We start from the raw sequence: 203,736 nt of genomic DNA on the forward strand, positions 1-203,736 counted from the left end.
GTTTATGACGGCCGCTTCTCCTCCCATTCGCTCTTGGCCTCCGTTAGCTACAATTTCGGCGAGCCGGCCGCACCGCCCCCTCCGCCGCCGCCGCCACCGCCGCCTCCCCCGCCGCCCCCTCCTCCTCCTCCGCCTCCGCCGCCGGTCGTTGAAGACTTCATCGTGTTCTTCGATTGGGACAAGTCGGACATCACGGCGGAAGCCGCCGACACGCTGAACCGTGCGGCCGCGGCCTACAAGGAAACCGGCTCGGCCCGCATCACGCTTGCCGGCCACGCCGACCGCTCGGGTCCGGCCGACTACAATGTCGGTCTGTCGCAGCGCCGCAACGAAGCGGTCCGCGATTACCTGACGGGTCAGGGCATTCCGACGGGCGTCATCTCGTCCGAGGCATTCGGTGAAAGCCAGCCGCTCGTTGAGACGGCCGACGGTGTGCGCGAGCCGCAGAACCGCCGCGTCGAGATCAACCTCGGCGGTGCCGGCTCCTAAGAGTCAGCGCCTCCAAGGCAAGAAAGAGGGCCGCTCCCATCATGGGGGCGGCCCTTTTTTTGTCATATGTCCGAGTTCTCAGCCGCCGCCGGGCTGTTTGGGGCCGGAACCGGCGACGCGGGCATTGCTCGGCTCGGGTTTTTCCTGCGGCGCGCGGGTCCAGTCGATGCGGTACAGGTCGAACCGGCGGTCGCCCAGATTCTGCACCGTCCCCTCCGCCCTTGCCCAGGTCAGATCGTCCAGATTGACATCGGCGATGGTCAGCGCCTCTATATTCTCGCTCGCTTCCGCCGCGATTCCATCCCGCGCGAAAGGGAAATCGCAGGGCGTGATGATGCAGGACTGGGCGTACTGAATGTCCATATTGTCGACGCCTGGCAGATTGCCGACATTGCCCGACATGACGACATAGCACTGGTTCTCCACCGCCCGCGCCTGGCAGCAATAGCGCACGCGCATATAGCCCTGGCGTGTGTCGGTGCAGAACGGCGTAAAGATGATGCGCGCACCCTCGTCCACCAACCGGCGGGCGAGTTCGGGAAACTCGCTATCGTAGCAGATGAGGACGCCGATGGGGCCGCAGTCGGTCTGGATGACGCCGATTTCGTCGCCGCCCTTGATGTTCCACCAATAGGCCTCGTTGGGGGTCGGGTGGATCTTTTCCTGCGCGTGGATCGAACCGTCGCGCAGGCAGACATAGGCGACGTTCTGAATGTCGCCGTCGTCCGTGCGCGTCGGGTGCGAGCCGCCGATGATGTTGACATTATAGGCCAGAGCCAGGGTCGACAGGGCCTCCACCAGGGGGGCGGTGTGCTCGGTCAGGCGGTCGATGGCCTGCGCCGGGGTCAGCTTCTCAGTCTCGAAGGACAGCAAGGAAAGCGTGAACAGCTCGGGGAACACCACGAAGTCGCTGTCGTAATCGGCTGCCACATCGACGAAATATTCGATGTTCGACAGGAATTCGTCGAAATCCTTCACGGGGCGGGCCTGCAATTGCACCGTTGCCAGGCGCACGCCGTTCACGCCGCGTGGTACGCGGAAGCGCTTGGATTCCTCCGGGTCCACATAGGGGTTGCGCCAGACCATGTGGACGGCGTGCCCCTTCGACTGCTCGTCTTCCGGCAGGTAATCCTTCAGAATGCCGAGCGGCTGGAAACCGTTTTTCAGCTGGAAGCCGAGCGTGGTGTCACGCACCTTTCCGGCCTGCACCTTCTCGAGATATTCGTCCGGGTCAGCGACGCGGCGGCGGGAGAGCGCGCGGGCAAAGCCAGGCATCCGTCCCGCGAAAACGATGCCCTTCAGCTCCAGCCGTTCGACGAGCGCCCGTCGCGCTTCGTACAGGCGGCGACCTATGCGCAGGCCGCGCTGCTTTGCAGCAACCACCATCTCGATCCCGTACAACCAGTCGCCGGTCGCGTCGTGGCGGCTGCCATAACCGTTGCCCGAAATCGTTTCCCAATCGTGGGGCGACAGGGCGACGGCCTCGTCGATCCGGCTGGATGCGCAATAGCCGACGATCTCGCCCTCATAGACGGCGACGAACTGGCCATCGGGAAAATTGTTGATCTGCCCGCGGATCATGCCGGGCGTGTAGTTCTCCACACCGACATACACACGGCCGATCAGGTCCAGGATCCTGCGAACGTCGCCCGGCCGGGCGTTGCGAACTTCAAGGCGGGGGGCGGTGCGGTTCGGCAAGTCTTGTCCTTCTGTCGTCACGGAATTCGCCGGCGCGCCGGGCCGGCACGCAGCGTCAGCGGCGCAGCATCACATTCATGTGGGCGGCCGCAATCGGCCGCTCCCGCTCGTCCTGCCACGCCTCGACCTGCACGTTCGCCACGCGCCGGCCCATACGAACGATACGCGCGGCAGCGTAAACCGTTTCCGTCTGGCCGGCGCGCAGATAATCGACAGTGACGTTGATGGGCAGAACACCGGGCAGCATGTCCTCTTGCCGGAATTGGTGGATCACCTGCGCAATGGCAGCCAGTTCCATCAGTCCCGCCACGGCCCCGCCATGAAGCCTGGGCGGCTGCGGCGAACCCACCAGCGATTTCCGGTATGGCACGATCAGCGTGACCTGATCGCCCTCGATACGGTATTCCGCGCCCAGTGTGTCCGCATAGGGAATGCCGGAAAGCGGCCCTTCGTCCGCATCCGCCATTTGCGCAGCAAGAGCGTCGAAACTCATGATTTCGCACCCTTCGTGAACATGAAGCAGCCCGTCATCAATGCCAGCGGATCCTCCCGCTCGCCGTCATGGGCATAGCCGCGCACGAAGGCGACGGACTTCGTCATGCGCTGAACCTTGGAATAGCCGAACACGGTTTCGCCGGGCCGGGCAGGGCGCAGATAGTCGAGGCGCAGGTCGAGGGTGGCGTGGCCCGCCGCCGAACGCCGCGCCGCGTGCACGGAAAACCCGCCAACGGAGTCCATCAGGGTAAAGATCGCGCCGGATGCGATGACGCCCTTCTCCCCGTTCTCGCCGGGATAGCCGACGATATGCGGCGACCAGGGCAGCGTCAGTTCCGCCCAGTCGCGGCCCAGGCCGGAAAATTCGATACCGAGGGCGCGCACATGCGGCACGTGCGACATGAAATGTTCGACGACCGGTTTCATCATCTTGTTCAGCATGTGCGCGCTCCTCAGGCGGCCAGACGCTTGGCCGTATCCCGGATCAGCGCGATCATGTTGGGAATACCCTGCGTGCGGTTCGATGAGAGGTGTTTCGACAGTTCGAACGGCGCCAGCCGCGCCTCGAGGTCGGCGGCGCGCACATCGGCGGCGCTCTTGTCCTGCACCAGCGTCAGGATCAAGGCGACGATCCCCTTCGTGATGGCGGCGTCGCTGTCGGCCAGGAAATGCAGCCGCTCGGCGTCCGCGGTGACGGGATAGACCCAGACATTGGCGCTGCATCCGCGCACGCGCGTCGCGTCCGTTTTCAGCGCGTCCGGCATAGCCTCCAGATCGCGGCCCAGATCGATCAGCAGGCGGTAACGGTCGTCGGGGTCGAGGATGTCCCAATCCTCTTCGATGCGGTCAAATTCGCTCATGCGGTTAGCTAGTGGGTGCCCGTGCCCCGCGGGTCAAGGGCTGCGCGGCCAGGCGGGGCTCGGTGCAGCGAATGTCGCCGGAATATACACAATAAAGGGGGTTATCACTCGTCGAATACCAAGAATACCAAAGGGCGGTTCGCGTCGGTTGGCTCCTTGTCGGATTTCATCGGTCTGTCGGGACTGGGCACGTGGCGCTTTTTCTTCGAGGACGACTCGCATCTTGATGCGCTGGCGATTCGCAACATCACGCTCTCGCTCGAAAGCGCAGACGCGCAGACGCGCCGACCGACGTGCCGGCGCCGGGGGCGCTCGCGCTTCTCGGCATGGGCAGTCTGGCGGTTGCTGCGCTGCGCCGTCGCCGCGGCTGATTCCCATTCGGCAGGATCGGGTGCGCCGCCCTCGTGGGAGTCGGCGCACCACGACCCTTATTCAAGGGCGCGCGCGTAGGGTCACAGATCGACGCCGGCGGCAATGGCCTCCAGCCGGCGTACGCGTTCCTTCAGGTCGGCGACCTCGATCCGGCCCATGGTGGTGGTGCCCATGTCGCGGCGCTGGTGCGGCGAGACATCCGCGCCGCCGAGTTCCGCGCGTTTCAGGTCCAGCCAGCCCCGCCAGCACCAGGCGAAGAGACCGGCTGCGATCACCGCGCAGGCAAGGCCGGCGGCAACGAAGATGATGGTGGTTTGAACATCAGGCACAGCTATCAATCCTTCTTGTCCGTATCGGCCGTCCCAGTCCCGTTTTCCATGTTCGGGTCCGTCCCGTCGGAACCCGTCTCGGCGTGCGTTTCGGCAAGCGCCTCGATTTCGTGCGACAGGCGTGTCGGCCTGTCCGTGGCAATTCGTTCCAGGGTCGCGATGCGCGCTTTCAGGTCGCTGACCTCCCGGCGCAGCGCCGCCTTTTCCGGGTCGCCGCCTCGGCCGCGCGCTTCGAGTTCCGATCCCCGGCGAGAGGCGACGATGCCGACGACGACAGCAATCAGTGCGATCAGGATGATGGTGGCAAACCAGCCCATTCCGTTCTCCTTGTGCTCGACCGGCGTCTAGTTGGCCCGCTCGCTTTTCAGCGCTGCGAGATCGTGGTCGAGGCGGTGGGCAGAGTCAGTGACGATCGTTTCGATCGCGGCCAAGCGGTCCTTCACGCTGCCGATCTCCGCACGCAGCTGCGAATTTTCCTGCGTCAGAAGCCGGATGCGTTCACGGTCCTCGCTTGTCGTCCGCGGATGCAGGGCCTGGCCCCAGGTGCCGTCGAGTGGATAGCCGTTCTTGATACGCATCCACGTTGTGGCGACCCAGCCGGCAATCCCCGCCGCGCCCAGCATCATGCCTCCGGCGATGATCCAGGGCAGGTTGCGGATGACGATATCCGATGCGTCCATGTCGCTGCTCCCTTCCTTCCGATTTCGCGCCCGCGCTTACTGCGGCCGGCTACTCGCCCTGTCACGGCGCAGATCCTCGATCTCGGCCGCCAGATGCGCGCCGCCGTCTGTTGCGATCCGTTCGAGGACACGGACCCGCTGTTCCAGCCGCTCGACTTGGCCAGTGGCGGTCGCGGCGCGCTCGGCCGCTTCGCTGGCGGCAAGTTCGAGCTGCTTTTCCTTCAGTTTCAGCCAACGCTTGCTGAAATCTCCAAACACCCCCGCGATCACCGGAATGCCGACGACAATGAAGAAAAACAGAACCCAGCCGTCCATCAGCGCGTCTCCTTGTTCAGGTCCCGCAGGCTATCGATCTCGTCGGACAGGCGCTTTGACGGATCGGTGGCGATGCGTTCAAGGACGGAGAGGCGCTCCTCAAGCCTGCTGACCTGCCCGCGCAGCTTCTCGTTTTCGCTGGTAAGGAGCTCGACCTCGCGCTTGGATTCCACCCGGTGGACGGCCTTGCCGCCGCCCCAATCGTCGGTCAGCGGGTAACCGTGCTTCGCCTGGATCCAGTTCTTGGCGATGGCGATGGCGCCGCAGATGGCGATGATCGCGATGACGAAGAACGGTGAGCCCCAATCCATGTTTTCCTCCCTTTTTGTCCTGTGCGGCCCGTTACGGCCTGACGCTTATTTCAGTGCGTCGATTTCCCGCGCCAGCGAACTGTTCGACGTCGTGTGATGCTTCTCGATGGACGAAAGGCGGCGGTCGAGCGCCCGGAAGCGGGCGTGCACGTCGCGGATCGTTCCCTGCGGCGCACGGCGCGCTTTCATCTGGAACTGGCGTTCCTCGGGCGCCGGACTCGGCAGATAGGCCGGCCGCTTGTCGGCGAAGAAGCCCACCAGCAGGTAGAGGAAGAGCGTCATGCCGCCGGTCATCCACAGCGAGACGAACAGACCGACCCGCCACCACAGCGCCTCTATGCCGGTATAGTCGGCAAGGCCGGCGCACACCCCCATGAACTTGCCCTCATGCTTGTTCAGATAGAAGCGGCTGGGGGAATAGGGTTTGTCCAATTGGTCGTGCGTCCTCATGAGATCCTCCTGATGTTGGAGCGTTCGCGGTCCTCGATCTTGCTGTCGAGCATGTCGCGGTCATCGCTGTGGCTGAGACGGCGCCATTCGGGGCTGTCCACGTCCATGATGCGCTCGATGCTCTGGATACGTTCGTCCAGCCGCTGCGAAATGTGGTAGAGATCGTCGAGGAGCTGCTCGTCGTCCGTTGAAATCGACCGGCCCTTTTTCCACTGCGACATGTAGTGAAGCACAATCCAGGGCAACGCGACGAAGATGGCGATGATGGCCACTACCGGTTCCATGGCTCAATCCTCCTGCTTCTGATGGGTCAGACGGTTCTTCAACTGTTCGAGTTCGGCTTCCACCGCCTCGCTCGCCTGCAGTTCCGCGAACTGGCTTTCCAGCGTCTGGGTCTCCCCCAGCGCGAAGGCATCGGCGCGGCCCTCCGCATCGTCGACGCGGCGCTCAAGAATGTCGAAGCGGCTGAACGCATCGGCCGTCTTTTCGCCCTTTAGAATGGTGCCGACACGCACGCGGTTATTCGCCGTTTCGAGGCGCTGCAGCAGCGCGCCCTGGCGCGCGCGGGCCTCGCGCAGCTTGGCCTCCAGCTTCTGAATGTCCTTTTCATAGCTAGTCAGAGAGTCGGCAAGCAGGTCGACCTCCGCCTGAAGCTGGGCCGCGCGGCCGCCGGTCTTCTGCTTCTCGATCAAAGCGGCCTTGGCCAGGTCCTCGCGGTCCTTGGACAGGGCAAGTTCCGCCTTTTCCGCCCAGTCGATGCTGGCGCGCTCCAGCTTCACGATGGAACGGCGCAGTTCCTTTTGATCGGCAATCGTGCGCGCAGCGCTTGCGCGCACTTCGACGAGCGTCTCTTCCATCTCCATGATGATCATGCGGATCATCTTCGCCGGGTCTTCCGCCTTGTCGAGAAGGTCGGTGACGTTGGCGGCGATGATGTCGCGTGTTCGGGAAAAAATGCCCATCCTTGGTACCTCGCTGTTCATTCGGTTGCCCCGACCCGGTGGGGGCGGGGAATGGAACCGGCGCGGGTGGGACTGGGTAGGGATCCCGCGCCGGCTCCTGCTGGCTAGGCGGCGATGGCGCCGTCAGCCGAACTTGCAACCTGGACCGACGGTGCCGTCCATTCATCGGCGCGGGGGTCGGGGCCGACGGCCGCGTAAAACACGCTGATGGTCATCAGGGCGGCGCCGAAGACGCCGACCAGGCTGCGGACAACGCTTTGGTTCGCTACGTTCGTGAACATTGTGTGGCTCCTTCTTCTGGCTGTTCGAATGTTTGTTTTCTTATGCCGCCGTCTTTGCATAGGGCGTGCCAGTTTTTCATTCTTCCAGTAAGTCCATGATCAAACGAAGGAATAAAAATTCAGCCATTATTCATTGGGGTATGCGTTCTGAAGCGGGTTGCTAACCATTGGTGAAAAATCCTAATATGTGGCAATGGAGCAAACGACGCGCCTTGTCGGCCATTCGACGGTGCTGCTCGATGCGATCGAGCGGGCCAGTCGTGCGGCTGCGCTTGACCGCCCGGTTCTGGTGATCGGCGAACGCGGGACGGGTAAGGAGATGGTGGCGGAGCGGCTGCACAGGCTCAGCCCGCGCTGGGATCAGCCGTTCCTGTCGGTGAATTGCGCGGCGCTTCCTGAGAACCTCCTCGATGCGGAGCTGTTCGGCTACGAGCCCGGCGCCTTTACCGGCGCCACCAAGGGTAGGGCGGGGCGATTCGAGGAGGCGGACGGCGGCACGCTGTTTCTGGACGAACTGGGTACGCTGACCCCGCCGGCGCAGGAACGTCTGCTCCGGGTCGTTGAATATGGGGAGTTCGCGCGCCTCGGCTCCAATCAGGTGCGACGCGTCAACGTCCGCATCGTCGGCGCGACGAACGCCGATCTTCCCGGCCTTGCGGAAGAGGGGCGTTTTCGTGCCGATCTTCTGGATCGCCTGTCTTTCGAGGTCGTCACCCTTCCGCCGCTGCGGGTGCGGGGAGAGGATATCATGGATCTTGCCTCGCACTTCGGGCGGCGCATGGCGGTAGAGCTGGGCTGGGACAATTTTCCGGGCTTTTCCGATGCGGCGGCGGAGAAGCTGCATTCCTATCCGTGGCCCGGCAATGTCCGCGAACTGAAGAATGTCGTCGAGCGCGCGGTTTACAGCAGCGATGCACCGGACCGGCCGATAGACAGGCTGCGCTTCGACCCCTTCGAATCGCCTTGGCGGCCGGCGGCGGAGGTCGAGGAGCCAGCGCCCGCGGCGGAAATCGGACATGAAAAGGCCGTTCACGATCATGAGGATTGCGACGACCTGCGCCAGGCTGTTCACGACTATGAAAAGGCGATCCTGATGGCGGCGCTGCAGCGTTGTCGTTTCAATCAGCGGGAAACGGCGATGGCGCTTGCGCTGACCTACGATCAGCTTCGTCATGCTATGAAAAAGCACGACCTTCACAAGAACTGATAATCATTATCAACTTCCTGCTGTGATTAGTTTTCTTGCGGACCTTCACGCGGTCCTGCGCATTCATTAACCGACATTCCGAACAACAGCAGGAGACCGACTGACATGGCATTCTCACTTCCCCCGCTTCCCTATGATCGCGGTGCGCTGGCCCCGCATATCAGCGAGGAAACGCTGAACTATCACTACGGCAAGCATCACAAGGCCTATGTCGACAAAACGAACGCCGCGATCGAGGGTACCGATCTTGAGGGCAAGACGCTGATCGAGGTGTTCAAGGCGGCGAAGCAGAAGGGCGATCAGGGCCTGTTCAACAACAGCGCCCAAGTCTGGAATCACACCTTTTACTGGCACGGCATGACCCCGAATGGCGGTCAGCCGACCGGCGACATTGCGGCGAAAATCGACGAGGCCTTCGGCAGCTTCGACAAGTTCAAGGAAGAGTTCGCGTCGAAGGGCGCCGGCAATTTCGCCAGCGGCTGGACCTGGCTGGTGGAAAAGGACGGCCAGCTCGCTATCGTCAACACCGACGATGCATCCAATCCCATTGCGGAGGGGACTGGCAAGCCGCTCCTGACGATGGATGTGTGGGAGCACGCCTATTATCTCGATCGCCAGAACGCGCGTCCGGACTATATCGACCACTTCTTCCAGGTCGTGAACTGGGAATTCGTCGGCGAATGCCTCGGCAAGGACGAGGCGGACCTGATCCCCGAATTCAACTGATCGGTCCCTCTGGATTGAACGGGAAGGGGCTCGGCGCCACGCGCCGGGCCCCTTTTCTTTGCGGAGCCTGTGTGGGATGGGCGTCGGCGTCGGCCTGGGTTGGCGAGGGCAGGCGGAACCTCTTTCCTGCGGTCGGCGTTTGCGGCCTCATGGCCTACCGTTCGATGCTTTCCGTCTCCGCCCTCGGTGCCCTTCTCGTTCTCGGCGCCTGTTCGTCTGCCTCCGACGACCCCGCGCCGGATGCGACCGCAACGGAAAGCTCCACAACGGAGATCGCCCCTTCGCCGGAATCCGCCACGCAGGAAAATTCGGCCATGGCGGATGCGGACGACGAAGCCGTCACGCCCGCGACTGCCGATGGCGTGCTCGGGCTGGAGGGGCTGGGCGAGCTTCGCATCGGTGAGCCGGTGCCGGCGGACGGTACATGGGCAGAGCGCGGCGCGCAGACCGGCGATGCCTGCCGCACCGTCAGTTCACCCGACTATCCCGGCGTCTACGCCATCGTCACGGACGGCCAGGTCCAGCGCATCACGGCCGGCCAGCGATCCGACGTGACGCTGGCCGAGGGGATCGGCGTCGGCGCGAGCCAGGCGGAGGTGACGGAATGGTTCGCCGGCTTCCGTGAGGAGCCGCACAAATATGTCGAGGCGCCGGCCAAATATCTGACCGCGCCGAACGCGGAGAGCGGCGAATCCGCTCTGCGCTTCGAAATCGGCGAGGACGGCAAGGTCAGCATGATCCATGTCGGTGTCATGCCGGTCCTCGCCTATGTGGAGGGCTGCGCGTAGCGGCGCCTATTTCCCTTCCCGGTCCGCCGGGCTGTCCTTCGCGTGGCGCGTCATAATAGGAAACTGGCTGGCGGCGAACACGAAGCCCAGGATCGTCAGGCCCCATACCTTGAACTGAACCCATTGATCGAACGTCAGGACCTGGCGCAGCACCTCGTTGAGCACGGCCAGCGCCAGGAAGAACAGCGCCCAGTTGCGCGTCAGAAGGTGCCAGCCCCGATCGGTCATGGGCGGAAAACCACTTTCCAGCACCATCTTCAGGAGCGGGCGCCCCGTGAACAGCCCGGTTAGAAGGACGGCGGCGAAGATCAGATAAACGACCGTCGGCTTCATCTGGATGAAGGTTTCGTCATGCAGGTAGATCGTCAGCCCGCCGAACACCCCGACGATGACCAGCGTCACCCACTGCATCATGGTGACGGTCCGCGTCTTCCAATAGCTGACCAGCATGGCGATCACCGTCGCGCCCATGAATGCGCCCGTCGCCCACACCGCCTGATCGATATCGCTGCCCGGCGCCAGCGCGTTGACCGCGAAGAAGACCAGAAGAGGCCCGAAGTCGAGCGCCAGCCGCAGGCCGGGGCTTTCCTTCCTGTTCAGTCCGCCCGGTTCGTCCGTCGTCATACGCCTCTACTTTCGTTGCCGGTCCTACTTATCGCAAAACGCGCGTTCTTCCAGCCGGATGGGCGGGATGTCCCCATCCACCCAACCCCGTCGCCCCTGCGGAGGCAGGGGCCCATTAGCCGAGCCTTTCGGCCAAGTGTCCAATGCTATCACATGGCCCCCGGGGCCCCTGCCTTCGCAGGGGCGACGATGGGTGGTGAGCGAAATCTTCGCTTCGGGGGTGGGCTAACTCTCCGGTTCGGGGCGGTGTTAACTCTCTGATTCGCTCTCCATCCCCGCAAGCGCGGCGGCGAAATTGGCCGGGTCGAAGGGGCGCAGGTCGCCCAGCTTCTCGCCGACACCGATCGCGTGGATTTTCAGGCCCGAGCGTTCCGCCGCCGCGACCAGCACGCCGCCCCGCGCCGTGCCGTCCAGCTTCGTCATGACGAGGCCGGTGACGCCCGCCACCTCCTTGAACACGTCGATCTGCGACAGCGCGTTCTGGCCGGTCGTGGCGTCGAGTACGAGGACGACATCGTGCGGTGCCGACTCCATGCGCCGTTTCAGGACGCGCTTTATCTTGGCAAGCTCGTCCATCAGCCCGGCCTTGTTCTGCAGCCGGCCGGCCGTGTCGATGATCAGGACGTCGGTGCCGACCTCCCACGCCTTCGTCAGCGCGTCATAGGCCAGGCTTGCGGCATCGCCGCCGACCTTGCCGGAAATGACCGGGATGTCCATTCGGCCGCCCCAGACTTCCAGCTGCTCGATGGCGGCGGCGCGGAACGTGTCGCCGGCGGCCAGCATGACGTTATAGTCCTGCTCCTGAAACAGATGCGCCAGCTTCGCGATGGTCGTGGTCTTGCCCGATCCGTTGACGCCGACGACCAGGATCGTGTGCGGGCGCGGAAAGGCGGTGACCTCCAGCGGTTTCGCCACCCTGGTCATGACGGTCTCGACCTCCGCCGCGACCAGGCGTTTCACGTCTTCGTCCGTCACCTGCCGGTCGTACTTCTCCGCGGCCAGCTTCGCCGTGATGCGGGCCGCCATGGCGGGGCCGAGATCGCTGGCGATCAGCGCGTCCTCAATTTCCTCCAGCAGCGCATCGTCGAGCGGCCGGCGGGACAGGCCGGAAAGGTTTTCCGACAGCTTGCCGGAGGAGCGGCCGAGCCCTTCGCGCAGGCGTTGCAGCCAGCCGGCCCTGGGGGTCGGATCGTCCGTCTCAGCCATGCGCGGCCACCCGGCCTGGAAAAGCGATTGTCATGCGCGGCTCGCTATCAGGCGCGCGCCGTCATGACCAGTAACCCGCGCCGTCACGATGGAACCGCGCGGGGCGGGCGGGTCCAGCTGTACGGGGGCAAAATCCTCCGCATGTCCGCGGTCGCCCGCGCCCTCCGCCAGCACGCGCACATCCTGTCCGATCAACCTGTCGAACCATTGGTTCCGCCGCGCCGCCGTTGCGGCACGCAGCGTCTTCGCGCGCGCCTTCCGCTCCGCCGCCGGCACCTGCGGCATGCGCGCCGCTGGCGTCCCGCTGCGGGGCGAATAGGGAAAGATATGCCCAAGGACGATGTCGCAGTCCGCGATCAGTTTCAGGCTGTTCTCGAACATGGCCGGCGTTTCCGTCGGAAAGCCTGCGATGATGTCCGCGCCGATGGCGATGTCCGGCCGCCGCGCCTTCACCCGCTCGACGAAGCGGACCGCGTCGCTGCGCGAATGACGCCGCTTCATACGCTTCAGGATCATGTCGTCGCCCGATTGCAGGCTCAGGTGCAGATGCGGCATCAGGCGCGGTTCGCTGCAGATCAGATCGATCAGCTCCTCATCCGCCTCGATACTGTCGAGGGAGGAGAGGCGCAGCCGCCGAAGGCCCGGCACATGTGTCAGAAGGCGCCGCACCAAGCTGCCGAGCGTCGGCGCGCCGGGCAAATCGGGACCATAGCTGGTCAGGTCGACGCCGGTCAGCACCACCTCTCCGTGCCCGGCTGAAACCAGTTGCCGCACCCGCTCCACCACCAGGCCCGCCGGCACGCTGCGCGAATTGCCGCGTCCCTGCGGAATGATGCAGAAGGTGCAGCGGTGGTCGCAGCCATTCTGCACCTCGACGAAGGCGCGGGCATGGCCCTCCATCGCCTGCACCATGTGCGGCGCGGTTTCGCGCACGCGCATGATGTCGCCGACGATGTCCGCCGGCGCGCCGCGTCGCCAGCTTTCCGGGTTCAGCTTGTCGTGATTGCCGACGACGCGCGCCACCTGCGGCATGGCGCGGAACATGTCCGGCTCGATCTGCGCTGCGCAGCCGGTGACGACGATCTCCGCATCCGGGCGTTCCCGCGCAAGGCGGCGGACCGCCTGCCGCGTCTGTCGCACGGCCTCGCTGGTGACGGCGCAGCTGTTCACCACGACCCTCTCCCGGTTGCCGCCCGCGGCAGCCAGATGCGCGCGCACCACCTCGCCCTCGTGGATGTTCAGGCGGCAGCCCATATTGACGACGGTGTCGCTCAAAGTGCGATGGCGCCCGTGAAGCTGATCTCTGCCGGGCCGGTCATCATGACATGATCGTCGCTGCGCCATTCGATCGACAGCGGACCGCCCGGCAGGCGCACCGTGACCTTGCGCTCGGTCAGGCGCCGGCGCATCGCCGCCACCGCCGCCGCGCAGGCGCCCGTGCCACAGGCCTGCGTCAGGCCGGCGCCGCGTTCCCAGACGCGCAGCCGGATTTCCCCGCGCGCGGTGATTTGCGCGACCCCGACATTGACCCGTTCCGGGAACAGCGGGTCGGTTTCGATCTGCGGCCCCAGTCGTTCCAGCGGCACGGCTTCCACGTCGGGCACGAAGAAGACGACATGCGGATTGCCCATGTTGACGGCACTCGGCGCGTCCAGTTCCTCCCAGCCGACGGGCATCTCCAGCGTGTCCATGCCATAGGCGAGGGGGATGTCCTCCCATCCCAGTTTCGGCACGCCCATGTCGATTGCGGCGCCCGGACCGTCCACCGTGCCCTCGATGACGCCGGCCAGCGTTTCGATGCTGACCGCTCCCGTTTCCTGGGTTTCGGCCACCAGCCTGGCGATGCAGCGCGCGCCGTTGCCGCACGCGGACACTTCGCCGCCATCGGCGTTGTAGATGCGCATGAAGACGTCGGCGTCCGCGGACGGCTCCATGATGAACAGCTGGTCGCAGCCGATGCCGGTCCTGCGGTTGCAAATCGCGCGAATTTGCGCTGCGGATAGGGCGAGCGCGTCCTGGCGTGCGTCGAACACGACGAAATCATTGCCAAGACCGTGCATTTTGGTGAAGGGCCGTGCCATTGGCGGCGATGTAGGTTTAAGAGGTGTTCATGTCCACGATACGCGCATCACTTGCCGCCATTTTGATGCTGTCCGCTTGCAACGGCGCGGATAGCTCCTCCGACGAAGAGCTCAGCCCCTTTCCGCCGGTGGAGCGGCCCGTGTCCGCCATCGTTGCCAGCCAATATTCCGATGAGGCCAGCCGCGAGCAGACGGGGGAGGCGAATACGGTGCTCGCCGTCCTGGGGGTGGAGGCGGGCGACACCGTGGCCGATATCGGCGCGGGCAAGGGCTTCTACATGCAGAAGCTGGCTGCTGCAGTGGGCGAGGGCGGCCGCGTCTATGCGCAGGATATCTTCCCGGATGTGGTGTCGGATCTTGAGGTGCGCGCCAATGCGAACGGGTTCGGCAATGTAGAGGCGGTGCTGGGCACCCCCGCCGATCCGAAGCTGCCGGAGGAAAGCCTCGATCACGCGCTTCTCGTGCACATGTATCACGAGATCGAGAATCCCTATGCGCTGCTATGGCATCTGCGAGAGGCGCTTCGCCCCGATGCCACCATCGCCGTCGTCGATGCCGACCGCATTACCTCGCAGCACGGCACACCGCCGGAGCTTCTCGCCTGCGAGCTTGGCGCCATCGGGTTCGAGCAGGTCGCGCAGTCGCCGCTGGAGGACGGCAACACCTATGTTGCGATCTTCCGTGCCTCGGAGCCGCGCCCCGCGCCAGAGGATATCGTTCCGTGCCAGAATCCGCAGTAGCGGTCGTTCCCGGCCCGGAAGACGTCCTCAGCTTCTGGTTCGAGGAGGCGGGGCAGGATCGCTGGTTCAATGGCGGCGAGGCCTTCGACGCGGAAATCCGCGCCCGTTTCGGCACGCTGCATGAACGCGTCGCGGCAGAGTTTCCGGAGGCGTGGCTGGACAGCCGGCAGGGCGTCCTCGCCGGCATCATCGTCCTCGACCAGTTCAGCCGCAATCTTCATCGCGGCAATGCCCGCGCTTTCGCCAGCGACACGGACGCCCTCAACCTGACGAACCTCGCCATCGAGCGCGGCTGGGAGGGGGATTATGGCGCTTACGAGCGCGCCTTTCTCTACATGCCGTTCATGCATGCGGAGGACATGCGCGCGCAGGACCGCTCCGTCGCGCTTTACGAGGCGCTCGGGCTGGAGGAGCAGGCGAAGTTCGCGCATCTGCACCGCGACGTGATCGCGCGGTTCGGGCGTTATCCTGCCCGAAATGCCGCCCTCGGCCGGGACACGACGGCGGCCGAGCAGCAATATCTGGACGAGGGCGGCGGCTTCTAGCGCAGCCGAGGCTTCCAAGGCGCCCGCGCCCCTGCTAACCGCGCGCACCTATGGCCGACGATCAGAACAGCACCGCTCCCGATTACCGCGACACCGTTTTCCTGCCAAAGACCGACTTTCCCATGAAGGCCGGCCTTGCGCAGAAGGAACCGGGCATTCTGGAGCGCTGGGAGAAAACGGACCTTTACGGCCGCCTGCGCACGGAGCGCGCGGACCGGGAAAAGTGGATCCTGCACGACGGCCCGCCCTATGCGAACGGCGACATCCATATCGGCCACGCGCTGAACAAGATTCTGAAGGACATCACCGTGCGCATGGCCAGCTTGCGCGGCTATGATGCGCCCTATACGCCCGGCTGGGATTGCCACGGCCTGCCCATCGAATGGAAGATCGAGGAGCAGTACCGCAAGAAGGGCCGCGACAAGGACGCCGTCGACCCCATCGAATTTCGCCGGCAGTGCCGCGACTTCGCCGCCAAATGGGTGGAGGTGCAGTCCGCGCAGTTTCAGCGCCTGGGCATCATGGGGACGTGGGACCGGCCCTATCTGACGATGGATTACGAGGCCGAGGCCGTCATCGTCGAGGAATTCCTGAAGGTCGCGGCGAGCGGCCTTCTCTATCGCGGCGCCAAGCCCGTCATGTGGTCGCCGGTCGAAAAGACCGCGCTGGCCGAGGCGGAGGTCGAATATCAGGACATCGTCTCGACCGAGATCGACGTGGCGTTCGAGATCGTAGAGGCCCCGAACGCGCCCGAGCTCGTGGGTGCCCGTGCGGTCATCTGGACGACGACCCCCTGGACTATTCCCGTGAACCGAGCGCTCGCCTATGCGGAGGACGTCGATTACGTCGCGGTGCGCAGAGACGGCCGCGTGTTGGTCGTCGCAGAGTCTCTCCTCTCCCAAACCCTGTCTCGTCACCCCTGCGAAGGCAGGGGTCCAGAGCGGACCGGCGATGCGGCGGACCTGGATCCCGGCCTTCGCCGGGATGACGGAGGAGAGGCGGACATTGTCTGGCGCGGCAAGGGCGCCGATCTCGCCGGCGCCGTCGCGCGTCATCCCTTACACGCGCTGCACCCATTTTTTGCCGAACCGCGCCCGCTGCTGGCCGGCGATTTCGTAACGACCGACAGCGGCACCGGCCTCGTCCACATGGCGCCCGATCATGGCGAGGACGATTTCCGCCTGTGCCGCGCGCACGGCATCGATCCGATGTTCGTCGTGGACGAGGGCGGGCGCTACAAGGAGGGCTGGCCGGTCGTCGGCGGCGATCACGTTTACAAGGTGAACGGCCTGGACGGCCCCGTCTGCACCGCGCTGCGCGAAGCCGGCGCGCTTCTGGCGGCGGACGACAAGTACAGCCACAGCTATCCGCATAGCTGGCGGTCGAAGGCGAAGCTGATCTATCGCTGCACGCCGCAATGGTTCGTTTACATGGACGAAACCGTCGGCGCGCGCACGAACACGCTGCGCGAAACGGCGCTGGGCGAGATCGACAAGACCCGCTTTGTGCCGGAGCGCGGCTACAAACGCCTGAAATCGATGGTTGAGGGTCGGCCCGACTGGGTGCTGTCGCGCCAGCGCGCCTGGGGCGTACCGCTGACGCTGTACCTGCACCGCGAAAGCGGCGAGTTCCTGATCGACGAGGCGGTGAACGCGCGCATCGTCGCGGCGGTTCGGGATGGCGGCGCCGACGCCTGGTTCGCCGCCGATCATCAGGCGCTGCTTGGCGCGGACTATGACGCGGTGGACTATCAGCCCGTCACCGACATTCTCGACGTGTGGTTCGACAGCGGCTCGACGCATGCCTTCGTGCTGGAATCGGGCAAGTGGCCGGAGCTGCGTTCGCCCGCCAACCTCTACCTGGAGGGGTCGGACCAGCATCGCGGCTGGTTCCAGTCCTCGCTCCTCGAAAGCTGCGCGACGCGGGGCCACGCGCCTTACAAGGAACTGCTGACGCACGGCATGACGCTCGACAAGGACGGGCGCAAACAGTCGAAATCGCTCGGCAACACCACCGATCCGAAGAAGATCGTCGACGTGCAGGGTGCCGACATCCTGCGCCTGTGGGTCGCGTCCGTCGACTTTACGGAGGATCACCGCATCGGCGACGAGATCATTCGCGGCGTCTCCGACCGTTACCGCAAGCTGCGCAATACCTTCCGCTACCTTCTGGGTGCGCTCGGTGATTTCGACGAAGCCGAAAGCGTTTCGGCTGACGAGATGCCGGAACTGGAACGCTGGGTGCTGCACCGCCTGGCCGAACTGGACGGCGAGCTGAAGCAGGCGGCGGCGGATTATGATTACACCGCCTATGTGACGGCGCTGGAAACCTTTGCCGTGCGCGATTTGTCCAGCTTCTATTTCGACGTTCGCAAGGATTCGCTCTACTGCGACGCGCCGGACGATCCGAAGCGGCGCGCCTGCCGCACCGTCCTCGACATTCTCTTCCATGGGCTCGTCCGCTGGACCGCGCCCGTCCTCGCCTTCACGGCGGAGGAGGTGTGGCAGTCGCGCTTCCCGTCGCAGGACGGTTCCGTCCATCTGGCCGACTGGCCGGCGGTGGAGGCGGGCTGGCGCGACGATGCGCTGGGCGAAAAGTGGACGCGCCTGCGCCGCATCCGCGCCGCCGTGACGGAAGCCATCGAGCCGCTGCGCCGGGAAAAGACCGTGCGCTCGTCGAACGAGGCTGATGTAGCGCTGATCCTGTCGGACACGACCGATCTTGCCGACGTTCACAGCGTCGACTTTGCAGAGCTTGCCATCGTCAGCCGCGTCGATGCTCGTCACGACGCGGTCGGGGGCGCGGCGGAGTCCGAGACGTATCCCGGCGCATGGGTGCGCGTGGACAAGACGGAGCTGGAGAAATGCGCGCGCTGCTGGCGCCACACGCCGGACGTCGACACGGCCACGCAGCTTTGCAAGCGCTGCGCCGAAGTGATCGGCGCATGACCGCGACCCGCGCCTATATTCTGGCGGCCTTCGTCTTCATTCTCGATCAGCTTTCGAAGCTGTGGGTCGTGAACGGGCTGGAACTGGAACGCCTCGGCAGCGTGCCGCTGATCCCGTCCCTGTCGCTCACCTGGGTGGAAAATACCGGCGTCGCCATGGGCATGCTGGAGGCGGGCGGAGAGGATATCGCCCGCTGGGGCCTCGTCGTCCTGACGGCGGCCATCGCTCTTGCGATCATCTGGTGGATCAATTCCGAACGCGACAATGTCGACCTGGCCGCGATGGGCCTGATCCTTGGCGGGGCGATCGGCAACATCGTCGACCGTGCACGGCTCGGCTACGTCATCGACTTCGTGCATTTCTATATCGGTGACTGGAGCTTCTATGTCTTCAACATCGCCGATGCCGGCATCAGCGTCGGCGTCGCCGTGCTGCTGCTGCGCGCCTTTCTGTGGCCGGACGGGCAAAAGCGCGCGCGGCAACGCGAGGCTGTGGACCCGCCCGGCAAATGACATCGCCATATGCGGCCGTTTCCATTAGGATGGCGGCCAAGAGGAGAGTTCGAATGAAGAGTATCGCTTTCGCCGTCATGGGCGGCGCCCTGATCCTGACCGCCTGCGGTGGTGGCGGCGGCCTTTCCAATCGCCAGGCGCCCGACGAGTTCGCCATCACCCGCAACGCGCCGCTGGTCGTGCCGCCCGATTTCGCGCTGGAGCCGCCGCGCCCCGGCGCGCCGCGCGCGATCGAGTCCGAAGCGCAGGCACAGGCCATGGAGGCGCTGTTCGGCGCCGGCGTCCGCCCGCCCGCCGCCAGCCGGTCCGAGGAGATGCTGCTCAGGGACGCCGGCGCAGCCGATGCCGAGCCCGCTGCGCGCAGCGTCGCCGGCTCCGCCGGGACGGACACCGTCAACAAGGGCGCGCAGGTGAAGGACATCGTCGCCGCGCCCGCCGGCACGCAGGACCCGAACGTCGGTCAGGCCAGCCTCGGCACCGCCACGACGCCCGTTCCCACGGGCGCGACCGTCCCAGAGGGCGCGCCCCAGACGGACGGCGAGGACGATTGATCGAAGGGGCGGCGGGCGAACCGACCCGCCGCCGCCCCTTTGGCTGTTTGGCGTCGTGGAAACCTGCGGCAAGATCGGGCCTTTCCCCGACGCGCGGGATTGGGAAAGAGGGCGCGCATGATCCTGCCCAATCCGAACATGAACACTGACGGCCGGCACCGGCCCACGGACCATCCGCCGGTTCCGGCGCCGCGTATCGGCGTCCTCATCGTCAATCTGGGATCGCCCGACGCGCCGGAGGCGGGGGCGGTGCGGCGCTACCTTGCGGAGTTTCTCTCCGATCCGCGCGTCATCGAAATTCCAAGGCTCGCCTGGCAGCCGATCCTGCGCGGGATCATCCTGCGTACCCGCCCGGCGAAAAGCGCGAAGCTCTACGCCAGCATATGGGACCGGCAGCGCGGCGGGTCACCCCTGACGCTGCATACGCGCGATCAGGCCGCCGCGCTGGCAGAGGCGCTGCCGGACTGCCGCGTCGATTTTGCCATGCGCTATGGCAACCCTTCTATCACCAGCCGCCTCAACGAAATGAAGGCGGCGGGGTGCGAGCGGATCCTGATCGTGCCGATGTACCCGCAATATTCCGCCGCCACCTCGGCCACGGTCGCGGACAGGGTCGCCGATTGGATGCGGGGGCAGCGCTGGCAGCCGGCGCTGCGCACGGCGGCGCCCTGGTATGACGATCCGGCCTATATCGAGGCCTTGGCGGAGGATTACCGTGCCGGTCTTGCCGCGCTCGATTTCCGCCCGGACGAACTCATCCTGACCTTTCACGGCATGCCGCGCCGCACGCTCGAGCTCGGCGATCCATACCACTGCCATTGCCAGAAGACCGCGCGGCTCGTGGGGGAACGGCTGGACCTGCCGGTGCGCATCGTCTTCCAGTCGCGTTTCGGCCGCGCGGAATGGCTGCAACCCTATCTCGACAAGACGCTGGAAGCCTTGCCGGCAGAGGGCGTGAAACGGGTCGCCGTCGCGGCGCCCGGCTTTCCCGCCGATTGTCTGGAAACGCTGGAGGAAATCGCCATTCAGGGCCGCGAGCAGTTCGAGGGGGCCGGCGGCACGCATTTTGCCTATCTGCCCTGCCTCAACGCGCGGCCGGCGGGCATCCGGCTTCTGACCCATCTCGTCGAACGCGACCTCGCCGGCTGGCGGGAAAGCCGTTAAGTCAGTTCGTTAATCCTGTAACCCGATTCGCCTGGGGAGGCTCCTTTATGAGTGATCACGTCGCAATCGTCACCGGCGGCACGCGCGGCATCGGCGCCGCCATCTGTCACAAGCTCAAGGGTCTGGGTTACACCGTCGTTGCCAATTATGGCGGCAATGACGAGAAGGCGCAGGCCTTCTCGAAAGAAACCGGCGTTCCCGTCGCGAAGTTCGACGTGGGCGATTACGACGCCGTGCAGGACGCGGTCGCCAGGATCGCCGAGGAGCATGGCACGGTCGACGTTCTGGTCAACAATGCCGGCATCACCCGCGACGGCACGCTGATGAAGATGGACCGGGAGATGTGGGAGGATGTGATCCGCGTCAATCTCGGCGGCTGCTTCAACATGGCGAAGGCCGTCTTTCCCGGTATGAAGGACAAGGGTTGGGGCCGTATCGTCAACATCGGCTCGATCAACGGGCAGGGCGGCCAGTACGGACAGGTCAATTACGCCGCCGCGAAGTCCGGCATCCACGGTTTCACCAAGGCGCTGGCGCAGGAGGGCGCGCGCTTCGGCATCACCGTCAACGCGCTCGCGCCCGGCTATATCGACACCGACATGGTCGCCGCCGTTCCCGAACCGGTGCTTGAAAAGATCGTCGCGAAGATCCCCGTCGGGCGCCTGGGTCAGGCAGAGGAAATCGCGCGCGGCGTCGCCTTCCTGTGCGGTGAGGATTCCGGTTTCGTCACCGGCTCCACGCTTTCCATGAACGGCGGACAGCACATGTACTGATGCCGGCGGCTGCGGAGGACGCGGGCATGGGCGGCGGCGCGGAAAAGCGCTCCCTCACCATTCAGGGGCACCGCACCTCCATCAGCCTGGAGCCGGTCTTTTGGCAGGCGTTGCAGGACGCGGCGGCGGAGGAGGAGCGGCCGCTCGCGGACCTCGTGGCGCAGATCGACGAGGCGCGCACGACCAACCTCTCCAGCGCCATCCGCGTGTGGCTGTTCGAGCGGGAGCGGGCCGGCTGAACGCGCACCGGCTGCCTCTGTCACCCTCTACAGGTACAGTCCCATGCGCCGCTGCAGCCGGGCGTAGCTCGCCGGACGGTGCCGAAAGGCTCGCTTGTAATCTTCGACGATCACCGACAGGCGTCCGTCCCAGTTCTGCGCCGTTTCCGCCAGTGCGAGAATCTTCGCGTTCGGCCATGGCTTGTTGGTGATCGACAGCAGATCCGCGAACGCAGCCTTGGCATCGCCGTCGCGGTCCAGCGTCAGGGCCACCAGCGCAGCGGCGGTGGAGCGGCTGATCCCCTGATGGCAGTGGCTCAGAAGACGGACGGATGTGCCGCTTCGCCGCGCCGCGATTATGGGCTGCAGCCAGGCGATGAGCGCCGCCACCGCGTCTTCGTCCGGACCGTCGATCTCGTTTCCGACGACATCGCGCCGCGCAACGGTGTGAACGTCGACATCGTCGGGAAAGGGCGGCCGCCGGTCGAGGTCGAAATCGGGATTTACCAGCGATACGATATGCGTGGGGCCAAAGGCGGCGACATCCCGCGCCAGCCGCCCCTCTGCAAGCGAGCTGATGCGGAGCCAGTCTGCGGGCATGACGAGGTCTCTCCTTCTTGTTCCGGCCTGCCTGGCGATCTCCGTAGCGACCTCCGGGGCGATCTACGCGAACAACCGCGTGACATGACCCATTTTGCGGCCCGGCCGAACCTCGCCCTTGCCATAGATGTGCAGGTGCGCGGCGGGGTCCGACAGGACATCCTGCCAATGATTGACCGCGTCGCCGATCAGGTTGCGCATTTCCACCCTGGCCGCGGACAGGCTGACATCGCCCAGCGGCAGGCCGCAAACGGCGCGAATATGGTTCTCGAACTGGCTCGTGCGCGCGCCCTCGATGGTCCAGTGCCCGGAATTGTGGACGCGCGGGGCCATCTCGTTGAAGACCGGCCCCTCGGCGGAGGCGAAGAATTCAAGCGTCAGCAGGCCGACATAATCCAGCGCGTCGGCGACCTTTACGGCAAGCGCCGCGGCCTCCTCCACCTGATCCGCGATGACCGGTCCGGCGGGCAGGGTGCTGCGCGCCAGGATGCCGTCCTCATGCTCGTTATGCGGCGCGGGATAGATCAGGCTTTTTCCGTCCGCGCCGCGTGCGATCAGGATGGAGAACTCCGCCTCGAAATCGACGAACCCCTCATAAATGCTGGAGGTCTGGCCGACCTCCTCCCACGCGGTTTCGCAGTCCGCAGGCCCGGCCAGCCGCGCCTGCCCCTTGCCATCATAGCCGAAGCGGGCGGTCTTCAGGATGCCGGGGGCGCCAACCTCCGCGATGGCCGCCTGCAGACCCGAAAGGCTTTCGACGGCGCGAAACGGCGCTGTCCGCCCGCCCAGGCTCGCCACGAATTCTTTCTCGCCGACGCGTTCCTGTCCCTTGGCCAGCGCCTCCGGATTGGGCGAAAGGCGAACATGCTCCGCCAGAAAGGCGAGCGCGCCGGCATCGACATTCTCGAACTCGAACGTCGCGACGTCGACCGCCTTCGCGAAGCGTCCCAGGGCCTCCAGATCGTCATAGGCCCCGCGCGTCACCTCTGCCGCGACGTCGCCCGCCGGCGGCGCTTCATCCGGTGCATAGATGTGCACGCGGTAACCCAGGTTCGCAGCCGCGATGGCAAGCATGCGGCCAAGCTGTCCGCCGCCGACGATGCCGATCGTGGCGCCCGGCGCGATCGGGGCGGTCCCGCTCATTGCGGCTCCTCGGCCACGGCATCCGTCTGCGCCGTCCGCCAGGCATCCAGCCGCTCCGCCAGCGCCTCGTCGAAGGCAGCAAGGATCGCGGCGGCCAGCAGTCCGGCATTTTTCGCGCCGGCCTTGCCGATGGCGAGTGTCCCTACGGGGACGCCGCCCGGCATCTGCGCGATGGACAGCAGCGAATCCTGACCGCTCAGCGCCTTCGACTGCACCGGGACGCCCAGCACGGGCAGCGGCGTCAACGCCGCCGTCATGCCGGGCAGGTGCGCGGCGCCGCCGGCCCCTCCGATCACGACCTTCAGACCGCGGCTCTTGGCTGACCGTGCATAATCGTACAGCCTGTCGGGCGTGCGGTGCGCGGAAACGATGCGCGTTTCATGCGCGACGCCAAGCTCCTCCAGAATATCGGCGGCGTGCCGCATCGTATCCCAGTCGGACTGGCTGCCCATGATGATACCGACGAGCGGCGGCTGGTCCTCTGCCATGATCGGAACTACCCTTTTTCCCCAAGTCTTGCGCCCGCACCCCTGGCAGGCGCGGCGGCGGCTAGCGCCGGTCCTTCAGATAATAGCGGTCGGTTTCGGACAGATCGTCGTCCAGCTCGTACACCATGGGCTGTCCGGTCGGGATCTCCAGCCCCGGGATCTCCTCGTCGGAGATGTTCGACAGATGCTTCACCAGCGCGCGCAGACTGTTGCCGTGCGCGGAAATCAGCACGCGCTTGCCGGCCTTCAGCTCCGGCACGATCGTGCTTTCCCAATAGGGCAGCACGCGTTCGATGGTCAGCTTCAGACTTTCGGTCTTCGGAACCTCGATGCCTTCATAACGAATGTCGCCGGCAAGGTCGTATTTCGACGCCGCTTCGATTTCGGGCGGCGGCGTGTCGAAGCTGCGGCGCCAGATATGCACCTGTTCGTCGCCGTGCTTGTCGCGGGTTTCCTGCTTGTCGAGGCCGGTCAGCCCGCCATAGTGCCGCTCGTTCAGGCGCCAGTCCTTGGTCACGGGCAGCCACAGGCGGTCCATTTCCTCCAGCGCGTAGTTCAACGTCTTGATCGCGCGCTTCTGGAAGCTGGTGAAGCAGGTGTCGAAATCCATGCCCGCTTCGACCAGTGCCCGGCCGGCGGCCTTGGCTTCCTCCACGCCCTTTTCGGTCAGGTCCACATCCCACCAGCCGGTGAAGCGGTTTTCGAGGTTCCACTGCGACTGGCCGTGACGGATAAGTACGAGAGTGGGCATGGTCAGTCCTTGGCCTCCAGATCGTCAAACATGTCGAGCGTCGCGCCCAGGCACGCCTCGGCCAGACGCATGCAGCGCGTCGGGCTCCAGCCGCGCTCCTCGTCCGCCATAACCCTGGCGTCCTTGAACGGCATTTCCAGCGTCATCGCCAGGCAGCCATAGCGTTCGACCATCTGGTTCGTGCAGACGGTCAGGTTTGCCTTGCCCGGCTGGTCGACGGGATAACCCTCGTCCACCTGAAAGTCGGGGGAGCGGGCCAGAAGGGCGGCCTTCCACCCATCCAGCAGCCGCTGCCCGCGCTGGTCGAAGCGCGGCGCGCCCTCGCCGCCGGCGATGAAATTATTGGCGATGGCCTCGTCGCCGTGCACGTCCAGGCAGAAATCGACGCCGGTCTCGTCCATCTTGTCGCGCACCAGCTTCACTTCCGGGGAGCGCTCCATCGTCGGCTCGTGCCATTCGCGGTTCAGGTTCACGCCCTCCGCATTGGTGCGCAGATGACCGCGCCGCGATCCGTCCGGGTTCATGTTCGGCACGATGTACAGCGTCGCGCGCTCGCGCAGCTTGCGGGAAACGGGATCGGCCTCGTCGGTCAGCGCGCCGAGCGCCCCCTCCATCCACCACTCGCCCATCGCCTCGCCGGGATGCTGGCGCGCGATGATCCAGAGTTTCAGCGGACCGGTGCCCATCTTGACGAGGTCCATGTCCTGCCCGTCCAGCGTCTGGCCCAGCGTCTCGATCTCCACACCGTCGGCTTCGGCGGTTTCCGCGATCAGGTCGTGGTGACGCTCCATGGAATAGGGCGCGAAATAGGCGATCCACATGGCGCCTGTCACCGGCGTCACGTTGATCGTCAGGACGCCCGCGCCCTCGTCATAGCTGGTGTCGGCGCGCGTCCAGTCGATGCGGTCTTCCGACACCACCGCGCGGTAGTCCGGCCATCCGGCGGGATAGGCGCTGTCCTTCAGCCCCGTAATGCGGATGGTGCAGGGCGTGTCCTTTGCGCCCGTCAGGCGGAAATAGAACCACTGCGCGAACTCCGACTTGTGGTCCTTCGGGATCGACAGTTCGATCTGGTCGGGGCCGTCCAGCCGCTCGACCTTGATGTTGCCGGCGTCGAAGCTGCTCGAGATCGACAGGGTCATTCTACGTCTTCCTTCAAATTGTCCGGCAGGTGGCGCAGCGATTTCCATGCGCGCTCGGGGCGCAGGCCGCCCAGCCACGTACTCGGGTCGAAATATTCGGACGATCCGTCCAGGCTGAACGTGATGAACTCGGCGCGGCCGGAAATGTTCTCCACCGGCAGCATGCCGAGCCCGCCATGTTCGCGCGCGGCGAAACGGCTGTCGGCGCTGCGGTCGCGATTGTCGCCCATCAGGAATACGTGCCCCTCCGGCACCACCTGCGGGCGGGTATAGTCGCCCGGCGTGTCGCCCAGGTCCAGCACCTGATACTGGCGTCCGTTCGGCAGCGTTTCCACAAAGCGCGGATATTCGCAGTAAATCCCGCCGCTCTCGTCCTTGCGGAATTGCGGGACACGCGGATCGCAGGGCATGTTCGGCGATTCCTCGATATGGGCGGGCGCAACCTGCACCTTCGGGATCGCCTCTCCGTTCAGGTACAGCGTGCCGCCGCGCATCTGCACCGTGTCGCCGGGCAGGCCGATGACGCGCTTGATCCAGTCCTCGTGGTTGACCGGATCCTTCAGGACGACGATGTCGCCGCGCGTCGGATAGCGCCCGAACAGGCGACCCTCCATCTCCGGCAGGAACCGCACGAAGGGCGACAGGTAGGAATAGCCATAGGGGTATTTCGTCACGATCAGCCGGTCGCCGGTCAACAGCGTCGGCACCATGGATTCGGACGGGATGAAGAAGGGTTTCGCGACGAACGACCAGATGGCCATCACGGCCAGGGCGAGCAGCGCGATGTGCTTCAGCTCGTCCAGCCAGTTGGTTTCCTTCTTGGCCTTGCGGGCCTTTGCGGATTTGGCGTCCACCGCCTCGGCAGCCGCGGCCTCTTCGCTGGTTTCGGAAATGGGGACTTCTCCGTTACGCGGGCAGCGCTTCTATTATGACGAACGCCTGCGCCCAGGGATGATCGTCGGTCATGGTCAGGTGTACATGCGCCCTATGCCCCGGCGGCGTCAGTTTTTCCAGTCGCGCGGCGGCGCCGCCCGTCAGATTCATCGTCGGCGCGCCAGAGGGCAGGTTGACGACGCCCAGGTCGCGGAAGAACACGCCCTGGCGAAAGCCGGTGCCCAGCGCCTTGGCGCAGGCTTCCTTCGCCGCAAAGCGTTTGGCGAATGTGCCCGCGCGGGTCAGTTCGCGCCGCGCCGCCTTCTTCTGCTCCACCTCCGTAAAGCAGCGCCGGATGAAGCGTTCACCGAAACGGTCCAGAGAGGCCTGGATACGCTCGATACTGCACAGGTCGCTGCCCAGCCCGACGATCATGCGGGCGTCGGTGCCGCGGCGCGGCCGGCCTCCATGCGCGCCCGCATCTCCGCCATGGCGGCGGGAAGGCCGACGAACACCGCCTCGCCGATGATGAAATGCCCGATGTTCAGTTCGGCAAGCTGCGGGATCGCCGCGACTGCCTCCACATTGGCGTGGGTCAGCCCATGCCCGGCATGGACCTCCAGCCCGGCTGTATGCGCATGGGCGGCCGCGTCCATCAGCTTTGCCAGCTCGGCCTCCTGCGCCGCACCCTCGGCTTCCGCATAGCTGCCGGTATGCAGTTCCACGACCGGCGCGCCCAGCCGGACGGCGGCGTCGACCTGCGCGCGGGCCGGTTCGATGAACAGGCTGACGCGCACGCCCGCATTCGTCAGGTCCTGAACGTACCGCATCAGGCTGTTCGCCTGCCCGGCCGCATCAAGGCCGCCCTCCGTCGTGCGTTCCTCTCGCTTTTCGGGGACGATGCACGCGGCATGCGGCTTGTGACGCACCGCGATGGCCAGCATCTCCGGCGTCGCGGCCATTTCCAGGTTCAGCGGAATGTCGAGCGCCGCCATCAGCCGCTCGATATCGTCGTCGGTGATGTGCCGGCGATCTTCCCGCAGATGCGCGGTGATCCCGTCGGCACCGGCCTTTGCGGCGTCCCGCGCGGCGCGAACGGGATCGGGGTGCACGCCGCCCCGCGCGTTGCGGATGGTCGCGACATGGTCGATGTTGACGCCGAGACGCAGGGGAGCGGGCAGCAGGGGAGCGGGCATGGGCGCGCCGCCGCTCAGGCTGCCTTGCGCGATCCCGGCTTCACGGCCGGGATGTTCGCAAGCTCCGGCGGCACCTTCGCCGCCTCGTAGGTGGGCACGTCGAGCGCGATCAGGCTGTAGAGCGGCACGCCGATATCGGCCGTCCCGTTCGATCTGTCGACCAGACAGCCGCCCGCGATCACCTCGCCGCCCGCCTCGCGGATGGCGGCGATGGCCTCGCGAGAGGACAGGCCCGTCGTGACGACGTCTTCCATCATGAAGATCTTCTGGCCCGGTTCCAGGCGGAATCCGCGGCGCAGTTCGAAGGTGCCCGTGGGCCGCTCGACGAACATCGAGGGCACGTTCAGCGCGCGCGCCAGTTCGTAGCCGGCGAGGATGCCGCCCATGGCCGGCGCGACCACCGCGTCGATCTCTTTCTTCACCGCATCCGGGATCTTCGCGCACAACCCGGCGATCAGACGGGCGGCGCGGGCGGGGTCCATCAACACGCGCGCGCATTGCAGATATTTCGGGCTCCTGAGGCCGGAGGAGAGAATGAAATGCCCCTCCAGCAGCGCGTCGGCGGCCCGGAATTCGGCGAAAATCTCGTCTTCGGTCATAATTTCTCCCGCTCGACGCTGGTCACCGCGTCGCTGGACCTCAGGGCGGCGATGATATGGGTCAGATGCTCCACATTGTCCACTTCCAGGTCGATCTGGAACGTGCCGAAAACGGTATCGCGGTCGCGGGTGCGCAGATTGATGATATTCGCGTCCTCCCGCGCCAGGATCGCCGTCACCTTCGCCAGCGCGCCCGTCTGGTGCTGCAGCACGATGGTCAGCGTGGCGATGCCGGCCGCGGCGTCGTCGCCCCATTTCAGGTCCAGCCACTCGCGATCGTCCAGTTCCGCCAGCTCGCTGCAATCGACGACATGCACGTCGATGCCGCCGACCCTTCGCCGCACCCCGACGATCCGGTCGCCCGGAATGGGATGGCAGCAGGGCGCCAGATGCACCGCGACGCCGGGCGTCAGCCCCTTGATGGAGATGGCCTTGCGGTTTCCCCGCTTCGCCCGCGACCGCCGCCAGGAGGAGAACAGGCCGGGGGCGAGCGCATCGATCAGCGTGCGGTCGGACACGTCCTGATTGCCCAGCCGCTCGAACAGCGTCTCCTCGTCCTCGACGCCGAGGCGCTTCAGGGCGTCGGAGAAGGCCTTGTGCGTGACTTCGCCGTCCAGCCGGCTGATCGCCTCCTCGTAAATCTTGCGGCCCAGGCTGATCGCCTCCGCCCGGCCCTTGATGCGGACATGCCGCCGGATCGCCGCCCGCGCCTTGGCGGTCGCGACGAACATTTCCCAGCTCGGATCCGGCTCCTGAAACTCCGACCGCAAAATCTCCACCTGGTCGCCGTTCCTCAGGCGCGTCCTCAGCGGCACCTGCCGTCCGTTCACCTTGGCGCCAACGCAGGTGCTGCCGACGTCGGTGTGGACGGAATAGGCAAAATCCACCGGCGTCGATCCGCGCGGCAGCTGGATCAACTCGCCCTTCGGCGTGAAGCAGAAGACGGTGTCCTGGTACATGGCGAGCCGCGTATGCTCCAGCATCTCCTCCGGGCTGCCGGCATGCTCCAGAATCTCGACAAGATCGCGGATCCAGGGATATTCGCCGTGCTCGGCGCGCGCATCTTCGCCGCGGTCCTTGTACGCCCAGTGCGCGGCCAGGCCATGCTCCGCCTGCTCGTGCATCGCCTCCGTGCGGATCTGGATCTCGACGCGCTGTTTCTCGCCGATGAAGACCGTGGTGTGCAGGCTGCGATAGCCGTTCCGCTTTGGTGTGGAGATGAAATCCTTGAACCGCCCCGGTACGACCGGCCATTTCTGGTGGATGACGCCCAGCGCGCGGTAACAATCGTCCGGCCGGTCCACCACGGCGCGAAAGGCGATGACGTCCGACAATTGTTCGAACGCGATATGGCGCTCCTGCATCTTCTTGTAGATGCTGAAGGGCGCTTTCTCCCGGCCGGTCACCTCCGCCGATACGCCGTGCGCGCCCAGCGTTCTGGCGATGTCCTCGGCAATCTCCTCCACCCGTCCGGTGCCCGAGGCGCGCAGATCGGCGAGCCGCGCCTCGATGGAGGCGAAGGCGTCCGGCTCCAGCTCGCGGAAGGAGATTTCGCGCATCTCGTCCATGAACTGGTACATACCGATGCGTTCGGCCAGCGGCGCGTAGATGTCCATCGTCTCGCGTGCGATCCGCCGCCGCTTTTCCGGCTTCGCGATATGATGCAGCGTGCGCATATTGTGCAGCCGGTCGGCCAGCTTGACCAGAAGCACGCGAATATCGCCGGACATGGCGATCAGGAACTTGCGCAGGTTTTCCGCCGCGCGCTCATTCTCGGTCTGCGCCTCGATCTTCGACAATTTCGTGACGCCGTCGACCAGCCGCGCGACATTGCAGCCGAACAGATCCTCGATCTGCTCCTGTGTGGCGACGGTATCCTCGATCGTATCGTGCAGGATCGCCGTCGCGATGGTCTCGTCGTCCAGTTTCAGATCGGTCAGGATGCCCGCGACCTCTACGGGGTGAGAGAAATAGGGATCGCCGCTCGCGCGCTTTTGCGATCCATGCGCCTTCAGCGAAAACACATAGGCACGGTTGAGGAGATCCTCGTCCGCACCGGGATCATAGGATCTGACCTTCTCGACAAGTTCGTACTGGCGCAGCATCGCGTCCTATATGGAGCGGCGCGCGTACAAAGAAAATGCCCGTCCGGCGCGGAGGGCGCGGGACGGGCAGGGTACGAACCGCGTCAGGCCAGCTTGCGCCGCCGCAGGGCGAGACCGAGAACGCCGAGTCCCAGCAGGCCGAGGGCACCCGGCGCGGGAACCTCGCCCGGCGGATCGACGCTCAGGCTGCCGCCGCGAATGAAGACGCCCGAGTCATAGCTCGCATCGTCAACGTCGGTGATGGAGAACAACGCCGTATTGACTCCCACCGTATCGAGGCCCGTCGCCGTGGCCGTCAGCACCGTCGTGAACCCGTCATATTGCAGGTCGAAAACGCCCGCGACGTTCGACCGATAATAGGCCGTGTTCGAGGTCTGATTCACGTTGTTGATGGCGACGCCGGTTGATGTGCCGGGAATCAAGGCCACATTCACGCCGTTGATCAGCAATGTAAACGTGTCGTTGTAGGTGCTGCCGACGAATTCCTCATATTCTTCGGAGCCGAAGACATATTGAAAGAAGACGCCGCCGGTCGTGGTGGTGAAATCGAAGGACAGGGTGGTGGACGAACCGGGGCCGGTGAGGCTGTCCGAATCGTTCGGCCCCTCGGCATTGGCGACATCGCCGGTCGCCAGAAGAATGCCTTGATCGAAACCCAGGCCCGCCGCGCTGCCGCCCGAAAAGAAGCCGGCGCCATTGACTGCGGTGCCGGATAGCGTTGCATTCGAAATATTTACGCCTTCGCCGGCCAGCGCGTCCGCCAGGGCGACGGCGTCCGTGGATGCCGTTGTCGTGATGGTCGCATTCGCCGTTCCTGCGAATGCCAGGGCAGCCGCGCTGGCCCCAAAGAATGTCCTGACGCTCATTTAGGCCTCCTGATGATCGAAAAGTACGCAATGACTCCCGATCGTCAGCGGTCCCCTGACATCGATTGCAGATCGCAGAAGCAATCAGCGTGCCAGAAGTGCAATTCCTAATCGAATCTGCAAGGTCCCGGTTTGGAACAGGTTCGTACCGAGCGATTGGTGTAAAACGCAGCGACAACAGCGCCTGCGGGCGGCGCAGCGGGGCCTGGTGATTTCACAAGAGAAGGGCCCGTGCCGCCACGCCTTTGAAGAAGGTGTGCGGCACAGGCCCCCTCGGACTCTAGCAGGATGCGCGTCGGCGCGGCGTCCTCAGCTCTCGTAGTCGTTGACGATGGGGGTCGGCTTGGGCGGTGCGGCGGCCGTCAAGCGGAGGGCCTCTGCGGATTGCGCCAGATTGTTCATTTCCTCGGCAACGTCCTCGTCATCGGCCAGCACGCGCTGCATGCCCGACACCAGCACCTCGCGCAGCTGCTTCGGCTTGACGTTCTGTTCCGCGATCTCGCGCAGGGCGACAACCGGGTTCTTGTCGCGATCACGATCGACGGTCAGATCGGCACCAGAGGAAATCTGCCGCGCCCGCTGGCCCGCGAGCAGCACGAGATCGAAACGGTTCGGAATCTTGTCGACGCAATCTTCGACGGTGACGCGCGCCATGGGCGGTGTCCTTTCGGTGTACGTAACGGAAATGTAGCGCCTGGCACATAGGAGCGGGGGCTGCTTCGGTCAAGATTTAGGCGACTCGCGTCGGACCTGTGGTAGGAGGGCGCCCGTGACCGAATCGACCCGCAATCTTCGCCTCTATCTTCGCGAACATACCGCCGCCGATCACGCCGAAACCGATGCCGCCTTCGGTTCGCTCGATTTGGGCAGCCGGGCTGGATATGTGCGCTTCCTGCGCGCACACGAAGCGGCGCTGTCCGCGCTCGAATTGGCGCGGGGCGCGCTTTCCTGGCCGCAGGAATTGCCAGCGCCGATCGACGCTGCACCGCTTGTCCGCAAGGATCTGGCCGCACTCGATACGCAGCCGTCCGCGGCACTCGCTCCTGTTCGGATCGACGATCCCGTCGGGCTGACGTATGTCCTTGCCGGCTCGCGTTTCGGGAACAAACTTATTCGCAAGTCGCTGGAGCGGGCGGAGGATTCTGCCGTTCGCGCCGCCTCGTCCTACGTCGGTAGCGAGGATCTCGACGCGTACGGCCGTGCATTCTTCTCGCAGCTCGCCCGTTTCGATGGCGGGGATCGCCGGGATGCCGCGCTGCAAAGCGCGCATACGGCGTTCAGAACCTTTCAGGAGGCGTTCAACCGTCCGTGAGTACCCTGTTCAGATGAACGACTATTCCGCCGCCGTTGCCTTTCCCAAGCCGGCGCTGTCAGAGTGCGATCGCGAACCGATCCATATTCTCGGGCACATCCAGCAGTTCGGCTATCTGTTCGCTGTATCCAGCGACTGGATCATCGCGCATGTGTCGGCCAATGTGGAGGACTGCCTGGGCGCCGGGCCGCATGAGCTGATCGGCGCCCCGCTTTCGGGTTATTTCGAACCCACCGTTGTCGATGCGCTGCGCCGCCAGCTTCGCATGCTGCACGGGGAAAATACGGTCGGCAGACTTTTCGGCCTTTCCATGCGCCGGCATGGCGACCTCTACGATTTTGCCGTCCATGTCAGTGGTGACTTCATCATCATCGAGGCGGAGCCCGCCGGGACGGGCGCGCGGGGCGAGCATGGCGGACAGGTGCATGCGCTGATCGACCGTCTTGCCGGGGCGGAGAGCGTTTCGGATATTGCGCACATGGCGGCCCGGCAGGTTTCGGCGCTGACGGGCTTCGACCGCGTCATGGTCTATCGCTTCGACCGCGACGGCAGCGGAGAGGTCATCGCGGAAACGAAGCGGGAGGACCTGGAGAGCTTTCTGACGCTGCGCTACCCGCGTACGGACATTCCGGAACAGGCGCGCGAACTCTACAAACGCAACCTGATCCGCATCATCAGCGATGTGAACGAGCAGCCGGTTCCGATACTTCCGCCGGCCGGGCCGAGTGGGGGGCGCCTCGACCTGAGCCTGTCGAAGCTGCGCGCCGTCTCGCGCATCCATATCGAATATCTGCAGAACATGGGCGTCGGCGCGTCCATGTCGATCTCGATCCTGCACGACGGCGAACTCTGGGGCATGTTCGTCGGCCATCACTACAGCGCGCGCATCCTCAGCTTCGAACTGCGCACGGCCGCGGAACTCTACGGGCAGCTCTTCTCCTTCGTTTTGGCGAAGAAGCTGAACGAGGAGGAACGGCTGCAGGACCGCAAGGCCCGCGCGCTGCACGATCGCCTGATGTCGCAGATTGCGGAGGGTGACCGGCTCGACAGCAATTTCGACGCCATCGCGGATGCCTTCCGGTCGGTCATTGCCTGCGACGGTATCGCCATTTCGGTCGATGGCCGCTACCAGCAGATCGGGCTCACTCCGACCAAGGAGGAATTCAGGCAGCTTTCGCGCTTCCTCAGCACCGGGGCCGCCAGCCGGGTCTACGATACGGACCGCCTGCCGGCCGTCTACCCGCCCGCGGCGGAGTTTCAGGCGCCGGTCGCCGGCATTCTCGCCATTCCCGTTTCCCGTCAGCCGCGCGACTATATCGTCTGCTTCCGCAAGGAGGTGGCGCAGACCGTGACGTGGGCAGGCAATCCGGAAAAGGCGGTCAGCGAGGACGAGCAGGGTGTCCGCCTGTCGCCGCGCAAGAGCTTCGCCAAATGGCAGGAGACGGTGACCGGCCGGTCGAAGGTCTTCACGCAGGCGGAGCGGCGCGCAGCCGAGCAGCTTCGCATGACCCTGTTGGAGGTGGTGCTTCGCCTGACCGACGCGGCAGCGCGGGAATCCGGCAAGGCTGCGGAGCGGCAGGAACTCCTGATCGCGGAGCTGAACCACCGGGTCCGCAACATCCTCAATCTCATTCGTGGTCTCGTCGCGCAGAGCCAGTCGGACGAGGATACCGTCGCCAGCTTCTCGGAGAAGATCGGCGGGCGCATTCACGCTCTGGCCCGCGCGCACGATCAGGTGACGAAGGAGCAGTGGGCGCCGGCGCCTCTCAGCGCTCTCATCGCAACCGAGAAAGAGGCGTATCTCGGCGGCAAGCAGAGCCGCGTCTCCTTTTCCGGGGACGATTGCTACCTGAAGCCAAATGCGTTCACGGCCTTGTCGCTCGTCATCCACGAGTTGATGACGAACAGCGCCAAATATGGCGCTCTCAGCGACAGTTCCGGACACGTGGACATCGTTGGCGAGTGTCTCGATGGCGGCACGCTCAAACTGACCTGGCGGGAAATCGGGGGACCCCCGGTGCAGGCGCCCACACGCCGCGGCTTCGGCACGACGATCATCGAACGGTCCGTACCCTTCGAACTCGGCGGCACGGCGGACATCGAATTTGCCGTGACCGGCCTGAAGGCGGTATTCACGATCCCGCCACAGCAGCTCGGTGGCCGTGCGCAGACCCGGCAGGAGGCCCAGCAAAGCGTGAAGACCATGGCCCGCATCAGCGGCAACGTCCTGATCCTCGAGGACAATATGATCATCGCGATGGATGCGGAGGACATGCTGAAGGATCTCGGCGCCGCGCGGGTGTTCACGGCCGGCAACGTCACGCAGGCGCTCGGCATCATCGAGGATCAGCCCCTCTCCTTCGCGCTTCTCGACGTCAATCTCGGCGCCGGCACCAGCGAGGATGCCGCGCAGGCGCTGACCGACCGCGGCGTTCCGTTCACCTTCTCGACCGGGTATGGCGACGCGCACGGGCTGACGGACAAGTTCCCGGACGCCGGCGTCCTGCAAAAGCCGATCGACGAGGATGCGCTGGCCAAGGTCGTCAAGACGCTGGTCGGTTGACGCCGGGCCATGGAACCGCGCAAAGGGTCCGGTGCCGCGCCGTCGCATCCGCCGCTGATCTACGAGGATGCGGAGCTTCTCATCATCGACAAGCCGGCGGGCCTCGCCGTCCATCCTGGCCCCCGCACGCCGCGCAGCCTTGAGGATCATCTGCCCGCGCTCAGCCTCGGCTTCCGCCGTCTGCCGCAACCGGCGCACCGTCTGGACCGGGACACCTCCGGCTGCCTCGTCCTTGCCCGAAATCCCCGCGCGTTGAAGCAAGTGTCGGCTCTCTTCGAAGCCGGCGCGGCCGAGAAGACCTATATCGCCCGTCTCGCCGGAGAGGTGGCGGGAGAGGGGGTCATCGACGCGCCGCTCCGCAAGATCAGCAGCCGCGATGCCGGATGGCGGATGGTGGTCGGGCCCTCCGGTGCGGGACAGGGCGGCGCGAAACGCGCAGTCACCGCATGGCGCGTGCTGCAATCGAGTGGCGGCACCTCGCTTGTCGAGTTTCGTCCGCAGACCGGACGCACTCACCAGATCCGGGTTCACGCCGCGCATGCGCTTGCGCCCATCATCGGCGACCCCGTCTACGGCGCAGGCCCCGCGGAGCGCATGTACCTGCACGCCGCACGCATCGCCTTTCCCTGGCGCGGCGCACGCCAGGTATCGGCCGCCGCGCCGCTTCCGCCGCAGTTCGGGGTCTGAACACCGACGGAGGCCGCCAACTTTGTCAGCTGGTCAATTCGGCTGGAGTGCGGCAATTTTCACGAATGACGGACTGGTCCTGGATCCCCCCGCGCAGCCTGGACGCTGACCTCCGAATGCAGCCGGCCAACGGCCTCGATTTCGAGCTGGTGGCCGCAGGCCCGCGCCGGGCGAAGCGTGCGGTGCTGATGCTGCACGGTTTTCCGGAACTGAATCTCTCCTGGCGGCACCAGATCGCCTTTCTTGCAGAGCGGGGCTGGCGTGTCTGGGCGCCGAACCTGCGCGGCTACGGCGCCACCTCGCGGCCCGAGGGTCTGGCGGCCTACCGTCTCGACGCGCTGACCGCGGACGTCGCCGCGCTTCTCTCCGCGCTGCGCACGGAAAGCGGGGCCGAGGAGATCGTCCTGATGGCGCATGACTGGGGCGGTGCCATTGCCTGGGATGCCGCCATGCGGCGCGTCCGGCCGATGGACCGGCTGGTGATCATGAACATGCCGCATCCCTATGGCTTCGCCCGCGCCCTGCGTCTTTCGCGCGCCCAGCGGCGGCGTAGCCGGTACATCGCCTTCTTCCAGCTTCCGCGCCTGCCGGAACGGCTCCTCGGCGCCCGTGACGCGCTGGCGATCAGGCGGGTCTTCACCGGCATGGCCACCAATGCCGAGCGCTTCCCGCCGGAAATCCTCGATATCTATGCCCGCGCGGCGCAGCGTCCCGGCGCACTCACGGCGATGCTCAACTACTACCGGGCGGCGGTCCGGTTGCGGGGGACGATGTCGGGCCGCGACCCGGTCGTCGACATACCCGTGCTGCTGATCTGGGGCACCGCCGACACGGCGCTGGGGCAGGAGACGCTGGACGGCATCGGCGCCTATGTGCCGCATCTGACGCGGCGTTACCTGCCGGGCATCTCCCACTGGGTGCAACAGGATGCGCCGGACCTTGTGAACGCGCATCTTGCCGACTGGCTGGAGACTCCGGTCCCGGGGTGAAAGGGAGAGACGCTTCGCCTATGGGCTTGGCGCCTCTCCCCCTTTGCAGACATGCGGTTCACGCAGCGCAGAGCCGGTCGTGCGATGCGGGGCTGTGATGCTCGAGGACTTGGCCAAGCAAAACGAGAGCACCCAGCATCGAAACGAACGGTCTCGTTGCAGGCGAGAACCGCACCCTCACCGCGAGTTGGGAAGCGGTGAGCTGCAAACGCGAATAGGGAACGCACGGCAACGGACGTTAAAAACGGCCCTGAGGGCCGTGGTAAAGCCTTGGCGGACGTGCCGGCGGACAGTCCTGCGGGGATCCGAGTTTCCGGTTCGACGCTCCGCAGACGTGCCTGCCGGCGCATATACGCTGATCCTGTCCGAACAGATGGAAATACTTTGCCCCTTTTCCGGCGCGATGCACCGTCCGTGCCAAACGGCATTAACCAAGAAAATCAATTGTCTGCATTCGTCGGATTGGAGCCGGATTTCCATATGTAAGATTTATCGACATTTCGCCGGCGGACATGCGTTCATGCTGCGGCGGGATCTCGCTCGAAATCTGTTTGGGGAGGGCCGTTATCAGCGAAGGACGCACCCAGCTGACGCGCAATCTGGCTGCCCGACTCAAAAAGAAGGGGCCGGCACTTGTCGTGCCGGCCCCTCAGTATACCGCGGCCGTGAAGCGCGGTAATCCTTTACGCGACGGCGCGGCGGCGCTTCATCGCGGCAGCCATGCCAAGCACGCCGAGGCCGAGCAGGCCAAGCGCACCCGGTTCCGGCACGTTCGCGGTGATCGGACCGATCAACATGTCGTAAGACGGCGACCCGCTGAAAATGAAGGTCAGCTCATCGGGGTTCCCGGCCGCCAGCGCGTCGGAGAAGCTGAACGAGATCGGTCCCTCCATGCCGTTCGGCAGCGTCACCGTGCCGAGCGAGGTGCCGTTCAGCAGCGCCTGGATCGTGCCGTCGCCGGCCGTGCCGCTGTTGCTGACGAAGATGTCGAAGCCGGTCACGCCGCCAGTGTCGAACAGGCCGTCGAGGCTATAGGTCAGCGTCAGGCGCGAATTGACGTTGGAGTCGTTCGCCAGCTCGAGGATGCCATCGGCAATGGAAACTTCGGCATTGGCGCTCGCCGACGTCGTGCCGCCATTGGCGAGACGCTCGAAAAAGATCGTCCGCTCGATGGCAGGCGTCAATGTCGCCGTGTCGCTGGCCGTCGAGCCGACGCTGTCCAACGTCGTGCTGTATGGATAGGTCGAAAAATCGTCGATCGAGACGACTGCGGCGGATACGCCCGTCGCAGCGCCGGCGAGAATGGCGGCCGCAACAACTCCCTTGAAACTGAACATCTAAATCTCCCAACTCAAGCCCGGACCGAGGCGGTCCCGTAACAGCAGCTGTGCACTGTTCATGCCAACGAAGGAAATACCGAAAAAACAGCAGTTTAGACTTTAACCATATGCCCGGGCGTTCCATAGTGTAAAGCCGTCCGACGCTTCCGCCCGCCGCCCTGTCGCCATCCGGAACGGTTCATCTTGCGCCCGTTGGCGCCGTCCTCTACCTCGCGCAGCATGTCCGACACGCCCTCCGCGGTCCCCATGGACCGGATCCGCAATTTTTCCATCATCGCGCATATCGACCACGGAAAGTCGACGCTGGCCGACCGTCTGATCCAGAAGACGGGTGGCCTGACCGACCGGGAAATGTCGGAGCAGGTGCTTGATAATATGGATATCGAGCGGGAGCGCGGCATCACCATCAAGGCGCAGACCGTTCGCCTCAACTACACCGCGTCCGACGGGGAGACCTATCAGCTGAACCTGATGGACACGCCCGGCCATGTCGATTTCGCCTATGAGGTCAGCCGCAGCCTCGCGGCGTGCGAGGGCGCGCTCCTGGTCGTGGATGCCGCACAGGGTGTGGAGGCGCAGACGCTTGCCAATGTCTATCAGTCCATCGAGCACGACCATGAAATCGTGCCCGTGATCAACAAGATCGACTTGCCGGCCGCCGATGTGGACAAGGTGAAGGCGGAGATCGAGGACATTGTCGGCCTGCCCGCCGACGATGCCGTTCTGACCAGTGCCAAGACGGGTCTCGGCGTCGAGGAGGTGCTGGAGGCGATCGTACAGCGCATTCCGCCGCCCACCGGGGATCCGGAAGCGCCGCTGAAGGCGATGCTCGTCGATAGCTGGTATGACCCCTATCTGGGCGTCGTCATTCTCGTCCGGGTCATGCAGGGTGTCCTGAAGAAGGGATTGCAGATCCGCTTCATGCAGAACGGAACCCAGCACCTCGTCGACCGGGTCGGCTGCTTCGGCCCCAAGCGCACCGAACTGAAGGAACTGCGGGCGGGCGAGATCGGCTTCATCACCGCGCAGATCAAGGAGGTGGCGGACACGGCCGTGGGCGACACCATCACCACGGTGAAGAATCCGACGGACAAGCCGCTGCCGGGCTTCAAGGAGGTGCAGCCCGTCGTTTTCTGCGGCCTGTTCCCGGTCGATGCGTCGGACTTCGAGAAGCTGCGCGAGAGCCTCGGCAAGCTGCGCCTGAACGATGCCAGCTTTCAATGGGAAACGGAAAGCTCCGCCGCGCTCGGCTTCGGCTTTCGCTGCGGCTTCCTCGGCCTTCTGCACCTCGAAATCATTCAGGAGCGGCTGAGCCGCGAATATGATCTCGACCTGATCACCACGGCGCCGTCGGTGGTCTACAAGGTGCACATGACGGACGGGTCGCTGAAGGAACTGCACAATCCGGCCGACATGCCCGATCCCGTCAAGATCGCCGGCATGGAGGAACCGTGGATCGAGGCGGTCATCTACGTTCCCGACGATTATCTCGGCCCGATCCTGAAACTGTGCCAGGACCGTCGGGGCATCCAGAAGAACCTGACCTATGTGGCCGGCCGCGCGCAGATCACCTACGAACTGCCGCTGAACGAGGTCGTCTTCGACTTTTACGACCGCCTGAAATCGATCAGCCGCGGCTATGCCAGCTTCGACTATCACCAGGTCGGCTACCGCGAGGGGGATCTCGTCAAGCTCAACATCCTGGTGAACGCAGAACCCGTCGACGCGCTGTCCATGGTCGTCCATCGCAGCCAGGCAGAGGCGCGCGGCCGTCACCTGTGCGAGCGGCTGAAGGACCTGATCCCGCGCCACCTGTTCAAGATTCCCATTCAGGCGGCCATCGGCGCAAAGGTGATCGCGCGCGAAACGATCAGCGCCATGCGCAAGGACGTCACCGCCAAATGCTATGGCGGCGACATCACCCGCAAGAAGAAGCTTCTGGAAAAGCAGAAGGCCGGCAAGGCGCGCATGCGGCAGTATGGCAATGTGGATATCCCGCAGGAGGCGTTCATCGCCGCCCTGCGCATGGGCGAGGAATAGGGGAAGCGGGCTCGCCCGCACAGCGGGCATCCCCGCATCCCGCAACCCGCGTCTTCTCAAATAGGAAACCGTCGGCGATCATGCCTTGCATGATCGCCGACCCGCTCTCCGCCGACATCCGCAGGCGCCCTTCGCCCATGCGAGGAAAGCCGCGCGATCACGCGCGTCACGAGTGTCCATGTTGTCAACTTTGCTCCCGTCCGCGCCCGTTCGCCGCGGCGGAGATGCGTGCATGGGTCCCGTGCCAGCGGGAAAGAGCGGCCCCGGTGGACAGGGGTCGAAACTGCCACCAGAGCGCTCCCCGACCTTTGGCAGGCCAGTGCGGGCAGGGCGGCGCAAGGGCCGTCGCCCACCCGGTTGCCACGACGCACCGCCAACTCCCGGCGCGCCGCTACGGAGGAGATACGGTCTCTCTTTTGGTTCCGGATGCACGGTTCATCGCAAAGACGGCTCGGCGCACGGGGCAGCGCCGATTGCAATGCACCCGCTCTTCTCTTACGAACATCCTTGGCGGGGGCGCTGCTGGGAGACGAGGGCTTGGCCGAAACGGATGGCAGGCATGCGGGAACCGGCCGGCGCCGCGCGCCGGAAACGGCGCTCGATGATGCCTTGGCGGCTGTGGCGCAGGGGGATCGGGACGCGCTGCGAACCGTCTACGATCTGACGCGTGCGAAACTCTACGGCATCGCCCTTGGCGTCTTGAAGGACCGGGAGGCGGCTGAGGACGTACTCCAAAGCGTTTAACTGACCATCTGGAAAAAGGCGGGCCGCTTCGATGCGGAGCGCGCCAGCCCGATCACCTGGCTTGCCACCATTGCGCGCAATCGGTCCATCGACCGCCTTCGCCAGAGAGCGCCGGAACGGCATGAGGCGCTCGAGGAGATGGGCGCAATTCCCGACGGCGCGCCGGGGCCGGATCGTCTCGTTGGCCTGTCCGATGATTATCACCGCCTCGAAACCTGTCTCGAACGCCTCGACGAGACTCATGCGCGCGCTGTTCGGCGCGCGTTCCTTGAGGGGGAAACCTATTCCGCGCTTGCCGAGCGCATGGCGGTGCCGCTCGGGACGCTGAAGAGCTGGATCCGTCGCTCGCTTCTCAAGCTTCGTGATTGTCTGGCCGTATGAGCGATCTCGACGAATTCGGCCCGGAGGAGCGGCGCATTCTGCAGGCTGCGGAATATGTGCTCGGCGTTCTGTCCGCAGATGCTTGGGCAGCGGCTTCGGCGCGCGTCGAGAGCGATGCGGCCTTCGCTGCGGATGTGGCATGGTGGGAAGCGCAGTTCGCGCCGCTTCTCGGCCTCTACCCCGAGGCAGAGCCGCCCGCCGGCCTGTGGACCCGCATCGAGCGCCAGATCGGCGAGAGCGCAGGTGCCGGCGCTTCGCCGCAGGCGGCGAACGATGCTGGCGGTGTCGCGCCCTGGTGGCGGGCCTACGGTATCGGCATGAGCGCGGTCGCCGCCGTCCTCCTTGCCGTTCTCCTGACCCGGCCGCCCGAGATCGTTGCGGTGCCAACACCAGTGGAGGTGCCGGCCGAGCCGCAGCCCGCCCCGGCCGCACCGCTCGAACTCCTCAGCGCGCGCGTTGCGCCTGAGGAGGGCATTCCCGTGGCCGTCATCACTTATGATCCGGGCAGCCGCCGCCTCATCGTGTCGCCCGTATCGATCGCGGCGGGCGCGCGTCAGACACCGGAGCTCCGGTTTATTCCGGCGGACGGCACGCCCCGCTCGCTGGGGACGATCGCGCCTGCCGATGGCATTTCGGTGTCGCTGCCGAGTGACTTCTCACCCGATTCGACCCTCGCCATCTCCATTGAGCCAGAGGGCGGATCCCCGACCGGCGCGCCCACCGGCCCGATTGTCGGCACCGGTACGCTGGAGGAGATCTGAGAAGGGGTTTCAATCCGCGCAAAGCTTCGTTAGAGGCCCGCTTTCTTGCGGAGCGGTGGCCGAGTGGTCGAAGGCGCACGCCTGGAAAGTGTGTATAGGGTACCCCCCTATCGTGGGTTCGAATCCCACCCGCTCCGCCAGCCTGTTCGGGCTTCCAGGTTTCAGTTCGGGATCAGGTCGACGAGGATGCTGTTGAGGACGGCGTGACCCGGTTCCGTCAGTCGCAGCGTCTTGCCCGTCCAGGAGAGAAGGCCATAGGCCTGCAGCCGTGCGGCGGCTTCCGTATCGATGGCGTCGGCGAGAGGGATGCCGGTCCGCACCTGGAACCGTGCCGCGTCGATACCCTCGGTCAGGCGCAGGCCCATCATCAGCGCCTCGGTGGCGGCCTTTTCCGGCGCTATCCGTTCCTCGGTCGCAGGCACCGCCCCCCGCTCGGCAAGCCGCGAAAGCCAGCGCTCCGGCAGCCGCGTTCTGACCGTCGCCCGCCCGGCCCGGCGGCCATGCGCCCCAGGGCCGACGCCGGCATAGTCGCCGTAGCGCCAATAGGTGAGATTGTGGCGGCTCTCGGCGCCCGGCCTTGCATAGTTGGAGGTTTCATAGGCGGGCAGCCCCGCCTCTGCGGTGATTGCCCGCGTCATCTCGAACATGTCCGCCGCCGGGTCCTCAGCCGGCAGGATCAGGTCCCCGGCCGCATGGCGCGTGGCGAAATGCGTGCCCGGCTCGATCGTCAACTGGTAAAGCGACAGATGTTCCGTGCCGAAGGAGAGGGCGCGGCGCAACTCCCTTTCCCAGTCCGCTGCGCTTTGACCTTCCCGCGTATAAATCAGGTCGAAGCTGACGCGCGGAAAATGCGCCTGCGCCATGTCCAGCGCTGCGATGCCTGTCGCGGCGTCGTGTGTACGACCAAGGGCGGAAAGATCGGCGTCATTCAGTGCTTGCAGGCCAAGGGAGACACGATTGATACCGGCATCCCGAAAGCCGGAGAAGCGCTCCGCCTCGACGGTTGACGGGTTCGCCTCCAGCGTAATTTCAAGCTTTGGCGCGGCCCGCCAGAGTGCGGCAGCGCGGTCGATGATCGCACCGGCGCTGGCCGGTGTCATCAGCGAGGGTGTCCCGCCGCCGAAGAAGATGCTCGTCAGCGTCTGACCGGCGGTCAGCGACGCCTCATGCTCCAGCTCGGCAAGGATGCCCTCCAGCCACTCCGCCTCGGGCATATGGCCGCGGACGTGGCTGTTGAAGTCGCAATAGGGGCATTTGCGCGCACAATAGGGCCAGTGCACATAAAGCGCGAGCGGGGAGGGCGCGGTCAGAATGCGGCCTTACCGGGCCAGACACGCGCGCACGAGCTGACCGAACGCGGCCGCCCGGTGACTGATCTCGTGCTTCTTCGCCGGATCGATCTCCCCGAAGGTCCGGTCGTCGCCCGATCGCTGAAAGATCGGATCATATCCGAAGCCGCGGTCGCCGCGGGGCGGCCAGACGATACGGCCATGCACATAACCCTCGAACGTCTCGATATGGTTGTCCGGCCAGGCCAGCGACAGCGCGCAGGTGAAATGTGCCGCATCGGTGCCGGAGCCCTGCTGCATCTCATCGTGCACCTTCTGCATGGCCGCGCCGAAATCCTTGTCCGGCCCCGCCCAGCGCGCGCTATATATGCCGGGCGCGCCGCCAAGGGCATCGACGCACAGGCCGCTGTCGTCCGCCAGCGCAGGCTTACCGCTCGCAAGGGCCGCCGCGCGCGCCTTCAACTCGGCATTGCCGCGAAAACTGTCTTCCGTTTCCTCGGGTTCTGGCAAGCCGAGGTCGCCCGCGGACACCGGTTCGACGCCATAGGGGCCAAGCAATTCCGCGATCTCCCGAACCTTGCCCGGATTATGGCTGGCAATGACCAGGGGACCGGGTTCCAGCGTGCGGTGTTCCGTCATCGCTCCCCCGCCTCCCGAACGGCCTTTACCTGGGCAGCGAAAATCCGGTCGCAGCCCATGCGCGCCAGGCGCAGCAGGCGCAGCAGCATTTCCTCGTCGAACGGTTCCTTTTCCGCCGTGCCCTGAATCTCGACGATGCCGCCGCCGCCGACCATAACGAAATTCGCGTCCGTATCGGCCGTCGAATCCTCGGCATAATCGAGATCGCAAACCGCCGTGCCCTGATAGACGCCGCAGGAAATCGCCCCCACCTGGCCGGTAATCGGGTCCTGCATCGCCGGATTTTCCCGCATCAGCTTGTCGACAGCCAGCCGCAGCGCCACCCACGCCCCGGAAATGGCTGCGGTGCGCGTGCCGCCATCGGCCTGGAGAACGTCGCAGTCGAGGGTGATCTGTCGTTCACCGAGCTTGCCGAGATCGACCACAGCGCGAAGCGAACGTCCGATCAGGCGCTGGATTTCCTGCGTACGGCCGGACTGTTTGCCGCGCGCAGCCTCCCGGTTGCCGCGCGTGTGCGTGGCGCGGGGCAACATGCCGTATTCGCCGGTGACCCAGCCCTGCCCCTTCCCGCGCAGCCAGGGCGGAATCCGCTCTTCCAAACTGGCGGTGCAAAGGACATGCGTTTCGCCGAACTTGATCAGGCAGGAGCCCTCGGCGTGACGCGTAAAGCCAGGAATGATTTCGATGGCACGCATTTCGTCGGGCGCTCGTCCGGATGGGCGCATGGGACCTCCTCGTCATGATATGGCTGCGCGCTGCATACGCGCAAGGATGCTCGTTTCCCCGCGCGTTTAGCATTCGCTTGAGCGTGCGCCAGCCAATTCCTATTTTCGGTTCATGCCCAGTCTGGACGAACTTTCTGACCGCGCGCGCCGTGTGTTTGCACAGGTGGTCGACGAGTATGTCGCCTCCGGCCAGCCTGTGGGCTCGAAGACGCTGGCGGCGATGCCGGGAGGCCTTGGCCTGTCCCCGGCCTCGATCCGCAGCGTGCTTGCGGAACTGGAGGGGGCGGGCCTTCTTGCAAGCCCGCACACGTCGGCGGGGCGCATGCCGACGGATTCCGGGCTCAGACTTTTCGTCGACGGCATGATCGAGTGGCGGCGCCCCGACGAAGCGGAGCGAGCCGCCATCGATGCGCAGGTTCGGCGCGATGCTGGCGGGGTGGATAGCGCGCTTGAACGCACGACGGGTGCGCTGGCCGACCTTGCCTCCTGCGCAGCGCTGGTGATGATGCCCAGGGGCGACGTGCGGCTGAAGCAGGTCGCCTTTTCTCCGCTGTCGCCCACCCGCGCGCTGATGATCCTGATCGGCGGCGACGGCAGCGTCGAGAACCGTTTGCTTGAAGATTCCTCGGGCATCGATCCCGCTGCGCTGGAGCAGGCGGCCAATTTTGTGAACGACCGCCTGGCAGGATTGACGCTGCGTGAAGGCATGCGGACGGTAGAGCGAGAGATCGCTTCGGGCCGTTCCGCGCTGGAAGCGGCGGCATCGGGCATCGTGGAAAGGGGGCTCGCCACCTGGTCGCATGACGAGGCAGGGCGGGCGCTTCTGATCGTGCGCGGACAGGCGCACCTGATCGACGCATCCTCCGCTGCCGATCTGGAACGGGTCCGCAGATTGCTGGAGGATATCGATGAGAAGGAGCAGCTTTTGGCGGTGCTGGAACGCGCCCGCAGCGCCGGTTCCATGCGGATCTTCATCGGCGCGGAGAACGAACTCTACTCGCTGACCGGATCGAGCGTGATCGCCGCGCCGTATCAATCGTCGCATGGGAACGTGCTTGGCGTCGTTGGGGTTATCGGGCCGACCAGATTGAACTATGCGCGCATCATTCCCATGGTGGACTACACCGCACGAACCCTATCGAGGCTGATTGAATGACGAACGATACGCGTCCCGACGAGACGATCGAGAATCCCGTTGCCGGGGACGAGGAGATTTCCCTGCCAGAAGGCGGCGAACCGGAGAGTGCCGGATCTGTCGGTGACGACGATTCCAATGAACAAGAGGAGACCGCAGACGAACGCGTTGTCTCCCTTGAGAAAGAGGTGTCCGATTTGAAGGACCGCCTTCTTCGCGCGGTGGCGGAGACGGAGAATGTCCGCCGACGGCTGGAAAAGGACAAGCGGGAGGGCACGGACTATGCGATCACCGGTTTCGCCCGCGATCTGCTTTCGGTGGCCGACAATCTGGCGCGGGCCCTCGACGCGGCCGAGAAGGACGAGGTCGTCAACAAGGGGCTGCTGACTGGCGTGGAGATGACGCAAAAGGAGTTGATGAAGGCGTTCGAGAAGCACGGCATCGCGCGCGTGGACTCGGTCGGCCAGCCCCTCGATCCGCATGTCCATCAGGCGATGATGGAGGTCGACGCGGACGAGGGGCACGAGGCCGGGACGATCGTCGCGGAACTCCAGCCCGGCTACAGGATTCGCGAACGCCTGCTGCGGCCGGCGATGGTCACCGTCGCGAAATAGCCTGGCGCATGGGGCGGCGTTGTCTTTGCCGTGTCATGAGAATGACCTAATGGCCGGGGACCGCCCCGTTGAAGGAAGGACCCGGCCATGTCCGCCGCAAGACCGGCAACAGAACCTTCGGCGACATCCCGTCAGATCGCGTTCAACCCTCGCCTCGCAGCCGCCGTGGCGGAGCGCGTGGCAATGGATGTCGATGCGCGCATCATCGCCATGCAGCTTGCGAACTTCGCGGATCCCGATGTCGTTTCGGCCTATGCCGAGGACGCGAAGCGCAACCCCTACTTCCTCGGCGCAATGGCTGTCGCAGATTTGCTAAGGAAGCGCGACTGGGTGCTCGATTGCCAGGCGGAGAGCTGGACCCTGGGGCCGGAGTCGGATCATGTACCGCGCCGGGACAGGCTGGCACCGGACATGTTTCTGGCCGATCATTACGCGGCGCAGCGACCGGCGGTCCTGACCGGACTGGTCGATCATTGGCCGGCTCTGTCTCTCTGGACCGCAGATTATCTGGAGGAGAAAGTGGGCCGGACGACCATGATCACGGCGCAGCGCGGACGCGACAGTGCGCGGAATCCCGAACTCGAAAAGCAGCGCCTTCGCACGAGGATGCCGTTCGGCGAGCTTGCGGATGCCCTGAGATCAGGGGCAACCTCGAACGACCTTTATGTCACCGCGAATAATGGCAGCGACAATCGTGCCGCGTTCGATCCGCTGTGGGAGGATTTCTCCGCTATTCCCGGTTACACCGCGCCCGAAGCAGGGAACGATGGCTATCTTTGGATTGGCCCGGCCGGAACGCTGACACCCTTTCATCATGATCTGACGAACAATCTTCTGATCCAGGTGAAGGGCCGGAAGCGCGTCCATATGGTTCCCAATTGGGAGCAGCGCCGCATGAGGCCGCGGCAGAAGGTCTTCAGCGACTGGACGCTCGAGGCGTTGCAGGCGGAAGGCAAGAGGGCACCGGCTATTCTGGAGACCGAAATCGGCCCGGGGGATGCCCTCTTCATTCCGGTTGGCTGGTGGCATCATGTTGTGTCTCTAGAAGAGAGCTATTCCGTCCTGTTCACGAATTTCGCCTGGCCGAACCGGTTCACCAATGCCTTCATGACCGGCTGAGCCATATTCGGGGCTGGCTCTTTGGTCCCGAAACTGCTTTCTCTCGGCGCCGAACCGATCGGATGTTTTGAGGGGGAGGTTTTCTGTGGAATTGGGTTTCGTATTCGCTGCGGCGGCCACGCTTCTGGCCAGCGCGTCATTTCTGCCGGCTGCAGCACAGGAGAACGCATCTGCCAGCAGCGCTTCAGCGGAGGTCCCCAGAGAAGCGGACCGCCGGCTGCAGGCGCTTTATGAAGCCGATTGGCAGTGGCAGCTGAAGGAATTTGATCGCATCGAGGAGGCAGACGGCAGCACGTCCGCTGGCGCTTCTCTGCCGTCCGTCACGCCCCAGGCGCAGGAGCGACGGGCGGCTCATGCCAGGGAGATGCTGGAGGCCGTCAACGCCATTCCCGCCGACAGCTTGTCCGAAAAGGAAAAGGTGAACGCCGCCGTCTTCCGCACCTTGCAGGAAGAAGCCATTGGCGATGCCGAGTTCCGCGAATGGGAGATGCCCTTCGACAGCGACAGTTCGTTCTGGAGCTATCTGAATGCGCGAAGCGGGTTCGATACGACCGAGAAGTACGAGCGCTACATTGCGCGCATGCGCGACATTCCGCGCTATTTCGATGAGCAGATCGCCAATTCGCGCGCGGGGCTGGGACGCGGCTTCAGCGTTCCGCGTGTGACGCTCGAGGGGCGCGATGTCTCTCTGGAGCCGTACACGAATGCAAATCCAGAGGAGAATCCATTCTGGGATGCGTTCGAAGACATGCCGCAGCGGATTCCCGAGGCGGAGAAGGAGCGGCTGCGCAGCGAGGCTCGTGCGGCGATCGAGGAGGCGGTCGTGCCCTCCTACGGCAAGCTGCTGACCTTTCTGCGCGAAGAGTATCTGCCGGGGACGCGCACGGAGCTTGCCGCCGAGAAGATGCCGGACGGACCCGCCTATTACCAGCAGCAGATCAAGCAATATACCACTCTCGACCTGACGGCCGAGCAAATCCACGAAATCGGACTGAAGGAGGTCGCGCGCATCGAGGCGGAGATGCAGGCGATCATGGACGAGGTCGGGTTCGAGGGAACGCTGAAGGAATTCAACGCCTCCCTAAGGACAGACCCGCGCTTCATCGCCGACACGCCCGATGAGTTGATGGGCGTTTCGGCCTATACGGCGAAGCGCGTGGACGGGAAGATTGCGGACTATTTCGGGTTCCTGCCGCGGTTCCGTTTTACCATCCGCCCGGTTCCGGATGCGATTGCACCCTTTTATACCAGCGGTCGCGGCGGCCTGGAGGCCTGCCTGATGAACACTTACGATCTGCCGTCGAGGCCGCTCTACAATATCCCGGCTTTGACGATGCACGAATGTTCGCCGGGGCACAGTTTTCAGGCCGCCTTCGCGCTTGAGCAGGAGGAGGCGCCGAAATTCCGCCGGCAGACCTATTTTTCGGGCTTTGGCGAGGGCTGGGGCCTCTACACGGAATATCTCGGGCGGGAGATGGGCATCTACCGTACGCCCTATGAGCGGTTCGGCCAGCTATCCTATGAGATGTGGCGGGCCGTGCGCCTCGTCATCGATACCGGCATCCATCATTACGGCTGGGATCGGCAGCGCGCCGTCGACTATCTGGCCGATCGCACGGCTCTGTCGCAGCACGAGGTTGGGACGGAGGTCGACCGATACATCAGCTGGCCGGGCCAGGCCCTGGCCTACAAGCTTGGCGAAATGACGATGCGGCGCGTGCGGGCGAAGGCGGAGGAAGCGCTGGGGACCGGGTTCGATATCCGCAAGTTTCATGACACCGTACTGTCGCTCGGTTCGGTACCACTGCCCGTGCTGGAAACGCGCATCGATCAGTTCATCGCCAATGGCGGGCCGGGATTGCCGGGAGTTGAATACGACTGATGAAGGAAGGGGGCGCGATGCGGGCGAAGGCCGGCGTCTCGTCCCTTTCGCCCCATTGTCGCTCCTCCCCCTCGCATCCGCACGGGCTCCTCATTATATGTACCGTTCGGTATTGATATTAAAGAGGAAGGATGAATTCCATGAGCGACGACGCCCCCAATCCGGACGAGAACTTCCCCGCCGGTTACCAGCCCGCGAAGGTCTGGACGTGGAACAAGGAATCCGGCGGCCGCTTCGCCAATATCAATCGTCCGATAGCGGGCGCCACGCACGAGGAAACGCGGCGGATGGGCAAGCATCCGATGCAGCTCTATTCGCTGGGGACGCCGAACGGCGTGAAGGCGACGATCATGCTGGAGGAGCTGCTGGCAGCCGGGCATTCCGGGGCTGAGTACGATGCCTGGCTGGTGAACATCGGTGAGGGCGACCAGTTTTCGAGCGCCTTCGTGGAGGTCAATCCGAACTCGAAAATTCCGGCCCTGATGGATCATAGCGAAGACCCCCCGGTGCGCGTGTTCGAAAGCGGCGCGATCCTGCTCTACCTGGCTGAAAAGTTCGGTGCGTTCCTGCCGCAGGCCCATGCGGCGCGGACGGAGGCGCTCAACTGGCTGTTCTGGCTGCAGGGTGCCGCGCCGTTTCTGGGGGGCGGGTTCGGCCACTTCTATGCCTATGCGCCGATGAAGATCGAATATGCCATCGACCGTTATGCCATGGAAGTGAAGCGGCAGTTCGACGTGCTCGACAGACGCCTTGCAGACAATGAATATCTTGCGGGCGCAGACTATTCGATTGCCGACATGGCTGTGTGGCCCTGGTACGGCGCGGTCGCCTCCGGCGCGGCCTATGGCGACGCGGCGACCTATCTTTCCGCGCAGGACTACAAGCATGTCCAGCGCTGGATGAAGACGGTTGGCGACCGGCCGGCGGTGCAGCGTGGCCGCATGGTCAACCGGACCTTCGGCAAGCCGGAGCATCAGCTTCGCGAACGCCACGACGCGTCCGATTTCGAAACCAACACCCAAGACCTCCTGGAGGGCGGAGCGGCGACATCTTGACGAGGCCGGCGCCGCTTTCCCCCAGGATAAGCCCTGGGCAGCACTGAGGCGTAGGAACACGAACCCGGCTTTGAAGTCGAGCAGCGTCAGTTTCCGTGATCCTGCGTCCGTCCGTCGTTCGGGTCGGCAGGCGGCGGAGAGGAAGGAACCTTCCGCTTCCTGCGCCGCTGTAGCGCCGACAGGGGATGATCTGAAAGGGTGAAGGTGATGAAAAGGCTTCTGACTATGGCTGCCCCGCTCGCCGCGTTGACGCTCGTCACGGGCTGCGCGGAAAATTACGCTGCCGAGGGTGCCGCCGCGGGCGCCGCGGCGGGTGTTCTTGCCGATGAAACCGGTGTTGTCGACACCGACACCGGCACGGCTGCCGCCGTTGGCGCGGCCGTCGGCGCCGCGGCCGGCTATTTCATCGACAAGGATGATGGATGCGATGGCTACAACCGGGAGGGCGAGCTGGATGACGACTGTCGCGGACAGCCGGGTTATCCGGACTGATCCGTCCGGAGGTCAGGCGCTGGCAGCCGGGTGGGGGCCGAACGGCAGGGCGGCCGCCATTTCGGCCGCGTCCGGCTTTCCCGTCTGCGGGCATCCCTGCTGCGCCAGATAGGTGTGGCGGACGAGTTCGGCCTGCTGTTCCAGTCCGTAATCGGAAAATGCGCGGCCTGACATGAACGTATAGCCATACCGGCAAAAGGGATGGCGCCGCAGGACAAGGTTCACGCCCTGTTGATACTGCCAGACATGCGTCAGTTCGTGCATGATATGGCCGCGCAGCCATAGCGGCGCAGCGGCATAATCCTCTCGCCATGCGGCACTGTTCGGATGCAGCCAGATATTCCCGTCTGGTGACATGGTGATCCAGGCGGGCTGCAGGATATACCATTTCCCCAGGCGAAAGCGCATGCGCGTCCAGTCGATGGCGTTTCCGAAAACGGAGGCGGCCATCGTGCGCTCACCGGACGTTGCCGGCCGCTGCCTTACATAATAGCCTATTGGCCGCTGCCGCGCGCCTCGACCGCGGCATCGACGGTGCGCGGGCCGGCCGTTTCGAAGGTCAGCTGCACGGGGACGGTGCCGCCGGCCTTCATGTCGGCCGGCAAATCGAAGACCATGCCGTGCCAGCCACCTTCCTCTAAAGTGACCGTCTCGCCCGCAGGAACGTCGAGCGCTGCACGCTCCTCCATGCTCATGCGGCCGCCGCTCATCTGTGTTTCATGAATTTCCACGCGCGCGTCTGCAGCAACATCCTCAAGGGCGGCGCCGGTCAGGCGGTCGCCCTCCGCCCCGCCGGTGATGCTGCCGTAAAGCACACCCGGGCGGCCGGAGACGGCGGGCAGGATCAGGCGAAAGTTCGATGCGCTCAGTTCCGCGTCCGGCACCACGGCTGGCCCCGCGCCAGGCGCCTGCATGTCCGTCTGTGCTGGCGCCGTTGCAGTCATGTCGGTCTCGGCCGGGGGCGTGTCGGTCTCGGCGCTGTCGCCGCACGCCGAAAGGGTCATCGTGCAGGCGAACGCAAGCACGGATATGGACAGGTGCGGGCGATTGCGGATCATAGTGTGAACTCCAGAACATGCGCAGTGGACAGTGCGTGCCGCCCCATCTTACGGCCCGCGGATGCCCAGTGTCACTGCGACATTCGTCCGGCGGCCCGCCGGGATGCGCGCACACAACCTTGTATGGCGGTTTCGCCCCTCCTACATCGCGCTTCGCAGGGGGGCACGACGCCGCGGCTTTTTAAGCGCGGCCACCGCCCCGTCATTGTTTTGCTTAGAGAAAAATTAGAGGAAACACATGGCAAAAGTCATTGGTATCGACCTTGGGACCACGAACAGCTGCGTTGCCGTCATGGAGGGCAGCGATCCGAAGGTCATCGAGAATAGTGAGGGCGCGCGCACGACGCCGTCCATGGTCGCGTTCACGAAGGACAATGAGCGCCTTGTTGGACAGCCGGCCAAGCGCCAGGCGGTTACCAATCCCGACAATACGCTGTTCGCCATCAAGCGGCTGATCGGTCGCCGCTTCGACGATCCGCTGACCAAGAAGGACATGGGTCTCGTTCCCTATGACATCGTCAAGGGCAACAATGGCGATGCCTGGGTCGAGGCGAAGGGCGAAAAATATTCCCCCTCCCAGATTTCCGCCTTCATCCTCCAGAAGATGAAGGAGACCGCCGAAAGCTATCTCGGCGAGACCGTCACGCAGGCCGTGATCACCGTTCCGGCCTATTTCAACGACGCGCAGCGCCAGGCGACCAAGGATGCCGGCAAGATCGCCGGTCTCGAAGTCCTGCGCATCATCAACGAGCCGACGGCTGCGGCGCTTGCTTATGGCCTCGACAAGGACGCCAACAAGACGATCGCCGTCTACGATCTGGGCGGCGGTACGTTTGACGTGTCGATCCTGGAACTCGGCGACGGTGTATTCGAGGTGAAGTCCACGAACGGCGACACGTTCCTTGGCGGCGAAGACTTCGACGCGCGTATCGTCGAGCATCTGGCGGAAGGCTTCAAGAAGGACGAGGGCATTGATCTGACAAAGGATCGTCTGGCCCTGCAGCGCCTGAAGGAAGCGGCCGAGAAAGCGAAGATCGAACTCAGCTCGGCGCAGTCGACAGAGGTGAACCTGCCGTTCATCACCGCCGATCAGAACGGTCCGAAGCATCTCGTGAAGACGATGAGCCGCGCGGACCTCGAGAAGCTGGTCGGCGACCTGGTCGACCGGACGATGGAGCCGTGCAAGGCCGCGCTGAAGGATGCAGGCACCGACAAGGGCGAGATCGACGAGATCATTCTCGTCGGCGGTATGACCCGCATGCCGCTCGTCCGCGAGAAGGTGAAGCAGTTCTTCGGCAAGGATCCGTCCACGGGCGTCAATCCCGACGAGGTCGTTGCCATGGGCGCGGCCATTCAGGCGGGCGTGCTGCAGGGCGACGTCAAGGACGTCCTACTCCTCGACGTGACGCCGCTGTCGCTCGGTATCGAAACGCTTGGCGGGGTCATGACGAAGATGATCGACCGCAATACGACGATACCGACGAAGAAGTCGCAGACCTATTCGACGGCGGAGGACAATCAGAACGCCGTGACCATTCGCGTCTTCCAGGGTGAGCGGGAAATGGCCGGCGACAACAAGCTGCTCGGCCAGTTCGACCTTGTCGGCATTCCGCCCGCCCCGCGCGGCGTGCCGCAGATCGAGGTGACGTTCGACATCGACGCCAATGGCATCGTCAACGTCAGCGCCAAGGACAAGGGTACCGGCAAGGAGCAGCAGATCCGCATCCAATCCTCCGGCGGCCTCAGCGAATCCGAGGTCGACCAGATGGTCAAGGATGCCGAGAAGTTCGCTGAGGAAGACAAGAAGCGCAAGGCGCGTGCCGAGGCGAAGAATCAGGCCGACAGCTTGGTGCACACGACCGAGAAGCAGCTCGAGGAGCATGGCGACAAGGTCGAGGCCGGTGTGAAGTCGGACATCGAATCGAAGCTGGGCGATCTGAAGACCGAACTCGGCAAGGATGATCCCGATGCCGATGCGCTGAAGTCGAAGACCGAAGCACTGGCGCAGGCCGCGATGCAGATGGGCCAAGCCATCTACGAGGCTGAACAGGCCTCCGCGAATGCCGAGGGCGGATCCGCCGAGAGCGGTCCGGACGGCGCGGCCGACGATGATGTGGTCGACGCGGAGTTCTCCGAGGTCGACGAGAACGAGGGCGGCGACGAGAAAAAGTCCGCCTGAATTTGGAACGAGGAACGGGGCCGCTTGACCGGCCCCGTTTTCCTTGAGGTCGCCGGGCGTTGGCTTCCCGCGACAAAGCGTATCAGTATCGGGGGTCTGGGATAGGCATGGTCGAAACCGACTATTACGAGCTTCTGGGTGTCAGCCGCGACGCGGATGGCGGAACGATCAAGTCCGCCTATCGGAAGCTGGCGATGAAATTTCACCCGGACCGCAATCCCGGCGACGCCGAGGCGGAGCGCCGTTTCAAAGAGTGCGCCGAGGCCTATGACTGCCTGAAGGATCCGCAGAAGCGGGCAGCCTATGATCGCTACGGCAAGGCGGCCTTTCAAAATGGCGGTGGCGGCGGTGGTCGCCAACAGGGCTTCGGGGACTTCTCCGACATTTTCGACAATATCTTTTCCGAGTTCATGGGCGGCGCGGCCGGCGGCGGCCGGCGCCAGCAGCGCAGCCGCGCGGTCCGTGGCGGCGATCTGCGCTACGATATGGAACTGACGCTGGAAGAGGCGTTTTTCGGCGCAGAGAAAACGATCGAGATCGACGTCGCGGCAACCTGCGATGCCTGCCAGGGGCGGGGCGCGGCACCCGATGCGGTGGTCGAAGCCTGCGGTACCTGTGGCGGCATGGGTCAGGTGCGCGTTCAGCAGGGCATGTTCGTCATCGAACGCGCCTGCCCGCAGTGCCACGGCGCGGGGCGCGTCACCTCGAAGGTCTGCGAGGAATGTCTCGGCGCCGGGCGCGTCGACAAGGAAAAATCGATGCGGGTCAAGATCCCCGCTGGCGTGGATCACGGCACGCGCATTCGCATGTCCGGCGAGGGTGAAGCCGGTGCTCGCGGCGGTCCGGCCGGCGATCTTTACATTTTCGTCCACCTGCTCCCACATGAGATTTTCGAGCGGCAGGGCACCAATCTGCACGTGTCCGTGCCCGTTTGCTTCACCGATGCGGCGCTGGGCGGTGTTATCGAAGTGCCGTCCATCGAAGGCGAAATGGTCGATCTGAAGATCCCCTCCGGCACACAGAGCGGCAAGGAGTTCCGCCGCCGGGGGCAGGGGATGCCCAGTCTGAACGGCAGCGGACGCGGCGATCTGGTCGTGACGGTCGAGGTCGAGACCCCGACACGGCTGTCGAAGCGGCAGAAGGAACTGCTCGAGGAGTTTCGTAGCCTCGACGAAGAGGTGCGTTCGAGCCCCCGCAGCGCGAACTTCTTCACAAAGATTCGCGACAAGTGGGACGAACTCGCCGGCTGACGCTGCGCTACCCGAAAAGAGGGAGGGGCGGGGCGAGTCTCGCCGCGCTAGGCTTGCCCCCGAACGCGGAGGGGGCGAAGGCATCGCGAACCCATCGCTGCCATGATCCGATGGACGAGAGACGGAACGCGATGAAGAACGATCCCGCCCGGCAAAGGCGAGAAACCTATGCTTACGCGGTCGAACTTGCCGTGCGCTACGGCGATCTCGACACCAACAATCATCTGAACAATGTCGCGTTCAGCCGCTTCTTCGAAGAAGGGCGTGTGCGGTTGCACCATTCGCTCGGCGGCCGCCGCGAACTCGATTTTCGCCCGATCGTGGCGAATATTTCCATCGACTACCTGCGAGAAGGCGGCTGGCCTGCGCCCATCGAGGTGTGTGCCGGCATCGTCCGCTTCGGCACGTCAAGTTATGTCGTCGGTCAGGCATTGTTTCAGGAGGGGGCCTGCATTGCCGTTTCCGATACGGTTATGGTGAACCGCGCCGTTGATGGACCCGGCGGCGCGCCGCTGCCGGAATCGCTCAGGACGGCACTGGAACCGTTCCGCCTCTCCGCGTCACCCACAGAAAGCGGCTGAGCAGGAACGCACCAGCCAGCACGGTAACGCCGATCATCGTCAGGACGAGACCCATGATGCCAAGGTCTAGGGTAATGGCCAGGTAATATCCCGTCGGCAGCATGACGGCATTGTAGCTGATCGCATGCGTCAGCGTCGGCATCCATTCGTCCCCCGATGCCCGCAGTGCGCTTGCCGCGATGACCTGCAACCCGTCGAGCGGGAAGAAGACGCACAGCGTGAGGAGCGCCGGAACCGCAGCCGTCAACAGCGCCGTATCGGCGGTATAGAAGCCGGCAACCCTATCCGGGGCGACGACGACGATCAGCGACACGCCCGCCAGCAGCAGCACGGTAAAGCCCATCCCCTCGAACCCAGAGCGGCGGACCGCCGGGCGGTCGCCCGCGCCGAACGCCTTTCCGACGAACACGGCCGTGGCGCTCGACAAGCCGAGCGGGATCATGAAAACCAGCGCAGCGATATTGAAGACGATGGAATAGGCGGCAACGGCGGTGGCGCCGACGAGGCCGGCGATGATCGTCATGGCCGCAAACCCAGTGGATTCCACGAAATAAGACACCGCCGACGCGCTGCCGATCTTCAACATGCGTCCCCAATATTCATGGAACGATGCGGCGCGCCGAAGGGCGAAGACGCCAAGGCTGCGCGCCTCCTGCCAGTAGAAAATGACCGCGATCAGGCTGATGGCGTAGACCAGCCGCGAAAACAGCGTCGTCCACGCGCTGGCGACGGCGCCTTGGACGCCGAACGGGCTGGTGCCGGGGACGAGCCACAGGTTGAGAACCAGATTTACGAGATTGGCCACCACCATCAGATACATGCCGGGAAGCGGCCGCTCCAACGCTTCGAGCCAGAAGGACGCCGCAACACTGACCAAATAAGGTGTCAGCGACCATGCCAGCGTCTCCACCACTGCCGCTGCGCCCGGGGCCAGACCCTCTTCAAAGCCCATGAGGTCCAGGAGCGGGCGGGCGCCGTAGAGCAGAAGGACCGACACCAGCACGCCAACGATAAGCGACAGGAGGAGGCCGCGTTGCAGGACAGCGCCGGCTTCTCCGCGCCGGCCTTCGCCGACGAGCTGCGCCGTCAGCACCTGTATGCCCATGAGGAGACCCACGCCCGTCGTCAGAACGACGCCGGTCGGCGCCCAGCCGAGAGCCTGATAGGAAAGCTCCTGCGCGGAATAATGTCCGACGACGATGGCATCGGTCACACCCATCAGCATGATACCAAGGCGCGACAGTACGACCGGCCAGGCAAGCGTCAGCATGGCGGCAAGGCCGCTGCGTTCCGGGGGCGGCTGCAGGGAGGGGGGTGTCGGATTCTGCACAGCCGAACGCCTCTAATGCGGCGTGACCGCTTTGGCGACCCGACAAGCAAAGGATCCCCGCGATGCCAGCGCAATAGCTGTCAGATCAGAACTGCATGGCACCTTTCACGGCGATGTCACTTCTTCCGTCCAACAGGTCCACTGAACCGTCACCAAGAGGATAGACAACCATGCACGAGCCGATGTTCGACTTTACCGGCACCCGCAAGTTCGCGCAGCCGGAGACCGTACGCCAGCAGCCGCCGCGCGCGGCGGCTACCCCGCGTTCGGTGGGCACATCGCGCTCTCGCTGACCGGATCGGTATCGCGGTGGCCGCTGAGAAAATTCAGACGCGCTCCATTTCGTCCGGCTCCATCGCGGTCAATCCGAGACTGCGAAGCAGCGACGCATCGCTATCCTCTCCGGCATTGGGCGCGGTCAGCAGCGTATCACCAGTGAAGATCGAGTTCGCGCCGGCCATGAAGCAGAGGGCCTGAAGCTCGGGGGACATGCTCTCCCGTCCGGCGGATAGCCGCACGACCGAGGCGGGCATGGTGAGGCGGCACGTGGCGACGGCGCGGACGAACTCGATGCCGCCCACCGCCTCATGCTCGCCGGCCAGAAGCGCGTCCCCGCGCTTCGTCCCTTTCACCGGAACCAGTGCGTTCACCGGCACCGACTTCGGATGCTGCGGCAGTGTGGCGAGCGCGTGGATCAAGCCGACCCGGTCCCTACGCGCCTCTCCCATGCCGACGATGCCGCCGCAGCAGACGTTCATGCCGGCGCTGCGGACCTGTTCCAGCGTTTGCAGCCGCTCGGCGTAGGTGCGGGTGGAAATGATCTCCCCGTAATGTTCGGGCGACGTGTCGAGATTGTGATTGTAATAGTCGAGACCGGCCGCGGACAGCTTTTCGGCCTGGTCCTGCGATAGCATGCCGAGCGTCATGCAGGTTTCCAGGCCAAGCGCCTTTACGCCCGCCACCATCTCACACACCGCGTCCATGTCGCGGTCCTTCACGTCCCGCCACGCCGCACCCATGCAGAAACGCGACGCCCCGCTTTCCTTCGCCCTGCGAGCTGCGGCGATAACCGCGTCCGCCTGCATCAGCTTTTCCGCCTTAACGCCCGACTTGGCAAAGGCGGACTGGCTGCAATAGCCGCAATCTTCAGGACAGCCCCCGGTCTTGATTGACAGGAGCTGGCACGCCTGGACCCCGTTCGCACGAAAGAAGCGCCTGTGAACGATCTGCGCATCGAGAAGAAGATCGAGAAGCGGGCGCTGGTAGATCTCAGCGACTTCGTCGCGCGTCCAGTCGGTGCGCACGCCGTGGCGGATGGGCGTCTGAACATTCATTGATACTTGCCCTTGTCGCTTAATGATTGTGGCCGGGGATAAATTTGTGGACGATGGGCGCGATCACAGCGCCGACCGCGATGCCGAGAAGACCTGACAGGACGGCGAAGACCAGCCATTCGACCGTGCCGTGCAGCGCCGCGGGCGCGGCTGCGGCCAGAGGCTGCGAGATCGCTTCGATCAGGTGCTCGGGACCGGCCCAGCCGAGCGCATAGCTATTGTGGACAAGAAGCCCGCCGCCGACCCAGGCCATGGCCAGCGTACCGATCAGGGAAATCGCGTTCAGCAGCTTCGGCATGAATTTGACGAGACCGCGTCCGAAATTCGCCATGCCGCCCTCTCTCGTCTTGGCGAGGTGCAGACCGATATCGTCCATCTTCACGATCACGGCGACGGCACCGTAAACCACGGCGGTGATGATGATCCCGATCAGGGCCAGAATCAGCGCCTGCTGCCACCAAATTTGGTCGGTCACCTCCGACAGGGCAATGGCCATGATCTCTGCCGACAGAATCAGGTCGGTGCGGATGGCGCCGGAGACCATCTTCTTTTCCTGGTCGCCGCCCTGATCGACGGCCGGCGTGTTTTCCTCGATGCTGTGATCGGGACGAATGAGTTCGATGACCTTCTCCGCCGCCTCGTAGGACAGGAACAGGCCCCCGACGATCAGGATAACGGGGATCAGAAAGGGCGCGAACTGCCCCAGCAGAACCGCCACCGGCAGCAGGATGACGAGCTTGTTGAAGACCGAGCCGCGCGCGATCCGAGCAATCATCGGAAGCTCGCGCGAGGGGTCAAAGCCGGTAACGTAGCTGGGCGTGACGGCGGCATCGTCGATGACCACACCGGCGGTCTTGGCGCCCGCCCTGCCGGCTGCCGCACCGATATCGTCGACGGAGGCGGCCGCCACCCGCGCTATCGCGGCGACGTCGTCGAGAAGGGCTACGAGACCGGAGGCCATGACCGTGATTCCTTTTGAGCGGCGTAATGCCGGACCCTGTTCCTGATAAAACGAGCAGCCTGCCGTCCGCTCCTAAAGCGGAATATTGTCGTGCTTCTTCCAGGGGTTCTCCAGCTGCTTCGTCCGCAGCTTGCGAAGGCCGATGGCGATCCGGCGGCGGGTCGAGTGCGGCATGATGACCTCGTCGATGAAGCCCTTCGACGCCGCGACGAAGGGGTTGGCGAACCGGTCCTCATATTCCTTCGTCCGCTCTGCGATCTCGTCCTCGGACTGGTTGCGGAAGATGATCTCCACCGCGCCCTTTGCGCCCATCACCGCGATCTCCGCTGTCGGCCATGCGTAGTTCAGGTCGCCGCGGAGGTGCTTGGAGGCCATGACGTCATAGGCGCCGCCATAGGCCTTTCGGGTGATGACGGTGATTTTCGGCACGGTCGCTTCGGCATAGGCGAACAGCAGCTTTGCGCCGTTCTTTATGATGCCATTATGTTCCTGCGCCGTGCCGGGTAGGAAGCCGGGCACGTCGACGAAGGTGACGATGGGAATGTTGAAGGCATCGCAGAAGCGGACGAAGCGTCCCGCCTTCTTTGAACTCGCGATGTCGAGCACGCCCGCCTGAACCATCGGCTGGTTTGCGACGATGCCGACCGTATGCCCCTCGACGCGGCCGAAACCGCAGACGATGTTGGCGGCGTGCTTGGGCTGGATTTCGAAGAAATTGCCCTCGTCGCACACCTTCCGGATCAGTTCGTGCATGTCGTACGGCTTGTTCGCCGAATCCGGGATCAGCGTATCGAGGCTCTCATCATGGTCGAGGCCCTGATGCGTCGGCAGGACAGGAGGGTCCTCCCGGTTCGAAAGCGGCAGAAAGTCGAAGAAATCACGCGTCCGCAGCAGCGTCTCTATGTCATTTTCCAGCGCCAGATCGGCGACGCCGGACTTTGTCGTGTGGGTGACCGCGCCGCCCAACTCGTCCTGCGTCACCACCTCGTTCGTGACCGTCTTCACGACGTCCGGCCCGGTGACGAACATATAGCTGGAATCTTTCACCATGAAGATGAAGTCGGTCATCGCAGGGGAATAGACCGCGCCGCCGGCGCAGGGACCCATGATCAGGCTGATTTGCGGCACGACGCCGGAGGCGAGGACGTTGCGCTGGAACACCTCCGCATAGCCGCCGAGGCTGGCCACACCCTCCTGGATCCGCGCACCGCCCGAATCATTCAGACCGATCACGGGGGCGCCGACCTTCAGCGCCATATCCATGATCTTGCAGATTTTCTCGGCGTGTCGTTCGGAAAGGGCACCGCCGAAGACCGTGAAATCCTGGCTGAAGACGTAGACGAGGCGGCCGTTGATCGTACCCGATCCCGTCACCACGCCGTCCCCGGGGATGTGATTCTCGTCCATGCCGAAATCGATGCAGTTATGCTCGACGAACATGTCATATTCTTCGAAGCTGCCCGGATCGAGGAGGACGTCGAGGCGCTCGCGCGCCGTCAGCTTGCCCTTGGCGTGCTGCGCGTCGATGCGGCGCTGGCCGCCGCCCTGCCGCGCGCGCTCACGTTTCGCTTCGAGCTGTTCGAGGACTGTCTGCATCGGCGTCGCCTGCTCCCTTTTCACTTGGCAAAGGCGCTTAGCAGCGGGAAAACGCGGCTGTCACCCTATCCTTGGCATGAAGGCCGCCCCGCACCTTGACCGCTGACCCCGCTGCCGCGCCGGATCCCCGCCTCGCGCCCTATGCCTCGCACCCCGGGAATACGCGGGGACGACGGCATGAGATCCCGCCCTCGGCGCTGCGCGATCCATTCGACCGCGACCGCGACCGCATCGTCCATTCCAACGCCTTTCGCCGGCTGAAGCACAAGACGCAGGTCTTCGTCATGCCGGACGGCGATCATTACCGCACACGCCTCACTCATTCGCTTGAGGTCGCGCAGATCGGGCGGGTAATGGCAAAGGCGCTTGGGCTGCACGAGGGGCTGACCGAGGCACTGTGCCTGGCCCATGACCTTGGCCATCCGCCCTTCGGCCATGTCGGAGAGGAAGCGCTCGACAGGGCCATGGCGCCCTGGGGCGGGTTCGATCATAACGGCAACACGCTGCGCATCGTGACGCTGCGGGAGCGGCGCTATGCCGATTATCCCGGCCTCAACCTGAGCTGGGAGGTGCTGGAGGGGCTGGCGAAGCATAACGGCCCCGTTGAAGATCCCGGTTGGGCGCTTGCGGCGGCCAATACGGATTACGACCTTGATCTCCGCTCGCATGCCAGTCTGGAGGCGCAGGTCGCGGCGATCGCCGACGATATAGCGTACGACAATCACGATCTCGACGACGGCATCCGGGCCGGTGCGTTCCGGCTGGAGGATGTCGTTGCCGTGCCGTTCGTGCGGGAGAATTGGCGCATTGTGGCCGAGCGGCACATGGGCGCGCCGAAGGATGCGATCATCGCCGAAATGGTGCGCCGTCAGATCGGTATCATGGTGGAGGATGTGCTCGCCGAAGCGCGGCGACGACTGCACGGCATCGGTTCGGTCGAGGATGTGAGGCGGGCGGGGCGGCCGCTGATTGCCTTTTCGGCAGAGGTGGCCGCGTCCGAACGGGAACTCTCCGCCTTTTTGTTCGAGAATATGTACCAGACCGCGCCCGCTAGGGACCTGCGCGAGCCGGCGGGCGACGTGGTCGAGCAGTTATTTTCGGCGCTTCATGCCGATCCGCAATTGCTGCCGCAATCGTGGCGGGACAGCTTGCCTGAGGAAGAGCCGGCCCGTGCCCGGCACGTTGGCGATTTCATCGCTGGAATGACCGATCGCTATGCCATGCGCTTCTGGCAGGAACTGGGGCGGTAGCGGAGTGGAGCGGACCGCCCCACGCAGCCGCTGCATTTCCCGTCAGGAGGACTTTGCGCTCCTTCGCTTAGCGCGATAACAGCGCGACGAAGACGAAGGGTGCTTGTACCCCGAAAGATCATTTCAGACCGACCGGATCGACCTTGACCCAAAGTATTTTCGACCTTTACGCCGCCGAAGTGAACCGCGCGATCGACGCTCTGGTCGATGCCGGCACGATTCCCGAAGATGCCGGTCGCCGGGCGGTTACGCTGGAGCCGCCGCGGGATTCCTCGCACGGTGATCTTTCCACGAACGCGGCGATGGTGCTGGCGAAGCCCGCGCGTTCCAATCCACGGGCGCTTGCCGAAGCCCTGAAGCCGGAGCTTGAAAAGTCCGCACATGTGACAGCGGTCGAGATTGCCGGGCCGGGCTTCATCAACCTGCGGCTCGCCGACGCCGCATGGATCGCCGAACTGGCCCGCATGGAGGAGGCCGGACGCGCCTACGGGAAGGCCAGCTTCGGCAGCGGGACACGCGTCAATATCGAGTATGTTTCGGCCAATCCTACGGGGCCGATGCATATGGGACACTGTCGCGGCGCCGTCGTCGGTGATGCGCTCGCCAGCCTTCTCGCCTTCACCGGGCATGAGGTCACCAAGGAATATTACGTCAACGATGCCGGCGGCCAGGTCGATACGCTCGCCCGGTCGGTCCATCTGCGCTACCGGGAGGCGCTGGGTGAGATCATCGGGGACATTCCTGAGGGCCTTTATCCCGGCGATTATCTGAAACCCATCGGCCACGTTCTGGCCGAGGAATTCGGCGACAGATTCCGGGATGCGTCGGAGGAGGACTGGCTTGTCCTGTTCCGTCAGCGCGCCGTGGCGGCGATGCTGGAGCTGATCAAGGCGGATCTCGCCTTCCTCGGGATTCATCACGATCTGTTCTCCTCGGAATGGGACTTGCATCAGGCCGGGGCGGTCGAGCGGGCGGAGCAGACGCTTCGCAGCAAGGGCCATGTCTATGAGGGCATGCTGGAGCCGCCGAAGGGGGAGCTGCCGGACGATTGGGAGCCGGTGGAGCTGACCCTGTTCCGCGCCAGCCAGTTCGGCGATGATGTGGATCGTCCGCTGAAGAAGTCGGACGGCAGCTGGACCTATTTCGGCGCGGACGCGGCCTATCATCTGCAAAAGGCGGAGACGGCGGATGTCCTGATCGACATCTGGGGCGCCGACCATGCCGGCACGGTGAAGCGCATCAAGGCGGCCGTCGAAGCGCTGACCGAGGGCAAGGTGCCGCTCGATATCGTCATTATCCAGATGGTGCGCCTGTTCCGGGCGGGCGAGCCGGTGAAGATGTCGAAGCGGTCCGGAAACTTCGTGACCCTGGCCGAGGTGGTCGAGGAGGTCGGCAAGGACGCCGTTCGGTTCATGATGCTGACACGGCGCGCGGACGCGCCGCTCGATTTCGACTTCGCGAAAGTGAAGGAGCAGTCGAAGGACAATCCCGTCTTCTACGTCCAATATGCCCATGCGCGTATCCAGTCGCTGCTGCGCAAGGCTGGCGAGGGCGGCATGGCACCGGCTGAGATCGGCGCACTTGAGGGGCAGCTCGACGAGACGGAAATGGCGCTGCTGAAGCTTGCCGCGCAATTCCCGCGTATCGTTCGGCTGGCTGCGGAGGCGCACGAGCCGCACCGCGTGGTGTTTTTCCTGGAAAGTCTCGCCGCCGCCTTCCACGCCAATTACAATCGCGGCAATGACGATCCGGCGCTGCGGGTGATCCGCCCGGACGCGGCGGATGTCACCGGCGCCAGGCTGGCGCTTTGCCGCGCGGTGGGCACGGTGATCGCCAGCGGCCTCACCCTGATGGGGGTCGAGCCGGCGGCGGACATGTAAGGGGGGGGCGTTTTGGTGGCTGCGCAGGACGACGCAAAATATGAGGACGACTCTGGCGGGGATCTTCCCTGGCTGGAGCCGGCCGAGCTCGAATATAGTGAGACGCCGCGGCTGCTTTCACAGCGCGCGATTATTCTGGGCGCCGTTACGATTATCGTGATCATCGGCCTCCTCTGGCTGGTGGCGGAGACGCTGGGCCATGACGACATCGAGGTTCCAGAAGGCGAGATTCCACTGGTCGAGGCGCCCGAAGGCCCCTTCAAGATCACGCCGCGGGAGCGCGGCGGCCTGACGGTGTCGGAGGATGAGCGCATGACGAACGACGTCGCCTCCGGAGCGACGCTACCCACCGATGTCGCGACGGATCAGATGCCGGAAGTGGCCGTGCCCGTGGTTCCCCCGGTCGGCACGGGAGAGGCCGACGAGTCGCCGCAAAATCTTCTGGGAGAGGGCGAGAGAGCGCCTGCCCGTCAGCGCGACCCGAGAGACGAGGCGCGGACGCCGCCCGAACCGGCGCGCCCACCGCGGCGGGAGGCTGCGGTCCCCGCAGCCGCGCCCACTCAGCAGGAAGAAACGGGAGAGACGCAGCGGTCTGCAGCCGGCAGTTCGACGATCCAGCTCGGTGCGTTTTCCACCAGATCCAAGGCGTCGGATGTATGGAAGACGCTATCCTCGCGATACACGTATCTCTCTCCGCTGGAGATGGCGACCGAAGGGGTGGAGGTGAACGGAAACACGCTTTACCGCCTGCGCGCGCGCGTGCCCGGTGCAGCCGCCGCAAAGGATATCTGCAACCGGTTGAAGCTGGCGGGTGAACAATGCGTCGTTCTGTGATGTCGGCAAGGGCGCGCAACGCCCGCTGGGCCCATTGATGCTGCCACTGTTTCTGGGATTTGAGGGGCCGCAACTGACGGCGGACGAACGGGCGCTGTTCCGGGAAGCGGATCCCGCCGGGTTCATCCTTTTCGCTCGGAACGTCGATACACTGCCGCAGCTTCGCGCGCTGACGGACGATCTGCGTATGCTCTCCGGACGCGAAACGCTGCCGATCCTTGTCGATCAGGAGGGCGGCAGGGTCCAGCGTCTGGGACCGCCGCACTGGCCCGCGCACCCGCCAGGTGCTCCGTTCGCCGCACTCTACGGGGCTTCGCCGCTCGCGGGTATCGAGGCGGCGCGTCTGCACGGGATCGCCATCGGCATGGAGCTGGCCGAGGCTGGAATCAGCGTCGATTGCCTGCCCCTGCTCGACGTGCCCGTCGCCGGCGCGCACGACATCATCGGTGACCGCGCGCTCGGCACTGATCCGAACGGGGTCGCGGCTCTTGGTGACGCGGTGCTGCGCGGCCTGCGCCAAGCCGGTATATGCGGGATCGTGAAGCATATCCCCGGGCATGGACGCGCCGCCGCGGACAGTCATGAATCGCTGCCGGTCGTCGATGCGTCCCGCGCCGACCTGGAGCAGGATTTTGCGCCCTTTCGCGCGCTTGCAAGTGCGCCGATGGCGATGACGGCGCACGTCCGCTACGACGCTGTGGATCCCGCGCGCTGCGCGTCCACGTCCCCGGTCGTCGTACAGGACGTGATCCGCCGCGACATCGGCTTCGGCGGCCTCCTGATGTGCGATGATCTGCACATGAGCGCGCTGGAGGGCAGTCTTGCCGACCGGCTGGAGGGGGCGCTGATGGCGGGCTGCGATATCGCGCTCCACTGTACCGGCCGCTTCGACGAGAATCGGGCGCTTTGCGCGGTCGCCCCCGCCATCACGAGCGAGGCGGAAGATCGCCTTGCTGCCGCCATGGCATGGCCGGACTCGCCATCCCGACCGGAAGCCGACGCAGCCGCGCGGCGCGACGACCTGCTCGGCACGGTAAGCGCCGTCTCCTGATGCTGCTGGCGCCGGGCACCGCTCCGGCCTATTCTCGCTGTGATGAACGATCTGTTCCGCGAGACTAGGCCTGCGGCGGAGGAGGAGCGCCTCGACCTCGACATAGAGGGGTGGGAGGGGCCGCTCGACCTGCTCCTCGATCTCGCGCGCCGTCAGAAGGTCGATCTGACACGCATTTCCATTCTGGAACTGACGGAGCAGTATCTGGCCTTCATCGCGGATGCGCGCAGACTCCGGCTGGAACTCGCCGCCGATTATCTGGTGATGGCGGCATGGCTCGCCTATCTGAAGTCGGCGCTTCTCTTGCCGAAATCCGATACAGATGAAGAGGCGGAAGGCGCGGATATGGCGCTGCGTCTACACCTGCGGCTGCAACGGCTTGAGGCGATGCGAACTGCTGGCGCTGCACTGCTGGAGCGCGACCGCGTGGGCGAACAGGTTTTTGTGCGCGGCGCGCCGGAGGGGCTGCAGCAGGGGAGCCGCCGCTACGACTGCTCGCTCTACGATCTCATGCGCGCCTATGGCTATCTGGCCGGGCGCGGTCGTGCCGTCAGCTATAGCATAAGAAGGCGCCCGGTCTTTTCGCTGGAAGAGGCCATCCGCTGGCTGGAGCGCACGATCGGCGGTGCCGTAGACTGGGACCGATTGTCCGCGCACCTGCCGCGCACCGGAGATCCCGTCTTTCGGCGTTCCGTTACCGCGTCCGGCTTCGTCGCCGCCCTGGAACTCGCCCGGCAGGGGCGGTTGGTCCTTCGTCAGCGCGCCTATGATGCACCGCTTGAAATCCGGGCCGCGGGCGAATGAAGGATGTGCCGCGCCAAGACGTCCGCATGGTAGAAGCGCTTTTGTTTGCGGCCGACGGGCCGCTGACACTGGACGCAATCGCCGCGCACCTGCCGGAGCAGGCGCCGGTTCGCGCTCTTCTGGAGGAAGTGGAAACCATGTACGCGGCGCGGGGTATCAATCTCGTGCGGCGCGGCAATCGCTGGCATTTCCAGACTGCCCCCGATCTGTTTCACATTCTACGCCGAGCGGACGCCGCTCCGCGCAAATTGTCTCGTGCCGCGATCGAGACCTTGGCGGTCATCGCCTACCATGAACCCGTGACGCGGGCTCAGGTCGAGGAAATTCGGGGCGTTTCCCTGTCCAAGGGGACGCTCGATCTTTTGATGGAGATGGGCTGGGTGAGGCCGGCGGGGCGCCGCGAAGTTCCCGGACGGCCGCTGCTGTTTGCAACGACGCCCGGCTTTCTCGCTCATTTCAACCTGCGCAGCCGCCGGGATCTGCCGGGTCTCGACGAGCTGCGTGCCGCCGGACTCCTCGACCCGCTGGCTGACGCCCTGGAGGCGGCGCGGGAAGAGCAGGAGGAGCCCGTCCTGAACTTCGGCGAGGCATCTGGCCCAGGCGACTGAACGTGGACGTGCAGGATTGGAGCGGGTGAGGGGAATCGAACCCCCGTCTTAAGCTTGGGAAGCTCCTGCTCTGCCATTGAGCTACACCCGCCAGCACGGCCGCTCGCTACGAGCAGTCTCCTTCGCCGTCAATCCCGTCCGTCTTCGGGGGAACTCCTACATTCGGGAGGCTGTGCTACGCCCGCAACACGGCACGGTATTCTCAGGCTTAACGACTTTCCCAGCTTGACGGGCATTCGCGATTTTCGTCGTTAAGGAACAAACGCGGCATAGATCGCGACATATTATGTCAAAAGGGGAGGATCGCACTATGAAGTCGCGTTACCTATCACGCGTGGCCGCATGCGCCGTAATCACCAGTTTCCAATCGGCGAGTGCATTCGCACAGGCAGAAGCCGAGCAGGCGCTGCCGCCAGCTACGCCGCCGGCAGTCTCGGCAGAAACGGCCGAAACCATCGTCATTACCGGCTCCTACATCCGCGGAACGCCTGAGGATGCCGCGCTGCCGGTGGATGTATTTTCCAGCGAGGATTTGACGACGGCAGGTGTCAATTCGCCGCTCGAGTTCATCAAGCAGTTGCCGTCGGTCGGCGCCGTTCTCGGCGATTCCAATCAGTTCGCAACCGGCGCCCAAGGCTATCAGGGCTCGGGGTCGATCAACCTTCGCGGCCTTGGCCCGACTCGCACGCTCGTCCTGTTGAATGGCAAGCGTACCATCCAGTCTCCCGGCGACGGCTTTACCGACACGAACCTCATCCCGCTTTTCGCGATCGACCGTGTCGAGATCCTGAAAGACGGGGCCGCAGCGACCTATGGATCCGATGCCATCGCCGGCGTGGCCAACTTCGTGACGCGTCAGAATTTCGACGGTTTGGAGCTTCAGGCCGACTATAACTTCATCGATGGTTCGGACGACAATTATCAAGTCAGCGCGCTTTTCGGAAAGGACTTCGGGACTGCGAACCTCATGGTGGGGTTCGGATGGCAGCACCGATCCGAGCTGCCGACCACCGCCCGCGATTTTTCGGATCAGCCCTACACGGTCAATCCATCGGGCTATTCCGCGCTTTCGACGCCGGGCACCTATGGGGTCACTTATTTCGGCGGCATCGACCCGGGCACCGGAACGCCGATCCTGAATACCGAAGTGGTGTCCGAGCCCGGTTGTAACGAGCTGGGCGGATTGCAGACGGGCGCCGTGTGCCGCTTCAGCTATGTCCCGTTCGACAACATCATCGAGGATGAGGATCGCTATCAGCTTTTCGCGCAGTTCAATGCCGACCTGTCTGATCGGCTGACGTTCAATGTCGAGGGCCTCTATTCGGCCACCGACCAGACGAACAACAATTACTCGCCTGCCTTCCCGCCCACGCAGGGTCCGCAGGGGTCGGGCTTCCTCGGCGCCTTCAGCGTGTCGCCGAACAATCCGTTCGTGCCCGGTTTTCTGGATGCGGTCGGGCTGCCGCAGTCGGGCGGTGCGAACGGGCCCGTCGCGGCGGTGACGGCGCTCTACTGGCGTCCGCTCGGCTTCCTCGGCAACCCGAACGAACCCGATCGCGGGGCCGGCCAGGGCTTCGCCAAGAACGACGCCATGCGCTTTTCAGGTGGATTCGAATATCAACTGACAGACGACATTATTGTCGATCTCGATGCAACCTATTGGCGCATAGACCGCGACTTCGCATCTCCGGGCATCGTGGGGTCCCGGTTGCAGAATGCCCTCAACGGTCTCGGCGGTCCGAACTGCGATCCCGCAACGGGAACTCCCGGCGAGGGCGGCTGTCAGTGGTTCAATCCGTTCGTGACGGCCGGGCCGCAAAACCCTGCTCTCGGCCTCGATAACCCCTTCTATATTCCGGGGGCGGAGAACGATCCCGACCTCTTGCGCTATATCCAGATACCCGTCGGCACCAATCAGCGGGAAGAGCAATTCGTCATCGATTTCGTGACATCCGGGGAAACCGGTATAGAGCTTCCGGGGGGGCAGGTCGCCTTCGCCGTCGGGGCGCAGTACCGGAAAAACGATTATCGCAGCCGACCGCTGGCCGATGTCTCCAACCTCAACATCAATCCCTGTTATGTCGAGGGCGATACGAGCTGCGTCGGAACCGGCACGGAAGGCGTGGGGCCGTTCATCTTTCTCGGCGGCACCCGTCCCGTCCAGTTGGATCAGGACGTCTATGCCTTCTTCGGAGAGGTGAACGTGCCTCTCTTCGATACGCTCGAACTGACGGGCGCGCTTCGGTACGAAGACTATGGCAATCCGGTCGGTTCGACGTTCAATCCAAAGGGATCCTTTCGGTTCGAACCTCTCGACTGGCTGGTCCTTCGGGGTTCGATCGGCACCACGTTCCGCGGGCCGCTCGCTTCCAATGTCGCACCCGTGGGTGTGACATCGCTGGCCGGTCTCACAGCGACGGGAGGCGACTACAAGTCCGTCGATATCTTCGGAAATCCGGCGCTCGATCCGGAAACGGCGTTAACCTACAATGTCGGCGTCGTGGTCGACACTTCCGGCTTCACTGCCTCCGTCGACTACTGGACCTATGATTTCCAGGACCAGATCACCAACACGCCCGGCGATGCGATCGCGACATCCGTCATCGATCCGAGCATTCCCGTCACCGATGGCGGCACGGGTTTCGTCAATTGCGCTGCGCCTCTCGCCGACCTGATCACGTTCGATGGTGACGCCTGCGTTCAGGGCGTGTCGCGCGGCGTCAACATCGCCCGTGTGCGAACGGAGTATGTGAACGGGCCTGACGTCAACGTCAGCGGCCTCGATTTCGCGCTGAACTATGATTACGATGCCGGCTTCGGCACCATCTCGGCAGGCGGCAACGCCAGCTGGACGCTTGAGTACAAGGTCGACGATTTCATCCTGAACGGCGTGACGCTGACGGAGGGCTATGATGCCGTCGGTTTCGGCAATTATTTCCGCGATCCGAACACGCTGCCGGAATGGCGGGCAAACGGCTACCTCAACTTCGCGACCGATGCCCTCAACCTGCGCTACACCGTCACGTTTATCGACAGCGTGACGGACGAGCGGCCGGAGGTGACCGACTTTGGCAAGGAATCCGGCACGTTCGTACAGCATGATTTCTTCGCGACCTATAATTTCGAAGTCGCATCGTCCGAACTGCAGCTGCAGGCCGGCGTGAAGAACATTTTCGACGAGGATCCGGGCGAGGCCTTGCTGCCGGTCAGCTACAATCCCTTTATCGGCAACGGCCTTGGGCGAAACTATCAGGTGGGCCTGCGCGCGCGCTTCTAATAGTCTGAGGAGCGAACCCATAGGACGGAAGGGGGCGCATGTCGCTGCGCCTCCTTCCTTTCATTTTGAAGGAGATGCTTTCATGCGTGAAGCCGTCATCGTATCCACCGCGCGCACTGGTGTCGGCAAGGCGTATCGCGGCGCCTTCAACAACACGGAGGCGACCGTGATGGGCGCGCATGTCATGAATGCGGCCATCGAACGGGCGGGCATTGACCCGGCCGCCATCGACGATGTGTTCTGGGGCGTCGGCAACCAGTGGGGCACCCAGGGGGCGAACGCGGCGCGCATGTGTATTTTCGCCGCCGGTCTGCCGGTGGAGATTCCCGGCTTCTCCCTGGATCGAAAATGCGGGTCCGGCCTGAACACGGTGGCGCTGGCGGCGCGTTCGATTATGGCGGGCGACATCGATGTGGCGCTTGCGGGCGGCATGGAGTCGATCAGCTGGACGGTGACGAAGGACGCCCCCCGTTATCAGAACGAAAGCGTCCTGGCAGAGCAGCCGCACGCCTATATGCCGATGATCGAAACCGCGGAAATCGTCGCCGAACGCTACGGCGTCAGCCGGGAGGCGCAGGACGAGTTCGCCGCCATGAGCCAGCAGCGAGCGGTAGACGCCCGCGATGCCGGGCGCCTGGGCGAGGAGATCGCGCCGATTACCGTCGAGAAGGTGTTGCGCGCCAAGGATGGCAGCGAGACCGGGCGCGAAACGGTCACCGTCACGGCCGATGAGGGTATTCGGGAGGGGACGACGAAGGAAATTCTGTCGAACCTCTCTCCGGTCTGGTCGAACGGCGCGGTCGTGAAGGAGGGAAAATATGTGACGGCCGGCAATGCTAGCCAGCTATCCGATGGAGCGGCGGCGCAGATCGTAATGGAACGCGGCCGGGCGGAAGCGGAGGGGCGCGAAATTCTCGGCATTTATCGCGGATTTCAGGCCGCCGGTTGCAAGCCGGAGGAAATGGGGATCGGGCCGGTCTTCGCGATTCCCAAATTGCTGGAGCGTGCAGGTCTGTCTGTGGGCGATATCGGCCTGTTCGAGATCAACGAGGCCTTTGCCAGCCAATGCCTTTATTGCCGTGATACGCTCGGTATTTCACAGGACCGGCTCAACGTGAACGGCGGTGCCATCGCCATCGGTCACCCCTTCGGCATGTCCGGCAGCCGTCTGGTCGGTGCGGCTCTGCTGGAGGGACGCCGGCGCGGCGTTCGCCATGTGGTGGTTTCCATGTGCACCGCCGGCGGCATGGGCGCAGCGGGACTGTTCGAACTGGTATAACGCGAAGGAGCGCTCGGGCGGCCTTCTATGGTCGAGGTGCCGCCCGAATCCTTCCTGCTGTCACCGCAAGAGAAGCCCCTTAATCGTTGATGACGACGCGGCCCACGACGCTGCCGTCCCGCAACGCCGCGAGCGTCGCGCCCGCTTCGCTGCGCGGCACTTCGGCGACGGGAGGCGGTGTCAGCTTGCCGGTCCGCGCGAGGGCGACCAGTTCGCGCAGTTCGGCGAGGCTGCCGACATAGCTTCCCTCCAACCGTATGGCCCGAACCGCCATGGCCGCAAGCGGCAGGGGAAAGCTACCGCCAAACAGGCCGACCTGAACGACAGCGCCCCCTTTCGCCGGCAGCGAAAATGCAAGCGCAGCGGTTTGCGGGCTGTTGACGAAATCGATCACGCCCATGACGGGTGCGCCCGCGGCCTCGTTTACGGCGGCAATGGCGTTGGGGGCCGTGCGGCTGTTCACCGTGGCGCTGGCGCCGGACGATTTCGCGGTGGCAAGCCGGCTGTCCTCTATATCGACGATGATCGTGTTCCTGTGTCCGAGCGCACTCAGCACTCCGACCGCACTGAGGCCGACGCCGCCGGCGCCGATCACGACAATGGGCGTGTTCGGGTCCATTGGCATCAATTTCTGAACCGCGCCGTACGCCGTCAGCCCGGAGCAGGCGAGGGTGGCAGCCCAGCTGAGATCGATGTCGCCCGGGTCGATCAGGTATTTGGCGTCCGGAACCATGACCTTGTCGCCGAACCCGCCGGGGCGCCGCACGCCGAGCGCCGCCTGCCTTTCGCAAAGATCGTCGCGCTCTTCCCGGCAGCGCGCGCACTCTCCGCAGCCGATCCAGGGATAGACGATCCGTGTGTCACCGACCTCGACGCCCTTGGCATCGGAGCCCACCGAGCTGACTGTACCGAGAATTTCATGGCCGAGAACGAGCGGCATCTCGATCCCCATCGCCGCCAGCGTCACCTGCTGTCCGCCGAAGTCGAAGCCGCCCTCCCACAGATGTACGTCGGAATGGCAGACGCCGCAACGGGCAACGTCGAGGACAACCGCTCCAGCCTCGGCCTCCGGCGCCTCGAGCCTTACATTCTCCAGGGCTTCCCCAGGATTGGTGACAGCCCAGGCCTGCATCTGCTTTGCCATGTTCCCCCCTCGTCGAAATGTTCATCCTACGTATAGCATAGGCGGACCATCGTGCGCTGCGCACCTGTCAGTGACGCCAAGGTTTGTCGCCTCCATTCATCGCACGAATGGTGCAATCCGGCGACAGATTCGCTACTGACATTTGCGCAGCTTCGTTTATTGCGAAGCGTTCCCGACCCGTTTGGCCACTGGACGCGAAATTTTGAGACGTTTGCTTTTTCCCGTAGCCTTGGGTGCGCTGATATCCTTCCTGCCCGCTTGTGGCAGTCAGGGCAGCGGCTCGCCTGAGGCTGAAAGCTCGGCTCCTGCCGTCATCGGTGACTATGTAGAACGCGCGACGTTCGACCAGTCGATTGAGGCGGTCGGAACGGCCTACGCCAATGAGCAAACGGTTCTGACGGCGCCGGTCACGGAACGGATAGAACGCCTGTTCTTCGATGATGGGGATGAAATTTCCAAGGGTGCTGTCGTGGCGCAACTCTCGCGTGGCGAAGAGTCCGCGGACCTGGCGGCCGTCGAGGCGCGTGCCCGGCAGGCCCAGCAGCAGCTGACCCGCCTGCAGGAATTGCAGGATCAGGGCTTTGCGACCCGTGCCAGCCTGGAACAGCAGGAGGCGGAGCGCGATGCCGCGCGCGCCGATGCGTCGGCAATCCGCTCGCGTATCTCCGACCGGGTCGTCCGCGCGCCGTTCAGCGGAATCGTGGGGCTGCGTACGATTTCCGACGGCGCGATCGTCAATGCAGGCGCGCCGATCGCCACGTTGAGCGACATTTCAAGCATCAAGCTGGATTTCACCGTCCCGGAACAGTTCCTCTCCGCAATCGAGGTTGGCCAGTCCATCGAGGCCGTCGCTGCCGCCTATCCGGGGGAGGTGTTTCGCGGAGCCATTGACGGCATCAGCCCGGTCGTCGATCCCATGACCCGCTCCGTCACCGTTCGCGCCGTCCTTCCGAACCCGGATCGCCGTCTGCGCCCCGGTATGCTGCTGACCGTCGATGTCGTGTCCGATTCCCGTACGTCCCTGGCGGTGCCCGATACCGCGATCATTTCGCAGGGCGATCAGAATTATGTCTTCGTCATCGACGACGAGAATATCGCGCGGCGCACCTCCATCGAGACCGGCATGCGCTCGGGCGGAATGATCGAGGTTCTGAGCGGCCTTGACCGCGGCACACCCATCGTCGCCGATGGAACCGTGCGCGTGCGCGACGACGCTGGCGTTGCGGCGACCTTCCCTGACCGCAAGGGCGAGGATGCCCCGGCTGGCGGCCCGGCCGCCCTGTGAAGCTATCGGACGTTTCCGTAAAGCGGCCGGTTTTCGCGGTCGTTCTTTCATTGCTTCTGGTGCTGGCCGGAATTGTCGGCTTTCTACAGCTTCCCATCCGCGAATATCCATCCATCGACCCGCCCATCGTGTCGGTCGACGTGAATTACCCCGGCGCTGCGGCGACCGTTGTCGAAAGCCGGATTACCCAGCTTCTCGAGGACCGTATTGCCGGCATCGAGGGGATCGACACGATCCGCTCTACGTCTCGGGACGGCCGCGCCGACGTATCCATCGAATTCACGCCCGACCGGAACGTCGACAATGCGGCGAACGATGTGCGCGACCGGGTTTCCGGGGCGCTCGACAATCTGCCCGAAGAGGCAGACCCGCCGGAAATCAACAAGGTCGATTCCGATGCGCGGCCGGTCATGTGGCTGAACGTCACCGGCGAGGGGCGCGACCGTCTTTGGCTGGCCGACTATGTCGACCGGGTTCTCGTCGACCGCTTTTCCTCCATAGACGGCGTTGCGCAGGTGCGCGTCAATGGCGCCCGGCCGGCCATTCGTGTGTGGATGGATCGCCGTGCACTTGCTGCCTATCGGCTGACGCCGGGGGATATCGAGACTGCGCTTCGCCGCGAAAATGTGGAACTGCCCGCCGGCCGTGTGGAGTCGAGCGGTACGAACCTGACCGTGCGTGTGGCCCGTGCGTATCAGAGCGTGCGCGATTTCGAGCAACTGGTCGTTCGCCGCGGCGATGACGGGTCGCTTCTGCGGCTCGGCGACGTTGCGCGTGTCGAGCTCGGATCCTCCAACGAATATGATTATTTCCGCTCGAATGGTGAGCCGGGCGTGGGGCTCGGTATCGTAATCCAGTCCGGCGCGAACACGCTTTCGGTCGCCGAGGGCGTGAAAGCTCGTATGGCGGAGGTGGAACCCCTGCTGCCGGACGGCGTCCGGATCGGCATCAGCCTCGATTCCAGTGTCTTTATCGCCAAGGCCATCGATGCCGTCTGGGAAACGCTGATCATCGCGGCGATCCTGGTGGTCTTCGTGATCTACCTGTTCCTGGGATCGATACGCGCGACCGTTATTCCGGCCGTGACGGTTCCTGTCAGTCTGATCGGCACCTTCTTCGCACTGTGGATCTTCGGACTTTCCATCAACTTGTTGACCCTGCTCGGCATGGTGCTGGCGATCGGTCTCGTCGTCGACGACGCGATCGTGGTTCTGGAGAATATCTATCACCGCATCGAGCAGGGGGAGCGGCGCCTCCTCGCTGCCTTTGCCGGTGCGCGGCAGGTGGGGTTCGCCGTTCTTGCCACCTCCGCCGTCACCATCGCGGTGTTCCTGCCGCTGATGTTCCTGCCGGGAAATACAGGCCTCCTGTTCCGCGACCTGGCCGTGACGATGATCGTATCGATCACCATTTCGACGTTCACCTCGCTGACGCTGATCCCGGTCATGTGCGCCAACATGCTGCAACGCGGAGCAACGCCAAGCCGCTTGTCGCGCTTCATCGACCGCAATTTCGAGAAGGGCAGCCAGCGCTATGAAAGCGTGCTTTCGAAGCTGGTGCGCCGTCCTTTCATCGTCGGCGGGGTGACGTTCGCGCTGGTTGGCGCGCTTGCCTTCATTTCCTTTTCCACGCTGCAGAGCGAACTCGCGCCCAAGGAAGATACCGGCTTCATCTTCGGCAACGTCAGCATCGCCGAAGGGGCCGGCTGGGACCGGCTGGTCGGCGTCATGGACGATATGGAGCGCCTCACATCTCCCCTGGTGGATGGCGAAGGAAACGACCAAAGCGTCCCAATTCGCCGTGTTCTGCTGCGTGCGCCCGACAGCTGGGGGCCAACGGGGGACTTTTCCGGGGGCCGCATGATCATCTTCCTGAAGGATTGGGCCGACCGCACAATGTCCACGCAGGAAACGGCGGATGAATTGAACACCGTATTGTCTTCCTATCCGCGCGCGCGGGCGTTCGTATCCGTTGGCGGGGGACTGGGGTCTGGCGGCGGCGAGGAGATCGAGTTCGTCATTGCCGGCGACACGTATGAGGAACTGGCGCGCGCGAGGGACGCGCTGTTCGTCGCGGCAGACTATCCGGGTATCGGAACGCTTGAATCCGACTATCAGGAAACCCGTCCGCAGCTGATCGTCAATGTCGACAAGACCCGGGCCGCGGATCTCGGCGTCTCCACGCAAGAGATCGGGCGCACGCTGGAATCGATGATGGGCACGCGTCAGGCCGGCACCTTCATCGATCGCGGTGAGGAATATGACATCATCATGCAGGCGGAACCCGAAGATCGCGTGACGCCGCAGGATCTGGCCGGCGTGTACGTGCGCGGCCGAGCAGGAGACGTCGTTCCGCTGAGTGCGCTCGTTTCGCTCGATACACGGGCCGAGGCGGGGGAGTTGCCGCGATTCAACAAGCTGCGTTCCATCACCCTCTCCGGGACGGTTGCACCCGGTTATTCACTGGGTGATGCGTTGAACTTCCTGGAGCAGGAGGCAATGCAGCTGCCCGAGGTCGCGGCGATCGGTTACGAGGGGCAAAGCCGCGCGCTGAAGCAGACCGGCGGGTCGATCTGGCTGGTGCTTGGCCTATCGATCGTTCTCGTCTACCTCGTGCTCGCCGCGCAGTTCGAAAGTTTCGTCAGTCCGCTGATCATCGTCCTCGGTGTGCCGCTGGCCATTGGCGGCGGTGTGTTCGGGCTTCTGATGATGGGCGGTACGCTCAATCTCTATTCGCAGATCGGACTGGTCATGCTGGTCGGGCTGGCGGCGAAGAACGGCATCCTGATCGTGGAGTTCGCCAACCAGCTTCGCGATGAGGGACGAAGTTTTGACCGCGCCATCCTGGAGGCTGCGAAGCGCCGGCTGCGTCCGGTTCTGATGACCTCGATCGCAACCGTCGCCGGCGCCGTTCCGCTGATGATCGCCCACGGTGCGGGTGCCGGCAGCCGGCAGGCGATCGGCACGGTGATCGTCTGGGGGGTTTCGATCTCCACCGTGCTGACGCTGCTCGTCATTCCCGCCTTCTACTGGCTGCTGGCGCGGGGCACCTCGAGCCCGGAGGCCGTTACACGTCAGCTCGAGGAGCAGATCGAGGAGCGGGAGCGCAGTGGCGGCGGAATGGACGCCGATACCGCTCCTCAGCCGGCCGAATAACGCCGATCAGCCAGAGGGCGATATGGCGCCGCCGGGTTCGCAGGCGGCCATTGCCTCCTCGCGCAGCTCTTCCTCGTCCGGGGGCACCAGGTCGGTATTGCGCCATTTGCCGTAGCGATAGAGCAGCCACGCCGCGCAGACGATAAACAGGGAGCCGGCTGGGAAGCTGAGCCATAATGCGTCGGCGCCGTACCGAGGGTAGGCCGCGACGGCGAGACCCAGCCGCACGGGATACATGCCGATAAAAAGGATAATCAGCGGACCCACGACCTCCCCATTGGCGCGCACCGTTCCGAACAGCACGAGCGTGACGCCGAACATGATGAAGCTCCATGTCGCCAGCAGATGGATATGTTGTCCGATGGGGATGGCGGGACTGTCCGTACCCAGGAACAGGGCCAGGGCCGGCCGGTCGAACAGCGTCAGAAGCGCCACCAGCGCGCCTGTCATGGCAAGGTTGTAGACCACGCCCCGTGCTGTGATCCGCGATACCCGTTCCCAGCGCCCGGCGCCGATATTTTGTGCCGCCATGGCGCTGACCGCCGCGCCGAGCGCCATGGCCGGCATCTGCACATAGGTCCAGAGTTGCTGCGCCACGCCGTAGGCGGCGACGGTCATCACGCCCTCCCGGTTCACGAGGCCCAGCATCGCCAGCGCGGAGGATGAAATGACGATCATCTGCAAACCGATGGGAACGCCCTTCCTGACGATCACGGGGATGAGGTCGCGTGCCGGCATGAGATAGCGAAGCTCCGGACCGCGTAGGCGCAGGGGAAGGTCGCGGGCATAGATAAAGAACAGCATGGCCGTGAGGCCGACATATCCGGCAATGACCGTCGCCAAAGCCGAACCGGCGATACCGAGCGCGGGGAAGGGACCGATGCCGGCGATCAGCAGCGGGTTCAGCGCGATATCGATGATGACGGTCAGCGCCATAAACCACATGGGTGTAAGGGCATCGCCCCCGCCGCGTAGCGCCATCATGATGATCGTCGTCACCATCATGGGCGGCATGGCAACGAAGATCATTCGCAAATAGGCGAGGGCGAGGGGGGCGACGCTGCGGGGCGTACCCATCAGGTCGAGAAGCCAGGGCGATACAAACCAGCCGAGGACGGCCATGATCGTGGCGGCCACGACGCCGGCCCCGACGGCCGTTCCGACGGTGCGCCGGGCGAGCGTCAGATCGCGCCGGCCGAACGCCTGGCCGATGATGATGGTGGCGGCCATGCCGAAGCCGAAGACGAAGGCCACCAACAGAAACATGACGATGTTTCCGTTCGTGGCGGCGGCGAGCGCATCCTCGCCGAGGAAGCGTCCGATCCAGATCGCATTCACCGATCCGTTCAGCGATTGCAGAACCGAGGAGGCAAGCGTCGGGACGGCGAAGGCCAGAAGCGTCCGCCCGATGGGCCCCTGGGTAAGATCGCGTTGCCGAGGCTGCATCGGTGCGTTCGCGCTGCGGGCCGGAATGTCCTTCATACCTCGATCCTGCTCGTGCCCTCTCTCCGAGCCAAGAGCGCATATGTGACAGTGGTCACACCCACTGGACATCTGAGCCACGCATCGTAACGAGGCGGAACGCCTTCGCATTTGCAGCATTCCGCTGAGACGAGAGGATCGGAAAATGGATATTCAGCGGCCGGCCGTCACGGGTATCGGAACGGGGGAACTCGTCGTCATGGTGGCGTTCCTGATGGCGCTGAATGCGCTTGCCATCGACGTTATGCTGCCTGCGCTGGGCGAGATCGCCGTGGCGATGAACGTGGTGGCGCAGGATGCCGCGCGGTCTTCCAACAAGCAGCAGCTCGTTATCTATGCCTATGTGGCGGGCTTTGGCGTTCCGCAGCTCATCTTCGGTCCGATCTCGGACCGCTTCGGGCGCAAGCCCGTCCTCTCCTTCTGCTTGATCGCCTATTCCATCGTGGGCGCGATCTGCATGTTCGCGGGCAGCTTTACCATGCTCCTTGCCGCGCGCTTCTTCCAGGGTGTGGCGGCAAGCGGCGTTCGCGTGGTCGCGGTCTCTATCGTGCGGGATATGTTCGCAGGACGCGGAATGGCGCGGATCATGTCTCTCGTCATGACGATCTTCATGGTCGTGCCGATCCTTGCGCCGTCCATCGGCCAACTCGTGCTGTTCACGGGGCATTGGGAATGGACATTCGGCGTTCTCGTCGTCGCGGGCATCGCCTGTTTCTTCTGGATCCAGGCCCGCCTGCCGGAATCCCTGCCGGAGGAGCGTCGCCGTCCGCTGGACTGGGCGAGTTCCTTCGCCGCCTACGCCGAAGTCTTCCGCAACCGGTCGGCGCGCGGATACATGCTGGCGGGCGGTATGATCTTCGGCTCCCTGTTCGCGTTCATCGGCTCCGCGGAGCAAATCTTCACGGAGGTGTTCGGGCAGGAGCGGACGTTCGTCCTGTGGTTCGCGGGCATCGCCGTCACCATGTCCTGCGCCAACCTGACGAATTCGCGGCTTGTAGAGCGGTTCGGCATGCGCCGCATGAGCCATTTCGCGCTGTTCGGCTTCATCGGCTTCGCAACGCTCTTGCTGATCGTGATGCGGGTTTTTGGAGAGCAGCTCTACCTGTTCTTCCCGCTGTTCGCGCTGGTCTTCGCCTGCTTCGGCTTCATCGGCTCGAACTTCAACGCGCTCGCCATGGAGCCGCTGGGTCATGTCGCGGGCAGCGCCAGCGCGGCCTTCGGCTTCGCGACCACCACCCTCGCCAGCCTGATCGGTTACACGATCGGCAGCCAGTATGACGGCAGTGTCATTCCGGTGGTGACCGGGTTCGTGGTCCTTGGGTTCAGCACGCTTTCCATAGTCGCCATCACGGAACGGGGAAAGCTGGCGCGCGCGACCGTCTGACCGCGCACGCCGACCGCCCAGTCAACTGGGGCCGGAGCCCGGCAGCGCGGCATGGACGAGCCCGCCGTCGACGACCAGCGTATGGCCGATGACATAGTCCCCCGCGCGGCTGGCGAGGTAGAGCGCGGCCGCAGCCATATCCTCCGCCTCTCCGATGCGGCCGGCCGGAATGCCGCCGGACAATGCACCGCCATGGTCCCGCGCGGCGCGGTTCATGTCGCTGGCGAAGGCGCCTGGCGCAATTGCGTTTACATAGATGTGATCCCTTACCAGCCGGGCCGCCATGCGTTTCGTCAACTGAATGACGGCGGCCTTCGATGCCTGGTAGCTGTAGGTTTCCATGCCGTTCAGGCGCATGCCGTCGATGGAGGCGATATTCACGACCTTCGCCGGCGCCTCTGACGTGGCGGCTGCGGTCAGCGACCCATGGAGGGCCTGCGTCAGGAAAAAGAGCGACTTCACATTAAGGTCCATGACCTTGTCCCAGCCGCCTTCCGGGAAGTCGAGATAGTCAGCGCCCCAGGCTGCGCCCGCATTGTTCACCAGAATGTCGAGCTTGTCCTCACGCGATCCGATCTCCTGCGCCAACGCGGCGCATCCTTCCAGGGTGGAGATATCCATGGGAATGCCCACGACCTTTTCGCCAAGCTCCTGAACGGTCGCGGCGACCTGATCTTCCTTGCGGGCGGTAATGTAGACGCGGCTGGCACCAGCGCCCAGGAAGCCCTCGACGATCATTCGTCCGATCCCGCGTGAGCCGCCGGTGACGAGAGCGGTGCGTCCTTCCAGGCTGAAGAGCTTGGCGATATCCATGTGATCCTCCTTTGCATATGGTCACAGTCCCCATACGAACCCTGCGCCCGCGTCGCACCTAGCCCAATTGACCGAAGCGCAGCGGCGCGGCATGCGGGCGCCATGAAGAACAAGACCGGACATGACCGCAGTATCACGCGCACTTGGCGCCCCGCGACACAGGCCGTGCGTGGCGGCACGCTACGCAGCGAATTCGGCGAAACCTCCGAGGCGATGTTCCTGACCAGCGGCTACAGCTACGACGTGGCGGAAACGGCGGCGGCGCGATTCCGTGGCGATGATGCCGGAATGACCTATTCCCGCCTGCAAAATCCGACGGTGGCGATGCTGGAGGAGCGGCTGTGCCTGATGGAGGGGGCGGAGGCCTGCCGCGCGCAGGCATCGGGCATGGCGGCGATGACGGCAACGCTTCTGGCACAGCTGTCGGCTGGCGATCACATGGTCGCTGCCCGGGCGCTTTTCGGATCGTGCCGCTGGCTGGCGGACAGCCTGCTTCCGCGCTTGGGTGTCGAAGTGACGGTGATCGACGGGCGCGACCTCGGCGCGTGGGAGCGGGCGATCCGAAAAGATACGAAGGTCTGCTTCCTCGAGACACCGGCCAACCCCACGCTCGAGATTATCGACATTCCGGGGGTGGCAGAGCGGGCGCATGCGGTTGGGGCCAGGCTCGTCGTCGACAATGCGTTTGCGACGCCGATCCTGCAGCGTCCGCTCGACATGGGCGCCGACGTCGTCGCCTATTCGGCGACGAAGATGATGGATGGGCAAGGCCGCGTCCTCGCCGGCGCCGTTCTGGGAGACGAGGCGTTCATCAACGACGTGCTGCTGCCCTTCCAGCGGAACACGGGGCCGATCCTGTCGCCGTTCAATGCCTGGGTTGTTCTTAAGAGCCTGGAAACCCTGTCGCTGCGCGTGCATCATCAATCGGCGAATGCACTGAAGGTCGCCAGCTTCCTTGATACGCGTCTGCCGCGGCTTCTCTATCCCGGTCTCACCTCGCACCCGCAGCACGACCTTGCCATGCAGCAGATGACGGCAGGGGGGACGATCATGGCACTGTTTTTCGATGATCGCCCGCAGGCGCACGCCTTTCTGGATGCGCTCGAGTTGATCGACATTTCGAACAATATCGGCGACAGCCGCACGCTGTGCACGCATCCCGCCTCGACCACTCACTACGGCATCAGCGAAGAGGCGCGCGCCGACATGGGGATTACCGAGGGAATGCTGCGCATGTCCATCGGCCTCGAGGATCCTGAGGACCTGATCGAGGATCTGGATCCGGCACTGAGGACGGTCGGGCTTTAGCCGGCCGATTCCGGCTCGCCCCTAGACCCGCACCGTAAACTTGCGGGAGCAGAATTCGCAATCCACATCGACGGTGCCGTTCGGACTGCGAATTTCCGCCTTTTCCTCGTCCGACAGCGTCGACAGGCGATTTTCGATCATGGCGACACTGCACCGGCATCCACGCGACAGCGGGATGGCGGGGATGACGCGGATCTCGTCCTCGTGGAAGAGACGCCAGAGAAGGGTCTGCAGCGGCAGGGCCGGATCACTCAGTTCGTCCCTGGTGACTGTCGCGCCGAGCGTTTCCAGATGTTCCCAGTCCGCACGTGTGTCGACCGCATGCAGCCGCTCGCCGCCCTCCTCGCCGCGGGGAAGGTGCTGGAGGAGGAGACCGCCGGCATGCCAGCCATCCTCGGTCCAGCGAACGTCGGCGCGAAGCAGCGTCGGTATCTGTTCGGAGGAATCGAAATAGGCCGTGAACGCATCACACAGGGATTCCCCCTTGAGTTCGACGATACCTTGATAGCGCTCCTCACTGGCCGAGGGTTCGATGGTCACGGCCAGATAGCCGGTTCCGACGAGGTCCCGGAGGCTCGGCGCTTCGGAGAGCGGCAATGTCGGGTCAAAGCGCAAATATCCACGCAGTTCTCCTGCGCGGTAATCGCAGACCAGAAGGTCGATGGCGCCGCCCTCGGCACTCGCCTGAACCGTTGTCTGCCCCTCATCGCGCTTCAGCATCGAACCGAGAAGGCCGGTCAGTACCAGCGCCTCGCCCAGCAACTTTGCGATCGGCGCTGGGTAATCGTGCGCCGCCAGAATTGCATTCAGGGCGTCGCCCAGTCTCAGGATGCGGCCGCGCCCGGACCTGTCCGGGATTGTGAAGCCCAGAACGACATCTTCCGTGCGTTCGGCGGCGATCTGGCTGGCTGCGTTCTCCATGGGCGCTCGACCTCCTAAATCCTACCGAGGCACCAGAGCAGCACGGCCTTCTGGGCGTGCACGCGGTTCTCTGCCTCGTCGAAAATGGCCGACTGGGGGCCGTCGATGACCTCCGCCGTCACTTCTTCGCCGCGGTGCGCCGGCAGGCAGTGGAGGAACAGCGCATCGGGTGCCGCTGCGCGCATCAGCTCCTCCGTGACCTGAAAGGGCGCGAGCGCGACCAGGCGCTTGTTACGGTCGCGGTCGCCCATCGACACCCAGGTGTCGGTAACCACCACGTCCGCACCCTCAACTGCCTCCTGCGGGTGGCGCACAACCTCGATCTTCGCATCCATCGCTTCCGCGGCGCGAACGAAGCGGGCGTCAGGGTCATAGGCGGGCGGCGTCGACAGCCTGAGCGTGAAGCCGAGAAGCGCTGCCGCCTCGATCAGCGAGTGGCAGACATTGTTGCCATCGCCAAGCCATGTCCATGTCGTGCCGGCGACGGGCTTTCCGCGCCGTTCCTCGACCGTCAGCACATCCGCCAGGATCTGGCAGGGGTGCGTGTCGTCCGTCAGCCCGTTGACGACCGGGACCGAAGCGGCGCGGGCAAGGGCGGTCAGCTTTGCATGGTGATCGGTGCGGATGGCGATGGCGTCGACATAGCGCGACAGGACGGCGGCGGTATCTTCGACCGTCTCGCCGCGCCCCAGCTGCATGTCGCCCGACGACAGGGTGATCGCGCTGCCGCCGAGCTGGCGCATGGCGATGTCGAACGAAACCCGCGTGCGTGTCGAGCTTTTCTCGAAGATCGAGGCAAGGACATGCCCTGCGAGCGGGGCATCGTCGTCTGGGGCGCCCTTCGGTCGTCCGGCCCGAGCGGCCTTGCGCGCATGTGCGGCATCCAGGATGGCGCGGACGGCAACGGCGCCGGTTTCACCGAGGTCGAGGAAGCTTGGCATGATCGGGTCCAGTCTCTCTAGCCGGGCAGCGTGCCGTCAGCCTTCGCCTTGCGATAGGCGGTGGCAGCCTCCGACAATTTCGAAACGGCCTCCTCAATGTGAGGCTCCTCGATATTGAGGGGGGGCAGCAGGCGCACGACATTGTCGCCGGCCGCAACCGTCAGGATGCCGTACTGCCGCGCGAAGTTGACGAAGGGACGCGTTGCCTCGGTCATTTGCAGTCCCAGCATCAAGCCCTTGCCGCGAATGCCGGTGAACAGGTCGTCATGATTGGGAATCATCTGCTCGACCGCATGCACCAAACGCTCGCCGAGACGCTTCACATTGGCGAGGAAGTCAGGCTCCGCAACCACATCGAGAACCGCCATGCCGGCGGCCATGCCCAGCGGATTGCCGCCATAGGTCGACCCGTGTGTTCCGACCGTCATGCCGACTGCCGCCTTTTCGCTGGCAAGGCAGGCACCGAGAGGAAAACCGCCGCCAATGCCCTTTGCAACGGCCATGATGTCGGGCGTCACGCCATATTGCTCATGCGCGAACAAGGTGCCCGTACGCGCAACACCGCACTGCACTTCATCGAAGATCAGCATCAGGTCGTGCTCGTCACAAAGGGCACGCAGCCCCTGCAGGAACTCGGGCGTTGCCGGCAGAATGCCGCCTTCGCCCTGCACGGGTTCGACCATGATCGCCGCGGTCTTGTCGGTGATCAGCGCCTTCGTCGCCTCAAGATCGTTGAACGGCGCGTAATCCGACCAGTCCGGCAACGGCTCGAACGGCACGCGCAGCTTCTCGCTACCCGTGGCGGAAATGGCGGCGATGGACCGCCCGTGAAAGGCATTGTTGAAGGTGATAATGCGCGTGCGCTCGGGATGGCCGGAGACGTGCTGGTATGCGAGGGCCGTCTTCGCCGCGCATTCGAAGGCCTCCACCCCCGAATTCGTAAAGAAAACCGTGTCCGCAAAGGTAAGGTCCACCAGCCGCTGCGCCAATTCCCACTGGGCGGGAACGGAGTAGAGATTGGAAACGTGCATCAGCGTGGCCGCCTGCTTCTGAATCGTCTCGACCAGATGGGGGTGGCTGTGCCCCAGAATATTGACCGCGATGCCGCTGGCGAAGTCCAGATAGCGCTTCCCGTCCTTGCCGATCAGATAGGCGCCTTCTCCCTTTACGGGTTCGACTTCGCAGCGCGCATAGGTCGGCATCAGGGCGGGGATGGTCATTGCGGGGACATTCCTTCTTGCGAGGGGACTCAAAACGGCGAAAGGCACCCTCCGCAATTCGAAGCGGTGCGTGCCCTTTTGCCCCATTCAGATAGGAGCGACCCCCCGGGCAAGTCAAACGCAGGGCTCCTTGCGCAGATCCGGTTTATGCGGATGGACGTTTCTTTCGTCATAGTCTGCCAAGTTCCTTGCGCGGCGGCTGCGCTCGCCACCCTCCCCGCCTGCAACAGCTTGCTCCGGGCGCGCCGCCGGCGACGACCGATTGGCAAGCCCGGATCAGTCGCTTCGATCTCGCCCGGCTGAATGGCGAAACCGACGCGTGGGCGGAGGCGGTAAGCGCCGCCGAACGCCTGGAACCGGCGCAAATGCCGGCGGAGGCGCGCTGGTTCGTCCGAAGGCGAGCCCACGCGCTGCGCCCGCGTAGGGGAGCGGTTCTGGCTGGAGCTTGTGCCTAGCTCTTGATGCGCCAGCCCGTGGACAGCAGCCAATAGGCGAGCGCGAACAGGGCGCCGTTCAGGACAAGGAGAACGACCGCGCCCTGCAGGACGGGATGATGGTCGGCGATACCCAGGAAGCCGTAACGGAATCCGTCGATGATGTAGAAAAACGGGTTGCCGAGGCTGAGCGCCTGAGCAGAGGGCGGTAGTCTGTCGATGGTATAAAAGGTGCCCGATAGCAGCGACAAAGGCTGGATTACGAAGTTGGTGACGGCCGCCGCATGGTCGAACTTGTCCGCCCAGAGCCCTGTGATCACACCCAGCAGGCTGAGCAGCATCGTTCCCATCAGGCCGAAGAACAGAACGGCCCAGGGTTCGCGAATGTGCGGCTGCAGGTCGGGCCAGAGCCACATGGCGCCGAATACCGCCAGGCCGACCAGAAAGCCGCGCGTGACCGCGCCGGCGACATAGGTGGTCAGCAGTTCTGCCGTCGAGATGGGCGGCATGAGCACATCGACAATGGTGCCCTGGATCTTGCCGATCAGCAGCGACGACTGGCTGTTCGCAAAGGCGTTCTGGATCATGCCCATGATGATGAGGCCCGGCGCCAGGAAGTGATTGAAGGGCATGCCGAGGACCACCCGGTCGCCGCGGCCCAGCGCGACCGTGAAGATCGCCAGAAACAGGAGCGTGGTGATGGCCGGCGCCCAGATCGTCTGGAGTTGGACCTTGAAGAAACGGCGCACCTCCTTCATGTATAGGGTAGCGAGGCCCCGCCAGTTTATGAACGGGATCAGCGGTTCCCCCGGTTCCGCCCGCGCCGGCGTATTGGAATGCCTTCGGGCAGCGCTGTCGGTCGTGTCGGTCATCCGGGGAAGCGCCTAATGCTGCAATTGCCGGTCCGCAAGCGGCGGGCTACCAGTCTTATCATTTAGGGAAAGTCGCACGAATGTCCTGGACCGATGAACGCATCGAGACACTGCGGAAGATGTGGGAAGATGGACATCCCGCCAGCCGTATCGCGGAGGAACTGGGCGGTGTCAGCCGCAATGCCGTGATCGGCAAGGCGCACCGGCTCGGGCTCGAGAAACGGCCCTCGCCGGTGAAGGCCGACAAGAGCGGTGAGAAAGCCGGCAGCCCTGCCGAAAAACCGGCCGCAAAGCCTAAAAAGGCCGCTGCGCAGGCCCCAGCCCAGAAGGAACGCGAAGCCCCTAAGGCTGCAAAGCCGCAACCGGCAGCGCCAGCGGCGGAGATTGCGCCTGTAAAGGCTGCGCAGCCCCTTGGGCAGGTCGATGCGGAAATAGAAGGTGAAGAACAGGCGGACGCCGGCGTGGATCCCGCCGTTCCGTTGCAGCCTAAGGTGCCGCTTTCGGCACGTAGCGACGTCGATCAGAGTTCGACGCCCGCCCCCCGCATCCAAATCCATGATCCGCGTCCCGCTCCGCGTCCGGCGCCGAAAAAGCCCATGCGGCCAGCGCCGCGCAGTGACAAGATCAAGGACAAGACGTCGCTGCTCGATCTGAGCGAGAAGATCTGCAAATGGCCGATCGGGCACCCCGGCGAGCCGGAATTCCACTTCTGCGGTGAAGCATCGGAGCCGGGCTTTCCCTACTGCAACAAGCATTGCGCCGAGGCTTACCAGGCGCAGCAGCCACGCAAGGACCGTCCGGGCCGGACTCCGATGCCGAACCTTCCCCGGCCGCGCTAGGTTCGCAGTCGACAATATGGGGCAGGGCGGCCATTGGCGCCCTGCCTAAGCATCAGGCAATCCGTTCCTTCACATAACGACCCGGCGCATCCTCCAGGGCGTCCAGCTTGCCCTCGCCGGGTTGAGGGGCAGGTTTCTGCTCGCCTGACAGCGGTGTTATCCAGTTTAGCCAGTCCGGCCACCAGGAGCCCTTATGCTCGGTGGCGGCATCCTGGAACTCAGCCAGCGTTTCCGGGAGTGTGCCCTCCAGGGTCCAGTGTTGGTATTTTTCGACGGCCGGGGGATTGACGACGCCTGCGATATGCCCGCTGCCGGCCAGCGTGAAGCGTATCGGCCCTGCGAAATGCCGTGTCAGCTTCCAGACGGAGCGTAGGGGGGCGATATGATCCTCCTTACCCGCCTGAATATAGGTCGGCGTCTTTACCGTGCTGAGATCGATCGCGGTTCCGTCGATGCTGATGCCGCCGGGTTCCGCCAGCAGATTGTCGCGGTAAAGGTCGCGCAAATAGGCGGCGTGCCATTTTGCTGGAACATTGGTGGCGTCGGAATTCCAGAACAGGAGGTCGAATGGGAAATAATCCTTTCCCAGCAGATAGTTGTTGACCACGTAGTTCCAGATCAAATCGTTGGCGCGCAGCATGTTGAAGGTCGTCGCCATGTAGCGTCCGTCCAGATAGCCGCGGCCTTCGCTCAGTTCGCCGTAGAAGCTGGCATTCTCGCTATCCTCGACGAACAGCTTCAGGTCGCCCGCATCCTCGAAATCGACCTGCGCAGTGAAGAATGTCGCGCTCCGCACCTTCGCGCCATCGCCGCGCTCTTCCATGAGTGCAAGCACTGCTGCGAGCGAGGTTCCGGCCACGCAATAGCCGATGACGTGTACGGCCGGCGCAGCGGTATTTTCGATTGCCTTGTCAATGGCGGTCAGAAAACCCTCGCGCACATAATGGTCGAGTTCGACGTCGGCGAGGGTTTCGTCGGCATTTTTCCAGGAGACGACGTAGACGGTCAGGCCCTGCTGCGTGCACCAGCGTATGAAACTCTTTTCCGGTGTCAGATCCAGAATGTAGAACTTGTTGATCCAGGGCGGAAAGATCAGAACCGGAACTTCGTAGGCCGTTTCCGTCGCGGGTGCATACTGGATCAGCTGGAACAGTCGGTTTTCGAAGATGACCTTGCCCGGCGTGGCCGCGACGTTGACGCCGACCTCGAATGCACTCTCATCCGTCATCTTCATGCGGCCTCGCTGCAGATCGTCGAGCAGATGTTCGGTTCCTCGCAGTAGATTTTCTCCGCCGCTGTCGATCGTCGCCTTCAGGACGTCGGGATTGGTCAGCGCATAGTTGGACGGCGACAGCGCATCGACGAACTGCTGGGTAAAGAAGCGCGCCTTTTCCTGTTCGCGTGGGCTTAGCCCCTCCAGTGCGCCGACGCTTTCCATGATGTAGCGGCTGGTCAGGAGGTAGGCCTGTTTGATGAACTGAAATGCAGGTGCGGAGGCCCACGCCTCGCTGCCGAAGCGCTTGTCGCGTACGGCGCCACCTTCTGCCCCTTCCGGAACGTCGCCGCTCAGAAAACCCTGCCACAGTCCGGCGGCCTGCTGCATGTAGTCGAACTGCATCTGCGCCAGTCGCAGAGGGTCTGAAAGGGCAGCATTGGTCATCGCCGGCCACAGGCTCGTCATGCCGAACGGGTCGCCGGTGAGTGCCGCCGGTGCCTCTTGCCGTGTCCAGAAGTCGAGGAGCATCTGCTGGGCCTTGCCCGAGAGATAGGTGATTCGTTCGAAAATTTCTGCGGAATCGGGGCTCTCTGGCTGTTTGTTACTCATTCCGGGCGGCCTCCCAACCTTTTTACTCGCCAAGCCGATTCCGCAATGTTTAAGGCGAAAGGCTTGTAATCGGCGTGAGCTTGCGCCTTTCCCAAGGACCATTCAACGGGATTTCAGAGCCTTTCCATGACCGACGAATTTTACCGCATCCGCCGCCTGCCCCCCTATGTGTTCGCCGAGGTGAACAAGATGAAGGCGGCAGAACGGGCGGCGGGCGCGGACATCATCGATCTAGGCATGGGCAATCCCGACACGCCGCCGCCGCAGGCCGTGATCGACAAGCTGGCGCAGGTGGCGGGCGATCCGAAGGCGCACCGCTATTCGGCCTCCCGCGGAATCGACGGCCTTCGCAAGGCGCAGGCGCGTTATTACCGGCGGCGCTTCAATGTCGATCTCGATCCGGACAGCGAAATCTGCGTGACGCTGGGATCGAAGGAGGGGCTTGCCAACCTTGCGCAGGCCATCACCGCGCCGGGGGACGTCATCCTCTCCCCGAATCCGTCCTACCCGATCCACGCGTTCGGCTTCATCATCGCCGGTGCCACGATCCGGTCCATTCCGACGTCGCCGGGGCCCGACTTCTTCCAGTCGCTCGAGCATCAGATGCGCTACACGGTTCCCAAGCCGACCGTGCTGGTGATCGGTTATCCGTCGAACCCGACGGCGGAAACCGTCGATCTCGATTTCTACAAGGAGGTCGTGGCCTTCGCAAAGCGGCACGAATTGTGGGTGATCTCCGACCTTGCCTATGCCGAGATCTATTTCGACGGCAATCCGCCGCCCTCCATTCTCGAGGTTCCCGGCGCGAAAGACGTGGCCATCGAATTCACGTCCCTGTCGAAAACCTTCTCCATGGCGGGATGGCGGATCGGGTTCGCCGTCGGCAATCCAGAGCTGGTGGGCGCGCTCACGCGTGTCAAATCCTATCTCGACTATGGGGCCTTCACACCGATTCAGGTCGCCGCCGTCGCGGCGCTCGACGGGCCGGAGGAGGAAATCGCCAAGCGGCGGGACATGTACAGGCGCCGACGCGACGTGCTGGTCGAAAGTTTCGGTCGTGCCGGTTGGGATCTGCCGGTCCCGAACGCCAGCATGTACATCTGGGCCCCCGTGCCCCAGCGCTTCGCACATATGGGGGCGGTTGGCTTCGCCAAGGCGTTGATCGAGCATGCGCATGTGGCGGTATCGCCCGGCGTTGGCTTCGGCGAGCAGGGCGAGAACCATGTTCGCATCGCCTTTGTCGAGAACGAGCAGCGTATTCGGCAGGCGGCGCGGCAGATCAGGACATTCTTTCAGAAACAGGAAAGGGAGGCCGCGGAATGACGCAGCCGCTCCGTATCGGCATAGCGGGTCTCGGTACAGTGGGGGTCGGGGTGGTGAACCTTCTGACCGAGAATCGTGATCTGGTCGCGGCGCGTGCTGGCCGGCCCATCGACATTGTGGCGGTAAACGCGAAGTCGCGCAGCAAGGATCGCGGCGCCGATCTGTCCGCCTATCGCTGGCAGGACGATGCCGGCGAAATGGCGGCCGCAAACGACATCGACGTCGTCGTCGAGCTTATCGGCGGTGCGGACGGTCCGGCCGTATCCCTGGCGCGCAAGACCCTGGCCGGCGGAAAGGGCCTCGTGACCGCCAACAAGGCGATGGTCGCCCATCACGGCGCGGAGCTTGCGGAGCTCGCCGAGGCACATGGTCTGCCGCTAAAGTACGAGGCCGCGGTGGCCGGCGGCATTCCGGTCATAAAGGCGCTGGGCGGCGGCGCCGCCGCGAACGAGATTTCCAGCCTGTTCGGCATTCTGAACGGCACATCCAATTATATCCTGTCGGCCATGGAATCGAACGGTGCGCCGTTTGCGCACGTGTTGAAGGCGGCGCAGGATCTTGGCTATGCGGAGACCGATCCCAGTTTCGACATCGATGGCATCGACGCCGCCCACAAGCTGGCCATTCTCGCCAGCCTGGCGTTCGGAACGCAAATCGCCTTCGACCAGGTGGAGACGCGGGGCATACGGGAGATCGAGGCGGTCGACATCGAACGTGCCGCCGCTCTGGGCTATCGGGTGCGGCTGGTGGGAGAGGCGCGGCTGCAGGACAGCCGTCTGCTGCAGCGTGTGCATCCGGTTCTGGTGCCGCTTTCGCACCCGCTCGCGAAAGTCACCGGCTCGCTGAATGCGGTTGTTGCGGACGGCAATTTCGTCGGCCGGTTGACGTTCGAGGGCGCCGGCGCCGGTGCGGGGCCCACCGCCAGCGCCGTCGTCGCCGACATCATCGATATTGCGCGGGGCGAGCAGCAGCCCGTCTTCGGCGTGCCCGCCGCCAGCCTGCGCGCCGTGTCCGCCGGCGATCACGATGCCGGCACTGGCCGCTCCTATCTGCGAGCAGCTGTCGCGGACGAGCCCGGCGTCATGGCGGACCTGACCGCCATTCTGCGCGACTGCGGGGTCAGCATCGAAAGCCTGATCCAGCACGGTCAGGCCGCCGACGGCGGGGTCTTCATCGCGATGATCACGCATGAGACGCAGCACCGCTGCACGGCGGAGGCCGCACGCAAGATGACCGAACTGAAGGCCGTCCTCAGCCCCCCGATGCGCATGGATTTGCTCGACTGACGCTGCGGGACAGGGCCCCGGCGCTAGTCCAGCGCGATATCGGGCGCATCCTCCTGTTTCATGCCGACCGTGTGATAGCCGGCGTCGACATGGTGCACCTCTCCGGTCACGCCGGATGCGAGATCGGACAGTAGGTAGAGGCCGGCGCCGCCCACGTCCTCGATCGTCACATTGCGGCGAAGCGGGGAATTATATTCGTTCCATTTCATGATGTAGCGGAAATCGCCGATGCCAGACGCGGCAAGCGTCTTGATGGGGCCGGCGGAGATGGCATTCACGCGGATGTTGCTGGGACCGAGATCGTTCGCGAGATATTTGACGCTGGTTTCCAGCGCGGCCTTTGCAACGCCCATCACATTGTAGTGCGGGACGACCTTCTCGGCCCCATAGTAGCTGAGTGTCAGCAGGCTGCCGCCGTTCCGCATCATCGGCATGGCGCGCTTGGCGCAAGCGACGAAGCTGTAGGCGGAGATGTTCATGGTGTTGAGGAAGTTTTCGAGGCTGGTGTCGACATAGCGGCCCCGCAACTCCGATTTGTCCGAGAAACCGATAGCGTGCACCAGAAAGTCGATGCTGTCCCAGCGCGCGCGCAGCGTTTCGAAGGCGGTATCGAGGGCGTCCATCTTCGACACGTCGCATTCGATCAGGAAGTCGCTTCCGACCTGTTCGGCGAGAGGCGCGACCCGCTTCTTGAGGGCGTCGCCCTGATAGGAGAATGCAAGCTCCGCACCCTGTTCGTGCAGCGCCTTCGAAATTCCCCAGGCGAGCGATCGGTCGTTCGCGAGACCCATGATGAGCCCGCGTTTTCCCTGCATCAATCCTGACATTGTTCGACCTTATCCGTCTTTTTCTGTTTTGGTTTCCATGGTCTCTACATCGTCTTGCGCTGCAAGTGCCAGTGCCGCGTTCAGATGAGCGCCGATCACGAAGCCCAGGCCGACGACAAAAAAGAAGATCAGCGTCACCATGACTCCGGCGAGGGGGCCGTAGAACCGGTCGGTATTCGAAAAATTGGCGAGGAACCAGGGCAAGAGGTTGGTGGCACCGATCCATACGGCGGTGGTCGCGAGCGCGCCGGGCCATTTCGGCCACCCGGCACGATATTCCCTCGGCGTCAGCGAGAAGAACAGCAGATAAAGGGCGACGAACAGGGCAGCGATCGGACCCAGCCGCACGCTGCTGATAAGCGCGGTGGAGACGCCGGGAAGCAGTCGCAGTGCGAACTCCTCGACACCCGCGAGGATGAACTGCACCGTGAAAGCCAGGAGCATCAGGACGACGCTGCCGATGATGATGCCGAAGCTGAGAAGACGCCGCTGCCAGATTGGGCGTACCGCCTTGAAACCATAGGCATTGTACAGCATCAGGCGAATCGTTTCGACATAGCTGGCCGTCGTCCAGAGAGCCACGAGGATGGAAAAGGTCAGGAAGGTGCCGCTGGTCGAGCGCAGAAGGGCGCCGATGGGCTCGGCAAGCAGGTCGGCAACTCGCGGCGGCGTCGTTTCCAGAAACGTACGAATCGCGCGCAGACCGTCGCCGGACCGGCCGAAAAAACCAGCCGTCGCGCCGATGATCACGAAGAACGGAAACAGCGTCAGAAGCGACAGAAAGGCGAGATTGCCAGCATGGATCATACCGGTGTCGAAAACACCGGCGGCGACCCGCTTCAGAACCGTGAGCGGTCGCCGCGCCGAACGCGCGGCAACGCGCGCGGAATCCTGAAATTCACCCAAAGGCGGCGCGGGGATCGCGGCCGCGGTCCGCCTCCCAGCCCTTTACGAATGCTTCCAGCTCGGCATCGTCCCTCGGAATCGCGATTTCCAGCGTGACGAGCTGGTCTCCGCGCGTGCCGTCCTTCCTGGAAAAGCCCTTGCCCTTCAGGCGGAGCACCGTGCCGCCGCCGGTGCCCTTCGGCACGGTCAGCATGACGCTGCCGCCCGTCGTCGGTACGCGCACCTTCGCGCCAAGCACGGCCTCCTCCAGCCGAACGGGCAGGTCGACGCGGATATCGTCGCCGTCCTTGCGAAAGAATTTGTGCGCGCGAATGCCGAGCGTGATGAGGGCGTCGCCATTGCCACCGGGGCCAGGTTCGCCCTGTCCGGACAGGCGAATGGTCTGCCCATCCTCGAAACCGATCGGCAATTTGACGTCGATGGTCTTGCCGCTGCGCAGGGTGATGCGCTGAGGCCTCAACTCCGCGGCGTCCGTGAAATCCACCGTCAGGCGATACGTCACGTCCGCACCCTTTTGCCGCGGTCGCTGCTGCTGGAATCCGCCGCCAGCCGGGCCGCCTTGGGCGCGACCGCGCCCGAACAGCTCGTTCAGGAGATCGTCGGCGTCGAATCCTCCACCGAACGGGTCTCCGCCGCCCTGGCGTGCGCCACCGAAGCCGCCTTGCTGCGCGCCGCCGAAACCGCCGCCGAATCCGCCAGCGCCCCCTCGCGTGCGTGCGCCGCCGCCGCCGAAGCCGAACGGAGCGCGCGGATCACCCTTCTCGTCGATTTCGCCGCGATCGTACTGGGCGCGCTTGTCCTTGTCCGACAGGATGTCATAGGCCTGTGTGACGTCGGAAAACCGCGCCGATGCTTGCGGATTGTCCTTGTTGCGGTCGGGATGCAGTTCCTTGGCAAGCTTCCGATAGGCGCTCTTGATGGCCGCATCATCCGCGCCGCGTTTCAGTCCAAGCCGTTCGTAAAGGTCAGCCATCGCGTCCGTTCGTCACACAATTTTGGTAGTTTATCCACTGTTGCACTCTCGCAACACAGCGCCGATGTAGGCAGGACCGGGACGCTTCGCAAGACGAGAGATCGGCGCATAAGAGACCGGTACGGCGGCAATTGTCCGGCATGGACGGGCGATATTGCCGCGAGGCACGGCTCTACCTACAGGAACGGTGATGACACAGGCACAACCCGACGACCCCTTCGTCCTTTTCAGCCGCTGGCTCGCGGAAGCCGAGGCAGGAGAGCCCCATGATGCGAACGCCATGGCTCTTGCGACGGCGCGCGCCGACGGATCTCCTTCGGTTCGCATGGTGCTTTTGAAAGATGTGTCGGACGAGGGCTTCGTCTTCTACACCAATGCCGAAAGCCGGAAGGGCGAGGAATTGACGGCCAACCCGCAGGCGGCGCTCCTGTTTCACTGGAAATCCCTCCGCCGCCAGATCCGGATCGAGGGACGCGTACATCCGGTAAAGGGGGCAGAAGCGGACCGCTATTTTGCCTCGCGCGGGCGTGGGTCGCAGATCGGCGCCTGGGCCAGCCTGCAATCGCGCCCGTTGCCAAGCCGCGAAGAATTGGAACGGCGAACGGCGGATTTTGACAAGGACTTTGGCGGGAACGCAGTGCCTCGACCGCCGCACTGGTATGGCTGGCGACTGGTCCCGGATGCGTTCGAATTCTGGGTCGACCGACGCGACCGCCTTCACGAGCGCTACACCTATCGTCGTAAGTCCGGCAGCGACGAGGCCTGGACGCAGGGAATGCTCTATCCCTGACAAGCCAGCCTTCGCTTCCGGTACGGCAGAGACATGCCGCCAGCAGCCGAACCGCGCGCGCTTGACCCGACGGGCGGCACGTGCGTCCATTGCCGCCGCCGCCGTGCTGATGGGCGCCAAGGCGTGGGCATCCCACGGCACGGGCTCGGTGGCCATGCTCGGCTCGCTGGCCGATACCGCGCTCGATCTGGCAGCTTCGATCTTCACGTTTTTCGCCGTTCGCGTCGCCGCCGAGCCAGCCGATGAGGAGCATCGTTTCGGCCATGGCAAGGCGGAGGCCATCGCGGCTCTGGTGCAAACCGTCCTCATCTTCCTCAGCGCGGCCGTCATTGTCGTACGGGCGGCCGTGCGGCTGGCGCGCGGAGAGACAGGGCAGGTCACGGCACCCGCCCTCGGCATCGGCGTCTCTCTGTTCGCGATCCTCGTAACGCTCGCGCTCGTTCTTTATCAGCGCAGCGTGATCCGCCGCACGGGATCTCTGGCGATCGAGAGTGACCGGCTGCATTATCAGTCCGATCTCCTCCTCAACTTGGCCGTGATCGGCGCCTTCGCCCTGGAGGTGCAATTCGGACTTTCCGGTGCCGACGCCGGGCTGGGTGTCCTGATCGCGGTCTGGCTGGGCTGGAGCGCGTGGGGAACAGGGCGAAGGGCGACCGACATGCTGATGGACCGCGAATGGCCGGAGCTGAAACGGCAGCAGCTCCTCAATCTGGTTACGGAACTGCCGGACGTTGACGGCATTCATGAGTTAAGAACACGCCGCGCGGGCCATCAAGATTTCGCGCAGTTCCATATCTGGGTCGACCCCGACCTCAGCGTCGCCACCGCGCATGAGATTGCGGAGCGCGCCGAACGGGCGGTGCTGGCCCGGTTTCCCGGAACGGAAGTTTTGATTCATGTCGATCCGCGCGGCCATGTCGACGTATCCGAAATCGAGGAGAGCCATTTTTGCCCCATCGCGCCAAGTTCCGCCACATAGACGCCTTTGCCGCTGCTCCGTTCGAGGGAAACAGCGCCGCGATCTACCGCGCCGACAGCTTTCCCGACGACGATCTGATGCAAAGGATCGCGCGGGAGCATAACCTGTCGGAGACGGCCTGGTACGTGCCGGACAGTAGCGGAGAGGCGGACTTCGTGTTGCGCTGGTTCACGCCGACCGTTGAGGTGGAACTTTGCGGCCATGCGACCCTGGCGGCGGGACATCATGTGCTGAGCGATGAGGAGGCGCGGCAGAGCGTCCGTTTCCGGACGGTCAAGGGCGCCGGCGTGCTGGAAGTCACGAAGGACGATAACGGTGGCGACGGCCATTACATCATGAGCCTTCCCGCTTGGGAATCGCAGAAGACGGTGCTGCCAGCGCTGGTAGCGGCGCTCGGCCGTATTCCCGCGGAGGTGCGCGTGACCACGAATGCCGCCGAAGATTCCTACCTCGCTATCTTCGACGACGAGGATATCGTTCGCTCGCTTACGCCGGATTCCAAAGCGCTTGCCGCCATCGGCAACGTCCTGGTGATCGTCACCGCGCCGGCCAAGTCCGGAAGCCAGGTCGACGTCGTTAGCCGCGTTTTCGCGCCCGGCGCCGGCGTGGACGAGGATCCGGTTACCGGCTCCGCGCACGCCATGCTGACGCCCTATTGGACGGAGCGGCTGGAACGCGATTCCTTCAAGGCGTATCAGGCCAGCGAACGCGGCGGCTACATCTCCTGCCGCCGCGATGGTGATCGGGCTGTCCTCGGCGGGTCCTGCGTCGATGTCATCGCCGGAGAGGTCATTCTTCCCTAACGGGGGCCTGTCCGCCGATGAAGGTTGCCAGCTATAATATCCACAAGGGTATCGGTCTCGACCGGCGCCGCGATCCCGGTCGGATCATCGACGTGCTGGGCGAGGTCGATGCGGATATCTTCGCGCTGCAGGAAGCGGACCGCCGTTTCTTCGGACGGCGTGCCGTGCTGCCGCCCGATGATCTCGAGGCCGCGGGCTTCCGCCATGTTCATTTCGGGATGCGCGAACACTCCATCGGCTGGCACGGCAATGCGATCGTCGTGCGGAAGAACGCAGACGTTCGCCATGCCGAGCCGCTTTGGCTTGACACTCTCGAGCCGCGGGGCGCTGTCCTTGCCGAGGTCCACCTGCAGGAAGGGCCGGTGCGGATCGTCGGCATGCATTTGGATCTGAGCGGGTTCTACCGGATCCGCCAGCTGCGCCAGCTTTGCGACCTGCTGGACGAGCGGCGGCCCATGCCGACGATCCTGATGGGCGATACGAACGACTGGAACCGGGGCAAGCGCGCGGCCATGCCCACCGTGCCGGGACACTACCAACTTGCCCCGTGCGGCCCGAGCTTCCACACGCGGCGACCGGTTCTGGAACTCGACCGGATCATCTACAGCACCGAACTTTCGCTGCGGGACGCGGGCGTTCACGTCTCACCGCGTGCGAAGCGTGCCAGCGACCACCTGCCTATCTGGGCGGAGCTGGAGCATCCCGGCTAACGGGTTGCCTGCGCATGTCAGGCGGCCATCGCGTTCAAAGCGGACTCCGTCGTCTTGATCCATCCGCCGCCGAGCACACGGTTACCATCGTACAAAACGGCTGCCTGGCCAGGGGCGACGCCGAACTCCGGCGTCTCGAACGTCACCGCGCGACCATCGAACCGCGCGGGGGCCGGCCGGGCCATGGAGCGGATCTTTGCGGTGACGGCGACCCCGCCGTCGGGAATCTTGCCGCCAAGCCAGTTGATGTCCGACAAGTCGCACGAAGAAACGCCAAGGGCCAAGCGCGGCCCTACCACAAGGCGCCCGCTCTCCGGTTCGAGGCGCACGACGTACAGCGGCTCCGGCTGCCCGCCAATCTCGATGCCCCGGCGCTGGCCGACGGTGTAATGTACCAGCCCGCTGTGACGGCCGAGGATCTTGCCGGACAGGTCGACGATCTCGCCCGGGGCAGCGGTTTCGGGCCGCAGTTTCTTCACGAGACTGGCATAATCGCCGGAGGGGACGAAACAGATATCCTGGCTGTCCGGTTTGTTCGCGACGCCGAGCCCGAGGCGGGCGGCATGTTCGCGCACGGCGCTTTTCTCCATATCCCCCAAGGGGAACCGAAGAAAGCCGAGCTGTTCCTGCGTGGTCGCGAACAGAAAATAGCTTTGATCGCGTGCGGGATCCACGGCGCGGTGCAGTTCCGGTCCTGCCGCGCCATCAAGGCGCCGGACATAATGGCCGGTCGCAAGTGCGTCGGCGCCGAGGTCGCGCGCCACCTGCAGAAGGTCGCGAAACTTGACCGTCTGGTTGCAGCGCACGCATGGGATCGGCGTTTCACCGCGTGCGTAGCTGTCGGCGAAATCGTCGATCACGCTGCCGCGAAAGGCGCTTTCATAATCGAGAACGTAATGCGGGATACCCAGCCTGTCCGCCACGCGCCGCGCATCGTGAATATCGCTGCCGGCGCAGCATGTGCCCGGCTGACCCACCGCCTGGCTGTGGTCGTAGAGCTGCAAGGTAATGCCGATGGTTTCGTAGCCGGCCTCCGACACGAGTGCAGCCACCACGGAACTGTCGACGCCGCCGGACATGGCGACGACCACGCGCGGCGTATCTGGCGTGCCGGGAAGGTCGAGTTCGATGCTCATGATCTGGGCAGCGACATAGCCCCGGCGGGGCGAATTTTCCAGCCGCCGCTCTCGGGAATCCCGGTCTTACGGCATTTTTCGCGGCCACGGTTAGGGCTTCGTTAGGCCTCTCACCGTAATGCAAATGCCACGAACAGACCGCAGCCGCCAGCGGATGGACGAGAGGTAGAATGTTAGAGAATCAGCGTTTCAAGCCGGCTTCGGTCATTGGTCCTCTTGGAGAACCACTGACCATGGAAACACTGCCGTCGCCAAAGACACGCCGTTGGGTCGTACGCCGCAAGGCGGAGGTCGTCGCTGCCGTGAAGGGGGGACTTCTGACCCTGGACGAGGCGTGCAAGCGTTACGGCCTTTCGATTGAGGAATTTACCAGCTGGCAGCGCGCCGTGGACCGCGCGGGCCTTGCAGGGCTGCGCGTCACGCGGACGCAGCACTACCGTGCGCTTTTCGAACGTCAGGACAGCTAATTCGGCGCATTCCGAAGCCGGCGGGGCCGGCGGCATTGCGTTGATGGCAAAGGCGCGCCATCAGACGGGGTATGTCCTGGAACAGTTTCGGCCGCCTTTTCCGCTTCACCACCTGGGGTGAATCCCACGGACCCGCGCTCGGCGTGGTTGTCGACGGCTGTCCGCCCGGCATTCCGCTGGGTGAGGGCGATATCCAGCCCTATCTCGATGCCCGGCGTCCGGGCACCTCGCGCTACACCACGCAGCGGCGCGAACCCGACCAGGTGCGCATCCTGTCGGGCACGTTCGAGGGCAGAACCACAGGCACGCCGATCAGCCTGATGATCGAGAATGTCGACCAGCGTTCAAAGGATTATTCGGAAATTGCCGCCAAGTATCGGCCTGGCCATGCCGATTTTGCCTATGACGCGAAATACGGCTTTCGGGATTATCGCGGCGGCGGGCGGTCTTCCGCTCGCGAAACGGCCGCGCGCGTTGCGGCCGGCGCCGTTGCCCGCAAGGTGCTCCCCCATGTCGGTATTCTCGGTCATGTGGTCGAGCTTGGCGGCGACCGGGCGGAACGCTTCGCGGCGCAGCATCTGGAAGACAGCGATCTGTGGTGCGCCGATCCCGACGCGGAGGTGCGGTGGAAGGCCCGCCTCGATTCCGTGCGCAAGGCCGGCTCCTCGGTCGGCGCGGTCGTCGAGGTGCTGGCGGACGGTGTGCCCGCCGGCTGGGGAGCGCCCATCTATGCCAAGCTCGACAGCGAACTCGGTGCGGCCATGATGTCGATCAACGCGGTGAAGGGTATGGAAATTGGCGACGGGTTCGCCGCCGCGGCATTGACGGGGGAGGAGAATGCCGATCGCATGCGTCCGGGCGCATCACCTCAGGATTCGCCGCAATTCCTCTCCAACCATGCTGGCGGGACGGCTGGCGGCATTTCGACGGGCCAGCAGATCGTTTGCCGCCTGGCGCTGAAACCGACCAGTTCGATCCTGTCGCCGGTGGAGACGGTCACGCGCAGCGGCGAGGCCGCCGAAGTCTCGACGAAGGGCCGGCACGATCCCTGCGTCGGCCTTCGCGCCGTTCCGGTGGCCGAAGCCATGATGGCTCTCGTTCTGGCCGACGCCTATCTGATGCACCGTGCACAATGCGGCTGACCAAGACGGAAAGGCGGAAGCGATGAACCTTGAGAACAGTCGCGACTATTATGGAGAGGTCCTCGGCGGCTCCAGCGATCTGAAGACGGATGCCTGTTGCACCCAGTCGACGCCTCCGCCCGATGTCCGCGCGGCGCTCGCCAATGTGCATGAGGAGGTCAGCGCGCGCTATTACGGATGCGGCCTCGTCGCTCCCCAGCAGCTTCGGGGCGCGCACATTCTCGACCTCGGTTCGGGGTCCGGTCAGGATGCCTATGTCCTGGCACAGCTTGTGGGCGAAAGCGGCAGCGTCACGGGCGTCGATGCCACACAGCAACAACTGGACATCGCGCGCCGGCATCTGGACTGGCACCGACAGCGGTTCGGTTATGCCCGCAGCAACGTGCGTTTCCTCGCGGGCGATATCGAACGCCTTGCCGATCTGGACCTCGAGCCGGGCAGTTTCGACGTGATCGTCTCCAACTGCGTGATCAACCTCGTCGCGGACAAGGCTGCCGTCTTCGCCGCGGCGCATGGCTTGTTGAAAGAGGGCGGCGAGCTTTACTTCTCCGATATCTATGCGGATCGGCGCGTTCCAGAGGCCTTCTTGTCCGATCCGGTCCTGCACGGCGAGTGTCTGTCAGGGGCGCTCTACTGGGGCGATTTCGAGCGTCTTGCAAAAGGTGCCGGTTTTCTCGACCCTCGCCTCGTCGAGCATAGACCGCTTTCCATAAATGCGCCGGCCATTGCCGCAAAGCTGGACGGCATCGCGTTTCATTCCGCGACATACCGTCTGTTCAAGCTCGGCGGCCTGGAGCCGCAATGTGAGGATTACGGGCAGGCCGTTCGTTATCGCGGAACGGTTCCGGGCAGCGAGCGGGTCTTCGAACTGGACGCGCATCATAGCATCGAAGCAGGGCGCATCTTTCCGATTTGCGGGAATAGCTGGCGGATGCTGAAGGAAACGCGCTTCGGCGAACATTTCGACAGCTTCGGAACCTTCGATCGGCATTACGGCGTCTTCCCTGGTTGCGGCACCGCCAGTCCGTTCGCCGGCCGAGAGTTCATGGCCGATGCCGCAGGGGGCGCAGAGGCCCAATCCTGCTGCTGAGCACAGCTATGCAGCATCTTGCCGCACCGCAGCGCCGCTGGCATTGAGCGCTGCCATGAGCGAGCAAGACATTCCGAAGACCTTCGACCCCGCCGAAATCGAAGCGCGCTGGTATGCGCATTGGGAGGAGACGGGGGCGTTCCGTCCCGAACGTCCGGATGCGGAGCCGTGGACGCTCGTCAACCCGCCGCCGAACGTAACCGGCAATCTTCATATCGGTCACGCGCTCGACAATACGCTGCAGGATGTGCTCGTCCGCCATGCGCGCCTGACCGGCAAGGATGCGAAATGGGTCGTCGGCACCGATCATGCCGGGATCGCCACGCAGATGGTCGTCGAGCGGCAACTGAACGAGCGGCAGCAGAAGCGCACCGATTTCAGCCGCGAGGATTTCGTGGCGAAGGTGTGGGAGTGGAAGGAGGAATCCGGCGGCAACATCACGCGCCAGCTCCGCCGCCTCGGATGTTCGATGGACTGGTCGAACGAGCAGTTCACCATGGACCCGAATTTCGTTTCGGCCGTGCTGAAGGTGTTCGTTGACCTGTATAATGATGGCCTGATCTATCGCGACAAGCGCCTTGTGAACTGGGATCCGGGCCTGAAGACCGCGATTTCTGACCTTGAGGTCGAGACCGGCGAAATTGCCGGTCATTTCTGGCGTTTTCGGTATCCGCTGGCGGGCGGCGCAGCGCTGGCGGACGGCCGCGACTATATCGAAGTGGCGACGACGCGGCCCGAAACCATGCTGGCCGATATGGCGGTCGCGGTGCATCCGGGCGACGAGCGCTACGCCTCCGTCATCGGGAAGGAAATCGAACAGCCGATCACCGGGCGGCGGCTGCGGATCGTCGCCGACGAACATGCCGATCCGGAACTGGGTTCGGGTGCCGTGAAGATCACGCCCGGGCATGATTTCAACGATTTCGAGGTCGGCAAGCGCGCCGGCATCGCGCCGGGCGATATGCTCAACATGTTCGACGCGGACGCGCACGTCGTGCAAACCGCGGACGGCCTCGTACCGGATGCCTTTGTGGGCCTGGAACGCTTCGAAGCGCGCAAGGCGATTGTCGCGGCGATGAAGGAACTTGGCTGCCTGATCGCGCATGTGGACACGGATGGCGAAGAGCACGACGCCGAGCCCCGCAAGACACAGACGCCCTTCGGCGACCGTTCGAATGCGGTTATCGAACCGTGGCTGACCGACCAATGGTATGTCGATGCCGAAACACTGGCGAAGCGGCCGATGGATGCCGTTCGGTCCGGCGACATTCAGATCGTCCCGAAAAGCTGGGAAAAGACGTTCTTCAACTGGATGGAAAATATCCAGCCCTGGTGCATCTCGCGTCAGCTCTGGTGGGGGCATCGCATCCCGGCCTGGTATGACGAGGATGGCCGGGTCTATGTCGCGGAGACGGAGGCGGACGCCCAGGCTCAGGCGCCCGGCAAGACGCTGCGGCAGGACGACGACGTGCTCGACACGTGGTTCTCGTCCGCGCTCTGGCCTTTCGCGACGCAGGGGTGGCCGGATACCGACGTGAAGGCGCTTGGCCGTTATCCGAACGATGTCCTCGTCTCAGGGTTCGACATCCTGTTCTTCTGGGACGCGCGCATGATGATGCAGGGCATGCACCTGTTGGACGAGGTGCCGTTCCGGACGCTCTACCTGCACGGCCTTGTGCGCGCTGCCGACGGGCAGAAAATGTCCAAGTCGAAGGGCAACACCGTCGATCCCATCGGGTTGATCGATCAATATGGGGCGGACGCCCTTCGTTTTTTCATGACGGCTATGGAAAGCCAGGGCCGCGACATCAAGATGGATGTCGGACGGATCGAGGGCTACCGAAATTTCGCTACGAAGCTGTGGAACGCGGCCCGCTTCGCGCAGGGCTATGGCATCGGCGCATCGCAGTCGGTTGCGCCGCCGGCGACGACGCTTGCGGTCAATCGCTGGATCGTCGGCGAAACGATAAAGACAGCCGAGACGCTCGACCTCGCCATCGCCGATTACCGGTTCGACGGCTTTGCCAGCGGCATCTATCACTTCACCTGGAACCGGTTCTGCGACTGGTATCTGGAACTGATCAAACCCATTCTGCAAGGCGAGGAGGGCGCGCGCGCCGAAGGTCCGGAGGCAGAGGAAACCCGCTTGGTCGCTGGCTGGGTGCTCGATCAGATCCTGGTGATGCTGCATCCGATCATGCCCTTCATAACTGAAGAGCTTTGGCACAAGCTGGGGGACCGCCCCTATGACCTGATCCAAGCGAAATGGGTGGAGGCGGATAGCCGCTCCATCGATGTCGAGGCGGCGCGCGAAATCGACTGGCTGGTTGATTTGGTCGGTGCCATTCGCGGTGCGCGGAGCGAACTGAATGTTCCGGCGGGCGCGCGTTTGCCGCTACACGTGCTGGACGCGTCCGAGGATACGCTGGCACGCCTGTCCCGCAACGAGACGGCGCTGTCACGTCTGGCGCGGGCAGAGCCTGTCTCCACCACGCAGGCGCCTGCGGGCGGGGCGGCGCAGATCGTGCTTGATGAGGCCACCTACGTCATTCCGCTGGAGGGGGTGATCGACCTTCAGGCGGAGCGTACGCGCCTTAGGAAAAATGCGGAAGCGGCAGCGAAGGAGATCGGAAGCATCGAAAAGCGGCTTGCAAATCCGAACTTCCGCGCCAAGGCGAAACCCGAAGTGGTGACGGAAACCGAGGCGAAACTGGCGGAAAAGCGGGACGAACGGGACCGGCTGGAGGCGGCGCTGGCGCGGCTCGGCTAGACGGTGATGTAAAGAAAGAAGGCGCCCATCAGGGCGGCGGCGGTGCCCAAGATGATGATCAGGTTCTTGTCCGACCGCTTCTTCTTCTGCCGCTTGGCCATTGCCGTTCCCTCGTTTTCGCTTACGCGCTCTCTGCCATTCCGCGACCTTATCGCCAAGCGCTCTGCATTCGCAAAGGATGCATTAACGCTGGCACGCTAGTTGCTTAAAAAGACATGGGCATTTTCGCCTATGCTATTTCTAAGGCCGAACATCATGTCGTTTTCGTTTGTCTCTCGTGCAGGCAGCGCCCTTCCGGCGGCAGTTCTTCTCTTGGCGGGAGCGGCATCCACCCCGGCTGCCGCGACGGCCATCGACGGCCTGCAAGTGATGCGCGAGCATAATCTTGTCGTCCTCGGCAGTGCGCAGACCCGGCACGACGTCGAGGGGCGCACCTATGTGGGCGGTAGCCTGGCGGGAACGGGCACATTCAACAAGGGCGGTTCCGGTACGCAGGCGGCGTCCACGCGTCCGGTGCTGACCGTCGGCGGCAGCATCGGCGGCGGCTACAAGAATATTCAGGGTGGCGGAACGATCGAGGCCGGCGGCAGCGTGGAGCACCTGAATCTCAACGGCACCTACACTGTGCGTGCTGGCGGTGCGATCAACATCCAGAACCGCAATCAGAGCACGTTCGAATCCGGCGCCAATGTCAGCATCCCGTACTTTGCCGGCGACATGTACGAACTGTCCACGAGCCTGGCCGCGCTGGCCGACACCGGCGGCAGCTTCGGCAAGGAGGGGCAGTCGCGGACGGTGAATCCGGTGGCGGTCGATGGCGTCGCGGTCATGAACGTCGCCGATCTGGGCGCGCTTCTCGCCTCCAATGGCAACGACATCATCGGTTCGATCAAGTTCGCGAACGGATCGGACGCGTTCGATACGATCGTGATGAATGTCGGCGGCACGAGCTTCTCGTTCGACGACAATTTTATCGGCGGTTCGATCGGGCTGGCCGGCACGGTGATCTGGAATTTCTATGAGGCGACGACGCTGGCCTTCAACCGCGAATTCTTCGGCTCGGTGCTCGCGCCGCTCGCGCATATCACGAACAACAGCCCGATCAACGGCACGGGCGTCTTCGGGTCCGCGACTCTGAACGGGGAGATGCACCTGTCCAGCTATGGCGGCACGGGCCTCAGTTTCAGTCCGCCCGTTGTAATCGATGAGCCACTGGACCCCGTTCCGGCGCCAGGTGCGCTGGCCCTGCTGGCGCTCGGCCTTGGCGGCATCGCGCTCCGCCGCCGCGCCGCGCCCGCAGTGTCGAACTAGGCGGCCGTTTCGCCGGCGGCGGGCTCAGCATCGCCGCCGGCATCGTCGGGCCGGGGCATCCAGTCCGGCCATTCCGCACTCGCGGCCTGCGCACCAACCAGCAGCGGCAGGTGCGCATGTTCCAGCCGCAAATGGGCCATGCCGCGCCAGCCGTCCGCTGTTTCGGCGTAGCTCATCAGCGTGCCGGCTGCCTTGCCGTCGCCGGTCGTGATGGCGTTGTCGTCGCCGGGATCGGAACTCAGCACGACCGGCACGATCCGTTTCCGCACCTTGCCGCGATAGTTCATGCGCGCCGTGTTCTCCTGTCCGACGAAGCAGCCCTTCGTGAAGGAGACACCGCCCAGAAGATCGGCGTTGGTTTCCAGCCACATCGTCTTTCCGGCCTCGAAATCCGGGGAGTCGGGTACGCCGAGTGCGATCCGCCGGGCGTGGTAATCCTCCAGTTCACCGGTCACGTGCGCCGTTGCCCCCAGCCAGCGGCGCCCGAGCGCTTCCGATCGCGGGTCGAAAGGCGCGACGACAAGGGGTTCGTCCCATGATGCGAAAACACGCTGCTGCGTCGGTTCGATGTCCAGCGGGCGGCGCAGGCGGTAGCGGCGAAGCGCCGTCAGCGCCTCTTCAAAATAGTCCTGATGGATGTCGAGGAGGATTTCCTCCTGCCCGTCGCCTCCGGTGCCGCCCGCCCGGACGATCATGTCCGCGATCAGCTTGCCCTGCGCCGTCAGCAATCCGGACCATTGGGGCGCTGCGTCCGTGACGCTCGCGATATCGGTGGTCAGCAGGCCGTTCAGGAAGGCCCGCGCCTCGTTGCCGTGCACGCGCAGGACACGCCGGTCGGAAAGATGTACGATCATACCGGCCTTTATCGGCGCTCCTCCGGTCCCTCGCAAGACCTGACGAGGTTGGGATCAAGAGCTGGCAAGGCGCCAGGAAAGCATGCTGCCGGCATGGAACGGCACGATCTCTACCTGGCCGCCAGGCAGCGTCTCCGGCACGGCGTTCTGCGCCCGTTCCAGAGTCACCGTGCCTTCGTTCAGCGGGAGGCCATAGAAGCGCGGTCCGTTTTCGCTGGCAAAGGCCTCCAGCCGGTCAAGCGCGTCTTCTTCTTCGAACACCTTGGCATAGGCCTCCAGCGCGTGGGGGGCATTGAAAATGCCGGCGCAGCCACAGCCGGTTTCCTTTGCATTGCGCGCGTGCGGGGCCGTGTCGGTCCCAAGGAAGAACTTTGCATTGCCACCCGTCGCCGCCTTCCTGAGCGCCTGCCGGTGCCGTTCCCGCTTGACGATCGGCAGACAATAATAGTGCGGGCGAATGCCTCCGACCAGCATGGCGTTGCGGCTGATCTCAAGGTGATGCGGCGTGATGGTCGCGCCTACGGTTTCCGGCGCGTCCACGACGAACTGCGCGGCATCCTCCGTCGTGATGTGCTCGAAAACGACTTTCAACGCGGGGAAATCCGCGACGAGACGGCTCATCGTCCGGTCGATGAACACGGCTTCGCGGTCGAATATATCGATGTCCGCATCCGTCACTTCGCCGTGGATCAGGAGCGGCATGCCGATCTCCTGCATGCGCTCCAGCACGGAATAGATGTTGCGCACGTCCGTCACGCCATGGGCGGAGTTCGTCGTCGCGTTCGCAGGGTAGAGCTTGGCGGCGGTGAAGACACCCTCCTGATGGCCGCGCGCCACTTCGTCCGGCGAGATGTCGTCGGTCAGGTAGCAGGTCATCAGCGGTACGAACGCGGAGACATCGCCTACGGCCCCGTCTCCACCCAGCACAGCAGGGCTTTCCGCGAGCGCGGCCAGTATACGCTCTCGATAGGCGCGGGCTGCCGCGACCGTGGTGATCGGGGGCGACAGGTTCGGCATGACGATCGCACGGCCGAACTGCCGGGCGGTATAGCGTACGACGGCCTTCAGAACATCGCCGTCGCGCAGGTGTACGTGCCAATCGTCCGGGCGGCGTAGGGTCAGGCGGTCAGGGGCGGGCGAGAACTGGGTCATGCGCCGCTCCATAGGCGTAGAGGGGGCGGCCGCACCAGCCCCAACGGTTCCGTCCATGTCCAGCCGACCGCGATCTGGTGCGGCGGCGCGGAACCGCTTATGCGGGAACAAAGACACAAAAAAGGGGGGATTATGGCGGCAGAGGTAGCCATGGAGCCGGTCGGCGCGCATCGTCAGCGAGACCGGCTGGTTATCACCGCAAGTGCGCTCGGCACCGTCTTCGAATGGTACGATTTCTTCGTCTACGGCACGCTGGCGGCGCTTCTGGGAAGGCTGTTCTTTCAGGTGGATTCGCCGACCCTCGGCTTCCTGCTGTCGCTGCTGACCTTTGCCGCCGGGTTTCTGGTGCGGCCCCTGGGGGCGCTGATCTTCGGCTATCTCGGCGACCGGATCGGCAGGAAATATACCTTCCTGATCACGATCACCCTGATGGGGCTGGCGACTGCGGCCGTCGGCGTGATGCCGACCTATGCCGCGATTGGCCTGTGGGCGCCGCTGGTCCTGATCCTGCTTCGCTTGGTTCAGGGCCTGGCGCTTGGCGGCGAATATGGCGGCGCCGCAATCTATGTGGCGGAGCACGCTCCGACGGAGCGGCGCGGCTTCTACACCGGCTTCATACAGGTGTCCGTCACGGGCGGGTTTCTCCTGGCTCTCGCTGTCGTCATCGGCACGACAAGCCTTATGGGAGAGGCGGCGTTCAACGCGTGGGGCTGGCGCATCCCGTTCCTGTTCTCGCTCTTCCTGCTGGCCATCAGCCTCTATATCCGGCTAAAATTGAACGAGAGCCCTGTCTTTCAGGAGATGAAGGCTGCGGGCCGCCGCGCCGACAATCCGGTACGGGAGAGCTTCGCCAGCGGACCCAATGTCCGGCTGATGCTGGTGGCCCTGTTCGGTATTGCGGCCGGCCTGACCGTCATCTGGTTCAACGCGCAGTTCTACACGCTCTATTTCCTGCAAGGGGCCAGCCGCGTTTCCGAAGGGGACGCGCGCGCCATCATTGCATTCGGCGTCGTGATCGCCGCGCCCAGCTTCGTGTTCTTCGGTTGGCTTTCCGACCGGCTGGGCCGCAAAAAAGTGATTTGTACGGGCTATCTTGCCACGCTGGTCCTGCTGTTCCCGATCTACTGGATGATGGCGGGAGCGGCGAACCCGGAAATGGTGCGGGCGATGGAGAAGGCGCCGGTCGTCGTCAGCATGCCGGACGGCTGCGAGTATGAACCGTTCGCGGAGGTGCAGGGCAGCGACTGCGCGCGCGCGCTGGAATGGCTCGCCGCGAGCGGCATCGATTACCGCAAGCAGCCCGGCGACACCTTCCTGATCCGTATCGGCGAGCGGCAGGCGGTGCAGGGGTTCGATGCGGATGGATTGGCGGACGCCCTGCGCGCGGCCGGCTATCCCGAACGGTCTGATCCGGCCACCCGTAAACTGCTCCCGATTCTGCTGGGCGTTGCCGTTCTCGGCATTCTTTCGGGCGCGACCTATGGCCCGGTCGCCGCGACGCTGGTGGAGATGTTTCCCGCGCGCATCCGCTATACCAGCGTTTCCGTGCCTTATCATATCGGCGCCGGCGTCTTCGGGGGGCTGCTCCCTGCGATCAGCCAGTACATCGTCGTGGCGACGGGCGGGGTCTTCGCCGGCTTGTGGTATACGTGGGTGATTGTGGCGATCGCACTGGTGGTCTCGCTTCTGTTTCTGCCGGACCGGACAGGCACCGACATAACGGGCTGAAGGGCAGCGCCTTTCGCCTAAAGCATTTGATGAGCTTGTCGGTTCGATTGCAGGTCGGCACTGTCGCGCTCGGCCGCATGGGTGGTCGTCTGCGGGAGCGTATTCATGTCTCAGGGGCCGCTTGCCGGCGTGAAGATCGTCGATTTCGGTCAGATCGTATCCGCCCCCATGGCCGCCATGTGGCTGGCGGAACAGGGGGCGGAGGTCGTGAAGGTGGAGCCGCCGTCCGGCGATCCGTTGCACCTGTCAGGGCCGAGCGTCGAGGGTTACAGCGCTTTCTATGCATCGGTGAACCGCGCAAAGCGCCTGGAGACCCTAGATCTGGCCGACGAGACGAACCGACCCCGGCTGATGGAACTGATCGGCTGGGCGGACATCCTTCTGCAGAATTTCCGGCCCGGTGTGGCTGACCGGCTCGGCCTCGGCTGGAAACAGGCAAGCGCGCACAATCCGCGTCTGATCTATTGTTCGATTTCCGGTTTTGGTCCGGACGGACCCTATGCCGGCCAGCGCGTCTATGACATGGCGGTACAGGCGGTCAGCGGCATGGCCGATGCCCAGTCGATCGCGAGCGGCGGCCGGCCGACGCTGATGGCGGACATCGTCGTCGACAAGGTGACGGCGCTGACGGCGGCGCAGGCGGTCACCGCAGCGTTGTACGAGCGGGAGAGGAGCGGCAGGGGGCAGCATATCGAACTTGCCATGCTCGATGCCGCGCTCGCCTTTCATTGGCCCGATGGGCTGTGGCACGAGACCTTTCCGGGGGTTGGCGCCGACTATCCGCCTTATGCGAGGTTGAATCGCCCCGTTCCGGCAAAGGACGGTGCGGTCATACTGGGCGCCATGCAGTACAAGGAGGCGCAGGCGCTCGCCCGGGCCGTGGGAATGCCGCAGCTTATGGAGGAGGAACGCTTTTCCACACTCGAAAAGTGGCGTGCCAACGGCGGTGACTTCTGGCGCGCCTTGAAGGCCAAAGTGGCTGAAACGCCGGTCGCCGATCTGCGCGAGGGGTTCATTCGGGAGGAGGCGATCGGCGCTGTCATCAATCCGGCGGCGGCGGTACCGAACGACCCGCAAGTGCGTCACCGAGAGCTGGTGCAGACGATCGACCAGCCCGGCTGTGGCCCGATGCGCGCGCCCAGGCATCCCGCTCGTTTCGGTCGAACCCCTGTTGCAGGCCCCAAGCCCGCACCCTGCCGGCATGAGTGACGAGCCGCCGCATAGGCCGAACGAAAGTCCCCGCTGCGCGCGCGGTGGCGGGAGCAGTCCTGATGATTAGCCGCGCCAGAAGCGCGGCATGAACAGGATCAGGACCGTAAACAGTTCCAGCCGGCCCAGCAGCATGGCGAAGCACAGCACCCACTTTGCCGCGGCCGGCAAGGTCGAGAAATTGCCGGCAGGACCGATGGTGTCGCCAAGGCCGGGTCCGACATTGGCAAGCGCCGTGACCGCCGCGCTGGCGCTGGTCAGGAAATCGAGATCCATTGCCATCAGCGCGATGGTGATGAGCGAATAGCAGACGAAGAAGATCGCGAAGAACACGATCACCGACGCCACCACGTCGTTACCGAGTGGTTTGTCGTTATAGCTACGCGGAAACACGCCCCGCGGATAGAGCAGACTGCGGAAATGGCTGCGCAGAAGCAGGATCAGCACCTGGAACCGGAAAATCTTGATGCCGCCGGACGTGGAGCCGGTACAGCCGCCCATGAAGGTCAGGCCGAAAAATGCGCCCACCGCGACGCCGCCCCAGGTGGAATAGTCCGCCGTTGCATAGCCCGTCGTCGTCACTACGGACACGACGGAGAAGGCGGCATTGCGAAACGCGGCCTCGACGCCGTACTGATCCGTTATCAGCAGATAAAGCGCAACTCCGGTCGCTGCGAGACCCAGGAAGACCAGAAAGGCGCGAACCTGACTGTCCCACAGCGCACTGCGCTCACCGGCCATAAAGCGGACGTAAAGGACGAACGGAATGCCGCCCGCCAGCATGAAAAGCGTCGCGATCCATTGTATGCCATTGTCTTCCCATGCTCCGAAGGACTGGTCGGACGTTGAGAAGCCGCCCGTCGAGAGCGTGGTGAGTGCATGCGCGACAGCCTCGAAGGGCGTCATGCCGGCCAGCCAGTAGCAGGTGCCGGCAAGGATGGTCAGTCCGAGATAGACCATGGCGACGGCCATGGCGATTTGGCGCACCTTGGGCATGACCTTTTCCGACCGATCGGAGGATTCGGTGCGGAAGAGCTGCATGCCGCCGATACCCAGTGTCGGAAGCACCGCGATTGCGACTCCGATGATGCCGATGCCGCCGGCCCACTGCAAAATGGCGCGCCAGAGCAAAAAGCCGGGCGGCGCCTCGTTCAGATTGCCGATGACCGTGGAGCCCGTGGTCGTCAGGCCGGACATGGATTCGAAAAAGGCGTTTGTGACGCTGCCGCTGGTCAGTCCGAAATCGGAAAAGAAAAACGGCAGAGCGCCGATCATCGCGACCATCATCCACGATAGAGGCGTCAGCAGGAACGCCTGGCGAATGGTGAGACCGCTTTTCAGGCTGCCCCGGCCGCTGCGGCGCATGATGAAGCCCAGGACGAAGGCTAGCGCAGCGGCCATGGCAAAGGCGCGCCAATCGTCGTTGCTGGCGTACATGTCGACAAACATGGGAAAGAGCATGAGACCGCTGACCGCAATCAGGACCTGACCGACCAAATAGGCAACCGGCAATATTCCCCTGCCGGCCAGCGAGGGCGGCTTGGCATTGGCGTTGATCGTGCTCACTGGAACAGGCGCCGCTTTTCGCCCAGCAGGATCTCCAGCGCCTGTATGGCATCGTAAGTGACCACCGCGATGATGTGGTCGCCGGTCTCGAACCGGGTATCGTCGCCCGGCATGATGATCTCCTCCCCGCGAATGGCGAGACCGATCCGCACCCCGTCCGGTATGGAGACCTCTCCCAGGGGGCGCGCGGCAAGCGGAGAATTTTCGCCAAGCACGAACTCGATCACCTCGCCAAAATCCTCCGCAATGGTATGCAGAGCGGAAATGGCGCCAGCGCGTACGTGCCGCAGAACCGTCGAGATCGTCACCGAACTGGGGCTGACGACGGTATAGAGGCCGAGCGTCGGCAGAAGCGGCTGATAGGCTTTCTTGTTGACCAGCGTGATTGCGCGGGTGCAGCCTGCGCGCTTGGCGAGCACGGAGGCAAAGATATTCGTCTCGTCGTCATTCGTGACCGCGATGACGGTCTCCGCCGCCCCGATCTGCGCATCCTCCAGCACCTGTCCCTCCAGGGCATCGCCTTGCAGCACGATGGCCTCGTTTCCGAGTTCGCGCGCCACATATTCGGCGCGCTTGATGTCATGCTCGATCAGGTGGATGCCGACACCGGAGGAGTCCGCGATCAGCAGCCGTGCAAGATGGAGACCCACATTGCCGCCGCCGACGATGACGACGCGCCGTGCCTCACGCTCGCTGTGCCCGAAGCATTTCAGGATATCCTCGGTGTTTTCCGTGGGCGCTGCCAAATAGACATCGTCGTCCCGCTGAACGACATCCTTCATGCCGGGAAAGAATGGACGGCCCTCTCGAAAAACGACAAGAATGGTGGCGCTTGCCAACTCGCTATGCCCGCACAGATCGAGATAGCGCTCTCCCAGCAGCCGACAGGCCGCGTCGCAGTGGATGCCCGTCAGCTGGATCCGCCCGCCCGCCAGGATCTGCATGTCGAATGCACCGGGCGTGCGTAGCCGCCGCGCAATGGCGCCTGCGATTTCCAGTTCCGGGGCGATGATCTCGTCGATGGGCAGATGCTCTGCGGCGTAGAGGCCCTGCCGCGCAGGGGCGATATAACCGGCATGGCGCAAACGAGCGATACGCCGCTTCACTCCGAACAGCGAATAGGCCATCTGACAGGCCACCATGTTGACCTCGTCGGAGCGCGTGACCGCAATCAGGATATCGGCGTCGTCCGCGCCCGCCCGCTCCAGAATGCGCGGATAGGATGCATGGCCCAGAACGCCGCGAACGTCATGACCCTCGTCTATGCGGCGAACCGCATCCTCATCCTGGTCGATGACGGTAACGTGCATTCCTTCGCGCGCGAGTTGGCGCGCTATGGTCGATCCGACCTGTCCGGCACCGCAGATAACGATCTTCAAGGATTGCCCCCTTCGCACAGGACGCCGTTCGGGCGGCGTCCCGCAATGAACGGCTCATGTTACGCGCAGGAGCAAAGGCGCGTTCCGCGTCGCGGTCAAGCCGTGGGGTTCGGAAGCGCTATGGCAGCCGTATTTCCGGCTTTTGGGGGCTCGCTATTCCGGGTGAGCGCGCGGGCGCGGTCCACCGCGCGTTATCCGGGGTGTGGGGCGCCGAACCTCTATAGAGGAACGACGGGTCTCCGCTGCGCGCGGCCGCGGCTGCACTGCTGGGCGAACGGTGCGTGTGGGGGCGCGGGCTCGCTCGCTCGCCCGATCAGAACCGCCGCGGCCGCGCCAATTCCGGTCACGGTCCCCCCGGTCGATCCGGCTTCGGCCGCCGGTCCACCGATCGCCGTCACGGCGGTTTCCGTCCCATCTGCTCCGGTCGCCATCGCGGTCCCGGTCACGACGGTTCCAGCGATCATCGCGATCGCGCCGGTCCTCCCAACGGTCGCGGCGCTCATGCCCGCGCCGCTCCAGCGCATCGAGCCGGCGATCGTACCGATCGAGGCGAACATCGCGGTGCGCGGCGCGCCAGCGCTGATATTGCGCCTGCCGCGCCAGCCAATAACGCTGATGCCGGCTGTTCCACCCGTGGCGCGTGCCGCGCCGATCGTAAACATAGGTGCCGTAGCCGGGATAATAGAGATTGTCGTACCAGCCATAATAGACCGGAATACCGGCACGCGCGGCCGCGCTGTAACCGCTGCCGCGACCGTAGCCGTCATAATAGGGGTCGTAATATCCGCCGGAACTGTAGCCGATTGACGTGCTGCCATAGCCATAGTCGCCAAGAGAGCACGCGCCCAGAAGCAATGCGCCCGCGCCGATCAGGGCAGGCCGTACGATCCGTTTGATGGACATTGGTGTCCCTCCTCAGATGTGTCCCCAGCCTGTTTGGGAGTAGCAGGCGGCCATTGAACCGCTGCTGAACCGTGCCGGGCGGGCGGAACCGGATGGACGTCGCGATAGCGCGTGGCAGAGGAGGAAACGGGAGAGACTGCGGGGCCGGGTTGTCCGCGATATTCACGCGGCGCCCGGCCCCGGCAGGAAGAAAGGCGCGCGGAACTGCGCCTCGACAGGTTACGCCTTGGAAAGGTGCGGCGAGATCAGCTTGTTCATTTCGAACATGGTCACCTTGTCCTTGCCGAAAATCGGCTTCAGCTTGGCATCAGCCATGATCTCGCGCTTGTTTTCCGGGTTCTGCAGATCGTTCCTCTTGATATAGTCCCACATGCCGCTGACCACCTCTGCGCGCGTCATCGTCGACTTGCCGGTCACCGCCGCCAGCTCAGGCGACAGGGTCATCGGCTGCTGCAGGGCATTGTTGGATTTCGCCACTTTTACGTCTCCGAGAAAAGGGACGCGCGGTTCGAAGCTCAGATTCGCATCGCTCCGTATGCCGCGCGCCGGTTGTAATTGCGCCGGTTAGAACGGGGATTGGGAGGGCGGTCAATCGAAAAGGCGGCGGATGCCCGGGCTTTGGCGACGGGGAGAACGAAAATTTCGCAAGCCGGCGTGACGAAGCGCCGACGGTTGCGTTAGTGGGGCCTGCATGACTGCAGAATCCGCACCCTTCGCCGCCCCGATCTCCACCGACGAGCATCCGACATTTGTTACTCATCTGGAATGTAGCTGGACGGGCAAGCGCTACGAGGCTGGCCGCGTGCACGGCTTGTCCGAAGCCGGCAGGCCCCTTCTTGTGCGCTACGACCTCGACGGCGTCGCGGCGAGCCTGAGCAAGGGCGAAGTGATCGCACGAGGCGCCGGCATGTGGGCCTGGCGCGAAATGCTGCCGGTCACGCAGACCGGGAACGTCGTCAGCTTGGGGGAGGTGGCAACGCCGCTCGTACCGCTCCCCCGCCTCGGCGCGCGCCACGGCGCCGCCGCTCCTGTCGCCAAGGACGAGGGGCGTCTGCCGACCGGCAGCTTCAAGGCGCGCGGTCTCGGCATGGCCGTATCCATGGCGCGCGAGCTTGGTATTACGCGGATCGCGATGCCGACGAATGGCAATGCCGGCGCCGCGCTCGCTGCCTACGGAGCGGCGGCCGGTATGGAGACATATGTCTTCTGCCCAGAGGATACGCCGGAGGTGAACGTGCGCGAGATTGCACTGCAGGGTGCGAAGGTCTGGCGCGTCAATGGCCTTATCGGTGACTGCGGCAAGATCGTCGGCGAGGGCAAGGAACATATGGGCTGGTTCGACATGTCCACGCTGAAGGAGCCCTACCGGATCGAGGGGAAGAAGACGATGGGGCTGGAACTGCTGGCGCAGCTTGGCTGGGAGGTGCCCGACGTCATCTTCTATCCGACGGGCGGCGGCACGGGTCTGATCGGCATGTGGAAAGCCTTTGCCGAACTGGAGGCGATGGGCTGGATCGGCAGTGAACGCCCGCGCATGGTGGCCGTGCAGGCCTCGGGCTGCGCGCCGATGGTGCGCGCCTGGGAGAAGGGGGAGCGGACAGCGGAACCCTGGAAGGATGCACACACCGTCGCGGCCGGCATCCGCGTTCCCGGCGCCGTCGGCGATTTCCTGATCCTCGACGCGGTTCGCGAAAGCGGCGGATTTGCGATTGCCGTCGACGATGCGGACATCATGGCGATGCGCGACCGCGTTGCGACGGAGGACGGTCTGCTTCTCTGTCCGGAAGGTGCGGCAACGGCAGCGGCATGGGAACAGTCTCTGGCCGAGGGGCGCATCGCCAAAGACGATCGCTGCATCCTGTTCAATTGCGCGACCGGTCTCAAATATCCGATGCCGCCGGCGGAGCGGGCGCTCGATCGTCATAAGCCCATCGACTGGGACGATATCGCAGCGGGCTAACATCCGTCGCAACTCTGCGCGCATCCGGCCGTTGTTCGGGAAATCTTTTCGGAAGGAGACGATCCCCAATGACGGTCAATACCGGCAGCGCACGCTATGAAGGCCTCGGCAAGGCGGGAAAGGGGCATGTTTCGACCGGCTCCGGCGCGCTCGACAACCAGCCATACGGGTTCAAGACCCGGTTCGAGGACGCGCCCGGCACCAATCCGGAGGAACTGATCGGGGCGGCCCATGCCTCCTGCTTCACCATGGCGCTGTCCTTCGCGCTGGCAAAAGAAGGGTTCGAGGACGGTCAAATCGATACCGAGGCGAAGGTGACGCTGGAGAAGGACGGAGACGGCTTCAAGGTTTCCCGTTCCGACCTCAAGACCACTGCGCGCGTGGAGGGCATATCGGAGGAGCAGTTCGGCAAGATCGCCGACGGCGCGAAGACGAATTGCCCGATTTCGAAGCTGCTGAACGCAGAGATCACGCTCGACTGGTCGCTGCAGGGCTGAGCCGCATGTCCTACGATCTCTGGTATTGGGCGGGCCTGCCGGGGCGCGGCGAGTTCGTTCGCATTGCCCTGGAGGCGGGCGGCATTCCCTATCGGGAGCGCGGCCGCGAAGAGGGGACGGATGTCGCCGAGCAGTTGGAGCGCTACGACAGCACCCCTCCCTATGCGCCGCCCTGGCTCGACACCGGAGAGCTGGTGCTGGCGCAGACGGCGAACATTCTCCTCTACCTCGGCGACCGGCATGGTCTGGCGCCGAAGGACGCCAAGGGGAAATTGTGGGTAAACCAGCTGCAGCTGACCATAATGGACATGGTTGCAGAGGCACACGACACCCATCACCCGATTGCCGATGGCGCCTATTATGAAGAGCAGAAGGAGGCAGCGAAGCAGGCGGCGGAGCAATTTCGCGGCGAACGCATGCCGAAATTCTTTCGCCACTTCGCGAAGACGCTGAACGGAGAACGGAAGTTCTTCGCGGGTGAGGCGTGGAGCTATGCCGATACGAGCTTCTACGTCCTGATGAGCGGTCTCGAGTTCGCCTTTCCCCAGAGAATGGCGACGTTGCGGCCGGAATATCGCTCCCTGTTCGAACATCGGGATCGTGTCGGGGAATTGCCGGAACTGCAGGATTACCTGGCGTCCGACCGGTGCCTGCCATTCGAGAACGGCCTGTTCCGGCATTATGAAGAGTTGGACGCTTCGGCCTGAGCAAGGCGCCGCGGGGGCTCAGCATCGGTCGATCAGCGACCGCGCTGCGGCGGGATTTCGGACCTTGGCGCCGGCGATGAAGAACAGGAAGACGTCGCGTCCGTCCTTCAGACGCGGCTGTTTGGTCGCCGCGTAGTGCAATCCTTCGGGCGCGTGACCGTCTCGCCATGACCCCGCAATTCGCGCCCATTCGTCGAGTTCCGCTGCAGGATAGCCGGTCTCCTCATCCTCCCGGCTTTGCATCAGGCGGGCGTAGACGAAGTCCGATGTCAGGTCGGCGATCTGCGGATATTCGGCATGATCCGCCAGGACGATGGCGACGCCGGCATGGCGGGCCAGCTCAACAAAGGCGGTATCCGCGAAGCTGGCATGGCGAACCTCAAGGGCATGGCGAAGCGGCACGCTCTCCTGCTGCTTCGGCAGCATATCCAGGAACGCTCCAATCTCGTCGGCGTCGAACCTCTTCGTCGGCGCAAGCTGCCAGAGGATCGGGCCCAGCTTCTCGCCAAGCTCTGTCAGGCCCTGAGCGCAAAACGTCTCTATTGCCTCCCCGGCCTCGGCGAGATTCTTCCGATTGGTTGCGTAGCGTGACGCCTTTACCGCGAACCGGAAGCCGGGCGGCGCCGCGTCGGCCCAGTTGGCGAAGCTTTGCGGCTTTTGCAGCCGGTAATAGGTGGCGTTGATCTCAAGGCCGGTAAGATGTTCCGCGGCATAGGCCAACTCGTCCTTCTGCCGCAGGCCGTCGGGATAGAAGGTGCCGCGCCACGGCTCGTAGGTCCAGCCGCCAATGCCGATATGGACTTTCCCGCGGGTCATCTTCTCCCTACGCATCAGTGGGCGGTAAGGGGGCAGGGATGAAACTGAAAATCGGTCCTGGCGCAATGGTCGCCGCGGCCTTTATCGGGCCGGGTACGGTGACCGCGTGCACGGTAGCGGGGGCGGAGTTCGGCTATGCGCTGCTGTGGGCGCTGCTGTTCGCGGTGCTGGCGACGATGGCGCTGCAGGAGATGGCGGCGCGGCTTGGCACCGTCGCCGGTGCCGGTCTGGGGGAGGCGCTGCGCCGCGAACTGCGCGGAAATCGCCTCCGCTGGCCGCTGTTCGCCCTGATCGGCACGGCCCTCTATGCCGGCAATTCCGCCTATGAGGGCGGCAATCTGTCCGGCGCGGCGCTGGGGATCGAGGCGCTGGGCGGCGGCGAGGGAAGTTTCCGCGTTGCCGTCATGACCATCGCTGGAGCGGCCGCGCTGCTGCTGGCGCTGGGAAGCTACCGGCTGCTGGAGCGGGCGCTGATCGCCCTCGTTCTGCTGATGGCCGCGGCGTTCCTGGCAGCGGGCATTGTGGTGGGGGTCGACATGCGGGCGCTGGTGACGGGCCTGTTCGTTCCCTCGGCACCCGGCGGCAGCGCGCTGACCGTCGTGGCGCTGGTCGGCACGACGGTCGTTCCCTACAACCTCTTTCTTCATGCCGCCGCTGCGAAGGCGCGCTGGCACCCGTCCGGCGATGTCGCTGCGGCACGCGGCGATACGGTGCTGTCGGTCGGCCTTGGCGGGCTGATTTCGATCCTGATCGTCGCCACCGCCGCCGCCAGCCTGTTCGCCGAGGGGATGAGGGTGGAAGGCGCCGCCGACATGGCCGCGCAGCTGGCACCCCTCTTCGGCGATTTCGCGCCGATCCTGCTGGGCACCGGCCTGTTCGCCGCCGGGCTGACCAGCAGCATCACCGCGCCGCTGGCGACGGGATATGCAGTCGCCGAGGTGCTGGGCTGGCCGAGCGATGCGAAGGACCGCGGCGTTCGGCTGGTCGCCATCAGCGTCGTCGGGTTCGGAACCCTCGTCGCGCTGACCGGGGTGCGGCCGGTCGAGATCATCATAACGGCCCAGGTCGCCAACGGCCTGCTGTTGCCCATCATGGCCGCGTTCCTGCTGTTCGCCATGAACCGGCACGGCTTGCTCGGCAGTGCGGCGAACGACTGGTGGGCCAATGCACTGGGCCTGCTGGTGCTGATCGTGTCCACCGGGCTGGGTGCCCGCGCCGTGCTGGCGGCGACTGGCATTCTGGGCTGAACGCGGTTCGAATTCATGCGGGCGGTGGAGGCGAATGGTCCTATACTGCGCGCCGCGCCTGCCGGCATCTGCCGCCGCCGGGCGCCGGAGACCAGACCATGGCCAAGGAAAAGCACAAGAAGGGCAACAAGGAAGCGCGAAAGCCCAAGAAGGAAAAGGTGAAGACCATCGCCGCCAACCCCTCCACCAAGGGTGTGCCGGCCAAGACTTAGGCTCTCTGCGGGCGGGGATGGCGCGGGCGCATGCCCGCCTCCCTCCGCCCCTGTTTTCATGCTAATGCGGCCGCTTCCTCGGTGACAAAGGAGACACGCATGGCGACGATTGAACCGGATGCAAACCCCGTCCAGGGCGCGTGTCTGTGCGGCGCGGTTAGCGTCACGCTGAAGGATGCGCGGCCAGAGGTTTCGGTTTGCCACTGCGATATGTGCCGGCGCTGGGGCGGCGGGCCGTTCCTGGGTGTCAGCGGCCGTGTCAGCCAGCCGGCGGGACACGAGATCGCGGGCGCGGACGCGCTGACCGTTTACCGATCCTCCGACTGGGCGGAGCGGGCGTTCTGCGGCCGCTGCGGCAGCCACATCTATTACCGCTATATTCCGGGCGACCATTACAGCTTCACCGCCGGGCTGTTCGCCGGCGCGGACGGGTTTTCGATCAGCGAGCAGATTTTCATCGACGAAAAGCCTTCCTATTATTCGCTGGCCGAGGACACCGAGACGCTGACCGGCGCCGAGGTGAAGGCGAAATACGGCATTGGCGGTTGAGGGTACGCCGCCGCCAGATCCCGGTCCGCCCCGCCGTTGTCCGGCCCCGTCTCCTCCGTTGACGGGCGGGGCGCGGCAGCGCAGAGTTTCCGCATGGCACGCGAATACAAGACCTTCGCCCAGTTCTGGCCGTTCTACCTGCGCGAACATTCGCGGCCCCGGACGCGGGCGCTGCATTATGTCGGCACATCGCTGGTCGTCCTCCTTGCCATTATCGCCGTCCTGACGGGCAATTGGTGGCTGCTGATCGCGCTGCCCGTTGCGGGCTATTTTTTCGCCTGGATCGCGCATTTCACCGTCGAGAAGAACCGCCCCGCCACCTTCACCTATCCGCTCTGGTCGCTCTATGCCGATTTCCGCATGTGGGCGCTGTGGATCACCGGGCGGCTGAGGCCGGAGCTGGAGCGTGCCGGGGTCGATTGACAGGCCGTACTGTATTAGTGCTATAGCACGCCCTTGAGAAGCAGGAGGGCGTATGGACGACATCGGCATCATCATCACTGTGTTCGGCGCCCTGGCGTTCGTGTGCAAAAGCCTGTTCGACGTCATCGGCCTGTGGCAGCGCGAACGCACGCTGCGCGCCGCCATCAAGGCGGGCGGGGGAACGGTAGAGACGCTGCTGCGCCGCCCGGACGAGCGTTCCGCCGCCTCTCTGGCGCTGTCCGGCGCGCTGCTGATCGCGCTGGCCGTCGCCGCCCTCGCCGCGCTGCTGTGGAGCGGGGAGGAGACGGCGACGGACCTGATGCCGCTGACCCTGCTGACGCTGCTGCCCGGATGCGTCTATCTGGGCGCCGCCTGGCTGCGCCGCCGCCGCGAAAGGCGCCGAGCCGGCCCCGAACGCGCGCTGCCGGCGGAATAGCCCGGCAAACGCCCGAACGGGGCGGGTTTCCGCCGAAGTGGACAGGGTTCCTACAGCGGCGAAGTTGACAGTCTGGACACTCATATGCGCACGGGTGCGGGGGGATCAGTCCCCCACCTCCCGCCGCGCCCCCCGCCGCAGCCCGCGCCGCACCAGCGCGTTGAGGCGCGCGGCAAAGCGTAGCCGGTCGCCCCGCCGCCGCATTTCCGGCGGCACCGGCTTGTCGCGCAGGTCGCCGTAGAAGACCGGGTCGTGATGCGACAGCAGCCACATGGCGAGGCGGTTGTCATGGCGGCGGCGCACCGCCTTCACCTCTCCATCAGCGCCGGTCACCACCTCCTCCTGTCCCTCCATCGCGCGTTCCCACAGCGTGTCGGTCAGCGCATGGCACGCCTGCCGCAGTGCCGCGTCCCACGCGTCTGAAAAGGCGGCGGCATCGGCGCGGGCTCGCAGGGCGTAGGCGGAGGAGCGGCTGCGCCCGACCGCACGGCAGGCGTGCGACACGCAGCCCGTTTCCGCCAGCACGGACAGGAAGTGCCGCTGCACCTCAGGCGCCCAGCCGTCCCGCCGGGGCTGCATCCGCACGGGTGCATAGTCCGCCGGGTCGGCATAGATTTCGCGCGGATCGCCGACGAAGACGGAACCGCCGTGCGGCGCCGCCGACGCCTCCGCCCCGGCCCCGCCGGCCTCTCCATCCGTTGGCACATCGGGCGCGAACGCCAGGCCGGCATCGCGTTCGGTGCCGCCGCAGGCAAGCGTGACGGCCAGCCGCTCCTCCGGCGTCAGGCGCCCGCGATCGAGGATCGCATCGAATTCGGGCGTGCCGGGAACGGGCGCGGGCAGCCCGGCATCCGCGGGCGCGGCATCGTCAGGGCCAGCATCGCGGCGGGGTATGGCGGCAGAGTATGCGGAGATCATGGCGTTTCCTTTTCAAGATGTGGAACCGCCGCAATCAGTAGACACAGAATTTCCTATTAGGGAACACCCCCTAAGCGGGGAAGGCGCTCCACACTGCGCGGGTGGCGGCGCGCGCCGGGCGGGGCGCGGGCCCTATTGGGCCCCGGGGTCCGAATAGGGCTGGCGGTCCGTCCAGCCGCACCCCTCCCGCGTGCCGCCGCGCACGGTCAGCATGATGAAATAGGGGTAGGTGCGGTCCGACATGCCGTCGCTGCATTCGGCGGGTGTCGCGGCGAGGGCGAAGGGCTGCCCGTCCAGCGTGCCCGACCAGGAGACGCCGTTGCGCCCGGCAAAGCGCGTCACGGCAATCTCCGCCGCGCCGCTTGCAGCGGCGGCGCTTGCGTCCTCGCGGCGCGCGTCCCCGCCCTCCGCCGGCGTCTCATACCGCAGCCCATCCCCCGCCACCTGCGCACTCCAGAAGGGCTCGGTTCCGAGCGCGTGCAGGGTTTCGGAGGGGGCGATGGCATGGAAGGGCTGCGTGTCGCCCTCGTCGCCGGGGAGGTCGTCGCCGCTGTCGGGGCCGTTACATGCGGAGAGTACGAAGCCGGACGAGGCTAGCACGAGCAGGGCGCACGAGGGAAATGACTTAGGAGGCACGAATATGCTGCTCCTTTCGCATGAGAAGATGCAGGAAGCTGGCGCCTAAAGAATGCTAACCAAGAATTTGGGATCTATACACCTAGCTAGCCGCCGACCGATTACTCTTTGACGATGGCATTCGGCGGTGGCTCGATGCTGTCCCAGCGCTCTGCAATGGACTGGCAAGCCGCTTCCATGTTGGCAAAGCGACTGACGGCATCGCCGGGAGCCTCAATGAATTCTCCGGTTGCCGCATCCAACGTGACGCAAAGCTTATGTTCAGCAGCTTTCTGATCATCGCCGTCAAGCATCTTTCGGCAAGCGAAAAGCAATGACGATTGCCACTTACCGACATCTTCGGAGAGCGGCTTGCCCTTGGCGTATCTGATTGACAGGAAACCCGTTCGCAGACGGTTGGTTTTTGTTGTTCGCTGCAAAGCCAATCGAAGGTCCGGCTTGACCTCGACCCCTGCCATATCGAGCGTGAACGGGTCTGGCATCGGTGCGATTTCGGCTTTGGGAAACTTCTCGGGATCGAACACCTCGGCGTAAGCGTCCAGCACGTCCGCGTTAAGGTCGAATAGGTTCCTGTCGAAATCGGTGTCGGCCATCATTTCACGAAGCCGCTCAGCCTCTTCGTGAAGCGGGTCGGGCGCATCAGAACCATTCCGCAAGAAATTTGCGATAAATCCCTTTGCGTGTTGATGCTGGAGAAGCTTTGCGATTGGAGGGAATTTGCAGCCACGGATTATCGTACGCTTAGTCCGTTCTGACGCATCCATATAGTCGGCCAAATAACGGCCATTGACTTTCGGGCTCTTTACAAGTCGATGCGTCGGATTCTCGGGCATAATCAGTCCTTATGGAAGCATGGTGTTATGGCTGACATTTATCTTACCGGGCAAACCCCCGAAGGAACGAAACTATCGATTGCGCCCATTTCCTCGCGTAGATTGGAGCGGTGCGCCGAAGTTCCGGGTGATACGAGCGGGTATTTTCTGACCGAGGAATCTCCGCACGACCCTCTCGGGACAGTCACAATCTTAGCGCGCGTTGAAGGCATTGACGCTGCTATGCGCTTAGGACGGATGTTCGCGCTGGCATAAACTACGGCTTATACTCAATTTGCTTATTTACGGGTAGTGCTTTGATGTCAGCATAAACTAGCTGCATCGGTTCTACGGCGGCTGGGTCCCGTTCTTTGAAGTACTTGAGCGCGTTCCCGCTGGTAATCCAATTGTCCAATCTCTGATTGAATTCTGTCATGAGTTCGTTCGGATAAAGGCGCGCCTGAACGGTGGGCCTTTTACCATCATCAAATTCGTGTGGATATGTCGGAAAAGAGTCGGGGTCGTGGCCCTTATCGCGTAACCATCCAGAGAAGATTTTTCCGAGTGAGATATCAGGCATCAGCTTCGCTGGTATCACATATCCCTTGGCTTCCAGCGCCCCTAGCAGCTTGAATGTCATTTGATCGAGCATCGAAAAGTGGGTGGCAGGAATCTTGCTCCGATTAATCAGGTAGCGTCGAATATGGTAAGGAAACTGGTAGGCACTCTTTGAGCTGCCGTTCATCCACTCGAACACCCACTTGGATACGAGAACGGCAAACTTCGGAGATGCCCATTGCCCCAGGTTGATAGCCACCTGAGGGTGAACCCATGTTCCCTGCATTTGGGGGTGACCACCCTTAATGATCTGCACCAAATCCGATATCGGGATCCCGATATCGGCTGATAGCTCCGCCAAAAATGCCTTAGTCGCCTTTGTTTCCAGATAGTGGCCAAGGAGCTTGCCGCTCGCTTGGCAAAGTGCGGTGGCGTTTACGTAGCCATCGTTCGCGCGCTGATCGATTGAGACTTTTTCAACCTTATGCTCGATCAGTGGCAGTTTCCATTGAGAGTCATCGTCGTCGGTTTTCGCCGGCTTGCTGGCTACCACCATGGCCTTACTCACCGTCTCGAATGGCGCGTCTATCGGCTCAATCGTCTCTTGGTCGTCAGGCATTGATGAGCCCCCTGTATGTCAGCCGCTTGCCATTCATGCGAGCAATTGTCTTTTCAATCAAGCGCATGGTGCCATCCTGCGCGGTGTTTTGGCGAAACGCAAACTCGCTGACATTGCGGTGCAGGTGTTGGGGGACATGTAATGAGACACGCCGTAATGACCGCGCTTAATTAGGGCCCAGAAGGTCTCGATGCCGTTCGTATGGATGCAGTAGTGCAAAACATATTCGTCAGGATCGCACATTCGACAAATGCGAGGCGTCAGTGCATCCGGCGGGAGGGCGCGGCATGAAATTGGATTGCCGGTGGAAAGTGTGACGAGCAAAAAAGTCGCAAAATTCCGAGCTGGATATGCGTTGATCACCGATTAGCGGCTCTGCGGCTGATCGTGACTCATATAATCATTGTAACTGGCGGTTTCGCGTTAAACGACGAAGACGCGTTACTGCTGTCGTCTTCGGGAGATGCCATTCGGCAGGCATCGGCCCGAGGAGTTACAAGCGACGCCGGACACAAAAATCATGCTGAGAATGAGGGCGGCGAGGGTACCGCCCTATTTCGTTGGGCGCTTCAGCGGCTTTCGGCCGGCACGTAGAGTTCTGCGCCCTCGTCCTTAAACTTTTCGCTCATGTCCTTCATGCCTTCTTCCGCTGCCGTCATTTCATCCGTGTTGAGTTTGGCGGCGTAGTCGCGGACGTCCTGGGTGATCTTCATGGAGCAGAATTTGGGGCCGCACATGGAGCAGAAATGGGCGGTCTTTGCGCCCTCTGCCGGGAGGGTCTGGTCGTGGAAATGCTCCGCCGTTTCGGGGTCCAGCGACAGGTTGAACTGATCGCGCCAGCGGAAATCGAAGCGGGCGCGGCTGAGGGCGTCGTCGCGCATCTTCGCCGCCGGGTGCCCCTTGGCAAGGTCGGCGGCGTGGGCGGCGATCTTGTAGGTGACGACGCCGACCTTCACATCGTCGCGGTTGGGGAGGCCCAGATGCTCCTTTGGCGTCACATAGCAAAGCATGGCGGTGCCGTACCAGCCGATCTGCGCCGCGCCGATGGCGGAGGTGATGTGGTCGTAGCCGGGGGCGATGTCGGTGGTGAGCGGGCCGAGCGTGTAGAAGGGCGCCTCGTGACAATGCTTTAGCTGCTCCTCCATGTTCTCCTTGATCTTGTGCATGGGGACGTGGCCCGGCCCCTCGATCATGACCTGGCAGTCCTGATCCCACGCGGTCTTCGTCAGCTCGCCCAGCGTGCGGAGTTCGGCGAACTGCGCCTCGTCATTCGCATCGGCGCCGGAGCCGGGGCGCAGGCCATCGCCCAGCGAGAAGGACACGTCATAGGCGCGGCAGATTTCGCAGATTTCGGCGAAGCGTTCGTAGAGGAAGCTCTCCTTGTGATGCGCCAGGCACCATTTCGCCATGATGGAGCCGCCGCGGCTGACGATGCCGGTGACGCGCTTTGCCGTCATGGGAACGAAGGGCAGGCGGACGCCGGCGTGGATGGTGAAATAATCGACGCCCTGCTCCGCCTGCTCGATCAGCGTGTCGCGGAAGATGTCCCAGGTCAGATCCTCGGCAATGCCGCCGACCTTTTCCAGCGCCTGATAGATGGGGACGGTGCCGATGGGGACGGGCGAATTGCGCATGATCCATTCGCGCGTCGTGTGAATGTCGTCGCCCGTCGACAGGTCCATGACGGTATCGGCGCCCCAGCGTATGGCCCAGACCATCTTGTCGACCTCTGCCGCGACATCGCTGGCGACCGCGCTGTTGCCGATATTGGCATTGATCTTGACGAGGAAATTGCGGCCGATGGCCATGGGTTCGAGTTCGGGATGGTTGATGTTCGCCGGGATGATGGCGCGGCCGCGCGCAATCTCGTCGCGCACAAATTCCGGGGTGATGAGGTCGGGGATCTCGGCGCCGAAGGGCTGGCCGGGGTCGCGGTTTTCGATGGCCCGCTCCCGCCCCAGATTTTCGCGGATGGCGACATATTCCATCTCGGGCGTGACGATGCCGCGCTTCGCATAGGCCATCTGGGTGACGGCCTGACCGGATTTGGCGCGCAGGGGGCGCTGCACGACGTTCGGGAACAGCGGGGCGGCGGAGGCCTTGCGGCTGCCGCGAATGCCGTTGTCCTCCGGCCTTACGGCGCGGCCGTCATAATCCTCGACATCGCCGCGTGCGCGCACCCACTCGCCGCGCACGGAGGGGAGGCCGCGCATGATGTCGATCTGTGCGTCCGCGTCGGTGTAGGGGCCGGTGGGGTCGTAGACGCGCACGGGCGGCTCAAGGGCGGAGGGTTCCAGCGCGATTTCACGCACGGGGACGCGGATGTCCGTGTGCTGCTTGCCGGAGAGATAGAGCTTGCGGCTGGCGGGCAGGGGGCCGGTGGTGACGTTTAGCGAGTCGGGGCCGGAAATTTCGGTGCGGGCGGGGATGTCGGCCATGGATGCGTGGTCCTTCCTCAATAGGGGACGCGCACGGCGGCTGGGAGGCGGGGCCGCGGAATAGGGGATTTCGGGCCCCGGGCGCGGCACTGGTTCCTTCCCTACGCCGGCACGACCCGGGTCAGGTTCGAAGGGTTCGGCCGGCTGTCACGACCATCTCAGCCCGCCTTGGCGCGGGCACCCCTGGGAACGATATGCTGCGGACGAGGGTAGGGGCGCGGGCGCCGCCTTACAAATAGTATTTCAGGCGGATCGTCTCACTGGTGTCTCCATCGACCGGGAAGCGCACGCGTTTGTAGGCGGGCGGGCCGAAGGGGGCGGAGGCGTTGTTGGAGAAGCCGACCCCCTCCGTCGGGAGGCCGATGAAGCTCTTGTCGAGCCGTTTGTTGTCGTTTTCGTCGTGGATGACGGAGATGCCGTAGGCGCCCAGGGGCAGGGCGGCGACGTCGACGGTGACGGTCTCGGCAGAGGCGGGCGCGGCGAGGCGGGTGACGTCATCCGCATTCTTGCAGTCGGGAAAACCATCCCCCTCCGCCCAGATGCACAGGCGCACGCTGCCCTTCGTTGAGCGCAGCCCCTCCAAGACGACATGCAGGGTGGCGGGGGCGGCGCTATTCGGGGGCGGCGGCAGGGGTGTGGACGGGCCGGGCGCCAGAGCCAGAAGCAGCGCGGCGAGCGGCAGCGCGGTCAAAGGCTTCACGTTCCTCACGTCCGAAATCTCCCGCCAGGCCGTCGTCCGTTTTGCAGAGCCGGTCCCAGAACCGGAAATACAGGCCGAAATTGCAGGCATAGTTCTGATGATGCCTGTGATGATGTGATGCGGTTATCACCGCACGTCCGAACAGGCCATTAACAAAGCGGGCGGGGAAGATCTCCCACCCCAGATGGTTGGTGGTGCCGAACAGGGTCATCACCGCCAGCACGAGGCCGAGCGCGGCGATATGGATGGGGATCAGGAAGACGAGCGCGGGGATCAGGAGCGCGCCCGACAGGCTTTCGGTCCAGTGAAAGCTCATCGCCGCCCAGGCGGTGGGCGGGCGGCTGTTGTGGTGCACCCGGTGCATGACGGGAAACAGGCGCCGGTGATGCATGGCGCGGTGCGTCCAGTAGAACCAGGTGTCGTGCAGGAACAGGTAGAGGAGGATGGAGGCCGGCAGCCACCAGAGCGGATAGGCGGAAAGGTCCGTATAGATCGCCGTGCCGCCGGCGTGGAACCGCCAGATGGCGCTGGCGGTGGGGGCGCCGTAGATGAAGGCGGCGATAAGCGACCAGCGCCGCTCCGCCCGTTGCTGCCGCCGCGAGCGCGCGGAGCCATGCAGGCCGGGCCGCGCACGGGCGGTGATGGCGGCGAACAGGCCGGAGACGGCGAGATAGCGCGCACCGACGATCAGCGTCATGGCAAGGATCAGAATGGCGAGCTGGAGCATTTCGGCCCAGCCTATCACGCGCCGACCCCTGGCGGCACCCCCACTCGCGTCACCGGGGAAAGAGACGGGCAGCGAAAGCGGGTGGCGGCGGCGCGGCCATGCGGTTACGCCGGCCGGCGTGAGAAATATTCGAAACCCTGGGGGCAACATGGTGAGGAAAACGGTTCTGCTGCTGGGCGCGGCAATGCTGGCGGGATGCGCAGCGAGCGGGTCCGCGCCGATGACGGAGGAAACGGACATGGCGAGCGCAGCGCAAACCGGCGCGCAAAGCGGAAATGATCTGGCGGCCATGCGCGGGGCGATCGCGCCGGTCGAGATGAACCCGGACACCAGCTTCCTGAACGCGGAGGAGCGGCAGGTGGTGAACCTGCTGATCGACGCGGCGGAGATGATGCGGGAAATTTATCTGCGGCAGGCCTATGCCCGCAATCCGGAGGTGCGGGCTGCCATCGCGGCGTCGGGCGATACGCAGGCGCTGGCCATGTTCGACCTGCACATGGGACCTTGGGACACGCTGAACGAGAAACACCCCTTCTGGGGCGACACGCCGGCGCCGGAGGGCGCGGGCTTCTATCCCGAAGACCTGACGCGGCAGGAACTGGACGCCTATCTGGCTGCGCACCCGAACGAGAAGGACAGCATCCTGAACGGTTACACCGTCGTCCGGCGACAGGGCGAGCGGCTGGTCGCCGTGCCCTATTCGGAGGCCTATGCCGAATGGCTGCGGCCGGCGGCTGCCAAGCTGAGGGAGGCGGCGGCGATCACGTCCAACGCCAGCCTGAAACGGTTCCTGACGCTGCGTGCCGATGCGTTCCTGTCGAACGATTATTACGAGAGCGAGCTGGCGTGGATGGACGTCAGCGGCACGCCCATCGAAATGGTCATCGGCCCCTATGAGGTCTATACGGACGAGCTGTACGGCCAGAAGACCGCGTTCGAAGCTTTCGTGACGCTGCAGAACCCGGAGGAAGCGGCGAAGCTGTCGCACTACAAGGCGCTGCTGAAGGACATGGAAGCGAATCTGCCGGTCGCCGACGGGTACAAGAATTTCGAGCGGGATTTCAATTCGCCGATCCTGGTCGCCGAACAGGTGCATGGCGGCGGCGACAATGAGCGCGGCGTGCAGACGATCGCGTTCAACCTGCCCAATGACGAACGCGTGCGGGAAGCGAAGGGCGCGAAGAAGGTCATTCTGGAAAACGTGCTGGGGGCGAAATACGACCGCATTCTGGTGCCGCTGGCGAAGCTGGTCTTGCAGCCGCAGGCGGCTGCGCAGGTGTCGAAACAGTATATGACGCTGTTCACGCTGTTCCACGAACTGGCGCATAGCCTGGGGCCGGGCACGATCATGGTGGAGGGGCGCGAAACCACGGTGGGCGCCGAGCTGAAGGAAGTCTATTCCGCCAGCGAGGAAGCCAAGGCCGACATCATGGGCATGTGGAACCTCCTCTACATGATGGAGCGCGGCGAACTGCCGGCGGCGGAGCAGAGCGAACTGCTGGCGACCTATGCCGCCGGCCTGTTTCGGGGCATGCGGTTCGGCATCGACGAAGCGCATGGCCGCGGCGCGGCGCTGCAATATCGCTGGATGCGGGACAAGGGCGCGCTGGTCTGGGACGAGGAGGCAGGCCGCTTTCGCGTCGACGAGGAAAAGATGGTCGCGGCCATCGAAAGCCTGACGGCGCGCATCGTCACCCTGCAGGGCGACGGCGACTATGCCGGCATGAAGGCGTTCTTCGAAGAGACGGCGCGGCTGGACGGACCGGCGCGAATGGTGATCGCGTCGATGGACAGCGTGCCCATCGACATCCAGCCCATCTATCCCGACCAGATTTGAGAAAGGCGGACAGAGTCCCTTGCGCGACTACGACCTGATCCTTGCGGGCGGCGGCCTGGCGGCCGGCCTGATCGCCATGCGGCTGGCCGACACGCGGCCATCGCTGAACGTCGCCATCGTGGAGGGCGGGGCGCGCGTGGGCGGCGACCATATCTGGTCGAGTTTCGACACGGACATGCGCGGCCCGCAGCGCCTGTGGACGGACGAGCTGTACGGCCATCGCTGGCAGGGCGGGTACAAGGTGAAGTTCCCGGCGCTGTCGCGCGAACTGCGCACCGGCTATGCCAGCGTCCGGTCGGAGGCGCTGGACGCCGCCGTGCGCCAGCGCCTGCCAGCGGACAACATCATGACCGGCACACGCATCGAAAAGGTGCTGCCGAAGATGCTGCGCCTGTCGGACGGGCGCGTGCTGCAGGCGGCGGCGGTCATCGACTGCCGCGGACAGGATGCGTCCAAGCATCTGCAACTGGCCTGGCAGAAATTCGTCGGGCTGGAGATCGCGTGCAAGCTGCCGCATGGGCGCACGAAGCCCGTTATCATGGACGCGTCGGTGCCGCAGATCGGCGGCTACCGCTTCGTCTATGTTCTGCCCCTGTCGGAGACGCGGCTGCTGGTCGAGGACACCTATTATACGAATGGGCCGGAGCTGCACGAGCGCGAGGTGCTGAACCGGGTTCGGGACTATATCGCCGGGCTGGATATCGGCGCGCATGAGGAGGGACGCATCGAGACAGGCGTCCTTCCCATTGCGCTGGACGGCGATATCGAGGCGTTCTGGGACGACGAGCCGAACGGGCCGGTGCCGCGCGCCGGAATGGCGGCGGCGCTGTTCCATCCGGTGACGGGATATTCCTTTCCCGATGCGGTGGAAACGGCGGATTTCCTGAAATCGCAGACGCGCCTCGACGCGGGACCGCTGTACAAGGCGCTGCGCGGTTTCAGTGTGGAGCGGTGGAAGGCGCGCGGCTTCTACCGCCTGCTGAACCGCATGATGTTCGAGGCGGCCGCGCCGGAGCAGCGTTACCGCACCCTGCAACATTTTTACGCATTGGACGAAGGGCTGATCGAGCGCTTCTACGCAGGGGAAAGCACGGCCGGCGACATGGCGTGTATCCTGTCCGGGAAGCCGCCAGTGCCGCCCATGAAGGCGCTGGGCGTGCTTGCCCGCTCCGTGCCGAAGATCAGCTGGCGGCCGCGTTGGCGCCGGAAGCAGCAGGACCTGTAGACCTATGGCGAAACTGGCGGTGATCGGCGCGGGCTTTGGCGGCCTGGCCCTGGCGGTGCGGCTGCAATCGGCGGGGCACGAGGTGACGCTGATCGAGGCGCGGGACAAGCCCGGCGGCCGCGCCTATGTCTGGGAGCGGGAGGGCTATACTTTCGACGCGGGACCGACGGTCGTGACCGACCCGGCCTGTATCGAGGAACTGTTCGCCCTGAGCGGCCGGGACATGGCCGATTATGCCGAGCTGCTGCCGGTGCAGCCCTTTTACCGGCTGTTCTGGGAGGACGGCACGACGTTCGATTATACGAACGACGAGGACCGGCTGACGCAGGAGATCGTGAAGCTGAACCCGGCGGACGCGGCGGGGTACAGGCGCTTTCTGGATTATTCCGGGCATGTGTACCGGGAGGGGTACGAGAAGCTGGGGCACGAGGCGTTCCTGGATTTCCGCTCCATGATCGCAGCGGCGCCGGCGCTGATGCGATACGAGGCGTTCCGCAGCGTCTATGCGATGGTGTCGCGCTACATCGAGGACGAGCGGCTGCGGCAGGCGTTCAGTTTCCACACGCTGCTGGTGGGCGGCAACCCCTTCACGACCAGCGCGATCTATGCGCTGATCCATGCGCTGGAAAAGCGCGGCGGCGTCTGGTTCCCGAAGGGCGGGACGCATGCGCTGGTGCGCGCGCTCGCCAAGCTGTTCGAGGATCTGGGCGGCACGATCCTTCTGGGGAACGCGGTGTCGCGCCTCGAAACCGAGGAGAACCGGGTGAGCGCGGTGGTACTGGCGGATGGCAGCCGTATGCGGGTGGACGGCGCCGCCTCCAACGCCGACGTGGTGCACAGCTATGCGGATTTGCTGAAGGAGCATCCGCGCGGGCGCGCGGCGGCGCGGGCGCTGAAACGGCGCCGCTATTCGCCGTCGCTGTTCGTCATGTATTTCGGCGTGCGCAAAACCTATCCGGACGTGCCGCACCACAATATCCTGTTCGGTGCGCGCTATGAGGAGTTGCTGGCGGAGATCTACGGCAAGGGCGGGCGGCTGCCGGACGATTTCTCGCTGTACCTGCATCATCCGACCGCGACCGATCCGGGCCTGTCGCCGGAGGGGGCGAGCACCTTTTACGTGCTGGCGCCCGTGCCGCACCGGGGGCATTTCAAGGGCGACTGGGACCTGCTGGCAAAGGCCTATGGTGACCGCATTCTCGCCGCGCTGGAGGAACGGCTGCTGCCGGGACTGAGGGAGAATATCGCGGTGCGGCATCATTTCACGCCGATGGATTTCGAGCGCGATCTGAACGCGCATCAGGGCAGTGCCTTCAGCCTGGAACCGGTTCTGCGTCAGAGTGCGTGGTTCCGGGTGCACAATAGGGACAATGAGATCGGCAATCTCTATTTCACCGGTGCCGGCACGCATCCGGGCGCTGGGATTCCGGGCGTCGTCGGCAGCGCCAAGGCGACGGCGAAGCTGATGCTGGCGGATTTCGCTTAAACCGGGACGGCGAGGCGGTGGGCCCCTGCCTTCGCAGGGGCGACGGTGGATTTTTGAGCTCACATCCATATCGTCACCCCTGCGAAGGCAGGGGGCCAGGCGGGGGGCGGACGGTCGTTTCCAGCGGCCGCGTCTTTGGGTAAGCGGGACGGCATGAGTTCCGATCTCGATACATGGGCGGCGGCGTCGATTGCCGAGGGGTCCAAGAGTTTCGCGCTGGCATCGCGCCTGTTCGATGCTGAAACCAAGCGGCGCGTACGGCTGCTTTATGCCTGGTGCCGCACCTGCGACGACATCATCGACGGGCAGGAGGGCGGCCGGCGCGGCGTGCCGCTGGGCGCGGCCGTCGAGAGCGAGGCGGCGGTGATCGCGCGGCTGGACATGCTGCGCGAACGCACGGCGCGCGGGCTTGCGGCGCCGGAGAGCGAAAGCGGTGCGTTCCGCGCCATCGGCATGGTGGCGCGGGAGACGGGCCTGCCCCGCGACCTGCCGATGCGGCACCTGACGGGCTTTGCCATGGACGCCTATGACCGGCGCTATCGCAGCATCGAGGACGTGCTGGATTATTGCGAGCACGTCGCCGGCGTCGTCGGGCGCATGATGGCGATCGTCATGGGCATCGCGCCGGACCGGGAGGACGTGCTGGTGCGCGCCGCCGATCTGGGTCTGGCCTTTCAGCTGACGAACATCTGCCGGGACGTGCTGGAGGATGCGGCGAACGACCGCTGCTACCTGCCCACCGAATGGCTGGTGGCGGAGGATATTCCGCCCGGCGAACATGCGCGGCCGGAATACAGGAACGGGCTGGCGCGGATCGCCGATACCATGCTGCTGCTGGCCGATGGCTATTACGACAGCGCGCGGGCCGGGGCGACGCATCTGCCCTATCGCAGCGCGTGGGCGGTGCTGACCGCCGCCAAGGTCTACCGCGCCATCGGCGAGAAGGTGCGGGTGGCGGGGCCGGGCGCCTGGGACGAGCGGCGCTATACCACGACGCTGGAGAAGCTCGGCATGCTGGCCGCCGCGCGGGCCGAAGCGAAGGCGGCGGAGCGGGACGGACCGGCGCCGCTGGCGAAGCGGCCGGGCCTTTGGACCTGGACCGGTGAGGATGCGTGGCGGGAGCCGGCGCCGCTGATGGCGGCGGCCGAGGATGCGCGGGAGGCGGCGGCGGAATGAGCGCGCGCCGCCAGAGCGCGGTCGGACTGGCGCTGGCGGGGGCCATCGCCGGCGGCTGGCTGGCGGTGCATCTGGGCGGCATCTTCCTTGTGGACATCGGCGCGGAGACGCTGCTGCTGATCCTGATCGCGGTGCTGCTGCAAAGCTGGCTGTCGACGGGCCTGTTCATCGTCGCGCATGACGCGATGCACGGGTCGCTGGCACCGGCCGCGCCGAGGCTGCAAAGGCTGGCGGGGCGGGCGGCGCTGATGATCTATGCCGGCATCGATTACGACCGCATGGCACCGGCGCATTTCGCCCATCACAAGCATGTGGGATCGGGGCGCGATCCCGATTTCCATGCGGATGACCCGGTGCGGTTCTGGCCGTGGCTGCGGACCTTTTTCCTGCGCTATTACACGCATGGGCAGATCCTGCGGATCACCCTGGCAGCGACAGTCTATATGCTGCTGGGCGCCAGCCTGCTGAACATCGCCCTGTTCTGGGCGGTGCCGGCGCTGCTGGCGCTGGTGCAGCTGTTTTATTTCGGCACTTATCTGCCGCACCGGCATGGCCCGCGGGCGTTCGCGGACCGCCACAGAGCGCGCTCCATGGAGATGCCGCGCTGGCTGTCGCTGGTCACCTGCTTCCATTTCGGTGCCTATCATCACGAGCATCATCTGTATCCCGGCGCACCCTGGTGGCAGCTGCCGGCGCGGCGCGCGTCGGCGGCGAAGCGGGCCGCCACGTCATCCTCGCTGAGGCCGAATTCGCCGAGCGTGTAGCGGTGGCGTCCGTGATCGCCGGCGCGCGCGGCGGCGGCGAGGTAACGCTGCATGCGCGCTTCTGTCTCTTCCGTGAAGGACAGGTCAAGAAAGCCGTAGATGCGGCGCATTTCGCCGATGGGGTCGGCGTTCATGGCGGCGAAATGGGTGTCGATGGCCGGCACATGCGGATGCGCGGCGCGCACGGCGGCGGCGGTGCGTTCCCGGAAATGCGTCTTGTGCAGCCATTCCGCCCCGCACCAGCCCTTCGTGACGGTATCGGAAAGCGGCGCCATCATGTTCCAGGCGAGCGAGGCGGCGGAGGCGGTCATGGCGGCGGGGTCGCGGTGGATGGCGACGATGCGCGCATCCGGAAACACGCCGAGAAGCGCGGCGAGGTCCTGGCTGTACTGCGGCGTCTTCAGGATCCAGGGTCGCGCCGGGTCGCTGCCGCGCAGCCAGCCCTGCAGCTGGATGAGGGGCCGCAGGAACCGGTAGGCATGGTCCTGCGGCGTCCGCTCCGACCAGTCGCGAAAGGCGGGGACGGGACGCTGCGCCTCGATCTGCGCGCCGCAGATGGACAGCTCCAGCATGGGCAGTTCCTCGTCCGCGTCGTTCACGCGAACGGGATGGATGCGGCGGAAGGCGGGGTTCAGCCGGTCGAGCCCGAAGAGAAGCCCGCGCGTCTGGAGGCGGCGCGGGTCGGGCCGGCCGCGCCGGTGCGACAGCGGCGGGGCGGGGGTCATCGCCTCGAACGCGCGCGTCGCCTGCAGACGCGGGTCGGCCGCCAGAAGGCGCTGCAACCGTGTCGTGCCCGAGCGCATGCCGCCGAGAACGATGATCGGCCTGGGCAGTGGATAATCCAGAATGTCCGGATGCCGCTTCCACCATTCGACGGCGAGGAGGCGCTGCGTCAGCGCGCGGACCAGACCGCCATGGACGACCACACGGCCGAGGGCGGTCAATCCCGCCTCCTCCGCCTGCGCCCGGCACAGCCTGTCCAGGCCCGGCAGAAACCCGTCATCGCCGAAATCGTCCAGCCGCGCCGCGCGTGACGCCTGCTGCATCATGACCGGCGGAGCGGTATCGGGTTCCGGCGAGAGACCGCGTGCCCAAAGGGCCGGAAACATGCGGTTCGCGCCCCGGATCAGGGCACGCTCGCCGGGATGGGTCACGCGGCGCTTGACGGGGAGGATGAGGAGGCGCCGGCCTCGGCGGCGGGGCCGCGCGGCGCGCGCAGCGCTGCGGAGCGATCGTCGCGGTTGGCGGCAAGCTGGACCTTCAGCGCACGAACGGGCGGAGCCCAGAGGAAGCCGAAGCTGACCGTGCCCCGCTTCGAATTCACCGCGTGGTGCAGCTTATGCGCCTGTACGATACGCTTCATGTAGCGCGATTTCGGGACGTAGCGGCTGGGAATGCGTTCATGCACCAGCCAGTCGTGAAAGATAAAGTAGACGAGGCCATAACCGGCGATACCGCCGCCGATCCACGCAAGGCCGGGCCAGAAGCCGCCCTGCGTGCCGAGAAAGATGAGGAGGATGGAGGGCAGCGCGAAGATGACACCGAACCAGTCGTTCGCTTCCCAGATGCCCGCCCGCGGTTCGTGATGCGAACGGTGGAGGGACCAGAGGAAACCGTGCATCACCCAGCGGTGCATCGCGTAGGCGAACCCCTCCATGAGAAGGATCGTGAGGAGGAACAGGCCAAGGCCGGCGGCAAATGTCATAGCGCCAATATAAAGGCCGCCGCACCGCTTTGCACCCTTTGGCCGGGGCGCACGTTGACGCTGCCGCCATGAGGCGGAGCCAATAAACTGGAAGAACGCGAAAAGGAGACAGGAATGGCCGCCGTGCAGAAGACAGAGAAGACCGGGGCAGGGCGCGGACCGTTGCGACTGGGCGCGATCCTGGTGCCGGCGATCGCCGCGCTGGCCCTGAATGCGTGCGCGAGCCGCGAAAACCGCATCGAGAGCGGCCTGGTCGATTTGGGCGTGCCGCGCGGCATGAGCAGCTGCATGGCGAACCGCATGGTCGACAATCTGTCGTCCAGCCAGATCCGGCAGGTTGCCCGCTTTGCCGATTCCATGGACCGGGACATCGACCGGATGCGCGTCGGAGAGATCGTCGACCGCTTTGGCGGTATCGGCGATCCGCAGATCGTATCGGTGGTCGGCCGCGCCGCCGCCGGCTGCGCCATTTCGGGCTAGGGCGGGCGGTTTCGCGCAGAGGGCGCGTTTGCCCTGGGCAGCCTGCCATTTCCTTCACGTCAGGTGCGGTTCAGGCGTGCGCGGTTAAAGGCGCTGGAAGATTCAATGGCCGGAGGTTCGTTCCCATGCGAAAGATCATTCTGCTGGCGCTGCCGGCGCTGGCGCTGACCGCATGCAAGCCGACGGCGGAGGACATCGAGCTGGCGCTGGGTGCGCGCGGCATGGATGCGGCGCCCGCGCGGTGCATCGGCGAGGGGCTGGAGCCGCTGAGCGAGGACAATTGGACGACCATCGGCACAGTCGCGCGTGAGTTCATGACCAGTGAGCGGCGCATCGAGGACATGACGCTGGGCGAGGTGCAAGGAAAACTGGGCGCGCTGAACGATCCGCAGCTTCTGGGTGTGCTGATGCGCACCGGCATGGGCTGCATGCTGATGCACGGCGATCTCGGTTTCGGCACCGGGCCGGGCCGGGCGGGTGGCAATGCGCCGCCGCCGGTCGATGCCTTGCCGCCAGTCGATGAGCTGCCGCGCCCGGAAGTGACGTTTCCGCCCGCTGGCGACGTGGAAATCTGAGGCTCGCACCGACCGGTTTCCCGCTCCACCTAATAGCCTGCGGCCTGAGCGCTGGCGGCGACCTCCTCCACGCTCATGCGGCCGATGCGGTCGAGTTCCGCCTTCAGGGCGTCGACGCCGGCCTCCACATCCTCGTAGATGCGGCAGGGGCGCAGATCATTGCTGCGTTCGAAATAGCGGTGCAGCGGCGTCTTCACCACGGCGAAGGCGACCGCGAGGCGCTTCTCCTCCAGATGGTCGACGAGCCGCTCCAGCATGGCGATGCCGCTGGCGTCGATCTCGTTGACGCCCTTCATGTCGACGAGAAGCGCGCGCGCGGCCGGATGCCTGGCGATCAGGCGCAGGATCTCGTCCTCGCAGCGGCCGACATTGGCGAAGTAGAGCGAGCGGTCGATGCGCAGCACGAGGACGGGCAGGCTGTCGACCTCCACCTCTGCCCGGTCGACCGAACGGTAGTGCCTCGCATCTGCCTGATAGCCGAGGCGGGTGATGCGCGGCATGCTGGAGAACCACAGGAAATTGGCGATGCCCAGAAGCGCGCCGGCGGCAAGGCCCCACTGCACGCCGAAGCCGGTCGTCGCGAGGAAGGTCAGGATGAGGATTGCCCCCTCGGCGCGTGAATGGCCGAAGGTGCTGCGGATGGCGGCAGGCTTCACGAGGCCGAACACCGCGCCGATGACCAGCGCGGAGAGTGCCGCGCGGGGCAGATAGGCAAGGGCGGCGGCGAAGAACAGCGCGACGACGAGGACCACGAGCCCGGCAATGGCGGAGGCGAACGGCGTTGCAGCATTGCTGTCGTAGGCGAGGGCCGAGCGGCTCATGCTGACATCGACGGGATAGCCGCCCGAGACGGCTGCGGCGACGTTGCCGGCGCCAAGGGCGATCGCCTCCCGACTGGTGTCGAGCGACTGGCGCCGGCGTCCGGCAAGAGACTTGGAGACGGCCGACCCGTTGACGAAGATGACGATGGCGATGACGGCAGCGGACGGGAGCAGCGCGATCCAGGGTCCGGCGCCGAGGGGCGGGTGCGGCAGGACAGGAAGGCCCTGGGACGGGCGCGGCGCGGTGGCGATGCCGAGCGGCAGCGCCGCGGCGACAAGGGCTGCGCCCATGAGGACGATCAGCGGCACGCATTTCGCCAGCGCGGTACGCCATGGCGGACGCACGCCCAGCCGCCACAGGGTTGCCGGAGCGAAACGGCCGCCGAGCTGCAAGGCCAGCAGCGCCGCCGCACCGACAGCGAGTGTCGGTAAGTGGACGCGCGTCATGTAGGGGGCGAGCGCACGAAGGTCGGCGACGAGGGTTGCGGCGCGCGGGGCCTCCACACCCAGAAAGGCAGGCAGCTGGCTGAAGCCGATGAGGACCGCCGCGCCGGCCATGAAGCCCTGCAAAGCTGGATCCGACACGAAGTTGACGAGCCGGCCGAGACGGAAGATGCCGAGAAGGAGAAGGAGGGCGCCGACTTCGGCCGCCAGCATCGCAGCGGCCGTGGGCGGCGGCAGGGCAGCGCGAGCCAGGGCGTCGGCGACCAGAAGCGATACCAGGGCGGAAGGGCCGACCGAAACGGAGGGGCTGCTGCCGAGAAGCGCGTAGACGAGCGGGGGCAGCGCGGCGGCGTAAAGGCCCATTTGTGGCGGCAGGCCGGCAAGCTGTGCATAGGCGATCGCCTGCGGCACCAGCAGCACGGCGATGAGGAGGCCGGCGACGAGGTCGGCGGTGAACGCCGCGCGTGTATAGGAGTGCAGCCGGGCGATACCGGGGAAGATGGCGGGCCTGCGCCGCTGCGCGTCCTTTTCCGCCCTATCCATTTTCGCGCCCGTTCCCCTGTCTGCCCACCCATCAAGTCCGGCGGCCCTGCCATGATATCGCACCGGAATGAGCCGGAGAGCGAAAAAATCACGCTGCGCCGCCGTCATCGCCAACCTTGCGCAATTGCACCGGCGACGAAAGGGCGTAGACAGGGCGCTTCGGAAAAGAAGTCCTGTTCGAGTGCTTTGGAGGTTTTGATGCGTGGGGGATTGGTTGTCGCTGTCACATGTTCGGTTCTCGCGGCCTGCGCGACGCCGGCGCCGCCGCCCCCTCCGCCGCCTCCACCGCCCCCGCCACCGCCCAAGCTCGCCGAGCTGGAGCCGCCGCATCCGGGCTATTTCAACTATCGGCTGCCGCCCCGCGACGCCGCCGGCGCCTTCATCACGCCGAACAGCGATCTGGGGCCGCTGGAGCAGCTGTTCCACTTCCGCTCCGCGCTCAATGTTGCCGCCCTGTCGTGCCGGTTCATCGAGGGATACGACCTGGCGCCCGGCTACAACCAGTTCATCAAGACCTTCGCAACGCCGCTCGGCAACGCGAACAAGGCGATCGAGCAGAAGTTCGTGCGCGAGAACGGCAAGGACGGCCCGCGCGTTCGCGATGCGCATATGACGGCGGTCTACAACCATTTCGCGCGGCCGGCGACGCTTGGCACGTTCTGCCCCATCGCGAAGCGCTATCTGGAGGGCGTGGTGGCGATCGAGCCGGACGGTCTGGAAGGCTATGCGCTGCCGGCGCTGGTGGAAATGGAGCAGGTCTTCCAGATGCACTTCAAGCAGATCGAGGACTACCAGATCGGTTACCGGGAGCAGATGCGCGAACGCGGCATGGTGGTTCCGCCGATGCCGCCCGTCGCCGGGTCCGAAGAGGTGCCGGCCGTCGTCGATGCAACCGGCGCGCCCGCCGCGACGGACGAGGCCGGAACGGCCGCTCCGGCAGCAGCCATGCCGGCAACCCAGCCGCAGTCCAGCGCGGCGGCCGAGTCCGACGAAAGCGCCTCGCCGGGATCCTGACCGGCAGGGCATCGGGGCCGGCCCGGCCGTTCTTAGAAGGACGCAGCCATGACGATCTCTCTTGCCATCGCTCTCGCCGCCGGGCTGCAGGCGGCAGCGGCGCCCGGCCCGGCGGCGCAGCCCCTTGGCGCGAACCTGGAACATTTCGATTACGGCGCGCCGGTGCACTGGTTCGAGACGCAGGCGCAGGGCGGTCCGGTGCGCATGGCCTATATCGACTTGGCGCCCGTCGGCGCGGCGAACGGGCGAACGGCGGTGCTGCTGCACGGCAAGAATTTCTGCGCGGCGACCTGGCTGGAAACGGCGGGGGCGCTGGCGCGGGCCGGATACCGCGTCATCGCGCCGGATCAGGTCGGCTTCTGCAAATCGTCAAAGCCGCAGGGCTTCCAGTACAGCTTCGCGGCGCTTGCCACGCTGACCCGCGACCTGCTGCGGCAGGCGGGGGTGGAGGATTATGCGCTGGTCGGTCATTCGACGGGCGGAATGCTGGCGATGCATTATGCGCTGCTCTATCCGGACGGGCCATCGCGGCTGGTGCTGGTGAACCCGCTGGGGCTGAACGATACGATCGCGGAGGGCGTGCCCTATGCGCCGCTGGATGTGCTGCGCGCGGGCGAGGAGAAGACGGACGCGGCGAGCATCCGCGCCTATCAGCAGCGGGTCTACTATCATGGGGAGTGGCGGCCCGTCTATGACCGCTGGGTGGAGATGCTGGCCGGGCAATATGCCAGCGAGGACGGCGACATTGTGCGGGATGCGCAGGCGCGGCTGTCGGACATGATCGAGACGCAGCCGACCGCCGCCCGACTGGAGGACCTGTCGCTGCCCGTGACGCTGCTGATCGGTCAGAAGGATGTGACGGCGTTCCGCGCGGGTACGGCACCCGGCACGGTGCAGGACCGCATCCGCACCGTGCCGCAGGCGGCGGAGGCGGCGGCGGAACGCCTGCCCGATGCGGAATTGGTGCGCTTTCCGAAGCTGGGGCACTCCCCCATGGTGGAGGCGCCGGCGGTGTTTCAAAAAGCGCTGATCGAAGCGCTGGACGGCGCGGCGGAATGACGGATCGGAAGCGATCCGCACTGAAGACGATCATCGTCGGCGCGGCGCTGTCGCTGGGCGGCGTTGCGGCCCATGCGGCGCAGGCGGACATGCAGTTCGCGCCGGGTTCGGTCACGGTCACGGGCGTGACCGTCACCCTGTCGGGTCAGGCCGCACAGGCGAACCCGGCACTCGACGCGGCGGCCGCGGCGTTCCGGGCGGAGAAGGGGATGCCCGCGTGGCAGCCGGGCATGGAGCGGCCGCACCTGATGGATTACGGCACGCTGCCGTTTCGTACCATGTTTCCGTGGATGGCCATGAGCCTGATCGCGCACCGCGACCTGAACGACGAGCGCGATGTGACGCTCGCCGTCGATCTCGACACGCTGTTCGTGGACGGCGACCGGGCGTTGGGGATGTCGGATCAGGGCCGGATGGCCGGCACGGTGACGGTGCTGGATGCGGCGAGCGATGCCGAGATCGGCGAGTTCCGCGTCGACACGCAGGGCGGCCATGACGGCCTGGCCTTCACCAGCATGCGCTCCCCGCGCGTCCGCGAAGCGCTGACGGTGAAATTCGCCGGCCAGGCGGTGCGGCGCCTGCAGGGGGAAAGCGACCGGGAGGGCGCGGACTAGCCGGCGCCCTCCTGCGTCGAACCTATTGCAGTTGCTGCCGGATGAAGGTGCGCAGGTCGGCAGACAGTTTCTGCCGGTCCTCGTCGCGCACGTACATCATGTGGCCCGCATCGTAATAGTGGAAGCCGACGCGGTCCTGCGGAATGCCGGTCCGGTTCAGGGAATATTCCGCCGCGAAGAAGGGCGTTGCGAAATCGTACCAGCCCTGGCCGACGAACACGGCAAGGCCGCTGTTTTCCCGTAGCGCGCGGCCGATATAGGGCGCGACATTCATATAATGGTCGCCGCCGCGAATGCCCTCCGGCTCCCACGTCCAATATTGGCCCGGTTCCCGTCCGATGGACTGATATTCGCGCTCCGTCTCGAACCCCAGCGTCTCCCGCGCCCAGCTATTGATGGCGGCGGTGTAGCCGGCGTCGATGCCGTAGAAGCTGGGGTCGTTGTCGGCGAACTCGCCGGCGCTGTCATAATCGCGGCCGGTGTAGCGCGCGTCGAGACGGCCGACGGTGAGGCCGCGGTCGCGCAGCAGTTCCTTGTAGAAGCGCGCCGGCGTCACGCGCAGGTCGGCATTATCCAGAAACTGCTCGCTGAGGCCGGTGAAGCGCGACAGCTCCGCGCGCACGGCGGCGCGCTCCGCCTGCGGCAGGTCCTGCCCCTTCAGAAGCGCGGTGGCGTAGGGGCCGAGGGCGAACTGCCGCGCCTCCTCAACGAACGCCTCCGTCGAGGGGGCGGTCGCCTTGCCGTGATACAGCGCCGTCGCCGCCATGGACGGGATGTAGGTGATGTAGGGCAGCTCGTTCCCCGGCACGTTCGCATCCAGCGCGAAATCGAGAACGGTGGAAATGAGGACGATGCCGTTCAGGCCGACATCATTGTACGTGTTCCCCTCGAGCTGGTTCACCACGGCGGCGGAGCGGGTGGTGCCGTAGCTTTCGCCGCCCAGGAATTTCGGGCTGTTCCAGCGGCCGTTCTCGTTCAGCCACAGGCGGATGACCTTTGCCACCGCGCGCGCATCGGGGTTGAGGCCGTAATAATCCTTCGGATCGGCATCGTCCGTCAGATAGCTGAAGCCTGTGCCCGGCGGGTCGATGAAGACGAGATCGGCGACGTCGAGCAGGCTGTCGGGGTTGTCGACGATGGGGTAGGGCGGCGCGCCGTCGTCGGTGCCGTCCGTCGGAATGGCGACGCGCTTCGGACCGAAGGCGCCCATCATCAGCCACACCGTGCCGGAACCGGGGCCGCCGTTGAACAGGAAGAAAACGGGCCGCGACGTGTCGAGTGGGTCCTTGACGTATGAGGTGGTGACGATGACGGCCTCGTCCTTGTCGTCCTCGCCCTTCAGCACATGTTCCTGCATCGTGGCGGTGTAGCTGATGCGCTGGCCGCCGAAGGTGCCGGAGAGGTCCTTCGTGCGGACCTGCGGGACGATGGCGTCCGCGGGCGTTTCGGCGGTGGTTTTGTCGGTGTTCTCCTCGTCCGGCGCGGCAAGGACAGGCATGGCGGTGAGCGCGGCGACGGCGCCGGCGAGCAGGATCTTTCGCATGTGCGGACTTTCTTCCCCCATAATTCGCGGCCGACATTCACCCGCGCGGCCGGCACGTCAAGGGTCAAAGGCCGGAATTGTAGCGTGCGCGTGGGTACGGTGGGCCCCTGCCTTCGCAGGGGCGACGGTGGTGGGGGGGGACGGGGTTCGGAGAGGCGGCGCGTGGGATGTGGGCCCCTGCCTTCGCAGGGGCGACGGTGGTGGGGGACGGGGAACGGGGTTCGGAGAGGTGGCGCGTGGGATGTGGGTCCCTGCCTTCGCAGGGGCGACGGTGGTGAGGGGGCGGGGAACGGGGTTCGGAGAGGGGGCGCGTGGGATATGGGCCCCTGCCTTCGCAGGGGCGACGGCATATAGCTGAAGTGCAAGATGAGGAAGCGGCGTGCGGGGTGGCTCTGTGGGCGTCGGGCGGTCGGCTGGGATGTGGGAGGCCGGTGGCGCTCTGGGGCCTGTCCACATTCTCGTCATTCCTGCGGAGGCAGGAATCCATCGGGAGCGGGCGGACACGGGGCGGAGCGCTAGATCCCCATCTTGCGTTTTCGCTGTTTGCCGAAGCGGTCCTTGCGGGTGCCGGGTTTCCCCTCCTGCGCGCGGCCGGCGGGGCGGGCGGTGTCCGTGCCGGCGCCGGGCAGGCCGAGGTCGTCGGCTTCGAGCTGGCGGATTTCGTCGCGGATGCGGGCGGCGGTTTCGAATTCGAGGTCGGCGGCGGCCGTCTTCATCTTCTCCTCCAGCTCTGCGATGTAAGCCTTCAGATTGTGGCCGGCGCCCGGCGTTTCCTTGCCCTCTCCCGGCAGGCCCTTCGCCTTGCCGGAGCGGTCCGCGCCCTTGTCCGCCATGGCGACGATGTCGCCGATCGCCTTGCGGATGGTCTGCGGCGTGATGCCGTGCTCCTCATTATAGGCGATCTGCTTCTCGCGCCGGCGCTCCGTTTCCGTCAGCGCGCGCTCGATGGAGCCGGTGATGGTGTCGGCATAGAGGATGACGCGGCCGTCGACGTTGCGCGCGGCGCGGCCGATGGTCTGGATCAGCGAGGTTTCGGAGCGCAGGAACCCCTCCTTGTCCGCATCGAGAATGGCGACGAGGCCGGTTTCGGGGATATCCAGCCCCTCCCTGAGAAGGTTGATGCCGACAAGCACGTCATAAACGCCGAGGCGCAGGTCGCGGATCAGCTCGATCCGCTCCAGCGTCTCCACGTCGGAATGCATGTAGCGCACCTTGATCCCCGCCTCGTGCAGGAATTCGGTCAGATCTTCCGACATGCGCTTGGTTAGGGTGGTGACGAGGCTGCGATAGCCCTTTGCCGTGGTGGCGCGCAGTTCGCCGATCAGATCGTCCACCTGGCTTTCGACCGGGCGGATTTCGACCGGCGGATCGACGAGGCCGGTGGGGCGGATCACCTGTTCGGTGAAGACGCCGCCCGTCTCCTCCATTTCCCACTTGCCGGGGGTCGCCGACACGAAGGTCGATTGCGGGCGCATCGCGTCCCACTCCTCGAACTTCAGCGGGCGGTTGTCGATGCAGGAGGGCAGGCGAAAGCCATATTCCGCCAGCGTCAGCTTGCGCCGGAAATCGCCCTTTTGCATGGCGCCGATCTGCGGCACGGTCTGGTGGCTCTCATCGACGAAAAGAAGCGCGTTTTCCGGCAGATATTCAAACAGGGTGGGCGGCGGTTCGCCGGGCAGCCGGCCGGTGAGGAAGCGGGAATAATTCTCGATGCCCGCGCAGCTTCCGGTGGCGGCGATCATTTCCAGATCGAACTCGGTGCGCTGCTGCAGGCGCTGCGCCTCCAGCAGCTTGCCCTCCGCCTCGAACTCCTTCAGCCGTTCGGCCAGCTCGTGCTTGATGGCCTTGGTGGCCTGTTTCATCGTCGGGCCGGGCGTCACATAGTGGGAATTGGCGTAAACCTTGACGCTATCCATCTTCGCGCCCTTTTCGCCCGTCAGCGGGTCGAATTCGGCGATCTCCTCGATCTCGTCGCCGAAGAAGCTGATGCGCCAGGCCATATCCTCGAGGTGGGAGGGGTAGAGTTCCAGCGTGTCGCCGCGCACGCGGAAGCTGCCGCGCACGAAATTGGTGTCGTTGCGCTTGTACTGGAGGGCGACCAGCTTTCGCATGATCTCGCGCAGGTCGACGCTCTCGCCCTTCTTCAGCTTGAAGGTCATGGCGGAATAGGTTTCGACTGACCCGATACCATAGAGGCAGGAGACAGACGCGACGATCAGCACGTCATCGCGTTCCAGAAGCGCGCGCGTCGCTGAGTGGCGCATCCGGTCGATGGCCTCGTTTATCGAGGATTCCTTCTCGATATAGGTGTCGGAGCGCGGGACATAGGCCTCCGGCTGGTAATAATCGTAATAGCTGACGAAATATTCGACGGCATTGTTCGGGAAGAACTGCTTGAATTCGCCGTAAAGCTGCGCGGCGAGGATCTTGTTGTGCGCAAGGACCAGCGTCGGTCGCTGCAGATGCTGCACGATCTGCGCCATCGTGTAGGTCTTGCCGGAACCGGTGACGCCGAGAAGCACCTGGCTGCGCTCGTCATTGCGAAGCCCGCCGACCAGCTCCGCGATCGCCTGCGGCTGGTCGCCGGAGGGCTGATAGTCCGAGATGAGCTCGAAGCGCCCGCCGCCCTCCGATTTTTCCGGCCGGTGCGGTCGGTGCGGCTGGAATGCCGGCATGTCACTGGGGTCGGAGGTGGTGGTGCGGATAGTGATGTCGGCCATGATCGCGGAACCATATGGGCCTCCGCCCGCGCACTTGCTAGCACCCGAGGCGGATTTGGGGTGGATTGCTGACTGGCAGGTTTGCGGGTTACCGATGCAGATAGCTGCCGCTGACCAGAGATCCAAGGAAGCCGGAGGATGACTATCGATAATTCCTGTGGCTGGGAGGCGGTCGCCGACCAATTCATGACTGTCCGGTCGAAGATCGGCACGGCTCTGATCCGAGCGTGGGCGAGGGACAGCTTGCCTCCGTCGACTGCGATACTGGACATCGGTTGCGGGTCCGGCGTGCCGATCGCCCAAGCGCTGGTGAGCGACGGCTTTTCGGTATGGGGGATTGATGCTTCGCCTTCGCTTGTATCGGCCTATCGGCGCAATCTCCCCCATATGCCTGTTGCCTGCGAACCGGCGCAGAACTCTGCCTTCTTCGGTCGGACTTTTGTCGGTGCTGTGTCGATCGGCCTCATTTTCCTGCTCGATGCGGAGGATCAGCGGACGCTCCTCGATAATGTGGCGAGAAAGCTGGAACCGGGCGGCCGGTTCCTGTTCAGTGCCCCGGCAGAGGTGTGCGAGTGGAGCGATACGCTTACCGGGCGCACATCGCTTTCCCTCGGCGCGGACACTTACGAGGCGCATCTGGCCCGACTGGATCTAAGGTTAGCTCGCTGTCTTTCCGATGAGGGCGGCAACAATTACTATGAAGCAGTCAAACGCGCCTGAGTTTCCTTTCCCCTTCCCCGCCCGATCAGAAATCGAGGTAGAGGTTCAGGTTGGCGATGTGGTCGATCCGGTCCTCGCCGGCTCGGAATGCGTATTGGTTGAGATAGCCGGGGACCAGTTCGATGCCGCGGGCAAGCGGAACCGAGATGCCGGCGAAATTGCGCCATGCGTCCATGCCGCCCTGCTGCATCTCGGTTTCGTTCAACCCGAAAAACGGTTCCGTATAGACGACGAGACTGTTCCGCTCGCTGATCGGCGCGCGCAGTTGCAGGAACTGTCGAAGGCGTAGCGCGGTGTCCCCGTCCCCTTCGAAAAAGCGCTGTTCGAGGCGTGTGCGCGATTCCAGCCTCAGGCCCTCCGGCGTGTCGACGAGGCGGATGTTGAGTTCCTGGAAAACGCGGTGCTCGTTCGACGTGGCCGAGGATGCGCGGTTCGTTCGCACATAGGCGTAGCCGCCCACGATGCTGACCTTGTCGTTCAGCCGGTACCCGAGTGCGGGGCGCAGCAGCAATTGTCCCAGCCGGCCGACATCGTCGGTGAAGCGTTCCTGCGCCTCGAGACGCAGGAACGTCTCCTGATCCCGGTCCAGGTTGATGGTCGCGAATTGGCCGGTCCAGAGATTGAAGTCCGCTTCCTGTGCCGCGGCAGGAACAGCCGTGACGAGGGCGATAGCGGCCGCAGCCATCCGAATGGCGAAAGGCATGACGCGGAACTCCTGCAGGGAAAGGGGAAACGGTGACGAAGAGGGGCGCAGGACGGCCCGTGCGCGGCCACGCGACGTCCGGCTTGCCACTCATAGACAGTTGCTGATGGTGCTCAATATCCATCGGCAATGACGATGACCATTTTGCGGGTTTCTTCGTCTGCGGCGCGGCAGGCGCATATTTCGCAGAGAGTTTCACTCCATCCCCGAACCCGCACCCTCAAATGCCGGGCTGCGGTCACGGCTTGCCGAAACCCTAGCTTCCCGCCGGAACCGGGAAGGGAATCGGCGATGTGGGCGTGGTGCCGCCCTGAGCGCTCCCGGCCGTATCGGATGTTGCCGGTGCCCCGCGGCCCATGGTCCAGTTCTTCTGCATGCGAACCTTCGGGTTGGGAGCGCACCAGATCTCGCCGGTGGCGTCGATCGCGGTGACCCAGATGAGGTTGTGTTCCGCGCCATAGTCGATGACCCCGAAGGCGAGGCCGTCGCCGCGTTCGAGGACGTGGATGGGAAGCGGGGGATCGAGGCGGGTAAAGCTCATGCGCATGGACTCCTGGCAGGACAAGAGAACGCAGGGACCCAGTAAAGGTTACCGGCTGGAACGCGGAAATTCACAGGAGTTCAGGGATTTACATATGATAAAAATGACGAGTTGGCGGCGCGGCCGGGCGAAGGGGACAGCCTTCGTCCCGGCGGCGCGGTGATGCTGCTAGCGGTCGGCCTCTTGCGAGAGGATCTCACACGATCCCTGGGGGAGCTTGACGTCCCAGCGGGTCTTGTCCGGCCTGCGGGCGTCGTCGATGTCCCAATAGGGGCCGTCGTCTTCGATCCCGATTTCCTCCCAGCTGACATAGCCTGCCGCCTTCAGCGCCCTTTCGATGCTGGGCTGTTCCTGCTGCGTGGGCGCGGTCGGCGGCGGGGCGGCGTTCCCGCCCGCGCCCTTGTCAGGATCGGGGCTGCGCGGCATGGCTGTACCGTAAGGAAAGAGGGGGAAATCGATGAGACGATATGTGATGACGAGCGCGGCCATTCTGCTGGCGGCGCCGGCGATGTCCGCAGCGGCGCAGGAGGGCGGACAAACGCCGCTGGGACAGGAACTGGAGAGCGAATGGGACGGCTCGCTCGAGGAGCTGTTCCTGACCTTCCACCGCAATCCGGAACTGTCCTTTCGCGAGACCGAAACGGCGAAGCGCATGGCAGCGGAACTGAAGGATGCCGGCTTCACGGTGACGGAGAATGTCGGGAGAACCGGCGTCGTCGGCGTGATGGAGAACGGGCCGGGGCCGGTCGTCATGGTCCGCGCCGACATGGACGGGCTGCCGGTGAAGGAACAGAGCGGCCTCGATTACGCCTCTACCGCGACGCAGGAGGATATTGACGGCGAGGTGAAGCCGGTCATGCACGCCTGCGGCCACGACACGCACATCACGGCGATGGTGGGCGCGGCGCGGGCGCTGGCCGCCCGAAAGGCGGACTGGTCGGGCACGCTGCTGTTCGTGGTGCAGCCGGCCGAGGAGCGCATCGGCGGCGCCAAGGCCATGATGGAGGACGGGCTGTACGAGCGCTTCCCGAAGCCGGACTATGCGCTCGCCTTTCATGTGTCGGCCGATACGCCGACGGGAAAGATCGGCCTGTTTCCCGGCATCACCGCCTCCTCCTCTGACAGTGTCGACATCACCATCCACGGTGTCGGCGCGCACGGCGCCAGCCCGCACATGGGCAAGGACCCCATCGTCATGGGCGCGGAGATCGTCATGGCGCTGCAGACGCTGGTGTCGCGGGAAATCTCGCCGCTGGCGCCGGGTGTGGTCACGGTCGGCAGCTTTCATTCCGGCTTCAAGCACAACATCATTTCCGACGAGGCGAAGCTGCAGTTGACGGTGCGGTCGAACGACAACGCCGTGCGCGAAACGCTGATCGATGGGATCAAGCGCATCGCCGCCAATGTCGGGCGCATGAACGGCCTGCCCGAGGATCGGCTGCCGGAGGTGCGGGTCGGCTTCGAATCGACGCCGGTGACGGTGAACGATCCCGAACTGACCGAGCGCGTGCGCAGCGCCCTGACCAGCGGGATCGGGCCGGACGTGCTGCTGGCGGAGGATGACAATGAAGGGATGGGCGCGGAGGATTTCGCCTATTTCGCCGCGCCCAATACGGACGTGCCGGGCGCCTATATGTGGGTCGGCGGCACGCCGCAGGCGGTGATCGACGCAGCGGAGGCGGGCGGCCCGCCAGTCCCGTCCCACCATTCCCCGCAGTTCAAGGTGAACGCCGAGGAGGCCGTGACGCTGGGCGCGGAGGCGATGACGGTCGCGGCGCTGGATCTGCTTCCGAAGTCCTGAAACGGGACGGGGCGGGCGAGGGGATGACCCTGGCCCGCCCCCGACATTCGGCGGCTCGTTCCTGAGGGGAACCTAGAAGTTGACGCCGATGCCGAGCGTGTAGGTCTGACCCGGATCGAAGACGTTGCGGTCGATGCGCGAGCCTTCGTAGGTCTGGATTTCCTTGTACTGCGTGCCGAGGAGGTTGCGCGCCTCGAACTTCGCTTCCAGCGCCACGCCGCGAATGGTGAAGCCCTGCCGCGCCACGAAGTCGAGCTGGACGCCCGGTTCCTCGTAGAAGGGGATGGCGACCCGTTCGAGGTCGGAGTTGATGCTGCTGAAGCGGCTGGTGATGCGGTCGGAGGCATAGTTCACGAGCAGCGTCTGCTGGGACAGGCTGTCCTCGTCCTCCAGCCCGATCTGCACGTTCACCAGATGATCCGACTGGCCGACCAGCGGCTGACCGTCGATGAAATAGGTGGACGCGTTGATAAGCTCGCCCGATCCGACGGCGCGAACCTGATCGTCCGCCCCGACTTCCACGTCGGAGTTGGTGTAGGTGTAGTTCGCGACGAGCACGAGGTTGCGACCGTCGAAGAAGTTGCCTTCCAATCCCCAATCGTAAAGCGGGAAATACTTCTGCACCTCCGCTTCGCCGCCGAACAGCCGAGCCTTCGGCGCGTTGGCGAAGGTCGTGAAGAAGGTCTGGCCCTGGATCAGCGCGACCGCCTCGATCGGGTTGTCGATCTCCTTGTAGAAACCGGCCAGGCTGACGCGGTCGTCCTCCGACGGATACCATTCGTAGCGCGCCTCGGCGTTGAACAGTTCGGAGTCTTCCAGGAACTGATTGCCGATGAAGGTCCGGTTGGTTTCATTGTCGAGATATTGCTGCGGCGCCAGTTCGCGGAACTGCGGGCGGGCAATGGTCTTCGACGCGGCGAGGCGGATTTGCATGTCCTCCGCGAAGTTCCAGGTCAGCGTCGCGGCCGGCAGGAAGTAATCGTTTTCCAGCCGGGTGTTGACGAGCTGGGCCGCGCCGCCCGTGCCGGCGCCGCCGTCCTGGTCGAACGTATCGACGGTCTGTTCCGCCGTCTCGTAGCGAACGCCGATGGCGGCGCGGACGAAATCGACGGGTTCGATTTCGATCTGGCCGTAGACGCCGAGAACGTCGAGCTGTGCGTCGTAGCGCGTCACTTCCTCGAAATTCTCGCGCAGGGTGATGCCGTAATTATAGACGTTGTAATCGGACAGCAGGAAGTCCGGACGCAACTGCGCGATCTGGCTGGGGAGGACCTGGTTGGAGCGATACTGGAAGTTGAGCCGCTCCGAATCGCGCTTCGTCTGGCTGTAGGCGACACCGGCCGACAGGGTGATGTCGCGCGCCGTCGGCAGGGCGTACGCGAAATCCGCCGCGCCCGCATAAATATCCTCGTTGAGGTCGGAGAATGCGATGAACGCGTTCTGGCCGTTCGAACGAAGATCGTTCACCCATGCGCCGTCGACCCGCACGGGATCGGAATAGCCGAGATCAACGAGGGCGGGGACGGCCGTCGGGTCGAAGTCCGCCTGAATGCTCTCGTCGAATTCATAGCTGAACGAGCGCTCATACGGGGATTCGCGCTGCGTGTTGGCATAGGTGCCGCGGAAATCCGCGCTGAAATCGCCGAATTCGAACTCGGCGACGACCTGCGTGTCGAAAAGCTGCCGTTCGAACCAGCTCGTGCGGCTGCGATTGAGGAGGCGGTCCGGATCGACGTTGATCGCGTCCGTACCGATCGAGATCCGCGACTCCTTCAGCGTGTCGCGAATGTAGAGGTTGGTCCAGCGGATCTTGTGCTCGCCGAATTCATAGGCGAGGCCGAGGAGGCCGTTGAGGACCACGCGATTGTTGGTCTCGAGGAAGCGGAAATCCTCGCCATTGGCGGCGATGAGGGCGTCGCCGCCGTCCAGCGTCGTGGAGAGGCCGGTGACGAACTGTTCGTTGCCGCCGCGGGTCTGCCAGCTATTGTCCCAGCCGACCGTGCCGATGATGCCCAGCCGGTCCGATCCGACGTCGATGGCGGTGCCGAAGCTGATGTCGGCGGCCCCGTTAAAGGGAATGTCGTCGTTGAACTGAATAAGCGAGGTGGACGCGTTGTTCAGCGAGGCGGTCGCCGCCTGCAGTTCCGCAGTGCTGACATTGGCGTTGCGGCCGCCATAGCCGCGGTCGAGAAGGCCGGACAGGGCGCCCGGAACGTCGCGCGAACCGTCGTCGAAGCCGAGAAAGTCGAGGTCGGAGCCGAAATAGGTGTAACCGTTCGACATGGTCGTTTCGGAATTCGCGCCGACGGCGCCGCCGATGGTCAGAAAGCTTTCTTCCGGAATTGCCGGGGTCGTCAGGTTGATGACGCCGCCGCCGAATTCACCCGGATAGGCGACCGAATAGGATTTCTGCACGACCGAGGAGGCAATGACGCTGGTCGGGAAAATGTCGAGCGGAACGACGCGGCGCAGCGGCTCGGGGCTGGGCAGCGGCAGACCGTTGAGGAGGGCGAGCGAGTAGCGCTCGCCGAGGCCGCGCACATAGACGAAGCGGCCGCCGACGAGGCTGAGGCCGGTGACGCGCTGCAGCGCGGAGCCGATGTCGCCGTCGCCGGAGCGCGCGATGTCGGCAGCGGAAAGGACGTTCACCACCTCTGACGAGGCGCGTACGGGTTCCGGGATATACTGGCCCTGAATGACGATCACATCATCGCCGCCACCGGCACCGGGACCGGAGATTTCCACCGGACCTTCGACGGGCTGAGTGGCCCTTTCCGAGGCGCCGGGCGTGTTGGACTGCACGTCCTGCGGCGTCGTTTCGAGCTGCTGATCGTTGGGTTGCCCCGGTGTCGCCGTGGTGGCCGGCGGTGGCGGCGGCGTTTGCGCGCGCGCAGCCGATCCCATCAGGGCCGGCGCTGCGAGAGCCGTGGTCAGCATCAGGATGCTGGCGGCGGAAATGGATTTTGTCATCGCTCGGGATTCCAAGGCTGGGGGATGAGGAAAGAGGGCGGCGGCCACCCCGGACAGGGAAGCCGCCGCCCAATTTGAACCGTCGCCGGCTTACTGCGCGACGCGGGTCTGCGGACGCGCGATGCAGGTGTCGGCACCGCCGATGTCGCAGGTCCAGCCGTTGAACCACGGGGTCTCACCCTCCGCGACGGCACCGATATAGTCGGTGGCCATCAGGAAGTCGGAGAGAGAGGTCACGTCGGTGACGACGACGGCCGTCTCGTTCGCGCCGTTCACCAGGCCGGAATCGCCGCCAAGCGTGTTCGAGAAGTCGGTGTCGACATTCTCGCCCACGAAATACTGGGCGTTGTCGATACCGTCCTCGTCAGCGACGAACGGATTGGCGCAGTCGACCACGAAGGAGCCGAAGCGCGGCGGACCGACCTCGTCAGCGTCGGGGTTCGCGGCGGCCACCGTCTGCGCACCGTCGATGTCGAGGCACTGCTCGTTCTCCGGCGACGCGAGGACGGAGTTGTAGATCGCATAGTCGCCGCCACCGCGGAACAGGATCTGGTTGCTGCCCGACTGGCCCAGCATCGTCGCGTTGACGAGGCGGACGTCCTGACGCGGGATGGCGTTCTCATTGCCTTCCGAATCGGCTTCCCACAGACGGTCGGCTCCGAGTTCGCGCTGCGTGATGACGACGAACTGATAGAAGCCCTTGTAACCGAGATCGGTGTCGAAGCTGTCGTCGTCATTGCCGGTCAGAGCGACATAACGGGCGTTCACGGTGCCGCCGAAATGTTCGATGCCGTCATCCGAGGAATTGTGAACCTGGATGTGGTCGAACGTGGTGCCGGTGCCGACGCCGCCCATGGTGATGCCGTTCAGCTCGTTACCCTCGGTGACCTCGAAGCCCGGATAGCGGACCTGAAGATACTGGATGGTGCCGGAATTGTCGTCCGCGACCTCGCCGCCATAGCTGGCCTGCGACACGCCCTCGACGAAGGCTTCGCACGTCGCGGTGCCGCCCTGTTCGGCATCGCCGGCACAGTCGGAAATCGGCGCGCGGCCCAGGATGACCAGACCGCCCCACTGACCGATGGAGTTCTCGTCGACCTCGCCGGTCATGTTGGTACGGCTGGTCATGATGACCGGCCGGTCCTCGGTGCCCTGAACGTTGAGCTGCGAACCCCGGTTGATGAGGAGGAAGTCGGCGCCGGAAGACCCGAACATCACGACGCCCGCCTCGATCGTCAGATTCGCCTGCTGCGAATTGGCACGCGGCTCGGTCGCGCCGCCGGCATCGGTGCCGACCTCGACACGGCCGTTGAGCGAGTAGACGACGCCCGGAAGCGCCTCCAGCGTCAGATCCTCGCTGATCGTGCCGGAAAGCTGGCAGATCAGTGCGTCGTCTTCTTCCGTCTGCGTCCCATAGTCGAGAATCTGGTTCGTCAGCGCCGTGCCGACGGGGCAGTCCTCGGCCGCGCCGCCGGTGGGGGTCGGCGTGGGCGTCGGAGTGGGAGTCGGGCTGGGGCTGGGCGACGGGCCGGGTGCCGGCGTCGGCGCGGGAACGACGATGACGCCGCCGCCCGGAGACGCGACGTCGTCGGCGCCGCAGCTCGCCAGCGCGAGCGCGGATCCGACCAGGAGAAGAGCGCGAGTATAAGACATGCTTGCCACCTTTTTTGGGTCACGGAGTAAAACTCGTTGCGGCCGGCAAGACTGACCTCACCGCCACGCAAGGCGGCGGGTAGGCGGGGGCAATGAGACTTTTGTGACAGGGCAGCCCGAATGGCCCGGAAGCGGCAAAACTTCATGGAACCGCAACCGGATTGAAACCGAACCGACACATTTCCGGCGATTTCAGTGGCTGGCGGTCAGCTTCAGCGTTCGTCCGCCGCGTTCGACGACCAGACCGAGTCGGTCGCGGCTGCCAAGCTGATGGGCCAGGTCGCTGACATCCTCGCTGCGGTCGAATGATTCGGCGTCGTAAGTGACGAGAATGTCGCCGCGCCGCAGACCGGCCGCAGCAAGAGAGGGCGGCGGATCGCTGGTGAAGCGGTATGCGCGCCGTCCGGACGCGGTCGTCGCAGGTTCGATGCCGAGCCGCATGGTTGTGACGAGACGCTGAACCGCGACCTCCGCGTCCTCTTCCGCGCGGGCATCCGAACCGCTGGCGTCTCGCGGCGCCTCCGCGCCCTCGTCCGATTCGGGCAGGCGCAGGATCCGCTCCGCTCCGCTCGCCTCCGTCAGCGCCACCTCTTGCGGCGCAACGCGGGTGAGCGTCCAGCCCGGCGCGGCGCGGCGTCCGAGCCGCACATAGCGCTGTTCGTCGCTGCCGAGCGTAAAAAAGGCGCCGGCGCTGCCGCTGCCCGCCGACGTCCCGATCAGCGCCAGGTCCGGGGGAAGCGGCGTGGCGCTGGACGGCGGGGTTGGGGGTGGGCTCGTCGTGGGCGACGCCGCGAGCGGGGCGGCGGCGCCTTCGGACGAGATCACGCTCGTATCGGGCGGCGTGGACGCGGCCTCGTCCTCGCGCGCGCACGCGGAGGAAAGAAGGAGGGTCACCGTGCAGGCACAGGCGCCGACGAGAGGGTGGCGGAAGGGGAGGGCGGCGGCAAAGCGCATGGGCTGCATCTAGCCGGCCGGGCCCGGCTTTGCACGGTCCGACGCCCGCTGTGGGGCAGCGGCGGAAAAGTTTTCGAACTTTTAGCGGAACTGTCATATAGCCGGCATAGGGCGCGGATCGAATGACCGGGGCGGTATCATGAGCGACAGGGTGAGCGGGATCAGACGCCGCTTCAGCGTGCGCACGATGTACGGCGCGCTGGAGATCGCACTGATGGCGCTTGCGGCCTATGCGTTGGCGGCGCTGATCTGGGCGTCGATCGTCCCCATCGGCGTGTTCGGCGACTGGAAGGGATCGGCCGTGCTGCCGCCGCCGCCGCGCCAGGATTTCGCCGGCCTGGATCCGCTGTTCGGTTTTCAGACATCCGGCGGGCCGATGGTGGTGTCCGACAGCGGTCTGGAACTGTTCGGCCTGCGCATGGACCGGGCGAGCGGACGCGGGTCCGCGATTTTGGCGACCGAGGGCGAGCCGCAACAGAGTTTCGATGTCGGCGAAGAGGTGGCGCCCGGCGTCATCCTGCAGGCGGTTGAGGCGGATCATGTGGTCCTGTCGCGTGGCGGTGCGGAGGAAGTGATCTTCCTGGACCAGTCCGAACCCGCGACGCGCGTGGCGAGCGGCGGATCGGACGGCGTATCCAGTCCGCAGCGCGAGGAAATCGGCGCCGATGCACCGGGCGGACAGGGCGGAAGCGCCGCCGCAGACTTGTCCGCGGCCGTCCGCTTTGCGCGCCGCGCGCCGGGAGAGGCCGGCGTCGAGATGCAGCCCGGCGGCGACGGCAATCTGTTCCGTCGCAGCGGCCTTCAGGGCGGCGACGTGCTGATCAGCATCGACGGCAATCCCATGAACGATCCGGGGGCCGCGTCCACGGCGCTCGAAAATCTAAATTCCGATCAGAGTGTCAGTCTGATCATAGAGCGGCAGGGCAGCCGCATCCCCGTCACAGTGAGAGTTCCGTAAGATGAGGTTTCGTCTTCTGGCCGTCGCGGCCGCGCTTGCCATTTCCGCCCCGATATCCGGCGGCCCGGCGCAGGCGCAGCAATATCTGAACGTGCGCGATGCCGACATCCGCGCCTTCATCGAGGATGCGGCGCGCGTGACCGGTCGCAACATGGTCGTCGACCCCGATGTCGAGGGCACGGTGTCGGTCATCACCGAAAAGCCGCTGAGCCGATCCGAATATTTCGAGGTGTTTCTAGAGACGCTCAGGGCGAACGACCTGATCGCCATCCCGCTGTCGAACGGAACGCTGCGCATCTCCTCCTCCGCCGAGGCGGCGCGGCAGCCGTCGATGGGCGGCGGCGGGCGCTTCGTCACGCGCGTGGTGCGCCTGAACCAGATCGCGCCCGCACAGGCGCTGGAATCCGTCGCGGGCCTCGTCAGCGCGCAGGGGCAGATCACGGCGTCGGGCACCGGCGATGCGCTGGTCATCGCGGATTATGAGGACAATCTGTCCCGCATCCTCGGCATCCTGCGCGAAATCGACCGCGATAATTCGACGATGCAGCTGGTGCCGCTCGACAATTCGGGGGCGCGCGAGATCGCGGCGGCGATCGGTCAGCTGGCGCAGGCGGCGGGGGAGACCGGCGTGGGCGTCGTTCCCGTCGACAGCTCCAACTCGGTCATTCTGCGCGGCGCGCCGGACAAGGTTCAGCGCATGGCCTCCATCGTCCGCGAACTCGATGCGCGCGCGGCGCTGGGCGCGGATGTACGCGTGCATTATCTGAAACATGCCGATGCCGAGTCGTTGCTGCCGGTATTGCAGCAGATCGCCGGCCAGACGACGACCGTGGCGACGGTGGATGCCTCGACCGAGGACGAGCAGGCGCCGCAGGCGGGCGAAGGCGAGGGCGGCGCCGCGCGGACGCAGACTGCTGGCAATCAGCCGCAGGTCGTGCAGCCCGCAAGCGGCGAGCGCGCCCGCGCGGTCATCGCGCGCTATGGCGGCGCCAACGCGCTGGTGATTTCCGCGCCGCCCGACCTGCAGAAATCGCTGGGCGAGGTGATCCTGCAACTGGACCAGCCCCGCGACCAGGTGCTGGTGGAGGCTATCGTCGCGGAGGTGTCGGACCAGGCGGCGCGCGCGCTTGGTGTGCAGTTCCTGCTGGCAGGCCTGGACGGGACGGTGCCGTTCGCGACCACAAACTATTCCAATCAGGTGCTGAATCCGCTTGCCATCGCCGGCGCGATCGGCGCGACCGAGCTGGAGAACCAGACGATCACGGTCGACGGCGAGGTCATTTCACAGACCGGCAGCGTCGGCGTAACGGAGGAATTGCAGCAGGCCGCCGCACGGTCGCTGCTGGGCGTGACCGGCGGCCTGTTCGGCGTCGGCGGCGTCAGCGGCGACACGGTGTTTGGCGCGATCATCAACGCGGTGAAGTCGGATACGGCCAGCAACGTCCTGAGCGTGCAGTCGCTGATGACGCTGGACAACAAGGAGGCGCGCTATCTAGTCGGCCAGGAGGTGCCTATCACGACGGGCGAGGCACTGTCCGACAATTTCGACAATGCGTTTCGCACGGTAGAGCGGCAGAAGGTCGGCATCGAACTGCAGGTGCGCCCGCAGATCAATGCCGGCGGCGCGGTGAAGCTGTTCCTGGCGCAGGAGGTATCCTCCGTCGCCGGACCGGTTTCGAGCGGGTCGTCCGACCTGATCCTGAACACGCGCGAGATCGAGACCGTCATCACCGTCAATGACGGCGACATCGTGGCGCTGGGCGGCCTTTTGGACGAGAATGAGCGCCGCACGATCGAGAAGATCCCGCTGCTGGGCGACATTCCGCTGATCGGCGAACTGTTCACCAGCCGCAGCCGGGAAAAGGTTCAGACCAACCTGATGGTGTTCATCCGGCCGCGCATCATCCGCAACCGCGAGGAGGCGCAGGCGATCGCCGCGCATCGCTATAATTTCGCGCGCAACACGCAGCTGGCGCGCAATCCGGACAGCGAGCCGGCCCTTGATCGCGTGCTGCGCACCTATCTCGACACGCTGCCGCCGGGCAGCGCGCCGGCGGGCCAGAGCGCTGCGGGTTACGGCGTCGATGTCGCAGGCTTTCAGGATCGCGGCGACGCGGTCGAACTGCAGCAGGATCTGGAGGAACTCGGTCCCTCCGCCATTGTCGAGCGGGACGGCGTCTTCGTCGTTCGCATCGGACCGACGGCGACACGCCCGGACGCGGAGGTGCTGCGCCAGCGTCTGGCCCGCGACGGATACCCGAATGCGCTGATTATCGATCTTGGCAACCCAAATGTAACAGCAAAGACTTATTCGGACGCTAGCGGCACGGAATAATCCCTTGAGCGCGGCGGCCATCCCCATGAGCGACAGCAAACCATCGGCAAGCCTTCCCTATGCCTTTGCCAAGCGGCACGGGGTCATCGTTCTGGATGGGGAGGGCGAGGAGGTCAGTGTCGGTCTGCGCGAGGACGCCGACCCCCGCGCCCTGATCGAGGTGCGCCGGGCCATCGGCCGACCGATCGCCATGCGCTTCGTAGCGGCCAAGCAGTTCGAGACGCTGCTGGGAGAGCGTTACGGTTCCGGCGGTCTCGATTCGGACCGCGCTGCGGGCGAACTGGCGGAAATGGGCGATCTCGGCGCGCTGGCGGACGATCTGCCGGCGGCAGCCGACCTGCTGGAGACCAGCGACGACGCGCCGGTTATCAAGCTGATCAACGGCATATTGGCAGAGGCCATTCGCGACGGCGCCAGCGACATCCATGTGGAGCCGTTCGAGAGCGCGCTGGTCGTGCGCCTGCGCGTCGACGGCGTTCTGAAGGAGGTGCTGCGCCTGCCGCCCAAGGTCTCGCCGGTCGTCACCAGCCGCATCAAGGTCATGGCGCGCCTCGATATCGCGGAGCGGCGCGTGCCGCAGGACGGCCGCATCGGTCTGGCGCTGGGCGGGCGCCAGCTCGACGTGCGCGTCTCCACCCTGCCGGCGCGCGCGGGCGAACGCGTCGTCATGCGTATCCTGGACAAGGAGCAGGCGGAACTGGAGCCGACCGACCTGGGCATGCCGGCAAACCTCCTGAAACATTTCCAGTCCGCCCTGTCGGAACCGAACGGCATCGTGCTGGTCACCGGGCCGACGGGATCGGGCAAGACCACCAGCCTTTATGCCGGCCTGCGCATGCTGAACGACGGCGAGCGCAACATCCTGACGGTCGAGGACCCGGTCGAATATGCGGTGGAGGGCGTCGGCCAGACCCAGGTGAACACCAAGGTGGGCATGAGCTTCGCCGCCGGCCTGCGCGCCATCTTGCGGCAGGATCCCGATGTGGTGATGGTCGGCGAAATCCGCGATCACGAGACGGCGGAGATCGCCGTGCAAGCGTCGCTGACCGGCCATCTGGTTCTGTCGACAGTGCATACGAACGACGCGGTCGGCGCCATTACCCGGCTGAAGGATATCGGTGTCGAGCCGTTCCTCCTCGCCTCCTCCCTGCGGCTGGTGATGGCGCAGCGGCTGGTGCGGCGTCTGTGCACCCACTGCGCCGTGCCGCATCCCGCAACAGCGGTGGAGGCCGCGCCCCTCGGCCTCGACACAGGCGTCACCATCTATCAGCCGGCGGGCTGCCGCGAATGCGCCAATACCGGCTTCCGCGGCCGTATCGGCGTCTTCGAGATGATCCGCATCGACAAGGACCTGCGCGAACTGATGCTGTCGGGCGCGGACGAGAACGTCATTGCGCGCCATGCTTTCTCGAACGCGCCCAACATGGCATCGTCGGCGCGGCGGCTGGTGCTGGAGGGTCGAACCACGGTAGAAGAGGCCGTCCGGATCCTGAGGAAAGACGCGTCGCAAGATGCCGAGCTATGATTATCTGGCGATCGATTCCGCGGGGCGGGAAAAGCGCGGCGCGCTGAGCGCGGCGAGCGAGGAGGCGCTGCGCGACCAGCTTCGCGCGCGCGCACTGCTGCCCGTTCGCATCAGTGCCGGCAGCGGCAATGCGCCGTCCGCCGCCAAGGCCCTGCCCACGGCGAAGGCCGGCGGCGCGCTGTTCGCGAAAAAGCTGAAGGTGAAGGAGCTGACGCTGTTCACGCGCCAGCTTGCGACGCTGGTTTCGGTCTCCCCGCTGGAGGAATCGCTGCGGGCGATCGGCGCGCAGGCGGAAAGGCCGCACATCGCGGCCATCGTCGCGAATGTTCATGCGGCCGTGGTGGAGGGGCAGCGCCTGGGCGCCGCGCTGGGGCGAGAGCCGAAAAGCTTTCCGCCGCTCTACCGCGCCATGGTGTCCGCGGGCGAGGGGTCGGGCGCCATGACGCAGATCCTGAACCGGCTCGCCGACCTGATGGAGCGGCAGGCGGAGGTGCGCGGCAAGATCGTCACGGCGCTCGTCTACCCGATCATGCTGGCCTTGGTCGCGCTGCTGATCATCACCGGCCTAATGACCTTCGTCGTGCCGAAAGTGGTCGACCAGTTCGACACCATGGGTCAGGCGCTGCCGCTGCTGACGCGCATCGTCATCGGCGTGTCGGATTTCATGACGAGCTGGGGCCTGGTGGTTCTGGCGGCGCTGGCGGCGGCGGCACTGGTGTTCGCGCGGATGCTGGCGAACGAGGGTTTTCGCCTGAAATTCGACAGCTGGCTGCTGCGCCTGCCCTTTTTCGGCCGGCTGATCCGCGATCTGAATGCCGCGCGGCTGGCGCGCACGCTGTCGACCGTCATCGCCAATGGCATGCCGCTGCTCGACGGGCTGAGCATCACCGCGCGCACGGTCGGCAACCGGCGGCTGCGCGCGGCGACGCTGGCCATCGTCGAAAGCGTCAACGAGGGCGGCAGCCTGTCGGGCGCCATGCGGCGGTCGGACGCGTTTCCGCCGCTTCTGGTCCACATGACCGCATCGGGCGAACAGTCGGGCCAGCTGGAAACCATGCTGGCGCGCGCGGCGGACTATATGGAGCGCGAGTTCGACGCCTTCACCTCCGGCGCGCTGAGCCTGCTGGAGCCGGCGATCATCGTCCTGATGGGCGGTCTGGTCGCCATCATTGTCCTGTCCATCCTGCTGCCGATCATGCAGCTTAATACTCTTGCGATCAGTTGAGGTTAGGTTCGTCCCATGTCCATGTTTCCCCGCGCACGCAATTATGCCCGAACGCTGATGGAGCGCCTGCGCGCGCCCGCGCCGGTGGACGGCGAGGAGGGGTTCACTCTGGTCGAGATCATGGTCGTCGTGGCGATCATCGGCCTGCTGACCACCTTCGTCGTCATCAACGTCCTGCCGGCGCAGGGGGCGGCGGAGCGGCAGAAGGCGCAGGCGGATATCGAGGTCATCGATCAGGCCCTGCAACTGTACCGCATCAACAACCGGCGCTTCCCCTCGACGCAGGAGGGGCTGGCGGCGCTGGAAAGTTCCGGCGCGCTGCGGCGCCTGCCGGACGATCCGTGGGGCAACGCCTATCAATACGCCCAGCCCGGCACGCGCGGCGGCCAATATGACATCTTCTCCTATGGTGCCGACGGGGCCGAGGGCGGCGAGGACGAGAATGCCGATATCGGCAATTGGGAATAGATCGCCCGCTTTCCGCCCGCCGGAGACGGAGGCCGGCTTTACGCTGGTGGAGATCATGGTCGTGCTGACCATCGTCGGCCTGACGGCGGCAGTGGCGGCGCTGGCGCTGCCGGACGGCGGGGCCGCGGCGCGGCAGGAGGCGGAGCGGCTGGGCGCGCGGCTGCTGGCGGCGCGCGACCATGCCCTGTTCACCCAGTCGGAGACGGCCGCCGTCATCGATGCGGATGGTTACCGGTTCGAGGCGCGGGGGGCGGACGGCGAATGGGCCGGGGTCGATGCCCGCAGCCTGAAGCCGCGCCGGTTCGAGGACGTCACGGCCAGCGCCGCATCGGCGCTGCCGCTGCGCGTGCGTTTCGATGCGGTCGGCCTGTCGGACCCGGTACGGATCCGACTGACGGGTGCGGGCGGCCGGCCCGCCTCGGTGCAGGTCGATGGATCGGGGGATGTGCGCGTTGCGGAATGAGGGCGGCTTTACCCTGGTCGAGGTGCTGGTGGCGATGGCGGTGCTGAGCCTGGCCGTGCTGGCGCTGCTGCGTTTGGGTACGGCGCACGCGCGCACGGCCATCGAACTGGAGCGCGCGGCGCTTGGCGACATCGTCGCGGAAAACGCGCTGATCGAGGCGCAGACGGCAGCGCGCGTTCCGGCCTATGGCAGCGAGACCCTGTCCGTCGACAACGCCGGCGAGACCTGGACGATCGCGCGAACCGTCGAGCGCACGGCGGCGGACGGCGTCATGCTGATCCGCATCGAAAGTTTCAACGCCGCCGGCGCGCGGGCAGGAGCGGTCGAGGGCATGCGGCGGTCGGCACCATGATCCGTTCGGGGGGCGGTCCGGAGCGATTGGCGGGGGCAGACCTCGAGGACGGCTTTACCCTGGTCGAGACGCTGGTGGCGCTGTTCATCTTCGCCATGCTGGTGACGGCGGGCGCTTTCGTTCTGGGCAACAGCGCGGAGGCGGCGCGGGGCGTCGAGGCGGTGTCGGACGAATTGCAGGCCCTGCAACGGACGCGCGCGGCCCTGCAGGCGGATCTGGGGCAGATGGCGCTGCGTCCAAGCCGCGCGGCCGGCGGAGAGGAACGGGGGGCGCTGACCTCCGGAGACCGGGCGGATGGGGCGCTGCTTGCCTTCGTGCGGTACGGCCCGGACAATCCCGACGGTGAGGAAAGGCCGGCGCTGCAATATGTCGGCTGGTTCCAGACCGAAGGCGGGCTGGAACGGCGGGCGGCGGCGCATCTGGACGGAGAGGCCTTGGGCGCGGGCGCGTTGCTCCTGCCCGGGGCAAGCGGCGCGCGGGTGCAGTTCCATTATCGCAGCGGCTGGAGCGATACCCCGGTGGAGACCGTTCCGGCCGTCCTGCCCGACGCCGTGCGCCTGACGCTGACGCACCCGCGCTACGGCGCGGTCGAGCAGCTGTTCCTGACCGGGGCGGGCGCGTGAGGCGCGGGACGCGAAAGCCGGTGCGCGACGAAGAGGGCATGGCGCTACTGACCGTGCTGATGCTGGTCGGCGTCATGGGCGCGCTGACCGCCGCGACGCTGGAGGTGATGAGCCGCAGCGTCGCGGTCACCGCCAACAGCCGGGCGAGCATGCAGGCGCATCAATATGCGCGCGGCGCGGCCCTGATCGCCGCGAGCCGGCTGGAGGCGCTGCTGGATCAGGCGGACGGCAGGCTGACGCTGGCGGGCGGCTGGGCGGACACGCCGTTCACCGTTCCGACGGCCGGCGGCAGCATCACGGTGACGCTGTCGGACGCATCCCACTGTTTCAATGTCAACGCGCTCGCACCCGCAGCCGCCGGGCGGCCGGGCATGATCGATCCGTTGGCCGCCCGGCAATTCACGGCGCTGGCGGAATCGGTCGGCATCGGCCAGCGTCGCGCGGAAGGCATGACGATGAGCCTGGTGGATTTCATCGACGGCGACCCCTATCCGCAGGCAGGCGGCGGCGAGGATAACAGCTATGCCGGCTACACGCCGCCGAACCGCCCGCTCGCCGGGGTGGGCGAGCTCATGGCGGTCCTCAACTGGCGCGCGAGCGACTACGAACTCTTGCGTCCTTATTTGTGCGCGCTACCCACGTCCGAGATGCAGGAGATGAACATCAATACCATGACGGAGGCGGATGCGCCGTTGGTGGCGATGCTTGCGGCGGGCCGGCTGAGCCCGGCGCGGGCGCGGCAGGCCATTGCGCAGCGGCCGGCGGCCGGCTGGGAGAACGTCGCCGATTTCCTGAATGCGCCGTCTCCGCCGATTTCGGGCGAAGCCAATATCGGTCAGGCGCTCGGCGTCGACAGCGACCTCTTCACCGCCGACATCGTGGTCGACGAGGGCGGCTTCACGGTTCGCGAGACGGTGCTGATCCGCATGGACGAGCGCGGGCCGCAGATCCTCGAACGCCGTTGGGGTGCGGCATGACGGGGCGCGTGCTCGTCGAACTGCCTGCGCATGCAGGCGCGGCGACGTGGATCCGCCTGGGCGCGGAGGGCCTTGTCGAGGCGCGCGGCACGCTGCCGGGCGAGGGCGAGGGCGAGAGCGATGGGTTCGGCGGGGAACCGGGCGACTATATCGTCGTCGCCGTTCCCGGCGCAGCCTGCGCCGTCCACTGGCTGACGTTGGCCGGCACGACGCCAGCGCAGATGCGCGCCGAGGCGTTGTTCCAGCTCGAGGCGCAACTGGCCGCGCCGACCGAGACCCTGCATATCGCGGTGGCCGACGTTGCGGAAATGGACGGGCGGCGCTGCGTCGTCGCGGCGGCGCGGTTCGATATGGATCGCTGGCAGGCGGCGCTGTCGGCGCATGGCGTCGCGGCCGACGTGCTGGTGCCCGCACCGCTGCTGCTGCCGCATCCGGAGGTGGGTTACGTCACGGCCGGCGCCGGGCCCGACGTCGACGTGCGCGGTGCGTTCGAGGCGTTTTCCGCGCCGCCCGATCTGGTAGAGACGATCATCGCGGATTCACCCGTTGAGGTCCTTCCCCCGCGCCGCGGAGAGGCGGCAAGGCTGGCTGGAAGCGAACTGCCGCTCGTCAATCTGCTGCAGGGCGCCTACGCGCCGGTGCGAAGGGTCAGCGATCCGGGCCGCAGACGCCGGCTGACCCTGTCCCTGGCCGCCGCAGCCATATTGGCCTTGCTGGCCGTGGGCGTCGACGGACTGCGCCATCAGGGGGCCGCCGACGCCGTGCGGGCGAAGCTGCGCGCGGATGCCACCGCGGCGGGTGCCGAACTGGCAGCCGGTGCCGATCCGCTTCCCGCGCTGCGGCTCGCCGCTGCGGAGCGCGGGACGGGCGGCGGCATCCAGCGAGCGTCGCAGGTCCTGTTTTCGGCCGTACGCGCTGCGCCGGGAACGACCATAGAGGCTATGGAGTGGCGCAGCGGCCGGCTGCTCGCGACGCTTTCCCTGCCCGTGGCTGCGAGCAGCGAGGCGCTGCGGCCGGGTGTCGAGGCGGCCGGCCTGCGCCTGATCGGCGGCACGCCGGAGCCGATGGAGGGCGGCAAACGCCGGGAAACCGTGGAGATCGCGCCATGACCCTCCATCGCTACCGGAACTGGTTCGTGGGGTTGAGCGCGCGTGAGCGGGTTCTGGTGACGGGGCTTGGCGCCCTCCTCCTGCTGATGCTGCTGTGGTTCGCGCTGGTCATGCCGCTGACGGACTTTCGATCCGCGGCGCGCGCAGCGCATGCGACTGCGCTGGAGGACCGGGCGGAGGCGGATGCGCTGCTTACCCGCCTCGGCGGTTCGGGCGCCGGCGCCATCGCCGCTGAGGATGTGGCGGCAGTGTTCGCGGAGGCCGGGCTGCAGCCCCGGGTGGAGCCGGCGGACGGCGGCTTGTCGGTACGGCTGGAGGCCGTGCGTGCGGATGTTCTGTTCAATCTTCTCGGCCGCATCGAGGGGGAGGGCGGCATGATCGTCGCGGGGGCCGACATTACCGCCAATGACGACGCCACATTGTCGGCGCGGCTGCAACTGAGGGGCGGCGGAGCATGACGAGCATACGCGTTCCCATGGGCCGCGTGGTCCTGTTCGCCCTGCTGACGCTGCTGATGCTGCTGGCGAGTTTTCCGCTTCATGTCGCGCTGGAACTGCTCGGCTTCGGTGGGCGCGGCCTGTCCGCCCGGTCCGTAAGCGGAGCGGTGCTGAACGGAGAGATGGCGGATGCACGCTTCGGGGACGTGGCGCTCGGTTCGCCGCATACGCGCCTGACGCTGTGGCGCCTGCTGATCGGAGAGGCGCAGCTGGTCCTGTCAGGCACGGACACGGCGGCGTTGACCGGTCGCCTGATCGGCTTTCGTAGCGGATTCGCGCTGGACGACGTGAACGCGGCGCTGCCGGTTGCCGCGATGGGCGTTCCGTTTGCCGGCACGCTGACGCTGAACGGCTTCGAGGCCCGGTTCGAGGACGGGCGCTGCACGGCGGCGAGCGGTCAGGCGTCGACGGACGTACTGTCGCTTGCGGCGGGACAATACGGCCTGCCTGCGGTCGCCCTGACGGGGACGCCGCGATGCGAAGGAGATGTTCTGGTCCTGCCGCTATCCGGAAGCGGCGCAGGGGCGCAGGCGGCGCTCGACATTCGCCTGAGCGCGGCGGGCACAGCCAGCGGTTCATTGTCCCTGTCGGGTCTCGATGCGTCGCTTGGCGATGCGCTGGTCGTCAGCGGCTTTCGCAACGAGGGTGGCAATTACCGGCTGAACTTCTAGCGCCGCGCGGACTCTGCCAGAGATGAAAACGCCGGCGCGGTTAGGCGCCGGCGTCAGTATTCATACAAGCCGAAACGGTGCCTAGTCGAGGCTGGCCTGCTGTACTGTCGACAGGCGCGTCGACGCGATATTGTGCGCCGTCACCACACGGCCATCGCCAAGGACGAGGGTCTTATCGTCCCCATCCAGAACCTGTTCGTACAGTCCCTGCGCGGCCAGTTCCCGGCCGGTTTGGCGGTAGATCTCCGCAAGTTGCAGCAACCGGGCGGAATCGTTGCCGAGCACGTCCGCGCTGGCGGTCAGCGCCGCCTCGGCCTGCTTCCAGTCGCCGCGCATCATCTCCTTGAAGCCAAGGCTGCCGGCTTGGTAACCGATTTCGGACTTCGTCGTCGGCTGCGCCGCGGCGGGCGTGGCTGTCATCTGCTGCGCGGCCACAGGAGCGGCGATCAGCAGCACCGGAAGCCCCAAGGTCAGTATCGTTTTCATTGTTCCGTCTCCCGTCGTTTGACAGTTTTATGACATATGTGACGAGTCAATGCAACAAAACTGTAACAGTTCCATTTTGGGAGGTGCGCGTGGCGGTGCGCCCATTCTAAAGACATGACGATGCGCGCGCTGACCCTGATCGATACGCGGCCGGATTATGGGGGCGTCGTACTGGACGACCGGCCACAGCCGGAGCCGGCCGCCGGCGAGGTGATCGTGAAGGTCTGCGCGGCCGCCGTCACCTTCGTCGACCTGCTGATGTCGCGCGGCGGCTATCAGTTCAAACCGTCCCTGCCATACGGGCTCGGGTCCGACTTCGCGGGCGAGGTCGTGACGGGTGGAGAGCGCTTTTCGGCGGGCGCGCCGATCATCGGCATGCATCGCGGCGGCGCCTTTGCGGAGTATATCGCGGTTCCGGAGCGGGATTTGATGCCGAAGCCGGACCGTTGGTCGTTCGAGACCGCGGCCGGCTTTGGCCAGGCCTATCTGACCGCCTATGTCGCGCTGGTGCGACACGCCCATCTGCGGCGCGGGGAATGGCTCCTGGTTCACGGCGCATCGGGCGGGGTGGGTCTGGCCGCGGTCGACCTCGGCATGCGCATGGGCGCGAAGGTCATTGCCGCCTCCGCCTCCGAAGAGAAGCTGGCCGCGATCGAGCGGCTGCACGCGCCCACCGCCGTGCTGAACGTCAGAGGCGGCTTTCGCGAGGCGGTGAAGGCGCTGACGGGCGGCGGCGCTGACGTCGTTTACGATCCGGTCGGCGGCGCGGTATTCGAGGAGAGCCTGCGCTGCACCGCCTATCATGGGCGTGTGCTGATCGTCGGCTTTGCCGGCGGCACTATCCCTTCGGTGCCGATGAACTATCCGCTGATCAAGGGTCTGCAGATCATCGGTGTGCGGGCCGGCGAATATGGTCGCCGCTTCCCGGACCATGCGCGGGAGGATCGTGCCGCGCTGGCGACTATCGCGGCAGAGGGCGCTGCGCGGCCGCATGCCTATGCAGCGTTCCCGCTCAGCGAGTGGCGCCGCGCCTTTGCCATGGTCGAGGACCGTCAGGTGGTGGGGCGAGTGATCCTGCTGCCCTGACGGGATCGGAATTCAGGTCCGGCTCCGTTCCGCCTCCGCCGCGCGAAACACGTCCGCGAACATCTCCGGCGTCAGGCGGCCCGTGTTCGTGTTGTAGCGGCTGCAATGATAGCTATCGATCAGGATGCGTCCGTCGGGCAGTTCGTGGCGGGCGCCGTGGCCGAACTTGAAATGCGATTGGGTCAGGCCATAGGTTTTCAGCGTCGACTGATGGGCGATCTGCCCAAGGGCGATCAGCACTCGAACATTCGTCAACGTTTCGAGCTGTCCTATCAGGAAGGGGCGGCAGGTCTTGATCTCTGCCGGCGTGGGCTTGTTCTGCGGCGGCACGCAGCGCACCGCGTTGGAGATAAAGGCCCCCTTCAGACGGTAACCATCGTCCGGGCGGGCGTCGTAGCGCCCCTGCGACAGGCCGAACGCATCGAGCGTCGCAAACAGGAGATCGCCCGCGAAGTCGCCCGTGAACGGACGGCCCGTGGCATTGGCGCCGCGAAGGCCGGGCGCGAGGCCGACGAGGCATAGCCACGCGTTCGGATCGCCCCAGCCCTTCACCGGCGCATTGTACCAGTCGGGATGCTTTTCCTGCTGCTCCTCCCGAAAGGCGACGAGGCGCGGGCAAAGGGGGCAGTCGCGCGGCGGCTGCGGCAGATCGGCAAGGGTCGGCATGGTGGGGGAGGTAGAGACTGACGAGGTGGGCGGCAAGAGCGGTCCGCTGCATGCGTCCGGCAATGGGCATGGCGGACGGCGCCGCGCCTGCTAAGACCCGCGCCATGACCATCCTGATCGCGCTGGGATCCAACAGGGCGCACAGCCGTCACGGTTCACCCCCCGCCATTCTCGACGCGGCGCTGGCGGCGCTTGCGGACCGGGGCGTCGGCATCGTGGCCCGCTCCCGCATTCACGGCACAAAGCCGCTGGGACCGGGTGGCCGCAACTATGCCAATATGGTGGCGGTCGTGGAGACGCGCCTGCCGCCGCATGCGCTTCTCGACGCGCTGCACCGGGTCGAGACCGAGTTCGGACGCCGGCGGCAGCGGCGCTGGGGCCCGCGCGTGCTCGACCTCGACCTTCTTGCCTATGGAGTGGAGGTCCGACCGGATCCGTTCATCTGGCGCGCTGCGGCGAGGGCGGCGGCCGACGGGGGCGGCGCGTTTGTCCCGCGCGGCCTCGTTCTGCCGCATCCGCAGATGCACCGGCGGCCCTTCGTGCTGGCGCCGGCGCTGGAGGTGGCGCCGGACTGGCAGCATCCGGTCTTTGGCCTGACGGTGCGGCAGATGGCGGCGCGGCTGAAGATCCGCACGCCGGGGTCAAAGCCCGCCGTTGACCCGGGCGCCGCCCCTGCCTAGTAGCACGCCACCGAGGCGGCCCGGCCCAGAAGGCTCTGGCCCGCCCCGCGCGGCACATCGTCGTGGGCCCTTAGCTCAGTCGGTAGAGCAACTGACTTTTAATCAGTAGGTCGCTGGTTCGAACCCAGCAGGGCTCACCACCTCCGTTCGTGCCTTCTCTCCCCTAAAAATCGTAGGAGAGGGTGGCGAAGATGTTGCGGTCCTCTCCGACGAAGCAGTCTCCGCGCGCCAGGCAGGCGGCATAATAGTCCTCACCAAAGAGATTGGTGGCGTTGACCGACAGGCGCCATTGTTCCCAGCGAAGCTCCGCCAGCGCGTCGACGAGCGTGTTGGACGGTGTGCGGAGTCCGTCCGGGAAGGCTGCGCCGTAGGAGAAGTTCTCGCCCACATGGCGGACGCCGGCGCCGAAGCGCAGGCTGGCGCCGTTTCCAACGAAAAAGGTCTTCGTGCCCCACAGGGACGCGACTGTCTTCGGAACATTGTCGAGCTGGCGCCCGGTGGCGTCGTCTTCCGCCTCATTATAGCTGTAATTGGCGATGATGTCGTAATTGTCCGGCAGGCGCCGCGTCGCCTCGACCTCGATGCCGCGGGAGGAGGCGGTGCCGATCTGGATCTGCTCCAGCGGATTGTTCGGATCGGACACGGGCCGGTTCGATTCCTCAATGTCGTAGGCCGTCGCGGTGATGATGGTGGCCGCATCGGGATGGAATTTCACCCCGGCTTCGTACTGGCGTCCGCGCTTCGGAATGAAGGGGCTGCCGTCCGCCGTGGTGCCGGAAATGATCTCGAAGGATTCCGTGTAGCTGAAGAAGGGCGAGACGCCGGGCACGATCTCGCCAATGATGCCGGCGCGGAAGGAGGTGGCGCCGTGATCAACGGTGCCCGCTCCCGCCGCCTTCGTGTTCACCTCGTCCCGGCGGACGCCGAGGACGACCGACACGCGGTCCCAGAAACGCACCTGATCCTGAAAATAGAAGCCGAGCTGATCCTGTGCGACATCGGTGAAGCTGGCCGTTTCCGGGTTCGGCAGACCGCCATCATAGTCGGGGATGGCGTCGTAATCGATGTCGTAGATATCGATTACGGTGGAGCCGTAACTCGCCGTCTTCAGAACCTCGTTCCAGCTATAGTCGACGCCTGCGAGAAGCGTGTGCTCGACATTGCTACCCGTTCCCAGCTTCCACTGGAGGTTGTTGTCCGTCGAGAAGACGTTCAGTTCCGCATAATTGCCCGAGGCGGTCAGTTCGATCTGGCGCTGTTCGTCGTCGAGATAAGGATTGAGCGGATTCCCGTAGCTGTTGGGATAATGCGAGAAATAGGTGAGGTCGCTGTCGATGTAGCGCGCCTTCACGCTGAGGGTGACATCCTCGTTGAAGCGGTGCTCGACGAGGCCGGTGCCCTGCGCCAGGCGGCCGTCATACCGGTCCCAGCCCGGCTTTCCGACGAACAGGTCGTTCGGAAGCTGCCCGTTCGGGTTGGGAAGCAGCGTGCCGACGAGGGGCGGGAACTGCGATACGGAGCCGCCGTCATCCTCCTGGTAAAGGCCGATCAGCGTGACGTCGGTGTCGGCAGTGGGTGCCCAGCGCACGGACGGCGCCAGCATGACGCGGTCGTCCTGGATGAAATTCGTCTGCGTATCGGCATCGCGAAAGCGGCCGACGACACGCGCGCCGAGATTGTCGGCTGCGGCGACATCGATGTCCGCGAGGATCTCCTTTCGATCGAAGGAGCCGTATCGTACCGCGACTTCACCGCCGGTTTCGAAGGTCGGAACCTTCGACACGAGATTGACGAGGCCGCCGATGGAACCGTTGCCGAACAGGACGGAGGCAGGGCCGCGGACGATCTCCACGCGGGAGAAATTATACGGGTCGGCACGGATGCTGGCGTAAAAGCTGTAGATGTCGCGCATGCCGTCGCGGAACTGCAACGGCGAGATGCCGCGAATTCGCGTGCTGTCGACCCGGCCGTCGGGTCCGAAGGCGTTCGCGACCGCGCCCGACGCATAGCGAAGCGTGTCGGCGATCGAGACGGCGCCCTGCGACAAATAGGTGTCATCGGTGATGATGGTGATCGGCTGGGGTGTCTCGATCAGCGGCGTTGCTGTTTTCAGGCCAGCCGTTTCGTCCAGCCGGGTCCCGGTGACGATGATCTCCTTCGCATCGCTCTCACTGCGCGGAGGACCCTGATCCTCTGCGAGCGCCGGCACGGCGAGAGAAGCGGCGGCCGCGGCCAGAAGCAACTTGGTTTTCATGACATCCCTTTTGCGAATAATTATCAATTCGCCGGCCGAGTAGGAAAAATGCCACTCACTCGCAATAGCAAAGATCGTATTGACCTTCGGAATTCTGCGGTAGGTTAATATGAAGTGGGAGGGGAAATGAGCCGACTCGCGAATCTTGAGGTCCGGGGTGCGGCTGACCAGATGGCTGCCGCACCCCGGCCTGTTTCTGTTGCCATCGCGCGGCGCGGCGTCTATCAGCACGCGCGACTTGAGAATGCGTATCAACCGCATTCAAGAAACGGGGATAGCCTTATGTTCGGTCTCGGTCATTCGCGAAACAATAGGGAGCGCCTCCATTGTGGCGGGCGGCGGCCGTAATGGATCTTGTGCTGCCATTGCTGCTGATCGTGCTGTCCGCCGGGCTGCTTCGGTACAGTTGGGGGCTGCCGCAGCGATCCGGGCCTCTGAACGCGGGCGCGTGGCTTATCGGCGCTGCCGCCCTGTTCGTCCTGACCCGCCGTGACGGTGCATGGGGCCTCTCCGTCGGCCTGTCGGCGGCGCTGGTCGCCACCGTCATCCTGCTTGGCTGGGCGGCGATACGCAGTCCAGGGCGGCGAGCGCAGGAGCGGGGGCCGGAGCGCGCAACGGAGCGGGCGACGCGCGTGCGCGGCAATTTCACGCCGGAGCCGACCGCGCTGGGTCGCCGTTCTGCCTGGTTCCTGCTTTCCGTACCCGGCGCGGCCGGCGCGGCGCTCCTCTGGGCGGTGGCGGGACAGGGGCTGGCGCGGGCCGGGGGGTGGCACTCGGCCGACAGCGGCGCCCTGCCGTTTCTGCTGATGCCGACGGTCTGGGGCCTGCTGGCGGGCGGCATGCTGATGGCGTCCGGCCTGCGCGGCGGGCTGTTCTGGCTGATCGCCGCGTCGATACCGGCCGCTGCGATCCTGATGCTGACGATCTGATGTTCTGGGGACGGTCCATGACAGGCGAAACGAGCGACAAGCGTAGCGGCGGCGGGCGCGGGGAATCCAGCGATGCGCGGGGGTTGGTGACGCGTTCGCTCGGCGCGCATGGCGCCATCGGGCTGCTGGCCGGCGCGATGCTGTACCTCGTCTGCCTATCGGGCATGCTGGTCGTCGTGCACCATGAATGGCAGCGTTGGGAGCAGCCGGACATCGCCGAGATGGAGGCGTTGTCGCCAGCGGCGATGCAGCGGGCGATGGGCGAGATGCTGGCCGCGGAACGCGCCGAGGGACTGTCGCCGACGACTCATCTTTATCTCGCCACGCCGGCGGAGGATATGCCGCGCGGCATCGTGACCACGGACCATGGGGGCGCCTATATCGGAGAGGATGGGTCGCTCCAGGGACCGGAGGCGACGCCATGGACCCAGTTCCTGATCGACATGCACTATTATCTGCACCTGCCGTCCGTGTGGGGCATGACGCTGGTGGGCGCTCTGGGCGCGATGATGGTGGCGTTGGCGCTGACTGGGGTGCTGGCGCATCCGCGCATCTTTCGCGACGCCTTTCGCATGCGCGTGCGGGGGCAGGCGCGCGTTGCCTTGACTGACATTCACAACCGGCTGAGCGTCTGGACGTTGCCGCTGGCGACCGCCGTGTCCCTGACGGGCGCGATCATCGGCCTGTCCATCGTCACCAGCTTCACGGTCGCAGGCACCTGGTTCGGCGGCGACCAGACACAGGTCTATACCCCCATATTCGGCGGCGAAGCGGCGCCCGACCCCGCTCCGGCGCCGTTGCCGGATGTCGCCGCGGCGCTGGAGGATGCAGCCGCGCGCATGCCGGACGTCGTGCCGGGCCTCGTCATCGCGCACGACCCCGGAACAGCTGGACAACATGTGCAGGTCATGGGCGCGCACGAACGCCGGCTGATCTTTGGCGAATATTATAATTACGACGCGGCGGGGAATTATGAGGGCCGCGCCGGTCTGGCGGATGGAGCGCTCGGACAGCAGGCGGCCTCAAGCGTCTACAGGCTGCACTTCGGGAATTTCGGCGGTCTGCCGATCAAGCTGGTCTATGTGCTGCTGGGGCTTGCGATGACGGTGATCTCGGGCTCCGGCGTGTCGATCTGGCTGGCGAAGCGGCGGCAGAAGGGCCTGCCGGCCGAACGCATGCAGGGCGCCTGGTCGGCGCTGGTCTGGGGCGCTCCCGCCCTGATTGCCGCCGCCGCCGGTCTGCGGCTGATCGGGGGAGCGACACTGCCGCTGACGGCACTGTTCTGGGCCGCGCAAATTCTGCTCGTCGGGATTGGTATCTGGCGGCCGGCCATCATCGGGCGCGGCCTGCGAGGGCTGCTTGCCCTGCTGCTGCTGCTCGTGGGATCGGGACATGCGCTTGCGCATCCCGGCGCATCGCAGGCGGCCCTCATCCTTGATGGTCTCATTATTCTCAGCGGACTGCTTTGCGCGCTGTCGCTGCGGCGCGCCGGGGCAGGCAAGGCGCTGGTCAGCACAGGGAAACCGGCCGGGTCGCCCGCCTGATGCGCGGGGTTCGCGCCGATATGACTGGCGCGGCGCAGGCGAGCGGCCTACATGGCGGCGAATGTCTTCCTCCCGTAAAAGCAAAGTCCCCCGCGCATCGCGTCCGGCGGCCCGCCTGGCGGCCGTGCAGGCGCTGTATCAGCGCGACATGAGCGGCGCGCCGGTTCCCCTGCTGCTGCGCGAATTTCACGAACATCGGCTTGGCCGCGAGATCGAGGGCGGCGAATTCGCCGACGCGGATGCCGACCTTTTCGACGATATCGTCTCTGGGGTGGCGCTGAGCGAAGAGACGCTGGACGAGACCATCGCCGGTTCGCTGGCGTCCGGCTGGACGCTCGACCGCCTGGACCGGCCGATGCGCCAGATCCTGCGCTGCGGCATCTACGAACTCAGCCAGCGCCTCGACGTGCCGACCGGCGCAGTCATCAACGAATATGTCGACATTGCCAAGGCGTTCTACGAGCCGCCGGAGCCGGCGTTCGTAAACGGCCTGCTCGATGCGGTGGCGAAGAAGGTGCGCGCCGCCTAGCGGGGGCGTCCTGCCATGCGCGAGAGCGAGATCGTCGAGCTTCTGCGCCAGGTGGCGACGGGCGGAGCGGCGCGGGGTCTTGCCGACGATGCCGCCGTCTGGAGCCCGCCGCTGGGCCGCGAGCTGGTGCTGACGCACGATATCGTCGCGGCGGGCGTGCACTATCTGCCGGGCGACGATCCCTCCGACATCGCATGGAAACTGGTGGCGGTGAACCTGTCCGATCTTGCGGCCAAGGGCGCGGTGCCGGCAGGGGTGCTGCTGGGCCTCTCCCTCGGCGACGAGGACGAGGCATGGCTGCGGCGCTTTGCCGGGGGCCTTCACCGGGTTCTGTCGGATCATGGAACGGCGCTGTGGGGCGGCGATACGGTACGCAGCGGCGGCCAGGCGTCGCTGGGCTGTACGGCCGTCGGCCATGTGCTGCCGGGTTCGGCGCTGGCGCGGGCAGGGGGCAGGGACGGCGATCTCCTTTTCGTGACCGGCACGATCGGCGATGCGGGTCTGGGCCTTGCAGCGCGGCGCGGAGAGGCGCCCGGCGATGCCTATCTGGAGCGGCGCTACCGCCTGCCCATGCCGCGCCTGGGCTTTGGCAAACGGCTGGCGGAAAGCGGCGCGCATGCCGCGATGGACGTCAGCGACGGTCTGCTGATCGACGCCGCGCGGATGGCGGCAGCGAGCGGACTGGCGGCCGAGATCGACTGTAAGGCGGTGCCGCTGTCGCAGGCGGCGGCGGCGCGCCTGCCGGCCGGCGATACGGGACGGCTCGCCGCCGCGCGGGCGGGAGACGATTACGAGATCCTGCTGGCGGCGCCGGCACAGGCTGAAGCGGCGCTTAGGGCGGCTGCGGCTACGGACGCCCTGCCGCTGACGCGCATCGGACGACTGCGCTTGGGGGCCGGGCTTTGCGTGCTGGGCACGGAAGGCCGCGCGATCGATCCGGGTCCGCTCGGCTACGAGCACTAAGGCGCGGGGCTTCCCCCGGTTTTTGCCGACTTGACGGGGCCGGATTTGCCCTTACCAATTTGCAGGTCAGACAAGGGAGGCGTCGACAGAACGCCCCCTGGTCCTTGGGAACATGTGCCCGGGGTTCCCGCCTCGGGCCGGTAGGGGGTTACCGGTTTATGGATATCGTCGTCGTCGCGATTCTATGCGGCCTGGCCGCCGTCCTTTACGGCATCGTCACATCGCGGTCCGTCCTGTCCGCGTCGAGCGGATCGGCCCGGATGGTCGAAATTGCCGCCGCCATTCAGGAGGGGGCAAAGGCCTATCTGGGCCGGCAATATACGACCATCGCGGTGGTCGGGATCGTCATGGCGGTGCTGGTGTTTCTGTTCCTGGGCGCCATTCCGGCAGCCGCCTTCGTAATCGGCGCGGTCCTGTCCGGCGTCACCGGCTTCATCGGGATGAACATCTCCGTCCGCGCCAATGTCCGTACGGCGCAGGGGGCCAGCGAATCGCTGCAGCGCGGGCTGAGCCTGGCGTTCAAGTCGGGTGCAGTGACGGGCATGCTGGTGGCGGGCCTTGCGCTGCTGGCCATCGCCGGCCTCTTCTACGCGCTGGTCAATATCGTCGGCTACGCGCCGAACGACCGCGCCGTCATCGATGCGCTGGTGGCGCTGGCCTTCGGGGCTTCGCTGATCTCCATCTTCGCGCGCCTCGGCGGCGGGATCTTCACGAAGGCCGCCGATGTCGGCGCCGACCTCGTCGGCAAGGTGGAGGCGGGCATTCCGGAGGACGATCCGCGAAACCCCGCCGTCATCGCCGACAATGTGGGCGACAATGTCGGCGACTGCGCCGGAATGGCTGCCGACCTCTTCGAAACCTATATCGTCACGGTGGGCGCGACCATGGTGCTGACGGCGCTGCTGCTGGGCAGCGGCCTGACGAGCAATTTCCTATATGGGCTGATGGCGCTGCCGCTGATCATCGGCGGCGTCTGCATCCTGACCTCCATCGTCGGCACGGTCTTCGTGCGGCTGGGCGGCAAGCAGAGCATCATGGGGGCGCTCTACAAGGGCTTCATCGTTACGACGCTGCTGTCCATTCCGGCGCTTTACCTCGTCACGCAATGGGCGCTGGGCGGCGACATGTCGGCGCCCATCGGCGCCGCGGCGGCGACATCGCCGGCGGTTGACAATCCGGTCGCGCCGCAGGACCAGACGGTGCTGTCGATGAGCCCGTTCACGGGCATGGACCTGTTCTGGTGCATGATCGTCGGGCTGGTGATCACCGGCCTGATCGTCTGGATCACGGAATATTACACCTCCACCGAGTACCGGCCGGTGAAGTCCATCGCCGCTGCGTCCGTGACCGGCCACGGCACGAACGTCATTCAGGGGCTTGCCATCAGCCTGGAGGCGACTGCGCTGCCCACGCTGGTGATCTGCATCGGCATCATCGCGGCCTACACGCTCGCCGGTCTGATCGGCATCGCGTTTGCCGCCACATCGATGCTGGCGCTGGCGGGCATGGTGGTGGCGCTCGACGCCTATGGCCCCGTCACCGACAATGCCGGCGGCATTGCGGAGATGGCCGGGCTGGACGACAGCGTGCGGACGCGCACCGACGCGCTCGATGCGGTGGGCAATACGACGAAGGCGGTGACGAAGGGCTATGCCATCGGATCGGCGGGCCTTGCCGCGCTGGTGCTGTTCGGTGCCTATACCACGGACCTCGACACTTATTTCGCCAATGTTGAGGTGGATTTTGCGCTGTCCAATCCCTTCGTGGTCGTCGGACTGCTGCTGGGCGCGCTGCTGCCCTATTTGTTCGGTGCGATGGGCATGACGGCCGTCGGCCGGGCGGGCGGCGAGGTGGTGCGAGAGGTGCGCGAGCAGTTCCGAAGCAATCCCGGCATCATGGCCGGCACATCCAAGCCCGACTATGCCCGCACCGTCGATCTGGTCACGAAGGCGGCGATCAAGGAGATGATCCTGCCATCGCTGCTGCCGGTCCTGACGCCCATCGCAGTCTATTTCGTCATCGCCGCGGTCGCCGGGCAGCGGCAGGGATTCGCGGCGCTGGGCGCGCTTTTGCTGGGCGTGATCGTGTCCGGCCTGTTCGTCGCCCTGTCGATGACGTCGGGCGGCGGCGCATGGGACAATGCGAAGAAATATATCGAGGATGGCAACCATGGCGGCAAGGGGTCGGAGGCGCACAAGGCCGCCGTGACCGGCGATACGGTCGGCGACCCCTACAAGGATACCGCCGGTCCCGCCGTGAACCCGATGATCAAGATCACCAACATCGTCGCTATCCTTCTGCTCGCCGCGCTGGCGCACTGAGGGATCGGCGGTACGCTGACAGGGGAGGGACGTCCGCAGCCCAAAAAGGGGGAAAACGAGAACGGGCACCCGGCACCTGGGGCCCCGCCGTGTTCAACCGAGCGGCGGGGCCTTTTCATGTCGGCCATCGAGTTTCGGGTGCGTGAAGCGCCGACTCGTGCTATGATACCGATGTGGGACTTTCCGAGTGAAGGGAGGTTGCAGTGATTGAATCGCAAGCTCTGCCGCACGAGCTGATCCGCCAGCGCCGCGACTGGCGCGACGGCCTCTATACCACCAGCTACCGCAGCGAGGATGAGGAGACGCATGGTTCCTTGCTGAAACGCGGCAGCACCCTGTCCGGCGGGCACGGTCCGCTGGTCTGCTATGGCAGGATTTACGGCCGCGCCTCGGTTACGGTCCATTTCGAGGTTCACAGGCGCGGCGACGGGGACGACACCGTCTTTCGCGGTTTCGAATGGACGACCTATGAGATGAGCGGATACGCGGCGAACGGCGCTGCGGACCTGCACGGCTTCGATCCAGAGGGGCGAGAGCTCTGGATGACCATGCGTTCGGTTCGATAGCGTACGGGCAGCACCGTCTAGGACGAAGGTCCGTCCGGCCCGGAGACCGGGCGGTCCGACATGGCCGCTGCGCCGGGGGGCAGCGACCGCACGTTCACATCGCGCTGCGGATAGGGGATGGTGATGTCATTCTCCCTGAACAGCACCCATATGCGGTTCAGTATGGCGCTTTTCACATTGCCGACCCCGGCCTCCGCATCCGCGATCCAGCACAGAATGTCATGTTCGATGCGGAATTCGCCGAACTCTTTCAGCCAGACATTGGGCGCGGGGTCCTCCAGCACGCGCCGGGTTTCCTTGGCGGCCTGCAGCATCAGTTCCTGAGCGCGCTTCAGGTCGCAATCATAGCCGACACCCACCTCAATATGGATGCGGACATTGCGGTCCGAGTAGCTCCAATTCTCCACCCGCTCGGTCATCAGGACCTCGTTCGGGATCAGATATTCGATGCCGTCGCGCGTGATGATGGAGACGGCGCGAACGCCGATCTTGTTCACCCAGCCGAAGGACTGGTCGACGACGATGATGTCGCCCGGCTTTATCGACCGGTCGATCAGAAGGATCAGACCGGACAGAAGATTGCCGAACGTCTTTTGCATGCCGAAGCCGAGAGCGAGACCGAAGGCGCCGGAGAAGACCGCCAACGCGGTAAAATCGATGCCGAGAAGTTCGAGCCCGAGAAAGAAGGCGATGATGACGATGCCCAGGCCGGCCAGCTTCTGAAACAGCACGCGCTGCGACAGATCCAGCCGTGACGAATTGCCGATCTGCCGCCCCACAAGCTGCACGACGAAGCGCGAGACGGTATAGAGGACGAGGATGACGAGGATCGCGTTGAGGACGTCGAGCAGGCTGATGCGCCGCGACCCGATCCTGAGCGCGGCATTGTCGAGCGCGGTTACCAGCGGCTCCAGCCCGCCCAGCGAGGACGCGATGGAGGCAGTCGCCGTGAAGATGGCGAACAGGAAGGTGAGGGCGGTGCCGAAACCGACGAGGCGGCAGAGGACGTAGACCAGCCGTCCCACCGCGATGCCGATTGCGATCGCAATGAGCACGGTGCCGTAGAATCCGTAATCGGCGAGGCCGCGCCCGCCGATGAGGAGTGTCAACGAGGTCAGGATTCCGCACAGGCGCGGCGCATAGTCCGCCACCTGCTGAAAGGGTGCGGCGCCGCGTGCGCTGAGGACAGCGCGGATGCGGGGACCGACATAGCGCTGGACAAGCCGTCCGAGGAACCACGCCGCGGCGATGACGATCATGGCGACGATCAGCAGTTCCTGCCGCACCACGGTGTCGATGGGCAGCCCCTGCCGCGCGGCGAAAACCTGCATCTGCGAAAGGACGCTCACCGGCCGGTCATCGGGTCGCCGCGCCCCCGGCCGCACGCGCTCCGCTGCTGCCCGTCCGGGCGGCGTATCGGTCGAGGCCGGCGATGAGGTCGGCCTCCAGATCGCCGGCATCCTCGAGACCGCAATGGATGCGGATCGCCGGCCCGTCAGCCTCGAAGCGAGTGGCCGTCCGAAGCGGTGCGGGCTCGATCGGCAGGATCAGACTCTCGAACCCGCCGAAGGAGAAGCCGATGGAATAGAGCGCAAGGTCGTCGATGAGATGGCGCAGGTCCGCACGCTCTCCCCCCGCGAGGATGAAGGAGAAGATGCTGGAATAGCCGGCGAAATCCCGCTGCCAGAGCGCATGGCCGGGATCCCCCGGAAGACCGGGGCAGAGGACGCGCGACACCGCCGGATGGGCGCCGACCGCACGCGCCAGTCGCAGCGCGGTCTCGCCATGCTGGCGCAGGCGCGGCGCCAGGGTCCTGATGCCGCGCAGCGCCAGATAGACATCGTCGGGTCCGGCGGTCTGTCCGAGCCGCTTTGCCATGGCCTTCACGCGCGGCCAGTGGCCGGGCGCGGCGGTCACCGCGCCCATCATCGCGTCGGAATGGCCGACGATGAACTTCGTCAGCGACTGGACCTCAATATCGATGCCGCGCGCCATCGCCGGAAAGAGGAGAGGCGTCGCCCACGTATTGTCGAGGATCGTGGTAATCCCGCGCGCCTTCGCCGCCTCGACGATGGCGGGCACGTCCTGCACCTCGAAGGTGAGGGAACCCGGGCTTTCCATATAGATGGCGCGTGTGGTCTCGCGGATACGCTCCGCAATGCCGGCGCCGATCCGGGGATCGTAGAACTCGACCTCCATGCCCAGCGGCTTCAGGAGGCCCTGCGCCAGCCCGCGCGTCGGTTCGTAAGCGCTGTCGGGAAAAAGGATGTGCCCGCCCGGCCGCGCAACGGTGAGGAGGGCGCCGGAAATGGCGGCAACGCCCGAGGGGAATAGCTTCGTGCCGGCGGCGCCGGGATCCATGCCAGTCAGCGCCTCCTCCAGCGCCCAGATGGTCGGCGTTCCCTGCCGGCCGTAAAGAAGGCCGCTATCGGGATCGGCCCGCCGGGCGTCGAAGTCCCCGAGGGTTTCAAATGTGCAGGTGGAGGCGTGATAGACGGGTGGATTGACGATGCCCTGGGTCAGCGCCGGGCGCCGTCCCGCCCGCACGAGCTGCGTGCGCACATCGAAATTATCGTCCGCGCGAGCCACTCCATTCGCGTCTTTGCTGCCTGCTTCCCTGTGCGTCACGCCGTCCCTTTTTACTGTCCTGTCGGTTTCGTCGGTCATGCCGGCCCGACGGCCTTTTCCGTGTCCGGCGCGCTGCCCCACTCGGACCACGAGCCGTCGTAGAGAGCCACGTCGGACGCGCCGATGCGGTGCAGCGCGAAGGAGAGTACCGCCGCAGTGACGCCCGATCCGCAGGTGGTGACGACCGGGCGGCCGGGATCGATCCCGGCGTCCTCGAACAGCGCACGCATCTCCGCCTCCGACTTCCAGGTTCCGTCATCATTGAAAAGCCGGTCATGCGGAAGGTTGCGCGCGCCCGGCATGTGACCGGCCGCGACGCCCGGACGACTTTCCGGCTCCTTTCCCGTGAAACGAGCGGCGGGGCGGGCGTCGACCGTCTGTTCGCTGCCGGTCTTCAGGTTTTCCTTCATATCGTGCAGATCGCGAACGGCGCCTTCGTCCTTCCAGACGGTGAAATGGCGATGCCGGACGCTGGTCTTGCCGCTGTCGAGCGGACGCCCCTCCTCCCGCCATTTGGCGAGGCCGCCATCCAGAATCGCGACCTCATGCGCGCCGAACGTCCTCAGCATCCACCATGCGCGCGCGGCGCTTTTCAGCGGACTGTCGTCATATACAACGATGCGGCTGCCATCGCCGAGGCCGAGAGCCTGCATCCGGCTGGCGAATCTTTCCGGCGCCGGCAGCATGCCGGGAAGCGGCGACTCGGGATCGGCCAGCTGCGACAGGTCCATGAAGACGGCGCCGGGAATATGCGCGGCCTCGAAGCGCGGGCGCGCATCCTGGTCCAGGAAATAGGTCGCGTCGACGATCCGAAGATCGGGCGTCTCCATCTCCTCGGCCAGCCACTGAGTCGATACCAGCGAGTCCATGCCGCGTCTCCCTCCGTCTCGTCCGCGGACGGTGCCGGGACCCGCCCAGCATTAACGGCGCGCTTCCGGCCACGCTAGGGCGATGCCGGGCGGCGGATCTGGCCGCTGGCGGGCGGCGGCAGGCCGCACTATCTGGCGAAACATGGAACCGAAATTTCTTGGCCAGGACAGCCCTCTGCCCACCTCTCCGGAGCAGGCGGGCCTCGACTATGTCCCCAATCCCCGCACCGGCGAGCGCTATCTGGTACGCTTCGCCGCACCGGAGTTCACCTCCCTGTGTCCGGTCACGGGCCAGCCGGATTTCGCGCATCTGGTCATCGACTATGTGCCGGGCGAGACGATCGTGGAGTCGAAGTCGCTGAAGCTGTTTCTCGGCAGCTTTCGCAATCACGCGGCCTTTCATGAGGACTGCACGGTCGGGATCGGCCGGCGGTTGGCGGACGAGATGAAGCCGGAATGGCTGCGCATCGGCGGCTATTGGTATCCCCGCGGCGGCATTCCCATCGATGTGTTCTGGCAGACCGGCGCGCCGCCTGCGGATGTCTGGGTGCCAGATCAGGGCGTGGCGCCCTATCGCGGGCGGGGATAGGCGCGCGCGTCGAGCTTGCGGGGTCGATGCTGGTCCTTTCGGGGGTCGACCCTCCCCCGTCCCCTCCCTGAAAGGGACGGGTTAGGGGAGGGTGGAGAGCGCCCGCGTCAGGGAATGCCGATCAGCTTGTGGGTCTGTAGGCTCAGCCGCCATTTGGGATGATCCATGCAGTAGCGCGTGGCGGCCGCGACGTTTTCCGCCTGCTGCGGGCTATCCATCGGCTGCAGGAAAAAATGGTCGAAGGCGAGGTGTTCGAACTGAGCGGGGTCGTTTTCGGGCTGCGGATAGACGAGTTTCAGCTCGTTGCCGCTGCGCTGCTTCAGCGGCTCGGCAGCCTTGGGGCTGACGCAAATCCAGTCGAGGCCGGCGGGGGCGGGGACGGTGCCGTTGGTCTCGACGGCGATCTCGAACCCGCGCCGGTGCAGCGCCTCGATCAGCGGCGTATCGAGTTGCAGGAGCGGTTCGCCGCCGGTGCAGACGGTCAGGCGGTGTTCGCGGCTGTCGCCCCAGGTCCTCTCCACCGCATCCGCCAAGGCGTCGGCATCCGGAAAACGTCCGCCCCCCGGACCGTTCATGCCGACGAAATCGGTATCGCAGAAGCGGCAAACCGCACCCGCCCGGTCCTGCTCCCGCCCGGTCCACAGATTGCAGCCGGCAAAGCGCAGAAAGACCGCGCGGCGGCCGGCCTGTCCCCCCTCTCCCTGAAGCGTCGGGAAAATCTCCTTGACGGCGTAGCTCATACCCGAACCTTCAGGCGTAGCGCGTTGGGTCGGGAAGGCCCGCTTCCACGAAGCCCTTGTGCCGCAGACGGCAGGCATCGCAGCGGCCGCAGTGCAGGGCCTCCCCGCCGCGCATGACCGGATCGTAACAGGTCCAGGTGGCGCCGGCATCGACGCCGAGCCTGTCCGCCAGCCGGGCAATGCCGGCCTTGTCGAGGTCGAGGAGGGGCGTGCGTATGCGAAACGCCTCTCCCTCGTCGCCCGCCTTCGTCGCCTTCTCCGCCAGCGATTCGAAGCCGCGGATGAACTCCGGCCGGCAGTCCGGATAGCCGGAATAATCAAGCGCGTTGACGCCGATATAGATGTCGCGCGCACCCGCAGCCTCCGCCCATGCAAGCGCAACGGAGAGAAACACCGTGTTGCGCGCGGGCACATAGGTCGGCGGTATGACGCTGTCGGACATCTTGCCGTCCCCCTTCGGCACGGGCATGTCGCTGGTGAGCGACGACCCGCCGAAGACGCTGAGATCGAGCGGGAGAACGACGTGCCGCACGGCGTCGCAGGCGGCGGCGGCGCGCGCGGCCGCCTCCAGCTCCACACGGTGACGCTGATTGTAGTCGATGGTGAGCGCCAGCACATCGAACCCGTCCGCGCGCGCGGATGCGGCGCAGGTGGTGGAATCGAGGCCGCCGGAAAGCAGCACAACCGCTTGTCGTCTGGTCATGGGGCCGCGATAAGCCTCCCCGGGTGCAGGGGCAAGTCGGGGAAGATCCACGGACGGCCTGGAGACGATGTCAAAAAAAGAGGCCGCCGACAGTTTGAAACCGTCACAGGCGGCCCTTTAAGTCTGGGCCTGTTACGGCCAAAGGGGAGTTGACGTGCACCCGATCGCTCGCGTGACGAGAATCGTGGTAACGGCTCTTGGTTAAATTGGCGTGAACGGAGCAATCGTGGCGGGATTCCCGAAGAGTGGCATCGGCGGTGACGGGAAAGGATCCGCGGCATGAAAAGAACGCTGCTGCCCCTGAATGCCTTGCGGGTGTTCGATGCCGCCGCGCGTCATCTGAGCTTTACCAAAGCTGCCGACGAACTGCATGTGACGCCAGCGGCGGTGGGCCAGCAGATCCGTACGCTGGAGGAGGTGCTGGCCGTGGTCCTGTTTCGGCGCCTGACGCGCAATCTGGAACTGACGCCTGAGGCGGAACGCGCCCTGCCGGCCCTGCGAGAAGGCTTTGCCCAGATCGAGGCGGCGGTCGATTCGATGCAGGCAGGGCAGGGCGACAAGGTGCTGACCATCGGCGCGCCGCATGCGGTCATCGCGAAATGGCTGACGCCGCGGCTGGCGGCCATGGGCGCAGGGCCCGAACAGCGGTTCATCCTGGTTCCGACCGACGCCGGAGAGGGGGCGGACTTTGCGAGCACGAACATGGACCTTGCCATCGTCTGGGGCGTCATGCCTGCCGAGGAGGAGCTGTCGGGCACACGGTTGGCGGCAGAGGAATTGGTAGTCGTCGTGGCACCGGGCCGCGCGGCGGAATATGCCGCGCCCGACGATCTGAAGGCTGCCGCCCTGATCCATTATCCGGGGCATAGCTGGGAAGCGTGGCTGAACGCCGTCGGCGCGTCGCATCCGGAGGTCGATGGGGGGCTGAGCGTTGCGGACTGGGGCCTTGCCATCGATGCCGCTGCTGCCGGCTACGGTGCCGCGCGCGTACCGCGGTCCCTGGCCGCCGGCGACATCGAAAGCGGCCGGGTCGCGGCGCTGTTCGAACCCTCGCCGAGCGACGAGGCGTTCTGGCTGGTCGCTCCGCCGCAAAGCTGGCGGCAGCCGAAGGTGAAGGCGATGGTGGCGGCCCTTACCGGTCGCGAAACCAGCCCGTGACGGCATAGCGGCCGAGGGGCGCGAACGGCGGAATGTAGGTCACGTTGTGCCGCTGCGGCACGGTGAAGATGTTGAGGGCGTTGAAGCGCGGGCGGAAGCCCTGCACGACGTCGCCGTCATCGTCGTAGAACATCAGATAACCGCCATGATCCTCTCGCCAGTCCATGTTCGTCATGTTGAGGACATAGGCAATGCGCCGCCCCTCAGCGACGTCGCTGTCATTGTGCATGGCGAGGAACTGGCCCGGCGCGTAGAGCGTCGCCTGCGCATCCGCCTTCACGATTTCGGGAATGTTCGTGACCTGGCGGATAAGGTCGAGGAACGGCTGGGAGTTGATATGTTCCAGCAGCAGGTCGTGCGGCCCGCCGGCCCGCCATTTCTGCAGATAGGCATCGAGTAGAGGATAGAAATTGTAGGAGAAGGCGTATTCGCCCGACTGCATCGCCTTTACGAGCGTCTGTCCGATCCTCTGACGCTCGGCCGAACCGAGGCTGACGAGATCCTCCGCCCGGTACTGCGTCGGCTTGCGCTCCCCGTCCTGCCACACGAGGCCCCAGGGCGTTTCGTGCGCAAGAACATGATGCAGGGCGTTCGCCGATTCGCGGGTCAGCACGTCGCGAATCTGCAACCGCCCGGACTGCGCGAACTGCGCTGCGAGGGCAGAACGGTCGAGCGCCGGATTGACGTCCAGAAGATGCACGGCTCCGTTCATGCGTCGATCGCCTCCTCGTCAAGATCGCGGGCATGATCCTGGATGAAGTTGAAGCGATGTTCCGGATTGCGGCCCATCAGCCGGTCGACGAGGTCGTTCACCGGCGCCCGGTCCTCATAGGCAGCAGGCAGGGTGACGCGGACGAGGGTACGCCGCGCCGGGTCCATGGTCGTTTCCTTAAGCTGTCCGGGGCTCATTTCGCCGAGGCCCTTGAAGCGGCTGACCTCGACCTTGCCGCGCCCGGAAAAGTCGCCGGCCATCAGTTCCAGGCGGTGCGCATCGTCGCGGGCGTAGGCGGTCTTTCCCCCCTGCGCCAGCCGGTAGAGCGGCGGCTGCGCCAGATAAAGGCGTCCGCCCTTCACCAGCCCCGGCATTTCCTGGAAGAAGAATGTCATCAGCAGTGTGGCGATGTGCGCACCGTCCACATCGGCGTCGGTCATGATGATGATGCGGTCATAGCGGACGGCATCGTCGTCATAGGACTTGCCCGCGCCTGCGCCGATGGCCTGGATCAGATCCGCGATTTCCTGATTGGCGAGGATCTTCGCCTGCGTCGAGGAGGCGACGTTCAGGATCTTGCCGCGAATGGGCAGGATCGCCTGCGTCTTTCGGTTGCGCGCCTGCTTGGCGCTGCCACCGGCCGAATCGCCCTCGACGATGAACAATTCCGTTTCGTCGGAGCCGGTCGCGGTGCAATCGGTCAGCTTGCCGGGAAGGCGCAGACTTTTCTTGGAGGTGGCGGTCTTGCGCTTCACCTCCTTCTCCGCCTTACGCTTCAACCGCTCGTCGAGCCGCTCAAGCGCGAAGCCCATCAGCGCGCGGCCGCGATTCATGTCGTCGGACAGGAAATGATCGAAATGATCGCGCACGGCCGCCTCGACCAGACGGGCAGCCTCCGGCGAGGTCAGCCGGTCCTTCGTCTGCGACTGGAATTGCGGATCGCGGATGAAGACCGACAGCATGATCTCGGCGCCGTTCACCATGTCGTCGGCGGTCAGCTGCACGCCCTTCTTCTGCCCGACCAGATCGGCGAAACCCCGCATCCCCTTCGTCAGCGCGGCGCGCAGACCGGTCTCGTGCGTGCCGCCATCGGGCGTCGGGATGGTGTTGCAGTACCAGCTGGTCGACCCCTCCCCGTAAAGCGGCCAGGCGATGGCCCATTCGACCGAGCCCTGCTCGTCGGGGAACTCCGCGCGGCCGGCAAAGGGTGTCGCCGTCGCGCACTCCCGGCCGCCGATCAGTTCGACGAGGTGATCCGCAAGACCGCCCGGGAACTGAAAGACAGCCTCTGCCGGCACGTCGCCCTCGGCGATTTCCGGATCGCAGGACCAGCGGATTTCGACACCGCCGAACAGATAGGCCTTGGAGCGGGCGAGGCGGTAGAGCCGCGCGGGTTTCAGCCGCGCCTTCTCCCCGAAAATGTCGGGATCGGGCAGGAACGTGACCTTTGTGCCGCGCCGATTGGGCGCCGCGCCGACCTCCGTCAGCGGGCTGGTCACCTCCCCGCGCGAAAAGGTCTGCCGGTAAAGCGTTTTCGCGCGGGCGACCTCTACTTCCAGTTCCGACGACAGCGCGTTCACGACGGAGACGCCGACGCCGTGCAGCCCGCCGGAGGTGGCATAGGCCTTGCCGGAGAATTTGCCGCCCGAGTGCAGCATCATGAAGATGACCTCCAGCGCGCTCTTGCCCGGATAGCGGGGATGCTCGTCCGTCGGAATGCCGCGGCCATTGTCGGTAACGGCGAGGCGGCCGTCGGCGTGAAGGTGCACCTCGATGCGGGAGGCGTGGCCGGCCACGGCCTCATCCATCGCATTGTCGATGATTTCCGCAGCGAGATGATGGAGCGCGCGGTCGTCCGTGCCACCGATATACATGCCGGGCCGGCGGCGGACGGGCTCCAGCCCCTCCAGCACCTCGATCTGGTCGGCATTGTAGGATTCGGGAGCGGGAGCGCCGCCCCCCGTGAACAGGTCGCTCATGGGGGTGTGTATAGCGAGCGGAGCAGGGAAGCGCCACCGGCCCGGCGCACTGGTGCTGCGCTGCATCATCGGGGCCACGATAATTTTGCTGCAACAGCGAAAAAACGCTTGCCAGGCGGTATGCTGCGGTGCAATATAGTCTGGTCTTAACGGGCGATCCTCCCCAAGGATTTTGAACTGGGCCGGTATCTTTGGATGCCGGCCCATTTTTTTATCGATCTCCTGCTGCGCTTGGCCGCACACACCCCGCCCCCTTTGCATCGGACGGCCTGTCCGCGTAGGGCGAGCGGGCTCAAAGCGGGGTTCCGAGGGTAAACGCGTTCATTCGGCAGGACCGCGCAGTTCCGTTGAAAAAGGCTCGAATATGAGAATGAAATTGCTTGCGGGAACGACGCTGGCAATGCTGCTGGCCGCGACGCCGGGCGCGGCGCAAGGCGACTTCGATCCGTCGGGCGAGACGGGAATCCCCTCGGACTGGCAGCTTAGCGGCAAGGTCGGCGTGGTTTCCGATTATCGCTTTCGCGGCACGTCCTATTCCGACGAGGATCCGGCGGTTCAGGGCAGGATCGAATTGTCGCACAGATCCGGCTTTTACGCCGGGACGTGGGCGTCGAGCGTCGACGGCTTTGGTGCCTATGGCGGCGGCGCGGACCTGCAGCTGAACCTCTACACGGGGTACGCGGGCGGCCTGGGCGCCATCGGCACCTATGATGCCGGCGTGCTGTGGTATCTTTTTCCTGGGACGGACGAGACCGACTTCGTCGAACTCTACGGTTCCGTCGGCTTCGACGTGGCCGGCGCGACGGCCAAGGTCGGCACCAACTGGGCGCCGGACCAGGACAATGTGAATTCGAACATCTACCTGTACGGCGATGTCGGTTACGGCATTCCCGCCACACCGATCACGCTGACGGCCCATGCCGGCTATTCGGACGGCTCGTACGGTCTGGGCGGCCCCGGTTTTGCCGATAATTATATGGACTGGTCGCTGGGCGCGACCACGCAGCTTTCCGGATTCGATCTGGGGGTTCGCTATGTCGATACAGACATCAGCAAGGCGCGGGAGCGTGTTCTGGGCATTGGCGGGCGCGGTGCGCCCTATATCGCCGACGCCGCACTGATCTTCTCGCTCGGCTACGGATTCTAGGGCCGGCGAACCCGGTGGCGGTCAAATAAGAAAGGGCCCGGCCGGAATGGCCGAGCCCTTTTCGCAGGCTTCGTGACCGATCCGATCAGCTGGAATAATACATGTCGAACTCGACGGGGCTCGGCGCCATTTCCCAGCGCATCACCTCCTCCATCTTCAGTTCGGTATAGCTGTCGATCAGCGTGTCGGGGATGACCCCGCCGCGCGTGAAGATCTTGCGGTTCTTGTCGAGTTCGCGCAGCGCCTCCCGCAGGGATGCGGCGACGGTCGGCACCTTCTTCAGCTGCTTGGGCGGCAGGTCGTAAAGGTTCTTGTCCATCGGATCGCCTGGATGGATGCGGTTCTCGATGCCGTCGAGGCCGGCCATCAGGATCGCGGTATAGGCGAGATAGGGGTTCGCCAACGGGTCCGGGAAGCGGAATTCCGCGCGGCGGCTCTTCTCGCCCGAACCGTACGGGATACGGCAGGAGGCGGAGCGGTTGCGGCTGGAATAGGCGAGGAGCACCGGCGCCTCGAAGCCCGGGACCAGGCGCTTATAGCTGTTCGTCGTCGGGTTGGTGAAGGCGTTCACCGCCTTTGCATGCTTCAGGACACCGCCGATGAAATAGAGCGCGGTGTCAGACAGGCCGGCATAGCCGTCGCCCGAGAAGGTGTTCTTCTTGCCGTCCCAGATCGAGATGTGCGTGTGCATACCCGATCCGTTGTCCTGCGCAATCGGCTTCGGCATGAAGGTCGCCGTCTTGCCATAGGCATGGGCGACATTCTGCACGACATATTTGTAAATCTGCATGCGGTCGGCGGTTTCGACGAGCTGGCCGAAGGTGAGGCCGAGTTCATGCTGCGCGGCGCCGACCTCGTGATGGTGCTTGTCCATCGGCAGGCCCATCTCGATCATGGTCGAAACCATTTCGGAACGCAGATCGTGGGCGGGGTCGACCGGCGCGACCGGAAAGTAGCCGCCCTTGGCGCGCGGGCGGTGCCCGTAATTGCCCTCGTCGTATTTGCGGCCGGTGTTCGTCGGCAGCTCGATGTCGTCGAATTCGAAGAAGGACTTGTTGTAGGCCGTGTCGAAGCGGACATCGTCGAAAACGAAAAACTCGGCTTCCGGACCGACGAAGACCTTGTCGCCGATGCCCGCCTGGCCGACGAACGCCTCGGCGCGCTTCGCCGCGGAGCGTGGGTCGCTGTCGTAGAGCTCGCCCGTCGACGGTTCCACGACGTCGCAGAAGACGATCAGCATCGGCGTCGCGGAGAAGGGGTCGACATAGACCGCGTCGAGGTCCGGCTTCAGGATCATGTCGGATTCGTTGATGGCCTTCCAGCCCGCAATGGACGAGCCGTCGAACATGAAACCGTCGGCCAGCATGTCCTCGTCGACGACGCCGGCGACCATGGCGAGGTGCTGCCACTTGCCGCGCAGATCGGTGAAGCGGATGTCCACCCACTCGATCTCCTGGTCCTTGATCATCTTCAGAATGTCAGAGGCGCTGTTCGCCATGACCTGTCCTACCTTTCCTGGAATTTCGCTTTGACGTCGAATGTGTAACGAACGGGGTAACGAAGACGTCAGCACCTGAACAGGCAAGTGACGTCCGCTTTCAATGTCCGGCTAGAGCGCCTCGACATCCGTTTCGCCGGTGCGGATGCGATAGGCCTGCAGCACATCGCTGACGAAAATCTTTCCATCGCCGATGCGGCCCGTCTTGGCGGCGCCGGCAATGGCCTCCACCACCCGGTCGGAGAGCGCATCGTCGACGACGACCTCCAGCTTCACCTTTGGCAGGAAGTCGACGATGTATTCGGCGCCGCGGTAGAGTTCGGTATGCCCCTTCTGCCGGCCGAACCCCTTGGCTTCGGTGACTGTCAGACCCTGAACCCCCACATCGTGCAGCGCTTCCTTTACCTCATCAAGCTTGAACGGTTTGATGATGGCTTCGATTTTCTTCATTCTGCCTCCCTGAACGCCGCTCGGAACATTGGTCCCGGTGCAGCCCGGCCCGCGCAGCCGGTTACGTGCCTACCTACGCCCGTCAGCAGGATTTGTGCCAAGGACATGTCGTCGCCGGTCACCGCCCGGAATCGGCTCGCCGCGCGGCAGACTACCGCTGGAAAAATGTGCAAACGCCCAAAAAACCGGCAGCGTGCGGGACCCGTGCTATCATGAAAATGCACGCGTGGCCGCCGGTTTCCTTGACGGCCCGCGCAAGCGCGCGTAGAGCCGCGCCACCTCCTGCGGGAGACCGCTTTGCGGCGACTGTAGCTCAGCTGGTTAGAGCGCTGGTTTGTGGTACCAGAGGTCGCGGGTTCGAACCCCGTCAGTCGCCCCACCACCTGCCGCCCGGGTGCGGTGAAATCATCCAGGAACGGCCCAAAGCATCCGCCGGCGGGACCCGTTCGGCCATTGGGAAAGTCCGCGAATGTCCGTATTCGACCTCGCCAGCTTCGACGATCATGAAGCCGTTCACGTTTTCGACGACGTAAGGTCGGGGCTTCGCGCCATCATCGCCGTTCACTCGACGCATCTCGGCCCGGCCGCCGGCGGCTGCCGCTATTGGCAATACGCCGACAGCGAGGCGGCGATGGTCGACGCGCTGCGCCTATCGCGCGGCATGAGCTACAAGAACGCGCTGGCCGAACTGCCCGTCGGCGGCGGCAAGGCCGTAATCCTGAAGCGCGCGACCTATCCGAAATCCGACGCGCTGCTGGAGGCGTTCGGCACCATGGTCGATTCCCTTGGCGGGCGCTACGTGACGGCCGAGGATGTGGGCATCACCGATGCCGACATGTCTGTCGTGTCGCGCAAGACGCACTTCGTTTCCGGCCTGCCGGTCGAGGAAGACGCGGCCGGCGGCAATCCGGGGCCATTCACGGCAGAGGGCGTGTTCCTTGGCATGCGCGCCGCCGTGCGCCGCCGCCTGGGCCGAGAGGGTTTCAAGGGCGTGCACGTCGCCATTCAGGGTCTCGGCAGCGTCGGCAAGGTGCTTGCCGAGCATCTGGCCGCCGACGGCGCCAAGCTGACGGTCGCCGATATCGACGAGCGCCGCGCGGCGAAGCTGGCCGGCGAACTGCGCGCGACCGTCGCTTCCACGGAGGACATCCTGTTCACGGAGGCGGATGTGCTGGCGCCCTGCGCGCTCGGCGCGGTGCTGAACGAGGAGACCATCCCGAAGCTGAACGTAGAGATCGTCGCCGGCGCGGCCAACAACCAGCTTCGCACCCCCGATGACGGGCAGCGCCTGTACGACCGGGGCATTCTCTACGCGCCGGATTATGTCGTGAATGCTGGCGGCATCATCAACGTGATGGCGGAATATCTCGGCGACGGCGACGTGGATGCCGTGCGCAAGCGCATCGCCAAGATCGAGGGGCGTGTCGAAAATCTCCTCGCACGCGCCGAGGCCGAGGGCACGCCGACGAACTTCGTGGCCGACCAGATGGCGCGGGAGGCGATTGGCCGGGGCTGACGCTCTCGGTCCGGACCTGACGATTTTTGCGTCGGCGCCAGTGTTTGGCCACTCTGGCTCGGGCGGTGGACCCCTGCCTTCGCAGGGGTGACGTCCAGAGGCTGGGTGTGAGAGTGCTGCGCGGAAGGTTTTGCCATCGCTTCTCGCGGTGACGCTGCGGTCCATCCAATATTCGTCACCCCTGCGAAAGCAGGGGTCCATTGCATGGCGGCTTCAATGAGAAGTTGCACGCGTCAGGCCATGCGGCCCCCCTTAACGCTGAAAAACGACCTCGCCGCCCTTGATGGTTGCGGCGACGCGGCCGGTGACCGGCAGGCGGTCGAAGGGGGTGTTGTCCGCCGGATGGCCGAAGGCGCTGGCATCGATGCGCCAGGCGCGGTTCGGATCGAACAGGACGATGTCGGCCGGCGCGCCGGGCGCAAGCGTGCCGCCGGGCAGTCCGAACAGACGGGCGGGCGTCGTCGACAGCAGCGAGACCGCGCGCATCGCGTCCCCCGATTCCCCCAGGCTCATCAGCGTCAAGGGCAGCAGCGTCTCGACACCGGCCATGCCCGGCGCGGCGGCGGCGAAGGGCAGCCGCTTTTCCTCCTGCGTGCGCGGGTCGTGTGCGGACGAAACCGTGTCGATCGTCCCGTCGGCGAGGCCCGCCAGGACCGCGCGGCGATCCTCGTCCGAACGCAGCGGCGGCGAGAGGCGGGCGAAGGTGCGGTAGCCGGTCATCTCCCCATCGTTCAAGAGCGCATGGGCCGGCGTCGTGCCGCAGGTGATGCGCGTCCCCCGGGCCTTTGCGCGGCGGACGATGTCGACGCTTTCCGCCGTGCTGACGACGCGGATGTGAAGGCGCGCACCGGCCGCCTCCGCAAGGCGCACGTCGCGCGCGACCGCAATGCTTTCGGCGATGGCCGGGGCGGCGGGCAGGCCGAGGCGGGTCGCCGTCTCTCCTGCCGTGGCGCTGGCCTCGCCAAGGAGCGACGCATCTTCGCAGTGACTGACGGTGACGAGATCGAAGCCGGCCGCATATTGCAGAAGCCGGTACATGGTCGCGGGGTCGGGGATGCCGCGCCGGCCGGTGGCGACGCCGGCGGCGCCCGCCTCCTTCATCAGACCGATCTCGGCAAGCTCCGTGCCGGCGAGGCCCTGCGTCGCCGCGCCGAGCGGGTGCACCCAGACATGCGGCTTGCCGATGCGCATGGCGCGCTCGACCAGAGCGGGATCATCGAGCGGCGGCTTCTGGTCCGGCATCAGAAGGACGCGGGTGATGCCGCCGGCAAGACAGGCGGCCGCGTCGCTGCGAAAGACGCCGCTGTCGATCAGTCCGGGCGCGGCGACAAGTCCGCGCCCCTCGATGCGCGCGGCGTCGTCCGGCGCGTCAAAAGAGCCGAGCGCCGCAATTTCGCGGCCGCGTATTAGAATGTCGCCAGTGGCATCATGGCCCGTGGCGGGATCGACGATATGCGCGCCGGCGATCAGCAAAGGCCGCGTCATGCCCTGTCTCCCGCCGGGGCTTGCGCGCTCCAGGCGTTTCCGGCCCATTCGATCCCGCGCGCTGGGCGCGTCAGAACCTCGAGACAGGCCATGCGCACGGCAACGCCCATCTCCACCTGCTCGGTAATGGCGGAGCGCTGGATGTCGTCGGCGACGGCGGTCGCGATCTCCACGCCGCGGTTCATCGGGCCTGGGTGCATCACGAGCACATCGTCCGCCGCGCCGGACAAGCGCTCCTCGGTCAGCCCGTAGAAGCGGAAATATTCCCGTTCGGACGGCAGATAGGCGCCGGCCATGCGCTCCCGCTGCAAACGCAGCATCATGACGACGTCGACGTCGGCAAGACCGGCGGCCATGTCGGTATAGGGGTGGACGCCCAGGCGCTCGACGCCGACCGGCATCAGCGTTGGCGGCGCGACGGCGCGCACCTCCGCCCCCATGGTGGCAAGCAGGTGGAAGTTGGACCGGGCGACGCGGCTGTGAAGGACATCACCGCAAATGGCGATCTTCAGACCCGCGAGCCGCCCCTTGCGCCGGCGGATGGTCAGCGCGTCGAGCAGCGCCTGCGTCGGATGTTCGTGCGCGCCGTCGCCCGCATTGAGGACGGGGCAGTCGACCTTCGACGCGATCAGCGCCACCGCGCCCGCGGCCTCGTGCCGGATGACGATCACGTCCGGATGCATGGCGTTGAGGGTGAGGGCGGTGTCGAGCAGCGTTTCGCCCTTCTTCACCGAGGATGCGGCAACCGCCATGGAGACCACATCGGCGCCAAGACGCTTGCCGGCAATCTCGAAGCTGACGAGCGTACGAGTGGAATTTTCGAAGAAGGCGTTGATCTGCGTCAGCCCGGCGAGCGCGCCGGAGCGGCGCCGGCTGTTTCCTGGATCGGACCAGCGCTCCGCCTCGTCAAGGAGAAAGCCGATCTCCCAAGGCTTAAGGCCCTCTATGCCGAGAAGGTGGTCGTGCGGAAACGGATGCGCGCCGTCGGGAACGGGCGTCAGGAGATCGGGCGCGAATGTCATCGAGGAGCGGCGTTTACGCCTGAGGACGTGGCCGGGCAAGCCGTATCGGCCTGGATGCGGACCGGGCGGGGCGAACCGCTACACCATCGGGGGCGAGCGGGTCAGCGCCTCCATCGCGCCGCGCAGGATGAGGGCGGCGGCATGGGCATCGATCTTCTCAGGCCACCGCGCGCGTGGGACGCCGGCCTCCGCCATCGCCTCCTGCGCGGCTTCGCTCGTCAGCCGCTCGTCCCACAGCATCACGGGCAGGGGGAAGGCGGCTTCCAGCGCCCGGCCGAACGCACGCACGCGCTGCGCGGCCGGCCCGCCCGACCCGTCCATGTTGAGCGGCATGCCGAGGACGATGCCCTTCGCCTGCCGCATGACCAGCCGCTCTGACAGCACGGCGAAATCCGCGGTCTGCTTCGTGCGCTTCAGCACGCTGTCGGGGCCGGCGAACTGCCAGTCCGAATCCGAAAACGCCATGCCGATCCGCTTCGTGCCGAAATCGAGGCCGCATAAAATGCCGCGATCCGGCAGACGCGCGCGAAACTGTTCGGGGGTCATCGTGCCGCCATGAACGCCGCTGTCCGCCGTTCCACATCAGCCCTGAGATTGGCCCAGAACAGTGCGTAATCGTAAACGTGGTAATTGTTGCCGGGCAGGACATAGTCGCCCATTTCCGGTGGATTGGCGCCCAGCGACAGGATGCCGCGTCCGGTGCAGGACGCTCCCGTGACGCCGGGTTCGAGGACTGCGTCCAGAAGGCTTTCATCGGGGATCAGCGTGCCGAGATCGGCCTCTGCCGCCGCGTCCGCCTGCGCGCCGCCCGTCAGCGGGTTGGTGCACACCAGCGGCGTTTCCGCGCGTGTCTGGCCGCCGAAGCCCAGCGTGGCATCGAAGGCATCGAAGATCAGGCTGGGGTCGGCGGGCTCCGCATAGCTTTGAAAGGCAATCAGGCAGCCGGTCTGCTCGGGCGCCTCGCAGGGCGGCATGCCCAGTTCGGGCAGGTCGGCGGGAATCGAGATTGGCCAGCCGGGTGCGTAGACCGCGACGATCCGGGTCGCGATCGGTGTGCCGGCGATGCGGCGCGCGAGCAGGCTGATGATGTGCAGCGATCCCTGGCTGTGGCCGGCCAGGATGATCGGCCGGTCCTCGGGTATCGATGCCAGGAACGTGTCGAAGGCCTTGGCAACGTCCGTATAGGCAAGGCCGAAGGCCTTTGCCGCGTCGGGTTCGGAAAACGCCAGAAAGGCTCCGAAGGCGGCCTGCCGGTATTTCGGCGCCCAGATATCCGCCACGCCGTTGAAGACGCTGGCCTGGCTCTGCGTGAAGATGCCGCGCCGGTAGAGCGCGCCGCCGTCACGTTCGTCGTCCAGTTCAATGGGGGCATTCCAGCGGTCGGAGCGCAGATACGTCGTCGGGTGCACGTAGAAAACGGAAACTTCAGGATCGGTCGTCGGGCGGAAACCTGCGGGCGTCCAGTTCGCCTCCCTGTTCGGCAGGCCCGGCCGCGCGATCCAGGCATCCGGACGGTCGTAGAATGTCGGCGGCGAAACCGGACTTTCCGCGAAACTGACCGTCGGCACCATGTAGCGCCGGATCAGCTGGTCCCCGACTGCCACCCAGGCGATCGCTGCGGCGACGGCAAGCGCGATAAGGATGGTGACGATCCAAAGAAAGACGCGGGCAGCCAAGGGTGCGAAGCTCCGAACAAGAGGATGGAAGGTAGGCGCTTGAGTGGCCGCTATAACGCAGACCGGCCAAATTTGCTTAACGCGTCGACGCCGACTTGCCGCCGAGCGCGCCGTCCGTTAGCGCCTTTCGCCTTCGGGGAGAAGGATTGAACCATGAAAACTCTGCTGTTCGCCGCCGCCGCAATGGCCACTATCGCCGCTCTCGGCAGCGGCATGACCGCAAGCGCTGCAGCGCAGCAGGGCACCCCGCCGAACGCCGCCGATAGACCGACCAGAAACGGAGAAGAGATGAACGAGGCCGCCCTTGAGTACCCGGAAACCCGGCGGCAGGATCTGGTGGAGGACACGTTCGGCGAACAGGTCTCCGATCCCTACCGATGGCTGGAAAATGATGTTCGCGAGGACAATGACGTGCGCGCCTGGGTCGAGGCGGAGAACCGCGTTACGGATTCCTACCTGGCAACGCTGCCGGGCCGCGAAGTCTTCGCGAACGCGCTGCGCCAGCTGATCGATTACGAACGTTTCAGCCTGCCGCAGGAAGCGCAGGGCAAATATATCTACACCTATAATGACGGGCTGCAGAATCAGGCCGTGCTGATGATCCGGGACAGTGCCGAGGCCGAGGGGCGCGTCCTGCTGGACCCCAACACATGGTCGCAGGACGACACGATCGCGCTGGGCGGCTATGATCTGGCGCCGGACGGGCGTCACGTCGTCTATGCGCAGCAGGACGGCGGCTCCGACTGGCGCACGGTGCTGGTGGTCGATACCGCAACGGGCGAGACGCTGGACGACCGCATCGAGTGGATGAAGTTTTCCGGTCTCGATTGGGACGGAGACAGCCAGGGTTTCTTCTATTCACGCTTTCAGGAACCGGCCGAGGGGCAGAAGTTCCAGTCGCTGAACCTGAACCAGCAGCTCTATTATCATAAGCTGGGCACGGCGCAGACGGCGGACCGGCTGGTCTACGAAACGCCGGACGAGCCGAAGCTGGGCCACACGGCGGAGGTGACGGACGATGGTCGCTGGCTGGTCATCTATTCCGTCGAGGGCACGGACGAACGCGTCGCCGTTCATCTGGTCGACCTGCAATCCGGCGACTGGACGCCCCGCGCCCTGGTGGCGGAGCGGCAGAACAACTGGAACCTGATCGGCAGCGAGGGCGAAACGCTCTACTTCATCACCAATGCGGACGCGCCGCGACAGCGCGTGGTGGCAATGGATGTCGGCGCGGAGACGCCGCAGCCGCGCGGGATCGTCGCGGAGGACGAGGCGGTTCTGGACGGCGGCACGGTCAAGGACGGCAAGCTGTACCTGACCTATCTCGACGACGTGAAAACCGACCTGAGGCGGTTCGATCTGGACGGCAGCCCGCTTGGCCGCGTCGAACTTCCCGGCATCGGCACCGCCTATCTTGGCGGAGAGGCTGCCGAGGGCGAGCTCTATTACGGGTTCACCAGCTTTACCGTGCCGGACCGCATCTACCGCCTCGACACCGGGAGTGGCGACAGCGCGGTCTGGGAGGCGCCGGAGGTGCCCTTCGACCCCGAAGCCTATACCGCTCGGCAGGTCTTTTATCCGTCGAAGGACGGGACCGAAGTGCCGATGTTCATCGTCCACAGAAGGGATCTGGACATGAACGCGCCGCAGCCGACGCTGCTTTATGGTTATGGCGGCTTCAACATTTCCCTGACGCCTGGATATTCGCCGGCGCGCATGGCCTGGATGGCGGAGGGCGGAGTGCTGGCCGTCGCCAATCTTCGCGGTGGCGGCGAGTATGGCAAGGCCTGGCACGATGCGGGACGGCTGATGAACAAGCAGAACGTGTTCGATGATTTCATCGCGGCCGGCGAATACCTGGTGGAATCGGGTGTCACCACCAAGGACAAGCTGGCGATTCAGGGCGGTTCCAATGGCGGCCTGCTGGTCGGCGCGGTCACGAACCAGCGGCCGGACCTGTTCGCCGCGGCGATGCCGGCCGTGGGCGTCATGGACATGCTGCGCTTCGACCAGTTCACGGCGGGGCGGTACTGGGTGGACGATTACGGGTATCCGGACCGGGAGGCGGATTTTCGGAATTTGCTGACCTATTCGCCCTATCACAATATCGAGAGCGGCAAGGATTATCCGGCGATCCTGGTGACGACGGCGGACACGGACGATCGCGTGGTTCCGGGCCACAGCTTCAAATACGCGGCCGCGCTGCAAGAGGCCGATATCGGGACGGAGCCGCACCTGATCCGCATCGAGACGCGCGCTGGCCACGGCTCCGGTAAGCCGGTCGACAAGATCATCGAGGAATATTCGGACCTGTGGGCCTTCGCGGCGGCACATACCGGCCTGACGGTAGAGGAAACGCCCGCCGCGGCCGCCGCCCCGGCCAACTGACGAGTAACGAAGCGGGAGGGGACGATGACGGGACAATTTTGCAGCGCGGCAGCGTTGGTGCTGGCGCTTGCCGGCTGTGTAGGGGCACCGGACGGGGCGGATGGAGACGCCCCGTCAGCTGCGCTCGCCGATCTCGTTATCAGCGGCGGAACCATCTACGACGGAACCGGCCGAGAGGCCTTTGTCGGGGATGTGGCGATCACGGATGGGCGTATCGTTTCCGTCGGACCCGAGGCGACCGGTCGTCGCACGGTCGACGCGACCGGCCTAGCCGTGGCGCCCGGCTTCATCAACACGCACAGCTGGGCGACGGAAAGCCTGATCGAGGATCCGCGCGGCATGAGCGACCTGAAACAGGGTGTCACGACGGAGGTTTTCGGGGAGGGCTGGTCGATGGGTCCGCTGACGGCGGACATGCGGGCCAGCGAACGCCGCGCGCAGGCGGATATCAAGTTCGACATCCCCTGGACTACGCTGGGTGACTATCTGACCCATATGGAGGAGCGCGGTACGGGTCTGAACGTGGCAAGTTTCGTCGGCGCCTCCACCGTCCGCATGCATGTCCTGGGGGAGGACGATGTCAATCCCGATGCGGCGCAGTTGCAGGAAATGCAGGCGCTGGTGCGGCAGGCGATGAACGAGGGCGCTTTGGGGGTCGGGTCGGCACTGATCTACGCGCCGGGAAATTATGCCGACACGGCCGAACTGACTGCGCTGGCCTCGGCAGCGGCCGCGTGCGATGGGCGGTACATCAGTCATATCCGGTCGGAGGGCAGCGGCATCTTGCCCGCGCTCGACGAGCTGATCGCCATTTCGCGCGGCAGCGGCGCGCCGGGTATCGTCTATCATCTGAAACAGTCGGGCCGGTCCAACTGGGACAAGCAGGCCGCGGTGCTCGAGCGGATCGAGGAGGCGCGGGCGAGCGGCCTCGATATCAGTGCGACCATGTACAATTATCCTGCCAGCTCGACCGGTCTGGAGGCTGCCATGCCCCTCTGGGTGCAGGAGGGCGGCGACGAAGCCTGGATCGCGCGGCTTCAGGAGCCGGGCGTGCGCGAGCGGGTCGCTGAAGAAATGCGCGATCCGGCCGGCTTTGCGGAGGGCGACAACCGCCTGATCGAGGCGGGCGGCGGCAAGGGCGTGCTGCTGGTCAATTTCCGCAATCCGGACCTGCGCCATTTGCAGGGAAAGACGCTGGAAGAGGTGGCGGCGATGCGCAGGCAGCCGGTCGAGGAGACCGCGATCGATCTGGTGGTTGAGGACAAGAGCCGCGTCGGCGTTGTCTATTTCCTGATGAGCGAGGAAAATGTGACGCGGCAGGTGTCGCTGCCGTGGATGAGTTTTGGATCGGATGCAGGCGCGCCTGCGACGGAGCCGCCCTTCACGAATACCGGCACGCATCCGCGCGCCTATGGCAATATCGCGCGCCTGCTGGGCAAATATGTGCGCGAGGAACAGGCGCTGCCGCTGACGCAGGCGGTTCACCAGCTGACCGGATTCGCAGCGCGGCAAATGGGCTTTTCGGACCGGGGAACGCTGACGCCCGGGCTGGCTGCGGACGTGACGATCTTCGATCCGCAAACCATTGGCGACCGCGCGACCTTTGCGACGCCACATCAATATTCCGTTGGCGTGCGCGATGTGTTCGTGAACGGCACCGCGGTGCTGCGGGGCGGGGAACCCACCGGCGAAACGCCCGGGCAATTCGTGAAGGGCGCTGGTGCCGGCCGCTGTCCGGCATAAGCGCAGGCACATATCCGCGCTTGCGAAGCGCCGCGTTCGCCCGCAAGCGGCGCGGCATGACGGACAGTAGCAATTTCGACATCATCGTGCTTGGCGCGGGTGCGGCGGGGATGATGTGCGCGGCGCGGGCCGGACAGCGCGGCGCGCGCGTGCTGCTGGTGGACCACAATGAACGCCCGGGGCGAAAAATCCTGATTTCCGGCGGCGGGCGCTGCAACTTCACCAACCTCCACACCGCGCCCGACCGCTTCATTTCGGCCAACCCGCACTTCGCCAAGTCCGCACTCAGCCGCTACACGCCCCAGGATTTTCTGGCGCTGGTGGACCGCTACGGCATCGCCTGGCACGAAAAGACGCTGGGCCAATTGTTCTGCGACGGCAGCGCCGTGCAGATCGTCGACATGCTGATGGCGGAGTGCGATGCCGGCTGCGTCACGCGCGCGTTCGGGCGGTCGGTGGAATCGGTTCGTCACGAGGGCGGGCAGTTCGCCCTGACCGTGGGCGGCCGGCGCGCCTCGGCAGCGAAGCTCGTCATTGCGTCAGGCGGCCTGTCCATTCCAAAGCTCGGCGCCACGGGCCTCGCCTATGAACTGGCGCGGCAGTTCATGCTGAAGGTGGTCGAGCCGCGCCCGGCGCTCGTGCCCTTGACGTTGGGCGGCGACGAGGTGCTGTTCCGGGACCTGTCCGGTGTTTCCAGCGAGGTCGTTGCGGCGGCGGGCAAGGCGCGCTTTCGCGAGGCGGCGCTGTTCACGCATCGCGGCCTCAGCGGTCCTGCGATCCTGCAGGCGTCCTCCTACTGGCGGAACGGGGAAGCGGTCACGGTCGATTTCCTGCCGGACGATGATCATGAACTGTTCGTCGCGGAAAAGCGCGCGCGGCCGAAGGTGCACTTTGCCACCGCCCTGCGCGGTATGCTGCCGGAGCGGCTGGCGGGGACGCTGGCATCGCGGCTGGCGCTGGAGGGAGAGCTGGCAAATCTGCCCGACAAGCGTCTGCGCGGCGCGGCGCAGCGCCTGAAGCACTGGGCGTTCACCCCGAACGGCTCGGAGGGCTTCGCCAAGGCGGAGGTGACGGTCGGCGGCATTGCAACGGCCGGCCTGTCGTCCAAAACCATGGAGGCGAAGACCGTCCCCGGGCTTTACGCGATCGGTGAGGCGGTCGACGTAACAGGTTGGCTGGGCGGCTATAACTTCCAATGGGCCTGGGCGAGCGGCGTTGCGGCGGGTGAGGCGGCGTCGACATAGGGCGGGCGTGCCCCGCCAAGGATACTCGTCACCCCGGGCGCAGGCCGGGTCCACCTCCCGGGGGCGCGGGCAAGGCAACGGGTCCGGACCGGAATGGCGTGGATCCCGGCCTCCGCCGGGATGACGGTTTGGGGGAACGGCGGGGGGCGTACCGTGCGCCCGGTGCCGTCCCCCTCGCGCAAAGCATCCGGTGCGTTCCCTTGGCGCGAAGCATAAAGCCGTCACCCCGGCGAAGGCCGGGGTCCACCTCCCGAGGGCGCGGGCAACGCAGCGGGTCCGACCGGAATGGCCTGGATCCCGGCCTT

General features: G+C 65.2%; 195 protein-coding genes, 4 tRNA genes, 1 pseudogene and 1 riboswitch (1 of these 201 running past the window's edge). Of the genes and pseudogenes, 106 read left to right on the plus strand and 94 right to left on the minus strand.

Annotation, left to right across the window (positions count from 1 at the left end):
* On the plus strand, positions 1-489 hold the 3' portion of the coding sequence (locus C725_RS07465; RefSeq protein WP_008601566.1) for an OmpA family protein. 639 nt of this gene lie to the left of the window's left edge; the window shows 489 of its 1,128 coding nt (coding positions 640-1,128); the start codon falls outside the window, past its left edge; it ends in the stop codon at positions 487-489.
* 78 nt (positions 490-567) lie between these two features.
* On the opposite strand, the gene C725_RS07470 is transcribed toward C725_RS07465, so the two are convergent.
* From C725_RS07470 to C725_RS07485, 4 genes are read right to left on the minus strand one after another with little or no spacing between them, the layout of a single operon-like run.
* Complete coding sequence (locus tag C725_RS07470) at positions 568-2,187, minus strand: GNAT family N-acetyltransferase (protein ID WP_008601568.1); 1,620 nt, start codon at positions 2,185-2,187, stop codon at positions 568-570.
* 55 nt (positions 2,188-2,242) lie between these two features.
* Entirely contained in the window at positions 2,243-2,680 is a 438-nt protein-coding gene (locus C725_RS07475; RefSeq protein ID WP_008601571.1) for a PaaI family thioesterase, read from the minus strand.
* Positions 2,677-3,123, minus strand: coding sequence for a PaaI family thioesterase (locus C725_RS07480; protein ID WP_008601572.1), 447 nt, complete (start codon positions 3,121-3,123; stop codon positions 2,677-2,679). The genes C725_RS07475 and C725_RS07480 overlap by 4 nt, the downstream gene beginning before the upstream one ends.
* A gap of 11 nt (positions 3,124-3,134) precedes the next feature.
* The gene (locus C725_RS07485; RefSeq protein WP_008601574.1) at positions 3,135-3,542 is read right to left on the minus strand and encodes a SufE family protein; all 408 of its coding nucleotides are present in this window, start codon (positions 3,540-3,542) and stop codon (positions 3,135-3,137) included.
* A gap of 293 nt (positions 3,543-3,835) precedes the next feature.
* On the opposite strand from C725_RS07485, the gene C725_RS16940 reads away from it, so the two are divergent.
* Positions 3,836-3,913 carry a PEP-CTERM sorting domain-containing protein gene (locus C725_RS16940; protein ID WP_149864608.1) on the plus strand — a complete coding sequence of 26 codons (78 nt, stop codon included), beginning with the start codon at positions 3,836-3,838 and terminating at the stop codon, positions 3,911-3,913.
* A gap of 81 nt (positions 3,914-3,994) precedes the next feature.
* Here C725_RS16940 and C725_RS07495 read toward each other — a convergent pair whose 3' ends face one another.
* The 9 genes from C725_RS07495 to C725_RS16400 form a co-directional block, all read right to left on the minus strand.
* The gene (locus tag C725_RS07495) at positions 3,995-4,243 is read right to left on the minus strand and encodes a hypothetical protein (protein ID WP_008601578.1); all 249 of its coding nucleotides are present in this window, start codon (positions 4,241-4,243) and stop codon (positions 3,995-3,997) included.
* A 5-nt stretch (positions 4,244-4,248) separates the two neighbouring features.
* On the minus strand, positions 4,249-4,560 hold the full coding sequence (locus C725_RS07500; protein ID WP_008601580.1) for a hypothetical protein: 312 nt from the start codon (positions 4,558-4,560) through the stop codon (positions 4,249-4,251).
* Between the two features lie 27 nt (positions 4,561-4,587).
* Entirely contained in the window at positions 4,588-4,923 is a 336-nt protein-coding gene (locus C725_RS07505; RefSeq protein ID WP_008601582.1) for a hypothetical protein, read from the minus strand.
* A gap of 36 nt (positions 4,924-4,959) precedes the next feature.
* The gene (locus C725_RS07510; protein WP_008601584.1) at positions 4,960-5,238 is read right to left on the minus strand and encodes a hypothetical protein; all 279 of its coding nucleotides are present in this window, start codon (positions 5,236-5,238) and stop codon (positions 4,960-4,962) included.
* Positions 5,238-5,549 carry a hypothetical protein gene (locus tag C725_RS07515; RefSeq protein WP_008601587.1) on the minus strand — a complete coding sequence of 104 codons (312 nt, stop codon included), beginning with the start codon at positions 5,547-5,549 and terminating at the stop codon, positions 5,238-5,240. Before C725_RS07515 ends, C725_RS07510 begins: the two co-directional genes overlap by 1 nt.
* A 45-nt stretch (positions 5,550-5,594) precedes the next feature.
* Positions 5,595-5,999, minus strand: a complete 405-nt coding sequence (locus C725_RS07520) for a PspC domain-containing protein (protein WP_008601588.1) — start codon at positions 5,997-5,999, stop codon at positions 5,595-5,597.
* Complete coding sequence (pspB, locus tag C725_RS07525) at positions 5,996-6,283, minus strand: envelope stress response membrane protein PspB (protein WP_008601590.1); 288 nt, start codon at positions 6,281-6,283, stop codon at positions 5,996-5,998. The genes C725_RS07520 and pspB overlap by 4 nt, the downstream gene beginning before the upstream one ends.
* 3 nt (positions 6,284-6,286) lie before the next feature.
* Entirely contained in the window at positions 6,287-6,961 is a 675-nt protein-coding gene (gene pspA / locus C725_RS07530) for a phage shock protein PspA (RefSeq protein ID WP_008601591.1), read from the minus strand.
* Between the two features lie 104 nt (positions 6,962-7,065).
* Complete coding sequence (locus tag C725_RS16400) at positions 7,066-7,242, minus strand: hypothetical protein (protein WP_008601593.1); 177 nt, start codon at positions 7,240-7,242, stop codon at positions 7,066-7,068.
* A 193-nt stretch (positions 7,243-7,435) separates the two neighbouring features.
* Between C725_RS16400 and pspF the strand changes: the two genes are divergently transcribed.
* The 3 genes from pspF to C725_RS07545 all read left to right on the plus strand — a co-directional run bounded on the left by pspF (position 7,436) and on the right by C725_RS07545 (position 9,963).
* Complete coding sequence (gene pspF, locus C725_RS07535) at positions 7,436-8,449, plus strand: phage shock protein operon transcriptional activator (RefSeq protein ID WP_008601595.1); 1,014 nt, start codon at positions 7,436-7,438, stop codon at positions 8,447-8,449.
* Positions 8,450-8,554: 105 nt separating this feature from the next.
* Complete coding sequence (locus C725_RS07540) at positions 8,555-9,175, plus strand: superoxide dismutase (protein ID WP_008601597.1); 621 nt, start codon at positions 8,555-8,557, stop codon at positions 9,173-9,175.
* A gap of 149 nt (positions 9,176-9,324) precedes the next feature.
* Positions 9,325-9,963, plus strand: a complete 639-nt coding sequence (locus tag C725_RS07545; protein ID WP_008601599.1) for a hypothetical protein — start codon at positions 9,325-9,327, stop codon at positions 9,961-9,963.
* 6 nt (positions 9,964-9,969) lie between these two features.
* On the opposite strand, the gene C725_RS07550 is transcribed toward C725_RS07545, so the two are convergent.
* The 4 genes from C725_RS07550 to dapF form a co-directional block, all read right to left on the minus strand.
* Positions 9,970-10,587: a septation protein A gene (locus C725_RS07550; protein WP_008601600.1), complete on the minus strand. Its 618-nt coding sequence runs from the start codon at positions 10,585-10,587 to the stop codon at positions 9,970-9,972.
* A 249-nt stretch (positions 10,588-10,836) separates the two neighbouring features.
* Positions 10,837-11,793, minus strand: coding sequence for a signal recognition particle-docking protein FtsY (gene ftsY / locus C725_RS07555; RefSeq protein ID WP_008601601.1), 957 nt, complete (start codon positions 11,791-11,793; stop codon positions 10,837-10,839).
* Between the two features lie 30 nt (positions 11,794-11,823).
* Positions 11,824-13,047: a tRNA (N(6)-L-threonylcarbamoyladenosine(37)-C(2))-methylthiotransferase MtaB gene (mtaB, locus tag C725_RS07560; protein ID WP_038282412.1), complete on the minus strand. Its 1,224-nt coding sequence runs from the start codon at positions 13,045-13,047 to the stop codon at positions 11,824-11,826.
* Between the two features lie 17 nt (positions 13,048-13,064).
* Positions 13,065-13,874 (minus strand): diaminopimelate epimerase, encoded by an 810-nt coding sequence (gene dapF / locus C725_RS07565; RefSeq protein ID WP_008601605.1) that lies wholly within the window; start codon positions 13,872-13,874, stop codon positions 13,065-13,067.
* A gap of 29 nt (positions 13,875-13,903) precedes the next feature.
* On the opposite strand from dapF, the gene C725_RS07570 reads away from it, so the two are divergent.
* The 8 genes from C725_RS07570 to C725_RS07605 all read left to right on the plus strand — a co-directional run bounded on the left by C725_RS07570 (position 13,904) and on the right by C725_RS07605 (position 21,346).
* Positions 13,904-14,614 (plus strand): class I SAM-dependent methyltransferase, encoded by a 711-nt coding sequence (locus C725_RS07570; RefSeq protein ID WP_008601607.1) that lies wholly within the window; start codon positions 13,904-13,906, stop codon positions 14,612-14,614.
* The gene (locus C725_RS07575) at positions 14,596-15,159 is read left to right on the plus strand and encodes a DUF924 family protein (RefSeq protein ID WP_008601608.1); all 564 of its coding nucleotides are present in this window, start codon (positions 14,596-14,598) and stop codon (positions 15,157-15,159) included. Before C725_RS07570 ends, C725_RS07575 begins: the two co-directional genes overlap by 19 nt.
* A 50-nt stretch (positions 15,160-15,209) precedes the next feature.
* Positions 15,210-18,107 (plus strand): isoleucine--tRNA ligase, encoded by a 2,898-nt coding sequence (ileS, locus tag C725_RS07580; protein WP_008601609.1) that lies wholly within the window; start codon positions 15,210-15,212, stop codon positions 18,105-18,107.
* Positions 18,104-18,619 (plus strand): signal peptidase II, encoded by a 516-nt coding sequence (lspA, locus tag C725_RS07585; RefSeq protein WP_008601610.1) that lies wholly within the window; start codon positions 18,104-18,106, stop codon positions 18,617-18,619. The genes ileS and lspA overlap by 4 nt, the downstream gene beginning before the upstream one ends.
* Positions 18,620-18,672: 53 nt before the next feature.
* The gene (locus C725_RS07590) at positions 18,673-19,170 is read left to right on the plus strand and encodes a DUF3035 domain-containing protein (protein WP_008601611.1); all 498 of its coding nucleotides are present in this window, start codon (positions 18,673-18,675) and stop codon (positions 19,168-19,170) included.
* Between the two features lie 117 nt (positions 19,171-19,287).
* Positions 19,288-20,334 carry a ferrochelatase gene (gene hemH, locus C725_RS07595; RefSeq protein WP_008601612.1) on the plus strand — a complete coding sequence of 349 codons (1,047 nt, stop codon included), beginning with the start codon at positions 19,288-19,290 and terminating at the stop codon, positions 20,332-20,334.
* Between the two features lie 47 nt (positions 20,335-20,381).
* Positions 20,382-21,107 (plus strand): acetoacetyl-CoA reductase, encoded by a 726-nt coding sequence (gene phbB / locus C725_RS07600; RefSeq protein ID WP_008601613.1) that lies wholly within the window; start codon positions 20,382-20,384, stop codon positions 21,105-21,107.
* Positions 21,107-21,346, plus strand: coding sequence for a ribbon-helix-helix domain-containing protein (locus tag C725_RS07605; RefSeq protein WP_078056200.1), 240 nt, complete (start codon positions 21,107-21,109; stop codon positions 21,344-21,346). The genes phbB and C725_RS07605 overlap by 1 nt, the downstream gene beginning before the upstream one ends.
* Positions 21,347-21,373: 27 nt before the next feature.
* Here C725_RS07605 and C725_RS15325 read toward each other — a convergent pair whose 3' ends face one another.
* The 12 genes from C725_RS15325 to rpoZ form a co-directional block, all read right to left on the minus strand.
* Positions 21,374-21,925, minus strand: a complete 552-nt coding sequence (locus C725_RS15325) for a protein-tyrosine-phosphatase (RefSeq protein ID WP_008601617.1) — start codon at positions 21,923-21,925, stop codon at positions 21,374-21,376.
* A gap of 63 nt (positions 21,926-21,988) precedes the next feature.
* Positions 21,989-23,068 carry a 5-(carboxyamino)imidazole ribonucleotide synthase gene (locus tag C725_RS07615; protein WP_008601618.1) on the minus strand — a complete coding sequence of 360 codons (1,080 nt, stop codon included), beginning with the start codon at positions 23,066-23,068 and terminating at the stop codon, positions 21,989-21,991.
* On the minus strand, positions 23,065-23,556 hold the full coding sequence (purE, locus tag C725_RS07620; RefSeq protein WP_008601620.1) for a 5-(carboxyamino)imidazole ribonucleotide mutase: 492 nt from the start codon (positions 23,554-23,556) through the stop codon (positions 23,065-23,067). The genes C725_RS07615 and purE overlap by 4 nt, the downstream gene beginning before the upstream one ends.
* 61 nt (positions 23,557-23,617) lie before the next feature.
* Positions 23,618-24,307 (minus strand): 2,3-diphosphoglycerate-dependent phosphoglycerate mutase, encoded by a 690-nt coding sequence (gene gpmA, locus C725_RS07625; protein ID WP_008601622.1) that lies wholly within the window; start codon positions 24,305-24,307, stop codon positions 23,618-23,620.
* Positions 24,308-24,309: 2 nt separating this feature from the next.
* On the minus strand, positions 24,310-25,449 hold the full coding sequence (locus C725_RS07630; protein WP_008601624.1) for a M14 family metallopeptidase: 1,140 nt from the start codon (positions 25,447-25,449) through the stop codon (positions 24,310-24,312).
* On the minus strand, positions 25,446-26,303 hold the full coding sequence (gene lepB, locus C725_RS07635; protein ID WP_008601625.1) for a signal peptidase I: 858 nt from the start codon (positions 26,301-26,303) through the stop codon (positions 25,446-25,448). Before lepB ends, C725_RS07630 begins: the two co-directional genes overlap by 4 nt.
* Positions 26,304-26,355: 52 nt before the next feature.
* Positions 26,356-26,757, minus strand: coding sequence for a holo-ACP synthase (gene acpS, locus C725_RS07640; RefSeq protein WP_008601626.1), 402 nt, complete (start codon positions 26,755-26,757; stop codon positions 26,356-26,358).
* Positions 26,754-27,518: a pyridoxine 5'-phosphate synthase gene (locus C725_RS07645; protein WP_008601627.1), complete on the minus strand. Its 765-nt coding sequence runs from the start codon at positions 27,516-27,518 to the stop codon at positions 26,754-26,756. The genes acpS and C725_RS07645 overlap by 4 nt, the downstream gene beginning before the upstream one ends.
* Before the next feature lie 14 nt (positions 27,519-27,532).
* Positions 27,533-28,117 (minus strand): orotate phosphoribosyltransferase, encoded by a 585-nt coding sequence (gene pyrE, locus C725_RS07650; protein WP_008601628.1) that lies wholly within the window; start codon positions 28,115-28,117, stop codon positions 27,533-27,535.
* Positions 28,114-30,222 (minus strand): RelA/SpoT family protein, encoded by a 2,109-nt coding sequence (locus C725_RS07655; protein ID WP_008601629.1) that lies wholly within the window; start codon positions 30,220-30,222, stop codon positions 28,114-28,116. Before C725_RS07655 ends, pyrE begins: the two co-directional genes overlap by 4 nt.
* A gap of 83 nt (positions 30,223-30,305) precedes the next feature.
* Entirely contained in the window at positions 30,306-31,088 is a 783-nt protein-coding gene (locus tag C725_RS07660) for a choice-of-anchor L family PEP-CTERM protein (protein ID WP_008601634.1), read from the minus strand.
* 309 nt (positions 31,089-31,397) lie between these two features.
* On the minus strand, positions 31,398-31,742 hold the full coding sequence (gene rpoZ, locus C725_RS07665; RefSeq protein WP_008601635.1) for a DNA-directed RNA polymerase subunit omega: 345 nt from the start codon (positions 31,740-31,742) through the stop codon (positions 31,398-31,400).
* A 115-nt stretch (positions 31,743-31,857) separates the two neighbouring features.
* On the opposite strand from rpoZ, the gene C725_RS07670 reads away from it, so the two are divergent.
* The 4 genes from C725_RS07670 (at position 31,858) to C725_RS07685 (ending at position 36,639) form a co-directional block, all read left to right on the plus strand.
* Positions 31,858-32,400, plus strand: coding sequence for a biliverdin-producing heme oxygenase (locus tag C725_RS07670; RefSeq protein ID WP_008601636.1), 543 nt, complete (start codon positions 31,858-31,860; stop codon positions 32,398-32,400).
* 13 nt (positions 32,401-32,413) lie between these two features.
* The gene (locus C725_RS07675) at positions 32,414-34,963 is read left to right on the plus strand and encodes an HWE histidine kinase domain-containing protein (RefSeq protein ID WP_008601637.1); all 2,550 of its coding nucleotides are present in this window, start codon (positions 32,414-32,416) and stop codon (positions 34,961-34,963) included.
* A gap of 9 nt (positions 34,964-34,972) precedes the next feature.
* The gene (locus C725_RS07680) at positions 34,973-35,650 is read left to right on the plus strand and encodes an RluA family pseudouridine synthase (RefSeq protein ID WP_008601638.1); all 678 of its coding nucleotides are present in this window, start codon (positions 34,973-34,975) and stop codon (positions 35,648-35,650) included.
* A gap of 116 nt (positions 35,651-35,766) precedes the next feature.
* Positions 35,767-36,639 (plus strand): alpha/beta fold hydrolase, encoded by an 873-nt coding sequence (locus C725_RS07685; RefSeq protein WP_008601639.1) that lies wholly within the window; start codon positions 35,767-35,769, stop codon positions 36,637-36,639.
* Positions 36,640-37,322: 683 nt separating this feature from the next.
* Here the strand turns inward: C725_RS07685 and C725_RS07690 are convergent.
* Positions 37,323-37,976 carry a PEP-CTERM sorting domain-containing protein gene (locus C725_RS07690; protein WP_008601640.1) on the minus strand — a complete coding sequence of 218 codons (654 nt, stop codon included), beginning with the start codon at positions 37,974-37,976 and terminating at the stop codon, positions 37,323-37,325.
* A gap of 222 nt (positions 37,977-38,198) precedes the next feature.
* Here C725_RS07690 and lepA point away from each other — a divergent pair, with 222 nt between their 5' ends.
* The 5 genes from lepA (at position 38,199) to C725_RS07710 (ending at position 42,045) form a co-directional block, all read left to right on the plus strand.
* Positions 38,199-40,019 carry a translation elongation factor 4 gene (lepA, locus tag C725_RS07695; RefSeq protein WP_051051276.1) on the plus strand — a complete coding sequence of 607 codons (1,821 nt, stop codon included), beginning with the start codon at positions 38,199-38,201 and terminating at the stop codon, positions 40,017-40,019.
* Between the two features lie 537 nt (positions 40,020-40,556).
* Positions 40,557-40,763 (plus strand): hypothetical protein, encoded by a 207-nt coding sequence (locus C725_RS16900; RefSeq protein ID WP_338046201.1) that lies wholly within the window; start codon positions 40,557-40,559, stop codon positions 40,761-40,763.
* Positions 40,764-40,814: 51 nt separating this feature from the next.
* Entirely contained in the window at positions 40,815-41,144 is a 330-nt protein-coding gene (locus C725_RS07700; protein WP_420804921.1) for a sigma-70 family RNA polymerase sigma factor, read from the plus strand.
* Positions 41,141-41,905 (plus strand): anti-sigma factor, encoded by a 765-nt coding sequence (locus C725_RS07705; RefSeq protein WP_008601666.1) that lies wholly within the window; start codon positions 41,141-41,143, stop codon positions 41,903-41,905. The genes C725_RS07700 and C725_RS07705 overlap by 4 nt, the downstream gene beginning before the upstream one ends.
* A 49-nt stretch (positions 41,906-41,954) precedes the next feature.
* Positions 41,955-42,045: transfer RNA gene (locus C725_RS07710), tRNA-Ser, on the plus strand.
* A 21-nt stretch (positions 42,046-42,066) separates the two neighbouring features.
* Here the strand turns inward: C725_RS07710 and hemW are convergent.
* From hemW to rph, 3 genes are read right to left on the minus strand one after another with little or no spacing between them, the layout of a single operon-like run.
* Positions 42,067-43,185: a radical SAM family heme chaperone HemW gene (hemW, locus tag C725_RS07715; RefSeq protein WP_008601668.1), complete on the minus strand. Its 1,119-nt coding sequence runs from the start codon at positions 43,183-43,185 to the stop codon at positions 42,067-42,069.
* 39 nt (positions 43,186-43,224) lie between these two features.
* A complete protein-coding gene (gene rdgB, locus C725_RS07720) occupies positions 43,225-43,833 on the minus strand; it encodes an RdgB/HAM1 family non-canonical purine NTP pyrophosphatase (RefSeq protein WP_008601670.1) in 609 nt (202 codons plus the stop codon).
* Positions 43,830-44,558, minus strand: a complete 729-nt coding sequence (rph, locus tag C725_RS07725; protein WP_008601672.1) for a ribonuclease PH — start codon at positions 44,556-44,558, stop codon at positions 43,830-43,832. The genes rdgB and rph overlap by 4 nt, the downstream gene beginning before the upstream one ends.
* Positions 44,559-44,670: 112 nt before the next feature.
* Here rph and hrcA point away from each other — a divergent pair, with 112 nt between their 5' ends.
* The 6 genes from hrcA to C725_RS07755 all read left to right on the plus strand — a co-directional run bounded on the left by hrcA (position 44,671) and on the right by C725_RS07755 (position 50,855).
* Positions 44,671-45,714, plus strand: a complete 1,044-nt coding sequence (hrcA, locus tag C725_RS07730; protein ID WP_008601674.1) for a heat-inducible transcriptional repressor HrcA — start codon at positions 44,671-44,673, stop codon at positions 45,712-45,714.
* Entirely contained in the window at positions 45,711-46,307 is a 597-nt protein-coding gene (gene grpE / locus C725_RS07735) for a nucleotide exchange factor GrpE (protein WP_008601675.1), read from the plus strand. Before hrcA ends, grpE begins: the two co-directional genes overlap by 4 nt.
* Positions 46,308-46,394: 87 nt before the next feature.
* On the plus strand, positions 46,395-47,426 hold the full coding sequence (locus C725_RS07740; protein ID WP_008601679.1) for a cupin-like domain-containing protein: 1,032 nt from the start codon (positions 46,395-46,397) through the stop codon (positions 47,424-47,426).
* Positions 47,427-47,511: 85 nt separating this feature from the next.
* The gene (locus C725_RS07745; RefSeq protein ID WP_008601680.1) at positions 47,512-49,308 is read left to right on the plus strand and encodes a DUF885 domain-containing protein; all 1,797 of its coding nucleotides are present in this window, start codon (positions 47,512-47,514) and stop codon (positions 49,306-49,308) included.
* Positions 49,309-49,448: 140 nt separating this feature from the next.
* A complete protein-coding gene (yghU, locus tag C725_RS07750; protein WP_008601681.1) occupies positions 49,449-50,363 on the plus strand; it encodes a glutathione-dependent disulfide-bond oxidoreductase in 915 nt (304 codons plus the stop codon).
* 207 nt (positions 50,364-50,570) lie between these two features.
* Complete coding sequence (locus C725_RS07755) at positions 50,571-50,855, plus strand: glycine zipper domain-containing protein (protein ID WP_038282283.1); 285 nt, start codon at positions 50,571-50,573, stop codon at positions 50,853-50,855.
* 12 nt (positions 50,856-50,867) lie between these two features.
* On the opposite strand, the gene C725_RS07760 is transcribed toward C725_RS07755, so the two are convergent.
* Complete coding sequence (locus C725_RS07760; protein ID WP_008601683.1) at positions 50,868-51,305, minus strand: hypothetical protein; 438 nt, start codon at positions 51,303-51,305, stop codon at positions 50,868-50,870.
* 44 nt (positions 51,306-51,349) lie between these two features.
* Complete coding sequence (locus tag C725_RS07765; RefSeq protein ID WP_008601684.1) at positions 51,350-51,913, minus strand: copper chaperone PCu(A)C; 564 nt, start codon at positions 51,911-51,913, stop codon at positions 51,350-51,352.
* Positions 51,914-52,151: 238 nt separating this feature from the next.
* Between C725_RS07765 and dnaK the strand changes: the two genes are divergently transcribed.
* The 3 genes from dnaK to C725_RS07780 all read left to right on the plus strand — a co-directional run bounded on the left by dnaK (position 52,152) and on the right by C725_RS07780 (position 55,923).
* Positions 52,152-54,092, plus strand: a complete 1,941-nt coding sequence (gene dnaK, locus C725_RS07770) for a molecular chaperone DnaK (RefSeq protein WP_008601686.1) — start codon at positions 52,152-52,154, stop codon at positions 54,090-54,092.
* Positions 54,093-54,199: 107 nt separating this feature from the next.
* On the plus strand, positions 54,200-55,342 hold the full coding sequence (dnaJ, locus tag C725_RS07775; RefSeq protein ID WP_008601688.1) for a molecular chaperone DnaJ: 1,143 nt from the start codon (positions 54,200-54,202) through the stop codon (positions 55,340-55,342).
* 131 nt (positions 55,343-55,473) lie between these two features.
* Entirely contained in the window at positions 55,474-55,923 is a 450-nt protein-coding gene (locus C725_RS07780) for an acyl-CoA thioesterase (RefSeq protein ID WP_038282286.1), read from the plus strand.
* Here the strand turns inward: C725_RS07780 and C725_RS07785 are convergent.
* Positions 55,868-57,253 (minus strand): MATE family efflux transporter, encoded by a 1,386-nt coding sequence (locus C725_RS07785; RefSeq protein WP_008601690.1) that lies wholly within the window; start codon positions 57,251-57,253, stop codon positions 55,868-55,870. The two genes, C725_RS07780 and C725_RS07785, sit on opposite strands and share 56 nt — an antisense overlap.
* Before the next feature lie 170 nt (positions 57,254-57,423).
* On the opposite strand from C725_RS07785, the gene C725_RS16830 reads away from it, so the two are divergent.
* Positions 57,424-57,546, plus strand: a complete 123-nt coding sequence (locus C725_RS16830; protein WP_008601692.1) for a hypothetical protein — start codon at positions 57,424-57,426, stop codon at positions 57,544-57,546.
* 33 nt (positions 57,547-57,579) lie between these two features.
* Here the strand turns inward: C725_RS16830 and bioB are convergent, their stop codons facing one another.
* From bioB to C725_RS07800, 3 genes are all read right to left on the minus strand, one after another.
* Positions 57,580-58,587 carry a biotin synthase BioB gene (gene bioB, locus C725_RS07790; protein WP_008601693.1) on the minus strand — a complete coding sequence of 336 codons (1,008 nt, stop codon included), beginning with the start codon at positions 58,585-58,587 and terminating at the stop codon, positions 57,580-57,582.
* Between the two features lie 19 nt (positions 58,588-58,606).
* Complete coding sequence (locus C725_RS07795) at positions 58,607-59,548, minus strand: DUF808 domain-containing protein (protein ID WP_008601695.1); 942 nt, start codon at positions 59,546-59,548, stop codon at positions 58,607-58,609.
* A 72-nt stretch (positions 59,549-59,620) separates the two neighbouring features.
* The gene (locus C725_RS07800; RefSeq protein ID WP_038282287.1) at positions 59,621-61,144 is read right to left on the minus strand and encodes an acyl-CoA carboxylase subunit beta; all 1,524 of its coding nucleotides are present in this window, start codon (positions 61,142-61,144) and stop codon (positions 59,621-59,623) included.
* 95 nt (positions 61,145-61,239) lie between these two features.
* Here C725_RS07800 and C725_RS07805 point away from each other — a divergent pair, with 95 nt between their 5' ends.
* The 6 genes from C725_RS07805 to scpB all read left to right on the plus strand — a co-directional run bounded on the left by C725_RS07805 (position 61,240) and on the right by scpB (position 67,571).
* Positions 61,240-62,394: a deoxyguanosinetriphosphate triphosphohydrolase gene (locus C725_RS07805; RefSeq protein WP_008601700.1), complete on the plus strand. Its 1,155-nt coding sequence runs from the start codon at positions 61,240-61,242 to the stop codon at positions 62,392-62,394.
* Between the two features lie 143 nt (positions 62,395-62,537).
* A complete protein-coding gene (argS, locus tag C725_RS07810; RefSeq protein WP_008601703.1) occupies positions 62,538-64,274 on the plus strand; it encodes an arginine--tRNA ligase in 1,737 nt (578 codons plus the stop codon).
* 15 nt (positions 64,275-64,289) lie between these two features.
* Complete coding sequence (locus tag C725_RS15330) at positions 64,290-65,108, plus strand: SPOR domain-containing protein (RefSeq protein WP_008601704.1); 819 nt, start codon at positions 64,290-64,292, stop codon at positions 65,106-65,108.
* 37 nt (positions 65,109-65,145) lie between these two features.
* A complete protein-coding gene (gene nagZ, locus C725_RS07820) occupies positions 65,146-66,159 on the plus strand; it encodes a beta-N-acetylhexosaminidase (RefSeq protein WP_038282289.1) in 1,014 nt (337 codons plus the stop codon).
* Between the two features lie 42 nt (positions 66,160-66,201).
* Positions 66,202-66,963 (plus strand): segregation and condensation protein A, encoded by a 762-nt coding sequence (locus C725_RS07825; RefSeq protein WP_008601706.1) that lies wholly within the window; start codon positions 66,202-66,204, stop codon positions 66,961-66,963.
* Between the two features lie 26 nt (positions 66,964-66,989).
* The gene (scpB, locus tag C725_RS07830; protein ID WP_420804918.1) at positions 66,990-67,571 is read left to right on the plus strand and encodes an SMC-Scp complex subunit ScpB; all 582 of its coding nucleotides are present in this window, start codon (positions 66,990-66,992) and stop codon (positions 67,569-67,571) included.
* 17 nt (positions 67,572-67,588) lie between these two features.
* On the opposite strand, the gene C725_RS07835 is transcribed toward scpB, so the two are convergent.
* Positions 67,589-67,662, minus strand: a tRNA-Gly gene (locus tag C725_RS07835).
* A gap of 219 nt (positions 67,663-67,881) precedes the next feature.
* Here C725_RS07835 and C725_RS07840 point away from each other — a divergent pair.
* Together C725_RS07840 and C725_RS07845 are read left to right on the plus strand one after the other, a co-directional pair.
* Positions 67,882-70,848: a TonB-dependent receptor domain-containing protein gene (locus C725_RS07840; protein WP_008601708.1), complete on the plus strand. Its 2,967-nt coding sequence runs from the start codon at positions 67,882-67,884 to the stop codon at positions 70,846-70,848.
* 82 nt (positions 70,849-70,930) lie between these two features.
* A complete protein-coding gene (locus C725_RS07845) occupies positions 70,931-72,127 on the plus strand; it encodes a thiolase family protein (RefSeq protein ID WP_008601709.1) in 1,197 nt (398 codons plus the stop codon).
* A gap of 79 nt (positions 72,128-72,206) precedes the next feature.
* On the opposite strand, the gene C725_RS07850 is transcribed toward C725_RS07845, so the two are convergent.
* Positions 72,207-73,271, minus strand: coding sequence for an alcohol dehydrogenase (locus C725_RS07850; protein WP_008601711.1), 1,065 nt, complete (start codon positions 73,269-73,271; stop codon positions 72,207-72,209).
* A gap of 202 nt (positions 73,272-73,473) precedes the next feature.
* On the opposite strand from C725_RS07850, the gene C725_RS07855 reads away from it, so the two are divergent.
* Positions 73,474-74,556 carry an efflux RND transporter periplasmic adaptor subunit gene (locus tag C725_RS07855; protein WP_038282432.1) on the plus strand — a complete coding sequence of 361 codons (1,083 nt, stop codon included), beginning with the start codon at positions 73,474-73,476 and terminating at the stop codon, positions 74,554-74,556.
* Positions 74,553-77,711 carry an efflux RND transporter permease subunit gene (locus C725_RS07860; RefSeq protein ID WP_008601714.1) on the plus strand — a complete coding sequence of 1,053 codons (3,159 nt, stop codon included), beginning with the start codon at positions 74,553-74,555 and terminating at the stop codon, positions 77,709-77,711. The genes C725_RS07855 and C725_RS07860 overlap by 4 nt, the downstream gene beginning before the upstream one ends.
* A 6-nt stretch (positions 77,712-77,717) precedes the next feature.
* Here C725_RS07860 and C725_RS07865 read toward each other — a convergent pair whose 3' ends face one another.
* Positions 77,718-79,193 (minus strand): MATE family efflux transporter, encoded by a 1,476-nt coding sequence (locus tag C725_RS07865; RefSeq protein WP_008601716.1) that lies wholly within the window; start codon positions 79,191-79,193, stop codon positions 77,718-77,720.
* A gap of 145 nt (positions 79,194-79,338) precedes the next feature.
* Here C725_RS07865 and C725_RS07870 point away from each other — a divergent pair, with 145 nt between their 5' ends.
* Entirely contained in the window at positions 79,339-80,577 is a 1,239-nt protein-coding gene (locus tag C725_RS07870) for a multidrug effflux MFS transporter (protein WP_008601718.1), read from the plus strand.
* A gap of 21 nt (positions 80,578-80,598) precedes the next feature.
* Here C725_RS07870 and C725_RS07875 read toward each other — a convergent pair whose 3' ends face one another.
* Positions 80,599-81,390 carry an SDR family oxidoreductase gene (locus C725_RS07875; protein WP_008601721.1) on the minus strand — a complete coding sequence of 264 codons (792 nt, stop codon included), beginning with the start codon at positions 81,388-81,390 and terminating at the stop codon, positions 80,599-80,601.
* Between the two features lie 102 nt (positions 81,391-81,492).
* On the opposite strand from C725_RS07875, the gene metZ reads away from it, so the two are divergent.
* On the plus strand, positions 81,493-82,698 hold the full coding sequence (gene metZ, locus C725_RS07880; protein WP_008601724.1) for an O-succinylhomoserine sulfhydrylase: 1,206 nt from the start codon (positions 81,493-81,495) through the stop codon (positions 82,696-82,698).
* Positions 82,699-82,719: 21 nt separating this feature from the next.
* Here the strand turns inward: metZ and hslO are convergent, their stop codons facing one another.
* The 4 genes from hslO to C725_RS07900 form a co-directional block, all read right to left on the minus strand.
* A complete protein-coding gene (hslO, locus tag C725_RS07885) occupies positions 82,720-83,619 on the minus strand; it encodes an Hsp33 family molecular chaperone HslO (protein ID WP_008601726.1) in 900 nt (299 codons plus the stop codon).
* A 14-nt stretch (positions 83,620-83,633) separates the two neighbouring features.
* Positions 83,634-84,563 (minus strand): ornithine carbamoyltransferase, encoded by a 930-nt coding sequence (gene argF, locus C725_RS07890; RefSeq protein ID WP_149864596.1) that lies wholly within the window; start codon positions 84,561-84,563, stop codon positions 83,634-83,636.
* A gap of 14 nt (positions 84,564-84,577) precedes the next feature.
* Entirely contained in the window at positions 84,578-85,780 is a 1,203-nt protein-coding gene (locus C725_RS07895; RefSeq protein ID WP_008601730.1) for an aspartate aminotransferase family protein, read from the minus strand.
* Between the two features lie 451 nt (positions 85,781-86,231).
* The gene (locus C725_RS07900; protein WP_008601735.1) at positions 86,232-87,086 is read right to left on the minus strand and encodes an ABC transporter permease; all 855 of its coding nucleotides are present in this window, start codon (positions 87,084-87,086) and stop codon (positions 86,232-86,234) included.
* 80 nt (positions 87,087-87,166) lie between these two features.
* Here C725_RS07900 and C725_RS07905 point away from each other — a divergent pair, with 80 nt between their 5' ends.
* Entirely contained in the window at positions 87,167-87,925 is a 759-nt protein-coding gene (locus C725_RS07905; protein ID WP_008601737.1) for a GcrA family cell cycle regulator, read from the plus strand.
* Between the two features lie 52 nt (positions 87,926-87,977).
* On the opposite strand, the gene C725_RS07910 is transcribed toward C725_RS07905, so the two are convergent.
* Positions 87,978-89,750, minus strand: a complete 1,773-nt coding sequence (locus C725_RS07910; protein WP_008601739.1) for a PHA/PHB synthase family protein — start codon at positions 89,748-89,750, stop codon at positions 87,978-87,980.
* A 126-nt stretch (positions 89,751-89,876) separates the two neighbouring features.
* Here C725_RS07910 and C725_RS07915 point away from each other — a divergent pair, with 126 nt between their 5' ends.
* Together C725_RS07915 and C725_RS07920 are read left to right on the plus strand one after the other, a co-directional pair.
* Positions 89,877-91,073: an LL-diaminopimelate aminotransferase gene (locus C725_RS07915; protein ID WP_008601742.1), complete on the plus strand. Its 1,197-nt coding sequence runs from the start codon at positions 89,877-89,879 to the stop codon at positions 91,071-91,073.
* Positions 91,070-92,359 (plus strand): homoserine dehydrogenase, encoded by a 1,290-nt coding sequence (locus C725_RS07920; RefSeq protein ID WP_008601743.1) that lies wholly within the window; start codon positions 91,070-91,072, stop codon positions 92,357-92,359. Before C725_RS07915 ends, C725_RS07920 begins: the two co-directional genes overlap by 4 nt.
* A 23-nt stretch (positions 92,360-92,382) precedes the next feature.
* Here the strand turns inward: C725_RS07920 and fabI are convergent, their stop codons facing one another.
* The 3 genes from fabI to C725_RS07935 are packed head-to-tail and all read right to left on the minus strand — an operon-like array spanning position 92,383 to position 95,065.
* On the minus strand, positions 92,383-93,186 hold the full coding sequence (gene fabI / locus C725_RS07925; RefSeq protein WP_008601745.1) for an enoyl-ACP reductase FabI: 804 nt from the start codon (positions 93,184-93,186) through the stop codon (positions 92,383-92,385).
* A 9-nt stretch (positions 93,187-93,195) separates the two neighbouring features.
* Positions 93,196-94,092: a YihY/virulence factor BrkB family protein gene (locus tag C725_RS07930; RefSeq protein WP_008601746.1), complete on the minus strand. Its 897-nt coding sequence runs from the start codon at positions 94,090-94,092 to the stop codon at positions 93,196-93,198.
* Positions 94,085-95,065, minus strand: coding sequence for a DnaJ C-terminal domain-containing protein (locus C725_RS07935; RefSeq protein ID WP_008601748.1), 981 nt, complete (start codon positions 95,063-95,065; stop codon positions 94,085-94,087). The genes C725_RS07930 and C725_RS07935 overlap by 8 nt, the downstream gene beginning before the upstream one ends.
* Positions 95,066-95,255: 190 nt before the next feature.
* On the opposite strand from C725_RS07935, the gene pdxH reads away from it, so the two are divergent.
* The 4 genes from pdxH to C725_RS07955 all read left to right on the plus strand — a co-directional run bounded on the left by pdxH (position 95,256) and on the right by C725_RS07955 (position 98,347).
* Positions 95,256-95,855, plus strand: coding sequence for a pyridoxamine 5'-phosphate oxidase (pdxH, locus tag C725_RS07940; protein ID WP_038282295.1), 600 nt, complete (start codon positions 95,256-95,258; stop codon positions 95,853-95,855).
* A gap of 61 nt (positions 95,856-95,916) precedes the next feature.
* Positions 95,917-96,834, plus strand: coding sequence for a cation diffusion facilitator family transporter (locus C725_RS07945; RefSeq protein ID WP_008601750.1), 918 nt, complete (start codon positions 95,917-95,919; stop codon positions 96,832-96,834).
* Positions 96,804-97,637 (plus strand): PhzF family phenazine biosynthesis protein, encoded by an 834-nt coding sequence (locus tag C725_RS07950; protein ID WP_008601751.1) that lies wholly within the window; start codon positions 96,804-96,806, stop codon positions 97,635-97,637. Before C725_RS07945 ends, C725_RS07950 begins: the two co-directional genes overlap by 31 nt.
* Positions 97,638-97,654: 17 nt before the next feature.
* Positions 97,655-98,347, plus strand: coding sequence for an endonuclease/exonuclease/phosphatase family protein (locus C725_RS07955; protein WP_008601752.1), 693 nt, complete (start codon positions 97,655-97,657; stop codon positions 98,345-98,347).
* A gap of 17 nt (positions 98,348-98,364) precedes the next feature.
* On the opposite strand, the gene mnmA is transcribed toward C725_RS07955, so the two are convergent.
* Positions 98,365-99,483 (minus strand): tRNA 2-thiouridine(34) synthase MnmA, encoded by a 1,119-nt coding sequence (gene mnmA, locus C725_RS07960; RefSeq protein WP_008601753.1) that lies wholly within the window; start codon positions 99,481-99,483, stop codon positions 98,365-98,367.
* Between the two features lie 170 nt (positions 99,484-99,653).
* On the opposite strand from mnmA, the gene sciP reads away from it, so the two are divergent.
* The 5 genes from sciP to C725_RS15335 all read left to right on the plus strand — a co-directional run bounded on the left by sciP (position 99,654) and on the right by C725_RS15335 (position 106,263).
* On the plus strand, positions 99,654-99,950 hold the full coding sequence (gene sciP / locus C725_RS07965) for a CtrA inhibitor SciP (protein WP_038282298.1): 297 nt from the start codon (positions 99,654-99,656) through the stop codon (positions 99,948-99,950).
* 71 nt (positions 99,951-100,021) lie between these two features.
* Complete coding sequence (gene aroC, locus C725_RS07970) at positions 100,022-101,092, plus strand: chorismate synthase (RefSeq protein WP_008601755.1); 1,071 nt, start codon at positions 100,022-100,024, stop codon at positions 101,090-101,092.
* Positions 101,093-101,114: 22 nt separating this feature from the next.
* Positions 101,115-102,182: a methyltransferase domain-containing protein gene (locus C725_RS07975; protein ID WP_008601756.1), complete on the plus strand. Its 1,068-nt coding sequence runs from the start codon at positions 101,115-101,117 to the stop codon at positions 102,180-102,182.
* A 55-nt stretch (positions 102,183-102,237) separates the two neighbouring features.
* Positions 102,238-104,952, plus strand: coding sequence for a valine--tRNA ligase (locus tag C725_RS07980; RefSeq protein ID WP_008601758.1), 2,715 nt, complete (start codon positions 102,238-102,240; stop codon positions 104,950-104,952).
* Between the two features lie 255 nt (positions 104,953-105,207).
* Positions 105,208-106,263, plus strand: coding sequence for a collagen-binding domain-containing protein (locus C725_RS15335; protein ID WP_160165718.1), 1,056 nt, complete (start codon positions 105,208-105,210; stop codon positions 106,261-106,263).
* Here C725_RS15335 and ygfZ read toward each other — a convergent pair.
* Both ygfZ and pyrC read right to left on the minus strand, forming a co-directional pair.
* Positions 106,260-107,117: a CAF17-like 4Fe-4S cluster assembly/insertion protein YgfZ gene (ygfZ, locus tag C725_RS07990; RefSeq protein WP_008601761.1), complete on the minus strand. Its 858-nt coding sequence runs from the start codon at positions 107,115-107,117 to the stop codon at positions 106,260-106,262. The two genes, C725_RS15335 and ygfZ, sit on opposite strands and share 4 nt — an antisense overlap.
* A gap of 54 nt (positions 107,118-107,171) precedes the next feature.
* Complete coding sequence (gene pyrC, locus C725_RS07995) at positions 107,172-108,269, minus strand: dihydroorotase (protein WP_038282454.1); 1,098 nt, start codon at positions 108,267-108,269, stop codon at positions 107,172-107,174.
* Between the two features lie 132 nt (positions 108,270-108,401).
* Here pyrC and C725_RS08000 point away from each other — a divergent pair, with 132 nt between their 5' ends.
* On the plus strand, positions 108,402-109,997 hold the full coding sequence (locus C725_RS08000; protein ID WP_008601763.1) for an MFS transporter: 1,596 nt from the start codon (positions 108,402-108,404) through the stop codon (positions 109,995-109,997).
* 105 nt (positions 109,998-110,102) lie between these two features.
* Positions 110,103-111,206, plus strand: a complete 1,104-nt coding sequence (locus C725_RS08005) for a CaiB/BaiF CoA transferase family protein (protein WP_008601765.1) — start codon at positions 110,103-110,105, stop codon at positions 111,204-111,206.
* A 66-nt stretch (positions 111,207-111,272) separates the two neighbouring features.
* Here C725_RS08005 and C725_RS08010 read toward each other — a convergent pair whose 3' ends face one another.
* From C725_RS08010 to C725_RS08025, 4 genes are all read right to left on the minus strand, one after another.
* Entirely contained in the window at positions 111,273-112,772 is a 1,500-nt protein-coding gene (locus C725_RS08010; RefSeq protein WP_008601766.1) for a TrkH family potassium uptake protein, read from the minus strand.
* Positions 112,769-114,151: a Trk system potassium transporter TrkA gene (gene trkA, locus C725_RS08015; RefSeq protein WP_008601767.1), complete on the minus strand. Its 1,383-nt coding sequence runs from the start codon at positions 114,149-114,151 to the stop codon at positions 112,769-112,771. The genes C725_RS08010 and trkA overlap by 4 nt, the downstream gene beginning before the upstream one ends.
* 153 nt (positions 114,152-114,304) lie before the next feature.
* Positions 114,305-115,054 carry a hypothetical protein gene (locus tag C725_RS15340; protein ID WP_008601769.1) on the minus strand — a complete coding sequence of 250 codons (750 nt, stop codon included), beginning with the start codon at positions 115,052-115,054 and terminating at the stop codon, positions 114,305-114,307.
* A 219-nt stretch (positions 115,055-115,273) separates the two neighbouring features.
* Positions 115,274-115,531 carry an SWIB/MDM2 domain-containing protein gene (locus C725_RS08025; protein WP_008601771.1) on the minus strand — a complete coding sequence of 86 codons (258 nt, stop codon included), beginning with the start codon at positions 115,529-115,531 and terminating at the stop codon, positions 115,274-115,276.
* Positions 115,532-115,745: 214 nt separating this feature from the next.
* On the opposite strand from C725_RS08025, the gene C725_RS08030 reads away from it, so the two are divergent.
* From C725_RS08030 to C725_RS08040, 3 genes are all read left to right on the plus strand, one after another.
* The gene (locus tag C725_RS08030) at positions 115,746-117,014 is read left to right on the plus strand and encodes a threonine synthase (RefSeq protein WP_038282304.1); all 1,269 of its coding nucleotides are present in this window, start codon (positions 115,746-115,748) and stop codon (positions 117,012-117,014) included.
* Positions 117,015-117,082: 68 nt separating this feature from the next.
* Positions 117,083-117,511, plus strand: coding sequence for an OsmC family protein (locus C725_RS08035; RefSeq protein WP_008601775.1), 429 nt, complete (start codon positions 117,083-117,085; stop codon positions 117,509-117,511).
* Between the two features lie 5 nt (positions 117,512-117,516).
* Positions 117,517-118,218 carry a glutathione S-transferase gene (locus C725_RS08040; RefSeq protein ID WP_008601778.1) on the plus strand — a complete coding sequence of 234 codons (702 nt, stop codon included), beginning with the start codon at positions 117,517-117,519 and terminating at the stop codon, positions 118,216-118,218.
* Between the two features lie 18 nt (positions 118,219-118,236).
* Here C725_RS08040 and C725_RS08045 read toward each other — a convergent pair whose 3' ends face one another.
* Positions 118,237-119,034 carry a DUF72 domain-containing protein gene (locus tag C725_RS08045; protein ID WP_008601779.1) on the minus strand — a complete coding sequence of 266 codons (798 nt, stop codon included), beginning with the start codon at positions 119,032-119,034 and terminating at the stop codon, positions 118,237-118,239.
* 38 nt (positions 119,035-119,072) lie between these two features.
* Here C725_RS08045 and C725_RS08050 point away from each other — a divergent pair, with 38 nt between their 5' ends.
* The 4 genes from C725_RS08050 (at position 119,073) to C725_RS08065 (ending at position 121,901) form a co-directional block, all read left to right on the plus strand.
* Positions 119,073-120,281, plus strand: a complete 1,209-nt coding sequence (locus C725_RS08050; protein ID WP_038282308.1) for an Nramp family divalent metal transporter — start codon at positions 119,073-119,075, stop codon at positions 120,279-120,281.
* 311 nt (positions 120,282-120,592) lie between these two features.
* Positions 120,593-121,042 carry a GFA family protein gene (locus C725_RS08055; RefSeq protein ID WP_008601785.1) on the plus strand — a complete coding sequence of 150 codons (450 nt, stop codon included), beginning with the start codon at positions 120,593-120,595 and terminating at the stop codon, positions 121,040-121,042.
* A 93-nt stretch (positions 121,043-121,135) separates the two neighbouring features.
* On the plus strand, positions 121,136-121,465 hold the full coding sequence (locus C725_RS08060) for an Mpo1-like protein (protein WP_008601787.1): 330 nt from the start codon (positions 121,136-121,138) through the stop codon (positions 121,463-121,465).
* A gap of 52 nt (positions 121,466-121,517) precedes the next feature.
* Positions 121,518-121,901 (plus strand): hypothetical protein, encoded by a 384-nt coding sequence (locus C725_RS08065; RefSeq protein ID WP_008601789.1) that lies wholly within the window; start codon positions 121,518-121,520, stop codon positions 121,899-121,901.
* 105 nt (positions 121,902-122,006) lie between these two features.
* On the opposite strand, the gene C725_RS15345 is transcribed toward C725_RS08065, so the two are convergent.
* From C725_RS15345 to C725_RS08105, 8 genes and pseudogenes are all read right to left on the minus strand, one after another.
* A complete protein-coding gene (locus C725_RS15345) occupies positions 122,007-122,819 on the minus strand; it encodes a hypothetical protein (protein WP_008601790.1) in 813 nt (270 codons plus the stop codon).
* Positions 122,820-122,951: 132 nt separating this feature from the next.
* Positions 122,952-123,455, minus strand: a complete 504-nt coding sequence (locus tag C725_RS08075) for a COG3650 family protein (RefSeq protein ID WP_078056203.1) — start codon at positions 123,453-123,455, stop codon at positions 122,952-122,954.
* Between the two features lie 101 nt (positions 123,456-123,556).
* On the minus strand, positions 123,557-124,288 hold the full coding sequence (locus C725_RS08080; protein ID WP_149864598.1) for a hypothetical protein: 732 nt from the start codon (positions 124,286-124,288) through the stop codon (positions 123,557-123,559).
* Positions 124,289-124,544: 256 nt separating this feature from the next.
* A complete protein-coding gene (locus C725_RS08090; protein WP_200858597.1) occupies positions 124,545-125,444 on the minus strand; it encodes a KilA-N domain-containing protein in 900 nt (299 codons plus the stop codon).
* Positions 125,437-125,648 (minus strand): annotated as a pseudogene (locus C725_RS16680) (transposase); the annotation flags it as partial. The pseudogene C725_RS16680 and the gene C725_RS08090, both read right to left, overlap by 8 nt.
* Before the next feature lie 365 nt (positions 125,649-126,013).
* Entirely contained in the window at positions 126,014-127,882 is a 1,869-nt protein-coding gene (gene thiC, locus C725_RS08095; RefSeq protein ID WP_008601796.1) for a phosphomethylpyrimidine synthase ThiC, read from the minus strand.
* A gap of 81 nt (positions 127,883-127,963) precedes the next feature.
* A riboswitch (TPP riboswitch) is annotated at positions 127,964-128,077 on the minus strand.
* 34 nt (positions 128,078-128,111) lie between these two features.
* Positions 128,112-128,573: a DUF2141 domain-containing protein gene (locus C725_RS08100; protein WP_051051267.1), complete on the minus strand. Its 462-nt coding sequence runs from the start codon at positions 128,571-128,573 to the stop codon at positions 128,112-128,114.
* Entirely contained in the window at positions 128,494-129,309 is an 816-nt protein-coding gene (locus C725_RS08105) for a sterol desaturase family protein (protein WP_008601800.1), read from the minus strand. The genes C725_RS08100 and C725_RS08105 overlap by 80 nt, the downstream gene beginning before the upstream one ends.
* 148 nt (positions 129,310-129,457) lie before the next feature.
* On the opposite strand from C725_RS08105, the gene C725_RS08110 reads away from it, so the two are divergent.
* From C725_RS08110 to C725_RS08130, 5 genes are all read left to right on the plus strand, one after another.
* Positions 129,458-131,146 carry a dipeptidyl-peptidase 3 family protein gene (locus C725_RS08110; protein ID WP_008601801.1) on the plus strand — a complete coding sequence of 563 codons (1,689 nt, stop codon included), beginning with the start codon at positions 129,458-129,460 and terminating at the stop codon, positions 131,144-131,146.
* 19 nt (positions 131,147-131,165) lie between these two features.
* Positions 131,166-132,371, plus strand: a complete 1,206-nt coding sequence (crtY, locus tag C725_RS08115; protein ID WP_008601802.1) for a lycopene beta-cyclase CrtY — start codon at positions 131,166-131,168, stop codon at positions 132,369-132,371.
* Between the two features lie 4 nt (positions 132,372-132,375).
* Positions 132,376-133,857: a phytoene desaturase gene (locus tag C725_RS08120; RefSeq protein ID WP_008601803.1), complete on the plus strand. Its 1,482-nt coding sequence runs from the start codon at positions 132,376-132,378 to the stop codon at positions 133,855-133,857.
* A 153-nt stretch (positions 133,858-134,010) separates the two neighbouring features.
* Positions 134,011-135,033, plus strand: a complete 1,023-nt coding sequence (locus C725_RS08125; protein ID WP_008601804.1) for a phytoene/squalene synthase family protein — start codon at positions 134,011-134,013, stop codon at positions 135,031-135,033.
* A complete protein-coding gene (locus C725_RS08130) occupies positions 135,030-135,797 on the plus strand; it encodes a fatty acid desaturase (RefSeq protein WP_051051279.1) in 768 nt (255 codons plus the stop codon). Before C725_RS08125 ends, C725_RS08130 begins: the two co-directional genes overlap by 4 nt.
* Here C725_RS08130 and C725_RS08135 read toward each other — a convergent pair.
* The gene (locus tag C725_RS08135; protein ID WP_008601805.1) at positions 135,689-136,951 is read right to left on the minus strand and encodes a sulfotransferase family protein; all 1,263 of its coding nucleotides are present in this window, start codon (positions 136,949-136,951) and stop codon (positions 135,689-135,691) included. The two genes, C725_RS08130 and C725_RS08135, sit on opposite strands and share 109 nt — an antisense overlap.
* A complete protein-coding gene (locus C725_RS08140) occupies positions 136,948-137,502 on the minus strand; it encodes a sterol desaturase family protein (protein ID WP_008601806.1) in 555 nt (184 codons plus the stop codon). The genes C725_RS08135 and C725_RS08140 overlap by 4 nt, the downstream gene beginning before the upstream one ends.
* A gap of 114 nt (positions 137,503-137,616) precedes the next feature.
* Here C725_RS08140 and C725_RS08145 point away from each other — a divergent pair, with 114 nt between their 5' ends.
* Positions 137,617-137,982 (plus strand): hypothetical protein, encoded by a 366-nt coding sequence (locus C725_RS08145; RefSeq protein ID WP_008601807.1) that lies wholly within the window; start codon positions 137,617-137,619, stop codon positions 137,980-137,982.
* Positions 137,983-138,107: 125 nt separating this feature from the next.
* On the plus strand, positions 138,108-138,557 hold the full coding sequence (locus C725_RS08150) for a hypothetical protein (RefSeq protein ID WP_008601809.1): 450 nt from the start codon (positions 138,108-138,110) through the stop codon (positions 138,555-138,557).
* 29 nt (positions 138,558-138,586) lie between these two features.
* On the opposite strand, the gene C725_RS16175 is transcribed toward C725_RS08150, so the two are convergent.
* The gene (locus tag C725_RS16175) at positions 138,587-140,365 is read right to left on the minus strand and encodes a SulP family inorganic anion transporter (RefSeq protein WP_160165719.1); all 1,779 of its coding nucleotides are present in this window, start codon (positions 140,363-140,365) and stop codon (positions 138,587-138,589) included.
* 198 nt (positions 140,366-140,563) lie between these two features.
* On the opposite strand from C725_RS16175, the gene C725_RS16180 reads away from it, so the two are divergent.
* The 3 genes from C725_RS16180 to C725_RS08170 are packed head-to-tail and all read left to right on the plus strand — an operon-like array spanning position 140,564 to position 143,052.
* On the plus strand, positions 140,564-141,379 hold the full coding sequence (locus tag C725_RS16180) for a hypothetical protein (RefSeq protein WP_008601811.1): 816 nt from the start codon (positions 140,564-140,566) through the stop codon (positions 141,377-141,379).
* Between the two features lie 48 nt (positions 141,380-141,427).
* Positions 141,428-142,438: an alpha/beta fold hydrolase gene (locus C725_RS08165; protein ID WP_008601812.1), complete on the plus strand. Its 1,011-nt coding sequence runs from the start codon at positions 141,428-141,430 to the stop codon at positions 142,436-142,438.
* Positions 142,435-143,052, plus strand: coding sequence for a hypothetical protein (locus tag C725_RS08170; protein WP_008601813.1), 618 nt, complete (start codon positions 142,435-142,437; stop codon positions 143,050-143,052). The genes C725_RS08165 and C725_RS08170 overlap by 4 nt, the downstream gene beginning before the upstream one ends.
* Before the next feature lie 22 nt (positions 143,053-143,074).
* On the opposite strand, the gene C725_RS08175 is transcribed toward C725_RS08170, so the two are convergent.
* Together C725_RS08175 and uvrB are read right to left on the minus strand one after the other, a co-directional pair.
* On the minus strand, positions 143,075-144,595 hold the full coding sequence (locus C725_RS08175) for a S10 family peptidase (protein ID WP_008601814.1): 1,521 nt from the start codon (positions 144,593-144,595) through the stop codon (positions 143,075-143,077).
* A 515-nt stretch (positions 144,596-145,110) separates the two neighbouring features.
* Entirely contained in the window at positions 145,111-147,315 is a 2,205-nt protein-coding gene (gene uvrB, locus C725_RS08180; protein ID WP_008601815.1) for an excinuclease ABC subunit UvrB, read from the minus strand.
* 138 nt (positions 147,316-147,453) lie between these two features.
* Between uvrB and C725_RS08185 the strand changes: the two genes are divergently transcribed.
* Positions 147,454-148,035 carry a class I SAM-dependent methyltransferase gene (locus C725_RS08185; protein ID WP_038282318.1) on the plus strand — a complete coding sequence of 194 codons (582 nt, stop codon included), beginning with the start codon at positions 147,454-147,456 and terminating at the stop codon, positions 148,033-148,035.
* Positions 148,036-148,060: 25 nt separating this feature from the next.
* Here C725_RS08185 and C725_RS08190 read toward each other — a convergent pair whose 3' ends face one another.
* From C725_RS08190 to C725_RS15355, 3 genes are all read right to left on the minus strand, one after another.
* A complete protein-coding gene (locus C725_RS08190; protein WP_008601818.1) occupies positions 148,061-148,738 on the minus strand; it encodes a DUF2490 domain-containing protein in 678 nt (225 codons plus the stop codon).
* 256 nt (positions 148,739-148,994) lie between these two features.
* On the minus strand, positions 148,995-149,279 hold the full coding sequence (locus C725_RS08195) for a hypothetical protein (protein ID WP_051051280.1): 285 nt from the start codon (positions 149,277-149,279) through the stop codon (positions 148,995-148,997).
* 168 nt (positions 149,280-149,447) lie between these two features.
* Positions 149,448-149,768 carry a hypothetical protein gene (locus tag C725_RS15355; RefSeq protein WP_051051269.1) on the minus strand — a complete coding sequence of 107 codons (321 nt, stop codon included), beginning with the start codon at positions 149,766-149,768 and terminating at the stop codon, positions 149,448-149,450.
* Here C725_RS15355 and C725_RS08205 point away from each other — a divergent pair.
* Entirely contained in the window at positions 149,752-151,080 is a 1,329-nt protein-coding gene (locus tag C725_RS08205; protein WP_243442720.1) for an amidohydrolase, read from the plus strand. The two genes, C725_RS15355 and C725_RS08205, sit on opposite strands and share 17 nt — an antisense overlap.
* 72 nt (positions 151,081-151,152) lie before the next feature.
* On the opposite strand, the gene C725_RS08210 is transcribed toward C725_RS08205, so the two are convergent.
* From C725_RS08210 to C725_RS08220, 3 genes are all read right to left on the minus strand, one after another.
* Positions 151,153-154,050 (minus strand): TonB-dependent receptor domain-containing protein, encoded by a 2,898-nt coding sequence (locus C725_RS08210; protein ID WP_008601826.1) that lies wholly within the window; start codon positions 154,048-154,050, stop codon positions 151,153-151,155.
* Between the two features lie 90 nt (positions 154,051-154,140).
* Complete coding sequence (locus C725_RS08215; protein ID WP_008601827.1) at positions 154,141-155,703, minus strand: hypothetical protein; 1,563 nt, start codon at positions 155,701-155,703, stop codon at positions 154,141-154,143.
* 192 nt (positions 155,704-155,895) lie between these two features.
* Positions 155,896-156,657 (minus strand): hypothetical protein, encoded by a 762-nt coding sequence (locus C725_RS08220; protein ID WP_149864601.1) that lies wholly within the window; start codon positions 156,655-156,657, stop codon positions 155,896-155,898.
* Between the two features lie 139 nt (positions 156,658-156,796).
* On the opposite strand from C725_RS08220, the gene C725_RS08225 reads away from it, so the two are divergent.
* The 12 genes from C725_RS08225 to gspN are packed head-to-tail and all read left to right on the plus strand — an operon-like array spanning position 156,797 to position 167,860.
* On the plus strand, positions 156,797-157,615 hold the full coding sequence (locus C725_RS08225; protein ID WP_051051270.1) for a type II secretion system protein N: 819 nt from the start codon (positions 156,797-156,799) through the stop codon (positions 157,613-157,615).
* Position 157,616: 1 nt separating this feature from the next.
* Positions 157,617-159,950, plus strand: a complete 2,334-nt coding sequence (gspD, locus tag C725_RS08230) for a type II secretion system secretin GspD (protein ID WP_008601833.1) — start codon at positions 157,617-157,619, stop codon at positions 159,948-159,950.
* 25 nt (positions 159,951-159,975) lie between these two features.
* Positions 159,976-161,475, plus strand: coding sequence for a type II secretion system ATPase GspE (gene gspE, locus C725_RS08235; RefSeq protein ID WP_038282519.1), 1,500 nt, complete (start codon positions 159,976-159,978; stop codon positions 161,473-161,475).
* A complete protein-coding gene (gspF, locus tag C725_RS08240) occupies positions 161,462-162,700 on the plus strand; it encodes a type II secretion system inner membrane protein GspF (protein ID WP_008601837.1) in 1,239 nt (412 codons plus the stop codon). The genes gspE and gspF overlap by 14 nt, the downstream gene beginning before the upstream one ends.
* 15 nt (positions 162,701-162,715) lie before the next feature.
* A complete protein-coding gene (gene gspG, locus C725_RS08245; RefSeq protein WP_008601839.1) occupies positions 162,716-163,168 on the plus strand; it encodes a type II secretion system major pseudopilin GspG in 453 nt (150 codons plus the stop codon).
* Positions 163,143-163,631, plus strand: coding sequence for a GspH/FimT family pseudopilin (locus C725_RS08250; RefSeq protein ID WP_038282338.1), 489 nt, complete (start codon positions 163,143-163,145; stop codon positions 163,629-163,631). Before gspG ends, C725_RS08250 begins: the two co-directional genes overlap by 26 nt.
* The gene (gene gspI, locus C725_RS08255) at positions 163,621-163,983 is read left to right on the plus strand and encodes a type II secretion system minor pseudopilin GspI (RefSeq protein WP_008601844.1); all 363 of its coding nucleotides are present in this window, start codon (positions 163,621-163,623) and stop codon (positions 163,981-163,983) included. Before C725_RS08250 ends, gspI begins: the two co-directional genes overlap by 11 nt.
* Entirely contained in the window at positions 163,980-164,606 is a 627-nt protein-coding gene (gspJ, locus tag C725_RS08260) for a type II secretion system minor pseudopilin GspJ (RefSeq protein WP_008601845.1), read from the plus strand. The genes gspI and gspJ overlap by 4 nt, the downstream gene beginning before the upstream one ends.
* 38 nt (positions 164,607-164,644) lie before the next feature.
* Complete coding sequence (gene gspK / locus C725_RS08265) at positions 164,645-165,583, plus strand: type II secretion system minor pseudopilin GspK (RefSeq protein WP_051051271.1); 939 nt, start codon at positions 164,645-164,647, stop codon at positions 165,581-165,583.
* Positions 165,580-166,692, plus strand: a complete 1,113-nt coding sequence (gene gspL / locus C725_RS08270; RefSeq protein ID WP_008601847.1) for a type II secretion system protein GspL — start codon at positions 165,580-165,582, stop codon at positions 166,690-166,692. The genes gspK and gspL overlap by 4 nt, the downstream gene beginning before the upstream one ends.
* The gene (gene gspM / locus C725_RS08275; RefSeq protein ID WP_008601849.1) at positions 166,689-167,150 is read left to right on the plus strand and encodes a type II secretion system protein GspM; all 462 of its coding nucleotides are present in this window, start codon (positions 166,689-166,691) and stop codon (positions 167,148-167,150) included. Before gspL ends, gspM begins: the two co-directional genes overlap by 4 nt.
* Positions 167,147-167,860 (plus strand): type II secretion system protein N, encoded by a 714-nt coding sequence (gene gspN / locus C725_RS08280; RefSeq protein WP_008601852.1) that lies wholly within the window; start codon positions 167,147-167,149, stop codon positions 167,858-167,860. The genes gspM and gspN overlap by 4 nt, the downstream gene beginning before the upstream one ends.
* A gap of 81 nt (positions 167,861-167,941) precedes the next feature.
* On the opposite strand, the gene C725_RS08285 is transcribed toward gspN, so the two are convergent.
* Entirely contained in the window at positions 167,942-168,346 is a 405-nt protein-coding gene (locus tag C725_RS08285; RefSeq protein WP_038282349.1) for a tetratricopeptide repeat protein, read from the minus strand.
* 120 nt (positions 168,347-168,466) lie between these two features.
* Here C725_RS08285 and C725_RS08290 point away from each other — a divergent pair, with 120 nt between their 5' ends.
* Complete coding sequence (locus tag C725_RS08290) at positions 168,467-169,432, plus strand: NADPH:quinone oxidoreductase family protein (RefSeq protein ID WP_008601854.1); 966 nt, start codon at positions 168,467-168,469, stop codon at positions 169,430-169,432.
* Positions 169,433-169,444: 12 nt separating this feature from the next.
* Here the strand turns inward: C725_RS08290 and C725_RS08295 are convergent, their stop codons facing one another.
* Positions 169,445-170,098: a uracil-DNA glycosylase gene (locus tag C725_RS08295; protein WP_008601855.1), complete on the minus strand. Its 654-nt coding sequence runs from the start codon at positions 170,096-170,098 to the stop codon at positions 169,445-169,447.
* Positions 170,099-170,148: 50 nt separating this feature from the next.
* Here C725_RS08295 and folK point away from each other — a divergent pair, with 50 nt between their 5' ends.
* The gene (gene folK / locus C725_RS08300; protein ID WP_008601856.1) at positions 170,149-170,778 is read left to right on the plus strand and encodes a 2-amino-4-hydroxy-6-hydroxymethyldihydropteridine diphosphokinase; all 630 of its coding nucleotides are present in this window, start codon (positions 170,149-170,151) and stop codon (positions 170,776-170,778) included.
* 64 nt (positions 170,779-170,842) lie between these two features.
* Positions 170,843-170,918, plus strand: a tRNA-Lys gene (locus C725_RS08305).
* A 23-nt stretch (positions 170,919-170,941) separates the two neighbouring features.
* Here C725_RS08305 and C725_RS08310 read toward each other — a convergent pair.
* Positions 170,942-173,032, minus strand: coding sequence for a TonB-dependent siderophore receptor (locus C725_RS08310; protein WP_038282536.1), 2,091 nt, complete (start codon positions 173,030-173,032; stop codon positions 170,942-170,944).
* A 347-nt stretch (positions 173,033-173,379) separates the two neighbouring features.
* Between C725_RS08310 and C725_RS16405 the strand changes: the two genes are divergently transcribed.
* The 6 genes from C725_RS16405 (at position 173,380) to C725_RS08340 (ending at position 179,884) form a co-directional block, all read left to right on the plus strand.
* Positions 173,380-173,961 (plus strand): hypothetical protein, encoded by a 582-nt coding sequence (locus C725_RS16405; RefSeq protein ID WP_008601858.1) that lies wholly within the window; start codon positions 173,380-173,382, stop codon positions 173,959-173,961.
* Between the two features lie 17 nt (positions 173,962-173,978).
* Positions 173,979-175,505: a PepSY-associated TM helix domain-containing protein gene (locus C725_RS08320; protein WP_160165720.1), complete on the plus strand. Its 1,527-nt coding sequence runs from the start codon at positions 173,979-173,981 to the stop codon at positions 175,503-175,505.
* A gap of 61 nt (positions 175,506-175,566) precedes the next feature.
* Positions 175,567-176,034: a transcription antitermination factor NusB gene (gene nusB, locus C725_RS08325; protein ID WP_038282352.1), complete on the plus strand. Its 468-nt coding sequence runs from the start codon at positions 175,567-175,569 to the stop codon at positions 176,032-176,034.
* A 15-nt stretch (positions 176,035-176,049) separates the two neighbouring features.
* On the plus strand, positions 176,050-176,997 hold the full coding sequence (gene thiL / locus C725_RS08330; RefSeq protein WP_008601863.1) for a thiamine-phosphate kinase: 948 nt from the start codon (positions 176,050-176,052) through the stop codon (positions 176,995-176,997).
* Between the two features lie 158 nt (positions 176,998-177,155).
* Complete coding sequence (locus tag C725_RS08335; protein WP_008601865.1) at positions 177,156-179,318, plus strand: sodium-translocating pyrophosphatase; 2,163 nt, start codon at positions 177,156-177,158, stop codon at positions 179,316-179,318.
* Between the two features lie 203 nt (positions 179,319-179,521).
* Positions 179,522-179,884: a hypothetical protein gene (locus C725_RS08340; protein ID WP_008601867.1), complete on the plus strand. Its 363-nt coding sequence runs from the start codon at positions 179,522-179,524 to the stop codon at positions 179,882-179,884.
* Between the two features lie 17 nt (positions 179,885-179,901).
* Here C725_RS08340 and C725_RS08345 read toward each other — a convergent pair whose 3' ends face one another.
* From C725_RS08345 to sseA, 3 genes are all read right to left on the minus strand, one after another.
* Positions 179,902-181,233, minus strand: a complete 1,332-nt coding sequence (locus tag C725_RS08345) for a mechanosensitive ion channel family protein (protein WP_008601869.1) — start codon at positions 181,231-181,233, stop codon at positions 179,902-179,904.
* A gap of 7 nt (positions 181,234-181,240) precedes the next feature.
* Entirely contained in the window at positions 181,241-182,473 is a 1,233-nt protein-coding gene (gene metC, locus C725_RS08350; protein WP_008601871.1) for a cystathionine beta-lyase, read from the minus strand.
* A 74-nt stretch (positions 182,474-182,547) separates the two neighbouring features.
* Positions 182,548-183,381: a 3-mercaptopyruvate sulfurtransferase gene (gene sseA / locus C725_RS08355; RefSeq protein WP_008601872.1), complete on the minus strand. Its 834-nt coding sequence runs from the start codon at positions 183,379-183,381 to the stop codon at positions 182,548-182,550.
* A 142-nt stretch (positions 183,382-183,523) separates the two neighbouring features.
* On the opposite strand from sseA, the gene queF reads away from it, so the two are divergent.
* Positions 183,524-183,970 carry a preQ(1) synthase gene (gene queF / locus C725_RS08360; protein WP_008601873.1) on the plus strand — a complete coding sequence of 149 codons (447 nt, stop codon included), beginning with the start codon at positions 183,524-183,526 and terminating at the stop codon, positions 183,968-183,970.
* Positions 183,971-184,077: 107 nt separating this feature from the next.
* On the opposite strand, the gene queE is transcribed toward queF, so the two are convergent.
* Together queE and queC are read right to left on the minus strand one after the other, a co-directional pair.
* A complete protein-coding gene (gene queE / locus C725_RS08365; protein ID WP_008601874.1) occupies positions 184,078-184,710 on the minus strand; it encodes a 7-carboxy-7-deazaguanine synthase in 633 nt (210 codons plus the stop codon).
* Positions 184,711-184,720: 10 nt separating this feature from the next.
* Complete coding sequence (gene queC / locus C725_RS08370) at positions 184,721-185,413, minus strand: 7-cyano-7-deazaguanine synthase QueC (protein ID WP_038282357.1); 693 nt, start codon at positions 185,411-185,413, stop codon at positions 184,721-184,723.
* A gap of 279 nt (positions 185,414-185,692) precedes the next feature.
* On the opposite strand from queC, the gene C725_RS08375 reads away from it, so the two are divergent.
* Positions 185,693-186,571: a LysR substrate-binding domain-containing protein gene (locus tag C725_RS08375; protein WP_008601876.1), complete on the plus strand. Its 879-nt coding sequence runs from the start codon at positions 185,693-185,695 to the stop codon at positions 186,569-186,571.
* Here the strand turns inward: C725_RS08375 and C725_RS08380 are convergent.
* Together C725_RS08380 and parE are read right to left on the minus strand one after the other, a co-directional pair.
* Positions 186,546-187,283, minus strand: coding sequence for a 2OG-Fe(II) oxygenase (locus tag C725_RS08380; RefSeq protein WP_008601877.1), 738 nt, complete (start codon positions 187,281-187,283; stop codon positions 186,546-186,548). The two genes, C725_RS08375 and C725_RS08380, sit on opposite strands and share 26 nt — an antisense overlap.
* Entirely contained in the window at positions 187,280-189,262 is a 1,983-nt protein-coding gene (parE, locus tag C725_RS08385; protein ID WP_008601878.1) for a DNA topoisomerase IV subunit B, read from the minus strand. The genes C725_RS08380 and parE overlap by 4 nt, the downstream gene beginning before the upstream one ends.
* Positions 189,263-189,626: 364 nt before the next feature.
* Here parE and C725_RS08390 point away from each other — a divergent pair, with 364 nt between their 5' ends.
* Positions 189,627-190,409 carry a TorF family putative porin gene (locus C725_RS08390; protein ID WP_008601881.1) on the plus strand — a complete coding sequence of 261 codons (783 nt, stop codon included), beginning with the start codon at positions 189,627-189,629 and terminating at the stop codon, positions 190,407-190,409.
* An 85-nt stretch (positions 190,410-190,494) separates the two neighbouring features.
* Here C725_RS08390 and glnA read toward each other — a convergent pair whose 3' ends face one another.
* Together glnA and C725_RS08400 are read right to left on the minus strand one after the other, a co-directional pair.
* Entirely contained in the window at positions 190,495-191,907 is a 1,413-nt protein-coding gene (glnA, locus tag C725_RS08395) for a type I glutamate--ammonia ligase (protein ID WP_008601883.1), read from the minus strand.
* Positions 191,908-192,018: 111 nt separating this feature from the next.
* Positions 192,019-192,357: a P-II family nitrogen regulator gene (locus C725_RS08400; RefSeq protein ID WP_008601885.1), complete on the minus strand. Its 339-nt coding sequence runs from the start codon at positions 192,355-192,357 to the stop codon at positions 192,019-192,021.
* Positions 192,358-192,659: 302 nt separating this feature from the next.
* Between C725_RS08400 and C725_RS08405 the strand changes: the two genes are divergently transcribed.
* A tRNA-His gene (locus tag C725_RS08405) sits at positions 192,660-192,736 on the plus strand.
* Between the two features lie 90 nt (positions 192,737-192,826).
* Positions 192,827-193,873: a Leu/Phe/Val dehydrogenase gene (locus C725_RS08410; RefSeq protein WP_008601887.1), complete on the plus strand. Its 1,047-nt coding sequence runs from the start codon at positions 192,827-192,829 to the stop codon at positions 193,871-193,873.
* Between the two features lie 252 nt (positions 193,874-194,125).
* On the opposite strand, the gene C725_RS08415 is transcribed toward C725_RS08410, so the two are convergent.
* From C725_RS08415 to C725_RS08430, 4 genes are all read right to left on the minus strand, one after another.
* A complete protein-coding gene (locus tag C725_RS08415; protein WP_008601889.1) occupies positions 194,126-195,358 on the minus strand; it encodes a dihydroorotase in 1,233 nt (410 codons plus the stop codon).
* On the minus strand, positions 195,355-196,380 hold the full coding sequence (locus C725_RS08420) for an aspartate carbamoyltransferase catalytic subunit (protein ID WP_008601891.1): 1,026 nt from the start codon (positions 196,378-196,380) through the stop codon (positions 195,355-195,357). The genes C725_RS08415 and C725_RS08420 overlap by 4 nt, the downstream gene beginning before the upstream one ends.
* A 78-nt stretch (positions 196,381-196,458) precedes the next feature.
* Positions 196,459-196,926 (minus strand): Holliday junction resolvase RuvX, encoded by a 468-nt coding sequence (ruvX, locus tag C725_RS08425; RefSeq protein WP_008601893.1) that lies wholly within the window; start codon positions 196,924-196,926, stop codon positions 196,459-196,461.
* Entirely contained in the window at positions 196,923-198,056 is a 1,134-nt protein-coding gene (locus C725_RS08430) for a DUF3089 domain-containing protein (RefSeq protein ID WP_008601895.1), read from the minus strand. The genes ruvX and C725_RS08430 overlap by 4 nt, the downstream gene beginning before the upstream one ends.
* A 153-nt stretch (positions 198,057-198,209) precedes the next feature.
* Here C725_RS08430 and C725_RS08435 point away from each other — a divergent pair, with 153 nt between their 5' ends.
* The 3 genes from C725_RS08435 to C725_RS08445 are packed head-to-tail and all read left to right on the plus strand — an operon-like array spanning position 198,210 to position 203,431.
* Positions 198,210-200,444 (plus strand): prolyl oligopeptidase family serine peptidase, encoded by a 2,235-nt coding sequence (locus tag C725_RS08435; protein ID WP_008601898.1) that lies wholly within the window; start codon positions 198,210-198,212, stop codon positions 200,442-200,444.
* Between the two features lie 24 nt (positions 200,445-200,468).
* Entirely contained in the window at positions 200,469-202,187 is a 1,719-nt protein-coding gene (locus C725_RS08440; RefSeq protein ID WP_078056209.1) for an N-acyl-D-amino-acid deacylase family protein, read from the plus strand.
* 56 nt (positions 202,188-202,243) lie between these two features.
* Entirely contained in the window at positions 202,244-203,431 is a 1,188-nt protein-coding gene (locus C725_RS08445) for a BaiN/RdsA family NAD(P)/FAD-dependent oxidoreductase (protein WP_038282548.1), read from the plus strand.
* The last annotated feature ends 305 nt before the right edge of the window (positions 203,432-203,736 follow it).

Source organism: Pacificimonas flava (assembly GCF_000342165.1).
GTDB classification, from domain to species: domain Bacteria; phylum Pseudomonadota; class Alphaproteobacteria; order Sphingomonadales; family Sphingomonadaceae; genus Pacificimonas; species Pacificimonas flava.

Bases quoted from the DNA above. Each gene is read 5' to 3' on its own strand.
- C725_RS07800 (WP_038282287.1), bottom strand. From the start codon at position 61,144: ATGCAGACAGTCCTCGAACAGCTCGAAGCGAAACGTGAGCGCGCGCGG.
- C725_RS08040 (WP_008601778.1), top strand. From the start codon at position 117,517: ATGTCCTACGATCTCTGGTATTGGGCGGGCCTGCCGGGGCGCGGCGAG.
- hemH (WP_008601612.1), top strand. From the start codon at position 19,288: ATGATCCTGCCCAATCCGAACATGAACACTGACGGCCGGCACCGGCCC.
- C725_RS07690 (WP_008601640.1), bottom strand. From the start codon at position 37,976: ATGTTCAGTTTCAAGGGAGTTGTTGCGGCCGCCATTCTCGCCGGCGCT.
- gspJ (WP_008601845.1), top strand. From the start codon at position 163,980: ATGATCCGTTCGGGGGGCGGTCCGGAGCGATTGGCGGGGGCAGACCTC.
- C725_RS08390 (WP_008601881.1), top strand. From the start codon at position 189,627: ATGAGAATGAAATTGCTTGCGGGAACGACGCTGGCAATGCTGCTGGCC.
- thiC (WP_008601796.1), bottom strand. From the start codon at position 127,882: ATGGCCGACATCCCCGCCCGCACCGAAATTTCCGGCCCCGACTCGCTA.
- C725_RS07780 (WP_038282286.1), top strand. From the start codon at position 55,474: ATGAAGAACGATCCCGCCCGGCAAAGGCGAGAAACCTATGCTTACGCG.
- C725_RS07645 (WP_008601627.1), bottom strand. From the start codon at position 27,518: ATGCCCGCTCCCCTGCTGCCCGCTCCCCTGCGTCTCGGCGTCAACATC.
- folK (WP_008601856.1), top strand. From the start codon at position 170,149: ATGCGTCCGGCAATGGGCATGGCGGACGGCGCCGCGCCTGCTAAGACC.
- hrcA (WP_008601674.1), top strand. From the start codon at position 44,671: ATGCCCAGTCTGGACGAACTTTCTGACCGCGCGCGCCGTGTGTTTGCA.
- mtaB (WP_038282412.1), bottom strand. From the start codon at position 13,047: ATGGGCTGCCGCCTGAACATCCACGAGGGCGAGGTGGTGCGCGCGCAT.
- C725_RS07615 (WP_008601618.1), bottom strand. From the start codon at position 23,068: ATGAGCGGGACCGCCCCGATCGCGCCGGGCGCCACGATCGGCATCGTC.
- gpmA (WP_008601622.1), bottom strand. From the start codon at position 24,307: ATGCCCACTCTCGTACTTATCCGTCACGGCCAGTCGCAGTGGAACCTC.
- C725_RS16175 (WP_160165719.1), bottom strand. From the start codon at position 140,365: ATGGATAGGGCGGAAAAGGACGCGCAGCGGCGCAGGCCCGCCATCTTC.
- C725_RS08215 (WP_008601827.1), bottom strand. From the start codon at position 155,703: ATGTCTTATACTCGCGCTCTTCTCCTGGTCGGATCCGCGCTCGCGCTG.
- C725_RS08205 (WP_243442720.1), top strand. From the start codon at position 149,752: ATGACGAGCGCGGCCATTCTGCTGGCGGCGCCGGCGATGTCCGCAGCG.
- thiL (WP_008601863.1), top strand. From the start codon at position 176,050: ATGCGCGAGAGCGAGATCGTCGAGCTTCTGCGCCAGGTGGCGACGGGC.
- C725_RS08130 (WP_051051279.1), top strand. From the start codon at position 135,030: ATGAGCGCGCGCCGCCAGAGCGCGGTCGGACTGGCGCTGGCGGGGGCC.
- gspD (WP_008601833.1), top strand. From the start codon at position 157,617: ATGAGGTTTCGTCTTCTGGCCGTCGCGGCCGCGCTTGCCATTTCCGCC.
- C725_RS08170 (WP_008601813.1), top strand. From the start codon at position 142,435: ATGACGGATCGGAAGCGATCCGCACTGAAGACGATCATCGTCGGCGCG.
- scpB (WP_420804918.1), top strand. From the start codon at position 66,990: ATGGTAGAAGCGCTTTTGTTTGCGGCCGACGGGCCGCTGACACTGGAC.
- C725_RS15335 (WP_160165718.1), top strand. From the start codon at position 105,208: ATGTCGTTTTCGTTTGTCTCTCGTGCAGGCAGCGCCCTTCCGGCGGCA.
- gspG (WP_008601839.1), top strand. From the start codon at position 162,716: ATGTCCATGTTTCCCCGCGCACGCAATTATGCCCGAACGCTGATGGAG.
- C725_RS07705 (WP_008601666.1), top strand. From the start codon at position 41,141: ATGAGCGATCTCGACGAATTCGGCCCGGAGGAGCGGCGCATTCTGCAG.
- sseA (WP_008601872.1), bottom strand. From the start codon at position 183,381: ATGGACTCGCTGGTATCGACTCAGTGGCTGGCCGAGGAGATGGAGACG.
- C725_RS08285 (WP_038282349.1), bottom strand. From the start codon at position 168,346: ATGAAAACGATACTGACCTTGGGGCTTCCGGTGCTGCTGATCGCCGCT.
- C725_RS07545 (WP_008601599.1), top strand. From the start codon at position 9,325: ATGGCCTACCGTTCGATGCTTTCCGTCTCCGCCCTCGGTGCCCTTCTC.
- C725_RS07975 (WP_008601756.1), top strand. From the start codon at position 101,115: ATGAACCTTGAGAACAGTCGCGACTATTATGGAGAGGTCCTCGGCGGC.
- pyrC (WP_038282454.1), bottom strand. From the start codon at position 108,269: ATGACCCAGTTCTCGCCCGCCCCTGACCGCCTGACCCTACGCCGCCCG.
- C725_RS08110 (WP_008601801.1), top strand. From the start codon at position 129,458: ATGGTGAGGAAAACGGTTCTGCTGCTGGGCGCGGCAATGCTGGCGGGA.
- yghU (WP_008601681.1), top strand. From the start codon at position 49,449: ATGAGCGACGACGCCCCCAATCCGGACGAGAACTTCCCCGCCGGTTAC.
- C725_RS07895 (WP_008601730.1), bottom strand. From the start codon at position 85,780: ATGACCATCCCCGCCCTGATGCCGACCTATGCGCGCTGCGAAGTCGAA.
- C725_RS07795 (WP_008601695.1), bottom strand. From the start codon at position 59,548: ATGGCCTCCGGTCTCGTAGCCCTTCTCGACGACGTCGCCGCGATAGCG.
- C725_RS07870 (WP_008601718.1), top strand. From the start codon at position 79,339: ATGGATATTCAGCGGCCGGCCGTCACGGGTATCGGAACGGGGGAACTC.
- C725_RS08420 (WP_008601891.1), bottom strand. From the start codon at position 196,380: ATGACATTCGCGCCCGATCTCCTGACGCCCGTTCCCGACGGCGCGCAT.
- C725_RS15340 (WP_008601769.1), bottom strand. From the start codon at position 115,054: ATGTCCATCAAACGGATCGTACGGCCTGCCCTGATCGGCGCGGGCGCA.
- C725_RS08125 (WP_008601804.1), top strand. From the start codon at position 134,011: ATGAGTTCCGATCTCGATACATGGGCGGCGGCGTCGATTGCCGAGGGG.
- fabI (WP_008601745.1), bottom strand. From the start codon at position 93,186: ATGTCAGGATTGATGCAGGGAAAACGCGGGCTCATCATGGGTCTCGCG.
- rpoZ (WP_008601635.1), bottom strand. From the start codon at position 31,742: ATGGCGCGCGTCACCGTCGAAGATTGCGTCGACAAGATTCCGAACCGT.
- gspM (WP_008601849.1), top strand. From the start codon at position 166,689: ATGACCCTCCATCGCTACCGGAACTGGTTCGTGGGGTTGAGCGCGCGT.
- C725_RS15345 (WP_008601790.1), bottom strand. From the start codon at position 122,819: ATGATCTCCGCATACTCTGCCGCCATACCCCGCCGCGATGCTGGCCCT.
- C725_RS08415 (WP_008601889.1), bottom strand. From the start codon at position 195,358: ATGACGCGGCCTTTGCTGATCGCCGGCGCGCATATCGTCGATCCCGCC.
- C725_RS07680 (WP_008601638.1), top strand. From the start codon at position 34,973: ATGGAACCGCGCAAAGGGTCCGGTGCCGCGCCGTCGCATCCGCCGCTG.
- gspK (WP_051051271.1), top strand. From the start codon at position 164,645: ATGGCGCTACTGACCGTGCTGATGCTGGTCGGCGTCATGGGCGCGCTG.
- C725_RS07475 (WP_008601571.1), bottom strand. From the start codon at position 2,680: ATGAGTTTCGACGCTCTTGCTGCGCAAATGGCGGATGCGGACGAAGGG.
- C725_RS08165 (WP_008601812.1), top strand. From the start codon at position 141,428: ATGACGATCTCTCTTGCCATCGCTCTCGCCGCCGGGCTGCAGGCGGCA.
- C725_RS08185 (WP_038282318.1), top strand. From the start codon at position 147,454: ATGACTATCGATAATTCCTGTGGCTGGGAGGCGGTCGCCGACCAATTC.
- pspA (WP_008601591.1), bottom strand. From the start codon at position 6,961: ATGGGCATTTTTTCCCGAACACGCGACATCATCGCCGCCAACGTCACC.
- C725_RS08080 (WP_149864598.1), bottom strand. From the start codon at position 124,288: ATGCCCGAGAATCCGACGCATCGACTTGTAAAGAGCCCGAAAGTCAAT.
- C725_RS07955 (WP_008601752.1), top strand. From the start codon at position 97,655: ATGAAGGTTGCCAGCTATAATATCCACAAGGGTATCGGTCTCGACCGG.
- C725_RS15325 (WP_008601617.1), bottom strand. From the start codon at position 21,925: ATGCCCGCAGACTGGCTCCGCATCAGCTCGCTTGCAGAGGGGCGGCTG.
- glnA (WP_008601883.1), bottom strand. From the start codon at position 191,907: ATGGCGAACAGCGCCTCTGACATTCTGAAGATGATCAAGGACCAGGAG.
- dapF (WP_008601605.1), bottom strand. From the start codon at position 13,874: ATGGCACGGCCCTTCACCAAAATGCACGGTCTTGGCAATGATTTCGTC.
- C725_RS07825 (WP_008601706.1), top strand. From the start codon at position 66,202: ATGAACGATCTGTTCCGCGAGACTAGGCCTGCGGCGGAGGAGGAGCGC.
- C725_RS08380 (WP_008601877.1), bottom strand. From the start codon at position 187,283: ATGAACGGAGCCGTGCATCTTCTGGACGTCAATCCGGCGCTCGACCGT.
- gspF (WP_008601837.1), top strand. From the start codon at position 161,462: ATGCCGAGCTATGATTATCTGGCGATCGATTCCGCGGGGCGGGAAAAG.
- C725_RS07760 (WP_008601683.1), bottom strand. From the start codon at position 51,305: ATGGCCGCCTCCGTTTTCGGAAACGCCATCGACTGGACGCGCATGCGC.
- rph (WP_008601672.1), bottom strand. From the start codon at position 44,558: ATGCGCCCATCCGGACGAGCGCCCGACGAAATGCGTGCCATCGAAATC.
- C725_RS08445 (WP_038282548.1), top strand. From the start codon at position 202,244: ATGACGGACAGTAGCAATTTCGACATCATCGTGCTTGGCGCGGGTGCG.
- C725_RS08105 (WP_008601800.1), bottom strand. From the start codon at position 129,309: ATGCTCCAGCTCGCCATTCTGATCCTTGCCATGACGCTGATCGTCGGT.
- C725_RS08225 (WP_051051270.1), top strand. From the start codon at position 156,797: ATGAGCGACAGGGTGAGCGGGATCAGACGCCGCTTCAGCGTGCGCACG.
- C725_RS07740 (WP_008601679.1), top strand. From the start codon at position 46,395: ATGTCCGCCGCAAGACCGGCAACAGAACCTTCGGCGACATCCCGTCAG.
- dnaK (WP_008601686.1), top strand. From the start codon at position 52,152: ATGGCAAAAGTCATTGGTATCGACCTTGGGACCACGAACAGCTGCGTT.
- pspF (WP_008601595.1), top strand. From the start codon at position 7,436: ATGGAGCAAACGACGCGCCTTGTCGGCCATTCGACGGTGCTGCTCGAT.
- C725_RS07550 (WP_008601600.1), bottom strand. From the start codon at position 10,587: ATGACGACGGACGAACCGGGCGGACTGAACAGGAAGGAAAGCCCCGGC.
- mnmA (WP_008601753.1), bottom strand. From the start codon at position 99,483: ATGAGCATCGAACTCGACCTTCCCGGCACGCCAGATACGCCGCGCGTG.
- C725_RS08410 (WP_008601887.1), top strand. From the start codon at position 192,827: ATGTCCGTATTCGACCTCGCCAGCTTCGACGATCATGAAGCCGTTCAC.
- C725_RS07505 (WP_008601582.1), bottom strand. From the start codon at position 4,923: ATGGACGCATCGGATATCGTCATCCGCAACCTGCCCTGGATCATCGCC.
- dnaJ (WP_008601688.1), top strand. From the start codon at position 54,200: ATGGTCGAAACCGACTATTACGAGCTTCTGGGTGTCAGCCGCGACGCG.
- C725_RS07845 (WP_008601709.1), top strand. From the start codon at position 70,931: ATGCGTGAAGCCGTCATCGTATCCACCGCGCGCACTGGTGTCGGCAAG.
- C725_RS08120 (WP_008601803.1), top strand. From the start codon at position 132,376: ATGGCGAAACTGGCGGTGATCGGCGCGGGCTTTGGCGGCCTGGCCCTG.
- grpE (WP_008601675.1), top strand. From the start codon at position 45,711: ATGACGAACGATACGCGTCCCGACGAGACGATCGAGAATCCCGTTGCC.
- C725_RS08175 (WP_008601814.1), bottom strand. From the start codon at position 144,595: ATGCGAAAGATCCTGCTCGCCGGCGCCGTCGCCGCGCTCACCGCCATG.
- C725_RS07980 (WP_008601758.1), top strand. From the start codon at position 102,238: ATGAGCGAGCAAGACATTCCGAAGACCTTCGACCCCGCCGAAATCGAA.
- ileS (WP_008601609.1), top strand. From the start codon at position 15,210: ATGGCCGACGATCAGAACAGCACCGCTCCCGATTACCGCGACACCGTT.
- C725_RS07935 (WP_008601748.1), bottom strand. From the start codon at position 95,065: ATGGCTGACCTTTACGAACGGCTTGGACTGAAACGCGGCGCGGATGAT.
- rdgB (WP_008601670.1), bottom strand. From the start codon at position 43,833: ATGACGGAACACCGCACGCTGGAACCCGGTCCCCTGGTCATTGCCAGC.
- C725_RS16405 (WP_008601858.1), top strand. From the start codon at position 173,380: ATGGATCTTGTGCTGCCATTGCTGCTGATCGTGCTGTCCGCCGGGCTG.
- C725_RS07480 (WP_008601572.1), bottom strand. From the start codon at position 3,123: ATGCTGAACAAGATGATGAAACCGGTCGTCGAACATTTCATGTCGCAC.
- bioB (WP_008601693.1), bottom strand. From the start codon at position 58,587: ATGAATGTTCAGACGCCCATCCGCCACGGCGTGCGCACCGACTGGACG.
- C725_RS07865 (WP_008601716.1), bottom strand. From the start codon at position 79,193: ATGAAGGACATTCCGGCCCGCAGCGCGAACGCACCGATGCAGCCTCGG.
- C725_RS07875 (WP_008601721.1), bottom strand. From the start codon at position 81,390: ATGGATATCGCCAAGCTCTTCAGCCTGGAAGGACGCACCGCTCTCGTC.
- C725_RS07510 (WP_008601584.1), bottom strand. From the start codon at position 5,238: ATGGACGGCTGGGTTCTGTTTTTCTTCATTGTCGTCGGCATTCCGGTG.
- C725_RS08195 (WP_051051280.1), bottom strand. From the start codon at position 149,279: ATGAGCTTTACCCGCCTCGATCCCCCGCTTCCCATCCACGTCCTCGAA.
- lepA (WP_051051276.1), top strand. From the start codon at position 38,199: ATGTCCGACACGCCCTCCGCGGTCCCCATGGACCGGATCCGCAATTTT.
- C725_RS07500 (WP_008601580.1), bottom strand. From the start codon at position 4,560: ATGGGCTGGTTTGCCACCATCATCCTGATCGCACTGATTGCTGTCGTC.
- gspN (WP_008601852.1), top strand. From the start codon at position 167,147: ATGACGAGCATACGCGTTCCCATGGGCCGCGTGGTCCTGTTCGCCCTG.
- purE (WP_008601620.1), bottom strand. From the start codon at position 23,556: ATGGCAGAGGACCAGCCGCCGCTCGTCGGTATCATCATGGGCAGCCAG.
- C725_RS08055 (WP_008601785.1), top strand. From the start codon at position 120,593: ATGGCGACGATTGAACCGGATGCAAACCCCGTCCAGGGCGCGTGTCTG.
- gspL (WP_008601847.1), top strand. From the start codon at position 165,580: ATGACGGGGCGCGTGCTCGTCGAACTGCCTGCGCATGCAGGCGCGGCG.
- C725_RS07850 (WP_008601711.1), bottom strand. From the start codon at position 73,271: ATGGCAAAGCAGATGCAGGCCTGGGCTGTCACCAATCCTGGGGAAGCC.
- C725_RS07540 (WP_008601597.1), top strand. From the start codon at position 8,555: ATGGCATTCTCACTTCCCCCGCTTCCCTATGATCGCGGTGCGCTGGCC.
- lspA (WP_008601610.1), top strand. From the start codon at position 18,104: ATGACCGCGACCCGCGCCTATATTCTGGCGGCCTTCGTCTTCATTCTC.
- C725_RS07765 (WP_008601684.1), bottom strand. From the start codon at position 51,913: ATGATCCGCAATCGCCCGCACCTGTCCATATCCGTGCTTGCGTTCGCC.
- C725_RS08320 (WP_160165720.1), top strand. From the start codon at position 173,979: ATGACAGGCGAAACGAGCGACAAGCGTAGCGGCGGCGGGCGCGGGGAA.
- C725_RS07605 (WP_078056200.1), top strand. From the start codon at position 21,107: ATGCCGGCGGCTGCGGAGGACGCGGGCATGGGCGGCGGCGCGGAAAAG.
- C725_RS07570 (WP_008601607.1), top strand. From the start codon at position 13,904: ATGTCCACGATACGCGCATCACTTGCCGCCATTTTGATGCTGTCCGCT.
- C725_RS08335 (WP_008601865.1), top strand. From the start codon at position 177,156: ATGGATATCGTCGTCGTCGCGATTCTATGCGGCCTGGCCGCCGTCCTT.
- C725_RS07630 (WP_008601624.1), bottom strand. From the start codon at position 25,449: ATGACCCTGTCGATCTCGAGCAGCTTCGACGCCGGCAACATCAAGGTC.
- metZ (WP_008601724.1), top strand. From the start codon at position 81,493: ATGAAGAACAAGACCGGACATGACCGCAGTATCACGCGCACTTGGCGC.
- C725_RS16830 (WP_008601692.1), top strand. From the start codon at position 57,424: ATGCACGAGCCGATGTTCGACTTTACCGGCACCCGCAAGTTCGCGCAG.
- C725_RS16400 (WP_008601593.1), bottom strand. From the start codon at position 7,242: ATGTTCACGAACGTAGCGAACCAAAGCGTTGTCCGCAGCCTGGTCGGC.
- ygfZ (WP_008601761.1), bottom strand. From the start codon at position 107,117: ATGATCGTACATCTTTCCGACCGGCGTGTCCTGCGCGTGCACGGCAAC.
- C725_RS07590 (WP_008601611.1), top strand. From the start codon at position 18,673: ATGAAGAGTATCGCTTTCGCCGTCATGGGCGGCGCCCTGATCCTGACC.
- C725_RS08030 (WP_038282304.1), top strand. From the start codon at position 115,746: ATGACTGCAGAATCCGCACCCTTCGCCGCCCCGATCTCCACCGACGAG.
- pdxH (WP_038282295.1), top strand. From the start codon at position 95,256: ATGACACAGGCACAACCCGACGACCCCTTCGTCCTTTTCAGCCGCTGG.
- nagZ (WP_038282289.1), top strand. From the start codon at position 65,146: ATGCTGCCACTGTTTCTGGGATTTGAGGGGCCGCAACTGACGGCGGAC.
- C725_RS07485 (WP_008601574.1), bottom strand. From the start codon at position 3,542: ATGAGCGAATTTGACCGCATCGAAGAGGATTGGGACATCCTCGACCCC.
- C725_RS07515 (WP_008601587.1), bottom strand. From the start codon at position 5,549: ATGGATTGGGGCTCACCGTTCTTCGTCATCGCGATCATCGCCATCTGC.
- C725_RS07900 (WP_008601735.1), bottom strand. From the start codon at position 87,086: ATGACCGACACGACCGACAGCGCTGCCCGAAGGCATTCCAATACGCCG.
- C725_RS08295 (WP_008601855.1), bottom strand. From the start codon at position 170,098: ATGCCGACCCTTGCCGATCTGCCGCAGCCGCCGCGCGACTGCCCCCTT.
- C725_RS08005 (WP_008601765.1), top strand. From the start codon at position 110,103: ATGTCTCAGGGGCCGCTTGCCGGCGTGAAGATCGTCGATTTCGGTCAG.
- C725_RS08065 (WP_008601789.1), top strand. From the start codon at position 121,518: ATGGACGACATCGGCATCATCATCACTGTGTTCGGCGCCCTGGCGTTC.
- C725_RS07920 (WP_008601743.1), top strand. From the start codon at position 91,070: ATGACGCAGCCGCTCCGTATCGGCATAGCGGGTCTCGGTACAGTGGGG.
- C725_RS08000 (WP_008601763.1), top strand. From the start codon at position 108,402: ATGGCGGCAGAGGTAGCCATGGAGCCGGTCGGCGCGCATCGTCAGCGA.
- C725_RS07685 (WP_008601639.1), top strand. From the start codon at position 35,767: ATGCAGCCGGCCAACGGCCTCGATTTCGAGCTGGTGGCCGCAGGCCCG.
- C725_RS07840 (WP_008601708.1), top strand. From the start codon at position 67,882: ATGAAGTCGCGTTACCTATCACGCGTGGCCGCATGCGCCGTAATCACC.
- C725_RS08150 (WP_008601809.1), top strand. From the start codon at position 138,108: ATGCGAAAGATCATTCTGCTGGCGCTGCCGGCGCTGGCGCTGACCGCA.
- C725_RS08045 (WP_008601779.1), bottom strand. From the start codon at position 119,034: ATGACCCGCGGGAAAGTCCATATCGGCATTGGCGGCTGGACCTACGAG.
- C725_RS08140 (WP_008601806.1), bottom strand. From the start codon at position 137,502: ATGACATTTGCCGCCGGCCTTGGCCTGTTCCTCCTCACGATCCTTCTC.
- phbB (WP_008601613.1), top strand. From the start codon at position 20,382: ATGAGTGATCACGTCGCAATCGTCACCGGCGGCACGCGCGGCATCGGC.
- C725_RS07675 (WP_008601637.1), top strand. From the start codon at position 32,414: ATGAACGACTATTCCGCCGCCGTTGCCTTTCCCAAGCCGGCGCTGTCA.
- uvrB (WP_008601815.1), bottom strand. From the start codon at position 147,315: ATGGCCGACATCACTATCCGCACCACCACCTCCGACCCCAGTGACATG.
- nusB (WP_038282352.1), top strand. From the start codon at position 175,567: ATGTCTTCCTCCCGTAAAAGCAAAGTCCCCCGCGCATCGCGTCCGGCG.
- C725_RS07910 (WP_008601739.1), bottom strand. From the start codon at position 89,750: ATGAGTAACAAACAGCCAGAGAGCCCCGATTCCGCAGAAATTTTCGAA.
- C725_RS08035 (WP_008601775.1), top strand. From the start codon at position 117,083: ATGACGGTCAATACCGGCAGCGCACGCTATGAAGGCCTCGGCAAGGCG.
- C725_RS08145 (WP_008601807.1), top strand. From the start codon at position 137,617: ATGGCCGCCGTGCAGAAGACAGAGAAGACCGGGGCAGGGCGCGGACCG.
- C725_RS08050 (WP_038282308.1), top strand. From the start codon at position 119,073: ATGAAACTGAAAATCGGTCCTGGCGCAATGGTCGCCGCGGCCTTTATC.
- C725_RS08290 (WP_008601854.1), top strand. From the start codon at position 168,467: ATGCGCGCGCTGACCCTGATCGATACGCGGCCGGATTATGGGGGCGTC.
- C725_RS08400 (WP_008601885.1), bottom strand. From the start codon at position 192,357: ATGAAGAAAATCGAAGCCATCATCAAACCGTTCAAGCTTGATGAGGTA.
- C725_RS08435 (WP_008601898.1), top strand. From the start codon at position 198,210: ATGAAAACTCTGCTGTTCGCCGCCGCCGCAATGGCCACTATCGCCGCT.
- hslO (WP_008601726.1), bottom strand. From the start codon at position 83,619: ATGGAGAACGCAGCCAGCCAGATCGCCGCCGAACGCACGGAAGATGTC.
- C725_RS08190 (WP_008601818.1), bottom strand. From the start codon at position 148,738: ATGCCTTTCGCCATTCGGATGGCTGCGGCCGCTATCGCCCTCGTCACG.
- C725_RS08440 (WP_078056209.1), top strand. From the start codon at position 200,469: ATGACGGGACAATTTTGCAGCGCGGCAGCGTTGGTGCTGGCGCTTGCC.
- C725_RS07915 (WP_008601742.1), top strand. From the start codon at position 89,877: ATGACCGACGAATTTTACCGCATCCGCCGCCTGCCCCCCTATGTGTTC.
- C725_RS08310 (WP_038282536.1), bottom strand. From the start codon at position 173,032: ATGAAAACCAAGTTGCTTCTGGCCGCGGCCGCCGCTTCTCTCGCCGTG.
- pyrE (WP_008601628.1), bottom strand. From the start codon at position 28,117: ATGACCGAAGACGAGATTTTCGCCGAATTCCGGGCCGCCGACGCGCTG.
- C725_RS15355 (WP_051051269.1), bottom strand. From the start codon at position 149,768: ATGGCCGCGCTCGTCATCACATATCGTCTCATCGATTTCCCCCTCTTT.
- sciP (WP_038282298.1), top strand. From the start codon at position 99,654: ATGTTAGAGAATCAGCGTTTCAAGCCGGCTTCGGTCATTGGTCCTCTT.
- C725_RS07905 (WP_008601737.1), top strand. From the start codon at position 87,167: ATGTCCTGGACCGATGAACGCATCGAGACACTGCGGAAGATGTGGGAA.
- C725_RS08210 (WP_008601826.1), bottom strand. From the start codon at position 154,050: ATGACAAAATCCATTTCCGCCGCCAGCATCCTGATGCTGACCACGGCT.
- C725_RS07655 (WP_008601629.1), bottom strand. From the start codon at position 30,222: ATGCTGCGCCAGTACGAACTTGTCGAGAAGGTCAGATCCTATGATCCC.
- pspB (WP_008601590.1), bottom strand. From the start codon at position 6,283: ATGGAACCGGTAGTGGCCATCATCGCCATCTTCGTCGCGTTGCCCTGG.
- C725_RS07520 (WP_008601588.1), bottom strand. From the start codon at position 5,999: ATGAGGACGCACGACCAATTGGACAAACCCTATTCCCCCAGCCGCTTC.
- queE (WP_008601874.1), bottom strand. From the start codon at position 184,710: ATGAGCTACGCCGTCAAGGAGATTTTCCCGACGCTTCAGGGAGAGGGG.
- ruvX (WP_008601893.1), bottom strand. From the start codon at position 196,926: ATGACCCCCGAACAGTTTCGCGCGCGTCTGCCGGATCGCGGCATTTTA.
- aroC (WP_008601755.1), top strand. From the start codon at position 100,022: ATGTCCTGGAACAGTTTCGGCCGCCTTTTCCGCTTCACCACCTGGGGT.
- queC (WP_038282357.1), bottom strand. From the start codon at position 185,413: ATGACCAGACGACAAGCGGTTGTGCTGCTTTCCGGCGGCCTCGATTCC.
- C725_RS07755 (WP_038282283.1), top strand. From the start codon at position 50,571: ATGAAAAGGCTTCTGACTATGGCTGCCCCGCTCGCCGCGTTGACGCTC.
- parE (WP_008601878.1), bottom strand. From the start codon at position 189,262: ATGAGCGACCTGTTCACGGGGGGCGGCGCTCCCGCTCCCGAATCCTAC.
- C725_RS08220 (WP_149864601.1), bottom strand. From the start codon at position 156,657: ATGCGCTTTGCCGCCGCCCTCCCCTTCCGCCACCCTCTCGTCGGCGCC.
- C725_RS07660 (WP_008601634.1), bottom strand. From the start codon at position 31,088: ATGAGCGTCAGGACATTCTTTGGGGCCAGCGCGGCTGCCCTGGCATTC.
- C725_RS08375 (WP_008601876.1), top strand. From the start codon at position 185,693: ATGAAAAGAACGCTGCTGCCCCTGAATGCCTTGCGGGTGTTCGATGCC.
- ftsY (WP_008601601.1), bottom strand. From the start codon at position 11,793: ATGGCTGAGACGGACGATCCGACCCCCAGGGCCGGCTGGCTGCAACGC.
- C725_RS16180 (WP_008601811.1), top strand. From the start codon at position 140,564: ATGCGTGGGGGATTGGTTGTCGCTGTCACATGTTCGGTTCTCGCGGCC.
- C725_RS08090 (WP_200858597.1), bottom strand. From the start codon at position 125,444: ATGCCTGACGACCAAGAGACGATTGAGCCGATAGACGCGCCATTCGAG.
- acpS (WP_008601626.1), bottom strand. From the start codon at position 26,757: ATGATCGTCGGGCTGGGCAGCGACCTGTGCAGTATCGAGCGTATCCAG.
- C725_RS08250 (WP_038282338.1), top strand. From the start codon at position 163,143: ATGCCGATATCGGCAATTGGGAATAGATCGCCCGCTTTCCGCCCGCCG.
- C725_RS08060 (WP_008601787.1), top strand. From the start codon at position 121,136: ATGGCACGCGAATACAAGACCTTCGCCCAGTTCTGGCCGTTCTACCTG.
- gspE (WP_038282519.1), top strand. From the start codon at position 159,976: ATGAGCGACAGCAAACCATCGGCAAGCCTTCCCTATGCCTTTGCCAAG.
- queF (WP_008601873.1), top strand. From the start codon at position 183,524: ATGGAACCGAAATTTCTTGGCCAGGACAGCCCTCTGCCCACCTCTCCG.